178 protein-coding genes, 3 tRNA genes, 3 rRNA genes and 7 pseudogenes (2 of these 191 cut by a window edge) are annotated in these 230,686 nt (G+C 69.5%); 115 read left to right on the forward strand and 76 right to left on the reverse strand.

All coding sequences use genetic code 11. The features are described from left to right. From JIAGA_RS0116040 to JIAGA_RS30170, 3 genes are all read left to right on the forward strand, one after another. On the forward strand, positions 1-541 hold the final stretch of the coding sequence (locus JIAGA_RS0116040) for an ABC transporter substrate-binding protein (RefSeq protein WP_051426166.1). 878 nt of this gene lie to the left of the window's left edge; 541 of the gene's 1,419 nt are visible here — the last part of the coding sequence; its start codon lies off the left edge, out of view; its stop codon occupies positions 539-541. Then, positions 538-1,212, forward strand: coding sequence for a glycerophosphodiester phosphodiesterase (locus tag JIAGA_RS0116045; RefSeq protein ID WP_051426167.1), 675 nt, complete (start codon positions 538-540; stop codon positions 1,210-1,212). The genes JIAGA_RS0116040 and JIAGA_RS0116045 overlap by 4 nt, the downstream gene beginning before the upstream one ends. Before the next feature lie 74 nt (positions 1,213-1,286). Beyond that, positions 1,287-2,384 (forward strand): phage baseplate protein, encoded by a 1,098-nt coding sequence (locus JIAGA_RS30170; RefSeq protein WP_051426168.1) that lies wholly within the window; start codon positions 1,287-1,289, stop codon positions 2,382-2,384. Positions 2,385-2,428: 44 nt separating this feature from the next. Here JIAGA_RS30170 and JIAGA_RS0116055 read toward each other — a convergent pair whose 3' ends face one another. Both JIAGA_RS0116055 and JIAGA_RS0116060 read right to left on the reverse strand, forming a co-directional pair. Beyond that, on the reverse strand, positions 2,429-2,971 hold the full coding sequence (locus tag JIAGA_RS0116055; RefSeq protein WP_211239686.1) for a GNAT family N-acetyltransferase: 543 nt from the start codon (positions 2,969-2,971) through the stop codon (positions 2,429-2,431). A 48-nt stretch (positions 2,972-3,019) separates the two neighbouring features. Beyond that, positions 3,020-3,814: an ArsR/SmtB family transcription factor gene (locus tag JIAGA_RS0116060; protein ID WP_026876462.1), complete on the reverse strand. Its 795-nt coding sequence runs from the start codon at positions 3,812-3,814 to the stop codon at positions 3,020-3,022. Positions 3,815-4,049: 235 nt separating this feature from the next. Here JIAGA_RS0116060 and JIAGA_RS30175 point away from each other — a divergent pair, with 235 nt between their 5' ends. Continuing rightward, entirely contained in the window at positions 4,050-4,844 is a 795-nt protein-coding gene (locus JIAGA_RS30175; RefSeq protein ID WP_211239687.1) for an alpha/beta fold hydrolase, read from the forward strand. A 9-nt stretch (positions 4,845-4,853) separates the two neighbouring features. On the opposite strand, the gene JIAGA_RS30180 is transcribed toward JIAGA_RS30175, so the two are convergent. The 3 genes from JIAGA_RS30180 to JIAGA_RS0116080 are packed head-to-tail and all read right to left on the reverse strand — an operon-like array spanning position 4,854 to position 6,781. Further along, positions 4,854-5,669 (reverse strand): protein phosphatase 2C domain-containing protein, encoded by an 816-nt coding sequence (locus JIAGA_RS30180; RefSeq protein WP_211239688.1) that lies wholly within the window; start codon positions 5,667-5,669, stop codon positions 4,854-4,856. Between the two features lie 26 nt (positions 5,670-5,695). Further along, positions 5,696-6,445, reverse strand: a complete 750-nt coding sequence (locus tag JIAGA_RS0116075) for a sugar isomerase domain-containing protein (RefSeq protein ID WP_211239689.1) — start codon at positions 6,443-6,445, stop codon at positions 5,696-5,698. 60 nt (positions 6,446-6,505) lie between these two features. After that, entirely contained in the window at positions 6,506-6,781 is a 276-nt protein-coding gene (locus tag JIAGA_RS0116080; RefSeq protein ID WP_026876464.1) for a hypothetical protein, read from the reverse strand. Between the two features lie 142 nt (positions 6,782-6,923). On the opposite strand from JIAGA_RS0116080, the gene JIAGA_RS0116085 reads away from it, so the two are divergent. After that, complete coding sequence (locus tag JIAGA_RS0116085; RefSeq protein ID WP_026876465.1) at positions 6,924-7,106, forward strand: hypothetical protein; 183 nt, start codon at positions 6,924-6,926, stop codon at positions 7,104-7,106. A gap of 9 nt (positions 7,107-7,115) precedes the next feature. Beyond that, entirely contained in the window at positions 7,116-8,945 is a 1,830-nt protein-coding gene (locus JIAGA_RS30185; protein ID WP_051426170.1) for a metallophosphoesterase, read from the forward strand. 47 nt (positions 8,946-8,992) lie between these two features. Here the strand turns inward: JIAGA_RS30185 and JIAGA_RS30190 are convergent, their stop codons facing one another. Then, positions 8,993-9,364, reverse strand: coding sequence for a nuclear transport factor 2 family protein (locus tag JIAGA_RS30190; protein WP_035812601.1), 372 nt, complete (start codon positions 9,362-9,364; stop codon positions 8,993-8,995). A gap of 113 nt (positions 9,365-9,477) precedes the next feature. Here JIAGA_RS30190 and JIAGA_RS0116100 point away from each other — a divergent pair, with 113 nt between their 5' ends. Further along, the gene (locus tag JIAGA_RS0116100) at positions 9,478-10,521 is read left to right on the forward strand and encodes a phosphotransferase enzyme family protein (protein WP_169738875.1); all 1,044 of its coding nucleotides are present in this window, start codon (positions 9,478-9,480) and stop codon (positions 10,519-10,521) included. A 229-nt stretch (positions 10,522-10,750) separates the two neighbouring features. Here JIAGA_RS0116100 and JIAGA_RS0116105 read toward each other — a convergent pair. After that, positions 10,751-10,824, reverse strand: a tRNA-Gly gene (locus JIAGA_RS0116105). Between the two features lie 65 nt (positions 10,825-10,889). Between JIAGA_RS0116105 and JIAGA_RS0116110 the strand changes: the two genes are divergently transcribed. The 18 genes from JIAGA_RS0116110 to JIAGA_RS0116195 all read left to right on the forward strand — a co-directional run bounded on the left by JIAGA_RS0116110 (position 10,890) and on the right by JIAGA_RS0116195 (position 36,010). Continuing rightward, positions 10,890-10,965 (forward strand) — tRNA-Pro (locus JIAGA_RS0116110). Positions 10,966-11,043: 78 nt separating this feature from the next. After that, positions 11,044-12,474 carry a trigger factor gene (gene tig / locus JIAGA_RS0116115; protein ID WP_026876467.1) on the forward strand — a complete coding sequence of 477 codons (1,431 nt, stop codon included), beginning with the start codon at positions 11,044-11,046 and terminating at the stop codon, positions 12,472-12,474. A gap of 319 nt (positions 12,475-12,793) precedes the next feature. Continuing rightward, positions 12,794-13,366, forward strand: coding sequence for an ATP-dependent Clp protease proteolytic subunit (locus JIAGA_RS0116120; RefSeq protein ID WP_051426670.1), 573 nt, complete (start codon positions 12,794-12,796; stop codon positions 13,364-13,366). 60 nt (positions 13,367-13,426) lie between these two features. Further along, positions 13,427-14,032, forward strand: a complete 606-nt coding sequence (locus JIAGA_RS0116125; protein ID WP_026876469.1) for an ATP-dependent Clp protease proteolytic subunit — start codon at positions 13,427-13,429, stop codon at positions 14,030-14,032. Between the two features lie 287 nt (positions 14,033-14,319). Next, on the forward strand, positions 14,320-15,615 hold the full coding sequence (gene clpX, locus JIAGA_RS0116130) for an ATP-dependent Clp protease ATP-binding subunit ClpX (protein WP_026876470.1): 1,296 nt from the start codon (positions 14,320-14,322) through the stop codon (positions 15,613-15,615). Positions 15,616-15,765: 150 nt separating this feature from the next. Continuing rightward, complete coding sequence (locus JIAGA_RS0116135; RefSeq protein ID WP_026876471.1) at positions 15,766-17,343, forward strand: N-acyl-D-amino-acid deacylase family protein; 1,578 nt, start codon at positions 15,766-15,768, stop codon at positions 17,341-17,343. A 261-nt stretch (positions 17,344-17,604) separates the two neighbouring features. Beyond that, a complete protein-coding gene (locus JIAGA_RS0116140) occupies positions 17,605-19,215 on the forward strand; it encodes an ABC transporter substrate-binding protein (RefSeq protein ID WP_026876472.1) in 1,611 nt (536 codons plus the stop codon). Beyond that, entirely contained in the window at positions 19,215-20,255 is a 1,041-nt protein-coding gene (locus JIAGA_RS0116145; RefSeq protein ID WP_084469724.1) for an ABC transporter permease, read from the forward strand. The genes JIAGA_RS0116140 and JIAGA_RS0116145 overlap by 1 nt, the downstream gene beginning before the upstream one ends. A gap of 1 nt (position 20,256) precedes the next feature. After that, the gene (locus JIAGA_RS30195; RefSeq protein ID WP_051426171.1) at positions 20,257-22,224 is read left to right on the forward strand and encodes a dipeptide/oligopeptide/nickel ABC transporter permease/ATP-binding protein; all 1,968 of its coding nucleotides are present in this window, start codon (positions 20,257-20,259) and stop codon (positions 22,222-22,224) included. 33 nt (positions 22,225-22,257) lie between these two features. Continuing rightward, positions 22,258-23,235 (forward strand): ABC transporter ATP-binding protein, encoded by a 978-nt coding sequence (locus JIAGA_RS0116155; RefSeq protein WP_026876474.1) that lies wholly within the window; start codon positions 22,258-22,260, stop codon positions 23,233-23,235. Next, complete coding sequence (locus JIAGA_RS0116160) at positions 23,232-26,684, forward strand: serine hydrolase (RefSeq protein WP_026876475.1); 3,453 nt, start codon at positions 23,232-23,234, stop codon at positions 26,682-26,684. Before JIAGA_RS0116155 ends, JIAGA_RS0116160 begins: the two co-directional genes overlap by 4 nt. Positions 26,685-26,796: 112 nt before the next feature. After that, entirely contained in the window at positions 26,797-27,948 is a 1,152-nt protein-coding gene (locus tag JIAGA_RS0116165) for a M20 family metallopeptidase (RefSeq protein ID WP_211239690.1), read from the forward strand. Then, complete coding sequence (locus JIAGA_RS0116170; RefSeq protein WP_084469725.1) at positions 27,945-28,898, forward strand: GNAT family N-acetyltransferase; 954 nt, start codon at positions 27,945-27,947, stop codon at positions 28,896-28,898. Before JIAGA_RS0116165 ends, JIAGA_RS0116170 begins: the two co-directional genes overlap by 4 nt. Beyond that, complete coding sequence (gene menC / locus JIAGA_RS0116175) at positions 28,895-30,007, forward strand: o-succinylbenzoate synthase (protein WP_026876478.1); 1,113 nt, start codon at positions 28,895-28,897, stop codon at positions 30,005-30,007. The genes JIAGA_RS0116170 and menC overlap by 4 nt, the downstream gene beginning before the upstream one ends. 168 nt (positions 30,008-30,175) lie before the next feature. Next, positions 30,176-31,855, forward strand: a complete 1,680-nt coding sequence (locus JIAGA_RS0116180; RefSeq protein WP_026876479.1) for a helix-turn-helix domain-containing protein — start codon at positions 30,176-30,178, stop codon at positions 31,853-31,855. Positions 31,856-31,865: 10 nt separating this feature from the next. Beyond that, on the forward strand, positions 31,866-33,611 hold the full coding sequence (locus tag JIAGA_RS30200; RefSeq protein WP_051426172.1) for a hypothetical protein: 1,746 nt from the start codon (positions 31,866-31,868) through the stop codon (positions 33,609-33,611). A gap of 33 nt (positions 33,612-33,644) precedes the next feature. After that, the gene (locus JIAGA_RS0116190) at positions 33,645-35,081 is read left to right on the forward strand and encodes a GuaB1 family IMP dehydrogenase-related protein (RefSeq protein WP_026876480.1); all 1,437 of its coding nucleotides are present in this window, start codon (positions 33,645-33,647) and stop codon (positions 35,079-35,081) included. Beyond that, a complete protein-coding gene (locus JIAGA_RS0116195; RefSeq protein ID WP_035812603.1) occupies positions 35,078-36,010 on the forward strand; it encodes an NADP-dependent oxidoreductase in 933 nt (310 codons plus the stop codon). Before JIAGA_RS0116190 ends, JIAGA_RS0116195 begins: the two co-directional genes overlap by 4 nt. Positions 36,011-36,140: 130 nt before the next feature. Here JIAGA_RS0116195 and JIAGA_RS0116200 read toward each other — a convergent pair whose 3' ends face one another. Continuing rightward, on the reverse strand, positions 36,141-37,112 hold the full coding sequence (locus JIAGA_RS0116200; protein WP_026876481.1) for a ketopantoate reductase family protein: 972 nt from the start codon (positions 37,110-37,112) through the stop codon (positions 36,141-36,143). A 44-nt stretch (positions 37,113-37,156) separates the two neighbouring features. Between JIAGA_RS0116200 and JIAGA_RS0116205 the strand changes: the two genes are divergently transcribed. From JIAGA_RS0116205 to JIAGA_RS0116215, 3 genes are all read left to right on the forward strand, one after another. Further along, positions 37,157-39,778, forward strand: a complete 2,622-nt coding sequence (locus JIAGA_RS0116205; RefSeq protein WP_026876482.1) for a valine--tRNA ligase — start codon at positions 37,157-37,159, stop codon at positions 39,776-39,778. A 181-nt stretch (positions 39,779-39,959) separates the two neighbouring features. Continuing rightward, the gene (locus JIAGA_RS0116210; protein WP_026876483.1) at positions 39,960-41,294 is read left to right on the forward strand and encodes a bifunctional folylpolyglutamate synthase/dihydrofolate synthase; all 1,335 of its coding nucleotides are present in this window, start codon (positions 39,960-39,962) and stop codon (positions 41,292-41,294) included. Then, entirely contained in the window at positions 41,291-41,644 is a 354-nt protein-coding gene (locus JIAGA_RS0116215) for a DUF4233 domain-containing protein (protein WP_026876484.1), read from the forward strand. The genes JIAGA_RS0116210 and JIAGA_RS0116215 overlap by 4 nt, the downstream gene beginning before the upstream one ends. Positions 41,645-41,783: 139 nt before the next feature. Here the strand turns inward: JIAGA_RS0116215 and ndk are convergent, their stop codons facing one another. After that, the gene (gene ndk, locus JIAGA_RS0116220) at positions 41,784-42,191 is read right to left on the reverse strand and encodes a nucleoside-diphosphate kinase (RefSeq protein ID WP_026876485.1); all 408 of its coding nucleotides are present in this window, start codon (positions 42,189-42,191) and stop codon (positions 41,784-41,786) included. A 487-nt stretch (positions 42,192-42,678) separates the two neighbouring features. On the opposite strand from ndk, the gene JIAGA_RS30205 reads away from it, so the two are divergent. From JIAGA_RS30205 to JIAGA_RS0116280, 12 genes are all read left to right on the forward strand, one after another. Further along, positions 42,679-43,410, forward strand: coding sequence for an SAF domain-containing protein (locus tag JIAGA_RS30205; protein WP_051426173.1), 732 nt, complete (start codon positions 42,679-42,681; stop codon positions 43,408-43,410). Positions 43,411-43,414: 4 nt separating this feature from the next. Next, on the forward strand, positions 43,415-44,194 hold the full coding sequence (locus JIAGA_RS0116230) for a CpaE/TadZ family protein (RefSeq protein ID WP_026876486.1): 780 nt from the start codon (positions 43,415-43,417) through the stop codon (positions 44,192-44,194). A gap of 6 nt (positions 44,195-44,200) precedes the next feature. Next, a complete protein-coding gene (locus tag JIAGA_RS0116235; RefSeq protein ID WP_026876487.1) occupies positions 44,201-45,505 on the forward strand; it encodes a TadA family conjugal transfer-associated ATPase in 1,305 nt (434 codons plus the stop codon). Continuing rightward, positions 45,502-46,368 carry a type II secretion system F family protein gene (locus JIAGA_RS30210; protein ID WP_035812606.1) on the forward strand — a complete coding sequence of 289 codons (867 nt, stop codon included), beginning with the start codon at positions 45,502-45,504 and terminating at the stop codon, positions 46,366-46,368. Before JIAGA_RS0116235 ends, JIAGA_RS30210 begins: the two co-directional genes overlap by 4 nt. Beyond that, positions 46,365-47,291: a type II secretion system F family protein gene (locus JIAGA_RS0116245; protein ID WP_026876488.1), complete on the forward strand. Its 927-nt coding sequence runs from the start codon at positions 46,365-46,367 to the stop codon at positions 47,289-47,291. The genes JIAGA_RS30210 and JIAGA_RS0116245 overlap by 4 nt, the downstream gene beginning before the upstream one ends. A 48-nt stretch (positions 47,292-47,339) precedes the next feature. Next, the gene (locus JIAGA_RS0116250) at positions 47,340-47,573 is read left to right on the forward strand and encodes a hypothetical protein (protein ID WP_211239691.1); all 234 of its coding nucleotides are present in this window, start codon (positions 47,340-47,342) and stop codon (positions 47,571-47,573) included. Between the two features lie 14 nt (positions 47,574-47,587). Then, the gene (locus tag JIAGA_RS0116255; RefSeq protein WP_281172698.1) at positions 47,588-47,998 is read left to right on the forward strand and encodes a TadE/TadG family type IV pilus assembly protein; all 411 of its coding nucleotides are present in this window, start codon (positions 47,588-47,590) and stop codon (positions 47,996-47,998) included. A 47-nt stretch (positions 47,999-48,045) separates the two neighbouring features. Continuing rightward, complete coding sequence (locus JIAGA_RS0116260; RefSeq protein ID WP_035812607.1) at positions 48,046-48,420, forward strand: TadE/TadG family type IV pilus assembly protein; 375 nt, start codon at positions 48,046-48,048, stop codon at positions 48,418-48,420. Then, on the forward strand, positions 48,417-48,863 hold the full coding sequence (locus JIAGA_RS0116265; protein WP_026876492.1) for a TadE/TadG family type IV pilus assembly protein: 447 nt from the start codon (positions 48,417-48,419) through the stop codon (positions 48,861-48,863). Before JIAGA_RS0116260 ends, JIAGA_RS0116265 begins: the two co-directional genes overlap by 4 nt. Positions 48,864-48,898: 35 nt before the next feature. After that, on the forward strand, positions 48,899-51,838 hold the full coding sequence (locus tag JIAGA_RS30215; protein ID WP_051426174.1) for an AfsR/SARP family transcriptional regulator: 2,940 nt from the start codon (positions 48,899-48,901) through the stop codon (positions 51,836-51,838). 268 nt (positions 51,839-52,106) lie between these two features. Then, positions 52,107-52,379: a WXG100 family type VII secretion target gene (locus JIAGA_RS0116275; protein WP_026876493.1), complete on the forward strand. Its 273-nt coding sequence runs from the start codon at positions 52,107-52,109 to the stop codon at positions 52,377-52,379. 218 nt (positions 52,380-52,597) lie between these two features. Continuing rightward, positions 52,598-57,250, forward strand: coding sequence for an FtsK/SpoIIIE domain-containing protein (locus JIAGA_RS0116280; RefSeq protein ID WP_211239692.1), 4,653 nt, complete (start codon positions 52,598-52,600; stop codon positions 57,248-57,250). Between the two features lie 219 nt (positions 57,251-57,469). Here JIAGA_RS0116280 and JIAGA_RS34620 read toward each other — a convergent pair whose 3' ends face one another. Beyond that, complete coding sequence (locus tag JIAGA_RS34620) at positions 57,470-58,570, reverse strand: hypothetical protein (protein ID WP_026876495.1); 1,101 nt, start codon at positions 58,568-58,570, stop codon at positions 57,470-57,472. Next, positions 58,570-59,061, reverse strand: a complete 492-nt coding sequence (locus JIAGA_RS0116290; protein WP_026876496.1) for a hypothetical protein — start codon at positions 59,059-59,061, stop codon at positions 58,570-58,572. Before JIAGA_RS0116290 ends, JIAGA_RS34620 begins: the two co-directional genes overlap by 1 nt. A gap of 172 nt (positions 59,062-59,233) precedes the next feature. Here JIAGA_RS0116290 and JIAGA_RS0116300 point away from each other — a divergent pair, with 172 nt between their 5' ends. After that, complete coding sequence (locus JIAGA_RS0116300) at positions 59,234-61,156, forward strand: TIGR03960 family B12-binding radical SAM protein (protein ID WP_026876497.1); 1,923 nt, start codon at positions 59,234-59,236, stop codon at positions 61,154-61,156. Between the two features lie 631 nt (positions 61,157-61,787). Here the strand turns inward: JIAGA_RS0116300 and JIAGA_RS0116305 are convergent. Further along, on the reverse strand, positions 61,788-62,495 hold the full coding sequence (locus tag JIAGA_RS0116305) for an MBL fold metallo-hydrolase (protein WP_211239693.1): 708 nt from the start codon (positions 62,493-62,495) through the stop codon (positions 61,788-61,790). Between the two features lie 95 nt (positions 62,496-62,590). Here JIAGA_RS0116305 and JIAGA_RS0116310 point away from each other — a divergent pair, with 95 nt between their 5' ends. After that, positions 62,591-63,412: a PhzF family phenazine biosynthesis protein gene (locus JIAGA_RS0116310; RefSeq protein ID WP_026876499.1), complete on the forward strand. Its 822-nt coding sequence runs from the start codon at positions 62,591-62,593 to the stop codon at positions 63,410-63,412. 12 nt (positions 63,413-63,424) lie between these two features. On the opposite strand, the gene JIAGA_RS0116315 is transcribed toward JIAGA_RS0116310, so the two are convergent. After that, a complete protein-coding gene (locus JIAGA_RS0116315) occupies positions 63,425-64,804 on the reverse strand; it encodes an FAD-binding oxidoreductase (RefSeq protein WP_026876500.1) in 1,380 nt (459 codons plus the stop codon). A gap of 163 nt (positions 64,805-64,967) precedes the next feature. Between JIAGA_RS0116315 and JIAGA_RS30220 the strand changes: the two genes are divergently transcribed. The 12 genes and pseudogenes from JIAGA_RS30220 (at position 64,968) to JIAGA_RS0116375 (ending at position 76,414) form a co-directional block, all read left to right on the forward strand. After that, on the forward strand, positions 64,968-65,660 hold the full coding sequence (locus JIAGA_RS30220) for a TIGR03936 family radical SAM-associated protein (RefSeq protein ID WP_051426175.1): 693 nt from the start codon (positions 64,968-64,970) through the stop codon (positions 65,658-65,660). Between the two features lie 528 nt (positions 65,661-66,188). Next, positions 66,189-69,452, forward strand: a complete 3,264-nt coding sequence (locus JIAGA_RS30225; RefSeq protein ID WP_051426176.1) for an Rne/Rng family ribonuclease — start codon at positions 66,189-66,191, stop codon at positions 69,450-69,452. A 188-nt stretch (positions 69,453-69,640) separates the two neighbouring features. Next, complete coding sequence (gene rplU, locus JIAGA_RS0116330) at positions 69,641-69,955, forward strand: 50S ribosomal protein L21 (RefSeq protein WP_026876501.1); 315 nt, start codon at positions 69,641-69,643, stop codon at positions 69,953-69,955. Positions 69,956-69,968: 13 nt separating this feature from the next. Then, on the forward strand, positions 69,969-70,229 hold the full coding sequence (rpmA, locus tag JIAGA_RS0116335; RefSeq protein WP_026876502.1) for a 50S ribosomal protein L27: 261 nt from the start codon (positions 69,969-69,971) through the stop codon (positions 70,227-70,229). 146 nt (positions 70,230-70,375) lie between these two features. Next, positions 70,376-71,716 (forward strand): annotated as a pseudogene (gene obgE / locus JIAGA_RS30230) (GTPase ObgE); the annotation flags it as partial. Between the two features lie 88 nt (positions 71,717-71,804). Further along, entirely contained in the window at positions 71,805-73,001 is a 1,197-nt protein-coding gene (gene proB / locus JIAGA_RS0116345) for a glutamate 5-kinase (protein ID WP_084469727.1), read from the forward strand. Between the two features lie 167 nt (positions 73,002-73,168). After that, on the forward strand, positions 73,169-74,410 hold the full coding sequence (locus JIAGA_RS0116350; RefSeq protein ID WP_026876504.1) for a glutamate-5-semialdehyde dehydrogenase: 1,242 nt from the start codon (positions 73,169-73,171) through the stop codon (positions 74,408-74,410). Positions 74,411-74,427: 17 nt separating this feature from the next. Further along, positions 74,428-74,574, forward strand: coding sequence for a hypothetical protein (locus JIAGA_RS34995; RefSeq protein ID WP_169738876.1), 147 nt, complete (start codon positions 74,428-74,430; stop codon positions 74,572-74,574). 19 nt (positions 74,575-74,593) lie between these two features. Then, complete coding sequence (nadD, locus tag JIAGA_RS30235; protein WP_245597194.1) at positions 74,594-75,190, forward strand: nicotinate-nucleotide adenylyltransferase; 597 nt, start codon at positions 74,594-74,596, stop codon at positions 75,188-75,190. A gap of 41 nt (positions 75,191-75,231) precedes the next feature. Beyond that, entirely contained in the window at positions 75,232-75,630 is a 399-nt protein-coding gene (rsfS, locus tag JIAGA_RS0116365) for a ribosome silencing factor (RefSeq protein ID WP_026876505.1), read from the forward strand. After that, the gene (locus tag JIAGA_RS0116370; RefSeq protein ID WP_026876506.1) at positions 75,627-76,262 is read left to right on the forward strand and encodes a histidine phosphatase family protein; all 636 of its coding nucleotides are present in this window, start codon (positions 75,627-75,629) and stop codon (positions 76,260-76,262) included. The genes rsfS and JIAGA_RS0116370 overlap by 4 nt, the downstream gene beginning before the upstream one ends. Before the next feature lie 79 nt (positions 76,263-76,341). Beyond that, a tRNA-Ala gene (locus JIAGA_RS0116375) sits at positions 76,342-76,414 on the forward strand. 13 nt (positions 76,415-76,427) lie between these two features. Here JIAGA_RS0116375 and JIAGA_RS30240 read toward each other — a convergent pair. Together JIAGA_RS30240 and JIAGA_RS0116385 are read right to left on the reverse strand one after the other, a co-directional pair. Continuing rightward, positions 76,428-77,207, reverse strand: coding sequence for a hypothetical protein (locus tag JIAGA_RS30240; protein ID WP_026876507.1), 780 nt, complete (start codon positions 77,205-77,207; stop codon positions 76,428-76,430). Between the two features lie 16 nt (positions 77,208-77,223). Further along, on the reverse strand, positions 77,224-77,553 hold the full coding sequence (locus JIAGA_RS0116385) for a DUF6112 family protein (protein ID WP_051426177.1): 330 nt from the start codon (positions 77,551-77,553) through the stop codon (positions 77,224-77,226). A gap of 235 nt (positions 77,554-77,788) precedes the next feature. Between JIAGA_RS0116385 and JIAGA_RS30245 the strand changes: the two are divergent. Further along, a pseudogene (locus tag JIAGA_RS30245) lies at positions 77,789-78,208 on the forward strand (integrase core domain-containing protein); the annotation flags it as partial. Here JIAGA_RS30245 and JIAGA_RS0116395 read toward each other — a convergent pair. Together JIAGA_RS0116395 and JIAGA_RS0116400 are read right to left on the reverse strand one after the other, a co-directional pair. Further along, positions 78,205-78,642, reverse strand: a complete 438-nt coding sequence (locus tag JIAGA_RS0116395) for an SRPBCC domain-containing protein (protein WP_026876509.1) — start codon at positions 78,640-78,642, stop codon at positions 78,205-78,207. The pseudogene JIAGA_RS30245 and the gene JIAGA_RS0116395 overlap by 4 nt on opposite strands. Before the next feature lie 62 nt (positions 78,643-78,704). Further along, positions 78,705-79,040: an ArsR/SmtB family transcription factor gene (locus tag JIAGA_RS0116400; RefSeq protein ID WP_026876510.1), complete on the reverse strand. Its 336-nt coding sequence runs from the start codon at positions 79,038-79,040 to the stop codon at positions 78,705-78,707. Positions 79,041-79,131: 91 nt separating this feature from the next. Between JIAGA_RS0116400 and JIAGA_RS34625 the strand changes: the two genes are divergently transcribed. Next, positions 79,132-79,752: an NsdA family TPR-like regulatory protein gene (locus JIAGA_RS34625; RefSeq protein ID WP_483790130.1), complete on the forward strand. Its 621-nt coding sequence runs from the start codon at positions 79,132-79,134 to the stop codon at positions 79,750-79,752. Between the two features lie 1,142 nt (positions 79,753-80,894). Here the strand turns inward: JIAGA_RS34625 and JIAGA_RS30255 are convergent. Then, a pseudogene (locus tag JIAGA_RS30255) lies at positions 80,895-82,149 on the reverse strand (IS3 family transposase). Between the two features lie 639 nt (positions 82,150-82,788). Here JIAGA_RS30255 and JIAGA_RS35950 point away from each other — a divergent pair. From JIAGA_RS35950 to JIAGA_RS36145, 3 genes and pseudogenes are all read left to right on the forward strand, one after another. Next, positions 82,789-83,181, forward strand: coding sequence for a DUF262 domain-containing protein (locus tag JIAGA_RS35950; RefSeq protein ID WP_211239695.1), 393 nt, complete (start codon positions 82,789-82,791; stop codon positions 83,179-83,181). Then, the gene (locus JIAGA_RS35955; RefSeq protein WP_211239696.1) at positions 83,139-84,791 is read left to right on the forward strand and encodes a DUF262 domain-containing protein; all 1,653 of its coding nucleotides are present in this window, start codon (positions 83,139-83,141) and stop codon (positions 84,789-84,791) included. Before JIAGA_RS35950 ends, JIAGA_RS35955 begins: the two co-directional genes overlap by 43 nt. 358 nt (positions 84,792-85,149) lie before the next feature. After that, a pseudogene (locus JIAGA_RS36145) lies at positions 85,150-85,422 on the forward strand (hypothetical protein); the annotation flags it as partial. Between the two features lie 16 nt (positions 85,423-85,438). Here JIAGA_RS36145 and JIAGA_RS35695 read toward each other — a convergent pair. Beyond that, on the reverse strand, positions 85,439-85,744 hold the full coding sequence (locus tag JIAGA_RS35695) for a hypothetical protein (RefSeq protein ID WP_245597195.1): 306 nt from the start codon (positions 85,742-85,744) through the stop codon (positions 85,439-85,441). 737 nt (positions 85,745-86,481) lie between these two features. Here JIAGA_RS35695 and JIAGA_RS0116440 point away from each other — a divergent pair. Next, positions 86,482-88,899, forward strand: coding sequence for a DUF4838 domain-containing protein (locus tag JIAGA_RS0116440; RefSeq protein ID WP_169738878.1), 2,418 nt, complete (start codon positions 86,482-86,484; stop codon positions 88,897-88,899). Between the two features lie 192 nt (positions 88,900-89,091). On the opposite strand, the gene JIAGA_RS0116445 is transcribed toward JIAGA_RS0116440, so the two are convergent. Next, a complete protein-coding gene (locus JIAGA_RS0116445) occupies positions 89,092-89,622 on the reverse strand; it encodes a hypothetical protein (RefSeq protein ID WP_157553225.1) in 531 nt (176 codons plus the stop codon). 211 nt (positions 89,623-89,833) lie between these two features. Next, on the reverse strand, positions 89,834-90,076 hold the full coding sequence (locus tag JIAGA_RS35315; RefSeq protein ID WP_211239697.1) for a hypothetical protein: 243 nt from the start codon (positions 90,074-90,076) through the stop codon (positions 89,834-89,836). Positions 90,077-90,181: 105 nt separating this feature from the next. On the opposite strand from JIAGA_RS35315, the gene JIAGA_RS0116450 reads away from it, so the two are divergent. After that, positions 90,182-91,159, forward strand: a complete 978-nt coding sequence (locus JIAGA_RS0116450) for an enolase C-terminal domain-like protein (protein ID WP_026876516.1) — start codon at positions 90,182-90,184, stop codon at positions 91,157-91,159. A 107-nt stretch (positions 91,160-91,266) separates the two neighbouring features. On the opposite strand, the gene JIAGA_RS0116455 is transcribed toward JIAGA_RS0116450, so the two are convergent. Both JIAGA_RS0116455 and JIAGA_RS0116460 read right to left on the reverse strand, forming a co-directional pair. Then, entirely contained in the window at positions 91,267-92,610 is a 1,344-nt protein-coding gene (locus JIAGA_RS0116455; protein ID WP_026876517.1) for a Gfo/Idh/MocA family oxidoreductase, read from the reverse strand. Beyond that, a complete protein-coding gene (locus JIAGA_RS0116460; protein ID WP_026876518.1) occupies positions 92,607-92,810 on the reverse strand; it encodes a hypothetical protein in 204 nt (67 codons plus the stop codon). Before JIAGA_RS0116460 ends, JIAGA_RS0116455 begins: the two co-directional genes overlap by 4 nt. A gap of 146 nt (positions 92,811-92,956) precedes the next feature. Here JIAGA_RS0116460 and JIAGA_RS0116465 point away from each other — a divergent pair, with 146 nt between their 5' ends. Continuing rightward, entirely contained in the window at positions 92,957-93,952 is a 996-nt protein-coding gene (locus tag JIAGA_RS0116465; RefSeq protein WP_026876519.1) for a LacI family DNA-binding transcriptional regulator, read from the forward strand. 7 nt (positions 93,953-93,959) lie between these two features. Here JIAGA_RS0116465 and JIAGA_RS0116470 read toward each other — a convergent pair whose 3' ends face one another. The 5 genes from JIAGA_RS0116470 to JIAGA_RS30275 form a co-directional block, all read right to left on the reverse strand. Beyond that, positions 93,960-95,459 carry a mannitol dehydrogenase family protein gene (locus tag JIAGA_RS0116470; RefSeq protein WP_026876520.1) on the reverse strand — a complete coding sequence of 500 codons (1,500 nt, stop codon included), beginning with the start codon at positions 95,457-95,459 and terminating at the stop codon, positions 93,960-93,962. After that, complete coding sequence (locus tag JIAGA_RS0116475) at positions 95,459-96,964, reverse strand: UxaA family hydrolase (RefSeq protein ID WP_026876521.1); 1,506 nt, start codon at positions 96,962-96,964, stop codon at positions 95,459-95,461. The genes JIAGA_RS0116470 and JIAGA_RS0116475 overlap by 1 nt, the downstream gene beginning before the upstream one ends. Further along, the gene (locus JIAGA_RS30270; RefSeq protein WP_051426179.1) at positions 96,961-98,205 is read right to left on the reverse strand and encodes an N-acetylglucosamine-6-phosphate deacetylase; all 1,245 of its coding nucleotides are present in this window, start codon (positions 98,203-98,205) and stop codon (positions 96,961-96,963) included. Before JIAGA_RS30270 ends, JIAGA_RS0116475 begins: the two co-directional genes overlap by 4 nt. A gap of 42 nt (positions 98,206-98,247) precedes the next feature. Further along, on the reverse strand, positions 98,248-99,033 hold the full coding sequence (locus JIAGA_RS0116485; protein ID WP_026876522.1) for a glucosamine-6-phosphate deaminase: 786 nt from the start codon (positions 99,031-99,033) through the stop codon (positions 98,248-98,250). Positions 99,034-99,491: 458 nt separating this feature from the next. Further along, a complete protein-coding gene (locus JIAGA_RS30275) occupies positions 99,492-100,466 on the reverse strand; it encodes a GDSL-type esterase/lipase family protein (protein ID WP_211239698.1) in 975 nt (324 codons plus the stop codon). 575 nt (positions 100,467-101,041) lie between these two features. Between JIAGA_RS30275 and JIAGA_RS36150 the strand changes: the two are divergent. From JIAGA_RS36150 to JIAGA_RS0116510, 4 genes and pseudogenes are all read left to right on the forward strand, one after another. After that, a pseudogene (locus tag JIAGA_RS36150) lies at positions 101,042-104,417 on the forward strand (pyruvate carboxylase). A gap of 362 nt (positions 104,418-104,779) precedes the next feature. Continuing rightward, on the forward strand, positions 104,780-105,538 hold the full coding sequence (locus tag JIAGA_RS0116500; RefSeq protein WP_026876523.1) for an SDR family oxidoreductase: 759 nt from the start codon (positions 104,780-104,782) through the stop codon (positions 105,536-105,538). Next, positions 105,535-106,293 (forward strand): IclR family transcriptional regulator, encoded by a 759-nt coding sequence (locus tag JIAGA_RS0116505; protein WP_026876524.1) that lies wholly within the window; start codon positions 105,535-105,537, stop codon positions 106,291-106,293. Before JIAGA_RS0116500 ends, JIAGA_RS0116505 begins: the two co-directional genes overlap by 4 nt. 32 nt (positions 106,294-106,325) lie before the next feature. Further along, a complete protein-coding gene (locus JIAGA_RS0116510) occupies positions 106,326-107,048 on the forward strand; it encodes an SDR family NAD(P)-dependent oxidoreductase (RefSeq protein ID WP_211239699.1) in 723 nt (240 codons plus the stop codon). 422 nt (positions 107,049-107,470) lie between these two features. Here JIAGA_RS0116510 and JIAGA_RS0116515 read toward each other — a convergent pair whose 3' ends face one another. Then, positions 107,471-108,634, reverse strand: coding sequence for a M20/M25/M40 family metallo-hydrolase (locus tag JIAGA_RS0116515; RefSeq protein ID WP_026876526.1), 1,164 nt, complete (start codon positions 108,632-108,634; stop codon positions 107,471-107,473). Then, on the reverse strand, positions 108,634-110,628 hold the full coding sequence (locus JIAGA_RS0116520) for an aminotransferase class V-fold PLP-dependent enzyme (RefSeq protein WP_026876527.1): 1,995 nt from the start codon (positions 110,626-110,628) through the stop codon (positions 108,634-108,636). The genes JIAGA_RS0116515 and JIAGA_RS0116520 overlap by 1 nt, the downstream gene beginning before the upstream one ends. Positions 110,629-110,913: 285 nt before the next feature. Between JIAGA_RS0116520 and JIAGA_RS0116525 the strand changes: the two genes are divergently transcribed. From JIAGA_RS0116525 to JIAGA_RS0116545, 5 genes are all read left to right on the forward strand, one after another. After that, entirely contained in the window at positions 110,914-111,636 is a 723-nt protein-coding gene (locus JIAGA_RS0116525) for an NAD-dependent epimerase/dehydratase family protein (protein ID WP_084469732.1), read from the forward strand. A gap of 15 nt (positions 111,637-111,651) precedes the next feature. Then, positions 111,652-112,842 carry a hypothetical protein gene (locus JIAGA_RS30285; protein WP_157553227.1) on the forward strand — a complete coding sequence of 397 codons (1,191 nt, stop codon included), beginning with the start codon at positions 111,652-111,654 and terminating at the stop codon, positions 112,840-112,842. Between the two features lie 2 nt (positions 112,843-112,844). Further along, positions 112,845-113,621 (forward strand): creatininase family protein, encoded by a 777-nt coding sequence (locus JIAGA_RS30290; RefSeq protein WP_157553229.1) that lies wholly within the window; start codon positions 112,845-112,847, stop codon positions 113,619-113,621. 67 nt (positions 113,622-113,688) lie between these two features. Continuing rightward, entirely contained in the window at positions 113,689-114,648 is a 960-nt protein-coding gene (locus JIAGA_RS0116540) for a Gfo/Idh/MocA family protein (RefSeq protein WP_084469733.1), read from the forward strand. Between the two features lie 747 nt (positions 114,649-115,395). Next, positions 115,396-116,985, forward strand: coding sequence for a glycosyl hydrolase family 28-related protein (locus tag JIAGA_RS0116545; RefSeq protein WP_157553231.1), 1,590 nt, complete (start codon positions 115,396-115,398; stop codon positions 116,983-116,985). A gap of 453 nt (positions 116,986-117,438) precedes the next feature. On the opposite strand, the gene JIAGA_RS0116550 is transcribed toward JIAGA_RS0116545, so the two are convergent. The 4 genes from JIAGA_RS0116550 to JIAGA_RS0116565 all read right to left on the reverse strand — a co-directional run bounded on the left by JIAGA_RS0116550 (position 117,439) and on the right by JIAGA_RS0116565 (position 122,578). Continuing rightward, positions 117,439-118,521: an aminotransferase class V-fold PLP-dependent enzyme gene (locus JIAGA_RS0116550; RefSeq protein ID WP_026876531.1), complete on the reverse strand. Its 1,083-nt coding sequence runs from the start codon at positions 118,519-118,521 to the stop codon at positions 117,439-117,441. A 73-nt stretch (positions 118,522-118,594) separates the two neighbouring features. Continuing rightward, the gene (locus JIAGA_RS0116555; protein WP_026876532.1) at positions 118,595-119,146 is read right to left on the reverse strand and encodes a CGNR zinc finger domain-containing protein; all 552 of its coding nucleotides are present in this window, start codon (positions 119,144-119,146) and stop codon (positions 118,595-118,597) included. Positions 119,147-119,654: 508 nt separating this feature from the next. Beyond that, positions 119,655-120,410 carry a hypothetical protein gene (locus tag JIAGA_RS34630; protein WP_157553235.1) on the reverse strand — a complete coding sequence of 252 codons (756 nt, stop codon included), beginning with the start codon at positions 120,408-120,410 and terminating at the stop codon, positions 119,655-119,657. Positions 120,411-120,469: 59 nt separating this feature from the next. Then, complete coding sequence (locus JIAGA_RS0116565) at positions 120,470-122,578, reverse strand: beta-galactosidase trimerization domain-containing protein (protein ID WP_026876534.1); 2,109 nt, start codon at positions 122,576-122,578, stop codon at positions 120,470-120,472. A 1,637-nt stretch (positions 122,579-124,215) separates the two neighbouring features. Between JIAGA_RS0116565 and JIAGA_RS0116570 the strand changes: the two genes are divergently transcribed. From JIAGA_RS0116570 to JIAGA_RS0116595, 6 genes are all read left to right on the forward strand, one after another. Beyond that, positions 124,216-125,976: an extracellular solute-binding protein gene (locus JIAGA_RS0116570; RefSeq protein WP_084469734.1), complete on the forward strand. Its 1,761-nt coding sequence runs from the start codon at positions 124,216-124,218 to the stop codon at positions 125,974-125,976. Then, positions 125,973-126,917 (forward strand): carbohydrate ABC transporter permease, encoded by a 945-nt coding sequence (locus tag JIAGA_RS0116575; RefSeq protein WP_211239700.1) that lies wholly within the window; start codon positions 125,973-125,975, stop codon positions 126,915-126,917. The genes JIAGA_RS0116570 and JIAGA_RS0116575 overlap by 4 nt, the downstream gene beginning before the upstream one ends. Further along, the gene (locus tag JIAGA_RS0116580; protein ID WP_084469735.1) at positions 126,914-127,930 is read left to right on the forward strand and encodes an ABC transporter permease; all 1,017 of its coding nucleotides are present in this window, start codon (positions 126,914-126,916) and stop codon (positions 127,928-127,930) included. Before JIAGA_RS0116575 ends, JIAGA_RS0116580 begins: the two co-directional genes overlap by 4 nt. A gap of 340 nt (positions 127,931-128,270) precedes the next feature. Beyond that, complete coding sequence (locus JIAGA_RS0116585) at positions 128,271-128,684, forward strand: hypothetical protein (RefSeq protein ID WP_157553237.1); 414 nt, start codon at positions 128,271-128,273, stop codon at positions 128,682-128,684. 49 nt (positions 128,685-128,733) lie between these two features. Further along, the gene (locus tag JIAGA_RS0116590; RefSeq protein ID WP_026876539.1) at positions 128,734-129,276 is read left to right on the forward strand and encodes a hypothetical protein; all 543 of its coding nucleotides are present in this window, start codon (positions 128,734-128,736) and stop codon (positions 129,274-129,276) included. After that, positions 129,252-131,774, forward strand: coding sequence for an LPXTG cell wall anchor domain-containing protein (locus JIAGA_RS0116595; RefSeq protein WP_157553239.1), 2,523 nt, complete (start codon positions 129,252-129,254; stop codon positions 131,772-131,774). The genes JIAGA_RS0116590 and JIAGA_RS0116595 overlap by 25 nt, the downstream gene beginning before the upstream one ends. 185 nt (positions 131,775-131,959) lie before the next feature. On the opposite strand, the gene JIAGA_RS30295 is transcribed toward JIAGA_RS0116595, so the two are convergent. Beyond that, complete coding sequence (locus tag JIAGA_RS30295; RefSeq protein ID WP_051426183.1) at positions 131,960-132,394, reverse strand: hypothetical protein; 435 nt, start codon at positions 132,392-132,394, stop codon at positions 131,960-131,962. Between the two features lie 803 nt (positions 132,395-133,197). Between JIAGA_RS30295 and JIAGA_RS0116615 the strand changes: the two genes are divergently transcribed. From JIAGA_RS0116615 to JIAGA_RS0116635, 5 genes are all read left to right on the forward strand, one after another. Beyond that, the gene (locus JIAGA_RS0116615) at positions 133,198-133,827 is read left to right on the forward strand and encodes a hypothetical protein (protein ID WP_157553241.1); all 630 of its coding nucleotides are present in this window, start codon (positions 133,198-133,200) and stop codon (positions 133,825-133,827) included. 1,782 nt (positions 133,828-135,609) lie between these two features. After that, positions 135,610-135,774, forward strand: coding sequence for an ImmA/IrrE family metallo-endopeptidase (locus tag JIAGA_RS36155; protein WP_342673660.1), 165 nt, complete (start codon positions 135,610-135,612; stop codon positions 135,772-135,774). Positions 135,775-136,355: 581 nt separating this feature from the next. Next, complete coding sequence (locus JIAGA_RS0116625) at positions 136,356-136,757, forward strand: VOC family protein (protein ID WP_026876543.1); 402 nt, start codon at positions 136,356-136,358, stop codon at positions 136,755-136,757. Between the two features lie 431 nt (positions 136,758-137,188). Beyond that, a complete protein-coding gene (locus tag JIAGA_RS34635) occupies positions 137,189-137,326 on the forward strand; it encodes a hypothetical protein (RefSeq protein WP_157553243.1) in 138 nt (45 codons plus the stop codon). 77 nt (positions 137,327-137,403) lie between these two features. Further along, positions 137,404-138,339: an SDR family oxidoreductase gene (locus tag JIAGA_RS0116635; protein WP_026876544.1), complete on the forward strand. Its 936-nt coding sequence runs from the start codon at positions 137,404-137,406 to the stop codon at positions 138,337-138,339. Between the two features lie 445 nt (positions 138,340-138,784). Here JIAGA_RS0116635 and JIAGA_RS30305 read toward each other — a convergent pair. Further along, a pseudogene (locus JIAGA_RS30305) lies at positions 138,785-139,524 on the reverse strand (MFS transporter); the annotation flags it as partial. Positions 139,525-139,620: 96 nt separating this feature from the next. Between JIAGA_RS30305 and JIAGA_RS0116650 the strand changes: the two are divergent. The 4 genes from JIAGA_RS0116650 to JIAGA_RS0116665 are packed head-to-tail and all read left to right on the forward strand — an operon-like array spanning position 139,621 to position 143,714. Next, on the forward strand, positions 139,621-140,721 hold the full coding sequence (locus JIAGA_RS0116650; protein ID WP_026876545.1) for a flavin-containing monooxygenase: 1,101 nt from the start codon (positions 139,621-139,623) through the stop codon (positions 140,719-140,721). A 30-nt stretch (positions 140,722-140,751) separates the two neighbouring features. After that, positions 140,752-141,444 carry a hypothetical protein gene (locus JIAGA_RS30310; RefSeq protein ID WP_051426185.1) on the forward strand — a complete coding sequence of 231 codons (693 nt, stop codon included), beginning with the start codon at positions 140,752-140,754 and terminating at the stop codon, positions 141,442-141,444. A gap of 54 nt (positions 141,445-141,498) precedes the next feature. Then, a complete protein-coding gene (locus JIAGA_RS35715; protein ID WP_026876546.1) occupies positions 141,499-143,127 on the forward strand; it encodes a LuxR family transcriptional regulator in 1,629 nt (542 codons plus the stop codon). Between the two features lie 53 nt (positions 143,128-143,180). Beyond that, positions 143,181-143,714 (forward strand): TetR family transcriptional regulator, encoded by a 534-nt coding sequence (locus JIAGA_RS0116665; protein WP_157553245.1) that lies wholly within the window; start codon positions 143,181-143,183, stop codon positions 143,712-143,714. A gap of 55 nt (positions 143,715-143,769) precedes the next feature. On the opposite strand, the gene JIAGA_RS0116670 is transcribed toward JIAGA_RS0116665, so the two are convergent. From JIAGA_RS0116670 to JIAGA_RS0116685, 4 genes are all read right to left on the reverse strand, one after another. Then, positions 143,770-144,435, reverse strand: a complete 666-nt coding sequence (locus JIAGA_RS0116670; protein WP_026876548.1) for a response regulator transcription factor — start codon at positions 144,433-144,435, stop codon at positions 143,770-143,772. Then, positions 144,432-146,417 (reverse strand): sensor histidine kinase, encoded by a 1,986-nt coding sequence (locus JIAGA_RS0116675; RefSeq protein WP_211239701.1) that lies wholly within the window; start codon positions 146,415-146,417, stop codon positions 144,432-144,434. Before JIAGA_RS0116675 ends, JIAGA_RS0116670 begins: the two co-directional genes overlap by 4 nt. 61 nt (positions 146,418-146,478) lie before the next feature. Next, complete coding sequence (locus tag JIAGA_RS30315; protein ID WP_051426186.1) at positions 146,479-147,249, reverse strand: hypothetical protein; 771 nt, start codon at positions 147,247-147,249, stop codon at positions 146,479-146,481. A gap of 336 nt (positions 147,250-147,585) precedes the next feature. After that, positions 147,586-148,707 (reverse strand): alanine racemase, encoded by a 1,122-nt coding sequence (locus JIAGA_RS0116685; RefSeq protein WP_211239702.1) that lies wholly within the window; start codon positions 148,705-148,707, stop codon positions 147,586-147,588. 123 nt (positions 148,708-148,830) lie between these two features. Between JIAGA_RS0116685 and JIAGA_RS30320 the strand changes: the two genes are divergently transcribed. Then, on the forward strand, positions 148,831-150,309 hold the full coding sequence (locus JIAGA_RS30320; RefSeq protein WP_035812622.1) for a fused MFS/spermidine synthase: 1,479 nt from the start codon (positions 148,831-148,833) through the stop codon (positions 150,307-150,309). 21 nt (positions 150,310-150,330) lie between these two features. On the opposite strand, the gene JIAGA_RS0116695 is transcribed toward JIAGA_RS30320, so the two are convergent. The 10 genes from JIAGA_RS0116695 to JIAGA_RS0116740 all read right to left on the reverse strand — a co-directional run bounded on the left by JIAGA_RS0116695 (position 150,331) and on the right by JIAGA_RS0116740 (position 164,694). Then, positions 150,331-151,773, reverse strand: coding sequence for a GH1 family beta-glucosidase (locus JIAGA_RS0116695; RefSeq protein ID WP_026876551.1), 1,443 nt, complete (start codon positions 151,771-151,773; stop codon positions 150,331-150,333). Next, positions 151,770-154,115, reverse strand: a complete 2,346-nt coding sequence (gene yicI, locus JIAGA_RS0116700) for an alpha-xylosidase (RefSeq protein WP_026876552.1) — start codon at positions 154,113-154,115, stop codon at positions 151,770-151,772. The genes JIAGA_RS0116695 and yicI overlap by 4 nt, the downstream gene beginning before the upstream one ends. Next, entirely contained in the window at positions 154,112-156,472 is a 2,361-nt protein-coding gene (locus JIAGA_RS0116705) for a glycosyl hydrolase family 95 catalytic domain-containing protein (RefSeq protein ID WP_026876553.1), read from the reverse strand. The genes yicI and JIAGA_RS0116705 overlap by 4 nt, the downstream gene beginning before the upstream one ends. A 5-nt stretch (positions 156,473-156,477) precedes the next feature. Then, a complete protein-coding gene (locus JIAGA_RS0116710; RefSeq protein ID WP_026876554.1) occupies positions 156,478-157,368 on the reverse strand; it encodes a carbohydrate ABC transporter permease in 891 nt (296 codons plus the stop codon). Beyond that, positions 157,365-158,336 carry a carbohydrate ABC transporter permease gene (locus JIAGA_RS30325; protein ID WP_035812625.1) on the reverse strand — a complete coding sequence of 324 codons (972 nt, stop codon included), beginning with the start codon at positions 158,334-158,336 and terminating at the stop codon, positions 157,365-157,367. Before JIAGA_RS30325 ends, JIAGA_RS0116710 begins: the two co-directional genes overlap by 4 nt. Then, the gene (locus tag JIAGA_RS30330; protein WP_084469737.1) at positions 158,333-159,634 is read right to left on the reverse strand and encodes an ABC transporter substrate-binding protein; all 1,302 of its coding nucleotides are present in this window, start codon (positions 159,632-159,634) and stop codon (positions 158,333-158,335) included. The genes JIAGA_RS30325 and JIAGA_RS30330 overlap by 4 nt, the downstream gene beginning before the upstream one ends. 65 nt (positions 159,635-159,699) lie before the next feature. Beyond that, positions 159,700-161,748, reverse strand: coding sequence for a beta-galactosidase (locus JIAGA_RS0116725; RefSeq protein ID WP_084469738.1), 2,049 nt, complete (start codon positions 161,746-161,748; stop codon positions 159,700-159,702). Between the two features lie 82 nt (positions 161,749-161,830). Then, positions 161,831-162,862, reverse strand: coding sequence for a LacI family DNA-binding transcriptional regulator (locus JIAGA_RS30335; protein WP_051426188.1), 1,032 nt, complete (start codon positions 162,860-162,862; stop codon positions 161,831-161,833). A 113-nt stretch (positions 162,863-162,975) separates the two neighbouring features. Continuing rightward, entirely contained in the window at positions 162,976-164,259 is a 1,284-nt protein-coding gene (locus JIAGA_RS0116735; protein WP_026876556.1) for an RNA polymerase sigma factor, read from the reverse strand. 15 nt (positions 164,260-164,274) lie between these two features. Beyond that, the gene (locus tag JIAGA_RS0116740; RefSeq protein ID WP_026876557.1) at positions 164,275-164,694 is read right to left on the reverse strand and encodes a YciI family protein; all 420 of its coding nucleotides are present in this window, start codon (positions 164,692-164,694) and stop codon (positions 164,275-164,277) included. A 167-nt stretch (positions 164,695-164,861) separates the two neighbouring features. On the opposite strand from JIAGA_RS0116740, the gene JIAGA_RS0116745 reads away from it, so the two are divergent. Then, positions 164,862-165,440 carry a GNAT family N-acetyltransferase gene (locus tag JIAGA_RS0116745; protein WP_026876558.1) on the forward strand — a complete coding sequence of 193 codons (579 nt, stop codon included), beginning with the start codon at positions 164,862-164,864 and terminating at the stop codon, positions 165,438-165,440. 30 nt (positions 165,441-165,470) lie between these two features. On the opposite strand, the gene JIAGA_RS0116750 is transcribed toward JIAGA_RS0116745, so the two are convergent. Beyond that, positions 165,471-165,815, reverse strand: coding sequence for an ArsR/SmtB family transcription factor (locus JIAGA_RS0116750; RefSeq protein ID WP_026876559.1), 345 nt, complete (start codon positions 165,813-165,815; stop codon positions 165,471-165,473). 74 nt (positions 165,816-165,889) lie between these two features. On the opposite strand from JIAGA_RS0116750, the pseudogene JIAGA_RS36160 reads away from it, so the two are divergent. Both JIAGA_RS36160 and JIAGA_RS35965 read left to right on the forward strand, forming a co-directional pair. Beyond that, positions 165,890-166,405, forward strand: a pseudogene (locus tag JIAGA_RS36160) (SDR family NAD(P)-dependent oxidoreductase); the annotation flags it as partial. 68 nt (positions 166,406-166,473) lie between these two features. Beyond that, positions 166,474-166,695 carry an SDR family oxidoreductase gene (locus JIAGA_RS35965; RefSeq protein WP_026876561.1) on the forward strand — a complete coding sequence of 74 codons (222 nt, stop codon included), beginning with the start codon at positions 166,474-166,476 and terminating at the stop codon, positions 166,693-166,695. A 6-nt stretch (positions 166,696-166,701) separates the two neighbouring features. Here the strand turns inward: JIAGA_RS35965 and JIAGA_RS30345 are convergent, their stop codons facing one another. The 3 genes from JIAGA_RS30345 to JIAGA_RS0116775 form a co-directional block, all read right to left on the reverse strand. Beyond that, complete coding sequence (locus tag JIAGA_RS30345; protein ID WP_051426676.1) at positions 166,702-167,682, reverse strand: aldo/keto reductase; 981 nt, start codon at positions 167,680-167,682, stop codon at positions 166,702-166,704. A gap of 84 nt (positions 167,683-167,766) precedes the next feature. Continuing rightward, complete coding sequence (locus tag JIAGA_RS30350; RefSeq protein ID WP_051426189.1) at positions 167,767-168,834, reverse strand: winged helix DNA-binding domain-containing protein; 1,068 nt, start codon at positions 168,832-168,834, stop codon at positions 167,767-167,769. Between the two features lies 1 nt (position 168,835). Then, the gene (locus JIAGA_RS0116775) at positions 168,836-170,068 is read right to left on the reverse strand and encodes an epoxide hydrolase family protein (RefSeq protein WP_026876562.1); all 1,233 of its coding nucleotides are present in this window, start codon (positions 170,066-170,068) and stop codon (positions 168,836-168,838) included. A gap of 62 nt (positions 170,069-170,130) precedes the next feature. Here JIAGA_RS0116775 and JIAGA_RS30355 point away from each other — a divergent pair, with 62 nt between their 5' ends. Both JIAGA_RS30355 and JIAGA_RS0116785 read left to right on the forward strand, forming a co-directional pair. Then, on the forward strand, positions 170,131-171,117 hold the full coding sequence (locus tag JIAGA_RS30355; RefSeq protein ID WP_035812627.1) for a helix-turn-helix transcriptional regulator: 987 nt from the start codon (positions 170,131-170,133) through the stop codon (positions 171,115-171,117). Between the two features lie 69 nt (positions 171,118-171,186). Beyond that, positions 171,187-173,154, forward strand: a complete 1,968-nt coding sequence (locus tag JIAGA_RS0116785; protein ID WP_026876563.1) for a hypothetical protein — start codon at positions 171,187-171,189, stop codon at positions 173,152-173,154. Positions 173,155-173,198: 44 nt separating this feature from the next. Here the strand turns inward: JIAGA_RS0116785 and JIAGA_RS0116790 are convergent, their stop codons facing one another. Continuing rightward, positions 173,199-176,015, reverse strand: coding sequence for an FAD-binding and (Fe-S)-binding domain-containing protein (locus JIAGA_RS0116790; protein WP_026876564.1), 2,817 nt, complete (start codon positions 176,013-176,015; stop codon positions 173,199-173,201). Between the two features lie 160 nt (positions 176,016-176,175). Here JIAGA_RS0116790 and JIAGA_RS0116795 point away from each other — a divergent pair, with 160 nt between their 5' ends. From JIAGA_RS0116795 to JIAGA_RS0116840, 10 genes are all read left to right on the forward strand, one after another. Further along, positions 176,176-178,290, forward strand: a complete 2,115-nt coding sequence (locus tag JIAGA_RS0116795; RefSeq protein WP_026876565.1) for a glycoside hydrolase family 32 protein — start codon at positions 176,176-176,178, stop codon at positions 178,288-178,290. A 229-nt stretch (positions 178,291-178,519) separates the two neighbouring features. Beyond that, positions 178,520-180,628 carry a carbohydrate binding domain-containing protein gene (locus tag JIAGA_RS0116800; protein ID WP_026876566.1) on the forward strand — a complete coding sequence of 703 codons (2,109 nt, stop codon included), beginning with the start codon at positions 178,520-178,522 and terminating at the stop codon, positions 180,626-180,628. Positions 180,629-180,658: 30 nt separating this feature from the next. Then, positions 180,659-182,038: an alpha/beta hydrolase family protein gene (locus JIAGA_RS0116805; protein WP_026876567.1), complete on the forward strand. Its 1,380-nt coding sequence runs from the start codon at positions 180,659-180,661 to the stop codon at positions 182,036-182,038. 175 nt (positions 182,039-182,213) lie between these two features. Continuing rightward, on the forward strand, positions 182,214-183,818 hold the full coding sequence (locus JIAGA_RS0116810; protein WP_169738880.1) for an ABC transporter substrate-binding protein: 1,605 nt from the start codon (positions 182,214-182,216) through the stop codon (positions 183,816-183,818). A gap of 126 nt (positions 183,819-183,944) precedes the next feature. Further along, positions 183,945-184,907, forward strand: a complete 963-nt coding sequence (locus tag JIAGA_RS0116815) for an ABC transporter permease (RefSeq protein ID WP_026876569.1) — start codon at positions 183,945-183,947, stop codon at positions 184,905-184,907. Beyond that, complete coding sequence (gene opp4C / locus JIAGA_RS0116820; protein WP_084469741.1) at positions 184,904-185,836, forward strand: oligopeptide ABC transporter permease; 933 nt, start codon at positions 184,904-184,906, stop codon at positions 185,834-185,836. Before JIAGA_RS0116815 ends, opp4C begins: the two co-directional genes overlap by 4 nt. A 31-nt stretch (positions 185,837-185,867) precedes the next feature. After that, positions 185,868-186,701 (forward strand): IclR family transcriptional regulator, encoded by an 834-nt coding sequence (locus JIAGA_RS0116825; RefSeq protein WP_026876571.1) that lies wholly within the window; start codon positions 185,868-185,870, stop codon positions 186,699-186,701. Further along, entirely contained in the window at positions 186,688-187,719 is a 1,032-nt protein-coding gene (locus JIAGA_RS30360) for an ABC transporter ATP-binding protein (protein WP_051426190.1), read from the forward strand. Before JIAGA_RS0116825 ends, JIAGA_RS30360 begins: the two co-directional genes overlap by 14 nt. Beyond that, complete coding sequence (locus tag JIAGA_RS0116835) at positions 187,716-188,723, forward strand: ABC transporter ATP-binding protein (protein WP_026876572.1); 1,008 nt, start codon at positions 187,716-187,718, stop codon at positions 188,721-188,723. The genes JIAGA_RS30360 and JIAGA_RS0116835 overlap by 4 nt, the downstream gene beginning before the upstream one ends. Beyond that, positions 188,720-189,685 carry a dihydrodipicolinate synthase family protein gene (locus JIAGA_RS0116840; protein ID WP_026876573.1) on the forward strand — a complete coding sequence of 322 codons (966 nt, stop codon included), beginning with the start codon at positions 188,720-188,722 and terminating at the stop codon, positions 189,683-189,685. Before JIAGA_RS0116835 ends, JIAGA_RS0116840 begins: the two co-directional genes overlap by 4 nt. Here JIAGA_RS0116840 and JIAGA_RS30365 read toward each other — a convergent pair. Continuing rightward, positions 189,669-190,835 carry an alanine racemase gene (locus JIAGA_RS30365; RefSeq protein WP_051426191.1) on the reverse strand — a complete coding sequence of 389 codons (1,167 nt, stop codon included), beginning with the start codon at positions 190,833-190,835 and terminating at the stop codon, positions 189,669-189,671. The two genes, JIAGA_RS0116840 and JIAGA_RS30365, sit on opposite strands and share 17 nt — an antisense overlap. Positions 190,836-191,024: 189 nt before the next feature. Here JIAGA_RS30365 and JIAGA_RS0116850 point away from each other — a divergent pair, with 189 nt between their 5' ends. The 6 genes from JIAGA_RS0116850 to JIAGA_RS0116875 are packed head-to-tail and all read left to right on the forward strand — an operon-like array spanning position 191,025 to position 197,237. Then, entirely contained in the window at positions 191,025-192,047 is a 1,023-nt protein-coding gene (locus JIAGA_RS0116850) for a Gfo/Idh/MocA family protein (RefSeq protein ID WP_026876574.1), read from the forward strand. Next, on the forward strand, positions 192,040-193,050 hold the full coding sequence (locus tag JIAGA_RS0116855) for a Gfo/Idh/MocA family protein (protein WP_026876575.1): 1,011 nt from the start codon (positions 192,040-192,042) through the stop codon (positions 193,048-193,050). The genes JIAGA_RS0116850 and JIAGA_RS0116855 overlap by 8 nt, the downstream gene beginning before the upstream one ends. A gap of 10 nt (positions 193,051-193,060) precedes the next feature. Further along, positions 193,061-193,927: a fumarylacetoacetate hydrolase family protein gene (locus JIAGA_RS0116860; protein WP_026876576.1), complete on the forward strand. Its 867-nt coding sequence runs from the start codon at positions 193,061-193,063 to the stop codon at positions 193,925-193,927. After that, a complete protein-coding gene (locus tag JIAGA_RS0116865; protein WP_026876577.1) occupies positions 193,924-195,507 on the forward strand; it encodes an N-acyl-D-amino-acid deacylase family protein in 1,584 nt (527 codons plus the stop codon). The genes JIAGA_RS0116860 and JIAGA_RS0116865 overlap by 4 nt, the downstream gene beginning before the upstream one ends. Next, positions 195,504-195,890, forward strand: a complete 387-nt coding sequence (locus JIAGA_RS0116870) for a RidA family protein (protein WP_026876578.1) — start codon at positions 195,504-195,506, stop codon at positions 195,888-195,890. Before JIAGA_RS0116865 ends, JIAGA_RS0116870 begins: the two co-directional genes overlap by 4 nt. A 33-nt stretch (positions 195,891-195,923) precedes the next feature. Further along, positions 195,924-197,237, forward strand: coding sequence for an aspartate aminotransferase family protein (locus JIAGA_RS0116875; RefSeq protein ID WP_026876579.1), 1,314 nt, complete (start codon positions 195,924-195,926; stop codon positions 197,235-197,237). A gap of 102 nt (positions 197,238-197,339) precedes the next feature. On the opposite strand, the gene JIAGA_RS30370 is transcribed toward JIAGA_RS0116875, so the two are convergent. From JIAGA_RS30370 to JIAGA_RS0116925, 10 genes are all read right to left on the reverse strand, one after another. Next, complete coding sequence (locus JIAGA_RS30370; protein ID WP_051426192.1) at positions 197,340-198,170, reverse strand: amidohydrolase family protein; 831 nt, start codon at positions 198,168-198,170, stop codon at positions 197,340-197,342. A gap of 81 nt (positions 198,171-198,251) precedes the next feature. Then, positions 198,252-200,429: a glycoside hydrolase family protein gene (locus JIAGA_RS0116885; RefSeq protein WP_157553247.1), complete on the reverse strand. Its 2,178-nt coding sequence runs from the start codon at positions 200,427-200,429 to the stop codon at positions 198,252-198,254. A 42-nt stretch (positions 200,430-200,471) separates the two neighbouring features. Next, positions 200,472-201,485: an NAD(P)-dependent oxidoreductase gene (locus tag JIAGA_RS30375; protein ID WP_051426193.1), complete on the reverse strand. Its 1,014-nt coding sequence runs from the start codon at positions 201,483-201,485 to the stop codon at positions 200,472-200,474. A gap of 5 nt (positions 201,486-201,490) precedes the next feature. Next, positions 201,491-202,798: an enolase C-terminal domain-like protein gene (locus JIAGA_RS0116895; RefSeq protein ID WP_084469745.1), complete on the reverse strand. Its 1,308-nt coding sequence runs from the start codon at positions 202,796-202,798 to the stop codon at positions 201,491-201,493. A 113-nt stretch (positions 202,799-202,911) separates the two neighbouring features. Beyond that, a complete protein-coding gene (locus tag JIAGA_RS0116900) occupies positions 202,912-204,108 on the reverse strand; it encodes an ABC transporter permease (protein WP_026876582.1) in 1,197 nt (398 codons plus the stop codon). Beyond that, a complete protein-coding gene (locus JIAGA_RS0116905) occupies positions 204,105-204,806 on the reverse strand; it encodes an ABC transporter ATP-binding protein (protein WP_026876583.1) in 702 nt (233 codons plus the stop codon). The genes JIAGA_RS0116900 and JIAGA_RS0116905 overlap by 4 nt, the downstream gene beginning before the upstream one ends. Then, positions 204,803-205,957 (reverse strand): peptidoglycan-binding protein, encoded by a 1,155-nt coding sequence (locus JIAGA_RS30380; protein WP_051426194.1) that lies wholly within the window; start codon positions 205,955-205,957, stop codon positions 204,803-204,805. The genes JIAGA_RS0116905 and JIAGA_RS30380 overlap by 4 nt, the downstream gene beginning before the upstream one ends. Continuing rightward, complete coding sequence (locus JIAGA_RS30385) at positions 205,954-206,481, reverse strand: hypothetical protein (protein WP_051426195.1); 528 nt, start codon at positions 206,479-206,481, stop codon at positions 205,954-205,956. The genes JIAGA_RS30380 and JIAGA_RS30385 overlap by 4 nt, the downstream gene beginning before the upstream one ends. Positions 206,482-206,566: 85 nt before the next feature. Further along, positions 206,567-207,982 carry a HAMP domain-containing sensor histidine kinase gene (locus JIAGA_RS30390; RefSeq protein WP_035812634.1) on the reverse strand — a complete coding sequence of 472 codons (1,416 nt, stop codon included), beginning with the start codon at positions 207,980-207,982 and terminating at the stop codon, positions 206,567-206,569. Then, positions 207,979-208,665 carry a response regulator transcription factor gene (locus JIAGA_RS0116925; RefSeq protein ID WP_026876584.1) on the reverse strand — a complete coding sequence of 229 codons (687 nt, stop codon included), beginning with the start codon at positions 208,663-208,665 and terminating at the stop codon, positions 207,979-207,981. The genes JIAGA_RS30390 and JIAGA_RS0116925 overlap by 4 nt, the downstream gene beginning before the upstream one ends. 690 nt (positions 208,666-209,355) lie before the next feature. On the opposite strand from JIAGA_RS0116925, the gene JIAGA_RS0116930 reads away from it, so the two are divergent. From JIAGA_RS0116930 to rrf, 3 genes are all read left to right on the forward strand, one after another. Next, positions 209,356-210,878 (forward strand): 16S ribosomal RNA (locus JIAGA_RS0116930). A gap of 380 nt (positions 210,879-211,258) precedes the next feature. Further along, a 23S ribosomal RNA gene (locus JIAGA_RS0116935) occupies positions 211,259-214,367 on the forward strand. Between the two features lie 152 nt (positions 214,368-214,519). Continuing rightward, positions 214,520-214,636, forward strand: a 5S ribosomal RNA gene (gene rrf, locus JIAGA_RS0116940). Together the 16S, 23S and 5S rRNA genes form the textbook arrangement of a ribosomal RNA operon. Positions 214,637-214,983: 347 nt before the next feature. Here the strand turns inward: rrf and JIAGA_RS0116945 are convergent. Further along, on the reverse strand, positions 214,984-215,901 hold the full coding sequence (locus JIAGA_RS0116945; RefSeq protein ID WP_026876585.1) for an AEC family transporter: 918 nt from the start codon (positions 215,899-215,901) through the stop codon (positions 214,984-214,986). Positions 215,902-216,160: 259 nt separating this feature from the next. Between JIAGA_RS0116945 and JIAGA_RS30395 the strand changes: the two genes are divergently transcribed. Beyond that, positions 216,161-217,723, forward strand: a complete 1,563-nt coding sequence (locus JIAGA_RS30395; RefSeq protein WP_084469746.1) for a M28 family metallopeptidase — start codon at positions 216,161-216,163, stop codon at positions 217,721-217,723. A gap of 108 nt (positions 217,724-217,831) precedes the next feature. On the opposite strand, the gene JIAGA_RS0116955 is transcribed toward JIAGA_RS30395, so the two are convergent. The 7 genes from JIAGA_RS0116955 to JIAGA_RS0116985 all read right to left on the reverse strand — a co-directional run bounded on the left by JIAGA_RS0116955 (position 217,832) and on the right by JIAGA_RS0116985 (position 226,334). Then, a complete protein-coding gene (locus tag JIAGA_RS0116955; RefSeq protein WP_026876586.1) occupies positions 217,832-218,704 on the reverse strand; it encodes an SDR family oxidoreductase in 873 nt (290 codons plus the stop codon). Between the two features lie 4 nt (positions 218,705-218,708). Next, the gene (locus JIAGA_RS0116960; RefSeq protein WP_157553249.1) at positions 218,709-219,104 is read right to left on the reverse strand and encodes a nuclear transport factor 2-like protein; all 396 of its coding nucleotides are present in this window, start codon (positions 219,102-219,104) and stop codon (positions 218,709-218,711) included. Positions 219,105-219,268: 164 nt separating this feature from the next. Further along, the gene (locus JIAGA_RS30400; RefSeq protein WP_051426198.1) at positions 219,269-222,049 is read right to left on the reverse strand and encodes a sugar-binding protein; all 2,781 of its coding nucleotides are present in this window, start codon (positions 222,047-222,049) and stop codon (positions 219,269-219,271) included. Between the two features lie 42 nt (positions 222,050-222,091). Beyond that, entirely contained in the window at positions 222,092-222,895 is an 804-nt protein-coding gene (locus JIAGA_RS0116970; RefSeq protein WP_026876588.1) for a carbohydrate ABC transporter permease, read from the reverse strand. Continuing rightward, entirely contained in the window at positions 222,892-223,824 is a 933-nt protein-coding gene (locus JIAGA_RS0116975; protein ID WP_051426199.1) for a carbohydrate ABC transporter permease, read from the reverse strand. Before JIAGA_RS0116975 ends, JIAGA_RS0116970 begins: the two co-directional genes overlap by 4 nt. 10 nt (positions 223,825-223,834) lie before the next feature. After that, positions 223,835-225,190, reverse strand: a complete 1,356-nt coding sequence (locus tag JIAGA_RS30405) for an extracellular solute-binding protein (RefSeq protein ID WP_035812638.1) — start codon at positions 225,188-225,190, stop codon at positions 223,835-223,837. Between the two features lie 46 nt (positions 225,191-225,236). Further along, positions 225,237-226,334 (reverse strand): PfkB family carbohydrate kinase, encoded by a 1,098-nt coding sequence (locus JIAGA_RS0116985; RefSeq protein ID WP_211239704.1) that lies wholly within the window; start codon positions 226,332-226,334, stop codon positions 225,237-225,239. Positions 226,335-226,532: 198 nt separating this feature from the next. Here JIAGA_RS0116985 and JIAGA_RS0116990 point away from each other — a divergent pair, with 198 nt between their 5' ends. Both JIAGA_RS0116990 and JIAGA_RS0116995 read left to right on the forward strand, forming a co-directional pair. After that, positions 226,533-227,285: a DeoR/GlpR family DNA-binding transcription regulator gene (locus tag JIAGA_RS0116990; RefSeq protein ID WP_026876591.1), complete on the forward strand. Its 753-nt coding sequence runs from the start codon at positions 226,533-226,535 to the stop codon at positions 227,283-227,285. After that, entirely contained in the window at positions 227,282-228,625 is a 1,344-nt protein-coding gene (locus JIAGA_RS0116995; RefSeq protein WP_026876592.1) for a 6-phospho-beta-glucosidase, read from the forward strand. The genes JIAGA_RS0116990 and JIAGA_RS0116995 overlap by 4 nt, the downstream gene beginning before the upstream one ends. 42 nt (positions 228,626-228,667) lie before the next feature. Here the strand turns inward: JIAGA_RS0116995 and JIAGA_RS0117000 are convergent, their stop codons facing one another. Beyond that, a complete protein-coding gene (locus JIAGA_RS0117000) occupies positions 228,668-229,429 on the reverse strand; it encodes a hypothetical protein (RefSeq protein WP_026876593.1) in 762 nt (253 codons plus the stop codon). A gap of 119 nt (positions 229,430-229,548) precedes the next feature. Between JIAGA_RS0117000 and JIAGA_RS0117005 the strand changes: the two genes are divergently transcribed. Beyond that, complete coding sequence (locus JIAGA_RS0117005; RefSeq protein ID WP_026876594.1) at positions 229,549-230,106, forward strand: TetR/AcrR family transcriptional regulator; 558 nt, start codon at positions 229,549-229,551, stop codon at positions 230,104-230,106. A 50-nt stretch (positions 230,107-230,156) separates the two neighbouring features. Here the strand turns inward: JIAGA_RS0117005 and JIAGA_RS0117010 are convergent, their stop codons facing one another. Continuing rightward, positions 230,157-230,686, reverse strand: the 3' portion of a protein-coding gene (locus JIAGA_RS0117010) for a trypsin-like serine peptidase (RefSeq protein WP_051426677.1). It continues 391 nt past the right edge of the window; 530 of the gene's 921 nt are visible here — the last part of the coding sequence; its start codon lies beyond the right edge, outside the window; its stop codon occupies positions 230,157-230,159.

Genomic DNA, 230,686 nt, shown 5'->3' on the forward strand with positions numbered 1-230,686 from the left:
CGCCGGCACCGACTTCGGCACCGGTGTGGTGGCCACCACCATCACGTCCACCGGCGGGCTGCGCGGCATCTACGAGGCGGCGCAGTTCGAGGTGGGCACCGCGTTCCTGCCGCGCGAGGTCGCCAGCGGCGTGCCGACCGGCGGTATGGGATTCTCGCTGCTCAAGGGCGCCAGCCAGGAGCGCAAGGACGCCGCGTTCCAGCTGCTGAAGTTCCTCGGACAGCCGGAGAACGCCGCCGAGTGGACGCTGGCCACCGGCTACCTGCCCATAGTCAAGGCGTCCATGGACGTGCCGGAGCTGGCACAGACCCTGGCCGAGGACCCCAACTTCAACGTCGCCGTCGAACAGCTTCCCGAAGCGAAGGGCAGCGACGCGATCCGCTCCTACCTGCCCAACGGCACCAGCACCATCATCTCCGGCCTGCAGCGCATCTACAGCGACGGCGGCGAGGACGTCCAGGCCGTCTTCAGCGAGGTCGCCGAACAGCTGCGGCAGGGCGCGGAGGACATCAGGCCCGCCTACGAGGAGTACTTCGGATGATCGTGTGTGCCCATCGCGGCGCTCCGGCGGAGCTGCCCGAGAACACGCTCGCTTCGTTCCGGCTGGCGGCCGCGCAGGGTGCGGACGAGCTGGAGCTGGACCTGCGGCTGTCCGCGGACGGCCGGCTCGTCGTCATGCACGACGCGACCGTGGACCGCACGACCTCGGGCACCGGCGAGGTCGCGGCGCTGACGCTGGAGGAGCTACGGGCCCTGGACGCCGGCGGTGAGCCGGTGCCGTCGTTCGAGGAGGTGCTGGACGGCACCGATGTGAAGCTGCAGGTGGAGATCAAGGCGCCGGCCGCGATCGAACCGCTCGTAGACCTGCTGGCGACGCGTCCGGACGACCTGGAGCGCATCTCGCCGTGCTGCTTCCACCAGGAGGTGGTGGCGGAGCTGGTCGCCCGGTTCCCGTCCGCGCCGGTGGGGCTGATCTCGTCCACCGGCTCCGCGGACCTGGTCGACCGGGCGCTCGAACTCGGCGCGTCGCGGGTGCTGTTCGGCTGGTCCGGCACCACGAAGGAGCTGGTGGCGGACGCGCAAAGTCGCGGACTGGAGGTCGGCGTCTGGCCGGTCAACACGGCCGAGCAGTTCCAGGACGCCGCCGCGCTGGGCGTCGACGGCTTCACCACCGATCACCCCGGTCTGATGGCGCAGCTGCTCTCCCCATGATCATCAACGGTTGGCGGTGTCATGGCGCTTCCAACCGTTGATGATCATGGGCCGACTCGATGTGGAGGGTTGTCATGGCTGATCACTTCCTGACCCGGCGCGGACTGCTGCGCGCCGGGAGCGCCGCGGCGGCGGGTACGGCGCTGGGCGGCGCGCTCGTGGGGCACGCCGCGGCGGCGCCGGCTCGTCCGACCGCGGGCGGTGGCGTGCGACAGCTGCCGAAGCGCTCGCCGTCGTTCGACCTGACGTCGCCCCATGACGAGCTGTTCGTCAATGCCGGGCTGCACGACCAGCGGACCATCATGCAGTCCTTCGCCGTCGACAGCGTCGGCGGGCACGTCTACGTCGTCCAGATCACCCAGGGTGGCACCGTCCTGCCCGGCGACGAATCCGGCGACGAGGAGTACGCCCGGCGCGCGGCCCGCGGCGACCTCACCATGTCGAAGCTGGATCTGGCCGGCAACCTGCTCGGGCACATGTATCTCAAGCGGTTCGGGCACGGCGTGGCCATCGGGGTCGAACGCACCGGCCGCTCCGTGCATCTGTGGACGGAGGTCGACTCGGTCACGGAGGGAGCCAGCGGCTGGGGCACCCGCCTGCTGCGGTTCCCGTTCGAGGACGGCGCCGTCATCGATGCCGACCGCACCACCGGCCTGCAGCGGCGCGAGCTGCTACCCGGTGTGGACCGCACCACCTGCAACGTCGACCCCGGCTACCGGACCCTGGCGATGCGCTACCGGCGCGACGGCGGGTTCCGGTATGCGCTGTTCGCCCTCGACGACGTCCGCGTCGACCGGCCCTCCTACACCCCGCTGGCCGACGTGCCGCAGCCGGCCGTCCTCAGCGGCGGCCCGGTCTTCCAGGGCTACGCCACGTACGGCAGGTACCTCTACCTGTACGACGGCCAGATCTACAGCGGCGCCAACCCGCCGGAGGGCCAGGGCAACGCGCACCTCACCCGCGTCAACTGGCACACCGGCGAGGTCGAGCAGCGGGTGCGCACCATCGACGGGCACGAGCTGCACCGGCGCGAACCCGAGGGACTCGGCGTCTGGCTGGAGCAGCCGGGCCGCCGCGACAGCGCGCGCCTCGGGTTCGCGTTCGGGACCAGCGTCACCGCTAACCCCGACGACGACCGCCTCTGCACGATCCTGGTGAAGGACCTCCCATGATCATCGGCGATCCACCCCGCCATGGCGGTGCCGATCGCCGATGATCATGGGGCGGCGACCGCTGGGACCTCGTAGATGATCTCGATCCCGTCCTCGTCGTCCCACTGCTCGCCGACCTCGACGAAGCCGTACTGCAGCACCAGGTTGCGCGAGGCGAGATTTCCCGGCCCGACGGTCGCCCGGACGGTGTTCACGTGCGGGTCCTGCCCGGCCCGGTCGAGCATCAGCTCCAGCGCGGCCCGGGCATAGCCTCGTCGCCGGTGCGCCGGGTCGATCGCGTACCCGACCTCGACCATTCCGGCGTCGTCCGGCGGGCCGTGGAAGCCGGCCCGGCCGGCGGCGAGCCCGTGGTCGTCGTCCCAGACCACGCCGGTGATCCAGCCGGCGCTGGCGGGGTCGGCGACCACCTGCTCGCTGCGCATGCGCCACACGCTGCGCCAGTGGGGCCCGGCGAAGTACGGCGTCAATGCGACCGGCGAGTCGAGGTTGGCCGTGACGAGGTCGCCGTCGGCCAGTGCGCGCAATGTCCCGGCGCCCAACTGGACGATGCGGACGTGCGGTGTGGCGGTGCCCGTTGTGCTCATCATCGCCGCACATCATCCCCGTCGGCGCGGCGTCGGACAAGCACGTCGGCGTCACGCGGGGGAGGGAAGCGGCTCACCGGTCTCGAGTAGCGTCTTCAGGCTCGCGACGAGCTCCGGCCAGCCGCCGCTGACGGCGTCGCGAACCGCGCTGCCGGGCGGGAAGTCGTCGTGTGTGACGGTGAGCTTGACCGTGTCGTCGCCGTGCGGCTCGATGACGAACGTGACCTTGGACCGCTGCTCGCGGGCCCAGGCAGCGACCTCGTCCGGGTCCAGGCCGTGCACGGCGGCGAACTCCGACGTGAACGTGTGCCACGTGTAGGAGAGCCGGTTAGGCGGCTCGGCGGCCAGCACCACCTGCTCCGGGTCGGCGATCTGGACGCTGCCGTGGTTCCAGGTCATGGGCGCGCCGGGAGTCCAGTCGGTTTCCAGCGCGAGACCCCAGTAGCGGCGGGTGAACGCCGGGTCGGTGAGGGCTCGCCAGAGCTCCTCGGGGGTCGTCTTGATGTAGGTGGTGTAAACGAACGCGGTGTCGGTCATGGCAGGGGACTCCAGAGCTGTCTTGAGATCGGCCAGGGCCTGGGCGTGTCCGCGGTGGTATCGGCTGATCCAGCGGTCGGCGATGGCGTTGATCGGTTCGGCGTTGAGGAAGTGGTGCTTCTCGCGGCCGTGTTTGCGGGTGGTGACGAGGCGCGCATCCTCCAGGACGGCGAGGTGCTTGCTGACCGACTGCCGGGCCATGTCCAGCCCAGCGCACAGCTCCCGCAGGGTCTGCCCGTTACGCGCGTTCAGGCTGTCCAGCAGGGCGCGGCGGCTCGGATCGGCCAGCGCCTTGAAGACCTCGTCCATCGCGTGGCTGCCTCCCTTCGCCGGATGCGCAGCCTCATGGCTGCCTTTCTGCTGCCCACGATAGGCAACCGTCCGGCTGCATGTCAACGTGCCGCCGACCGGAAATGATCACGTCCGGCATGGGATCGCACGCCGCACCATGCATGTGGGCATGGTGGAGCGGGCAGAATCCTGGTGGTGTGAGGGCGATCGGCCGAGCGTTGTCGTGGCGACGGGGGTGGCTGCGGTGCGGCTGGTGAGCGTGGGCGACGCGGAACTGGACGTGTCCGACGAGGGCGCCGGGGAGCCGGTGGTCCTCGTCCAGACGGCGCTGACGGCCGATGAGTTGCGGCCGCTGGCGACAGCGCTGCGCGAGGGGTACCGGACCGTCCTCTATCACCGCCGCGGCTACGGCAGGTCGAGCCCGGACGCCGGCCCGGGCTCGATCGTCCGCGCCGCCGCCGACTGCCGCCGGCTGCTCACGGCCCTGGGAATCGAACGGGCGCACGTCGTAGGCGTCTCCTACAGCGCCGCGGTCGCGCTGCAGGTGGCGGCCGGCGCACCGCATCGCGTCCGCAGCCTCGTACTGCTCGAACCGCCGCCGGTGCACGTACCCAGCGGACCTGACTTCCGCGCCGCCAACGACCGCCTGATCCGCATCCGCCGCGAGCACGGCGCCGCCGCGGCGCTCGACGAGTTCCTGAGCCTCGTCATCGGCTCGGAGTGGCGGTCCGACGTCGAGCGATACGTGCCAGGTGCGATCGCCCAGATGGAGCGCGACGCCGCCACCTTCTTCGACACCGACCTCCCTGCCGTGCTGGCTTGGTCCTTCGGCCCCGCCGACGCCGCTCGCATCCGCTGCCCTGTGCTCCACGTCGGCGGCCAGCGGAGCGGACCATGGTTCGCCGAGGTCCGTGAGCAGCTCCTCGGCTGGTTCCCAGGCGCGGGCGACGTGACGATCGCCGGCGCCGACCATTCCTTGGCGATGACCCACTGGCGCGAGGTCGCGGACGCCGTCGAGGCGTTTCTGCGCCGGCAGCCGCGGGCGTGACCGGTGTCGTCAGGTCGCCTGGTCGGCGGCCCGGCCGGACACTGGCTGGGCGGGCGGCCGGGCGCCGTAGCGGCGGTAGACGACGGTGGCGTCGTCGTGGGCCTTCGTACGGGGCCAGCGCCGGCCGTGGGGGTCGCAGCCCTCGGCTGAGCGGACCCGCCGGATGAGTTCGTCCGGCCCGTGCGTCGCCACGACCTCCAGCAACTCGGACCACGCGAGCAGCCCGAACCGGTCGGCCGGCCGGCTCGCTCCATCGGTCAACAGCGCGACGGCGCGGACCTGCGAGCGAGAGACTCGGCCGGTGAGTGCCTGGTCGGCGGCCCGGGGGTCGACGCTGGCCACCCAGAAGCCGCCGTCGCGGTTGCGATACGTGCCGTAGGGCTCGCCGGGGTGGCGGGCGTGCACGCGGTCGAGCCGGTCGTCGTAGACGACCCGTTGGCCGCCGTCCAGGTCGATGATCAGCGGCGAGTCCGCCAGCACGAGCCATTCGAGGTGGTCGTCGCGCTCCCGCACCGCTGTCACCGTCGCCGACGGAGTATCCGGATGCGCCAGGTCGCAGGATGACCCATGGCGCCCAGCGACGTGGTCGATGGCGTCCGCGAGGGCTTGCGTCATGGGTGACGACGGATCGGAGAGCCGGTCGATGAACGCCGCACCGAGCGTGTGGCTGAACCAGGCGACACCGTGCCCGCACCCCGTCGCCGTGCCCGGCGGTTTCCCGGCCCCGTCGACCACCACCGCCGTGAACTCGGTGACGCCGGCGAAGTCCTCGTTGTCCCGCTCCGAGTGCCCCGCTTGCGTCGCGATCCGCGTGTACCCCGCCACGCCGGACACTCTAAGTGCGCGACAGCCTATGGCTCGATCGGCCGGACCCGCCCGCCGTAGCGCTCGTGCAGGGTGCGATTGTGGGCGTCGCCCGCCGCCAGATTTGCCGAGATGAACACGGGCACGTCGTGCCCCATGGCGAGTAGCCGGCGACAGGTCAGCTCGGTGAGTACCTGGGCCACGAGGACTCCGGTGAACGACGACACCGCGCCGACGCGCACGCCAGGCGTGATCTCGATGTCGGCGTCTCCGGGCGTCGCGCAGTTGTCGATCACCACGTCGGCCAGGTCGGCCAGGTGGGGGCCAGTGCTGTGGCGCGCGTGGACGGATCGCGTGTGCGCGAGCGACGTGATGGCGACAAGGCGGTGGCCGCGTTCGCGGACGAGTTGGGCCATTTCGACGACAGCGGCGTTGAGCCCGGAGTTCGACACGATGAGGAACATGTCGGCGGGGCTGATCTCGGCCAGTGCGTGTATTCGTCCGGCCAGGCCGGACTCGCGCTCGTACGTCGGGTCGAGGATCGAGGCGGGATCCTCGCCTCCGAACATCACCAGGTCCTTGACGGCGAGCATACCGACGGGCGCCAGGCCGCCGGCGCGCCCGGCGAGCTCCAGCGTGACGATCCGCGAGTGCCCGGTGCCGAACGCCTGCAGGATGCCGCCGGCGGCGATCGCCTCTGCCACCAACGAGGCGGCCTCCTGGATCGCAGGCAGCTGCGTGGTGAGAACACGGTCCACCATGCCGGCGGCGCGGGTGGCGTACTCAGACTCGATCACGTTCACTCCATTCCTGTGCGACGGACGCAGCTACCTTCACGGCGGCGTCGGGCCACTTTCTCACCGCTTCAACTGCACCGGGCTGACGAGGGTCTCGTACGTCGGCGGCGTCTGCGCCGCGGGCAGATAGCCGAGGTATCCGTTGGTGTAACCGAGAACGACGACATCCGGTCCGGCCGCGCCGCGGATCGATTCCCCGAGCTCGAGGAACAGCTCTGCGGGTATGGCGACGAGCGTGATGCCGCCGAGTCCGACCGCCTGGATCTCGACGTCGTACGGCTCACCGTGTCCGCGGCTTGCGAGGTCATGCGCGATGCGCCGGCCCTGTTCGAACACCAGGCGGGGTGTGCCGGGTACTGATGTTGCCGGCGGCGCCGGTCGCGGCGACGACCCAGCGTCCAGGAGCGGCCAGGGCCCGTCGGATCCCCCCGTTGAGGTCGGCGCTGACGTCGCTGTTGTCCGCGGGCAGGACGGTCGGATGCACCGGAGAGACCGTGATGACACCGACGACTGCGACCGGCCCTACCAGAGCAACCGGAAGATCGACTACATCTTCGTAGACACCCGGCACTTCGAAGTCGGCCCAGATTCCGGCTGGGTGATCTCCACACCGTTCTCCGATCACCGTATCGTCGTCGGCGACGTGACGCTGAGGCACTGAGGAGCCGAGATGAGTCGCACGAGGAGAAGGCTGCTGGCCGCGAGCGTGGCGGTGCTCGTCCTACCGCTGGGGATGGCGGCACCGGCCACCGGGTCCTCCGGGTCTGCCGGGTCGGACGGGTCGCGGGAGGAGTTCCGGGTCCTGCCGTACCTGCAGAGCCCCAGCGCCTCGGGGATCCGGGTCACATGGTTCACCGAGGACGGCGAACCCGGGCTGCTGACCGTCCGCGGACCCGGTATCCGGGGGAGCCTCACCTACGAGGTCGCGGGAGAGTTGCGGCCCGAGCTCGCCTACACCGACGCCGAGCGCTCCCAGCTGATCCCCGGCCTGGAACAGGGCAGCTGGCTGCTGGGCCCGGACAACTACAAGCACACCGAGCTGATCGACGGGCTACGGCCCGGCCACCGCTATCGGTACACCGTGCGGCAGGGCGACTCGACGTTCGAGGGCCGCTTCGAGACCGCCCCCACCGCCGACGACTGGCGGCATGTCCGGCTGGTCGCCATGTCGGACTCGGAGACGGAGCCGCTGGGCCGGGTGCAGAAGCGCGAGTGGGCGCCCGGAACTGTTGCCGACGGCGGCGAGGCCAGGCCGTCGGCCGACGTGGGGTCGGCGTGGGACCAGGTCCACGGCACCACCACCCTGTCCGGCTCCCGGGTGCTGCGTTACCCGCTCACCGAGGACGAGGGCCTGCGCCGCAACCTCGCCGCCGTCGAGCAGCGCTCGCCCGATGCCGTCCTGTTCGCCGGCGACCTCGTCCAGGGCGGCGGCTACCAGCCGGGGTGGGACGAGTTCTTCCGGCACACCGCGGGGGACAGCGGCGACCTTCTCACGTCGGTGCCGATCCTCCCCGCACTCGGGAACTGGGAGAGCTTCGGGGCCGTCAACGGCGGGTACGGGACGCCCGACGACCGGACGCCGGTGGTGCGGTCCCGGGCGAAGTTCCACGCCTATTTCGATGGGCCGGACAACGGAACGCCGCAGTACCGGGACAACTACTACCGGATCGACTACGGGCCGGTCACCATCCTGACGCTGGACAGCAACAACGGGGAGCCCGACGACAGTCCCGCGCAGTACGCGCCCGAGGACAAGCTGACCGGGCGCGAGTACACCGGGCCGGGCACCGACACGCAGTCGAACTTCACCCGCGCCGAATACGAAAGTGCTGGCGGCACCGACCTGTCCGACTTCGGTCACGGCAGCGAGCAATGGGACTGGGTCGAGCAGGAACTCATCGACGCCCGCGCCGACGGCCGGGTCGTCCTCGTCCAGTTCCACCATGCCCCCTACAGCTCGGGCGAGCACGGACTGCCCATGAACCACGAGCTCACCTCGGGGCAGGGCGGCACGCCCATGCGGGTGTACCACCCGCTGTTCGAGCAGTACGGTGTCGCCGCCGTGCTCTCCGGGCACAGCGAGATGCTCGAGCGCAGCTTCGTGGACTCCGACGGCGACGGCGTCGGAGTCCACTACTACGACGTCGGCGTGGCCGGTGACGGCCTGCGCGGGGTCCGCCGCGAGGGGGCCTCGTTCGACAGCGCCCCGCTCGGTTACAACCCGTTCAGCCGGTGGACCGCCGACCTGGACGCACCGGAACGGTGGACGTCGGCAGACGGCGTTCCGCACCTGGTCGACGGCGGCAAGCACTACGGCCATCTGGAGATCAACGTGGAGCGGGTCCGCGGCGACGACGAGCGGAGCGCGCGCGTCACGCTCACGCCGGTGCACCTCTTCCCCGTCCTCGACGACGACCTGAGCGTCACCAGGACCGAACGCCGGACCTACGACGACGAGACCGTCATCGACATCGGCCGAGACGGCACACCCATCGGCTGAGCCGAACCGGGCCGGGCGGCGGTCGTCGCCGTCCGGCCCGGCGCGGTTCAGCGGACCTCGTCCTCGTTCAGCGGGATCACCCAGGCACGCCGCTCGCAGATGAGCCCGTCGCGCATGACGAACACCTCCGCCATGGACAGTCGCTGGACCGACCCGTCCTGCTGCGGCACCCGCCCGATCAGCTCGGCCATGACGGTGTCGCCCTCCTCGACCATGCGGACGACCTCCAGCTCCGGATCGCCGGCGAATCCCGGGCCCTCGATGGCGGCGTCGTAGGCGGCCTTGCCCTCGAGGCGGAAGGCGCCGAATACCGTCCAAATGATGTCGTCGGTCAGGCAGCTGAGGATTTGAGCGTGGTCGGTGCGACGGAACCCGTCGAGGTAGCGGTGGACGGTCTCCGTGTTACGGGATGCCGGCATCGTGCGGTACTCCTTCGTCTGTGGTTGCTCGTACTGACCGGCCCCGACCCTAGACGTCATCGCCCTGTGTCGAAGATCACCCCCGGGGGTTGCCCGGCTTCGACGATGACGCCGTGAGTGGGCCACGAGCGACAGCGTCCAGGGAGTGGCTGGACTTCGTCCGCCGGGAGTACCCACTGACCGAGGTCACGCTGGTGCGTGATCTCGGCGGCAACTACAACCTGAACCTCCAGGTCTCCACCCGGCAGGGCGCCATGGTCGTCCGGGTCGCGCCCGAGTGGGTCGGGACGGACCGGCTGGTGGCGGTACAGGCGGTGCGTGATCATCCCCGCCGCCGAGGGTGGCCGATTCCCCGGACGGTGCCTACTCGGGCGGGCGAGGGCATGGCTCGGCTGCACAGCCGGCTCGTGGAGGTCGAGCAGTACGCCGAGCCCCGCGGCACGCCCATGACCACCTGGCCCGCGATCGGGGCCGGCCTGCCGTGGCTCGCCCGGCTCCACGACGCCCTCCGCACCGCACCGTCCCCACCGGCAGCCGCCCACCCGCCGATGGTGAACCAGGTCGAGGCCGATGCGGTGCTCGGCCCCGCAATCGCGGCGATCCGGGCCTGGGTCCTGTTCGCCGAGGAAGCTGCGTATGTCGTGGCCGCCGAGCGGCTGGCCACGAGTCTCGCGTCGGCGCGCCGTCGTTTCGATCTCCCCCGTCAGTTGGTCCACGGCGACTTCTGGGCCGGCAACGTCCGACTCGCCGGCGACCAGCTCACCCTGCTGCTCGCCCTGGACTTCCGCGGCGAACGTCCCCGCGTCGACGACCTGGCGCTCACCCTGTTCTTCGTCAACGAACACCTGGGCCGCGACGACACCTCGCCCGACCGCATCGCCACGCTCCGCGCCCTCGTCGACCGCTACGACGCCGCGCTTACGGACCCACTCAGCGCGTCCGAACGTGCTGCCCTTCCCTACGCGATCCTCCGCACGCCGCTGACGTTCCTCCGCGACCCTCGCCCACGTCGGCCCGGCCAGCCGTGCCGAGCTGACCACGCTGCGCGGCCCGCAGTACGCATGGGCGCAGCGTCTCCTCGACACCCCCAGCTGGTGGACGGCGTTCAGCTGACGGCTCGACGCGGGGCCAGCGCCTGGTATCACGCCGATGGTTGAGGGATCTGGGTCGTCATAGCCGCCCAGATCCCTCAACCACTCCGCGGCACACACACATCGTCGTCCTCGGCAGCGGCCAACAATCGACCATTTCGCGGCGGAGCTTCGATGGCGGGTGGTTTGGTGGCGCCATAACCCCACCAAAGCGCCCGCCATGGCCGGGACGTCGGCGGCACAGCGATCCGGGCGCGAGGGTTCCTGGTGCCCGCCGCCGTCGCGCCGGCGGGGATGGAGCGGGTGACGGGAATCGAACCCGCATGACCAGCTTGGAAGGCTGGGGCTCTGCCATTGAGCTACACCCGCGTCGGGGACGTGTACCCCGGTGGATCAGAGTACCCTGTCTTCTGGCCTAGACTTGTCCCGGCACCCGGGGCGTAGCGTAGTGGCTAGCGCGCCTGCTTTGGGAGCAGGAGATCGCAGGTTCGAGTCCTGTCGCCCCGACCAGCCCGCGTTTGACCGTGGCGAGTCCGGCTCGCCACGGTGAACGTGCCCCAAACCATCCAGCACAGGAGACACGTCAGCGTGAAGAGCGTCGTCGAGACCCTCAACCCGACTAGGGTCCGGCTCGCGGTCGAGGTTCCCTTCGCCGAGCTTGAGTCGAACATCCAGTCCGCCTACCAGCGGATCGCCGCACAGGTCACGGTGCCGGGCTTCCGCAAGGGCAAGGTCCCACCGATGGTCATCGACCAGCGGATCGGCCGCCCGGTGGTGCTGGAGGAGGCCATCAACGAGGCGATTCCGCAGATCTACCGCGACGCCATCCGGGAGAACGAGCTGACGCCGCTGGCGCAGCCCGAGATCGACCAGCCGCAGTTCGGTGACGGCGAGGACCTCAAGTTTACCGCCGAGGTCACCGTCAAGCCGAAGATCACCCTGCCCGAGTGGGAGGGCCTGGAGGTCCAGGTCGACGACGTCGAGGTCACCGACGACGACGTCAACGAGCGGCTGGACGCGCTGCGGGAACGGTTCGGCACGCTGGTGACGGCCGACCGGCCGGCGGCGGACGGCGACTTCGTCCAGATCGACCTGAACGCCACGAAGGACGGCGAGCCGGTCGAGGGCGGTCAGGCCACCGGCGTGTCGTACCAGATCGGCAAGGGCGGCATGATCGACGGCCTGGACGAGGCCGTCACCGGGCTGTCCGCGGGCGAGTCGGCGACGTTCAAGACGACGCTGGTGGGCACGCACGACGGCGAAGAGGTCGACTGCGAGGTCAGCGTTACTGCCGTCAAGGAGCAGCAGCTGCCCGAGCTGGACGACGAGTTCGCCCAGCTGGCCAGCGAGTTCGACACGCTGGACGAGCTGCGCGCCGACGTGCGCGAGCAGGCGCTGAACCGCAAGCGCATCGACCAGGCCATGGCGGCTCGCGACAAGGTGCTCGACCTGCTGCTGGAGAAGGCCGGCGAGGTCCCGGTGCCGGAGGAACTGGTCGAGTCGCAGGTCGAGAGCCACTTCGCCGACGGCCACGGCGACGACGACCACCGTTCGGAGTTCGAGCAACAGCTGCGCCGCAGCCTCGTGTCGCAGTTCGTGCTGGACGACCTGGTCAAGGCCGAGAACGTCGAGGTCTCGCAGGACGAGCTCAGCTCGTACATCATCCAGCAGGCCATGTCGTCGCGCATCGACCCCAACCAGCTCGCCCAGCAGCTGGTCGACCAGGGCAACCTGCCCGCCGTCGTCGCCGACGTCGCCCGCGGTAAGGCGCTGGCCCTGGTGGTCGAGAAGTCCAAGGTCAAGGACGCGTCCGGCAACGACGTCGAGCTGAACCGGCTGCGCGAGGACGGCACGCTGGCCGAGCCCGGTGAGGGCGAGGACGGCGCGGCCGCGCCGATCGGCGACTCCTTCGAGTTCGCCGAGATCGACGAGTCGGCGCAGCCTGAGACCGACGCCGGCGACGCCGAGTCCGGCACCGCCGACGCCGGCGAGAACGGGGACGACGACGCCAAGGCGTGACGTCCGCCCTTCGAAACATCCTGGATCAGGTGACCGACATCGTGGCCCAACGCAGCCGCGGCGGTCACCTGATCTGTTTCATGTCGACCATCGTTCCAGGTGACGACGACACTTCCAGCCGTCCAACACGCCGTGAGCGAACACCGGCCATGCGGCGGATGGGCGGCGGGGCCTTCTTGGTTACTGTCATTGGCACCACGACGACACGAACGGTCTCGACGACCAGTCCGAGCAAGTCAAGGAGATCACGGTGAGCACACGCCCCGAGACGTCGGGCCCGCACCTCGTTCAGGCCCACACCCCGACGCCCGGCACGTCGATGGGTCTGGACGACAACGTCTACAGCCGGCTGCTGCGAGAGCGGATCATCTTCCTCGGTTCGGAGGTCCGCGACGAGAACGCGAACGCCATCTGCGCGCAGCTGCTGCTGCTCGCGGCTGAGGACCCCGCCCGCGACATCAACCTGTACATCAACTCGCCCGGCGGCTCGGTCTCGGCCGGCATGGCCATCTACGACACCATGCAGTACGTCAAGCCCGACGTCGTCACGGTGGCGATGGGCTTCGCGGCCTCCATGGGCCAGTTCCTGCTGACGGCGGGGGCTCCGGGCAAGCGGTACGCGCTGCCGCACGCGCGCATCCTCATGCACCAGCCGTCCGGCGGCATGGGCGGCTCGGCCAGCGACATCCGCATTCAGGCCGAGGCGATGCTGCGCACCAAGAAGGAGATGGCCGAGCTGATCGCGCACCACACCGGGCAGCCGGTGGAGCGTATCGAGGCCGACTCCGACCGCGACCGCTACTTCACGCCGCAGGAGGCGCTCGAGTACGGCTTCGTCGACCACGTGGTCGAGAGCGCCTCGCAGGTCTCCCAGGGCGGCGGCACGGCCTGACCTGCACGCCGTCGCCGGCCCTACGACACCGAGCGAACACCCGATAGAGGAGACCCCGCGATGAACTACTACATCCCGCAGTGGGAGGAGCGCACCTCCTACGGTTACCGGCGCATCGACCCGTACGGGAAGCTGTTCGAGGAGCGCATCATCTTCCTCGGCACGCCCATCACCGACGATGTCGCCAACGCTGTCATGGCGCAGCTGATCTGCCTGGAGTCGATGGAGCCCGACCGCGACATCGAGATCTACATCAACTCGCCCGGCGGCTCGTTCACGGCCATGACCACCATCTACGACACCATGCAGTTCATCAAGCCGGACGTCCGGACGGTGTGCATGGGGCAGGCGGCGTCCGCGGCGGCGGTGCTGCTGGCGGCAGGTGCGCCGGGCAAGCGGCTCGCCGTCCCGAATGCTCGCATCCTGATCCACCAGCCGTACACCGAGGGCACGTACGGCCAGGCCAGTGACATCGAGATCCAGGCGAACGAGATCCTGCGGATGCGCGCGCTGCTGGAGAAGATGCTCGCCGACCACTCCGGCAAGAGCGTCGACCAGGTGCGTCAGGACATCGAGCGCGACAAGATCCTGACCACGCAGGAGGCCATCGACTACGGCCTCGTCGACAACTTCACGGCCTCGCGCAAGGCCAGCCTGGTCGGCTAGAGGACCGGGAACGATGCACACGACGGCCACGGGCGGCGGGTTCGCGCCCCCGTGGCCGTCGCGTTCTCGCAGCGCGCGTTCTGCGGCCCGCGACGCGCCGAGACCGATCCGGCCCGGGGGTGCCCGATTGTCGGCGCGACGTTGTACCGTCGAAGGCACGCAGGGCTCGCAAGGGCCGGCGATACGCACGACGTCGATTCGCGAGTGGGTCCGCGCTACACCGGCCCGGCCCGCGGATCCTCGGCCCCGAGGCCGAGATCGCACCAGAAGACGGAAGGACGTACCGCGTGGCACGCATCGGCGACGCTGACCACCTGCTCAAATGCTCGTTCTGTGGCAAGAGCCAGAAACAGGTCAAGAAGCTCATCGCAGGCCCCGGTGTCTACATCTGCGACGAGTGCATCGACCTGTGCAACGAGATCATCGAGGAAGAGCTCAGCGAGACGGCTGAACCCGGCGGCCTGTCCGAGCTGCCGAAGCCGCGCGAGATCTACGAGTTCCTCGAGGAGTACGTGATCGGCCAGGACGTGGCCAAGAAGGCCTTGTCGGTCGCCGTCTACAACCACTACAAGCGCGTCCAGGCCCGCCAGTCCGGCGCGGCGCGCGGGCACACCCGTGACGACGCCGTCGAGCTGTCGAAGTCGAACATTCTGTTGATCGGTCCGACGGGGTGTGGGAAGACGTATTTGGCGCAGACGTTGGCGAAGATGTTGAACGTGCCGTTCGCGATCGCGGATGCCACGGCGCTGACGGAGGCGGGGTATGTGGGTGAGGATGTCGAGAACATCTTGTTGAAGTTGATCCAGGCGGCTGACTATGACGTGAAGAAGGCCGAGACGGGGATCATTTACATCGACGAGGTCGACAAGATCGCGCGGAAGTCGGAGAATCCGTCGATCACCCGGGATGTGTCGGGTGAGGGTGTGCAGCAGGCGTTGTTGAAGATCCTGGAGGGGACGACGGCGTCGGTGCCGCCGCAGGGTGGTCGGAAGCATCCGCATCAGGAGTTCATCCAGATCGATACGACGAATGTGTTGTTCATCGTGGGTGGGGCGTTCGCGGGGTTGGATGATCTGATCCAGCAGCGGGTGGGTAAGCGTGGGTTGGGGTTCGGGGCGGAGATCCGTAGTAAGGCGGAGCGGGATGCGTCGAATCCGTATGGTGATGTGATGCCGGAGGATTTGTTGAAGTTCGGGTTGATCCCGGAGTTCATCGGTCGGTTGCCGGTGATCACGACGGTGTCGCCGTTGGATCGGGCGGCGTTGATCCGGATTTTGTCGGAGCCGCGGAATGCGTTGATCAAGCAGTACATGCGGATGTTCGAGTTGGATCATGTTGATCTTGAGTTCACCGATGATGCGGTGGAGGCGGTCGCTGATCTGGCGTTGTTGCGGGGGACCGGGGCGCGGGGGTTGCGGGCGATCCTGGAAGAGGTGTTGTTGCATTCGATGTATGAGGTGCCGTCGCGGGAGGATGTGGCGCGGGTGGTGATCACGCGTGAGGTGGTCAACCAGAACGTGTTGCCCACGCTGGTGCCGCGCGAGGGTCCCCGTAAGCGGGAACGTCGCGAGAAGACCGCCTGACGCCTCCCCTTGATCATGTTCCCTCGTGGTCACCTGACGACCGTCAGCGAACATGATCACGAGAGGGCTGTGGCAGCGACCCAAACATCGGTGCCAACTTGGTACGACCGGCCGCAGACCCGCCGGCCGAGCGCCTGACACGCTGAGCGCGTGACTTCTGAACTCCTGCTGCTGCGCGGTGGCACCGTGTTCGACGGGCTCGGCTCACCCGGGGTGGTCGCCGACGTCGTCGTCGACGACGGACTCGTCCGCGAGATCCTCCCCACCGGCTCCGAGGCTCCCGTCCACGCCCGCGTCGTCGACTGCGACGGCCTCTACGTCGCGCCGGGCTTCGTCGACGCCCACTCGCACAGCGACATGGTCCCGTTGATGGACGAGCCGCAGCCGTTCAAACTGCTGCAGGGCGTCACCACCGAGGTCGCCGGCAACTGCGGTTTCAGCTTCGCGCCGCTCACCGACGAATCCGCGGCCGTGGTCCGGGACATGTACGCCGAGCTCGCAGCGGGAGCCGACGTCCAGGCCGGGTCGTTCGCCGCGTTCCTCGACCTGGTCGAGGCGAGCGGACCCACCAACCATCTGGCGTACCTCGTCGGCCACCACACCCTCCGGCTGACCGCCAACGGTGCCGGGGACGAGCTGCGTGCGGGCGCGATCGACGAGATGCGCCGGCTGGCCGCGGAGGCGTTCGAGGCCGGGGCGGTCGGTTTCTCCACCGGCCTGATCTACCCGCCCGGATGCTTCGCCGGCCTGGACGAGCTGACCGAGCTCGCCCGGGTCGCCGGCGCGTACGGCCGGACGTACGCCACCCACATGCGCGACGAAGGACGCTACGTCGAGGACGCCGTCGACGAAGCGGTCGCGATCGCCAGGGCGGGCGGCATCCGGCTGCAGATCTCGCACTGCAAGGCCGCCGGCACGGCCGCGCACGGCAAGGGCACGGTGCTGCTGGACCGCATCGAGCAGGCCCGGCTGTCCGGCGTCGACGTCATGGGCGACCAGTACCCGTACCTGGCCGGCGGGACGGTGATGCTGGCACTGCTGCCCAACGAGGCCGTGGCCGGGGGCGCGCAGGCGATGGTGGCCAGGCTGGCCGATCCGGCCGGCCGGGCCCGGCTGCGCGCGCTGGCCGACCAGGGGCGGCCCGCCGACGGCATGTGGGCCAGCACCGAGCCGGCGAAGATCCTGATCACCTCGCACCGCGACTCGTCGCACGTGGGCCGCACCGTCGCCGACCTGGCGCAGGCCGCCGGCGACGCCGACCCCTTCGACACCCTGTGCGAGCTGCTCATCGCCGACCCCGGAGCCATGATCGTCCTGGAGATGATGGCCGAGCCGGACGTTCGCGCCATCATGAGCAGTCCGCTGGTCGGTATCGGCTCGGACAACGGCCCGCCGCTCGGCCTGCAGCATCCGCGCACCTACGGCTGTTTCCCGCGGCTGTTCGGCACCTACGTCCGCGAACAGCGGGTGCTGACGTGGGAAGAGGCGATCCGGAAGGCGTCGTCGCTGATCGCGCGGCAGTTCGGGCTGGCCGGTCGAGGCGTCCTGCTGCCCGGCGCCCACGCCGACGTGACGGTGTTCGACCCCGCCACGATCGGGCACACCGGCAGCTACGTCCAGCCGGACCTGCCCACCGAGGGCATCCGCACCGTCCTGCTGGACGGCCGGGTCGTCGTCGAGGACGGCGCGTTCACCGGCGAGCGGGCCGGCCGGGTGCTGCGCGGCTGACCTGCCGGCCAGCGCCGGGCCGGACGAATCGCCGGGCCGGACGAATCGCCGGGCGCCCCGTCACCCGAGGCGACTTCCCGCTTCACCAGGCAAGCATTCCTGGTGCAGCGGGTGCACCCATGCCGGACGTGATCATTTGAGGTCGGGCCGCTGGGTCGACTCGACGAGATACGGGGGCGTGACTCGTCGGACTCGACAAAGACGCCGGACCACGTGGAGGGCCACTCTGGCCCGATCACCTGCTCGCGAAGGAGTCTGGTCATGCGCATCGGTCCGAACGTCGCACTCGCCGCCGCACTGACGGTGCTCCTGACGGCCTGCGGTTCCGGCGATGGTGACGGGGGCGGCGGCGCCGGGGCCGGTGCGGCCTCGGGCGGTGAACCCGTCGTCGACGGGACCTATACGACGTCCATCACCGCCGACCCCGGAAACCTGCACCCGCACCTGACGACGCTCGCCGCCACCCGTGGCGTCGCCTCGTACATGTACGACAAGCTCGTGCACTTCACCCAGGACGGCGACGAACTGCCCTGGCTGGCCGAGTCGTGGGACGTGCAGCCGACGACCGTCACGTTCACCATCCGCGACGGCGTCACCTGCTCCGACGGTTCCCCGCTGACCGCGGGCGACGTCGCGGCCAACTTCCAGTTCATCGCCGATCCGGCCAACGAGTCGCCGCTCCTCGGGGTCATGGTCCCGCCGGTCATGGAGGTGACCTCGGACGACGCCGCGCGGACGGTGACCATCACGGTCCCGGCGCCGGACCCGTTCCTGCTGCACGCCACCGGTGAGCTGTTCATCGCCTGCCGGGCCGGGCTGGACGACCCGTCGTTGCTGGCCAGCGAGGGCATCGGGACCGGGATGTTCCAGCTGACCGAGGGCGTCGCCGACGACCACTACACCTTCGAGCGGCGTGACGACTACACCTGGGGCCCGGACGGCATGACCGCCGCCGACCCCGGGACCCCGAAGACCGTCACGTTGCGGGTGATCGCGAACGAGTCCACCGCGGTCAACCTGTTCCTGTCCGGTGAGCTGAACGCCGTCCAGTCGGTCGGCCCGGACCGTCAGCGGCTGGTGGACGGCGGCTACGACGAGGTGAGCATGCGCGCCGTCGTCGGGGAGCTGTTCTTCAACCAGGCCGAGGGCAAGCCGGGGCAGGACCCGCAGGTGCGGGCGGCGCTGACCCAGGCGCTGGACCTGGAGGAGTTGATGTCCGTGGCGACCGGCGGTTTCGGCGCCATGTCGGAGGCGTTGGCCGCGGTGGAGCCGAAGGTCTGCCGCTACGACGCTGTCGACGGCAGCCACCCGGAGCCGGACCCGGACGCGGCCCGGGCCACGCTCGACGCCGCCGGCTGGGCCGAGGGTTCCGACGGGGTCCGCGCCCGCGACGGTCAGCAGCTCACGATGGAGCTCATCTACAACAGCACCCGGGGCGACACGACCGCGGCGGCCGCCGAGCTGATCGCGGCGCGGTGGAGCGAGATCGGCGTCGCGACCACCACGCGCGGGATGGCGCCGACCGAGTACAACGAGGTCGTCTTCGGCACCGGCGCCTGGGACGCCGCGCTGCTGCCGGTGAACGTCCGGCTGCCGAGCCAGCTGGTGCCGTTCCTGTCCGGCGCGGTCCCGCCGGAGGGCGTCAACCTGGCCCACCTGCAGAACGCCGAGTACACGGCCGCGGTCACCGAGGCGATGGCCATCCCGGGGACGGACAGCTGCACGAAGTGGGAAGAGGCCGAGCGAGCGCTGTTCGCCTCGTATGACGTGGTGCTCTTCGCCGACGAGGTCATCCCGACGTTCCTCGACGGTGCGACTCTGGAGATCGGATCGGACAACGCCGTCCCGCCGACCATCCGGCTGCACTCCTGATGACGACACCGTCCACACCGGCCGCGGTCACGCCACCACCCGGCCCCGGCCCGGCGGGTTCCGCGGCCGCCGGGCCACGCGCCATGTGGGCCGGCAACCCGTGGGTGTCGTTCCTGGCCCGCCGCCTGGTTCGGCTGGTCGCGTCGGTGGTGGTGCTGGTGACGCTGGCGTTCCTGATGATCCACCTGATCCCGGGCGACCCGGTGCGCGCGTCGCTGGGGATCACCGCGCCGCCGGACCTGGTCGAGGCCCGGCGGGAGAGCCTCGGCCTGAACGACCCCCTGCACGTGCAGTACCTCGACTACGTGCGCGGCCTGTTCGCCGGTGACCTCGGCACGTCGATGACGTCCAACGTCCCGGTGGCGGAGACGATCGGCCAGCGGCTGCCGGCGACGGCGTCCCTGGCGGTCGCGGCGTTCGTCCTGGTCATGCTGGTCGCGATTCCGCTCGGGCTCGGCATGGCGGTGCTGACCCGGGGTGGGCGGCGCCGCGGTGCCGAACTGGGCTTCACCTCCTCCAGCGCGGTGGTCGCGGCCATCCCGGAGTTCCTGCTGGCCGTCGGGCTGGTGTTCGTGTTCGGTGTGACGCTCGGCTGGTTCCCGGTGGCCGGGCGGACCGATGCGACGTCGTACGTCCTGCCGGTGCTGGCGCTGTCGCTCGGCCCGGCGCTGCTGATGGCGCGGATCGTGCGGGTCGAGGCGCTGGCGGTGCTCGGCGAGGACTTCGTCCGCACCGCGCGGGCCAAGCGGCTGCCGCCGTGGCGGGTGTACCTGCGCCACGTCTTCCCCAACGCGCTGACCTCGACGCTCACCATCGGCGGACTGCTGCTCAGCGGGATGATCGTCGGGACGGTGCTGGTGGAGAACGTCTTCGCCTGGCCCGGCATGGGCATGACGATCGTCTCGTCGATCCTCTCGAAGGACTACCCGCTGGTGCAGGGGATCGTGCTGGTCTACGGCGTCGCCGTGCTGCTGGTGAACCTCGTCGTCGACCTGCTGCTCGCGTTGGCCGACCCGCGCTCGACGATCCGGGAGGGCTGAGATGCGTCGTGAGCACTGGCGCGCCGCGCTGCGCAACCCGGTCGGGGCGACGGCGGCGGTGCTGCTGTTCGCACTGGCCGTGCTGGCGGTGGTGGCGCCCATGCTGTGGGGCGACGCGGCGGAGGAGACCGACCCGGCCGCGTTGTCGCAAGGCTCGACCGGCGAGCACCTGCTCGGCACCGACGCGCTGGGCCGCGACATCCTGCTGCGTGTCCTGGTGGCGACCCGGTACTCGCTGGGACTGGCGCTGCTGGCGACGGCGATCTCCGTGCTCGTCGGGGTGCTGCTGGGGGTGCTCCCGGCGGTGCTGGGCCGGCGGTCCGGCCGGATGGTGGTCGCGGCGGTGAACCTGGCGGTCGCGTTCCCCGCGCTACTGCTGGCGCTGTTCTTCGCGGTGGTGTTCGGGGTCGGTGCCCGCGGTGCGGTGCTGGCGATCGGTGCGGCCGGAGCGCCGTCGTTCGCCCGGCTGGTGCAGACGACGGTGTCGTCGGTCGCGGGCCGCGACTTCGTGGCGGCCGCGCGGGTGGCCGGCGTCGGCCGGTTCCGGCTGGTGACGCGGCACCTGCTGCCCAACGCCGGCGAGCCGCTGGTGGTGAACGCGACGGTGATGGCGGGGTCGGCGTTGCTGGCGTTCGCCGGCCTGTCGTTCCTCGGGCTGGGCGTGCAGCCACCGGCCTACGACTGGGGCCGCCTCCTCGGTGAGGGCCTGGACCGGATCTACCTGAACCCGGCGGCGGCCCTGGCACCCGGCATCGCCGTCGTAGCGGCGGGGCTCGCGTTCACCCTGCTCGGTGAGTCGATCGCTCAGGTGGTCGGCCTGCGGGCGGCGCGGCCGGGGCCGGCGCCCGCGGACGGGTCACCCGCCACCGACCCGGCGCCGGCGGCACCGGCGGCACCGGCCGCCGCGGCTGGCCGTCAGCCGGACTCTGACGCCGTCCTCGCGGTCGAAGGGCTGCGCGTGGGCTTCCCCGGTGCCGGCCCGGACGGCTGGACGTATCCCGTCGACGGCGTGGATCTCTCGGTCCGCCGCGGTGAGACGGTGGGCATCGTGGGGGAGTCGGGCTCCGGGAAGAGCCTCACGGCGCTCAGCGTGGCCCGGCTGGCGCCGGAGCACGCCGTCGTCACCGCCGACCGGCTCGACGTCGCCGGCATCCCGCTCGGAGGGGACGGCGGCAGCACCGATGACGCGGAGCTGCGCAGGAAGCTGGGCACCCGGCTGGCCATGGTGTTCCAGGACCCGATGACGTCGTTCAACCCGTCGATGCGGGTCGGGTGGCAGCTGGCCGAGGTGACCCGGGTGCACGAGGGGCAGGGCCGGCGCGCGGCGCTGGCCCGCGCCGTGGACCGGCTGCGCACGGTGCGGGTCCCGGCGGCTCAGCGACGCGCGCACCAGTACCCGCACGAGTTCTCCGGCGGCATGCGGCAGCGCGCGATGATCGCGATGGGACTCATGAGCGAACCCGAGCTGATCATCGCCGACGAGCCCACCACGGCTCTCGACGTCACCGTGCAGCGGCAGGTGCTGCGGCTGCTCAAGGACGTGCAGCGCGAGACCGGCGCGGCCGTGGTGCTGATCTCGCACGACATCGCGGTGGTGGCGCAGCTGTGCCAGCGCATCGTCGTCATGTACGCGGGCCGGGTGGTGGAGGAGCTGCCGGCCGGCCGGCTGGACCAGGCCGCCCACCCGTACACGCGGGCGCTGCTCGGTTCCGTGCCGGATCTGACGACCGACCGTGACGAGCCGCTGACCACCATCCCGGGCCGACCGCCGGACCCGTCCGACCGCCCGGCGGGCTGCTCGTTCGCGCCGCGCTGTTCGTTCGCCGACGACGCGTGCCGGGCCGACCCGCGGCTGGCCGTCGTCGCGCCCGGGCAGCGGGCCGCGTGCTGGCACCCGCGGGTCGAGTCCGGGCCCGGCCCCACTTCTGGAGAGTTATCGACCCTTCCGGGCGGAGTGAAGCGTGCATGAGTCTCCAGAAGTGACCCGCGACAGGAGGACCGCGTGAGGGAGCTGGCGTTCCATGGCGTGACGGTGCGCTTCGGCACCGGGCGGTCCGCGCTGGCCGCCGTCGACGGTGTCGACCTCACCGTCCCGGCCGGTTCGGTGGTCGGCCTGGTCGGCGAATCCGGCTCCGGCAAGTCGACGCTGGCCAAGGCCGCGGTCGGCCTCGTCCCCACCAGCGGCGGCGAGATCCGGCTCGACGGCGCCGCGCTGCGCACTCGCCGCGACCGGCGCCGCCTGCAGATGGTGTTCCAGGACCCGTACGCCTCACTGGACCCGCGGATGAGCATCGGCGCGTCGATCGCCGAGGCGATCCCGGGCCGCGTCGGGCGAGCCGACCGGGCCGCCGAGGTGTCCCGGCTGCTCGAACTCGTGGACCTGGACCCGGCCCGGGCCCGCTCGCTGCCGTCCGGGCTGTCCGGCGGTCAGCGGCAGCGGGTCGCGCTGGCCCGGGCCCTGGCCGCCCGGCCGGACGTCGTGCTGGCCGACGAGATCACCTCGGCGCTGGACGTCTCGGTGCAGGGCTCGGTGCTGAACCTGGTCCGCGACCTGCGCCGGCAGCTCGGCCTCACCATGCTGTTCATCTCCCACAACCTGGCCGTGGTCCGCTACGTCAGCGACGTCATCGCCGTCATGTACCTGGGCCGCATCGTCGAGGCCGGACCGGCCGCGCAGGTGCTCACCGAGCCCCGGCACCCCTATACGCGCACCCTGCTGGACGCCGCGCCTCGCTTCGACGCCGGACTGGACGACCCCGTCCCGGCCGACAGCCCGCTGCTGGACGACGAGCCGCCGTCGCCGCACGACCCGCCGCCGGGCTGCCGCTTCCACCGCCGCTGCCCGATCGGCCCGCTGACCACGCCCGAGCGCACCATCTGCGTGGAGCAGGACCCGCAGGCCGGTGCCGCCGACCGCCCGCACCGCGCCGCCTGCCACTTCGCGTCCGAGCCGGTCCAACTGGAGGTCCCCGCGCCATGACCCAACGGCCGACCCGCCCACTCACCGAGGCCGACGTGCTGGCCCTGCAGGTCCCCGCCGAGCCGGCGCTCTCGCCGGACGGCGCCCACGTGGTCTACGTGCTGCGCAGCAGCGACGAGGCCGCCGACGAGAACCGGTCGGCTCTCTGGCTGGTCGCGGCCGACGGGGCCACCACCGACGGGGCCACCGCCGACGGCGACGCCGCCGGGCCGCGGCGGCTCACCACCGGCCACCACGACAGTGCGCCCGCGTGGTCGCCGGACGGTACTCGGCTGGCGTTCCTGCGCGCCGACGGCGGGGCGGCGCAGGTGTGGGTGTTGCCGCTGGCCGGCGGCGAGCCCGAACGGGTCACCGACCTGCCCGCCGGCGCCGGCGCTCCGGTGTGGAGCCCCGACGGCGACCGGATCGCGTTCACCGCGCCGGTCGACACGCTGGCGGTCCCGGGTGAGGACGACACCGCCCGGGGCCGCCGTTCCACCGCGCCGATCGTCGTCGACCGGTTCGGCTACAAGGCCGATGGCGCCGGACTGCTGCGCGGGCTGCGCCAGCACCTGCACGTCACCGACCTCACGACCGGCACCACGACCCGGCTGACCGGCGGCGACTGGCACGCCGGCCGGCCGGCGTGGTCGCCGGACGGCGCCCAGCTTGCGTTCAGCGCCGGTACCGCCCACGACGCCGACCTGACCGGCGAGTCCCTCGTCCATGTCGTCGACGCCGACGGGTCCGGCACGCCGCGCCCGGTCACCGCGGCGGTGCGCCTGGCCGGCGCCGTCACCTGGACGCCGGACGGCGCGTCCCTGCTGGTGGTCGGCCGCCCGGAGGTGAGCGTCGGCCCGAGCCGGCTGCTGCGGGTGCCGCTGGACGGCGGACCGGTCGCGGATCTGACCGCGGACCTGGACCGCACCGTGATGCCCGGCGGCCCCGGCTACCCCGGCGGGTTGCCGCAGGTGGCCAGCCCGTCCGAGGACGGTCGCACGGTGGTCTTCTGCGCCCGGGACCGCGGCTGCACGCACGTGTTCACCGTCGACCTCGACGGCGGTCCGGTGCGGCCGCTGGTCGGCGGCGCGGCGCGAGTGGTGTCCGGGCTGTCGGTGGCGTCCGGGCCCGGCGCCGGGCGGGCCGCCGTCGTCGTCGCCGGCCCCGCCTCCTGCGGTGAGGTCGCCGTCGTCGACCTCACCACCGGCCACGAGACCGCCGTGACCTCGTACGCACCGGACGGCATCACGCTGCCGGCCGCCGAGGAACGCGTCTTCACCGTCTCCGACGGCACCGAGGTGCACGGCTGGCTGCTGCGTGACCCGCGCCGCGACCCGCTCAGTGACCCGGCGGCGGCGCCCGGCCCGCTGCTGGTCGATGTGCACGGCGGCCCGCACAACGCGTGGAGCCCGGTGCCCGACGCCGGGCACGCCTACCACCAGTTCCTCGTCGCCCGCGGCTGGACGGTGCTGCTGCTCAACCCGCGCGGCAGCGACGGCTACGGCTCGGAGTTCTACACCGCGGCGGTGGGCGCCTGGGGCCTGGCCGACGAGCGCGACTTCCTGGAGCCGGTCGAGCAGCTCGTGGCCGAGGGCGTCGCCGACCCGGACCGGCTGGCGCTCACCGGCTACAGCTACGGCGGCTACATGACCTGTTGGCTCACCAGCCGCACCGGCCGGTTCGCCGCCGCCGTGGCCGGTGGCGTCGTCGCTGACACCGTCAGCATGGCCGGCACCTCCGACGCCGGGCACCTGCTGGTCGGGTTGGAGATCGGCCTGCCGTACGAGGACCGCGAGCGCACCGCCTCGCAGTCGCCGTACGAGCGGGTCGCCGGCGTCACCGCGCCGACGCTGATCCTGCACGGCCTGGCCGACGACCGTTGCCCGCCCGGGCAGGCCGAGCAGTGGTTCGGTGCTCTGCGCGCTCGCGGCGTGCCCACGCAGCTCGTGCTCTACCCGGAGGCGTCGCACCTGTTCATCCTGGATGGCCGGCCTTCACACCGGCTGGACTACTCCCGCCGCATCGTCGACTGGGTCACCCGCCACACGACGGGGACGCGCCGCACCCCGGCCGCGTCCACCACCACGAAGGAGGCCACCATGGCACCGACCACCCTGGACGCCGAGCACTGGCAGCGACGACTGGCCGAGCTGTCGCGGCGCTACCGCGTCCCCGGCGCCGCCCTGGGCATCGCCGTCGGCGACCGCACCGTCGAGCTGGCGTACGGCCTCACCAACGTCGACACCGGCGTCGAGGCGACCACCGACACGCTGTTCCAGATCGGCTCGATCAGCAAGGTGTGGACCGCGACGGTGGTGCTGGCGCTGGCCGACGCCGGCAAGCTCGACCTCGACGAACCGGTCGTGAACTACCTGCCCGAGCTGGCTCTGGCCGACGACGGCGTGACCGCGCAGGTCACCATGCGGCACCTGCTCACCCACACCAGCGGCATCGACGGCGACTTCTTCCTCGACACCGGCCGCGGCGACGAATGCCTGGAGCGCTACGTCGCCGCGCTGGCCGGGCTGCCGCTGAATCATCCGCTGGGCGCCACGTGGTCGTACTGCAACTCCGGTTTCACCCTGGCCGGCCGGGTCATCGAGAAGCTCACCGGCCAGACCTGGGACGCCGCGATGCGCGACGTGCTGTTCACCCCGCTGGGTCTGACCCACACCGTGACCTTGCCCGACGACGCGCTGCTGTACCGCACCGCCGTCGGCCACGTGCACGAAGGCGACGAGGAGCCGCGGCGAGCCCCGGTCTGGGTGCTGCCGCGTTCGGCCGGGCCGGCCGGCCTCATCACGTCCACCGTCGGCGACGTGCTCGCCTTCGCCCGCCTGCACCTCGCCGGAGGCGTCGCCGCCGACGGCACCCGGATCCTGTCCGAGGCCACGGTGGCAGCGATGCAGTCCGAACAGGTCCGGCTGCCCGACCCGTACACGCTGGCCGACTCCTGGGGGCTGGGCTGGTTCCGGCTGGACTGGAACGGCACCCGGCTGATCGGGCACGACGGCAACACGATCGGGCAGTCGGCGTTCCTGCGGGTCCTGCCCGAGCAGAACCTGGCGGTCACTCTGCTGACCAACGGCGGGCACACCCGCGACCTGTACGAGACGCTGATCCGGGAGATCTTCCGCGAGGTCGCCGGCGTCGAGATGTCCGTGCCGCTCACCCCGGCCACGGACAGTGGCGCCGACGTCACCCGGCACGCCGGCATCTACGAGCGGACCGGGGTACGCATCGAGGTCTGGCAGGACGGCGACCGCGCCCGGCTGCGGATGACCAGCACCCAGGACGTCGCCGGCCTGGACCAGGAGCCGAAGGAGCTGGATCTGCTGCCGGTGCGCGACGACATCTACGTCGTCCGGCTGCCCGGCAACGAGACCTGGATGCCGGTGACGTTCTACACGCTCGCCGACGGCTCGCCCTACGTGCACCTGGGCGTGCGGGCCACTCCGAAGGTCGGCTGACGATGCCGGCAGCCGTTGATCTTGGACTAACCGCGGTATCTATCGGACATCCCGGGCACGATTACCGCAGGAAGTCCAAGATCGACGGGGGAGAGCGAGCGGGAGGGACTGGATGAACGCCGCCGAAGCGATGGCCGACGACCTCGGACGGCTGGTCCACTGCGAGTCGCCGTCGGCGGACCTCGTCGCGGTCGCCCGCAGCGCCGACGTCGTCGCGGAGCTGGGTGCCCGGCTCACCGGCGCGGAGCCGGAGCGGATCGTCGTCGACGGGTGCACCCACCTGCGCTGGCGGTTCGGCCGTCCCGGCGTGCTGCTGCTCGGCCACCACGACACCGTGTGGCCGGTGGGGTCGTTGGCCGAACACCCCTGGCGGGTGGTCGACGGGCGCGCGTACGGGCCGGGCTGCTTCGACATGAAGGCCGGGCTGGTACAGCTCTTCCACGCGCTGGCCTCGTGCGGAGCCCGGGGCTCGCTGGACGGGGCGACCGTGCTGGTCACCGGCGACGAGGAGCTCGGTGCCCCGACGTCGCGGCCACTGATCCTCGAGGAGGCTGCCCGGGCGCATGCCGCGTTCGTGCTGGAGGCCTCCGCCGACGGCGGCGCGCTCAAGACCGCGCGCAAGGGTGCCTCCTGGTACGAGCTGCGCGTGCACGGCCGGGCGGCGCACGCCGGTCTGGAGCCCTGGAACGGCGTCAACGCGGTGGTCGAGCTCGCCCACCAGGTGCTGGCCGTCGCCGCGCTGGACCGGGGTCCTGACGGCGCCACCGTCACACCGACGGTCGCCGGTGCCGGAACCACCGCGAACACCGTCCCGGCGACGGCGACGGCGCACATCGACGCCCGGGTGCCCACCGCCGCGGAGCAGCGCCGCGTCGACGAGGCGCTGGACACGCTGACACCGGTGCTGGCCGGGGCCCGCGTCGAGGTGGCGCGCGGACCGCGGCATCCGCCGTTCGAGCCGGCCGCCTCGGCCGAGCTGTACGAGCTGGCCCGGTCGGTCGCGGCCGGGCTGGGCCTGCCGCCGTTGGCATCGGCGCACGTCGGTGGCGCGTCCGACGGGAACATCGTCGCCGGGGCCGGCACGCCGACGCTGGACGGGTTGGGCGCGGTCGGCGCGGGGGCGCACGCGCCGGGCGAGTATGTGGAGGTCGCCGAGATGCCGCGGCGGGCTGCCTTGCTGGCCGGCCTCGTCGCCGCGGTCGGACCGGGTGTCCCGTCCGTGGCGACGAAACCAGGCGCACTGGATCGGGCGGACCGACCATGACGGGCCAGCCGGAGCCGGGCAGCATCGAAGCCGTGGTACACGACGTGAGCAGGCCGCTGCCCAGTGAGTTCGCGACGCCGCACGATCCGGTGTCCGTGCTGGGGCAGCAGGCCGCCCGGGCCGCGGAGGAGGCGGCGCGACGATCCGGGGTCGAGGTCCGGGTGCTCGACACCCTGGCCGAGCTGGAGGGCGTCTACGCGTTGTTCGACCGGATCTGGCAGCCGGACGCGTCGAACCCGCCCGTCACCGTCGAGCATCTGCGTGCCATGACGCATGCGGGCAACTACGCCGCGGGCGCGTTCATCGGCGGCGAACTGGTCGGTGCCTGCGTCGGGTTCTTCGCCTCGCCGCCGGGGCAGGCGTTGCACTCGCACGTCGCCGGCGTATCCGGCGCGGTCCGCGGGCGGCACGTCGGGTTCGCGCTCAAGGCGCATCAGCGGGCCTGGGCGCTGGAGCGGGGGCTGCGCGAGATCACCTGGACGTTCGACCCGCTGATCCGCCGCAACGCGTACTTCAACCTGGCGAAGCTGCAGGCCCGGCCGCAGGACTACCTGGTGGACTTCTACGGCGACATGGACGACGCCATCAACGAGGGCCAGGGCAGCGACCGGCTGCTGATCCGGTGGCGGCTGGGCGATCCGTCGGTGGTGGCCGCGTGCTCGGCCGGCGGCGGCACCGCTCCGGACGAGCCGGCCGGAGCGCTCGACGCGCTGGCCGAATCGCCGTCGGGGCGGCCGGTGGCCGCGCCCCGGTCCGCCTGGGAGTCCGCACAGTCGTGCCTGGTACGCACCCCGGCCGACATCGAGGCCATGCGGCGCGCCGACCCGGTGGCGGCCCGGCAGTGGCGGCTGGCCGTGCGCGACGTGCTGGGCTCGCTGCTGTCGTCCGGCGCCCGGGTAGTGGGTTTCACCCGCTCCGGCGCCTACGTCGTGGAGAGGACAGACGCATGAAGATCACCGGATTCGAGCTGCGCCGGGTCGCGATGCCGCTGGTGGCACCGTTCCGGACGTCGTTCGGGGTCGAGACGGCCCGCGACGTGCTGCTCGTCCGGGCCGTCACCCCGGACGCCGACGGCTGGGGCGAGTGCGTGGCGATGCGTGAGCCGCTGTACTCGCCGGAGTACGCCGACGGGGCGGCCGACGTCATCACCCGGTTCCTCGCGCCCCGGCTGTTCGCCGCCGGTGAGGTGACACCGAACCTGGTGGCCGGGCTGCTGGAGCCGGTCCGCGGGCACCGGATGGCCAAGGCCGCGCTGGAGGCGGCCGTTCTGGACGCGTGGCTGCGGGCCCGGGGCGAGTCGTTCGGCGGATTCCTCGGGGCGGTACGCGACCGCGTGCCCGCCGGCGTCTCCGTCGGCATCATGGACACCGTCCCGCGGCTGCTCGACGCCGTCGCCGGCTACCTCGACCAGGGCTACCTGCGCATCAAGCTGAAGATCGAGCCCGGCTGGGACGTCGAGCCGGTGCGCGCCGTGCGCGAGCGGTTCGGCGACGAGCTGTTGCTGCAGGTCGACGCGAACGCCGCCTACACGCTGGCCGACGCGCGCGTGCTGGCGGCGCTCGACGAGTTCGACCTGCTGCTCATCGAGCAACCGCTGGCCGAGGACGACCTGCGCCAGCACGCCGCACTGGCCCAGCTGATCCGCACGCCGGTCTGTCTGGACGAATCCATCGAATCCGCGAAGGACGCCGCCGACGCCCTGATGCTCGGTGCCGCCCGGGTCATCAACATCAAGCCCGGCCGGGTCGGCGGATACCTGGAGGCCAAGCGCATCCACGACCTCGCCCAGGCCCACGGCGTCGCCGTCTGGTGCGGCGGCATGCTGGAATCCGGCATCGGCCGGGCCGCCAACGTCGCGCTGGCCGCCCTGCCCGGATTCACCCTGCCCGGCGACACGTCCGCGTCCGACCGCTACTTCGCCCAGGACCTCACCGAGCCGTTCGTGCTGGAGGACGGGCACGTGCGGGTCCCGGCCGGTCCAGGCCTCGGCGTCGACCCGATCCCGTCGGTGCTGGCGGAGCTGACGACGTCGACGACCTGGCTGCCCCAGTCCCGTTGATCATGGAGTAGATCATGATCAACCGCGGAAGGATCATGATCAGCTCCATGATCAACGGGCGGGGACCGCGCCGGCCTTCGTCCGCGCACACGAACGCGGGCTTGCTTCTCGTAGGATGCGACGAACCTGCGGCGACGACCGCCGTGCTTGGGTTCAGGAGTGTTGCGCATGACCCTACGAGCCAGGGCCACCCTGGGGCGCGTGCTCGACGATCTCGGGTCCACGCTGCTCGAGGTGGTCGCCGGCCGGGTCGATCCGAGCCGGTCGATCGGCGGCGTCGTCATCCACGATCCGCTCGACCCACCCGCCATGCCGGACAACGCGCTCGTGCTCGGGGTGGGGCTGGCCGGTCCCGGTGAGATCGCCGAGGTGGTGCGGGCGGTTGCCGCAGACGGCGCGGCCGGGCTGGTGTTGCGGCTTCCGGTCGACGTCGATGCCGAGGTCCGCAAGGCCGTGGCCGAGGAAGGGCTGGTGGTGTTCGGCCTGACGCGGGGCGCGTCGTGGGCGCAGGTGGCTGCGCTGCTGCGGTCGCTGCTCGCCGTCGACGATCTCGGCGGCGTCGACGACGAGACACTGGCCGGCGCCGGGGCGGGCGACCTGTTCGCGCTGGCCGCCGCCGTCTCCGCGCTCCTCGACGCGCCGCTGACCATCGAGGACCTGAACTCCCGGGTGCTGGCGTTCTCCGCCGACCAGGGACGCGCCGACGAATCGCGCAAGGAGACCGTGCTGGGGCGCCAGGTGCCGGAGCGCTACACGCGCGAACTGGAGCGACGCGGCGTCTTCCGGGCCCTCTACGCCTCCGACCGGCCGGTGTACATCGACGGCATCGAGGGCACTCAACTGCCGCGGGTGGCGATCCGGGTCCGCGCCGGCGACGAGATCCTCGGTTCCATGTGGGCGGCGGTCCGTGAACCGCTGTCGGCCGAACGTGAGCAGGCGTTCGTCGACGCCGCCAAGCTGGTGGCCCTGCATCTGCTGCGTCAGCGCGCCGGCGCCGACGTCGAGCGCCGACTGCGCGCCGAACTGGTGGCGACGCTGCTGGAGGGCGGGCCGGCCGCGCCCGAGGCCGCCACCCGCCTGGGGCTGGCCGCCGGCCCGGCCTGCGTGCTGGCGCTGGGCGTGCCCGGCGCGTCCGGTGACCCGGGTGACGCCGGCGGCGCCGGGCCCGACGCCGTCACCGACGCCGGCCTCGAGGCCGACCTGCAGCGGGTGAGCGGAGCGTTCGCGCTGCACCTGGCCGCCGTGCACCCCCGCTCGGCGGTGGCGCTGGTCGGCGGGGTCGTGTACGGCGTGGTGCCGCTGTCCGGCGACGACGCCGACGCGAACCTGCGGGCGGTCGCCGTCGCCGAGGAGTTCCTGAACCGGATCGGCCGCCGCAGCCGGGTCCTCGTCGGGATCGGCGACGTGGCGGCCGGTGCCGCCGGGCTGTCGCGGTCGCGCGCCGATGCCGACCGCGCCCTGCGGGTGCTGCGCACGCAGCGCCGCGGTACCGCCGGGCCGCGGGTGGCGCGGCTCGCGGACGTGCAGATCGCGTCGTTCCTGCTGGAACTCGGGGGCGCGATGGCGACCGAACGGCGGGTCCCGTCCGGGGCCGTGGCCCGGCTGGCCGAGTACGACGGCAGGCACCGCTCGGCCATGGTCGACACGCTGGCGGCCTGGCTGGACGCGTTCGGTGACGTGACGGCGGCCGCGGCGGCCATGCACGTGCACACGAACACCTTCCGGTACCGGCTGCGGCGGCTCGGCCAGATCGCCGGCCTGGACCTCGACGACCCGGAGGCGCGGTTCGCGGCGATGCTCGAACTGCGGCTGCGTGCCATGGTCGAACCGGGTTCCCGGGCATCGTAAGGTCTGCCTCATGCCTTCGCCCCGGCCCCGCGACCTGAGTCCGGCGCAGCTCGGCTTCGTGCGGCAGAGACCGGTGGCATGGCTCAACCCCGGGCTGTTGGCCGGCACCGCCGTGCGGGTCATGCTCGCGCACCTGTTCGGCGGCTACCTCGACAAACGCGAGCTCCAGGCGGCGCTGCCGGATCGCGAGTTCGATCACTCCGCCGGCGACGAGCTGTGGTTCGACTACACCGCCGACGTCGGCGACGGCTTCGACGCCACGTACACCGTCGCCTACCTGCTGGCGCAGCGCCGCCTCGCCGTCGAACCGGCGGACAAGGGCACGGGCGACGACGACGGCGGCGGGAGCGACGACGGCGGGAGCGACGACGGCGACGGCCCGCTGGAGCTGCCCCGCGGCGAGATCCTGATCCTCGGCGGTGACCAGGTGTACCCGACGGCGTCCAGCCCGGCCTACAAGAGCCGCTGGAAGGGTCCGTACCGCGCCGCGCTCCCGGAGCCTGCCGACGACGGCCCCACCCTCTACGCGCTGCCCGGCAACCACGACTGGTACGACGGCCTGACGGCGTTCCTGCGGCTGTTCGCCCAGCGCGAGCCCGTCGGCGGCTGGCGGACGGAGCAGGCGCGCAGCTACTTCGCGCTGGCGCTGCCGCACGGGTGGTGGCTGCTGGCCGTCGACATCCAGCTGTCGGCGTACATCGACGAGCCGCAGCTGGACTATTTCCGCAAGGTGGCGCAGTCGCTGGGCCCGCAGAACCGCGTCATCCTCATGCCGGCCCAGCCCACGTGGGTGAAGACGCACGAGTCGCCGGACGCCTACGACAGCCTCGACTACTTCATCCGGACCGTCGTCGAGCCCACCGGCGCGCGCATCCCGCTGCTGCTCGCCGGCGACCTGCACCACTACGCGCGGTACGCGGGCGAGGGTCCGGGCGGCCGCCGCCGGCAGCTGGTCACCTGCGGCGGAGGCGGCGCGTACCTCGTCGGGACCGACCACCTGCCGGGCCGCACCACGGTGCCGCCGCAGCAGACCATCACCCGCGGCCGCAGTACGCCGCGCAGCTACGAGCTGGCTGCCGCCTACCCGGCCCGGCGGGCGTCACGGCGGATCGGGTGGGGCATCTTCGCCCGGCTGCCGCGCATCAACCCCGGCTTCGCCGGCCTTGTCGGCCTCATGCAGACGCTGCTGATGCTCGCTTTCGTGACGTCGCCGGGCCGCTGGATCACCCCGGCGACGGTGGCCGGCGTCGCCGCCGTCTTCGCCGGGACACTGCTGTTCGCGATGGTGCTGGGCACCCGCAGCCGGCGGCACTGGATCGCCGGCGTCGCGCACGCCCTCCCGCACGTCGGGCTGGGCCTCGCCGGGGCGGCGGCGTGGTCCGCGCTGCCCCTGGACGACCTGCCCAACCCGTGGAGCACGCTGCTGGCCTTCGTCGTGTACCTGCCGGTCATCGGCGTGGTCGACGCCTGGCTGGTGGGCGCCTACCTGCTGATCGCCCGGTACGCCGACGTCAACGTGAACGAGCTGTACGCGGGGCTGGGCATCGACGACCACAAGAGCTTCCTGCGCCTGCACATCGACCGCGACGGCGCGCTCACCCTCTACCCGGTCACCGTCGAGACGGTGGCACGGAGCTGGCGCGCGGACCCGTCGGGACCACCCGATGCCCCATGGATCGTGCCCGACCAGCCGGTCCCCACCCGGCTGGCCGAGCCACCCGTCGTCGTCGACGGACCGCGGGTCGCCGCTGGGTAGGCTGAACAGAGACGAGCAGGGGGAGATGGGCCTATGAGGTTCCTTCACGACCAGGTACCCGAGCAGGACCTCACCTACAGCGACGTTTTCCTGGTGCCCAACCGGTCGCGGGTCGGGTCCCGGCTCGACGTCGACCTCGCCACCGACGACGGCAGCGGCACCACCATCCCGCTGGTCGCGGCCAACATGACAGCCGTGTCCGGCCGTCGGATGGCCGAGACGCTCGCCCGCTGCGGCGGCCTGGCGGTCATCCCGCAGGACATTCCCGCCGACGTCGTCGGCGACGTCATCGCCTGGGTCAAGCGTCGGCACGTCGTCTACGACACCCCGCTCACCATGCCGCCGTCGGGCACCGTCGGCGAGGCCTTCAACCTGCTGCCCAAGCGCGGCCACGGCGCCGTCATCGTCGTCGACGACGGCCGCGCGGTCGGCGTCGTCACCGAGGCGGACTGCCAGGACGTCGACCGCTTCACCCAACTGCGCTCCGTCATGTCCACCGAGCTGCTGACCGTTCCCGCCGGCATCGCCGCGGAGGACGCGTTCAACCAGCTGCACGACGGACGACACCGGCTGGCCCCGGTGGTCGACGGCGACGGGCGCATCGTCGGCATCCTGACCCGGGAGCGGGCGTTGCGGGCCACGCTCTACCAGCCGGCGCTCGACGGCGACGGCCGGCTGCGCGTCGGGGCCGCGGTCGGCATCAACGGCGACGTCGAGGGGAAGGCCAAGGCGCTGCTCGCGGCCGGCACCGACGTGCTCGTCGTCGACACCGCGCACGGGCACCAGGAACGCATGCTGGACGTGCTGCGCCGGATCCGCTCCCTGGACCCGCAGGTGCCGGTGGTGGCCGGCAACGTCGTCACCGCCGAGGGCGTCAGCGACCTCGTCGACGCGGGCGCCGACATCGTCAAGGTCGGCGTCGGGCCGGGCGCCATGTGCACCACCCGGATGATGACCGGCGTCGGCCGGCCGCAGTTCTCCTCCGTCCTCGAATGCGCCGCCCGAGCGCGTGAACTGGGCGTGCACGTGTGGGCCGACGGCGGCGTCCGGCACCCCCGCGACGTCGCGTTGGCGCTGGCGGCCGGCGCCGACAACGTCATGATCGGCTCCTGGTTCGCCGGCACCTACGAGTCGCCCGGCGACGTCCAGCGCGACGGCGAGGGCCAGCTGTACAAGGAGAGCTTCGGCATGGCGTCCGCGCGGGCGGTGAAGTTGCGCACGGCCGAGGACACCCCGTTCGAGCGCGCCCGCAAGGGCATGTTCGAAGAGGGCGTGTCGACCGCGCGCATGTACCTGTCGGCGTCCCGGCCCAGCGTGGAGGACCTGGTGGACACCATCGTGGCGGGCGTGCGCAGCGCGTTCACCTACGTCGGCGCGGCCACGCTCGCCGAGTTCCGCGGGCGGGCCGTGGTCGGGATGCAGAGCGCTTCCGGCTACACCGAGGGCATGCCCGTGGACGTGAGCTGGTGACGGGCGCGCACGCGGTCCGGTACAGCCGGTACGGCGGTCCCGAGGTGCTGAGCCTCGACGACGTGCCGCTGCCCTCGCCCGGGCCCGGCCAGGTGCGGGCCGCCGTCCGGGCCGCCGGCGTCAACCCGTACGACTGGAAGTCCCGCCGCGGCCTGTTCGCCGACGACACCGCGGGTGCGCCGGTCCGGCCGGTCCGGGTGGGCCTGGAGTTCGCCGGCACCGTCGACGACGTCGGTCCGGACGTCACCGGATGGTCGGCCGGCGACGCCGTGTTCGGAATGGCCGCGGGTTCGGCGGCCACGCACGTCGTGGCAGCGGCGTCCGGCCTGGTGGCGAAGCCGGACTGGTTGACCTTCCCGCAGGCCGCGGCGCTGCCGATCGCGTGCGAGACGGCGTACCGGGCGATCCGGCTGCTGGACGTGCACGCCGGTCAGACCGTGCTCGTGCACGCTGCCGCCGGCGCCGTCGGCACGGTCGCCGCGCAGCTGGCAGTGGCCCGCGGCGCGCTCGTCGTCGGCACCGCCAGCGCGGCCAACCACGAGCACCTCCGCGCACTCGGGGTGGAGCCGGTGCTCTACGGTGACGGGCTGGCCGAGCGGGTCCTCGCCGTGTCACCCGACGGCGGGGTCGACGCCGTCCTCGACGCATCCGGCCGCGGGGTCCTGCCGGTCTCGATCGAGCTGGCCGGTGGTCCGGAGCGGGTCGTCACCATCGCCGACGGCACCGCCGACCAGTACGGAGTGCGCGCGACGTGGAGCGCCGACCTGCCGCTGCCCGAGGTCTTCGACGTGCTCCTGCCGCTGGTGGAGCGCGGCGCGGTGCGCATGCCCATCGCCGCGGCCTTCCCGCTCGAACGAGCCGGCGACGCCCAGCGCCTCAGCGAGGACGGGCACCTGCGCGGCAAGATCGTCCTCGAGGTCACCGATTAGCGGCGGCGCTTCCTGGCCCTGTGTCACGTCCTGGTCCTCCGTAACGCGGGAGGCCGGAAAGCGGGCCGGAAGCGTTACTGGGGGCCACGACGTGACGTAGAGCCAGGAAGCTGTGCCGGCGCGGGACACGTCACGCTTCGGAGAGCTTCGCCAGCAGCTCGCTGGCCGGCACCGACCCTGGCTGCAGTTGCTCCCGTGCCGCGACCACCGCCAGCTGGCGAACCAGCTCGTTGGCCGGGGCCGGCACGCCGTGCAGCCGGCCGAGGAGCACGATCTCGCCGTTGAGGTGGTCGGACTCGATGGTGCCGGTGCCGCGCAGGAGGCTCTGCACCGACGATCCGCCGCCGGGTGCGCGGCCCTCGAAGGGCGGGAACCGGAGGATCCCGGCGCGCCGGGCGAGGTCCTCCTCCTCGCTGACGACGTCGCTCCCGGCCGCGGCCAGCACGGCCTCGCCCTCGGAGCGCACGAGGTCGAGGACGGGCTGCGTCCCGTCGCCGGGGCCGCACAGGGCTCCGACGGCGTTGCCGAGGTTCATGATCAGCTTGCGGTACTTCCAGCGCATGATGTCCGCGCGCGGCTCGGACACGAAGCCGGCCTTGGCGAACGCCGTCGAGATCTCGCGGGCGGTGTCGTCGACGCTGCCGGGATAGCGGCCGAGGTCAAGGATCCCCGGCACCGGGGCCGCGTGCGCCTGCACCACGCCCGGGCTGACGTGCGCCGCCGGGCACATGACGCAGACGGCGTAGACGTTCTCGAACAACCGCAGCGCCATCCGCTCGTTGGCGACGCCGTTCTGGACGCAGACCACCGGCGTGCCCGGGCCCGCGACCGTCCGCAGCTCGGCGAGAGCGGCGGCGGTGTCCTGGCTCTTCATGGCGAGGACGACGACGTCGCCGGGGCCGACGCCCGCCTCAGCGGGTGACCCGGCCGCCGGCACCGGCACGGTCCACGCACCCTCGGCCGACTCCACCCGCAGGCCGTGTTCGCGCAGGGCAGTCAGGTGCTCACCGCGGGCGATCAGGCGTACGTCGGCGTCGGTATCGAACAGCCGTGCGCCCAGCAGACCGCCGATCGCGCCGGCTCCATAGATCACGAAGGCCATGACCGTACGGTATCCACCGGCTTCGGGCAGTAGAATTCCGCGGCGTGACCGAGACGACTCGCCCCGACCCCGCCCTGCCGCCCGTCTTCGACCCGGCGCAGGTAGAGGCGCCGCTCTACGAGCGGTGGGTCGAGCGGGGGTACTTCGAGGCCGACGAGAAGAGCGACAAGCCTCCGTACTGCATCGTCATCCCGCCGCCGAACGTCACCGGTTCGCTGCACCTGGGCCACGCGTTCGAGCACACCCTCATCGACGCGCTGGTCCGGCGGCGTCGCATGCAGGGCTACGAGGCGCTGTGGATGCCGGGCATGGACCACGCCGGCATCGCCACCCAGAACGTCGTCGAGCGCGAACTGGCCAAGGACGGCGTCTCACGCCACGACCTGGGGCGCGAGGAGTTCATCCAGAAGGTCTGGGAGTGGAAGGCCGAGTCCGGGGGCAAGATCCTCGCGCAGATGCGCCGGCTCGGCGACGGCGTCGCCTGGAGCCGCGAGCGCTTCACCATGGACGACGGCCTGTCCCGTGCCGTGCAGACCATCTTCAAGATGCTCTACGACGACGGCCTCATCTACCGGGCCGAGCGCATCATCAACTGGTGCGTGCGCTGCCACACCGCGCTGTCGGACATCGAGGTCGAGCACAGCGACGACGACGGCGAGCTGATCTCCATCCGGTACAGCGACGACGTGGTCGTGGCCACCACCCGCGCGGAGACGATGCTCGGCGACACCGCGGTGGCGGTCCACCCCGATGACGAGCGCTACAAGCACCTCATCGGCACCGAGGTCGAGCTGCCGCTGACCGGCCGGCGCATCCCGATCGTCGGCGACGAGCACGTCGACCCGTCGTTCGGCACCGGCATGGTCAAGGTGACCCCCGCCCACGACCCCAACGACTTCGAGATCGGCCGCCGGCACGACCTCCCGATGCTCACGATCATGGACGAGCAGGGCGTCATCACCGCCCACGGCCCGTTCCAGGGTCTCGACCGGTTCGAAGCCCGCCCGGCGGTCGTGGCCGCGCTGCGGGCCGAGGGACGCATCGTCTCGGAGAAGCGGCCCTACGTGCACGCCGTCGGCCACTGCTCGCGGTGCAAGACCGTCATCGAGCCGCGGCTGTCGCTGCAGTGGTGGGTGAAGGTCGGGCCGCTGGCGCAGGCCGCCGGCGACGCCGTCCGCGACGGCCGGGTGGCCATCCACCCGACGTCGATGGAGCCGCGCTGGTTCGGCTGGGTCGACGACATGCACGACTGGTGCATCTCGCGGCAGCTGTGGTGGGGCCACCGCATCCCGGTGTGGTACGGGCCCGACGGCGAGGTCGTGTGCGTCGGACCCGACGACGCCGTGCCCACCGGCGAGGGCTGGCGGCAGGACGAGGACGTGCTGGACACGTGGTTCTCGTCGGCGCTGTGGCCGTTCTCGACCCTGGGCTGGCCGGACGAGACCCCGGCGCTGGAGAAGTTCTACCCGAACCAGGTGCTGGTCACCGGTTACGACATCCTGTTCTTCTGGGTGGCCCGGATGATGATGTTCGGGCTGTACGCGCACGGGTCGGCCGAGCCGTCGAAGGCCGTCCCCTTTCACACCATCGTGCTGCACGGCATGGTCCGCGACGAGCGCGGCAAAAAGATGTCCAAGTCGTTCGGCAACGCCGTCGACCCGCTGGACTGGATGGACGCCTACGGCTCCGATGCGCTGCGCTTCACGCTGGCCCGCGGCGCCAACCCGGGCACGGACGTCCCGATCGGCGAGGACTGGGTGCAGGCTTCGCGCAACTTCTGCAACAAGCTGTGGAACGCCACCCGGTTCGCGCTCATCAGCGGTGCCCGCGTGGGCGAGCTGCCGCCGTCGCAGGAACTGACGGCGCCGGACCGGTGGATCCTGTCGCGGCTGAACGCCGTCCTCGCCGAGGTCGACGACCACTACGAGGACTACCAGTTCGCGAAGGCGACCGACGCGCTCTACCACTTCGCCTGGGACGAGTTCTGCGACTGGTACCTCGAGCTGGCCAAGACGCAGCTGGCCGCCGGTGACGACGCCGCCGACCGCACCCGGCTGGTGCTCGGCCACGTGCTGGACACTCTGCTCCGGGTGCTGCACCCGGTCACGCCGTTCGTCACCGAGACGCTGTGGACCACGCTGACCGGCCAGGAGACCCTGGTGACGGCGGCCTGGCCGGCGTCCGACCCGGCCCGGCGCGACCCCGCGGCCGAGGCGACGGTCGCCGAACTGCAGCGGCTGGTCACCGAGGTCCGCCGGTTCCGCAGCGACCAGGGCCTCAAACCCGGGCAGCGGGTCCCGGCCCGGCTGGTCGCCCCGGCCGACGCCTCGGTGCTCACCGATCACGAGGCCGCGTTCCGCTCGCTCACCCGGCTGGAGGCGGCCCAGGACGGGTTCACCGCGACCGCCCGAGTGGTGGTCGGGTCCATCACCGTCGAGGTCGACCTCTCCGGCGCCGTCGACGTCGAGGCGGAGCGCCGCCGGCTCACCAAGGACCTCGCGAACGAGCGGAAGGCGCTGGAGCAGGCCACCCGCAAGCTCGACAACGAGCAGTTCCTGGCCAAGGCGCCGGAGGCCGAGGTGGACAAGGTCCGCGCCCGCCGCACCACCGCCGAGGCCGAGATCGCCCGCCTCGAGGCCCAGCTCGCGGGTCTCCCGCAGGTCTGAGGGACGCCCAGCTCCCGCCCTCCCGTTGATCTTGGAGAAACCGCGGAATCTATCGGACATTTCGGTCCACGTTTCCGCAGTTACTCCAAGATCAACGGGAGCGGGAGGGGCGGAGCGCGCCGGAGACGAGTGCGTGGGGGAGAATGGCGGGCCTGAGGTACCCGGAGGAGTCAGGTGAGTCGTGAACGGTGACGTGCTGCGCGAGATCGAGGACGAGCTCGTCGCCCGGCGGCCGGAGGCGAACGTCGAGCCATCGCTGGAGCGCATCCGCGACCTGGTGGACCTCCTGGGCAACCCGCAGCGGACGTACCCCGTCGTCCACATCGGCGGCACGAACGGCAAGACGTCCACCGCCCGCATGGTCGACACCCTCCTGCGCGAGCTGAACCTGCGCACCGGGCGTTACACCAGCCCGCACCTGCGCTCGGTCACCGAGCGGATCGTCGTCGACGGCGAGCCGATCACCGCCGAGCGGTTCGCCGCCGTCTACCACGAGATCGAGCCGTATCTCGACCTCGTCGACGCCCGGCACGAGGTCCGGCTGGGATACTTCGAGGTGCTGACGGCGCTGGCCTACGCGGCGTTCGCCGACACCCCGGTGGAGGCGGGTGTCGTCGAGGTGGGCATGGGCGGCGCCTGGGACGCCACGAATGTCGCCGACGGACGGGTCTCGGTGGTCACCCCCGTCTCGGTCGACCACGTCGAGTACCTGGGCGACACCGTCGAGCTGATCGCGCAGGAGAAGGCCGGCATCATCAAGCCCGGCGGCTACGCCATCCTCGGGCCGCAGCAGCCGGTCGCCGCGGAAGTGTTGTTGTCGCGGGTGGCGGAGGTCGGCGCGTCGGTGGCGCGGCAGGGCGTGGAGTTCGGCGTGCGCAGCCGCGAGATGGCCGTCGGCGGGCAGCTCATCGGCCTGCAGGGGCTGACCGGCCCGTACGACGAAATCTTCCTGCCACTGCACGGCGAGTACCAGGCGCACAACGCGGCCGCGGCGCTGGCCGCGGTGGAGGCGTTCGTCGGCGGCGGCCGCGAGGCGCTCGACGCCGACCTGGTCCGGGCGGCGTTCGCGCGGGTCACGTCGCCGGGACGGCTCGAGGTGCTGCGCCGTGGCCCGGTGGTCATCGCCGACGCCGCGCACAACCCGGCCGGGGCGCAAGCGCTGGCGGAGGCACTGTCCGAGGAGTTCGCGACGACGGCGCTGGTCGCGGTCGTCGGGGTGCTGAGCGACAAGGACGCCGAGGGTATCTTGGCGGCGCTGGAGCCGGTGGTCGACGCGGTGGTGGTGACGGAGAACTCCTCGCCGCGCCGGCTACCCGTCGAGGACCTCGCGAACGTCGCCATCGACGTGTTCGGGCAGGACCGCGTGTACCAGGCGGTGCCGCTGCCCGAGGCGATCGACACCGGCCTGCGGCTGGCGGAGCGGGAGGGGTCGCTCGGCGGCTACGGCGTCGTCGTCACCGGCTCGGTGGTCACCGCGGGGGACGCCGGGGTCGCGTTCGCCAGGAGTGAGCCGTGAACCGCATCGCCGCGACCATCCTGTCCGTCGAGGCGTTCGTCGTCATCCTCGCGGTCCCGGTGGCCATCAACATCTCCGACGTGAGCACCGGCACGGCCTGGCTGGCCGGCATCGGGGTCGCGCTGCTGTGCATCGCGGGCGCCGGGATGGTGCGCCGCGGCCGGCCCGGCTACGTCGTCGGGTCGGCGGCCCAGGTGGCGGCGCTGGCCACCGGCATCGTCGTGCCCGCGATGCTCGTTCTCGGCGGCATCTTCGCGCTGATGTGGTTCGTGCTGCTGCGCATCGGCCCGGAGGTCGAGCGGGCCAAGGCCGAGCGTGAGGCCGCCGCGGGCGACTCCGGCGACGCCTGAGGCCGCCGCCTGCGCAGCCCGCCGCCACACCAGGCGTTCTCCCGCTTCACCGGGTGAGCATTCGTGGTGAAGCGGGAGCACCCATGGTGGACGTGATCATTTGGGGTCGGGGGCAGGTGACCCGGCGGGCCTGAAGGGGTCAGAGGCCGGGGAACCAGAGGTCGAGCTCGCGCTTGGCGGCTTCGGGGGAGTCCGAGGCGTGCACGAGGTTCTCCGAGTTCGACAGCGACAGGTCGCCGCGGATGGTGCCCGGTGCGGCCTTGCGCCCGTCGGTGGCGCCGTTCATGGCCCGGACGACGTCGATGGCCTGGTCGCCCTGGAGCACCAGAGCCACCAGCGGGCCCCCGGTGACGAACTCGCGCAGTGCCGGGTAGAACGGCTTCTCGACGTGCTCGGCGTAGTGAGCGTCGGACAGGGTGGGGTCGATGGTGCGCTGGTCCATCGCCACGATGGTCAGGCCTTTGCGTTCGTAGCGGGCCAGAATCTGCCCGATCAGGCCGCGGCGAACGGCGTCGGGCTTGATCAGGACGAGCGTGCGCTCGGACACGGGGTCTCCTGTGTGTTCGAGTGGTCAGACAGTGAATGCTGACAGTATCCGCCGTGGCCGGGCAGGTCACCTTCGGTGGGTCTGTCGCAAGGCTGGCGGTGGGGCCGCGTGACAGCGTGTCACCGTGGCTGACGGATGAAAGCGACGTGAAAGCGGCGTGCCGTACAGTCCAGGAGAGAGTCCGGCCAGTCCGTACTCCGGACCGCCGGTCCGGAGTGTGGTCGCACGATGGCCGGCACCTGTGGTTCGGTCAACAGTGAGGTGGAGGACAGAGCGAGGCATGACCTCGGTCGTGAATCCAAGGTAAGGTTCCCCCGAACGTCCAGGGGGCAGCGGGGTTGGCTCGACACCCGACGCGTCCGGCGGGTCCGCGCCGGGTGCGGTGTTCGCGTGCCCCCCAGCTGTGCCCGGTCGCCCCGAGCCACTCGGGCCGGCCACGCGACGTCGCCGGGGAACGTGACGAGGCGGGAGCGGTAGAGGCAAGCTCATGGCGGGGACAACGCAGACCACAGACGCGGCGGGCGAGCGGCAGCGCGCCCGCGAGCAGCGCGGCATCCGCAGCAGCCAGCGCGCCAAGGCCGACACCGGCCGGCTGCCGTCGCCGCCCCGGCAGCGCCGCCCGGCGCTGGCCGCGCTGGCGGTGCTGCTCATCGCCGGTGGCGCCGCGGTCGCGGCCCTGCTGGCCATGCGCGTCGACGAGCGGACCCCGGTGTTGATGCTGCGCGGCGACGTCGCGGCCGGCCAGCAGATCACCGAACAGCACCTGGAGACCACCCAGGTCGCGTCCGAGCTGGACACCCTCATTCCCGAGTCGCAGCTGGACCAGGTGGTCGGCCAGTACGCGCGGGTCTCGCTGCGCTCAGGGCAGCTCATCGACACCACCATGCTGGGGCCCTCCGGGCTGCTGACCGACGGCACCGCCGCCGTCGGCGCGTCCCTGGCGCCTGGGTTCCTGCCGGCCGGCGGGCTGCAAGAGGGCGACGTCGTCGACCTCGTCTCCATCGCCACCGGCTCCGGCGAGGTCATCGTCGAAGACGCCCGGGTGAGCTCCGCGGTGAGTTCCGACGGTTCGTCGGCCACCAGCGGCGCCACCGGTGTGGTCGCCACGCTCATCGTCGACCGGGAGGACGAGGCGGAGGTCGCCGCCGTCGCGGCGCAGAACCAGCTGGTCGTCACGCTGGTCGAGCGCGGTGCGCCGGTCGGCGCGGAGGAGGAGTGACCCGGTGCTGATCGCGTTCGCGTCCGCCAAGGGCTCTCCGGGCGTGACGACGACGGTGAACGCCCTCGGCGCCATCTGGCCGGCGGACGTCATCGTCGCCGATTTCGACCCTGCCGGCGGCGATCTCGCGCTGCGGCACCGCAACGTCGAGGGTGAGCCGCTGGACCCCGAGCGCGGCCTGTTGTCGCTGGCCGCCGCGGCCCGCCGGGGCGTCACCGAGGCCGCCATGGCCGAGCACCTGCAGACCGCGGACGGCGGCCTGGACCTCCTGGCCGGGGTGGTCCGCCCGGAGCAGCTCACCGGCATCGGCTCGGTGTGGCCGTCGTTGAGCACCATGCTGCACGGGCTGTCCGCCGATGTCCTGGTCGACTGCGGCCGCATCGTGCCGGGCACCCCGCTGCTGCCCATCCTGACCGGCGCCGACGCCGTGGTGTTCGCCGTCCGGCCGGGGGTGGAGTACTACGCGCACCTGCGTGAGCGGCTGCGGTGGCTGGCCGAGCCGCTGCAGATCGGCAAGGCCGGCAGCACCCCGGTCGGCATCGTGCTCATCACCGACAGCTCCGACAGCTCCTCGGCCCGCGACCTCGACCGGCTGCTCCAGCACGACGGCCAGCAGGTCACCGTGCTGGGCCGCATCGCCGACGACCCCAAGGCGGCCGGTGCCCTGGCCGGGCGCTGGAACCGCCGCATCGACCGTTCACTGTTGATCCGGTCGGCACGCGAGATGAGCGAATCGGTCCGCGGACTGGCCATGGCCAGGGCGCGGATCTCGGCAGGGAGCTGACGCACCATGGATCAGAACCTCGTCCGTACCCTGCGCGAAGAGGTCGCCGACACTCTCGCGCGGCAGCGGCGCGACGACGCCGCCAACGGCATCCCGCCCATGTCGGCGGAGGACGAGCGGCAGTTCGCCCGGGCCGTCATCGGCCGCGTCCTCGACGCGCACGCCCGCACCGAGATCGCGGCCGGGCGCACGCCGCCGTCGGCGGAGGAAGAGGAGGAGATCTCCTCCGGCATCCACGCCGCGCTGTTCGGTGTCGGCCGGCTGCAGCCGCTGCTGGACGACCTCGACGTCGAGAACATCGACATCAACGGCTGCGACCAGGTGTTCATCCAATACGCCGACGGCCGCGAGGTGGTCGGTGCGCCGGTCGCCGAGAGCGACGACGAGCTCGTCGAGCTGGTCCAGATCCTCGGCGCCTACTCCGGCCTCACCAGCCGGCCGTTCGACTCCGCCAACCCGCAGCTGGACCTGCGGCTGCCCGACGGCAGCCGGCTCTCGGCGGTCATGGGGGTGTGCGCCCGGCCGTCCATCTCCATCCGCCGTGCCCGGTTGTCCCGGGTGCACCTGGACGACCTGGTGACCTACGGCTCGGTCACCGAGGAGCTCGCGGCGTTCCTGTCCGCTGCCGTCGCTGCCCGCAAGAACATCATGATCGCCGGGGCCACCAACGCCGGCAAGACCACGATGCTGCGTGCGCTGGCCAACGAGATCCCGCCGGCCGAGCGGCTCATCACCGTCGAGCGGGCGCTGGAGCTCGGCCTCGGCGAGTTCGCCGACCTGCACCCGAACGTCGTCGCGTTCGAGGAGCGGCTGCCCAACTCCGAGGGGCAGGGCGCCATCACCATGGCCGAGCTGGTCCGCCGCAGCCTGCGTATGAACCCCAGCCGGGTCATCGTCGGCGAGGTGCTGGGCGACGAGATCGTCACCATGCTCAACGCGATGAGCCAGGGCAACGACGGCTCGCTGTCCACCATTCACGCCAACAGCTCCATCGAGGTGTTCAACCGCATCTCGACCTACGCCATCCAGTCGGTCGAGCGGCTGCCGGTCGACGCCACCATGATGCTCATCGCGGGCGCCATCGACTTCGTCGTCTTCGTCGAGAAGCGCAACGAGTTCTCCGAGGGCGGCCGGCTGCGCCGGTTCGTGTCCAGCATCCGCGAGATCAACGGTGTCGACGGCCGGGTCCTGTCCAGCGAGATCTTCGCCGCCGGCCCGGACGGCGTCGCGGTCCCGGCCGCACCGATCGCCTGCATCGACGACCTCATCGCGGTCGGCTACGACGCGCACGCGAGCCAGGTGATCGCGTGAGCCTCACCATCCTGCTGATCACGTTGATCGGCGCCGCCATCGGGGCGGCGGTGCTCCTGCTGATCATCGCGATCCGGGGGAGTGAGCCGAAGCCGCCCAGGCCGAACGCCTCTCGTCGTTCCCTGGTGGAGAAGCTCGGCCGGCAGACGGTGTTCGGCATCGGCGCCGGAATCGCCACCCTGGCCCTGACCCGGTGGCCGGTCGCGGCCGTCGGCGGCGGGCTGCTGGTGGCGTTCTGGCCGGCGCTGTTCGGCGGAGCCCGCGAGGAGCGTACGGCCATCGCCCGGCTGGAGGGCCTGGCGGCCTGGACGGAGTCGTTGCGCGACACCATCGCCGGTGCGGTCGGCCTCGAGCAGGCCATCCCGGCCACCGTGTACGCCGCGTCGCCGGCCATCCAGCCGCAGCTTCGGCTGCTGGCCGACCGGCTGCGCATCCGGATGCCGATGCCCGAGGCGCTGCAGCGTTTCGCCGACGACCTCGACGACGCCAGCGCCGACCTCGTGGTGTCGGCGCTCATCCTCAACGCGCGGCTGCGCGGGCCGGGCCTGCGTCAGGTACTCGGTTCGCTGGCCGACTCCGCCCGCGCCGAACTCGACATGCGGCAGCGGGTCATGGCCGGGCGGGCGAGCACCCGCCGCTCGGTGCAGATCGTCGTCGGCGTCAGCCTGTTCTTCATGATCGGCTTGTCGCTGCTCAACCGCGACTTCGTCGCGCCGTACTCCACCCCGGTCGGCCAGATCGTGCTCGGCGTCGTCATCGCGATCTTCGCCGCCGGCTTCCTCTGGATGCGCCGGCTGGCGAAGTTCGAGATGCCGGCCCGGTTCCTCGTCACCGCCTCCGAGCCCGGCGAGGTGCGGTCATGACGATGATCCTGCTGGCCGGTGCGGTGGTCGGCGTCGGCGTCCTGCTGCTGGGTGTCATGCTCTCCACGCAGCGGGTCAACCCGGCGGCGGCCCTGGCGCGGCTCGACGCGGAGCGTTCGCGCGCGCGCCGCGAGCAACTGGTGAACAGCTCGGCGGGCGTCTCGACGCTGGCCGGTGAGTCGGCGTCGATGCGCAGGCTCGGCGGCCAGCTGCGCGGCTCGCTGGAAGGCATCGGGCTCGACCTCGGCTCTATCCGCCGCGACCTGTCGCTGCTGGGCCGCACCCTGGAAGGGCACCTGGCCACCACCGTGCTCTGCGCGCTGGGCGGGTTCCTGATGCCGGTCGTCCTCGCGGCCATCCTGTCGTTCGCCGACGTGGGTTTCAGCCTGCCGGCCTCGGCGGTGCTAGGGCTCTTCCTGGCGCTGATCTTCGGGCTGATCCCGACCCTGACCGCGCGCTCCAGCGCCGCCGACCGGCGCCGCGACTTCCGGCACGTCGTCGGTTCGTTCCTCGACCTGGTGGCCATGAACCTCTCCGGTGGCCGGGGCGTGCCGGAGGCGCTGCAGGCGGCGTCGTCGCTCAGTGACGGCTGGGCGATGGTCCGCATCCGCGACACCCTGCTCACCGCGCGGCTGCACGGCGTCACACCGTGGGCGGCGCTGGGCGAGCTGGGCGACGAGGTGGGCGTCGACGAGCTGCGTGACCTGGCGGCGGCGCTGGCGCTGGTGGCCGAGGACGGCGCCAAGGTGCGTGAGTCGCTGTCGGCCCGCGCCGGCTCGTTGCGCCGTCGTGAACTGGCCGAGGTCGAGGGCAAGGCCGGGCAGCGCTCGCAGTCCATGCTCGTCGCGCAGCTGGTGCTGTGTGTCGGCTTCCTGCTGTTCCTCGTCTATCCCGCCCTGATTGGAGTGCTCGACCAGAGCTGAGACCGACCCGATCCGACCGACCGAAACACATCACCAGGAGACCCCAGCATGAAGCCCCAACTCTCGCCGGCCACGCCGATCGGCTGGCTGCTGCTGAGCCTGCAGGTGCACACCGACCGGGCTCGCCGCGCACCTGAGCGTGGTGCGTCGGCCATCGAGTTCGTGATCATCACGGCGATCCTCGTCGCGCTGGCCGCCGCCGTCGGCGTCGTGATCTACAACCTCGTGACGGAAGAGGCCGACTCCATCGACATTCCGGACGCTCCCGGCGGAAACCCGTAGGCCGAGGTCCTGACGTGCTGGCACGGTTCGAACGGCTACGGTCGAGATCAGAGCGGGGAGCGAGCTCCATCGAGCTCGCCCTGTACACCCCGATCATGTTCTTGATCATCTTCGTGATCGTGCAGTTCACGCTGACCTGGCACGGCAACCAGATCGCGGCGGCGGCGGCCCGGGAGGCCGCCCGCGAGGCGCGCATCGGCGGCGGGACCCCGGAGGCGCTGGCCGCCGCCGAGGCACGCGGACGCGAGTACGCCGAGGCCGTCGGCAACGGCCACCTCATCGTCATCGAGGTCGAGGCGGTGAACCTCGGGGACAACGTCCGGGTGACCGTCACCGGCCGGGCCACCGAGATCGTCAACAACCTCGCCCCGCAGGTCTCGCAGACCGTCGAGGGCCCGATCGAGCAGTTCGTACCGGATCTATGAGCACCTGGCAGCGGGTCGCGCGCGCGGCGAGAAGGGAGGCGGGTTCCATGGCCATCGAGGTCGTGATCCTGGCGCCCATCCTCATCGCCGTCATGATGCTGATCGTCGGTTTGGGCCGCTACGTCGACCGCTCCGGCGACGTCGAGGCGATGGCCCGGGACGCGGTCCGCGCGGCGTCGCTGGAGCGCGATGCCGGGTCGGCCCGCAACGCCGCCCAGGCCATCGTCGACAGCACCACCCCTGGTGGCGTCACGTGCCAGCCGGTCCGTCTCGGCGGGAACTTCGCACCCGGCGAGATCATCAGCGTCGAGGTCTCCTGCGAGGTGTCGTTCAGCGGCCTCGGCTTCGCCGGCTTCCCCGGCACCGCGACGATGACCGGCGAGAGCTCGGCGCCGATCGACACGCTGCGGAGGACGACGTGAGCCGGCCCCGCCTCGCGCGGCGTCCCGCGGACGAACGTGGCGCCATCAGCGCCATGATCGTCACGCTGATCGTGATGTTGTTCATGCTGGCCGGCCTCGTGGTCGACGGCGGCTTCGCCATCAACGCCCGGCAACGCATCTTCGACGACGCCGAGCAGGCAGCCCGGGTCGGCGCCAACCAGATCGACCTGGACACCCTCTACTCGACGGGCGAGGTAGTGCTGCTCACCGACCGGGCGGCCGCGGAGGCGCGGGCGTACATGACCGCGCGCGGCTACGACGCCGGCCAGGTCGACGTCCGGGTCGGTCCGGGTCAGGTCTACGTGCATGCGGAGGACACCGTCGGGACGTCGCTACTCCAACTGATCTTCATCGAGGACTTCGACATCGCGGGCGAGGCGACGGCACGTCCTGCGGTCGGCATCACGGGGGAGGCACCATGAGCGGCGATCCGAGAAGGGGAGCGCGACCAGCCGACATGAGCACGAACACGGGCGGGCAGCGTGGCCGCCGGGCGGCGCAGCGCGGTGAACGCACTGGACGGCCGGTGTCGCCGGTCGAGGCGGTGGCGGCTGCCAGCGCGACCCGGGAGGTCGGTCCGCAACGCTTCCAGCGGCGCGGCGTCCCGGAGCCGCAGCGCAGTCTGCCTCAGGCGCTGGCGGCCGGCTTCGCGCTGGCGTTGCTGGTCGTCGGGGTGCCGGTGCTGCTGCTGGTGCTGGGCGGCCCGCCGCCCGTGCCCACGTCGTGGCCGACCCGGGACGACCTCACCGCCACCATCGGCGTCGAGCAGCTGGTCGGCGTGCTGCTGTGGGTGGTCTGGCTGGCATGGCTGCAGTTCACCGTCTGTGTGCTGATCGAGCTGCGCAGTGCCGTGCGCGGCGTCGGGCTGCCCGGCCGGGTGCCGCTGTCCGGACCGACCCAGCGGTTCGCGCGGGCGCTGGTCGCGTCGGTCCTGGTCGCCACGGCCGCCGTCGGGCAGGCCGCCGCGGCGTCGCCGGCCGCTGCGCCGGAGGCCCCGCCGACCCCCAGCGTCTCGGTGTCGGACAGCTACGACGGCCAGGCCGAGGCCACCGTGCAGCACGAGGATGCCGCGCCGGTGCCGGCCGCCGCAGCCGAACAGGCCGAGGTCGAGTACCGCCTCGGTGATCTGGTCCTCGACCCGGAAGAGGGCGCGGAGCTGTTGGGGCAGAAGGTGTACGTGGTCCAGCCGCCCGACGGCCGCTACCACGACAACCTCTGGGACATCGCCGAACGCACCCTCGGCGACGGGCGCCGCTATCAGGAGATCTTCGAGCTCAACCGGGGCCGCGAGCAGCCGGACGGTCACGAGTTGTCGCTGGCCCGGCTCATCTACCCGAACTGGCTGCTGATCGTCCCTGCCGATGCTGCCGGCGTCGATGTCGTCACTGCACACACCCCGGCACCGCCGGAGACGCCGCCGGTACCGCAGCCACCGACGGCGCCGGAGCAGGACGGCAGTGGCCACGGCGAGGCCGGCGGCGAGCTCGGGGCCGGGCTGTTCGCCGACTACACCGCCACCGCGGAGGCCGAGCAGGTCAGCACGAACCCGCACGCCGGTCTCCTCGACGCCGGCCTGCTGGGCGCGGGGGTGCTGGCGGCTCTGGAGATCCTGCGGCGGCGCCGGCGGACCCCGGAGCCGGGCGACGACGAGGTCGAGGCCGAGGTCGCGTTGCGCATCGGAGCCGACCCGGACCGAGCCCGCTGGCTGGACTACGCGCTGCGCACGCTCGCCGCGGGCTGCCAGCAGGAGGGCCGCCCCCTGCCCCCGGTCTACGCGGCCGTGGTGGACAGTACATCGGTGGAGTTGCTGCTGGCGCCGGCGCGGGCGGACGCGCCGATGCCGTGGACGGTGCTCGACGAAGGCCGCCGCTGGACGCTGGCGCGAGCCGATGTGAAGATCGACACCGAGTTGCGCGGCCGGGTGCTGGCTCCGTACCCGGGGCTGGTGTCGCTGGGCCGAAGCGGCGAGGCCGACGTGCTCGTCGACCTCGAGGCCGCCGGCGGGCCGATCTGCGTCGACGGCGATCCGGAGGTGACGTTCGAGGTCGTCACCGCGCTGGCGGTGGAACTGGCGACCAACCAGTGGTCCGACCATCTGCGGGTCACAGCGGACGGCCTGCCGGACGCCCTCAGCGCCTTCGACCCGGGCCGGCTGCGGCTGGTCGACGGTGTCGAACCGCTGCTGCCGGAGCTGGCCGCGCGCCGGTCCGACCGCCTTGGCGCCGACGTACTGACCGGCCGGGTCCGGCCGGGTGGAGCGGGCAGCTGGATGCCGGAGTACCTGGTGCTCGGCACGCCGCCCACCGGCGAGCTCGCCGAGCAGCTGATGACGTTGACCAACGCGGCCGGGCGGTCCCCGCTGGGCGTCATCTGCGCCGGCGACGTCCCGGGCGCGCGGTGGCGCATCTCCGTCGACAGCGCCGGGACGCTCGAGCTGCCGGCATTGGGCCTGTCGGTGCGCGCCAACCGCCTGACGTGGCGCAGCATCGAGGCCCTGGTCGGTCTGGTCGACCCGGAGCGCAGCAACGACCCCGATCCGGCCGGACCCGGCTTCAACGAGGCCTGGCTGCCGGAGGTCCGCCCGGAGGTGCCGCAGGTACGCACCCTGGTCACCGAGGCAGAGCTCGCCACCGCACCGGTGCGGGTCTACATCCTCGGCCCGGTGGTGGTGCAGGCCCGCGAGGAGATCGAGGTGGAGCGGCGGGCGCTGGCGACCGAGATCGTCACGTACCTGGCATTGCACCGCGACGGCGTCCACCCGACGGTGTTGGCGTCGGCGGTGTGGCCGCGCGGCGTCACCGCGGCGGTACGGGAGTCCACGTTCGCCCGGGTCCGCGAGTGGCTGGGCGTCGACCGGACCGGCTCGCCGTACCTGCTGACCACCGAGGACGGCCGGCTCAAGCTGAGCGACGCGGTCGTCCTCGACTGGGACGTGGTGTGCGCGCTGCTGAGCCAGGCCCGGCAGGTGCGCCGGCCGTCGGAGGAGTCCGACCTGTTGCGCCGGGCGCTGCGGGTGGCCCGCGGCCCGGTGCTCAGTGACCGTCCGCAGGGCCGGTATGCGTGGATCGCGCGGGCCCGGGTGGAACGTGTGGCGTCGGACCTGCTGGTCGACGCCGCGCATCGATTGTCCGTCATCACCCGCGACGGTGGCGACCCGGCCACGGCCGCAGCCGCGGCCCGGGCCGGGCTGCGGGTCAGGCCCGCGGAGCAACTGCTCTGGCGCGACCTGATCCAGGCCCAGCATGCCGTCGACGGGCGGGACGGAGTCATTGCGGTGGAGGGCGAGATGAGCGAGACCCTCCTGGGCATCGGCGGCATCGACCTCGCGCCTGAGACTCAGGCGCTGCTCGAGGAGCTGGTGCCCAGCTCGGGAGGGAGACATCGCGATCTCGCTTAGTCGACGCTCTTGTATGACGAAACGGAGGTGACACGAACGTAGGGCGATTTCGATTCCGGAATGTCTGGGCGAATTCGGCGATCCGTCGATGACGGGTCTACGAAGCACCGGACCGGCCGCGTCAGCATTTGTCGCGGAGCAATCGCCGAGTCATGAGAGCGGGCCTGACCGAATGTCACCGAGCAATCGGCGACCGGTAGGCTCTTGCGATGTCGTGCCACACCCGACGCGGTGAGGCAAGAAGAATTCACAAGGGAGATAAAAAATCATGGGTGTCGGTGCAGAGCTAAGTACCCTTGCGGAGCTCCACAGGACGTTCACGAACAACGCCGAGGCTGCTGAAGGCATCAAGACCGAGGTCGATGGCGGCGTCTCCAACGCGGTGTGGACCGGTCGGTACGCCGACGACTTCCGCACGGCGTGGGAGGACTACAAGCAGAACCTCGACACGCTGCGTGACGCCCTGAACGGTGCCGCGGACGATGTCCGGATCAACCACAACAACATCGCCGAGGCGACCGGCGAGCCGGACCGCATCTGAGTCCCTCGCATTGTCACAAGTGGTGGCCCGCATCCGCACGGCGCGGATGCGGGCCACCGCCTTTTCCCGGCCACAGTGCGGGTTTCGTGAATGCGTTTCGTCACCGGTCGCGCCGCCGGGTCGGCGCGACCGTCAGGTACGGTCGTCGGCGCCGGTAAGATGCCTTGGGGGATCGTGATCTCCGGCTCGAAGCGAAAGACGGTGACGTGCGGCTACTGGTGAGTGCCACTGCTGCGGGCGACGGCGACATCGTCGACCTCGCCATCGACTGCGAGGACGACGCCACGATCGCCGACATCGCCCGGCAGCTCGCTGCTCAGGTGCGCCCGCAACCGCAGGCGCAGATCGTGCACACCGCCGGCCGGCACCTTGGTGTCGTCGGCGAGAGCGTGTTCGACGACGGCCCGGGCGAGGGCGCCGGGGTGCCGCCCACGCTCTACCTCGGCAGCGTGCCCCTGGACCCCACCACGAAGGTGGCCGAGTCCGATCTGCGCAACGGCGCCCTGGTGGGTGTCGGCGTGCCGCTGCCGGACGTCTTCGCCGAACGTACCGGCGTGGTTCAGGTGCGCACCGTCTCCGGTCCGGGCGCGGGCCACATCGACTACCTGTCGGCGGGCAGCCACGACGTCGGCGGCCGCGTGGGTGCGGCGGTCCGGCTGCGCGGCGAGGACGCGCCCCCGGTCGCGCTGCGCTTGGACGTCACCGTCGACGGCAGCGTGACCGTCACTCCGGAACCGTCCCTGGCCGGGGTCATGCTCCCGCCGCCGCCGCGGGAACGGCCGCTCGACGGCCCCATCGTGGTGCCGAAGGACGAGGAGCCGGAGCCGGCGAAGAAGAAAAAGAAGAAGAAGGCCCGCCGCTTCAACAAGCGGATGGAGGAGCTGGCCCGCCTCAAGCATCCCAACCTCACGGTCGATCCGGAGGCCGACCGTCCGTTCATGCACCTGGACCGGGTGCCGCTGGACGGGCCGGTCACCTGGCCGCCGGGTGGCGCCGTCGTCGTCGGCGACACCGTGCTGGAGCTGGCATTGCCGGCCGACCCGGACGCGTCGCTGTCGCCCAGCCCGGGCGGGGTGACGCTGGACTACAACCGGCCGCCACGGCTGCTGCCGCCACCCAGGCAGACGGAGTTCCGGCTGCCCAACGAGCCGCGCAAGCCGGACAAGGAGCCGTTGCCCTGGGCCATCGCCATGGCGCCGATGATCATGGGCGGCGCGATGTTCTACTTCACCCGTTCGCCGTTCAGTCTCATGATCATGGTGCTGTCGCCGATCATGATGCTCTCGCGCTGGCGCAGCAGCCGCCACCAGCGCCAGACCCGCTTCTCCACTGACATGAAGACGTACGTCGAGCGGATGCGCAACATCGAGAACCAGGCGTATCGAGGCCTGGTCGCCGAGCGTTCCGCCCGCCGCCGCGATGTTCCCGACCCTGCGGCGCTGCTGCTGTTCGCCACCGGGCCGCGGTCGCGGCTGTGGGAGCGCCGGCGCACCGACCCGGACTGGATGCTGGTGCGGGTCGGCACCGCCGACGTGCCCAGCGAGGTCTCGCTGACCGACCCCGGCCGCGAGGACCACGAACGCGTGCTGCACTGGACCGCGCCGGACGTCCCGGTCGGCGTGCCGCTCGAACAGGCCGGGGTCACGGGCGTGGCCGGCCACGACGACGTCCGGCGTCAGGTGGCCGGCTGGATGGTGGCGCAGATCGCGGCCCTGCACAGCCCTGCCGACATCGAGATGGTGGTGCTCTCCGACCCGGAGGGCGGGGCGGCCTGGAACTGGATGCGCTGGCTCCCGCACGTGCGGCGCGGCGAGGCATCCGAGATCATCGCCGGAATCGGCGCCGACGACGAGACCACCAGCCGGCGGGTCGCGGAGCTCATGGCCATCATGGAGCAGCGCAAGGCCGCCGCGGCCGACCGCGGTGGCGGCCTGATGTCGTCGCGCAACATCAGCTTCCCGCCGCTGCTGGTCGTGCTGGACGGCGCCCGCCGCATCCGGTTGATGCCGGGCCTCATCACGTTGCTGCGCGAGGGTCCCCGGCTGGGCATGTTCTTCCTCTGCATCGACGCCGACGAACGGCTGCTTCCGGAAGAGTGCCGGGCGGTCGTCTCGGTCGGACCCACCTCCACCTCGGTCCGCCACACCGGGCAACCGACCATCGAGGGCATCCGCCTCGACATCGTCCCGCCGGAGTGGTGCGAACGGCTCGGCCGGGCGCTCGCGCCGGTGAAGGACGTCAGCTCCGAGGACCTGTCCTCGTCGCTGCCGATGTCCAGCCGGCTGCTCGACGTCCTCAAGCTCGACCCGCCGACACCCGAGGCCATCGTGCAGTGGTGGACCACCGTCGGGCGTACCACCAAGGCGATCATCGGCGAGGGCATGGACGGGCCGTTCTCCGTCGACGTGCGCGCCGACGGCCCGCACGGCCTGGTGGCCGGCACCACCGGTTCGGGTAAGTCGGAGCTGCTGCAGACGCTGATCGCGTCGCTGGCGGTGGCCAACCGCCCGGACGAGATGACCTTCGTGCTGGTCGACTACAAGGGCGGGGCGGCCTTCAAGGACTGCAACAATCTCGCCCACACCGTCGGCATGGTCACCGACCTCGACGGCCACCTCACCACCCGCGCGCTGGAGAGCCTGGCCGCCGAGCTGCATCGGCGCGAGCACCAGCTTGCCCGCGCGGGCAAGAAGGACATCGAGGACTACCTGGCCGCCAAGGGCCCCGACGACGAGCCCATGCCTCGGCTCATGATCATCATCGACGAGTTCGCCGCCCTGGTCACCGAGCTGCCGGACTTCGTGAAGGGCCTGGTCGACATCGCCCGCCGAGGCCGTTCGCTCGGCGTACACCTGCTGCTGGCCACCCAGCGGCCGGCCGGTGTGGTCAGCGCGGAGATCAAGTCGAACACCAACCTGCGCATCGCGCTGCGGGTCACCGACGGCAACGACAGCCAGGACGTCATCGAGGCGAAGGACGCCGCCGAGATCTCCAAGTCCACGCCGGGCCGCGCCTATGCCCGGCTCGGTGCGTCGTCGCTGGTGCCGTTCCAGTCGTCCCGCGTGGGTGGCCGCCCGACGGCTCCGGACGCCGAGGTCTCGGTCGACCTGCGCCAGCTGTCCTGGGAGAGCCTGGGCCGGCCGCCGGAGCGCACCGAGTCCAGCGACGCCGACGAGGACGTCTCCATACCGTCCGACCTGGAGAGCCTGGTCACGGCCATCAATGCGGCCTCTGAGCGCACCGGGATCGGCGCGCCGCCGCCGCCGTGGCTGCCGCCGCTGGCCGACTCGGTGACCCTGGACGAGGTCCTGGCCGATCCGGCCGGCGCGGTCGAGCGCGGCCGCGAGATCCGTATCCCGTTCGGCATCGTCGACGTCCCGCGCGAGCAGCGTCGCGCCGTCGCGTCCTACGACCTGTCCGGGGGCGGGCACCTGTCGATCGTGGGTGCGCCGCGAAGCGGCCGGTCCACCGTGCTGCGCGCGGTGGCCGGCGTCGTCGGCCGCACCCTGTCGCCGCGCGACGTCCACCTGTTCGGCATCGACTGCGGCAACAACGCGCTGCTGCCCATGGTCGGCCTGCCGCACACCGGCGCCGTCGTCAGCCGCGACCAGCCGGACCGGCTGTCCCGGCTGTCCGCCCGCATCCGCGCCGAGATCGGCCGGCGCCAGCAGATCCTCGCCGAGCAGGGCTTCGCCGACCTCAGCGAGCAGCGGGCCAACGCCGCCCCGGAGGCCCGGCTGCCGTACATCCTCATCCTGTTCGACCGGTGGGAAGGCTTCGTCCAGTCGTTCGAGAACTTCGACAGCGGCCGGCTCATCGACCAGTGGATGCAGATCATGCAGGAGGGCCCCGGCGTCGGGGTCAAGGTCGTCATGGCGTCGGACCGCACCACCCTGGTCGGGCGCATCTCGGCGTTGATGGAAGACAAACTCATGCTGCGCATGACGGACAACGCCGACTTCGGCGCCATCGGCATGAGCCCGAAGAAGGTCCCCGAGTCCATGCCGGCCGGCCGCGCGTTCCGCACCGAGGGCCTGCTGGAGACCCAGGTCGCCCTGCTGGTCGACGACCCTGAAGGCACCGCGCAGGTGGCCGCGTTGCAGACGCTCGCGCGGGAGGCCAAGGAACGGCACGCGGACGTCCCCCGCAAGTACCTGCCGTTCCGGGTCGACCCACTGCCCACCCGCATCACCCACGCCGACGCCATGGCGCTGGCCGAACGGCCGCTGGCACCCACCGAGCTACCGGTCGCCGTCGGTGGCGACACCCTGACGTTGCGGACGCTGGACGCCATCGACCACGGGCCCGGCATCCTCGTGCTCGGGCCGCGGCGGTCCGGCCGCAGCACCACGCTGCTCACGATGACGACGTCGATGCTGGAGCGGGGCTGGAAGCTGCTCGTCATCACGCCCCGGCGCAGTCCGCTGAGTGCGCTGGCCGGTCGCGACGGCGTCGAAGCGGTCATCAACCTCGAGGCCGAGAAGGACGAGGTCACCAAGCTGTACGAAGGCATGGTGCCGGAGAAGGGCGGCCGGCCGACCGCCGTCGTCATCGACGACCTCGAACTGATGGGCGTCGACGGCTGGATGGTCGACCTGATGACCAAGCACCTGCCGAAGCTGCGCGACACCGGCAGCGCCATCGTCGCGGCCGGCACCACCGACGACCTCGGCAGCAGCTACCGCGGACCGGCCGCGGTGCTGAAGAAGTCGCGCTCCGGCGTGCTGCTGTCGCCGGGGGCGCCCGCAGACGGCGACCACTTCGGCATCAAGCTGCCGCGCTCGCTCACCGGCGGCATGCCGCCCGGCCGCGGCCTGTTCGTCGCCGCGGGACAGTGGCAGCTGGTGCAAGTGCCGGAGACGACGACGTAGGACCGACACCACAGCCGCTCCTCGGTTGATCTTGGAGTAACCGCGGAATCGCGGCCCGAAATGTCCGATAGATTCCGCGGTTACTCCAAGATCAACGGGAGTCTGTGTCGCGTGCTGGGTCTGAGTGGCGTTTCCGGGCCGCGTTTCAGCGTTTCGCGACGCCCTAGACCCAGGATGCGACTGAGACCCAGCCAGGTCCGTGCCCGCCCGAGGGCCGGGTCAGGCCGGTCGCAGCCGCGCGGCCGCCGCCGCGACCTCGGGGTCGTCACTCTCACGCAGCGCCGCCCACTGCTCCTCGTAGCCAGCCGGCGGCGACAGCTCACCGGTGCCGCGGGACGCGGTGGCGACCGTCGACGCGGTGAGCTCGGTCAGTTCCGCCGACCCCTCGCCGTCACCGGCCGACACGATGGCGCGGACCAGCGTCTCCGGGTCGGCGGTGTGCGCGAACTCCCGCGCGTAGTACGGGTCGTGGCGGCCGGCCCGCAGTTCGGCGACGAGCTGACGGGTCGTGTCGGCGTCGTGCAGCAAGGTGAACCGCTGCGCGGTGTTGCGGGCGTTCTCGTAGGACTCGCTGGGCGGGCAGACGGGCAGGCGGGACTCGTCGCCGACGTAGGGGCGCGGCACCTGGGGCCGGTCGGGCTGGGTGGAGAAACCGCCCTCGCCGGCGAGGTCCTGCGCCATCGCCAGCCGGCGGCGCAGGCCGGGCAGCTCGTCGGCGATCCAGGCCGACACCTCCTCGAACCGGTTGGTCTCGGAGGTCGTGAGGTGCACACCGGACAGGATGGAGCGCATCTCCTCGCGCAGCGCCTGGATCTGCTCGCCGGCCCGCTCCATGGCCGCCACCAGCCGCGTCATCGCCTCGATGTCGATGGAGACCTGGTTGGGGTTCGGCGGTTGCGGCTCCTCGGGGCTGAGGGGCCGGGTGGGCCGCTCGGTCTCGAAGTCCTCCTGGACCAGGGAGTCGTCGTCGGGGTCGCTGTCGGCGTGCAGCGGGTCGTCGGTCTCGGCGTCCGGTTCGCTCCCGGGGTCGTCGGCGCCGTCGCCGGAGTCGGTCTCGGCGTCGACCTCGCTGTCGGCCTCGGTGTCCGGTTCGGTGCCGCTACCGCCGCCGTCACCGGTGTAACCGCCGGATCCGCCGTCGCGGGACCCGCCACCGTCGCCGGACCCGCCGCCGTCGCTAGACCCGCCGCCGGAGGCGTACGGATCGGTCGAGGGGTCGTAGTCGGCGTACGGGGACTCGTTCTCGGCGGGGAGGGTGTCCTTGTCCAGCGTGCCGCCGGTCTTGCCGGCATCGGGCCCGAGGCCGCCTGCTGCTTTCATCACATCGGCCTCACGTCGATGACGTCGTCGTCGCCCCGGCTGTCCAGTGTTTCCTGGATGAGGTCGACACAGCCGCCGGCCACGGTGCCGGCCAGCCGCGCGTGGGTGGTGAGGCCGGTGAAGAACTCGTCGGCCAGGCGGCTCACCCAGGCGCCGTCCTCCATCGCCCGGATGGCCGGGTCGAGGAGCGTCTCGCAGTCGTCCATGACCAGCTGGGCCCGGCGCAGCGCCATCTCCAGTTCCTCCCGGCTGGCGAACTCGGGGAGGCAGCCGTCCGGCAGCTCGGCCTCCGGCAGCTGGATCTCCGGCCGGTCGGGAAGGACCGCGTCGTCGGGCTGGGTGTGGAAGTCGGGCATGGTGCCGTGATCGGGCTGGACCTCCAGCGGCCGGGTCTCCACGGACGGCCCGTCGAACTGGTCGGGGAGGACGTGAACCTCGTCGGGCGCCGTCTGGACACCGTCACTGGGCGGGGCGCCGTCGTGGTCCGTCATGCTCTCGCCTTTCGTCGCTGACGTCGATCACTCCGGTCGTGCCCGAGACTCGGGGTTTTCGTGGTGGTTACCCTACCTGTCGCCTGGTCCGTGCCACGAGCCGAGCACGGTGCCGCCGGGGCCGATAGGCTGGGCACGACCGTTGTCGTCGTCCGCGGAGTCGAGCCCGTCCATGCCCGTCGAGTCGCTGTTCGAACGCCTCGAGCCACTGCTGGCTCGGGTGGCCAAGCCCATCCAGTACGTCGGCGGTGAGCTGGGCGCGACGGTCAAGCCGTGGGACGACGCCCAGGTGCGCTGGGCGCTGATGTATCCCGACGCCTACGAGGTCGGACTGCCCAACCAGGGCGTGCAGATCTTGTACGAGCTGCTCAACGAGCAGGACGGCGTGCTGGCCGAACGCACCTACGCGGTCTGGCCCGACCTCGAGCGGCTCATGCGCGAGCACGGCATCGGCCAGTTCACCGTCGACGCCCACCGTCCGGTCGGCGCGTTCGACCTGCTGGGCGTCTCGTTCGCCACCGAGCTGGGCTACACGAACCTGCTCACGGCCCTCGACCTCGCCGGGATGCCACTCATCGCGGCCGAGCGCTCGCTGGACCACCCGGTCGTCATCGCCGGCGGCCACGCCGCGTTCAATCCGGAACCGGTGGCCGACTTCCTCGACGCCGCCGTCCTCGGCGACGGTGAGGAGGTCGTTCTCGCCATCACCGAGGTCGTGCGCGAGTGGAAGGCCGAGGGCCGGCCCGGCGGCCGCGACGGCCTGCTGCTGCGGCTGGCCGCCAGTGGCGGGGTCTACGTGCCCAAGTTCTACGACGTCGAGTACCGGCCCGACGGCACCATCGCCCGGGTCGTGCCCAACCGTCCGGGCGTGCCGGCCACGGTGCGCAAGCACACGGTCATGGACCTCGACAAGTGGCCGTACCCACGCAACCCGCTGGTGCCGCTGGCCGAGACCGTCCACGAGCGCTACAGCGTCGAGATCTTCCGCGGCTGCACACGTGGTTGCCGGTTCTGCCAAGCCGGCATGATCACCCGGCCGGTGCGGGAGCGTTCCATCGAGACCATCGGCAACATGGTCGAGGACGGCCTGAAGAACTCCGGTTTCACCGAGGTGGGGCTGCTGTCGCTTTCGAGTGCCGATCATTCGGAGATCGGCGAGGTCGCGGCCGGCCTGGCCGATCGGTACGAGGGCACCAACACGTCGCTGTCGCTGCCGTCCACGCGGGTCGACGCGTTCAACGTCACGCTGGCCAACGAACTGTCCCGCAACGGCCGCCGGTCCGGGCTGACGTTCGCGCCGGAGGGCGGCACCGAGCGGATGCGCAAGGTCATCAACAAGATGGTCAGCGAGGACGACCTCATCCGCACCGTCAGCACGGCCTACGGCAGCGGCTGGCGGCAGGTGAAGCTGTACTTCATGTGCGGGCTGCCCACCGAGACCGACGAGGACGTGCTGGCCATCGCCGACCTCGCGAAGCGGGTCATCAAGGCCGGCCGCGAGGCGTCGGGCCGCGGCGACATCCGCTGCACGGTCTCCATAGGAGGGTTCGTGCCGAAGCCGCACACGCCGTTCCAGTGGGCCGCGCAGGCCGATCACGAGGTCGTCGACGCCCGGCTGCGCAAGCTGCGCGAGGTGGTCAAGTCCGACCGGTCCTACGGCAAGGCGATCGGCCTGCGCTACCACGAGGGCAAGCCGAGCATGGTCGAGGGCCTGCTGTCCCGCGGCGACCGCCGGGTGGGCCGGGTCATCAAGGCGGTGTGGGAGGCCGGCGGCCGCTTCGACGGCTGGGGCGAGCACTTCTCCTATCAGCGCTGGGTCGACTGCACGGAGCGTGCGCTGGCCGGCGAGCCGGTCGACCTCGCCTGGTACACCACCCGTGAGCGTGACCGCGACGAGGTGCTGCCGTGGGACCACCTCGACTCCGGCCTGGACCGCGACTGGCTCTGGGACGACTGGCAGGACGCCCTGGACGAGGTCGAGATCGACGACTGCCGCTGGACCCCGTGCTTCGACTGCGGCGTCTGTCCGCAGATGGGCACCGAGATCCAGACCGGCCCGACCGGCCGCACGCTGCTGCCGCTCACCGTCGTCTGACACCCCCGCAAATGATCACGCTCGGCATGGGTGTTCCCGCCGCACCATGGATGCTTGCCCGGTTCGGCGGGAGATCGCCTGCCGTTGGCCGCCTGGCCGCGTGCGAGGGTTGCCCGGCTGGAGGGTTGCCCCTTGGAGGCGCGCGTGCCGCCGAGGCACGGATACGAGCTGCGGCGGACCGATCACGCGGCTCGCGCCTTGGTACGCGATATCGCTTCCGAGCCGGGACAAACTGGACTCTCGAGCGGTGAGTTCGCGTGCCAAGGCGCCGATATCGCGTGCCAGGGTGCGCTGCGCGGTTCAGCTCGAGCGACTCCTTCCCAGGGCATGGGACGGCGCCTGCGGGACGTCCGCGGCCAGTCGGTCACCCCGCCCACATGTGTCGTCGCCGGGTCACGTAGTGGGCCTTCAGGTCACGTCACTCGCCTCGGAGGCCGTACCGGACGGTGAAAACGCCAGAGTCCGGCCGCGTTGCGAGTGACGTGACCCGAAACGCTGCACAGTAGGCGCGGCAACCTGGTCTGTGAGCCACCACCGGGAACGACGATGTGAAGCTCGCTGGGTGTGCGACGCGGCAGGCGATCGGCTCCCCGGACGTCACGCCCACGCGGATGCGTCAAGCCGCAAATGATCACCCACGCAGGGCGGCCAGCACTTCGGCCCGGCGCCTGGGCACGTCGTGGCTCTCGACGTACCACTCGACGTCGTCGCTGACCAGCGACGCGGCCAGCTCCAGGTCTGGCCCGTCGCCAGGCCGGCGCAGGTGGTAGGCGGGCGGGTAGTAGCAGTCGCCCAGGAACAGCACGCCCGCCGACGACACCCGCACCACCGTCGAGTCCGGGGTGTGGCCGCCGCCGACATGCTCCAGTTCGACCTCCGCGCCGCCGGCGGCGACGGTGAGCCGGTGGTCGAACGTCGTCGCCGGCGCCACGAACGACAGGTCCGCGAAGTCGTCGACGGCCCGTCCCCGCGCCCGGAAGCTGGGTTCGAGCAGCGGATTCTCGGCGACCCGTGCGCGGAGGTACGCGTGGCTCCACGGCTCCCGCGACTCGGCGGCCATCAGCTCGGCGCACAGCCGGTGCGCCACCACCGGCGCCTCCCACGCTGCGGCGCCCCACGTGTGGTCCCAGTGATGGTGGGTGAGGACCACCCGGGCGGCCGGCGGCAGCCCGGCCACGGCCATCGCCGCGCGCACCTGTCGTGCGAGCGCCGGGCTGTGGCCGGCGTCGACGACGATGCTGCCGGTCTCGCCGGCGACGACGCCGACGGCGGCCTGGACGTTGTCGGGGTCCGGGTCGGCCGGCCAGAGCCAGACCGGCCCGGTCAGGTGGCGCAGCATCCACCCATCCTCTCCCATGATCATCAACGATCCGGCCCGCACCGGCTGGCCCAACGGTTGATGATCATGCGCCATAGGCCCGTACGCTGGTGATCGTGCGGATCCTCGTCGTCGACGCTTTCACCGATCGACCCTTCGGCGGCAACCCGGCCGGAGTGTGCCTCCTGGATCGTCAGGTCACCGACGCATGGATGCAGTCGGTCGCCGCGGAGATGAGGCACTCCGAGACCGCGTTCGTCGAGCCGGTCGAGGGTGACGAGGCCGCCCGCGCCACCCCTGCGGTCGACTACCGGTTGCGCTGGTTCACCCCCGCCACCGAGGTGGATCTGTGCGGCCACGCCACCCTGGCCACGGCGCACGTGCTGTTCGAGCGGGGCGAGGCCGGCCCGATCCGGTTCAGCACGCGCAGCGGAGTCCTGACGGTGCGCCGCGATGACGGCGGCGAGGTCGGCATGGACTTCCCGGCGCTGCCGCCGGACGAGGTGCCGGTGCCGGACGGGCTCGCGGCCGCGCTCGGGGCACCGCCGGTCCGGGCCGGCCGGAGCCGTTTCGACCTGCTGGTGGAACTGGCCGACGAAGCCACCGTCCGGAACCTCGCGCCTGACCCGGCCGCGATGGCCGCCGTCGATGCCCGGGGCTTCATCGTCACCGCCCGGGCCGATGTCGGTGCACCCTACGACTTCGTGTCGCGCTTCTTCGCTCCCCGCGAAGGCATCCCGGAGGATCCCGTCACCGGTTCGGCGCACTGCGTGCTGGCGCCCTACTGGGCCGCGGCGCTGGGTACGCGGGACGGCGCGACGCTGACCGGCGCCCAGCTGTCCGAGCGCGGCGGCACAGTGCGGGCGACGGTCCGCGGCGACCGGGTGGAACTGGCCGGCCGGGCGCGCACCGTCCTGGAGGGTCTGCTCGCGGTGTGACACGTGCCGCCGTCAGGCCGGCCGCACGTTGTGATTGCGGTGGAACATGTTCGCCGGGTCGTACCTGGCCTTGACGGCGGCCAGCCGCGCGTAGCCGTCAGCGCCGAACCCGGACACCACTCGCTCGCGTCCCTCGTCGCCGATGAAGTTCAGGTATACGTCGCCGGTGCTCCAGGGGCGGACGGCGGCGCGCACGGCGCGGGTCCAGCGGATTCCGCGTTCGTCGTCGGCGGCATCGGTCCACAGCCCGAACGGGTGCACGACCCACGACGCTCGGCGCCAGGGGACAGGGTGGTCGGCCGGTCCCCGCGCGATCGCGCCGCCCATCGAGAACAACACGTGTTGTGACGCCGACGGCACCAGCATGTCCGCGGCACCGGCGCAGAAGGCGTCGGCCGCCTCGTCCGGCAGCGCGTGGAGGTGCTCGGCCGACCAGTAGTTGCGGTATCCGGGCGGGTCGTCCATCGCCGACTGAAGCTCGTCGTACGGCAGCTCGGCCACGTACTGGCCGGCCGGAGCGGCGTCGAACAGTGGGCCGGCCACCCGTCGAAGCTCCGTCTCGGTCCCGGCGTAGACGAGCACAATCGCCAGCGCCAACTGGCCGACCAGCGCCGCGGGGACGAAATCCTCGCCCGCCGGGCCGGTCAGGAAGATGACGCCGCCGCCGAGCTCGTCCGGCCCGTTCTCGATGAGGTCCCGGAAGGCGCGGACCAGTTCGGGACCCCGTTCCGGTTGCCACAGCAGCAGGCCGAACGTCGACGCCGGCAGCGGATGCAGGCGCAACACCATCGATGTGACCACCCCGAAGTTGCCGCCACCGCCGTGCAGCGCCCAGAACAGGTCGGGATGGCTGTCTGGTGCGGCCCGCACGACCTCGCCGCCGGCGGTCACCACCTCGGCTTCGAGCAGGTTGTCGCAGGCCAGTCCGAACAGGCGGTCCAGCCAACCCGTGCCGCCGCCGAGTACGAAGCCGCCGACACCAGTGGTCGAGACCCGTCCGCCGGTGGTTGCCAAGCCGTGCGCCGTGCAGGCCCGGTCCAGGTCGGCCATGATGGCGCCGCCGCCGACGGTGGCCGTGCGGGCCACCGGGTCGACGGAGACGTCGTTCATCCGGCGCAGGTCGATCACCAGCCCGTCGGTCAGGGCCAGCCCGGCGACGCTGTGGCCGCCGCCGCGCACCGCCACCTCGAGTCCGTGGTCTCGCGCGAACGCGACCGACACCGCCACATCGGTGCGGTCCTCGCACTGGACGATCAGCGCCGGGTGGCGGTCGATCATGGCGTTGAACACCCGGCGCGCGTCGTCGTACCCGGCAGTTTCCCGGGTGAGGACGTCGCCGGTCAGCAGCGAGCGCAGCTCGCCCCCCATCGCGTCGTCACGAAGACCCGTCATCGTCTCGCCCCCCAGCACACGAATGACTGCTTGTGAACGTACGCCCGCGGGGGAGCGGTGACAATGGTGGTCATCCGAGATTTGTGAGTCGCGGCCGACCGCGGCACCGACGTCGCCGAGAGGAACCGCCCTGAACACTCCACCGCACCAGCAGCTCCCGGCCGTGCAGAAGCTGCGGGTCCGTTTCGCCAAGCGCGGCCGGCTGCGCTTCACCAGCCATCGCGACTTCCAGCGGGCGTTCGAGCGTGCGCTGCGCCGCGCCGACGTCCCGATGGCCTACTCGCACGGCTTCACCCCGCACCCGAAGGTGTCCTACGCGGGTGCGACGCCCACCGGGGCGGCCAGCGAGGCGGAGTACCTGGAACTGTCCCTGACCCGTGTGTGCGACCCGGGCGACATCCGCGCCGCGCTGGACCGGGCGCTGCCGCCGGGACTGGACATCGTCGAGGTGGTGGAGGCCGGCGCCGGTGCGCTGGCCGACAGGCTCCAGGCCTCGAGGTGGCGGATCGAGCTGCCGGGCGCCGACGGCGCCGAGGTCGCCGCCGCGGTCGAGACGTTCCTGGCCGCCGACTCCGTCGAGGTCGAGCGGCTGACGAAGAACGGTGTGCGCCGGTTGGACCCGCGGCAGGCGGTGTTGTCGGCGTCGGTGGACTCCGCGGACGACCCGGTGACGGTGCGGCTGGTGGTCCAGCACCAGTCGCCGACGGTCCGGCCGGAGGAAGTGCTGGCCGGGCTGCGGTCCGTGGCCGGGTTCGTGCCGCCCGCTCCGCCCCGGTCGGTTCGTCTGGGCCAAGGGATCTGGGACGGCGACGACGACACACTGCGTGACCCGCTTGCTGCCGACCGGCGCGGCTGAGTCGACGGCGGCACGCAGGACGGCACGGTACGGACGTGATCTCGGGCACAGTCGGCCGCGGTGGCTCCGGCCTGCGTGAACATGCTCCGGAGCGCGCCTCCACGGCGGTGCCCGGGCGGCCGGCGTCACGGCTTTCACGTCAACCTGTGCGATACTCGGTATCGGTCGTGTGGTCAATGCCGCGCGATCCGACGACGTCCACGCCGTCGTCCCGCGCGTGATCCGCTCGACGCCGCAGGCTCGCTCACAGGCGACCCGCTGGCGACGGCGGCCGGTGCGGAGACGGTCGGCACGGCAGGCTGGTGAGAAGGACCAGCCGCGAGGCGCCTGAACATGGGTGCGCCGCCGCGGCAGTCCAGGAGCACGGTCTCCGACGCGAAGGTTCGGTGGACGTCGCCGCAACAGGCTTTCCGCCTGTCGCGGCCACTGCAGGCTGCGACAGGTGGCCGACGTACCGCTCCGACGTGGGCAGCAGCGCGCCGATCACGGCGCGGCGCGCCCCCGCCGGAGCCGACGGGAGTGCACCACATGCAGGAAGACAACACCGGCTCGTCCGGCGATATCGGCTCTAGCGAGAACGCTCCGGCCGGTACCGACACCCCTCAGCCGCGTCGGCGGCGTGCGGCCAGTCGGGCAGCCGGCCCGCCGGTAGGCGCCGACACGCTCGACGGCACCGATACCGCGTCGACCGGCCCCGACGCGTCCAGCGCGACCGGCCCCGACGGGTCCGGCGAGGCCGCCGACGCGCCCGCGCCCGCGAAGCGCCCGGCACGCAAGACGGCGGCCAAGAAGACCACCGCGAAGAAGACTGCCAAGAAGCCGGCGGCTCGCAAGAGCGCCGCGGCGACAGCCCAGGCCGAGATCTCCGAGGTCGACGAGACCGCGGCGGCCACGCCGCCCGCTGTCGAGACCGCCACCGAGCCCGCGGTCGAGCAGCCCACCGGCGACGCCGCCGCGGCTGCCGAGCCAGCCGAGAAGCCGGCGGAGAAGCCGGCCAAGGCGCCGCGCAAGCGTGCCAGCCGGTCCCGTAAGGCCGCTCAGTCCGCCTCCGACCAGCTGTCCGTCGACGCCACCGCGTCCGGTCCCGATGCCGAGGTCGGCACCGCCACCTCAGCCGGCACGGACCCCGCCGCTGACGTGCCGGCCGAGCAGTCCGCTGCTTTCGCTCCGACCGGTGACGAGAGCGCGTTCGTCGAGGAGCGTGCGTCCGCGGGCGTGCTGTTCCAGCCGCCGTCGTTCGACGCCACCCCGCTGTTCGCCGCGCCCGATCCCGAAGCCGCGCAGCCGGTCAAACCCCGTCGCAGCCGCCGTACCGCGGTCGCCGAGGCCGAACCCGAGGTCGAGGAGAAGCAGCCGGACGAGGCCGAGTCGCCCGCCGCGGAATCCGACGAGCCCGACGACGACACCGACGGTGACGGCGATGGCGACGCCACCCGCCGCCGGCGTCGGCGCCGCGGCGGCCGCGGCCGGCGACGCAAGTCCGACGACGGCCCCGACAGCGGCGACGACGCCGAATCCGACTCCGACGAGAGCCAGGACAGCGACGACGACTCCGGTTCCGAGGACGCTCAGGACAGCGACGACGGCGACGAGTCCGGCACCCGCCGACGGCGTCGCCGGCGGCGCCGCCGCAGCGAGGACGGCGAGGACACCCGCCCGGACGACCCGCCGAACACCGTCGTGCGCGTGCGTGAGACCCGCGAGCTGGACGACGAGGTCACCTCGGTCAAGGGCTCGACCCGGCTGGAGGCGAAGAAGCAGCGCCGCCGCGAAGGCCGTGAGGCCGGCCGGCGCCGCCCGCCCATCCTGTCCGAGGCCGAGTTCCTGGCCCGCCGTGAGGCCGTCGACCGTGTGATGGCGGTCCGGCAGTCCGGCGACCTCACCCAGATCGCCGTCCTCGAGGACAGCGTCCTGGTGGAGCACTACGTGAGCCAGGCCTCGCAGCAGTCGCTCATCGGCAACGTCTACCTGGGCCGGGTGCAGAACGTGCTGCCGGCCATGGAGGCTGCGTTCATCGACATCGGCCGCGGCCGCAACGCCGTGCTCTACGCCGGAGAGGTCGACTGGACCGGCCCGGGCAGGAACGACGGCCCCAAGCGCATCGAGGACGTCCTCAAGTCCGGCCAACCGGTGCTGGTGCAGGTCACCAAGGACCCGATCGGCCACAAGGGTGCCCGGCTGACCAGCCAGGTGAGCCTTCCCGGTCGTTACGTCGTCTACGTGCCCGGCGGCTCCATGAACGGCATCAGCCGCAAGCTGCCCGACACCGAACGCACCCGGCTGAAGAAGATCCTCAAGCAGGTCGTCCCCGAGGACGCCGGTGTCATCGTCCGTACCGCCGCCGAGGGCGCATCGGAGGAGGAGCTGACCAACGACGTCGCACGGCTGAAGGCTGAGTGGGAGGCGCTGCAGAAGAAGTCCGCCGGCGGCAATGCCCCGCAGTTGCTGCACGGCGAGCCCGACCTCGCCATCAAGGTCGTCCGCGACCTGTTCAACGAGGACTTCACCAAGCTCGTGGTCTCCGGCGACCGCGTCTGGGACACCATCGACGAGTACGTCACCAGCGTGGCCGGCTCGCTGCGCGACCGCGTCGAGAAGTGGACCGGCCCCGACGACGTCTTCGCCGCCTACCGGATCGACGAGCAGATCGCCAAGGCCATGGACCGCAAGGTCTGGTTGCCCAGCGGCGGCTCGCTGGTCATCGACCGCACCGAGGCGATGACCGTGGTCGACGTCAACACCGGCAAGTTCACCGGCTCCGGGGGCAACCTCGAGGAGACGGTCACCAAGAACAACCTGGAGGCGGCCGAGGAGATCGTGCGTCAGCTGCGGCTGCGCGACATCGGCGGCATCATCGTCATCGACTTCATCGACATGGTGCTCGAGGCCAACCGTGACCTCGTGCTGCGCCGCCTGGTCGAGTGCCTGGGCCGTGACCGCACCAAGCACCAGGTGGCCGAGGTGACGTCGCTAGGGCTGGTGCAGATGACCCGTAAACGCATCGGCACCGGCCTGCTGGAGGCGTTCAGCGAGCCGTGCCCGCACTGCAAGGGCCGTGGCCTGCTCGTGCACACGCACCCGGTCGAGTCCGGGTCCGGCGGCGGGTCCAACGGTTCGTCCGGGTCCGACGACACCCGCGGCGGCCGCTCGGAGCGACGCGGACGCCGGCGCAAGAACGAGCAGCCGCCGGTGGAGAAGCCGGCCGAGCCGCTGACCCCGAAACTCGAGGCGCTGGCCAGCCCCGGCGAGGCGTCGCCGGCCGATCTGATGCCGGTGGCGGCCAACGGGACCTCGGACGAGGGCGACGAGCGGGCTGCCGCGACGCCACCTCCGCCTCCGCCTCCGCCGCAGCCGGCCGAGACGCTGGCCACCGGCCCCGGCGCGGTCGAAGCGGCCGCGACTGGGCAGGCGCCCGCCGGCCAGACTGCGGCAGGCCAGGGTGCGGCCGACGACGCACCGGCCTCGGAACGTCAGCCGGAGAAGAAGCCCCGCCGCAGGTCCAGCCGGCGATCCAGCGGGCCGGCGGCCGAGGCCGCACCGGCCGAACCGCTGACCCCGTCGGCGGGCGAGTCCGCGGCACCGGCCAGGAGCACGGAGAGTCCCGGCAGCGGGGCGGCCGAGATCGCCACCGACGGTGCCGGCGCCGCGACCACCGTCGGCACCGCGTCGGTGTCGTCGGGCGCTGCGAGCGAGCCGGTGTCGTCCGACAGCGAGCCGGCCCGGCCGCGTCGCACCCGGCGCCGCGCCCAGCGACCTGCTGGCAGCCCGGACGAGCCGGTCAGCGTCCCATGATCGTGATCGCGTCCGGGCGGCAACGGCGCCGCCCGGCGCGTGATCAGCACAGGCTCCGGTGAGTTTGACCGGACCAGGCAAGATTCCGTACCCTAGGGCGTCGGCGCATCTTGCGCCTATACCCGCACGCCTCGCGACTTTCGCGGGAGCATGCGCGCCCGAAGCCCGAGTGAGAGAGTGAGTCCGCGGTGTACGCGATCGTCCGCAGCGGCGGCAACCAGAGGAAGGTCTCCGTCGGAGACGTCATCGACGTCGACCAGCTCAACAACGCCGAGGTCGGCGCCACCATCACGCTGCCGGCGGTCCTCCTCGTCGACGGTGAGACCGTGACGTCCGACGCCAAGGCGCTGGCCGGGGTGAGCGTGACGGCTGAGATCGTCGGCGCCACCAAGGGCCCGAAGATCCACATTCTTCGGTACAAGAACAAGACCGGGTACCGCCGGCGCCAGGGGCACCGGCAGAAGTACACCCAGGTCAAGGTCACCGGCATCGAGACGAAGTAGGCAGGAACCACTCATGGCTCACAAGAAGGGCGCCTCGTCCAGCAAGAACGGGCGCGACTCCAACGCGCAGCGGCTCGGCGTGAAGCGCTTCGGCGGCCAGCTGGTCAACTCCGGCGAGATCATCGTCCGCCAGCGCGGGACCCACTTCCACCCGGGCGAGAACGTCGGCCGGGGCAAGGACGACACCCTGTTCGCCACCTCCGCCGGTTCGGTCGAGTTCGGCGTCAAGCGTGGCCGCAAGGTCGTCAACATCGTCGTGCCGGCGGGGGAGTGATCCCCGCTCCGCGCGAGCAACACGTGTGAACGCAGAAGGGCGGGCCGGTCACCTCGACCGGCCCGCCCTTTTCTCCGTCTCGAACCACTCCGTGATCCACTCGTGATCGACGCCATGATCGAACCAGAGGAGGTGCAGTGATGGCGATTCCCAGCTTCGTCGACCGCGTCGTGCTGCATCTCGCGGCCGGTTCCGGCGGCCATGGTTGCGTGTCGGTTCACCGCGAGAAGTTCAAGCCGCTCGGCGGCCCGGACGGCGGCAACGGCGGCCGCGGCGGCGACATCGTGCTCGTCGTCGACCCCAACACCACCACGCTGCTCGACTACCACCGCTCGCCGCACCGCAAGGCCAAGAACGGCGCGCCCGGCGAGGGCAGCAACCGTTCGGGTGCCGACGGCGACGACGTCGTCCTCCCGGTCCCCGACGGCACGGTCGTCAGCACCCGGGGCGGCGAGGTACTTGTCGATCTCGTCGGCGCGGGCACCCGCTTCGTGGTCGCCAAGGGCGGCAACGGCGGGCTGGGCAACGCCGCGCTGGCCTCGAAGCGCCGCCGGGCGCCGGGGTTCGCGCTGCTGGGCGAGCCCGGGGACACCCTCGATGTCGTCCTGGAGCTGAAGAGCGTCGCGGACGTGGGCCTGGTCGGCTTCCCCAGCGCCGGCAAATCCAGCCTGATCGCCGCCATCTCCGCGGCCCGGCCGAAGATCGCCGACTACCCGTTCACGACGCTCACGCCGAACCTCGGCGTCGTCGAGGCCGGCGACATCCGGTACACCGTCGCCGACGTGCCGGGCCTGATCGAGGGCGCCAGCGAGGGCCGTGGGCTCGGGCACGAGTTCCTGCGCCACGTCGAACGCTGCAAGGCGCTGGTGCACGTCGTCGACGGCGCCACCATGGAGCCCGGCCGCGACCCGCTCAGCGACATCGACGTCATCGAGGCCGAGCTCGAGAAGCACGGCGGCCTGGACGACCGGCCGCGGATGGTCGCGCTGAACAAGATCGACGTGCCGGACGCGCGCGACCTGGTCGACCTGGTCCGGGCCGATATCGAGGCGCGCGGCTGGCGGGTCTTCCCGGTGTCCGCGGCGTCCCACGAGGGCCTGCGCGAGCTCACGTTCGCGATGGGTGAGCTGGTCGGTGCCGCCCGGGCTGCTGCGCCGCCGCCGGAGGCCACCCGGCTGGTGCTGCGGCCGACCGCCGTCGACGACTCCGGCTTCACCGTCACCAACGAGGGCGAACGGTTCCGGGTGCGGGGCGTCAAGCCTGAGCGGTGGATCCACCAGACCGACTTCACCAACGACGAGGCGGTGGGGTACCTCGCGGACCGGCTGGCCCGGCTCGGGGTCGAGGACGCGCTGATCGAGGCCGGTGCGCAGCCCGGTGACGAAGTGGTCATCGGCGGCGAGGACGCGGTGGTGTTCGACTGGGAGCCCAGTGTTCACGCCGGCTCCGAGCTGCTCGGCCCGCGTGGCTCTGATCCCCGCCTCCAGTGACCAGCCAGTGACCCCCAAATGATCACGTCCGGCATGGGTCCTCCCGCTACCCCAGGAATGCTTGCCTGGTGAAGCGGGTGCACCCATGGAGGACGTGATCATTCCCAACCGACGAGGGGAGGACGACGTGGCCGACGACGGTGCCCGAACGCGTTCGGCGGTGGCGACCGCTCCGCGCGTCGTCGTCAAGGTGGGGTCGTCCTCGCTCACGACGGCACACGGCGGCCTCGACGACGGCCGGGTCGCGGCTCTGGTGGACGCGCTGGCGAAGGCCCGGGCGGCCGGACGCGAGGTCGTGCTGGTGTCGTCCGGGGCGATCGCGGCGGGTCTGGCGCCGCTGGGATTGCCGCGCCGCCCGCGTGACCTGGCCCGTCAGCAGGCCGCCGCCAGTGTCGGCCAGGGCCTGTTGATGGCCAACTACACCGCCGCGTTCGCCGCGCACGGGCTGCGCGTGGGCCAGGTCCTGCTCACCGTCGACGACGTCACCCGCCGCTCGCACTACCGCAACGCCTACCGGACGCTGCACCAGCTGCTCGCGCTCGGCGTGGTCCCGATCGTGAACGAGAACGACACGGTCGCCACGCACGAGATCCGCTTCGGCGACAACGACCGGCTCGCGGCCCTCGTCGCCCAGTTGGTGCACGCGGACCTGCTGGTGCTGCTCTCCGACGTCGACGGGCTGTACGACGGCAATCCGCACCGGCCGGAGACCAGCCGTATCTCCGACGTCCACGACCTCGCCGATCTCGCCGGCGTCGATGTCGGCTCGGCCGGCAAGTCCGGTCTGGGCAGCGGCGGCATGGTGACCAAGGTCGAGGCGGCCACCATCGCCACCGGCTCCGGTGCCGACGTCGTGCTGGCCGCGGCGCCGCAGGTGTCGGCCGTCTTGGACGGCGACCCCGTCGGGACCTGGTTCCATCGCCGCGCGTCCCGCCGCGCCACCCGGCTGTTGTGGCTGGAGCACGCCACGGACGGCCGCGGCAGCCTCACCCTCGATGCCGGCGCGGTGCGCGCCGTCGTCGAGCGGGGCGCATCATTGTTGCCCGCCGGTATCACGGCCGTCGACGGTACGTTCACGGCCGGCGACCCCGTCGACCTGCTCGACGAGCACGGGCACGCGGTGGCGCGCGGGCTGGTGAACTACGACGCGGCCGAGCTGCCGAGTCTGCTGGGCCGCTCGACGAAGGACCTGGCTCGCGAGCTCGGCCCGGAATACGAGCGGGAGGTCGTGCACCGCGACGACCTCGTGCTGCTCGGACGGGCGACGACCCGCCGGCCCTGACCGTGGCTGGGTCCGTCCCGCCCCACCCTGGGCGTTGATCTTGGAGTCGTTCGGCGAACTCGGCGCGAAATGTCCGATTGATACCAGAACAGGTTCAAGATCAACCGAGGGTGGGGGAATGGCTGGCGGCGGCGAGGACCAACGGGACCGGAACTAGACTGAGCAGCGTGAGTATCGCCGACCTGGGCCACCGTGCCCGCACCGCTGCCGCTGACCTGGCCGTGCGCATCCGCGCCGAGAAGGACGCCGCGTTGCACGCGATGGCTGACGCGCTGGAGGCGAACGCCGACTCCATCGTCGAGCGCAACGCCGCCGACGTCGACCGTGCCCGTGCGGTCGGCACCAGCGACGCCATCGTCGACCGGCTGCGCCTCGACGCCACGCGCATCGCGGGCATGGCAGACGGGCTGCGCCAGGTGGCCGGGCTGCCCGACCCGGTCGGCGAGGTCGTGCGGGGCTACACGCTGCCCAACGGGCTGCAGGTCACCCAGCGGCGGGTACCCATGGGCGTCGTCGGCATCATCTACGAGGCCCGGCCCAACGTCACCGCCGACGCCGCCGGCCTGGCGCTGAAGAGCGGCAACGCCGTGCTCCTCAAGGGCTCGTCGAGCGCCGCGACCTCGAACGAGGCCATCGTCGACGTGCTGGCCGCCGCCGTCGCGAGCGCCGGGCTCCCGGCCGACGCCATCCAGTTGGTGCCGGGCGGCCACGACGAAGCCAAACAGCTCATGCGCGCCCGCGGCCTGGTCGACGTGCTCATCCCGCGCGGCGGCGCCGGGCTCATCCGCAGCGTGGTCGAGGAGTCCACCGTTCCGGTCATCGAGACCGGCGTCGGCAACTGCCACGTCTACGTCGACGCCGACGCCGACCTCGAGAAGGCACTGGCCATCGTGCTTAACGCCAAGGTCCAGCGGCCGAGCGTCTGTAACGCCGCCGAGACGCTGTTGGTGCACGCCGACGTCGCCGACACGTTCCTGCCGCAGGTGCTGGCCGCGCTGCGGGCCGAGGGCGTCACCGTCCACGGCGACGATCGGGTGCGTGCCCACGACGACGCCGTCGTTGCGGCCACCGACGACGACTGGTCCGCGGAGTACCTCTCGCTCGACCTCGCGGTCGCCGTCGTCGACACCCTCGACGACGCGGTGGCGCACATCCGGCGCTGGGGGAGCGGTCACACCGAGGCGATCGTCACCCGGTCGCTGGCAGCCTCGCAGCGGTTCGCGGCCACCACCGACTCCGCCGCGGTCATGGTCAACGCGTCCACCCGGTTCACCGACGGCGAGCAGTTCGGTTTCGGCGCCGAGATCGGCATCTCCACCCAGAAGCTGCACGCCCGCGGTCCCATGGGCCTGCCGGAACTCACTACGACGACGTACGTCGTCACCGGTGACGGACACGTCCGCGACTGACGGTAGGCTGTCGGCCCATGAAGACCCTGGTGCTGATGGCCGAAGAGGCCCACTCCGAATCCGAAGGCTTCCCCGCCGTCGGCTGGGGCATCTCCGCGTTCGCCATTCTGGTGGTGCTGCTCCTCGTCGTGCTGGCGTTCGGCAGGGGCCGGCCGCACGCCTGAGCGCGGCACAGGCATCACGGTGAGCAACCGCACCCGGATCGGGGTCATGGGCGGCACGTTCGACCCGATCCACCACGGTCACCTGGTCGCGGCCAGTGAGGTCCAGCACTGGTTCGGCCTCGACGAGGTCGTCTTCGTCCCGACCGGTCAGCCGTGGCAGAAGACCGACCGGCAGGTCACCCCGGCCGAAGACCGTTACCTGATGACGGTCATCGCCACCGCGTCGAACCCGGTGTTCTCAGTGAGCCGGGTCGACATCGACCGCGGTGGCCCCACGTACACCGTCGACACCCTGCGCGACCTGCGAACGCAGCGCGGCGAAGACGTCGAGCTGTACTTCATCACCGGCGCGGACGCCCTGGGGCAGATCCTGTCCTGGCGCGACCACGACGAGCTGTTCCAGTGGGCGCACTTCGTCGGCTGCACCCGGCCCGGGCACGACCTGTCCGCCGTCGGACTGCCGGAGGACAAAGTCACCCTGGTCGAGGTTCCGGCCCTGGCCATCTCCTCCAGCGAGTGCCGGCACCGGGTCACCGCCGGCGAGCCGATCTGGTACCTCGTGCCGGACGGAATCGTCCAGTACATCAACAAGCGCGGCCTCTACGTCGGAACGTGAGACGCTAGGACCGTCAGACCACAGGAGAGAGGGACGCCGGCTTGACCGCAACCGATCGCGCGACCCAGCTCACGATCGCGGCTGCCGAGGCCGCGGCCGACAAGCTGGCCGACGACATCGTCGCCTTCGACGTGTCCGACCAACTCGCCATCACCGACGTGTTCCTGGTCTGCTCGGCCTCCAACGACCGGCAGGTCCGCTCCATCGTCGACGCGGTGGAGGAACGGCTGCGCGACCTCGAGGCCAAGCCGGTCCGCCGCGAGGGCGAGCGCGAAGGACGCTGGGTGCTGCTCGACTACGTCGACATCGTGGTACACGTCCAGCATGCCGAGGACCGCGTCTTCTACGCCCTGGAGCGGCTGTGGAAGGACTGCCCGGTGATCGAGCTGCCCGAGGATGTGAATGTCGGACGGGCTGGCCGCTCAGGTGACGAGGAGTGAGCCGGCGCGTCGTCCTGTGGCGACACGGCCGGACGGAGTGGAACGCGGCTGGGCGCTTCCAGGGCCAGACCGACGTCGACCTCGACGACCTCGGCCGGCAACAGGCCCGGGAGGCCGCCGCCCGGCTGGCGGCACTGGCGCCGAACCTGCTGATCTCGTCGGACCTACGCCGCGCCCAGGACACCACCGCGGCGCTGGCCGAGCTGGTCGGGCTGGAGGTACGGCTCGACCAGCGGCTTCGTGAGACGTACGCCGGCGAGTGGCAGGGCTGCACGACCGCAGAGATCGCGGCGCGCTGGCCCGACGAGTACAAGGGCTGGCGCGGCGGCGACCCGCTGCTGCGCGTCGGCGGTGGGGAGAGCCGGCAGGAGGTGGCCGAGCGGATCCTCGCCGCCATCACCGACGCCACGGCCCGGCTGCCCGAGAACGGCCTGGCGGTCCTGACCACACATGGCGGCGCGGCACGACTGGGCATCGCGGCGGCGATCGGCATGCCGCTGCACCGGTTCACCAACATGGGCGGACTGTCGAACTGCTCGTGGTCCATGCTCCGCGAGGGCGACGACGGCTGGATCCTGGTCGAGCACAACGCCGGGACGCTGCCGACCCCCGTGGTGATCGAAGAGGGCTGAAACCGGGCTGAGCTGCAGGTCCGGGGCCGATTATGAGCTTCCGGGTCCGGTCGGCTAAGCTAGCGGAGCCGTCGAGCACGGGGCTGTGGCGCAGCTGGTAGCGCACCTCCATGGCATGGAGGGGGTCAGGGGTTCGAGTCCCCTCAGCTCCACTGAAACACCAGGTCAGAGGCCATGACCGGAATCCTTTTCATAGGAGGGCGGAGTGGCAACTCGACACAAGTTCGACACTTCATGCTCGTTGCCAGGGTTCTTCGGGCCGTCTGGGCCGGGCTTGGCAGGTCTCGCGCACGTGGCTGTCATGGACCTCGAAATGGGTGCCGAGACTGACGGCGAAGCCGAGGCGGTAGGTGCGCCGCGTGATCCCCTTGGGCCGGTGGTGTCGCTGGCTGAGCTGGCCGATCGGCTGGGTGTCACTATCCCGCCCAGGATGAGAACGATGATCGCGCCGACCCCGGGGGTGGCGAAGGTGATCGCGGTCAGGCCGAGTGCGAGCGCGGCGATTCGATCGCCCATCTGCTCCATCGTCGTTCCGGTGGGCTCGACGATCCCGATGCAGAGCTGGTCGACGATTTCCAGCAATGTTGCCGTCGATGTCACGACGAGGAACGACCCGAGCACCGATTTGGCCAACCCCGGGACCGGGTGCTGCAGGGCGTCGGCGTCACGACGGATGAGCCCGGTGCCGAGTTGGAGGAAGGAGAACACCAGCATCACGACGATCGCGATCCCGAACACGATGTTGTAGACCGCGATGTACTGCTCGGGCGTGAGGTCCACCAGCGTCGTGGTGTCGAAGACCGCCCACACGTTCTCGAACATCATCGCGGCGGCATGGCCGGCAGCGGAGGCGAGCCACTCGAACGGCGCGGCCACCATGACGCCGGCGACGTCACCGCCAAGATTGCAGACCTCGGCGATGACCGGCACGTCGCAGATACTCATCGCCGACCTCGCACTCTCACGAGATGCCCTGGCCGACGTCCCAGAAGAAGTTCACCAGCGTCACCGCGGCGCCACACAGCACCGCGGCGCCGCAGGCGACCAGCACGCCGGACTTCCCCCGCCCCGCCAGGTGCGGGTTCGACGAGTTCGCGCCGAACCCCCACACCACCGTCGCGATGATCAACGCCAGCACGGACAGGACGAGACCGAACGTCATCCCCGCACCCACGACGTCGCGCAGCGACACGATGCCCGGCAGGCCGTCGTCATTCGGCGCAATATCGATCGCCCGGTTAGAGGTCTGGAAAGGTGGGGCGTACCGGGGCCCGGTCAGTTGAACCTGCATACCCCGCAGGTATGCCAGTAGGACCCTGGCTCACCAGTTGCACTCGTTCGGCGTGCGGTGACAGCGACGACGGACGCGCGAGGCGTGGCTACCGACCGGTGCGGCGGATCCGGCTCGCTCGTATCCACCTCTACGCAATCGAGACCTGAGCAGGAGGCCCTCTGCGAAGAGGGCGACCCGCCAACCTGTGATCAGTTGGAATCCGACAAACGTATGTGCGGGGGAGCAGTGGCGGGGCGGATGGCGCTTCGTCGGTGTCCAGCAGGGCTACCGCAACTCCGCCGCGACCGCCGTCGGGGTCCTCTACCGAGCGGTGGCCTGGTTCGCCGAACGCGGCGTCACCATCGAACGCGTGCTGTCCGACAACGGCTACGCCTACAAGTCGTTCCTGTGGCGCGACGCCTGCGAAGAGCTCGGCATCACGATTAAGAAGACCCGGCCCTACCGGCCACAGACCAACGGGAAGATCGAGAGATCTCACCGCGCCCTGTCCGACGGCTGGGCCTACAAGAAGCTCTACCGCTCAGAGGACGCCCGCCGCGCAGCACTGGCAGGGTGGCTCCACCAGTACAACCACCACCACCGGCCCCACTCAGTCCTCGGTGGCCTTCCACCCATCACCCGGTTGGACAACCTGGTCGGAAATCACACCTAAGCGGCATCGCGGGTGAGGTAGGTTTCGATGCGGTCGAACGCACCCGGCAAGCCGGTCGTGGCCCAGAAGTCACGGAACTCGGCCGTAGGAAAGCCCGTCTGCACGACGGTCATGAGCGTGCCGTCGCCGTCGGCCTCGAAGGTGACCTCGACGCGTGTCGTCATAGAGCCGCCCGACGGATCGGAGCCCGTGGAGTTCGACACGAGTCGGCGCGGCGGTTCGACGACCTCCCAGATCTGCACCTCGGAGAAGAGTTGGTCGGCGTTCGGACCCCACTTCGCGGTCTGTGTTCCGCCGACGCGCAGGTCGTTCTCGATCTCGACGACACCGGGCTCCTCATCGAGGATCGAGAACCAGATCTTCTGTTTGTCGGCATCGGTGTAGGTGTCGAAGACGACCGCGGGGGTGGCGGGCAGGTAGCGGGTGAGCCGCATGCCGTACGTGCCATCGGGGGCATCGAACAGGTCAGTGGTCGCCGTGCGAGCGGTGTGCTCGGTCATGACTGAGTTCCCTTCTGAAGTGTGAGATAGGCGTCGAGCCCGTCGAGGCGACGTTGCCAGAGCCGCCGGTAGAACGCGATCCAGGCCATGGCGTCGTCCAATCCTTCGTCGCCCAGTCGCACCTGGCGGGTGCGACCGACCTTCGCGGTCGCGACGAGACCGGCCGCCTCGAGCGCCGCGACATGCTTCTGCATGCCTGTGATGGTGATGCCGAACGGCTCCGCGAGCTCGCTCAGCGAGGCCGGCCCCTCACCGAGCCGTGCGAGCACGGACCGGCGCGTGGGATCGGCGAGTGCTGAGAAGGCCTGATTGAGGCGCTCTTGCTGAACCATGTGGTTGAGCGTACCACGTTGAACCGAACGGTGCAGTATTGAAATCCTGGATGTGGGCCTATTTCGGGCGCTGCAGTTGGGGGCAGCATCGGTGGACAGCGATCGCTATCGGAGGGCGACGCCACGAGAGCGCGCGCTGCTCGGTGTCGTCCACGCCCGGGCGCTGGCTATCGCTGGACGAGACGCCGACGCGGCAGCGGCGCTGAACCGAGCTGAGGCCGATCTCGCCGCAGCTGCGCCCGGCGGCGACGAACCGGCCCGAGTGTTCTTCTTCGCCGAAGCAAGCCTCGCCCACGAGACGGCCCGCACGCTGCGCGATCTCGGCGATCTCGCCGGGGCAGAACGGCATTTCGTCCGAAGCGTCCGCACGCGTCGCGCCGCCACCTTTACCCGCACGCACGCGGTCACGCTTAGTTACCTGGGATCGGTGCGGTTCCGGCAAGGAGGCATCGACGGAGTATGCGAGTCGTGGTCGGTGGCGTTGGGCGCGATGGACGGCGTTCGGTCCGGCCGGACGCGACAGATCGTCCTCGACATGCGATCGGCTCTGGCTCCGTACCGTCGCAGGCCGGGTGGTGCGCCGTCGTTGGTGGGTGGCTCGGGGAGTTGGTCGAGGATCCGCAGTGCGGTGGTCCGTACTCGTCCACCGGTCATGCGGACCACGTCGGCCGGTTCGGTGTCAGGCACTGTTGATGACCAGGACGCGATGTAGGGAACGGTGTATCCGCTGGTGTCCATGCCGTGGCTGGAGCCGATCATCATCGCGACGGATTCGGCTTCGACCTCGGCGATACCGCGATGCAGGGAATGGCCTTCGTCCGTGTCAGCGTGCATGAGCGCGCCAAACGCGACGCCGTTGAGACCGGCCTGGCTGTGGCCGAGCACGAGGTCGCCCGGAAGGCCGGGGCGGACTACGAGCTGACACTGCACCAGGCCGCCGTGCTCATCCAGCTCGACGACGACCCCGACGCGGTGAAGGAGCTGCGGAAGGTCGCCAAGAAGAAACCAGCCGCCTTCGACCACGAAGCGCAACGCCTGATCGGTGCCAAGGCCACGCGCGATGAGATCGCCAAGACCCGCGCCGAGTACGAGGCCAACGGCGTCACAGTGGTGGACTGGCCCGCCTGGAACGACCCGGACACGGCGTTCTTGCGCGATCTCCGCACCGGCGACGGCGAACCGTTGACCGAAGAGAACTACGCAGGCAAGCCCGGACACGCCGTCGCGGTAGGAGAGTCATGGCGTGGCGTTGCTGTCGAGCACGTCGTCGTGAACTGGAAACTGCACGGCCTACGCAAGCTCACCGGCACCGGGTCGACGGCGGGCCGGAAGCTGACCGAGGAGGAGAAGGCCACCCGGCGCGAGGTCATCACCAACAACAAGGCGTGGGACTCTGCCGAGAAGGGCCGCCGGACCTGGCTGACCAATCTGCTGAGCCGCAAGCGGCTGCCCGCCGACGCCCTGGCGTTCGCCGCGACCGTCCTTGCGTCGCGCAGCCACGAAGTCGGGCGAGCGGTCCAGAGCAGGCACCGGATAGCCCGCCTCCTGCTCGGCCTGGACCAGACGGTCGGGGACGACCCGCTGGCTGGCCTGATTGAGAAGACCCCAAACAAGGCCGAGAACGTCACCTTCGCGCTTGCCCTCGGCGCGCTCGAGGGCGCCACCCATCGGCATACCTGGCGCAACCCCACCGAGGCCGCACGCGCCTACTTCCAGCAGCTCTCGAACTGGGGCTACAACCTCGCCGAGGTCGAACAGTTCGTGACCGCCACCGACACAAGGACTGATAGCGCCGACGACGCCGCACGTGACTCTGAACCGCCCCGGGGTTTCCGGAGGCTCCGGTGTGTGTCTCTACCGGGTCGGGGCGAGACGGTTTCGTGCAGCGTAGTGAGCTTCCTCGGCTTCGATAGGTGTGAGGTCGTCGATGGATTCGTGGGGCCGTTCGGTGTTGAACCGTCGACCCAGTTCAGGGTTCCAGTTCGACGTGTTCGACGTCGCGCCAGGGACCGTCGGGGCGGATCAGTTCGGCCTTGTAGACGCCGATCTGTGACTCCGCGAGGGCGTTGTCGTAGGTGTCGCCCACCGAACCCACCGACGGGTCGACGCCGGCCTCGATGAGCCGCTGGGTGAACGCGAACGAGGTGCGCTGGCTGCCCGCATCGGTGTGGTGGACCAGCCCGGTCAGGTCCTCGATGCCCTGCTGACGGCGTGACCAGATCGCGTGCTCGAGGGTATCGAGGACGAGTTCGGTGGTCATGTTGGTAGCCGCCCGCCAACCCACGATCCGGCGGGAGTAGACGTCGAAGACGAATGCCACGTAGACCGTGCCGGACCAGGTCGCGACGTAGGTGAAGTCAGCGACCCACAGCTGGTTCGGGGCGGTTGCGGCGAAGTCCCGGTCGACCCGGTCCTGCGGCCGCGGGTCATTCGCCGCAGGGATGGCGGTCCGAACCCGCTTACCGCGCAGTGCTCCGCTCCAGCCTTCGGCGGCCATCAGCCGTTCCACCGTGCACCGAGCCACGTCGTGACCGTTGCGGCGTAGGTGGAGCCACATCTTGCGGGCACCGAATCGCTGCCGCAGCTTCTTAGTCGCCCGGGCGGTACGGATCAGCTCGACGACCTCGGCGTCCCACAGCGCACGCTTCGACAGCTCGCGGTCGCGGGCCTCGTAGTAGGTGCTCGGGGCGATCTTGATCCCGTGCTCACTCAGCACGCGACAGATCGGCTCGACCCCGAGCCGGCGGCCCTCGACGACACGCTCGCGGTGCTCGTCGATGAACGCGATCAGTACCGACGTGGGCGGTCGAGCTCCGCCGCGAAGAAAGCCGACGCACTCTTGAGGATCTCGTTCGCCCGACGCAGCTCGGCGACCTCCTTCCTCAGCTCCGGATCTCAGCAATCTCCTCGCTGGTCTTCTCCGGCCTGGCGCCACCATCGATCTCAGCGCGCCGCACCCATTTGCGCAAAGTCTCCGACGACCCGATGCCCAACTTCGCGGCGATCGACCGGATCGCCTCGAACTCGCTCGGATAGTCGCCCTTGGACTCCACCACCAACCGAACAGCGCGCTCGCGCAGCTCACGGGGTACTTCGAGGGACGTGCCATGCATCCTCCAACTAATGAAGTCTCCCGACATCCCGGGGCGGTGCAAACAGCGCGCAGACACCTTGGTGCAGACCGCCCTCACGGACGGCGAGGCGTGGATACAACGCTGCGGACACCCACCCGCCGACCCCGCCCGGCAGGACCGCTGGCGTGCCGCCGCGCGAGTCGTCGCCGCCTACCGCGAACTCCACAGCATCACCGCCACTGACCCGCTCGGCCCCATGCCATCCACCGACCGGCAACGCATCGACTACCAGCGCGCCCTGCGCGCAGTCCGTGCCACACGGGCGCTGACTTCCGTCCGGGACGCCGCGCTATTGGCGCCAGAGGCGACCGGGCACCAATTGACTGGTCGCTAGCGGTGATCCGTGAGTCCGGCAGCGTGAACGTCTGGCCGGTCCCGAATCGCCTCTTCGTTAGGCTCGTCAACCATGACCCCGGCGTTGAACCTGCTGGGAAGTTCGGCGTGGACCATCTCACGCCCACGTGCCCGCACCTGCGCCACGAGTCATCAGCGGGCGGCTGGAACTACGGCGCATGTGCTGGTGAAGGTTCTGTCCTGGCCGTGCGCTATCGTTCAGCGACCCAATCAGGGGTAAAGCGAGTTCCACGTCCTTACAGCGGCGGGGTGCTAGACCTATGAAGCCTGACACGCATACCGTTCAGCAGTTGTTTGAGCGAGATGTGCGCTATGTCGTCCCCTTGTACCAGCGTCCGTACGTCTGGGACGAGGGCGACCAGTGGGCGCCGCTGTGGGACGACATCACCGCGCTCCTTGAGCACCAGGGCGACACCGTCTCCGGTGTGCAGACGCACTTCCTCGGTGCGATCGTGCTCGAGCAGGAAAAGACCAGCCCCGGCCAGATCCCGCAGTTCACCGTCATCGACGGCCAGCAACGACTGACCACGCTCCAGATCCTGCTCGCAGCCTCAGCCAACGTTATGCATAGGGCCGGCGCGCCGATGACGCCGACCTGCTGCGCGACCTCGTGTTCAACAACCCGCGCAAGGCAAAGGGCACAGACCGGCTGAAGGTCTGGCCGACCAACGCTAACCGAGCCGCCTTCGCCACCGTCTTGAATCCTGATGGGCTACCGCCCGACCACGTCGACGATCCCGGGAACCGAATCGACGAGGCGTTCGGGTACTTCTCTCAGCAGGTAGAGCTGTATCTCGACGAACTCGACTCCGACGAGATCGCCGAGACACGCGACGTGCTGGCCGGCGTCGACCAGGACCAGCTGCCACAAACTGTGAAGTTGCGGCGAGCCGAGCGCCTGCGGATCACACTCAGTGACCTGCTGAAGGTCGTGTCGATCACGCTCGAGACCGACGACAACGCCCAGGTCATCTTCGAGACCCTCAACGCCCGCGGTACGCCGCTGCTGGCCCTAGACCTGGTGAAGAACGCTGTCTTCCACGAGGCCGCGCAGCAGCGCACAGACACCGACGCCTTATACGACCAGGTGTGGCGACCCGAGCTCGATGACGAGTACTGGCGCGTGAAACGTCGGCAGGGTCGACTTAACCGGCCCACGGGTGAGTTGTTCCTCATGCACTGGCTCACCATGCGGCTGGAGCACATCATCCCGGCGACCGAACTGTTCGCCACGTTCCGCCAGAGCGTCCTCAGACCGGCAACAGATCCAGCAGCCCTTGTGCACGAACTGACTGCCGACGCGGCCGTCATGCGCTCGTTCGACAACCCGCGCCCAGGGACACCGGAGGCAGAGTTCTTCCGGCGCATGGTGCCACTGGATGCGGGGACGGTGATGCCGATCGTGCTCTTGTTGTTCCGCTCGCCAGAGGTAACCGTGGAGCGGCGCCGTCGCGCGCTGCGGATCCTGGAGAGCTGGCTGGCTCGCCGCGCCTTGATGCGGTTGACCGCCAAGAACTATAACCGGCTCGTTCCGCGGCTAATCGCAACGATGAAGGCAGACCTGCAGCGCGCCGACGAGGCACTCTTCGCCGCGTTGTCTGGCGGTGAGGGCGAGATCAGCCGGTGGCCCGACGATGACGAGTTCTTTGACTTCCTCATCGCCCGGGAGGTCTACGGGACCGTCGCAAAGCCGCGCATCGTGATGGCGCTCGCCGCTGTCGAGGCCAGCCTCTACACGAGCAAGACCGACGTCCTGGACATCCCTGTGGACCGGCTCTCCATTGAGCACTTGATGCCGCAGGAGTGGGAAGAGCATTGGCCCATCACCGGGCCAGACGGCAAGCCGCTCGAAGGCGAGGCTCAGGACAAGGCGACCGAGCAGCGTAGAGCGAGACTGCACAGACTCGGCAACCTCACGATCGTCACCCAACCGCTCAATTCCGCGCTCTCCAACGCCGCGTGGCTCACGAAGCGGACCGCGCTCAACCGGAGTAGTCGCCTCCTACTGAACGCGCGCCTAGCTGAGCGCGACCGCTGGGACGAAGCATCGACGATCAGAACGCCAAGTGGCTCGCGGCCCAACTCCTCAGGATCTGGCCTGGCCCTTCGGCGTCGACCTGGAATCTCTGAGGCGCGCCGCTACCTGGCAGGTGTGCACCCAGTTGCGTCACGCTGGGCGCGGACGTACTCATCAAGATCGTGTTCGTACGCCACGAGGCGCCGAAAGCTGAACGGATCCCGGCGTGGCGACGCGACCGTCTGAATGGGCATGCGAAGGGCTCGTCCGAGTACTTCCGCCGAGGGAGTCACGGTGCGCTGACCCGGATGTGGCTTGATAGACGTCGATGGGCTTCACCCAGACGCCTTGGCCGGCGAGGCGGCCGCCGGAGTCGTCGCGGACGTAGACGTGGGTGGTGTCCCATCGGGTGGCCGTACCGGCAAGCCATACTTCGCCGGCGACGCCGTGCTCGTCGCCCCACACGATGCGGACTCTGACCCGTCGTGGTGTCGGCTGGACTGTGAAGTCGCGCGGGTTGTCGGGCCAGTGCGTGTTGAGCACGTCGCGCCACTGTTGCACGTGCGGAGGCTGCGAGCGGCCACCCATGGCCCTAGAGTGGAACATGGGTTCGATTCGGAGGCTTGATGTGGCTGGTTGGGACGGCAACGGCGACGTGCCGTGGGCCGAGTTCGAGCGGGCGCTGACCTGGGGGAGTGGGTGCCGCAGCGACGGCGCGAAGCTCCCACCTCGACGACGACCGGATCCATCGGCGCCGCTGTCTCGACGCGAGCCGCCGGCGGCGCCTCGGGCCGAACTGCACTGCCATTCCGCCTACAACTTCCTGGACGGTGCGTCGGGGCCGCACGCGCTGGTGGCCGAGGCTGTGGCGCAGGGGATCGAGACCGTGGCTGTTACGGACCATGACGGCATGCATGGGGTGGTGCGGTTCCTGGTAGAGAGCGGCCTTCTCCTCGTCTGTCGCGTCTCTGAGTGCGGACGCCAGCCCTCCGACGTAGTCCGATCAGCTGTTCCACTTCGTCGGCGGCGATGGCCTGCCGTGCGGTCAGCCTGGTGAGTTCACCCCTGAGCATGTCGCCCTCGTGCGTCCGTGTCGACAACTGCTGGAGCAGCACCTCGGGTGCGGCGTTGGCGCCTTCGATCGCCGCGACGAGGTTCGTGATCTTGCCCTCGAGGACGGCGAGCTTCTCACGCAGCACCTCGGCTCGTGCGACCTCTGCCACATCAGGACCTGCCACCGAGGTTCCATTCCGGATCGTTGAGCTCCGTCGCGAGCCAGCGATCGACATTTGCCGTGACGGCCCGTGCCGGTTGACGGCACTGTCAGCCTTGGCAAGTTCACGTACATGGGCGTGCTCATCGATATCGGAGCTAGCCTGCACTCATCCGGGCTCGGAGGGTAGCGGCCCAGCCGTTGGCCCAGTTGCGCGGCCACACCCGCCGCCGACTGCCGACTCGGTCTGGCGTAACGCGTCGCCTGATCGTTGCGACACGAATGGCGGGCTGATACCCCCGCTCGGGCCGTCGCCTGGGCTGGCTCATCGCCACCCATCTGTGCTCAGGCTTCTTGAAGCCCCTCCTCATGTGCTGTCCAAGTATGGTCATGACGTACTGCCGTGCGCGACAACCTGTTGGCCGCTGTGGATTGCCCAACAACGGTGACGCTGACCCGGGAAGGCGCGCAGGCGCTGGCAAACCTCAGTCCTTCCGACTCTTCTCGATGGCTCCCCTTGACCGTCGATGTGATCAGCACCTAGTGTGCCGTCACGAACGTACCAACACTTGCACATGACGCTCCGCAGAGCAAGCCGGTGAACTCGGGTGGTTCGCGGGCCACACCGGTAGGTATACGGATGCTGCGGGTGCCGCCACGCCGGCGGCGAGCTCGGCGAACACACGAGGCATGTATGGCTCCTTCCACCAGAAAGGGAATGTCATGAACACCTCTCGCCACGATGGCGCTGACATCAGTCACCCGGTCGGCGCAATCAATGCCCCAGTGGCCAGGCGTACCTTCTTGCAAGCAGCGGCTGCTGCAGGCGTCGGGGGCGCGTTCCTCGGGCTTCCAGCCGTTGCCCACGCCAATCCGCACGCGCGCAGGCTGTTTCTTGCACGGCGTCTCCAGACGACGTACGCCATCGTGGTCGGCCAGGACGAAGGCGCCGTCGTCGTCAATGCCGCGAACGAACTCGCTGACTACCTCGGGCAGATGGGCGGAGTGACCTTCCCCGTCTTTGCCACGGATGACCTTACGAACGGCCAACTACCGCCGGGCTATACGTCGAAGATCGTCGTGGGCCGACTGAACGAATGGGCGACCGATTCGGATCTCGTCGATGACGATCCCCTTCCGCTGGAAGACGCCGAACGCGACGGATTTTCTTTCCGGTCCGTGGACGGAGACGTCCTGATCGCTGGCGTCTCGCCGCGGGGCACCCTCTACGGCGTGTACTATCTCCTGGACCATGTCCTCGGCGTGCGTTGGTTTGCCCCCGACACCACCTTGGTTCCCCAGCGGCCGGTAGTCACGCTCCTGGAATCGACAGTCAACGCTGACCATTTTCCGCGCTTCGATTACCGGGAAGTCTTCATTTCCGACGGGGTCTCCCAGTACGAATGGCGGCACCGTAACCTGATGAACGGCCGACGGGGCTACCTCAGCCGAGACGCCGCGGTACCGCCACCCGCCGAACTGGATACGTGGTCGTACATCTGGCCGGGCATCAACCCTGGTCAGTTCAAAGAGATCATCACTGATCAGACCATGTGGCACAGCAATCAGGTCAAGTTCATGGACCCGGCCGTCCGTGACTTCGCGGTCACGTCGCTGGCCATGAAGATCACCCAACGTATTACGGCGAACGGCGACTACGGCCATCCGTTCCACATGAACGACGGGGCATACGACAACCCGGATGCCGCCTCCGAGGCATTCGCTCAAGCGCATGGTGACACGCTGGCGGCGCCCGCGCTGGACATGGTCAACGAAGTCGCACAGCGCCTGGAGGCCCAGATCCCGGGGGCGCGCCTGGAAACCCAGGCCTATCTCTGGGGATTCAAGCCCCCGACCGGGATGACTGTCGCCGATAACGTGACGATCACAACCGCGCCCATCCCACAGGCGGACCTCGGCACGAACATGTTCCAGGGCCGGAATGCGCAGATCGGCGCCGATATCGACGGGTGGCGGGCGATCGCCTCATCGATCGTCATGTGGGACTACCACTACGCGACGATGGACTTCCTCGTACCGTTTGCCGACTGGTGGGCGCATCCGGAAACGATCAAGGAACTCGCCGATCGGTCCGACGTGGTCGGGTACTTCGGCGAAGGTCAGTTCAGGGACGGGTCCTCGGGAATACAGCTGAAGGCACTCAAGGCGTGGGTGTGTGGCCGGCTACTGTGGGATCCCGATGCGGACATCGACGACCTGATCGAGGAGTTCTGCACAGCGTACTTCGGATCCGGCGCGCCCTACATCTTGCAGGCGCTGCAACTGCTAGACCAAGCGCGGACCACCTTTGACTACTCGCTACACATCTCCAGGGTAACCGCGGGTTCGCGTTATCTGAACTGGCAGGTACTCCGTCAGTGCGATCAGTTGATGGACCAGGCCGCCGCGGCCACGACGTCTGAGCCGCTTGCCGCAGAGCATGTACTGACGACCCGCATGATGATCGACCACCCGATCCTCATGCGGCATGCGCAGCTTGCCCAAGACGCGATGGACGCGGGTGTCACGTGGAACATAGATTACAACGGACGGCTGGCACGGCTCCAGTCGGCAGTCGCTGCTGCCGGTCTTACGACGTGGAACAACTACGATGTCTCGATGCAGTCGCTCTACGACGCGTACGCCATAGCGCGCACGCCGAGCCAGCTCCCTCCGGCCTGCGTGGGTCTTCCGGAATCAGACTTCCACATCCTGGAAGACTATGCGATGTGGAAGTACCCGTCGATGACGACTCCTGTGTTCGATAGCCAAGCCAACGACCACGCCGCCGTTCGACTCCTGGGTTCTGTAGAGACGTGGGGTGTGCAGCTCGCGCTGTCTGAGTTGCCGTCCGACGGCACCTGGCGCATACATTTCACCGTGCGCGCTGATCTCACAAGCGGGGCCGACCCGACGAAGGTCGCGCTCGTGCTGGGCATCTATCCCGAGTTGGATTCCCCGGCTGTGTCGGAATGGGGCTTTCCTGTCTCCGCCTTCTCGGATGGTCAATATCACGAGTTCGAAGTCCCTCGCGACTTCTCGCACGACCGATCGGGACAATACATCTACGTCACGGGCCGCAATACCCAAGTGCCGTATCTATACATTGACCGGATTTACCTGACGAGAGCATCCGCGTAGGGCGTGGAGATCTGCTCCTATCCGCACGCCAAAACGCGGGAATGCGTGAGTGATGATGCCAAGTATTGGCGTAGCAGGCCCCCGGAGACTTCGGCATGTTCCACTGCGATAGCTATGTGGAGGCCACCGGCATCGTGCCGGTGGCCTCGTACGGCGGATCATTGAGGGAATCGGGGTGCAGACACTGGCAGGTCATGCGTCTCCTGGTGATCTGCGTGGCGCAACCGTCGAGGTCGCGCGCCTGGGGCTGGTCATTGCCGACTTCGCCGATAGGCGGCCGGCCACCCCGGTGCGCAATGTGAACTGGCGGGTGAAGTAAAAGACGTCCCGATAGCCGAGCCTCACCGCAATGGCCTTGATAGGCTCATCGGTCGCCCCGAGCAGCCGCCCCGCAACCCCTTGGCTTGTCCTGACGATTGACAAGGCCGACTCGCCGGGAAGCGGTGGGGCCAGCGCGTCGTCTGTGTCCGCCGCCGGGTCGAGGCGGTCCACCTGCAGGGTCAGCTCGCGGTCTGGCGCGCAGAACCACAGGGCACGATATGCGTCGGACCCGGCGGCGGCGACCAGTTCCGACGACGGCTCCGCGGGCGCCGCGACGTCTTCGGGAAGCCGCAAGGTCAGCCGTCTCCGGGCCGGAACCGCGGCGTCGAGGGTCGCCTTCGCCAGCGGCTCGCCGGCGAACGAGGCGCGGGTGATGTCGATCTGGGCCTCCCACAATGTCATCCCTGCGAGGCCGTGCGGGTGTGGGACGCGATGGGCCGCGGCGACATCGACGGCGCACGGGCCGAACGGGCAAGTATGGCCGCACTGGAAGCTGCTGGCGGAACCGGCGTTCCCGGGCTGCCATCGATCTTGCGATATATCGTGGCCTATTGCGCATCTGGGGGCATCCGGCCGGCTTCTGTCGGCCACCGTTACAGGATTCGGACGTCGACTAGCTGATCGAGCTGGAGAAGTTGGTCGCGGCATAAACGGAAACGGCTGCTGCGCCGAACAGCGATCGGCGTCCGCCGCCGGATCGATTCAGGGAGTCAGGGATGACGTTACGAGTGACCGGTGTCGAACGTTTTGTCGTCAACGTGCCGTTTCGGGAGCGGGTCAGGCCGTGGAACGAGCTGTTGGTGGCGAAGTGGGGCGTGATCGAGATCGTCAAGGTCACGACCAGTTCGAGGGGCATTGTCGGATACGGCGAGACCTTGGTGCATTACACCTGGGAGCAGGTGACCGACGCGGATGTGAACCGGGTGGTCGGCACGAACCCGGCCAGGCGCTGGAGGTGCCGATGTACCGGCTCCTCGGCGACCCTAAGATCCGCGACTGGTGCCCGATATCGTGGTGGAACACCAAGATGCCGCCCGGACTGCTCGCCCTCGAAGCGCGGGATGCGGTCGCCGAGGGCTACCTGGCCCACAAGATCAAGGCAAGGCCGTGGTTCGACGTGCGCGAACAGGTCGCCGCGATCAGCGACGTCGCCCCCGAGAACTATCTGATCGACATCGACTGGAACGGCATGCTGCGCAGTCCGGGAGAGGCACTGCCCGTGCTGCGTGAGCTGGACCAGTGGTCGCGGATCGGTCTGTTCGAGAGCCCGATCCGGCAGGACGACGTCATCGGCCATGCCCGTCTGCATGCTCAGTCGCCGCGGCCGCTGGCCGAGCACTTCCGCAAGGACCTCTTTCCGGTCTGGATGCGAGACGACTCGCTGGATGCCTTCGTGGTGTTCGGGGCAGGGGTCAGCGGCATGATGCGGCAGGGCCATCTCGCGGCGAGCTTCAACAAGAGTTTCTGGCTCCAGGTGGTCGGGACCGGGTTGACCACGGCCTTCACGCTGCATCTGGGTGCCGTGCTGAGCCATGCGACCTGGCCCATGGTCACCGGGATGAACACCGTGGCCGACGATCTGATCGTCGAGCCGATCGAGATCCGCAACGGCCTGGCACGGACCCCTGAAATGCCCGGGCTCGGGGTCGCCGTCGACGACGACGCGCTCGAGAGGTACCGCGTCGACACCTCCGAGGTGCCGGCCACGCCACGGCGGATCCTGGAGTTCGACATCGGCGACGGCCGGCGGCGGTACTACGCGGACATGCTCCAGCTATGGCGGGACTGCCGGGACGACCGGAACATGCCGGTGCAGCCGCGGCATGCGACGTTGACCCTGCGCGACGACAACCACTCGGTGGAGTTCGACCAGATCCACCAGCGGCTACAGCGTGCGCCGGTGTGGGACATGGATCTCGCGCTCCCCGCCTGGGGCTGAACGAGAATGGTCGCGCTGTCGCCGACTCGGTGAGGTCCAGGGCCCTATGTTTTACCGTCAGGTCTCATAGAAAGAGTTCTCTGGCGAGGGGTGATGTGGCTTGACCGTCACCGTGGGGCGAGCAGGTCGGAGACGTCGATCTGCCGCCCTTCAGCGATCGAACGCCAGATAGCTTCGCCTGCTGCAACCGCGCTGGCACCGTCGGCTGACGACGCCAGAAGGCCTAGTTCCGTGCTCAGCTCGGACGGGCCGACGAACAGATCTTGCCGCAGCAGTGGGTCGGCGCCGTCGTGTCCGCCGGCAGCCGCTTCCAGCTCGATCGTGTCCGGCGAGCCGAAGATGGGACGATGAACGATGGATTCGGCTCCCGGCATTGGCTCCCCGCTGGGCAGCCGCCCGGTCGAGGCCTCAAGCTGGCCGTGCGTACCGTTGATCACCACTCGGTAGCCCTCCCAGGGCGAGGAGAAGTCGATCGAGTACGCCAGGCTGGCGCCGCCGGTGTAACCGACGAGCGCGCTGTAGGAGTCTTCGATGTCGATCTCGTCGTCGTAAAGGTAGCGCTCGGCGCCGGCGGGGTACTCGTGCGCGTACCGCAGCCCGAACAGGCCACGACGGTCGTCGTCGGCGCCGGGCGGGAAGGTGGAGCTGCCCAGCTGGGCGAGGTAGTACGGGTCGCGCCGGCGCAGCGCCTGGCCCTCGTACGGAGCACCGGCAGCGTCGCGGGGACGATGCGGGCTGTCAGGTCCGTAATAGTGCCGGCCGCCCAGCGCGAACACCCGCTCCGGCGTGTCGTCGAGCCACCAGGAGACCAGGTCGAGGTGGTGGGTGCTCTTATGCACCGACAACCCGCCGGAGCGGGCGCGCAGCCGGTTCCATCGCAGGAAGTAGCTGGCGCCGTGCCGGATGTCGACGTGGTACTCGAGCAGGACGTGGACCGGACGGCCGACGGCACCGGCCCGCAGCAGTTCCTTGATGCGCCGGTGCCGCGGGGTGTAGCGCAGGTTGTGGGTGACCAAGACACTCCCGCGCGAAGCCTGCTCGGCGGCCAGCACGCGGGCAGCCTGCTCAGCTGTGGACACCATCGGCTTCTCGGTGATGACATCGAGATCATGGTCGAGGGCCGCGAGGATGTAGTCGGCATGGGTATGGTCCGGCGACGTGACGATGACGGTATCTGGATTGACCTCGGCAACCATCGTTTCGAAATCGCCGGGAGCGAACCACAGCAGGCCGGGGCCGCCGGGGAGCAGCTCCGCGTTGAACTGCTCGACCCGCCGCCGGTCCGGGTCTACGACGGCAACCACCTCGCCGTGGGCGGATAGGTCCTCCCAGCCGCCGCCGAAGCCCAGTGCGCCGTGCTCGCGCGCCTCCCCACCGCCGAGCAGGGGCAGCACGAAACCGGCAAGTCCGCGGTTGGACAGGCCGCACACCACGTATCTCCGGCGGGTCATCGGTCTTGCAACTCCTTCACGAACGTTGTCTCCGACCCGACCCGTTCCACGGCAGGGGTCCGCGTCGGGCGGCGCGGATCGCTCGCCGCCACGACGGTGGCGTTCGGGTCGACCTCCACCGCTGTTCGCCTGATGACTCCTCGGTTGCCGTTGCCGACGACGTAGCGGCGAAGCATGGCGTCCGGTTCGAGATTGACCATGGGCCTCGACGCTAGGCGATGCAAGCGATTGTCGCAAGGACCAATGAAGCTACCTGCAGGACACCGCAACGGGTCCGATCGCCGAGGCCACGACCTACGGTAGACTAACGGAAGTTGCTGCACGTCGAGCTGGAGGAGCTTCCCTCATGGGCGTCACCTTGGCCGACGTCGCTCGCGCCACCGGGCTGTCTCCGTCGACCGTCTCGCGCGCGCTGTCCGACCCGGAGAAGGTCAACCCGGGTACCCGTGAACGCGTCCGCAAGGCCGCCCGGGAGATGGGCTACGTCCCCAACCAGGTGGCCCGTTCGCTCACGTCCGGCCGCAGCGACTTGATCGGCCTCATCGTCCCCGACATCGCCAACCCGTTCTTCCCGCCCATCATCAAGGCCGTCCAGGCCCGCGCCACTGTCAAGGGCAAGACCGTCCTCATCGCCGACGTCGACGAGCATGCCGCGGACGAGATCCAGCGTGCGCGGGTCATGCGCAAGCGGGTCGACGGCTTGATCGTCGTTTCACCGCGCACGCCGGAGGACAGGCTCGCCGAGCTCGCCCAGCTGCAGCCCATTGTGTTCGTCAACCGGGAGGTCCCGAACGCCGCGAGCGTCATCATCGAGAACTCCGACGGCATGCGCGAGGCGGTCGAGCATCTGACCGCGCTCGGACACACCCGCATCGGCTACCTCTCGGGGCCGCGCCGGTCGTGGTCGAACGTGCAGCGTCAGAACGCGGTTCGGCAGGCCTGCTCCGACCAGAACGTCGAGCTGGTCGAGTTCGGGCCGTTCGAACCGCAGATCCAGGCCGGGGTCCGCGCCGCCGACCTCGTGTACGCCGCCGGCATCACTGCCGTCATCGCCTACGACGACATGATCGCGTTGGGCCTGATGGCCCGGCTCAACGAGCGCGGCATCCGGGTCGGCCCCGACATCAGCGTCATCGGCATCGACGACAGTCCCATGTCCGGCATGGCGTATCCGACCCTGACGTCCATCCACGTGCCCGGTTCGGAGGCCGGTGCCGCCGCCGTCGACATCGTGCTCGACCTCGCCGACGCCGACGTCAACGCGCCGGCTCCGCTGGTGCAGCTGGAGACCCGGCTGGTGGTGCGCGGGTCCACCAGCCCGGCACCGGTCCCGGCCGGCTGACGTCGCGTCAGCCCGCATGCTCGCGGGCGAGCCCGCGACAGGTCGCCGCCACGCCGTAGCGGCCCAGGTCGGCGTGGATGCGCGCCAAACCGGCGGCAACGACGGGGTCCGCGGCGACGGCATCCGGCAACAGGCCCGCCCGGCGCACCACGACGCTCGCCATCTCAGCATCCCCGGCGGCGACGGCAGCAGCCCGCAATTCGTCGCGCGCCGGATCGGCGACGTCCAGCTCGCGCCCGGCCACGTCCTGCCCGCCGACGACGAACCGCGCCCAGGCGGCCAGCGTCACCAGGCTCCACACCGGCAGGTCGCCCGCGGCCCGAACGGACAGCAGTGTCGGGACCACCCGCACCGCCAGTTTCTGTGAGCCGTCCGCGGCCACCTGCTCGCACCGGTGCCCGAGCGCGGCGTTTCCGAACCGGGCCAGGACCGACTCGGCGTAGTCGTGCAGGTTCCAGCCGGGCGGAGCGTCGATCGTCCTGATCGACTCGCGCTGCAACGCCCGGACCGCGCCCTCGATGGCCGGGTCGGCCAGCGCCGCGGCGATGGTGCGGTGACCGGCCAGTGCGCCCAGATACGCCGTCATCGAATGGGCGGCGTTGAGCAGACGAAGCTTCGCGGTCTCGTACGGCGTGACGTCGTCGACCAGCTCGGCCCCGGCCTGTCCCCAGGGCGGTCGCTCCCCGGCGAACCGGTCCTCGATCACCCATTGGGAGAACGGCTCGGCCACGACGGTCGCGGCGTCGCGCAGGCCGGTCAGGTCGTGGACGGTGTCCTGATCGGTGGCCGTGGTGGCCGGGACGATGCGGTCCACCATGGTGGCCGGGAACGTCACCGCGGCGTGCAGATACGCCGTCAGGTCCGCGGCCGCCGCGGCCGGGAGCCGCCCGGCGAACTCGCCCAGCACCCGGGCCAGGGCTGGCCCGTTGGCTGTCAGGTTGTCGCAGCTGAGCACCGTCACCGGCGCCCCGCCTGCAGCGGCCCGGCGCAACAACCCGGCCGCCAGCAGACCCACCGCCGTCGACGGCGTCCGGCCGGCGCCTACCTCGGCCAGGTCGGCCCGGACGGCGTCGTCGTCGCTCAGGCCCCCGGTGACCTGGTCGATCAGGTACCCCTTCTCGGTGATGGTCAGTGTGACGGCGCGGGTGCGCCGGTCGGCCAGTCGGGCGAGAACATCGTCGGGAGTACTCGGTGCGTGCACGGCGGCGGCGATCGCGTTGACGGCCCGGGCGCGGCCGCGGCCGCTGTCGCGTTCCAGCACGCAGAAGAGCCCGTCCTGCGCGGTCAGGGCATCGACCACACGGGCCGAGCGGGGCGCCACCGCGACGATGCCCCACGATCGGTCGCTGGTCTCGGCCATGCCGCGCTCGGTGAAGACGGCCTGATGGGCCCGGTGGAACGCGCCGGCGCCGAGGTGGACGATGCCCGGTTGGGGAGCGGGCCCGCTGAGGACCGGCCGCGCGGCTACGGGCAGGGCGGCCGCCCCCGTTCGCGTCAGAGCGGTCATCACATCACCGCGCCCAGCTGCCACGGGGCGAACTCCTCATCGCCGAACCCGAGCTCCTCGCTGGCCGTCCGGCGCCCGGAGGCGGTGGCGACGACCAGCTCGTAGATGCGCCGGCCCATCTCCTCCAGGCTTGCCTCGCCGTCGGCGACCACACCGCAGTTGAGATCCATGTCCTCGGTCATGCGCCGGTAGACCGAGGAGTTGGTGGCGAGCTTGAGGCTGGGCACCGGTTTGCACCCGTAGACGGAGCCGCGCCCGGTGGTGAAGCAGACGACGTTCGCGCCGCCGGCCACCATGCCGGTCACCGAGACCGGGTCGTAGCCTGGGGTGTCCATGAACACCAGGCCCTTCGCGGCCACCGGTTCGGCGAAGCGGCGCACCGCGCGCAGCGGCGTGGTGCCGGCCTTGGCCACCGCACCGAGCGACTTCTCGAGGATGGTGCTGATGCCGCCGTCCTTGTTGCCCGGCGACGGGTTGTTGTCCAGCGTGCCGCCGTGTTTGGCGGTGTAGTCGCGCCACCACGCGATCCGTTCCAGCAGCGCGTCGGCGACGGCCGGGTCGTCGGCCCGGGCCGCGAGCAGGTGCTCGGCGCCGTAGATCTCCGGGGTCTCGCACAGAACCGCGGTACCACCCCGCGCGACGAGTAGATCCGCGGCGATGCCCAGCGCGGGGTTTGCGGTGATGCCGGAGAAGCCGTCCGACCCGCCACACTTCAGCCCGAGCACCAGCTCGGACACGGGCACCGGGACGCGTTCCACGTCCAGCCGGTCCACGACGCCGGCGACGGCGCGCATGCCGGCCCGCACCGCCGCCGCCGTGCCACCCGCCTCCTGGATGGTCATGCCCACCACCGGGGTGTGCTCCGGCAGCTCCAGTTCGGCGATCTGGTTCACCTCGCAGCCCAGCCCGAGCACGACCAGAGCGCCGAAATTGGGATGCGCGGCGTATCCGGAGAGGGTGCGCTTCAGCAGCTCCAGGCCCTCGCCGTCGCTGGCCAGGCCGCAGCCGCTGCCGTGCGTGATGGCCACGATGCCGTCGATGCTCGGATGCGCGGCCAGCAACCCGGACGACCGCACCTGCTCGGCGATCAGCTTCGCCACGGTGGCTGAGCAGTTCACCGAGGTGATGATCCCGACGTAGTTGCGGGTGGCGACTCGCCCGTCGGCACGCACGATGCCCTGGAACAGCTCCGGCCGGACGTGTTCGGGCTCGACCCCGGCGCCGGTCGCCACAGCGGCATCGGCAGTGTCGGCGAAGGCGAGGTTGTGCACGTGCACGTGATCACCCGGCTCGATCGGAGTCGTCGCGTACCCGATGACCTGCCCGTACTTGGTGACCGGCGCACCAATGGCGACGCCGGCCAGCGCCACCTTGTGCCCGGCGGGCACCGGCTGGCCGGTCTCGACCCCCGCCGCGACGGCGACCCCGGCCGGCAGCGGGTCGAGAGTCACCGCCACCGTGTCGTCCGGCCGTAGCCGCAGTAGCCTGCTCGTGTCGGTCGTCATGCCGTCGTCCTCCCGCTCGGGTGGTCCAGGTGGTCGTCCATGTCGTCGGCGGCAAGCCAGCGCCCACGCAGCACCGTGCCCCACGGCCGGAAGCCTTCGCCGAACACCGCCAGGTCGGCGTCCATGCCGGCGGCGACGGCGCCCTTGCGGTCACCTAGGCCGGCGACCGCGGCCGGACGCGACGTCACTGTCGCCACCGCCTCCGCCACCGGCCACCCCAGCTCGTCGTGCAGGTGGCGCAGCATCCGCGGCAGCGTCGCGGTGCTGCCGCCAAAGGCGTCGGCACCGACCACCATGCCCACGCCGTCACCGACCTCGCACTGCACGGCCCCCAGCTGGTAGGTGTAGCCGCGGGGCATCCCGGTCCCGGGGGTGCCGTCCGAGACCACCACGAGTCGCTCGCCGAGGCACCGCCGGGCGATCTCCAGCAAGTGCGGCGGCAGGTGCCGGCCGTCGGCGATGACCTCGGCCGTCAGCCCCGTCGATGCCAGTGCGGCTTCCAGCAGGCCGGGGACGCGCCACGCTCCGTGTCGCTGCGTCGTGGACTGCCCGCTCCACAGATGCGTCACGTGCCGTAGTCCAGCCGCCTGCGCCGCCATCAAGTCGTCGACGACCGCCGCGCTGTGGCCGGCCGCCACCACGATGCCCGCGGACGCGAACCGGGTGACCGCGTCGATCGCGCCCGGCAGTTCCGGCGCGAGCGTGACCATGCGGATCAAGTCTCGATGGCGGAGCAGTGCCGTAACGTCCGCCGGTGCCGGATCGCACAGGGCCGCCGGGTCGTGCGCCCCGCATTGCGCCACGGCCAGGAACGGCCCCTCGAGGTGGACGCCGAGGAACTGCGCGCCGTCGACGCGTGCCGTGTCCTGAACGGCGAGTTGCGCCAACCGGGCGCACAGCTGCGGCACTGGCGCGGACACCAGACTGACCTGGGCGCTGGTCACGCCGGAGCGGGCCAGTCGTCGCAGCACTGCCGGCACTGACGGTTCCGTGCCCAGCTCGTCGATCCGGTCGAAGGCATACCCGAACCCGCCGTGGACGTGCAGGTCGATCAGGCCGGGGGTGGCCAACCGGCCGCCGAGGTCGAGTATCGGGACACCGCCGAGCGTCGCGCGGTCCGCCGCGTCGACGACGGCGCCCACCGTTTCCCCTTCGATCATGACCGCGACGTCACGGCGGATCCCGTCCGGCAGCAGGAACTCGCCGTTGACCAGCGCCCAGCGCTCCGCTTTCGCCGTCATGTCACCCCTTCGTGTGCAACGTCACATCCGATTGCCACCAGCTCAGGTGGGCTCAGGTGGCCGCACCCGTCTGGCGGAGGCAGGCTCGAGAAACAGCGTGGCGTGGGCGACACGACGCAGCGCCGTGGCCGGGCACGCCGGGCCGATCTCGTCGTACAGGGCCGCAGCCACAGCCTCGGCCTTGCGCCCCTCCGGCGCGCAGACCTGGACGTGACGCGCCGACAGCAGCGCCGGGACAGTCATGGTGATCGCGGTCGGCGGCACGGCGTCGACGTCCTCGAAGTGGCCCTCGCTGACCTGCTGCTTCCGGGACCGCTTGGTGAGCGTCACCACTCGGACCCAGCGGGGGTCGTCGACGTCGGCGTCGAACGGCTCGTTGAACGCCAGGTGACCGTTCTCGCCGATGCCCATGCATACGAGGTCCAGCTCCGCGGAGCGCAGAAGTCCCTCGTAGCGGTCGCATTCCGCCTGCGCGTCGGCGATGTCACCATCGATGTACTCGACCGACGCCGGGGCGAACCGCTGCTGGATGCGTTCCCTGATCCAGCGCCGGAAGCTGGCCGGGTGGTCGGCGTCGATACCCACGTATTCGTCCATGTGGAACACCGTGATGCGATCCCACGGCACGTCCTGCTCGGCCAGCGCGTCCGTGAACGCGAACTGCGAGTTCCCGGTCGCGACGACGACTCGGGCGGAGCCGCGCGCGGCGACCGCCTCCCGCAGGATGCCGGCAGCCCGGCTGGCCGCCGCGCGGCCGAGATCGGCCGCCGACGGATGGACTTCGACAGCGAGCGCGCCGGCGTTGAACTGCGTGATCGATTGAGACAAGGGAACCTCCTGGGCGATGCGCTGCCTTCGGCATGAGCGGAACCGGGTGCAACGATACTGCAATCGCGTGCAGCACTGTCATCCGCCCGTAGAGCGACCTCCACCGGCGTGGCCATAGGACGTGCGGAGCACGAGCGAGAGGACGACTGCTCTGATCACGACGGTTGTCGACCAAGGCCCGCGGCTGGTCGACGAACCGGCGCCGGCTACCTGCTGCCCCTGGGGGTGAACCCATGCCGCCTGCAGGCGTCCGTCGACCATGCCCGCTCAGGTCGTGTGGGCCGATAGCCATGGTTGCGGGTGCGACAGAGCTGCTCAGCGTCAGGCCGCTGTACATCTAGCGCCGATTCATGCAGCAGATACTCGTGTGCCCCGTCGCCAAAGCTGTCCGTATGCCGTATTTGCAGGGGCATCTCTGCGCTTGGCGCTCGGCTGGCCGTCCGTGTTGAACCGGCGACTCACAACCCCGCCGCCGACGTGCCGAGCGGGCCGACATCCGCTATTCCGGTTGTCTCCAAGTACTGGGCCATGCGGCCGGCCATGAGCCGATAGCCGTCGTGGTTCGGGTGGACGCCGTCGTGCAGCAGATGGGCGTCGTCAGGCCCGAGTAGCAACCGGCCGTCCAGCACATGCACCCTGTGGTCGCCGCGGTCACGGAAATCATGGGCGACCTGGTGAAGATGCTCGCGGTAGTCCGCCAGAGTCATGCCGGCGTCGTTCGGCGTTGCCTCATGTGCAGGGCAGAAGATCGGCGACCCCACCACGATGGCGGTGGTCTCGCGCGCTTCACGGATGCGGCGAATCAGCTCCGCTACCTGACCCCGCCACGAGCGTACAGAAAAGCTGTTGTGGCGATAGACGTTTATCCCGAGACAGAGCGTGACGATCTCGGGTGCGAGGTGGGCGATCGCTCGGGAAACGACCGGATCGAGCTGGCATTCGCCGCTGAACCCCATGCAGGTCAGCTTCCACCCCAGCGCCCGGCTCACGAGGGCGGGCCAGGTCTGCGATGGCCCGTTGCTGGCGGCGCATTGGGTGATGGAGCTGCCGTAGGCGACCCATCGTTTGGTCGCCGCAAGCGGGGCGATCGAGGTGACCTCGGCCGCGCGAATCGATCTGAAGGCCACGCTGCCTCGGTGCGGCAACCAGACCTCCACCCGCACTTGTTGCGACGGCAACTCGATGCGGAGCCCGTCCGGGCCGGGCGGCTGCCGCGCAGCTAGCCGACCGTCGACCAGCACGTCGATGGGGCCAACTTCATCGCCTGTGCCGATGATCTCGATCTCGATCGCCCGAGCCTGGATCGACGCTCCGAATCGGACACCCGCGGCAGCCGCGGCGCTCTTGTAAAGAGACGGCGCATAGGCCAATGGTTGTTCTTCCGGGGGTAGCCGCCATGGCTGCCAGCCTGAGTCGTGGACGGTCCATGCCATCGTCCCGGACCAGAGGTCCGGACGTTCTCCCGGGCTGAGATCCACTTCCTGGGCCTCCATTGCAGGCTGGCATCGGTACTCGCTGGACTGATGGAACCTCATCCGTCGAAGCAGATGGCGCCGCAGCTCTCAGACGCCGCCCGCCACGGGCGCTCACAACAGCTCTCAGCAGCCCGGCAGCCGACTCATAGTATGAGGCTTGCAGCAAGTATGCAACCGGTTGGCAGATCAGGCAGCCGCGTACAGATGCTTGCGTCTGCCACGCCGGCGCCTGCGGGGGTTCGCTCAGTCGCGTCGGCGCGGCGCGTGGTCGGATCCAACGCCGACAGCCACTCGATGCCCGGCCCCGAGAACATCGTGCTCCCCGCGGAACATGGCTGCTGCCTCCACCATGGGTCGGCCGGATCCTCGGCGACGTTTCCGCGCGATGCCGCCAGGCATTCGTCCTGCATGCATGGTGTGCTACCGCTCAGGGGCCGTCTCCACCGTTTATACTCCGAACTGAGGTTCTATTTGATAGATCGTCGTTCCGATTAACTGAACAACTCCGCCGACTGGGCGGGAGGGAGCGCGACATGTTCCGGAAGGTGCTCGTTGCCAATCGTGGTGAGATCGCGATCCGTGCGTTCCGTGCCGCCTACGAGCTGGGGGTCCGCACGGTGGCGGTCTTTCCGCATGAGGACCGCAACTCACTGCACCGGCTGAAGGCCGATGAGGCGTACGAGATCGGTGACGTCGGGCATCCGGTGCGGGCGTACTTGTCGGTGAGTGAGATGGTGCGCGCGGCGAAGGAGGCCGGCGCTGACGCGGTTTACCCAGGCTATGGCTTCCTGTCGGAGAACGCCGGGCTGGCGGAGGGGTGTGCCGATGTGGGCATCACGTTCATTGGTCCGCCGGCGGGGATCCTGAGCCTGACGGGTAACAAAGCGCACGCTGTGGCGGCGGCCCGTGAGGCGGGCGTGCCAATGCTACGGTCGTCGGCGCCGTCAGCAGACCGGGACGAGCTGCTGGCGGCGGCGGAGAAGGTCGGGTTCCCGTTATTCGTCAAGGCGGTCGCCGGCGGTGGTGGCCGGGGAATGCGGCAGGTGGCCGACGCGACGCAGCTGGCCGACGCTATCGACACGGCGGCGCGGGAGGCCCAGGCCGCTTTCGGCGACCGAGCGCTCTTCCTCGAGCAAGCGGTCATCAGCCCACGCCACATCGAGGTGCAGATCCTCGCTGACGGGCAGGGTGACGTCATCCACCTGTTCGAGCGAGACTGTTCGGTGCAGCGGCGGCATCAGAAGGTGGTGGAGCTGGCGCCGGCACCCAACCTCGATCCGGCCGTGCGCGAGCGGATCTGCGCCGACGCCGTCCGGTTCGCCCGGCACATCGGTTACCGCAACGCCGGGACGGTGGAGTTCCTGCTCGATCCGGACGGTCGACACGTCTTCATCGAGATGAACCCACGCATTCAGGTGGAGCACACGGTCACCGAGGAGGTCACGGACGTCGACCTCGTCCAGGCACAGTTCCGCGTCGCGGCGGGAGAGCGGCTGGCCGACCTCGGGCTGTCGCAGGACGCGGTGAGCGTGCGGGGTGCGGCGTTGCAGTGCCGCATCACCACCGAGGACCCGGCTGACGGGTTCCGACCGGACACCGGCATCATCAGCGCCTATCGCTCACCGGGCGGCTCAGGGATCCGGCTCGACGGCGGCACTACCTTCGCCGGCAGCGAGGTCAGCCCGCACTTCGATTCACTGCTGGTGAAGCTGACCTGCCGGGGCCTCGACTTCGACACCGCTGTGGCGCGTGCTCGCCGCGCTCTGGCGGAGTTCCGCATTCGGGGTGTCCGGACGAACATCCCGTTCCTGCAGGCCGTGCTGGACGATCCCGACTTCCGCGCCGGTGGGGTGACGACGGCGTTCATCGACGAGCATCCGCAGCTGGTTGCCGGCCGAGCGTCGGCGGACCGCGGAACGCGGCTGCTGACCTATCTTGCCGACGTCACCGTGAACCGGCCGCACGGCGAGTCGCCCCGGGTGGGGAACCCGGTGACCAAGCTGCCGCCGGTTCCGGTAGGGGCTCCGCCGAACGGCTCGAAGCAGCGGCTGAAGGAGCTGGGGCCCGACGGCTTCGCGGCGTGGCTGCGTTCATCACCGTCGCTGCACGTCACCGACACGACCTTCCGCGACGCGCACCAGTCGTTGCTGGCCACGCGTGTCCGCACGAAGGACCTGCTTGCGGTGGCGCCGGTGGTGGCGCGCACCGTGCCGCAGCTGCTCTCGCTGGAGTGTTGGGGTGGCGCCACCTATGACGTCGCGCTGCGCTTCCTGGCCGAGGATCCGTGGGAGCGGCTGGCCGCCCTGCGCCGGGCCGTCCCGAACGTCTGCCTCCAGATGCTGCTGCGGGGCCGCAATACAGTCGGTTACACGCCCTACCCGGTCGAGGTCACCACGGCCTTCGTCCAAAGAGGCCGCCATAACAGGGGTGGATATCTTCCGCATCTTCGACGCGCTGAACAACGTCGAGCCAATGCGGCCGGCCATCGACGCAGTCCGGGAGACGGGGACGGCGGTCGCGGAGGTCGCCTTGTGCTACACAGGCGACCTGACCCACCCAAGCGAAACGCTGTACACGTTGGACTACTACCTGCGGCTGGCGGAGCAGATCGTCGCCGCCGGCGCCCATGTGCTGGCCATCAAGGACATGGCCGGGTTGCTGCGACCGCTCGCGGCCGCCCGGCTAGTGAGCGCGCTGCGGCGCGAGTTCGACTTGCCGGTGCACCTGCACACCCACGACACCGCCGGTGGGCAATTGGCGACGTATCTCGCCGCCGCCGCGGCCGGCGTCGACGCCGTCGACGGGGCGGTCGCGTCCATGGCCGGCACGACGTCGCAGCCGTCGCTGTCGGCGATTGCCGCCGCGACGGAGGGAGCCGATCGTTCGACGGAGCTGGACCTGCGCGCCGTTTGCGAGCTGGAACCGTACTGGCAGGCCGTCCGCGAGCTTTACGCTCCGTTCGAGGCAGGCCTCAGCGCCCCAACCGGGCGGGTGCACCACCACGAGATCCCCGGCGGACAGCTGTCGAACCTGCGCACGCAGGCGGTCGCCCTGGGTCTGGGCGATCGGTTCGAGGACATCGAAAGCATGTACGCCGCCGCCGACCGCATTCTCGGCCGCCTCGTCAAGGTCACGCCGTCGTCGAAGGTAGTCGGTGATCTCGCCTTGCACCTGGTCGGTTCCGGCGTGGACCCAGACGACTTTGCAGCCCACCCCGACCGATACGACATCCCCGACTCGGTGGTCCGGTTCCTGCGCGGTGAACTCGGCGACCCTCCCGGCGGCTGGCCCGAGCCGTTTCGCACCAAGGCGCTCGCCGGCCGGCCGTACACTCTGGCCGCTGCCGACCTTTCCGGCGAAGATCGTGCCGGCCTTGCCAGCGCCCGCCGCGATACCCTCAACCGGTTGCTGTTCCCGGGCCCCGCCCGCGAGTACCAGGCGCACCGAAACACCTATGGCGACACTAGCGTGCTGGCCACCAAGGAGTTCTTCTACGGACTGCAGCCGAACGAGGAGTACACCGTCGACCTGGAGCCTGGCGTCCGGCTGCTTATCGAGCTGCAGGCCGTGGGGGAGCCCGACGAACGGGGCATGCGTTCGGTCATGGCTACCCTCAACGGACAGCTCCGCCCGCTGCAGATCCGCGATCGGTCCGTCGCATCGGACGACACGCCGGCGGAGAAGGCCGACCACTCCAATCCGCGCCACGTCGCTGCGCCCTTCGCCGGTGTGGTCACCCTGGCGGTGGGCGAGGGCGACACCGTCGAGCCCGGCGGCACCGTCGCCACCATCGAGGCGATGAAGATGGAGGCCGCCATCACTACGTCCCACGGCGGGACCGTCCGCCGCCTCGCCGTCGGCACTGTACAACGCGTCGATGGCGGCGACCTGCTGCTGGAACTGGCCTGACCCGTACACCTGCCGCAGCACGCTCGATTCCACGAACCGACGATATGCATCGAGGTGCATCGGCGACCTGGGCTTGAACGTCCCGCCTTCCGAGCCAACGACGGCCGGCCGGGAGGTATCCGTCCTCGAAGATGCGCGACATGGAGCACGCGTGTGTCGCCAGGTCTACGAAGGTGGATGGGGTTGATCGTTCTTTGCTGGCCGCCGTGGAGACGACGCGGCTGCGGATTCTGTCCGCTCGACAACGGTGCCCGGCAGCAGGTTCGCCCTGCCGCGCCGTGACGCGCAGGTAGTGTCGCGTGATTATGATTAATGGACTATAGTTCTGATTATTAGAAGACAATGATCCTGGCGGTGACGGTATGAACGATCTTGCGGGACTGTCGGCGATGGTGACGGGTGGCGTCTCGGGTATCGGCCGGGCGACGGCGGAGCTGTTGGCCGAGCGCGGCGCGAGAGTAGCGGTGTTGGACCGCACGATCGGCGCGTTGCCGGCGGGTCTTGTGCCGGTGGTGTGCGACGTGAGCGACGGGGACTCGGTGCGGCGTGCTGTCGGAGAGGCAGTCGAGGCGCTCGGTGGGGTGGATGTGCTGGTGAACAATGCCGGCATCGGGGCGGCGGGGACGGTGGAGGACAACGGCGACGCCGAATGGCATCGGGTGCTGGACGTGAACGTCGTCGGTGCGGCACGGGTGACCCGGGCGGTGTTGCCGTTTCTGCGGCGCTCGGGTCGGGCGGCGATTGTGAACACGTGCTCGGTTGCGGCGACGGCCGGGTTGCCGCAGCGGGCGTTGTACAGCGCGAGCAAGGGGGCGGTGTTGGCGTTGACGCTGGCGATGGCCGCGGATCATGTGCGGGAGGGGATCCGGGTGAATTGCGTGAACCCGGGGACGGCGGACACGCCGTGGGTGCAGCGGCTGCTTGATGTCGCGGACGATCCGGTTGCGGAGCGGGCGGCTCTCGAGGCACGTCAGCCAATGGGCCGGCTGGTGAGCGCGGCGGAGGTGGCCGAGGCGATCGTGTACCTGGCCAGTCCGGCGGCTGGCTCGGTGACCGGGACGGTGTTGGCCGTTGACGGCGGGATGCAGGGTCTACGGTTGCGGTCGGCGGCGACCCGATGACGGTCCCTGGTGAGGACGGCCGGGTCGTTGGCGCCGAGCGGGTGTTGGTGGTGTTGCGTGAGCTGGCTGGCCGGCCGGACGGTGCGAGTCTGGATGAGTTGTCTCGTGCGGTAGGCGGGTCGAAGCCGACGATCCATCGGGCGTTGGGTGCGCTGCGGCGGGTGGGGTTCGCTGTGCAGGATGAGCGTGGCCACTATTTACTGGGGGATGAGTTCTTGAGGTTGGCGTTCGCTCATCATGAGCAGCGCCCGGAGCATGTTCGGGTTCGACCCGTGTTGGAGGGGCTGGCGCGGCGTTTCGGGGAGACGGCGCACTACGCCGTCCTCGCCGGTCGCGAGATCGTCTACCGGGCCAAGGTCGATCCACCGTCGGGTGCGGTGAAGCTGACGTCGGAGATCGGCGGGCGCAACCCGGCACATTCCACCGGTGTCGGCAAGCTGCTGTTGTCCTTCGCCCTGCCCACCGATGACGCAGTGCGCGAATGGGTGCGCGCCGGCGGGTTGCCGCGCCGCACCCCTAACACGATCACCACGGTGGACGCATTCGTGGCGGAGCTGGCACGCATCCGCGAGCAGGAATATGCCCTGGACGATCAGGAGAACGAGGACGGTGTGGCGTGCCTGGCTGTGCCGGTGTGGCTGACCGGGCCCGGCCGGCCCAGCGGCGCGGTCAGTGTCAGCGCGGTCGCTTACCGCACCCCGCTGTCCGCATTGGTCGAGGCAGTTGATGAGGTTCGTTCGACGGTGGGGGCGTGAAGAACGTGACAGTGTTCTCTGGTCAGACCGCGGTGGTGTTCGGCGCCGGCGCGGGGATCGGGCGTGCGGTGGCCGTAGCGCTCGCCGTGGACGGCGCGACGGTGATCTGTTCCGACATCAACGCGCGGGCCGCACGCGAGACGGCGGAACTCATCTGCGGCAGCGTCGATGCGGCCGCGGTGACGGCGGATGTGGCTGACCAGGGTGCGGTCGAGGCCGCAGTGACTGAGGCGGCGGAGCGGTCCGGACAGGTCCACGTGGTGGTGAACTGCGTGGGGATTACCGGCACGACCGGGATGCCCAGCCACGAGTACGACCTTGCCGAGTTCGACCGCGTCTACCGGGTCAACCTGCGCGGGGCGCTGGTGGTCAGCCAGGTGGCGGTACGGCACATGCTGGGGCACGGCTACGGGCGGGTGGTGCATTTCGCCTCTATCGCCGGCAAGGAAGGGAACCCGAACATGATCGGGTACTCGGCGACCAAGGCCGGATTGATCGGCATGGTGAAGGCCCAGGGCAAGGAGTACGCCGGCACCGGGATCACGGTGAACGCCATCGCGCCCGCGGTGATCCACACCGACCTGGTCGACGCGCTGCCTGACGAGGTCGTGGACTACATGGTGGCGAAGATCCCCATGGGACGGACCGGCACACTGGAGGAGGCGGCCGCGTTGGCGACCTTCATCGCCTCCCCCGCATGCGGGTTCACCACCGGATTCACATTCGATCTGTCCGGCGGCCGGGCGACCTACTAGCCTCGGACCGTGAAACCAGATCGATCAGCGGGCCTGAGGGGAATGGCCGTGTCAATCGGTGGTCGCCAACGCCGGATGATGTGGAGGCGGCGTGGTGGCTGTGAGGTTGCTGCTGAAGGCTAGAGATCGCGATCGGGAAGGTGCTGGCGGCACGGCGTCCGTACGTGACGCACCTGCACGGACCCCGCTCGGCCACAGCGTTCCCAAGATCCATCGTTGAACACTGCATCCGTCGCAACGAGAACACGAGCGCCGTCAGGGCCGATCTGCTCGACGAAGTCCTTCGAACGATTCTGAGTGCCGCCCGGTCGGGCAACGGTCCACTCGCACGCAACCCTTTGCCGTCAGGCAGCCACCAGGATGCGGATGCGCCCGTGATCGCGACATCGCCTCAGCGCCCAGGTCACTCACCTGCAGGAACCTCAATCGCTCAGTTGACGGACTATTTCGGCGTAGACAGATGCGGCGGTCACGACGTCGATGAGATTGATCCACTCGTCGTCTGTATGTGCTTGGGCGATCGAGCCCGGCCCGAGAACTACGGACGGAACTCCGCCCCGCCGGCTGAGCTTGCTGGCATCGGTGCCGAACGTGACGTGTTGGGGGATCGCGTGCGCGCGGTGTGCCTTGCACGCGGAGATGACGGCGTGAACGAGTGGATGATCGGCGGGAGTATCGAGTCCGTAGTCGACCACCGGTGTATCGGTGATCGAAGCTCGAACGCCCGTGTCTTCGAGGTCGTCGAGCAGCTGCGTGATCTCATTGACGACGTCATGGGGCTCGTCGCTGGGCAGGGTGCGGATATCCACATCGAACGCGCAACGGTCCGGGACGATGTTGAAGGCGTGCCCGCCGGTAATCCGGTTGACAGACAATGTGGGAGCGTGGGCGAAAGTAGCCAGGGTCCTGATGCGCTGGTCGTTCCAGTGGCGCAGCGCTTGGATCGCTGCGTACGCATCCATGATGGCGTTGCGCCCCTCACTGGGACGAGAGCTGTGCGCAGCTTGTCCGGCGACGGTGATCCGCATGCGCACACAGCCACTATGGCTGATGACCGGCGCCAGCCCGGTCGGCTCGACCACGATGGCCGCCGTGGCGTCGGGCCGCGTATCGACATAGTGCAGTACGCCGCGATATTGGTGCTCCTCGTCAACGGCGCCCAGCAGGACGACGTCCATGTTCAGGTCGTCCGGCGAGGCGGCGAGTTCAGCGAGCGCTAGGAGGACTGCGGCGAGCCCGCCCTTGGCGTCGCAGGCCCCCCGCCCGTAGAGACGGCCGCCGATTATCCGAGCGTCTGGGGTGTGCGTGCCGGTCGGCAGTCCGACGGTGTCCGTGTGCACCTCGAAGACAATGACACCGGCAGGGCGGGGAGCGCACAGCCGGGCTGTGAGATTGGGCCGCCCAGGGAGCGCGTCGGAGAGTAGAGTCTCCATTCCCAACTGTGCGCAGTGCGCCGCCAGATATTGTGCGACCGCCTGTTCGCCCGGCGAGTCTGGGTCGTACGCCGGATTGACAGAGGGAATCTGTACCAGCTCGGTGAGCAGGTCGCCCGCCCGGTTCACGTCGACGCCGGGAGGCCGGGCCATCAGCTCAGTTCCTCGAGGTGGTGAAGGGCGGCGTCGATGTCGGCGTCGTCATTGAACAGATGAATGGAGAACCTGATCCGGCCGTCGCCGCCCCAGGCGAGGACGCCGCGCTCCGCCAGCGCCTTGGCGAGCTTCTGCCCATCCGAAGCCGCAGCGGTGATGGTGCCGGCGCGCTGCCGTGTATCGGTAGGGGTGAGCACGTCGTAGCCCGCCGCTGCCAGACCGTCGATGAGCCGTCCGCCGAGCCGATGGACATGCGCTTCGATCTGCTCGGGCGGATAACGCCGCAAGTAGCGCAATGATGCGTCCAGCAGGTAAAGGCTCGGAAAGCTGGGGTAGCCGAGTTCGAAGCGACGAGTGCCGGGCCACAGGTCGTACCGGTCGAATCGATCGGGGGTGAACAGGTCGGGTACGGATCGCCAGCCGACACCGGTGCGTGCCAGATCGATGCGCTGAGGGTCGCGGCAATGGACCACACCCGTGCCGTGGGGGCCTAGTAGCCACTTGTAAGTACTGGCAACGACGATGTCAGCCACCATAGCGTCGACTGGGATCACACCGAGTGACTGGGTGGCATCGATGATCAGTAACGCGTCGGCGTCGTTGGCGACGGAGGCGAGCGCGGCAAGGTCGAGGCGGTGACCGGACAGATAGCTCACGTGGCTTACGACGATTGCAGCGGTGCGGTCGTCGACAGCTGCTGCGATGTCCTCGACATCGAACTGCCAGGAACGGTGCGGGACGATGCGGGTCTCGACACCACGTTTGCGTAGGGCGAGGAGAGGCTGCACGACTGACGGGAACTCGAGGGTGGAGGAGACGACGTTGCTTCCGGGCGTCCAAGGGATGGCGCCAACAGTCCGGTTGAGTGCCTCGGAGGCGTTGGAAAGCAGCGCCATTTCATCTGGTTTGCCGTTCAGCAGCGCGGCTAGGTGGCCGCGGCAGGCGACGAGGACCTCTTCGTGGGCCGCTCGACCTTCTTCACCGGCGGCCTTGTTGCGCAGGTAGGCCGCTTGTGCAGTGGCGTGGGCCCGAAGAGGCGGGCCCTCGGCGCCGGTGTAGAAGTAGTGAACGTCCTTCAGCCCGATGAAGTCGTCTTTCGTGGCAGGCAGCGGATCGGACTGTGGCGTGTCAACAGCTGAAGCAGGATCCGCAGGCGGGGCCGGGGCCGCGTTGGCGAGCAGTATGGCTAGGTTGCTGCCGAAGATGTCGGCGACCTCGGTGTTCGTGAGGCTCGGCGGCAGAGTAGGGTGCGCGGCCTGGTCGAAGGAAACCCAGTCCAGTGCGGGAGAGAAGTCGGAACCCCAGAAGAGTCGTCTGGTCCCGAAGCGCTCGACCAGCGCCTCGATGTACAGAAGCGCATTGTGGTATGGATAAACGTGTGGCGGTTCCTGGGTGGCATAGAGCCCCGACACCTTGACGCCGACGTGTGGCAGGCTGGCCAAGGAGAGCAGCGGCCGCAACCGCTGCCGGGCCTGCGCTCCGGAGTGGATCGGATGCTGGCCCGGTAGACCGAGATGCGAGAAGAGCACGGCGCAGGGAGCCACCGCCGCCACCGCGTGGGCAATGGCCGAAGTGGCGGTCGGCGTCGCATTTAGGCTGAGTAGCCGTGCCCGTTGGCCAAGGGCCCGAAGGACCTCGGGCGGCCAAGCCGCAAACGCCGCCGCATCCTCGCTGTCGAGGAGATACAGGGAGAAGCCGAGAAATCCCCGTTCGACGAGTTCCTTGATCGACTCGATGCTCGGAGCCGGGGCCACAGATAGGTACGCCAGTGGGACCATCCACGGGTGCTCGCGTGAACGGCGCAGGATGTAGGCGTTGTTTCCAACGTATTCGGGGCTGCCCTCGTAGCCCACCACCACGGCGCGGTCGATCCCGTGCGCGCGGCGGATTCTGTCGTAGGTCCGCAGTTCCTCGTCGGCCTCGAGCCGTTGTGCGTATCGCCCGCCGAAACCACGCTCGAATACATGGATGTGCGCGTCAAGGCGGGGCATAACGTCCTCTCCTGGTCGTCGGAACTTGATGCAAATCATGAGCTATATGGATGACGAGCCTGACAATATGGGACGGTCGTCCCAGTGGTCAAGGCGGTCGAATCATGGGCTAATATCTCAACGGCCGTGATCGTTGAGGCAGGGTCCACTCGTGTGAGGGGGAACCATGAGCTCTGCTGAGGAGCGCTTGGCCGGGGTGCTGGCCCAGGCGCGAGCCCGCTGGGCCGGCAGGTGTTCCCGAGTGGTCCGGCAAGCTGTTCGGCTGGCGAAAGGACGGAGTGCGGTATGAAGGTGTTGGTGATCGGGGGAGCAGGCCGGGTCGGTCACATGATCGTTGGACCTCTATCTCGGCGGCACACGGTCCGTGTTGCAGATCGTGGTCCGGGCAAGCTGCGTCAGGACGGGATCGAAGTCGTGACTGTCGACGTCACGGATGCCGCGTCGTTGCGCCGGGCGATGAGTTCACAGCAGGCGCTGATCTATGCGGCGATGGGGCGCCAGGAGGATTGGGGCACCATCGGGGGCTGGGCAGAGAGCCATTTTGACGTCAACGTCAAGGGCGTGTATCTCGCTCTGCAGACTGCGGCGGCGGCTGGCGTCCGCCGCGTGGTGTACGCGAGCTCGGTGTCGATCTTCGAGTCGTACCTCGACCGCGGGCATGAGCTGCAAGAGAGCGAGCCGGATGCGACCGACGCCTATGGGCTGAGCAAGCGTCTCGGTGAGCAGGCTTGTATCGCGGCTGCTCACGAACACGGCCTCGAGGTCGTGTCACTGCGGCTGTGCGGGCCTTTGTCGAACGAGGAGTATCTCGCGTATGACGGACCACAGCCGGAGATCTACACCGCCGGCAGCGACGTGGCGGCTGCGTTCGACGCGGCACTGACCTGTCACGTTCGTGGCTTCGAGGCGTTCGTCGTCTGCGGCGACCATGACGAGAAGTACCTGTCGTGGTCGCGGACCCACAATCGACTCGGCTGGGCGCCTCAATTCCGGCCGCCCGCGTCTTGAAGGAGCCGTGATCGGATGTCCAGGCCACGAGTAGCGGTTATCGCCACCACATACTTCGCTGGGTCGCATGCGGATGTCTGCGTCACCAGGCTGATCGAGGGCTACGACTACAGGGGCCAGCACATTCCGGCTCGTGTCGAAGTGGCTTCCCTCTACCTCGAGCAGCTCGGTGACTCGCAGGAGGATCAGCCGCGTCCCGATATCGGCGTCGCGATCGCAGCGCGCAACGGGGTCCCGCTGTATCCCACCGTCGCCGAGGCCATCGGCTGCGGCCGGCCCGGTGTTGGTGTTGACGGTGTCGTGATCATCGGCGAGCACGGAGACTACGAACACAACGAGCGGGGCCAGAAGCTCTACCCGCGCCGACGGCTCTTCGACTCCGCAGTCGCGACCATGATCGGTGCCGGACGAACCGTGCCGATCTTCAACGACAAGCACTTGGCCTGGTCATTCAATGACGCCAAAGCGATGTACGACACCGCTCGGCGCCTCGGCATCGCGCTACTGGCTGGTTCGACCGTGCCCCTAACCTGGCGAACGCCGCGCGGCACCGTCTGGCCCGCGGGCGAACCGATGAGCGCTGCGCTCGTCGTCGGCTACGGTCCCACCGAGCGGTACGGCTTCCACATCTTGGAAGGCCTACAAGCACATACCGAACGGCGGCGCGGTGGCGAATCCGGGGTCGCGGCGGTGACGGCCTTGAGCGGTGCCGCGGCCGTGCGTGCGACTCGTGACGGCGTCGTCCCCCACGAGCTGCTGCACGACGCGTTGCGCCACGCCGACGTTTCTGATGCCGATTTCGGCGTCGTGGCGGACGACGTCCAGGACGTCTTCGTGGTGGAGTACGTCGACGGCCTGTTCGGGTTCGGTGTCAATTTTGTGAGCAGCGTGCGTACGTTCGCTGCGGCGGCCCACGGACCCCGGCACCGCATGGCCTGCACGATGCAACTGCAGGACGCGCCGTACGGTCACTTCGTCTTCCTGGTGCGTCAGATCGAGAACCTGGTGCTTACCGGTCAGCCGACCTACCCGGTCGAGCGCACGCTGCTCACCACAGGGGTCCTCGATGCTGCCATGCGCTCGCGCCACGATGGCGGAACTCGGCGCGTGACGCCCGAGCTGTCCGTCGTGTACGAGCCGGTGCTGGACGTGCCCGATACCGGCATCGAGCTCGCCTTCCCTCTGTCACCTCCCGAGGAGCTGTGACCGTGAATCCGATCCGGTTCGAGCTCATGACCCGCGATGAACTCGCCGCGCTAGCACCTGGCGCCACGGTGGTGGTACCGCTGGGCTCGACCGAACAGCATGGACCTCACCTGCCCGTCTGCACTGACACCGCGATCGTCTCCGCGATTGCCGAGCGTGCCGCCACTGAGGCGGCCCGGAGGGTATCGGTTGTCGTCACACCGGCGCTGCCTTTCGGATTCGCGCACCACCATCTGCCGTTTGGTGGGACCGTCAGCCTCCGCATGCTCACATATCTGGACGTTCTCACCGACATTGGCGCGAGCCTGCACTCCTCTGGTTTCCGACGGCTCATCTTCGTCAACGGACACGGCGGCAACGACGCGGCCGTCCGTGCCGTGGGGGACCGGCTGCTGTACGAGGCCGGCCTCGACATGCACGTCGCCGGCACGTCCTACTGGACGTGCGCTCGAAAGGAACTCGCTGAAATGCAGGGCGATTTCGGCGGACCGATACCTGGCCATGCAGGTGTTTTCGAGACATCCTGCATGCTCGCCCTCGGAGCCGAACATGTATGCGCCGACAACCTTCCGCCACCGGAAGACTCGGTCCAGCCAGTGGCAACTCTCGGCGGCTCGCCCGGAGCCATCCGCCGGCCAGGAATTTGGGAGATCAGCGACGGTCGCACCGACGACTCCGGAAGTGCCACAGCGGGGGCGGGAGCGACGGCACTTGATGGCGTCACACGCGCCGTAGCGCGGTTCATCGTCGACTTCCACAGGTTGGCGGGCGCCGAGTGATGCGGCACAGCGCATCAGGCGCGGCGGTCCTACTCCGCGCGTTCGCGAAACGTGGGGTGGGGAAGCGATGACGTTACGGATAGGTGTAGCGGGTCTGGGACAATTTGGCCTATTGCATTGTGAGAGTTACGTGCGCGCCGGAGTGTGGCCTGTAGCTATCGCTGACGCTGATCCTCAGCGACTGGTCAGTGCTGCCGAGCGTTTCCCGTCAGCGCGGGCCTACGGCGACGCGTCCGAAATGATCCGAGACGCCGATCTGGATGGCGTGTCAATCGTCACGCCAGGCCACACACACGTTGATCTCACTCTTCAGGCCGTTTCGGCGGGTGTGCTGGTACTACTCGAGAAGCCGATCGCCGACTCGGCCGAAGGAGCAGATCAGCTCCTGCGACAATGCGCCGAGGGCACGGTCCTGCCGGGACATGTCCTGCGGTTCAACCCTGCGCACCGGGAGTTCAAACGTCGGCTCGATGCAGGGGCCGTCGGTCGGTTGCTGGCGATCTCGGCAAGCAGAGACCGGGAGAACGGGCATCGGCGGTACGGCGAACCCGATCCCGCGTTCCTGACCCAGATTCACGATCTCGACCTAGCGGCATGGCTGGATGGAGCGTTGCCGCACTGGGTCTCCTCGATCTCGGACGTTGGCACCAAGCAGAGATCCGCAGTGTTCACCAACGCTGTCTCGACGAAGGGGACGGTGTGGTCGATCCGGTCGACGTGGTTGCGCGAGCGCGATTCGCACATTCTCGATCGGCTCGATGCCTTCGGCACGGAGGGATCGATTCACCTTGAGTCGAACGGCGCGGGCACGCATGTCTGGAGCGCTGATTCGGCCGCTGTCGATCGTTGGCCCGCCGAGGCCGCACCTGGGCTCGGACAGGAGGTCGCTGAGTTTCTCGCCTTGCTGCAGGGGTCGGCGCCATGCCCCATCACCCTCGTCGAAGGGCGTGCGGCGGTACACATGGCGGCGGCGGTCCGAGCGTCCGCGCGAACGGGTGGCCGTCGCGTCGACCTGGCCGAACTGTGACCGGAAGACCAAGGATGTAGGGAAGATAAGCGCCGCGCCTTTCAGCGCGTGTGCCCACGGGCTCCCACGCCGGCGACCATCTGAGTCACGCTGGCTCTGGCCAGGCGCCACGACGGGTCATCACCGTAGGCGTGAAGTCGCTGATCTTTGACGAACGACTCATTCGGAACGGCCAACCACGCACCAGGGTAGGCGAATGGGAAACCTCTGCCGACAGGCCAGGGCGCGTGCAAGGCGTTTCGCTTTGAGGGCGCCACACCCGACCCAGACGCGTGTCGTTCAGGGGCATGCCAATGGGTTCGTGGGGGCCGTGTCGCGCGCGCATGTGCAGCTTGCAAACCGAAGGCAGGCTCCTGCCTTTGGTGCGGCGCGCGCCCGGGCTGCATCGGCGCAGTAGAGCCGTCCGAGCACGTCGGATGCGGCTGAGCGCGATCGGGAGGTGACGAACGTCTGGCATGGCCAAAATCGGTACAGGCCTGTCTGCGGCACGTATGAAGCGGATGTACCACCCAAAACAGGGTAGTGACACGCAGGTCCATTCCGAGTATGGTCATGTCGCCAACCCTGTACACCTCCTCGAGAGGAGAGCCAATGGTGTCGATCAGGTACCCCCAGGGCGACCCCGCCCGTGACCGCAGCCTTCTTCCGCGCCGACTCTTTGCCGCGACTGCGCTCGGAGTGGGCGCAGCCGTCGCGGTGACCCCATCCGCGGCCGCCAAAGCTCCCTGGAGGTCGACGGAGCTCTCTATGATGGTTGCGGAATCATTGACTGAACTCGTTGGCATCGTGAGCCCGGTGGACGGGCAGGCGGCGTATCTGGACTCCTATTTCCCCATCGCCGCCTACTCCGCCTCCGCGCGAGCAATCGGCGAACTCGGTGGCGGTGTGTTCGTCTGGCGGGCCGACGTGCCTCGCGATCAGCACAATGGGGGTTCGGTGATCAGCCCGACAGTGCCGGGAGCGGGGGACCCGGCGGTCTTGGCCGACTACCTCAGCGGGGCCGGTGAGACGCACGCAGGGTTCAATGGCTGCTGGGTGCGTGATCTTGACGGCGCCCTCAATCCGACCTGGTTTGGCGCGAGGGTTGATGCTGACCTGGACAACTCGGCGTCTTTAGCTGCGCTCGTTTCCGCCGCGGTGGCTTCCGGCGGACGAGACATCCTCTTCCCGCGAGGTACTTTACAGTACTCCCAGTCGCCAAACTTTGGCTACTCGCACATGCGGATGATCGGCTCGGGTCCATCGAATTCAGTCCTCAAGTACACCGGTGCCGACAAGGCCCTCATCATCGATGCGAGTGAGTTCGGTCCATCGTTTATTTATGGCCTAACACTGGCAGACCTGACAGTCGAGGGAAACAGCAACGCCCAATCCCTTGTCTACTGCGAGCAAGCTGCTCACATGCGAATCACTGACGTCGCTCTTCGCGAGGCAGACTCAGCTACAGGAGTAGCGTTGGAACTGCGTGGCGCGGTCGCGTGCCGGGTGGAGAATGTCGTTTGCTCGATCAATGAGCAGCCCATGGTGAGTAGGCCTAGTAAAGGCATCCTGCTCGGACGGTTGATCGCCCGGCCTGAACACTTCCAATGCTCCACGAACACATTCGTCGACGTGATTATCGAAGCGGCTACCGATATCGGGATCCACCTACAAGCATCCGATCAGGCGATGTTCTTTGGTGGCACGAGCGAGGCGAACCTCGGTGGTAAGGGAGTCGTCATCGACGATGTGTGTCGCTACAACAGCTTCATCGGCATGGGTTGTGAAGCGAACGCACTCGGCGACTTCATCAATTCCGGCACCTCAACGCAATTTATCAACTGCTATTCCTCGACCTCGATCGAGATGCTTCCGTCGGCCCGCCATGCCGTGATCGAAGGTGGAATGTATCACCGCATCGACATTGCCGCGGGTGCGAAATTCACGGCGGCCCGTCGGCTTGCGTACGGGTACTGGAGCGCCGATGGTGCGGGATTCTTCGATGACGGCAACTACACCTCCGTCGAGGGCTTGATGGACATGCGGGCCGCAGAATCGCCTGGTGACCCGTCGCCGTGGGGTGGGAACTACGTGTCTCAACTTGGCGCACCAACGGTAGTAGCTCCAACCAGCTCCCCGCACACGGTGACGAACACCTCCGGCGGCACACTCACCGTGACGGTGGCTGGTGGGACGGTGGACTCCATTGAACTAGCACGTGATGGTGCCGCCACTGTGGTCGGCGGCGGCAGTTCCGGACTGCCGGGTGAGGGCACATTTGCGCTTGCGCCGACCGACGCCCTGAAGATCACATACTCGGCAACGCCATCGGTTCTCACGATCGAGGGCCAAGCATAGGGGCCAGGTCACTAGTCGGCTCGGCGGCGCTGGTGTTTCGGGCGGATGGCCATCGCCGAAGGCGCGGATGCAGCGGACCGCCGAGCCGAGTACCGATCGATCCAGACCGGCCCGGCTCGGTGACCTCCGTTCGCCGCCAACGCCGATCTGGCCAGGGGCCCAGCCGCAGCCGGTAGGCCCAGCAGTGGAGGACGTCGGCCATCCGCCACGACGTCCACCGTGCTCGTATCAGTGGCCGAGCTGGTCGGCAGCGCCGTCCGGCATTGCCGACACCCGGGTCTCCCTCCGTCACGACCAATATGCGCCGGAGCGGCGCCCTGCCACGTGGAGGGGCCGACTGCACGTGGTGTCGAGCATCTTCGGGGCGCGCCTGCCGAGGGCCAGTGGGGAACCTGCGGACCTGACGTGGCCGCTGCAACGGCTCTAGACCTGGTCCGCCAACATCCGTGGCCGTCAGTCGCCTCGGCGAAGGACTTCGAAGACCATGCGTACTACGTGGTCGGTCTCGTCGTCGGTTAGCTGCTGGGGGTTCAATGCGATCGTGCGCTCGCCTTCGGCGAGTACCGCGATGCGCGGGTCAAGGTTCCAGAGCCGTGCGACGGCGGCGTCGCGTGCGAAGCTCGAACCGATCTGGAGGAGGACGCGGGGGATAGGTTGGCCGCTGTGGCTGCGTTCGGTCAGCGTCACCACTACATTGGGAAGTTCGGTAAGGGCGGCATGCAGATGGTTCGCGGCCCGCGCGTACCGCCTCAGCTGAGCGTCCTCGTCGCTGCGCAGTGCGTGCTCGACCGCCGCGAGCAGCCCGACGATCTCCTCCTTACCGACCTTGCTCGTTCGCCCGACCCCAAGGCGTGGCGGCGAGAGCTCACGACAGCGCGCCACGAGATCGCGCCGCCCGAGGACGAGACCGGACGACTGCGGACCACGCAGACCCTTGCCACCGCTGATGACGACGAGGTCGGCTCCGAGCTCGCCGGTGTAGTGCCAGAGCGACGATAGCGGCGGCACCTGGTCAGCCGCGTCGACGACGACGGGCACGCCGGCGTCGCGTGCGGCGCGGATGAGCCCGTCGAGCGGGGGAGCAAGGGCCTCCCACGGCTGACCTGCGAAGAGGACGACGCACGCCGTCCGGAGGCCGAAACACTCAGCGAGCCTCCCGCCGGCGGGCACACCGACGAGCCGCCCGCCGGCTGCCGCGACGCCGGTCAGGTAGCCGTTGCGCTGGGCATCCATGACGACGACCTCCGAGCGGTGCACCGGCCGGCCGTCCGCGTCCTCGTCATCGCCGAAGCAGGCGGCGGTGGCGAGCATGAGTCCCGCCGCAGCGCCGTTGACGACGCACGCACCCTCGTTGCGGGTGAGCCGCGCGATGCGCTCGCCAACCCGGTCGTGGAGCTCGTCCAAACTCACGAACGAGCCCGCCGCACGCGCCAGCGCGTCGAGAACCTCGGCCGGCATCAGCGACCCACCCAGACTGGTCTGCATCGCCGCAGCGTTGATGATGCGCCGCACGCCCAGCGACTCGTAGCTGGTCACGATCTCCCGTCCTCGGTGCTCATCGTTAGAGGCGTCCGATCTTGGGACGGTCCAACGACTAGTAGGCGTCCGGTCAGCTGGCTGCGAGTCGAGCTCGGTACGCAGCGGCATGCAACCGATTCCCGCACGACTGACTGTCGCAGTACAGACGAGAGCGGTTCTTGGAACGGTCCACGAATGCCGTCTCACACCCCGGTGCCTGGCACACCTTCAATCGGCTGGCCTCCCCATTCTCGAACATCATCACGAGCTGCATAGCGCAGTCAGCGACCATGTGCTCACCGAGTGGCGTGTAAGGCAAAAAGTAGTGGACATGCAACGGAAGGTCACCGTGCTCGACGAGTCGCGGATGAAGCTCAGCCGATCCCAAGATCGCATTGAGAATCTCTATCTTCGTTTTCATATCGGGCGCTACAAAGATGGACCGCAACTTGGCTCGCAGCCGATGTAGCGTCTTTAGGTCCTCTGCCGTCGGCGGGGGCACCTCTGTGACTTTCCAACGCTCGATGAACGTCGACAAGTCGTCGACGTTCCCCATCGACTCCGGCTGCGCGCCATGCGCCGCCGAGTTCACGAGGTCGACGATGACCGTTTGGACGCGAACGTGGTCAGAGCGGACTGGCATGTCATGAGTCTAATGCACATTGCCAGTGACTTCCAACCGGCCGCCAGTCGTCGGCCGGACCTCTGACGGCATCAGCGCCCAAGTTTGCTCCGCATCGGCCGCTGCTACGGGATAGTTGAAGTTGGGTGCCGCCGTCGGACACGCCACGCACCCTCGACTTGGGAGCGGAACAGTCCACCGACCTGCGACGATCGTGCCTACTCTCATCGCCTCACGGGCGCGATCACTGGGAGATCGTTACACTTGGCGCCGGATCAGCAGCCCAATGGGGATACACCAGGCTGACGCGCTGCCTGTGGTGAATGCCCGTCGCGTCCACGCCGATGACGCGACCGTACGTCCAGGCGGGTTGCGAATGAGATGTCGGCGGCGCAATCAGGTCCCATCGCGACGTTGCACGCCCCGACAAACCCATTTCGCCCCGTGGATAAGGGGCCGCAATGGCAGCTGATGCGGATTCGCCTTGGTTAGCGAATTATGTGCCCTCCGGTCGTGTAGTCTGTCGGTTTCATAAGATGATCTGCCGGGTGGAAATGCTCTTGCAGCCCATCTCAAACTCCAAGTCTATGACCGGTGGGCGTGCCAACCAGCGGTGAAGGCCGTAATGGCGGATCGAGCCGAAGGTGTCCGCCAATCTTGTCTCAACCCACTGGAGCGGATGTGCGCAATAGACATCGACGATGCGGGCTTCGTCGGGAGTGGCGCCAAGGGCGGCTAGGCGCGTTGCCAGTTCCGTGGCTACAAAGTCCACCTTCGATCGAAGTGCTACCGGACTTGTGTCTCGGTAAGCAATGGTCGCTTCTGGGGTCAACTTCCCCCTGATTTCAGCGAGCCCTGACAGCACGAAGTCGCCACCGGCCGCACCAGCCGCGGGCTCCACCACCTGGACTGCGCGCAGAGCCGGCTGATTCGTGATGGGACTGATCGGAGCGGCGTTGGTTCGGGTAATCCGTAGGGGTGCATCGGCGTCGTGAGGAAGATATTTGCGTATCAGCTCTGTGTAGGCCGAGTTGAAAGCTGAGAAACGTTCAGTGTCCAGCGGCTCCGGTGAGCGTATGTCCACGCCAGCCAGCGCGTCCCAAGTGAGGTCGCGCGCGTCGAGTTCACGATCAATTCGCTCGAAGCCGATCTCCAACGGCTCCAACTCCGCCAGTTCCCACTCGATGATCCGATATCCCTGCAGCGCACGGATGCCATTCGAGAATGTGGCCGTACCCGGCAGATAACGATAGGCACCATTTTCATGTGTTACGGACTCGGGCATGTCAGACTCCATTGGCGCTCGGATACATGCGAAGGCAGGGGCGTCTACGCTCAGGTCGTCTATCCGCTACTGACGGGCCCTAGCCCATCACCGTTGTGAGAGAAATGAATCATGGTATGTGCACCAACCTCTTCGATCTCGCAGGAGGTCGTGCCCGAAGTATGTCGGATCGCAAGCGATTGACCTTCCGGCACAACGCGGGCAGAATGATACTTCCGCGCGACCGTGATAGAAGCCCGTCCGACCTGGATCGGATGGTCCGGGAAGTGAGGAATTGCGCCAAAGGTGGCTGGAGGAATGGCGATCAGGTGCACTACGAGATCTTTCCCGAGCCAATTGGCCGCCGCCAGTACTTGCGGGCTGGCGGTTACGGCCAAGAGCGAATCGGAATCAGCAAGGCCCATTAGGCCGCCGAAGAGCCGGCGTAGCCACGGCGATCCTGTGGCACGGTAGGACGATTCGATAGGAGCCGCCAGGTAGTAGGCCGAGCCGGCCCCGAACCTGTGGCGGGTGATAGCGGGCATCCCTATGCGCGCGGGGTGAGCATGCTGATGGTAAACGTGACGATTGCGTGTTGTTTCGAACTCCGGATCCACAAATGATGCAAGTACTTCCGCGCCGGACACGGCGCAGTCCACCGACGGAGTGACACCCGAGCGGATCAGGATGGGCATATCGGGCAACTGGCTCGCCAGTCTTGGGTCCGCAACCTCCGGCCCTATGTATCTAACGCTATAGTGGCTATGGCCCAAGGTGGCGATTCCGAACAGCTCGTCCAAGGCCGCCCCTGCACGGCGACTTCCGCGCGCGTACCAGCCTGTGCGGTGCGTTGCGACAACTGTGCCGCCGTCATTTACCCAGCCCATGAGGGCGTCGGTCTGCTCGTCGTCGACCACGAGAACGTCCGGCAGCACGACTGTGTTGTACCGCTCGAGGTCGCTCCGGCTAAAGCTGGCGATGACGTCGAAATCCACATGGTTCTCGGTAAGTAACTGTGCGGCGGCCTCAATCGTGGCGTCGACGTCGCCATCGATGGCCGAGTGCTCGAGCATCCGCTTGCCATGGAGATCGAAGACCAACGCGGTGTCGGCAGCGGGCTCGGCGCCGGCCGTCCAAGGGGAGCGCGCGGACTGGTAAGCCATCACGCGCTGAATGGCATCCATGACCGGCTTTGCCACCCTCCCGCCCCACGGGCCATTTGGCACCGGAGCGTGGCCGACGCTCAGCGCTGCACCATGCGCGATTGCGACGGCTGCTGCCGCGTCGAGGGTGGCTGCCGGGGCAACCGTCCACTCGCCCCAGCTGCCCATCTCAACGGGCATCATCAACTCATACGGCTTGCTCTGTCTCCGATTCCAGCGTGCGATCAGTGAACCCGCGAGGTAGTGGGGCTGGTGGAACTCCGAACACAAGACATCGGCGTCCTTATCGGCTTCAACGTTCGCGAACGCGAGGTCTCCGGCATGGTTCCAGCTGACTGTCAGCTCGCGTCGAATCGCCTTCAGCCGGTCCACAATGGTCCGGAGAAAGCGCGTCCTTGTGGCACGCCGGAACGCTGCTACGTCGGCCGCGGCCGCGGTGCCGAGCGTCGGCGTCTCGGTTGGCATCCGATACCCATATGCGGCGAGGAAATCACCGCGGCAGTATTCGCAATAGCAACCCGTTGGCCACACGTAGGTGATGTCAAGGAACACTCCGGCAACAGGGTAGCGCGTGACGATCTCGCTCAATTGGTCGATAACGTAGTCCGAGTAGGGCGAGTTCAGGCACAAGATGTCGTAGAAGGTGTACGCGTTTTCGATGGGACTCCCATCAGGCGTGCGCTGACGATAGTCGGGATTTTCTGTCGCTACCTGGCTATTTAGACCACAGTTGTAGTAGGCTACTACCTCAATGTCTCGCGACCGGGCCGCATCGCAGGCCTCTCGAAGCATGTCCTCGCTGGCAAGCTTCTTATTGCGTACGCCGATTTGGGTGGGGTAGTACGACGTGCCGAATGCATCTTTGGTCATGAAAGTGATTGAGCGGATTCCGGATGAGCTCATCTCGGCCATGTAATGCTCGACATCGAAGTCGATGCTTGCTAGATGGTCACCAAGGTGCATGTCGATGAGTGCGCGCTGCTGCCGAAAATCTTTGGGGATGTCCGCAGTCTTTTCAAGGCTCACAGTTGGTCCTTCGCAACGGGATTACATTCGATTGGTGTGGACATGGTCGTTCTGTCGGTCCAAATCCGGGACAGGCTGATCGAGGGTTTTGGCCGCTCAGCCAGTGACTGCATCGTCAGGAGGTTCCAGGTGCCAACGGACATGCGCTCCCTAGTCCCAGCAGGCTTGGGGCGGCCGGCGTACGGTCCGGATGTCAACGCGGCCATTTCGCGGTCGAGACGTGCGTCTCCTTCCCTGACCATCGTTGGACGGCACGACCGGTGACAGTGTCGACAATCGCACGAGCTCCGCGTTCGTCCACTCGTGGTCCAGGCGCATCTGTGGGTCCGTAAGCGCCAGTCGATCATGTGCTGCCGCTGCTCGCTGGACGGTTGTACGAGGGCGCGGCGGCCGCGCCGTTCTTGATCGTGTGGGCACATGAGCAGACACGCTCTCGTACTGCCGCAGGGCGTGAGCGTACCGGCACAGCTGGTCCGCTGTGGGCGCGAAGGGTCGGACGATGACGCAAGATCGCAGTCGCGGATTCGGTGAGGAACAGGGGAGAGAGTCGGGTTCGCACGATGGAGGTGCCCTTGTTCGCGGTCCTACATGCGGAAAGCACTCGGGTCTCGCCGACAATGCTCTCGCTCACGCCCAAGTGCGATGCCTCGTGCGGTGGGCTGAGGCGGATGACATGGCCCGGGGCGACACGGCTTCCAGGCTGAAGGCACGACGAACGATCAAGATCCTGGCGCCTTACCGCCGTTGGCTCCTCGACTAGGTCGCCAAGCCCAACGTCGCGCGCGAGGGCGACGTACGGGTCAGTCGACGGCGCCACGTTGACCGTGTCGAGGGTTTCGTATGCGTGTGATGAGACGCCATCCCGATTCGGACGCGCTGAAGGTGCATGGTGGAACGCTGCGACGACCTTCACCACGTACGGACCGGCGACTGCCATTGGCTCGGCGCCTACCGCCAATGGAGCTCTCATGTGGCGAAGTTCAAAACCTCTTGGGCCGATGCCCGCGACGCGGGGGCGTGTCGTGATCTCCGACTCCGAGATGAACGGCCCTCCGCAAGCGCATGTGGCCAATCCGCCTGGGTGGGTGAGCCATGCAGGCGCTCGGATAACGATGCGCAGGGGCCATGCGTGCGCGACTCCGTGGCTCGTCGGACGCGCCCGGGCCTCGTTCGTCGCGTGTGCGTCGTGCAGGCAAGGCATGTCACGACGATAGTGCGCTTTGCAGGTGACGCACAAGAGTAGGTGGCCAGTGCCTGCCCGCTTGCGGATCAGCTGATTGCCTCCTAGCATTCGGCCATGCGTCATGGGTATCGTCTGGATAATCGTGACATCACGCGGGAGCCGGTCGTGCCGGCACTCGATGTCGCAAGGGCCTGGCTCGACTGGCGCCTGCCGGATTGGGACGTGCCAGGCGCGGTCGGACGAGCGGGCGTGCCGGAAGTCGAGGTCGGAGATCGTGTTGTGTGTGCCGTGCGGCACGGGCCAGTCAAGAGTTCGTCGGCGACACGCCGTTCGGCAGGTGTGGTAATCCGCCTCGGCTAGCGCGTTGACGCCGTCTACTCCGCCCGCCGCGCGGGAACGGCGCGTTCGGCGCGGCCACTTGTTCGCAAGGGTGATCTAGGAAAGGAACGCAACGATGATGACTAACCAGATGCCCGCACGCCTGAGTCGACGGTCGCTCATAAGAAGCGGGGCGCTGACGATTGGCGGGATCGCGGCAGGCTCTTGGCTGTCGGGCTGCACTTCAAGTCCTGGACCAGCAGCGAACAAGCCGAACGGCGTGGAGGGCGTTGAGCAGGTTCAGCTCGGCGCGGAAGTGCCCGGCCCAATCTATCCTTCCGGATACGTAGGGCCAAGGGCTCGTGAGGTGGCAGCCTTCGGCAACCCGGAGAAAACCTTCAGGATCGTTGTACCGCAGGCCGCCGAGGTGGTTGGAGACTGGAACACCAACACGTTTAGCAAGTGGCTTGAGCAACGTACTGGTGTGCGCATCGAGTATCAGGCCGTCAACATCCTGGGTACGGATGGTACACCGGATCTCACGAAGATCAACGCCATGATCTCCTCCGGTGACGTGCCAGACGCGTTTCTCATCCCGTTCACGCCCGCCCAGGTGTCACTCTATGGGCAGCAGGGCTTGTTCATCGCGTTGGACGACTACATAGAGACGTACGCGCCGGGCATGCGGCAGGCACGCCTCGACTACCCAGACCTCATCAATCAGCAAAAGTCACTCGACGGAAAAGTCCATGCCTTCACCGGCCTGAGCGACACGTACCATCTTCACGCCTATCACACGCGAACGTGGATCAACCGCCAGTACCTAGACAGCGTGGGTGCAAGCGTTCCAGAATCAATTGACGAACTCCGAGAGGTTCTGAGGTTGTTCAAGGAGCAAGATCCCTCGGGGACAGGTGGAATGATCCCATTGGCCGCCAACAGTGCGGCTTCGGGTATCGACCGCTTCTTTATGGGCAGCTTCCTCTACAACCCTGGGGGAGACAGCGCGGGGGGTTGGGTACGACTTCATGATGGCCAAGTCGAATTTGTCGCTGATAAGCCAGAATGGCGGGAGGCCCTGCGATACCTGCGGAGGCTGAACGACGATGGAACCCTGGACTCATCACTCTTTACGATGTCGGCGGAGCAGCTCCTCGAGGCCGGAAACCAAGGAAGGCTAGGCGTCGTCCGCGCTCCGCACCAAGGGTGGTTCGCCACGGTCGACGACCAACCCGACTCGCCCTGGCGTGATTATGTAGCGGTACCGACTTTGAAAGGTCCTGACGGTACCCAGTACGCATCGTGGGACTACAATTTTACGAGCAGCAATCCGCTTGTGATCACTAACGAGTGCTCCGACCCGGGCACATTGGTCAGGTGGGCTGACACAATGCTCGAGCTCACTACACTCATGACAGGCTACGCAGGTACACAGGGAGAAAACTGGGACTGGGCGGCTGAAGGTGAACCAGGACTGAACGGCGAGCAAGCTGTCTGGAAGTCCGTGGCCTATCCGCCGCCGCTTGGCCAAGGCTGGAGCACCAATATCATGTACTATTTCTCGGAGGATTTACGTCTCGCGCAGTATTCCGACCCCGCCGCGCCCGACCTTGAGAAAGTGCTGTTCGAGGCGACGAAAGAGTACGAGCCATTGGCGCAGCCGAAAGACTGGCAACTTCCGAAGCTGATCTTTGACGACTCCACAGCGTCCACGCAGGCCCAGATGGCTGTCGCGGTGCACGGCCACGTCACTCAAAGTATGGCCAAGTTTGCCACCGGCGCGCTGGACATCGACAGCGACACTGCATGGGACGACTACGTCAACCAATTCAACGCTATCGGTCTCGAGACGTATTTGGACCTATACCAGAAAACGTATGATTCCAGGCCAACATGATGCAAGCTCCAAACACGACGACACGGCGCTGGCGGCGTGCATCGACTGGCGGCGCCATCCGTGATCCGCGGGGTGACCGACTGTTCCTCGCCGTAAACCACGCCGTACTTATCACGTTCGCTCTGATGGTACTTTATCCGATAATTTATGTAGTATCTTCATCCTTTAGTAGTGGCGGTGCGATCAGCTCCGGCGCTGTCCGGTTGTTTCCGGTTGAGTTCAATACCGACGCCTACGCTACATTGGTTGATTCGCCGCGCCTGCTCCGCGGCTTCCTTAACTCTGTGCTCTACGCGGTTGCAGGAGCGCTTCTCGGGACATGCTTGACCGTGTTGGCTGGCTACGCCTTGTCGCGAGCTGATCTACCCTACCGGCGTCTGTTGACGCTGTTCTTCCTTGTGCCAACGTTGTTCTCGGCCGGAATTATTCCCACCTACATGGTCGTGCGGCAACTTGGTTTGCTCGACACGCCTGCCGCGGTGGTGTTACCCGGAGCGATGAGCGTTTTTTTGATGTTGATCACGAGGACCTTCTACGTCATGAGCGTGCCTAGTGAGGTGTTGGAAGCAGCGCGCATGGATGGCGCGAACGACTTGCAGTTCTTCTTTCGAGTGGCCCTGCCATTAAGCAAGCCCATCATCGCAGTCAACCTGCTGTTCTACGGTGTTTCGCAATGGAACAGCTGGTTCAGTGCGTTTCTCTATCTTAATGACACCGATTGGTATCCCCTACAGTTAGTGCTACGGGAGATTCTTGCGCAATCCACCATTGATCCAAGTCAAATAGGTGGAGGCGATGTCGGTCAGCTGATGCGCCAACAGGAACTCTTCGCCAAGCTCAAGTACGCGATCATGGTAGTCGCTATGCTGCCACCGCTGCTCGTGTATCCCTTCGTGCAGAAGTACTTCGTCCGAGGCGCTTTGATCGGATCCGTGAAATGACGAACGATCTCCAGAAACGTCGTGATCGCGCAGCGCGCGCGGTGAGCGCTGAACCCGAAAATAGCCCTGGGCTGCGTGAGCGAAGCCGATTGGCGGGCTCTCGAAAGCGCAGCCAGTGGCGTGACGTTCGTAAGGCGTGGCAACTCTACGTCTTGCTGGCCATGCCAGTCGGCTATGCGATAGTGTTCCTGTACTGGCCCTTGTTTGGACTCCAGCTTGCATTCCGAGACTTCTCTCCGGTTCAAGGGGTGTGGGGATCGCCGTGGGTAGGGCTGGAGAACGTCACTCGATTCGTGACGTCTTACCAATTCTGGGACATCCTGCGCAATACAATTATTCTGAACTTTTATGAGCTGCTGGCACTCTTCCCGATGCCGATCGTATTGGCGATTTTGCTGAATACCGTGCGGTCCTCGCGATTTCGCCGCACAGTGCAGACAATAACGTACGCGCCACACTTCATTTCGACCGTAGTTGTGGTAGGCATGCTCGTAATGCTATTTTCGCCAAATGGCGGTATTGTCAACCAAGCGCTTGGCGTGGCCGGAGTGGGCCCGATTGATTTTCAAAGTGCCGACATGTTTCGCCACACGTTCGTGTGGTCCGGAGCATGGCAGACGATGGGCTACTCCGCTATCATCTTCCTTGCGGCGCTTGCGGGGATCGACCCGCAATTGCATGATGCGGCGAAAGTGGATGGAGCATCACTTATTCGTCGCATTTGGCATATTGATCTACCGGGGATCCTGCCAGTCACGGTTACGCTGCTCATACTCAATATGGGATCGATCCTGTCAACTGGGTTTGAAAAGGTGCTCCTTTTGCAAACGCCATTCAACCTCGAGGTGTCGGAGGTCATCGACACCTACGCCTATCGCGTGGCGTTCGTCTCGGCAATTCCGCAATACAGCTTTGGGACCGCGGTGGAGCTCTTCAAGTCGGTGATCTGCTTGGCCCTATTGCTGTCGGCAAACTGGTTGGCTGGCCGAGTCGCGAAAGAGCGTCTGTTCTAGCCGCTTGGTCGGCCGGGTGTTGCTTGTCATTGGCGATGATCACCCTTAAGCAGGTCATCGCCAAGTGCCGATTACAGGGTTCTTCGCGCCTGCCCGGAAGCAGAAGCGGCGTACGGGAGCGCTGGCCCAGAACCCTGATCACGCAGCAGTCGATACACCTCGGGCAACACGCTACGGCCGGCCTCGGCCCGAGCCCTCTGCGCCGCCGCACAATCCGCGGGCGTCGCATTCCTCCCCGATGGATGGCCCTCGAATCACCGTACACTTGGGATCTCGCGGCGTGTTCATGCGAGGCCCTGGTCATTGCCAACATCCGGCCGCCGACAGTCATGATGCGAGGGTGGGCGGGCACGCCCTGGGCGAGGTGCAAGGAGGCGTATCGAAGTGTTCGGCGGGCACCGATGTGTCGGTAACCGAGGCGTTCCACACCCGGGAGACGCTCGCCGAGGCCGACGAGATGTCGGGTCGAAGTGACGACCCGCTGTTGAGCGACCGCGTGACCCGGATGCGCGGCGACGCCACCAGCGAGCCTGGGACACGCTTGGCGCTGTGGCGGCGGGCGCTGCGGGCCTTCGAGCGGCTCGGTGTACCCGACGCCTACGAGTTGCGCCAGGCTATGGATGCCCTGGCGGCAGGCAACGCGCGCAGCGCCGCCGAAGAACCAGCAGACCTTCACAGCTGGCCGCGCATGCGCCGCGACGCTCTCGCCGCGTGCGGGACCGCTGCGCTGTCCGGAGTTGTCCGGAGCCCGTGACCGCCGCCACCACAATCGCCACCCTGTCGGTGGCACCCGTTGAGCGGGCGTGCTCGTCATGCCGTGGCGCGGGGCCGTCCTCATCATCGAATCGAAGCACTTCATGATCACATTGCGCAGCAAACTCGCGGCGGCCGGTGTGGCGGTCCTCGCGACAACCGGGATCGTGGCGACCGCGATCGCGGATGTCGCGGCATCCGCGCCGCCGGGCGGGCACTACACCGGCACGTCCGACGCCTATACCGGCGCGACCGTCGAGTTCGAGGTGGACGCGGACGGGAACATGTCCGGCTTCGCCACCGAAAGCTACATCCAGTGCGGGCTTTTCCCCACGCCCATGCAGTGGACCAACATGCCGAGCACGCCGGTTAGTGCCGGAGAACCGTTCGAGGTCGAATGGGACTTCGGCACCGGCGGCGAACGCGTGCACTACGAACTGAGCGGCGTGATCGACGGCGCTGGCTCCGCGTCCGGTGAAGGTATCGCGTCGATGCCGGAACTGTCCTGCGCCGGATACCGATTCACCTGGACCGCCAGGCCGAGGACCCGGTCGTATACGACCCGCAGATGCGTGTGTCGCCGTCGACAGTGACCGAGTCGGAGCTGGCCGACCCTGGCGTGACAGTTGCCGGCAGCGGGTTCGCGCCCGAATCGGAGGTGTCCCTGACGGTGGCAGCGGCAGCCGCCGGATCGGCCACGACGGACGCCGACGGGGAGGTCTCGTTCACGTACGCCTCCGCCTCGCTCGCGCCGGGTACGCATCCGGTGGTGCTGTCCGCGGCGGTGGGGACTGCCGAGGCATCGCTGGTCGTCGAGGCGGACCCGGTGGTGTACGACCCGCAGGTCATGCTGGACCCGAGCGAGTTGACCGAGTCGGAGATCGCTTCGTCGGGGGTGACGGCCACAGGTTCCGGGTTCGCGCCCGCCTCCGAGGTGACGCTGACCGTGGACGGCGCCGACATCGAAACGGCGGTGGCCGACGCAGACGGCGGGGTGGAGTTCACCTACGTCGACGACGTGCCCCCAGGTGAGTACGGCCTCGCGCTCTCCTCACAGCACGGTTCGGCCGCCACATCCTTCACGGTCACCGAGGACCCGGTGACGTACGAGCCAGAGGTCAACGTGTCACCGTCGACGGTGACCGAGTCCGAACTGGCCGACCCCGGTGTGACGGTGTCCGGTAGCGGGTTCGCGCCGGAGTCCGAGGTGACGTTGGCGGTTGATGGTGCCGAGGTCGAGTCGGCTGCGGCTGACGGCGACGGCTCGGTGGGGTTCACCTACGCCGCCTCGCTGGTACCGGGTGAGTACGCGGTGGCGCTCACATCCGAGGACGGTTCGGCCACCGCGGCACTGGTCGTCGAGGCGGACGCGGTGGTGTACGACCCGCGGGCCACGGTGGTGCCGGAGCAGTTGACCGAGTCGGAGGTCGCCTCGTCGGGGGTGAGCGTGACGGGCACCGGCTTCGCGCCGGAGTCCGAGGTGACGTTGGCCGTTGATGGCGCCGAGGCGGAGTCGGCCGAGGCCGATGGCGACGGCGCGGTGGAGTTCACCTACGCCGCGGTGCTGGCGCCGGGCGAGTACCCGGTGGTGTTGTCGGCGGCGGAAGGCACGGCATCCGCAGCATTCACCGTCGTGGCCGACCCCGTGGTGTACGACCCGCAGGCCACGGTGGTGCCGGAGCAGTTGACCGAGTCGGAGGTCGCCTCGTCGGGGGTGAGCGTGACGGGCACCGAATTCGCGCCGGAGTCCGAGGTGAGGTTCACCGTTGACGGTGCCGACATCGAGTCCACCGAGGCCGACGTTGACGGCGCGGTGGAGTTCACCTACACCGCGGTGCTGGCACCGGGCGAGTACGGCGTGGCGCTCACGTCCGACGACGGTTCCGCCACCGCAGCGTTCACCGTCGTCGAGGATCCGGTCGTCGGCGACCCGCAGATCACGGTGGCGCCGAGCGAGCTGACCGAGTCGGAGATCGCGTCCTCGGGCGTGACGGTGACCGGTGCCGGGTTCGCACCGGCCTCCGAGGTGACGCTGACCGTCGACGGCACCGACATCGAGTCCGCGGCGGCCGACGATGACGGCCGGGTGGAGTTCAGCTACGCCTCGGCACTGGCGCCGGGCGAGTACCCGGTGGTGCTGTCCGCGGCGGAGGACACCGCGTCCGCCGCGTTCACCGTCGTGCCCGACCCCGTCGTGTACGACCCGCAGGTCGAGCTCGACCCGCGCGAGGTCACGGTCTCGGAGCTGGCAACGCCCGGTGTCGCCGTCGTGGGCTCAGGGTTCGCACCCGGCTCGGCCGTCGACCTCCAGGTAGCTGACGAGGCCGACATGGATGGCGTCGCCGACGCCGATGGCGTGGTGACGTTCCAGCTGGTCATCGCCGACGCCGACCCAGGCGCCTACACGGTGACACTCACCGCGGACGAGGGAACGGCGCAGGCCACGCTCACCGTGATCGCGGATGCCGATCCGGATCCGCAGATCCCGGCTGACACCCCGACGGAGGATGCGCTCACCCCGCAGACACAGGGCGGGATCACCGTGCCTCCGACGGCCGACGAGGCGGCCACAATCACGGCGGAGATCGGCGTTGACCGAGCCGGCGAGCGGATCGGCGTCTGGATCTTCTCCGACCCGCACTACCTCGGCACGCAGGTGGTCGGCGATGACGGCGCGGTTCAGCTCGAGCTGCCCGAAGGCGTCACCGGTGCGCACCGCGTCGCCGCCTTCGCCGAGGACGAGTCGGTCATCGGCTGGGACGACATCGAGATCACCGCCGGACCCGACGGATCAGATGACGGCTCGGACGCTGGCTCCGACGACGGTTCCGGCACGGGCAGCGACGGCGGCTCCCACAGCGGTTCGGAGGACGGCGACACAAGTGGCTCGGCGGACGGCGACGCAAGTGGTTCGGAGGATGGCGCCACGACGGGTTCCGGCGGTGACCACTCCGGTGGCACCACCGACGGTGATGGTGACGAACTGCCCGACACCGGAGCGGCATCAATGAGTGCCGCCCTGGGAGCGCTGGCCCTGCTCGCCCTCGGCGCGGCGCTGGTGATCGTGAGGAATCGCTCGCAGATGAGCTGAGAGATCCGCAGCGACCGTGGGGTGGGTGGGCCATGACGCCCGCTCACCCCGCGCCGTGCCACGTCCCCGCGCTCCTCGGCGTCATTCGCGCGGTTGGTGTCTCTCAGAGGTGGTCTTCCAGGCGTGCGATGGTCAGCCCGGCGTTGGCGAGGTCGCGGATACTGATGAGGTTGTCGGGGAGGTCTTCAGCGAAGGGTCAGCATGATGTCCCCGGGCTGAAGCACTGTTCCGGCAGCGTGCGTGACCTGGCCGTTTTCGGCGGTCGCGGTCCAGTGAACGATGGTGTCGAGGCCGCAACGTCGCGCTGCCGCGGCGGTGGCGTCGTCCGAGGCGCCATAGGGAGCTCCCAGCAGCGAGCCGACACGTCCGGTGTCACCGTAGCGTTGGTTGAGGATGTCGATGATGGGGTCGAACTGGGTGAGATCCGGGTGAGTGCCGCAGATCTCGTGTGCCTGCTGAGTGGTGAGCGTGTGTGAGTGCACGTAGTTGCCCAGGGCGACGAACTCGGCGAAATAGGAGTGGTTGTAGACGACCGGGTCTTCGTTGAGGAAATAGCGAGACGGGCATGTCGTGCTCTCGGACGATGTCGAGGGCTTCGGTGCTGGGGTGGTGACCGTCATCGGTGGTGACGAACACAACCGGCTTGTCGGTGTCGACCGCCCTTGCACAGGCCGACCGGTGGGTGGCCCGACGTGGCCACGGTGGACGCTGGGCCACCCGCCGCCGTCCTCGTGGAGCGCAATCTCGCGATCCCGTCCGCTGCGGGAAGGATCTCGCTGCACTCTCTCGTGCGCGCGTTCGAGCTGGAGCGGAGGAGACTGACCCTCCAATAGCGCGACGAGAGGTGTTCGCACGAGTCGCCCGACATCTTGCGGAACATGTCTGGGCGGCCTACGACGGGCTCGCACGCGAGCAGGGAGACTCGCCTCGCCCGACCGGGTTTCGCTATCCGAGGTTGCCCTGGACCGCGGACGAGGCTGCCCGCTGGTTGAGCGCTCATCCGCCGGATGTTCTCAGCTCGCGCACCAGGCACCGCAACGAGAGTGCCCGGAGATGCTGTTCCGGATCTCCGAGGGCCTCAGCTGGTGGCTGAATCTCGCCGTGCATCAGGTCTCTGGCCTGAAGCTGCACGAGGCCGCGGCGGAGCACGCCGCAGAGTCAGGGACATTGATGCTCTCGCGATGGCGAACCTGGACACCAGCCAGCTGTACGTGCATGGCGAACACCCGGAACAGGCGCTCGCACTCTTCTCCAGGGCCCGACGTCTCGTCGGCGACGTGAACGACTTGGCCGACCCCGGACTTGCTGGGCGTACTGCGGAACATGGAGGCGCTGGTCCTCACGCGGCAGGGGCGGCTCGAGGACGCCGCGATCCCTGAGCTGGGCAGCCGCCCTCCACGAAGAGCGTGGCGAGGACACCCGCATGCTGTCGGCGCTGACAATCTCGGCGTCGCCCTGCACACAGCCGGCCGGTATGACGAGGAGGCCGACGTTCTGGAGCGCGGGCTGTGTCACGCTGCCGAGACCGGAAACGATCTTCATCGAGCCTTCTTCCTCGTCAAACCGCGGAGAGCTGCTCGTGGAAACCGGCGAGCTTCAACGCGCGGAGAACGATGCACGGGAGGCGATCGCTCTCGCCGAGAACGTCGGCATCCCGTTCCTCGTCGTCTCCGCGCAGGGTGTCCTGGCCGAGGCATCACGTCGTCGCGGTGGCCTGTCATCTGCGGGGGAAGAGCTGGGTCGCGCGCTGGAATCCGTGCGGGAGATGAGGCAAGCTCTCCCGGTCGCCGGAGTGCTGATTCTGGCCGCACACGTCGCCGTGGATCAGGGCGACCGCGCGGGCGTGGAAGCTGCACCGGACGAAGCGGAGCAGCTGTTCGCCGAAGACGGCGACAACATCCTGCGCGGACGTGCCTGGCAACTGCGCGGCGACTTGACCGACGATCCCGCGCAACAGCGCACGCATCGCGCACGCGCTCTCGAAGCGTTCCAGCGGGCTGGGGCAGAGCACCGCGCCGCCGAGATGAGAACACTCGGCGTGCAGCCGTACTGACAGGCAAACCCTCCCGGAAGGGAGGCCTTGGTTCGCCTCGACAACATCAGACACAGTCACCCCTGCCTCCAGCGTTGTCCGGAGTTGTCCGGAAAGGTGACCCCCGTCGCCTTCCGTTGTCAGGCTGAGCGCGGCGCGATCGACGCTCGCGGCAGGGGGGAGCCCCGTGACCCTGCGTTCTCCATCGTGCCGGTTTTGGTTGCATCAGCTGCAGTCCAGAGAAAGGAACATCATGAAGCTGGCAAGTAAGGTGGCGGCGACTCTCTTGTTCGGCGCCTTTGTCGCGCTAGGCGGAGCACAGGCGGCATCTGCCGCCGCCGCGGATTTCAGTGGTGTGGTCGGGTGCAGCTCCTCCGGTGGAGGCGTCTGGAGCTGTCATGATCAGAATGGCAACTTGTGGTACACCGATAACCCGGACTGGAGGCCCTGACGGGGTCGGGACCCATAGGTGCCTCAATCTGTGTTTGCGATAGCGCTGGACGCCCGCTGCATGGGACACGGCAGATTCATTCCAAGCGACTCGGCTAGATCGAAGGTGTCCTCATCGCTCGGGAGTTCGAGGACGTCGAGGTTCTGATACCAGAGCCCGTGTGGGAATCGCGGAACACGACCACCGCGCCCTCAAACGAGCTGCGGACGAACACGACGAAGCCGCCGCGCGCGCTCGCCAGGCACAACTAACCAGGATCCCCAGTGCCCACGATGTCACAGCGACGCGATCCCCGGCAGGCCGTCGTCATTCGGTGTGATGTCAATTGCGAGGCCATTTGCCGTGGCTTTGGGCGTCGCATTGGATCTACTCATATTCGTGAGGTAGGCGCCGTTCCAGGGCCGCAGCATCCAGTCAACATGCCTTCGCCACATTACGACATCAGTTGCTGAACGAACGGCCGTCCAGGCAGCAGTGAGTAGTATCTACGGTAGGACTTGAAACTAGCGTTATACCCGCGACCCTGAGCACCTGCCGCACCAGGCCAGTAGGTGGGCGCACCAGCTGGACATCCAGAGAACGGGTCTGAGCGAAGCTAGCACCAAGCGCTTGGACCCTCATCTTCCAGCGCGTCGCTAAAGTGAACATGAGCCCCAAACACAATCGAACTGACGTCACACATCCGGCGTCGAATCGGTTGGAACACGCGTGGCGCCGACCAACTATGCCGTATCTGAACCTTCGAACCCGGCAACACACGTCGTGACGCCTGTGGCGGCCCACGGCTGAGAACTTCGGCTAGTGCGCACCGAACTGCCGCCATTTTCGCGAGCGCCATGTGCCAACGACATTGGCAGCGGCACAACCGCCGATCGCGCCGATGAAGAACACGAGAGCTACGTGAAATGCAAACATGGGATAGAACAAGCTCGCGGCTATCCCCACAATCGAACCACGTAGCACATGTGCCAAGAGCGGCCTGTCAGGTGCCATGCGTTCCTCTTTAGCTAAGCAATTGCCAACTCTGTCGGTGCCGGAATCATCAAGGTGATCGCACCAAAGATCACAAGTAGGCCCGTCGAGGAGCCCCCAAAAGTTCCGGATACGTATCAACGCGGGCCACTACCAGGCTTCAGGGCCGGCGAAGTAGCCCCCGTCGCCGGTGCCACAACCGAGCCGGCCCAGGCCGCCCGCGGCCTGCGGAAGCACTGGGAGCTCGGCACCGGGCGAATCAAGCAGGTCGTGCGGACACTGGAACGTCACGGCATCATCGTCACTTACGTCAAGTTCGCCGGCGCCGAACTGCAACGTTCGGCGCGTTCTTCACCTCGCAGACACCGAGACCCATCGTCGTGCTGACCCCCGGCCGCGGCGGCGACGAGGTCTACAGGCATCGGTTTACTGCCGCACACGAGCTCGGCCACCTGGTCCTGCACGGCGACGCGCGACCGGTGACCCGCAGCAGGAGAAGGAGGCCGACACCTTCGCGGCGGAGTTCCTCACGTCTGCAGAGATGATCACACCAAAGCTGCCCACAGGATGGACCTGCACGTCCTCGACCGGCTGAGCCAGGAATGGGGCCGTGTCAATCGATTCCCTGATCTACCGATGCAGGGAGGTCGGTGCCATCTCAGAGCCTGCGTACCGCCGCGCCTTCCAGCGGCTCAACAAGCTCCGCAGTCCGTCCAGGATTACCCGGGCGAGCTCCCGAAGATGCTGCGGCAGGCGTTCACCGTCGCCGAGTCTGCCGGTCTCACGCTCGGGCAGCTCGCCTACGAGCTGCGGGTCAACGTGCCGCGGCTGGCCTCCTGCTCGGCGCCGACGACCCCCTGCCGCGCCTTCGTCTCGTCTGAAACTGCTGCACTCACCCGCGGTGATCGCCTCTCCCGGTTGGACTGCCGATCCCGAGCACGTTGCGTTCGGCGCCCACCAGTTCCAACCTGTCAGAAAACGATCGTTAACGGACAGCTGCGCCCCGGCTGCAGCACGAGCTGGGCGAAGGACCTTGCGCTGATCCGTCGCGGCGCTTGGACACGATCGCTGTCCGGATCATCTGCCGACCGAGGGTTCGTGGCACCGAGGACAGTCAACAACGAGTATGAAGCTCTTTGACCTCACCATCGCTGTACCGACCGAAGACCGCCAGCGCGCGTACACCTTTGCGCGGGCGTTGGGGTTCGAGACCCCGGGAGAACTCGCCGAGGACGGGGTTCCCGAACCCCTTCAGGTGGTCGTCAATGAACGCGCACGTGTCGTGTACATCCCGACTGGAGGTTTCGGTTGGGTCACCGCCGGCCGGGCCACCGCCGCCGCGGGGACCGTCGAGTGTCTCCTGAGCGTTACCGTCGACTCGGCCGATGCAGTGGATGATCTGGTTCGCACGGCGGTGGAAGCCGGTGCCATGGCCGCGACCCAACCAGAGCAGCGGGTGTGGGGCTACACAGGCACCTTCGCCGACCCCGACGGCCACCTCTGGGAGGTCTTGCATCCCGCTGGGTGACGCTGAACACGCAGTCGGCCGCGGCGCTACCCGCAGTCGTGGCGGGAACCGATCGGTTTCGGGCGATCGCGGGGCTTCGCGGACTTGGTGCCTGGTGGGTCCTGCCCAAGACACCAGCTCCGTGCGCCTCAACTAACGATCGTCTGCAGCACCGGCGGACACGCCAGCTGTGGTGCGGGCCAGCACCGAAATGCGCGGAGCCGAGGTCCCGGTGTACCCCGGGGTCCTCGACCCACGACTTCCGACCGCTGCGCAGCGGACAGCCAGCGAGGCTGACGCCCCCGCCGAAGCCTGATAGTCCTAGGTGTGACACGACTGGCGTGGCCACGACCCCGTTCGGCGTGTTTACACCGTCCCCACGCTGGCCGCGGTCGCCATCAATCTCGTCAACGTCGTGCTGCGGAGCGTTTCTACAGTGCGGACCAGGTGCCGTGCTGGGGATGCTGGGGGTCGTCACCGCGGCGGTGGTCATCACGCTGCCCGCCTTCACCGTCGTCTCCGCCCTGCGCGCCATCTTCCGCTCCGCGGCTCAGAGGGGGATCGGCGGTCAGTGGATCCGGAAGCCCTGAATCCGCGCGCAGCGAGCTTGCAGCATGGACCCACGCCGACCCGCGGCGGGTTCGCCGCGGAACGAAGGAGACCACTCATGGCTCGCGCGATCGACATCGCCATCCCCGATCAGAGCGGAAAGCGTGCCGTCGTCACGGGCGCCAGTGACGGGATCGGGTTCGTCATCGCCACCCGCCTCGCCGCGGCCGGCGCGGAGGTGATCATGCCGGTTCGCAACCCAGCCAAGGGCGCGGACGCCGCCGACCGGATCCGCGGCCTCGTCCCGGGCGCGAAGGTCGCCACCCGGGCCCTCGACCTGTCCTCGCTGGAGTCGGTGGCGACGCTCGTGGACCAGTTGGTGGGCGAGGGCCGTCCGATCGACATCCTCGTCAACAACGCCGGCGTGATGACCCCACCCAGTCGGCGGGCCACCAAGGACGGCTTCGAGCTCCAGTTCGGCACCAACCACCTCGGCCACTTCGCGCTCACCCTTGGACTGCTGCCGCTGCTGCGGCAGGGCAGGGCGCGGGTCACACACCAGACGAGCGTCGCCGCACGCCGCGGTGCGATCAACTGGGACGACCTGAACTGGGAACGCAGCTACAACGTCAACAAGGCCTATAGCCAGTCCAAGATCGCCGTCGGCCTGTTCGCCCGCGAGCTCGACCAGCGCAGTGCTGTGGCGGGGTGGGGCATCACCAGCAACCTGTCCCACCCCGGGGTCTCGCCGACGAACCTGCTGGCCGCGCAGCCCGGCATGGGCCGGCGGAAGGACACCGCCTCAGTCCGCCTGATCCGGGTGCTCTCGCGCCTCGGCCTGGCGGGCACCGTCGACACCGCCGCGCTGCCGGCACTGCTGGCCGCGACCGGTCCCGACTCGCGGGGGAGCGAGTTCTACGGCCCCAAGGGACGCGGCGACATCAGCGGCGCTCCTGCCCGGCGCGAGCTGTGGCCTCCGCTGCGCAGCATGGACGACGCCCGCACACTCTGGGAGGCCTCCGAGCGGCTGGTCGGCGTGCGATACCCCGCCTGACCTACCGGAGAACGGATCGCCGGCCGTTTCAGTCCGGGAGCGTGCCGGCGATCCGGCCAGCCAAACTCACGGCTAGGACCATCGCGGACACGGCAAAGACCGCGGACGAGAAGGCCGCGGCGTGGTTCACGTTCATGGACCACTACTTTCAGAAGGAACAGCTCGGCGGCGCCGCAGAGCCGATGCTGGAGGGTCACACCTCCCTCGGTTTTCGCCGTTCAGACCCACAACCTCCGTCTCCGGCGGCTGGTCACCGGCGTCATCCACCGCCATCCGGGCGGACCCGATCGCGTTCGCCGAACAGCTGGGAGCACGCGTCGTGCCCTACTGACCGCTATCGAGGCGACCGACCGAGCCTCGATTCGCGGGTCTGCGGTGCTTGGCCAGCGGCGAAGTCCTGTACGTCCCCGGGCCCGGACGGCAGACCTTCAAGCCGACTCGAAGGTCAAGTCCTACTTGTCGGGCCGTCGCTCGGCGAGTGGGTGGGTTCGTACATTCGGACGGCGACGATGAGCCCGGAGACCAGCGACAGCGCGGCGGCGGTCCAGACGGCAGCGGTGAGGTTAACGGCGTCGGTGACGAGGCCGCCGAGAATGGCGCCGACGGCGTAGCCGAGGTCGCGCCAGACGCGGTAGATACCGATGGCGCGGCCGCGCCAGGCGGGGTGGGCGACGTCTCCGACGGCGGCGAGCAGCGCGGGGTAGACCATGGCGGTGCCGAGCCCGAGGAGGACAGTCCCGCTTGCCCATCCGGGGAGGTCGTGGGAAGACGCGATGACGGCGAGCGAGCCGGCTTGGATGAGCATGCCGCCGGTGGCGAGGGGCTTGCGGCCCCATCGGTCCGACAGCCATCCGGTGGCGAGCTGGCCGGCTCCCCAGGCGGCGGGGTAGAGCGCGACGAGGACGCCGATCTGGGCGACAGTGAGGTCGGCGGTGGCGAAGAGGAGGGGGAACACGCCCCAGGACAGGCCAAAGTTCAAGTTGTTGACCAGGCCGGCTTGGCTGGCCGAGGAGAGCGCGGGTTCGCGCCAGGTGACGTCGGCGAAGATCTGCCGATTGTCAGCCGGCGACGGCGGGGAGGAGGCGGTCTCGAGCGCGACGTGGTCGCGGGTCTCGCGAACAGGCAGGAGAGCAGCAAGGCGAGGGCAGCGTAGCTGAGGCCGAGCAGGAACGGGGCCGGCCGCAGGCGTTGACAATGGGTGAATCTACGCATCGACACGGGTGAGCGGTTGGGTGTGCTGACCGATGTGTGGTGCGGTACACCGTACCTAGCGTCGGTGGCATGACCACACAGCACATTGAGACCCTGATCATTGGCGCCGGCCAGGCCGGCCTGTCCACCGGCTACCACCTGAAGCAGCTCGACCGGGAGTGCCTGATCGTCGACGGGCTCGACCGGATCGGAGACAACTGGCGCCGTCACTACGACAGCCTCAGGCTGTTCACCCCGTCCCGAGCCAACAGTCTGGATGGCACGCCGTTCCCCGGCGATCCGTGGGCGTTCCCGACCAGGGACGAGTTCGCTGCGTACCTGGAGTTGTACGCCGTCGAGCACGACCTTCCCGTCCGGATGCGGACCCGGGTCGACCGGCTGACCGCCCGCGAGGTCGGTGGGTTCACCGCCACCCTTGGGGCAGAGGAGGTCACCTGCGGGAACGTCGTGGTGGCCACCGGTACTTTCGGTCGTACGCCGCAGGTCCCGGCCTTCGCCACCGAGATCGATCCCCATATCCGGCAGGTCCACTCCAGCGGGTACCGCCGCCCCTCTCAGCTACCCGACGGGCCGGCGCTGGTCGTCGGCGCCTCGCACAGCGGGTTGGATATCGCCTACGAACTGGCCGAGACCCGGCCCACGACGCTGGTCGGGCCCGACCGCGGGAACGTCCCCCTCGAGTGGGGCTCGCGGCGGTTCCGCGCGGCGTTCCCGGCTATCGAGTTCGCCTTCAAACACGTGCTCACCCGGCGTACGCCGATGGGACGTAAGGCGATGCAGCGACTCCGCCACCATGGTGTCCCGCAGTTGCGCGTCAAGCGCCACCACCTCGGCGCGCGGGACGTGGACTGGATCACCGAGCGCGTCGTGGGCGTCGCCGAGGGGCTGCCGTGCCTCGGGGACGGGCGCACCTTCGATGTCGCGAGCATCGTCTGGGCCACCGGGTTCCGACAGGTCTACGACTGGATCGACGTCCCGCTGCCGATTGAGGACGGCTGGCCGGTGGAATACCGCGGCGTGGTCGACTCGGTGCCGGGCCTTTACTTCTGCGGCCTGGCCTTCCAGTACTGCTTCGCCTCGGGCGAGGTCAACGGCGTGGGCCGCGACGCGGCGTACCTCGCTAACCAGATCGCGGCTCGAACGGCGGCCCGTGCCCCCGCTGCCGCCTGACGATGCGCGACCGCTACCGGGGGACTCTCGATGAACACCACACTCACCAACCGATCCAAGATCACTGACGAGACCCCTGGGGCCAAAGCGAGAGCGCTTGTCGTCGCTGCCGGCCCGGTGTTGCTGACCGCCGCGCTGCTGTGGCATCCGCCGCTTCCCGGCCGACTGCCCGACAGTGCCGGCGTGGCCGAGGCCGCCTCGGCGGGCATCATGCGGTGGGGATTCTCCCATATGGCCGCTGCTCTGGCCTCCGGCGCGGTCGCCGTCGCGTTCGTGGCGGTGCGCGGGTACCTTCGCGAGCGCGGCGACGGCTCGGTCAGCGCGGTCGGGCTCGGGCTGGTGCTGATCGGGAGCACGCTGTTCGCCATGCTCCCCGGGATGGAGTTCGCTGTTGTCGCGGCGCATGAGACCGGAGCCGACCTCGCGGAGACCCAGGCCGCCCTGGAGTCGTGGTTCGTGCCGATTCTTGTCGTCGCTGCGGTGACCTTCGCGTTCGGCACCGTCCTCTTCGCGGTCGCTGTCGTCCGCGCGGCGTCGTTCGCCCGGCTCCCCACGTTGATCGTCGCCGGCGCCCTGGTGGTCTTCGGGCTCTCTCGGATCGTCCCGGTCGGGGTCGTTCAGTTCTACGTGCAGTCGGTGGCGGCGGTGGTGGCATTGCTGCCGTTGGCGGTTGCGATTGGCGCCGCGCGACAGCGGCCGGTACCCGTCGACACTCGCACCTGACCACCCCGCGGACCTCGCGCACGGACTACTAAGCTCGAATCGAGGTGGTGCGCGATGAGCGTGGTCGACGATCTGCACCGGGCCCGTGAAGCCTACGAGCGCCGCGAGTGGGTGGCGGCGTACCGGGCACTGTCGGATCTGGACGATACCCACCTGCGGGCGGACGACTTCGCTGCCCTGGCGATCACCGCGTTTCTCCTGGGCCACCGCAACGACTGTGTCCAGGCGTTGCAGCGTGCCTATCAGGCCGAACTCGACGAGGACGACACCCTGGGAGCGGTCCGTGCGGCGTACTGGTTGGCGATGACTCTGTGGCAGGGCGGGGAACTCGCCATCGGCGACGGCTGGCTGGCCCGGGGCGAGCGGCTGCTCGAGGGAGTCGCAGAGGATGTGGTGGAGCGCGGGTATCTGCTCGAGCGGGCTACGTTCGGGCACGCCGCCAAGGGGGAGTTCGCGGAGGCGGCCGCCGCCGCGCCGAGGGTGACCGGGTACGGCCGACGCTTCGGCGACCCCGACCTGACCGCCATGGGCCTCCATATGGAGGGCCGGTTGACCATTTTCTCGGGTCGGGTCGCCGACGGGCTGCGTCTCCTCGACGAGGCGATGGTCTCGGTCTTGGCCGGTGAGGTCTCACCCATCTTCTCCGGGGTGATCTACTGCTCGTGTGTCGAGGCCTGCCAGCAGGTCTCCGACTTCGGCCGGATGGGGGAGTGGACCCATGCGCTGACCAGCTGGTGCGACAGCCAGCCCGGCCTGGTCGCGTTCACCGGTCAGTGTGCGGTCCACCGTGGCCAATTGATGCGACTGCACGGCGCCTACCGTGACGCGATCAGCGAGCTCGAAGATGCGGTGAGGCGGTACGCCGCGGCAGGGGGAAGTCCCGCAGTCGGACAGGCCCACTACGAGCGTGGCGAGGCGCTGCGCATCAGGGGGGAGTACGACGCTGCCCAGGCTGCCTACACGGAGGCAGCCGCGTACGGCCACCCGGCCCAGCCCGGCCGGGCTCTGCTGTGGCTGGCTCGCGGCCGACCGGATGCGGCGTCGGCTGCGGTCCACCGCGTGGTGGCCGAGGTGCAGGAGCCCGTGCACCGGTCGCAGATGCTGCCGGCCGCTGTCGAGGTTCTGGTGGAAGTGGGGGAGATCGAGGACGCCGCAGCCTTGGCGGACCAGCTCTGCGGGTTGGGATCGGCCTTCGGCTGCACCGCGCTCCAAGCGGCCGGCGAGTACGCCAGAGCATCGGTCGCCGTCGCGCGCGCCGAGGCCGAGGACGCGCTCGCGGCCGCTCGGAGCGCTGCCGACGCCTGGGCCCGGTTGTCCGCGCCGTACGAGGTGGCCCGGTGTCGCGTGCTGATCGGACGTGCGCTCCGACTCCTCGGCGACGCGGAGTCGGCGGCGGCAGATCTGGCGGAGGCACGGAGGGCGTTCGCGGGTCTCGGTGCCGCACCGGCCGAGCACAATGTCACCGTACTCCTGGGGGATCCGCGGGCGCCCGGCGGCTTGAGTCCGCGTGAGACCGAGGTGCTGCGGCTGGTCGCCGCAGGCAAGAGCAACCCCGAGATCGCGGGGGCGCTGGTGCTGTCGGAGAAGACGGTCGCCCGGCATTTGTCGAACATTTTTGCCAAGCTCGACGTCGGGTCCCGGACCGCGGCAGCGGCGTTCGCGTTCGAGCATCACCTAGTCTGAGCCGCGATCCGAGCGTTCAGGTCGCCGCGTCTGGCCGCCTGCAGCGGGCGGCGATGCAGCTGTTCGCCGAGGGCGGCTTCGACGCGACGACGGTGGCCGGGATCGCCGGACGGGCCGGCGTGACCGAGCGGACGTTCTTCCGGCACTTCGCGGACAAGCGCGAGGTCCTGTTCGCCGGCGAGGCGCACCTCGAGGCGGTCTTCGTGGACGCGATCGCCGGCGCACCGGCCGGCACGTCCCTGACCGACCGGCTCGTCGCGGCGCTCGACGCCGGGGGCGGCGTCCTGCAGGACGCACGGGGCCGCGAGTTCGCCCGCGCGCGGAACGAGATCATCACCGCCAACGAGCAGTTGCAAGAGCGTGAGCTGCTCAAGCTGGCGAAACTCTCCCGCGCGGTGACCGGAGCGCTCACGGCCCGCGGCGTCGCTGACGTATCCGCACGCCTGGCCGGCGACGTGGTCGTGTCCGTCTTCCGTACCGCCTTTGCCCGGTGGATCGCACCCGGCGAGGCCCGCGACCTGACCGAGCTCCAGCGCGAAGGTCTCGCCATGATCGGCGACCTGGTGCGAGTTCCCGGCACCTCATGATCATCGGCGATCCACCCCGTCCGGGCGGGGTCGATCGCCGATGATCATGGGAGGGTCAGGCTGGACCGTCGTGGCCGAGGCCGCGTTCACGGGCGAGCACGATCGCGGCCGGCCGGTCCGGCGCGCCGATCTTGGTGAGGATGCTCGCCACGTGGTTGCGCACGGTCTTGGGGCTCAGGACGAGCCGGCGGGAGATGACCGGGGTGTCGTAACCGCGCGCCAGCAGGTCGAGCACCTCCCGTTCCCGGAGGGTGAGCTCGGGGAACGGATGACGGTCGGCCGAGCGGCTCCCGGTCAGGTGGCCGGTGGCGCGGGCGGCGATCCGGGCGCCGAGGATCAGCTCGCCGTTGGCGACCGCCCGCACCGCCCGCTCGACCTCGTCCGGCGTCGCGCCCTTGAGCAGGTAGCCGTGCGCTCCGGCGCGGATCGACGCGACCACCGACTCGTCGTCCTCGTGCATCGTGACCACGAGCACGCGCAGATGCGGGGCACGGCGGAGCAGGTCACGGGTGGTCTCGACACCGGAGCCGTCGCCCAGCTGGAGGTCCATGACGACGACGTCGAGGCCGTCGGTGGGCAGCTGGGCCGCCTCCGCCGCCGATGCGGCCTCCGCGACCACCGTCACGTCGCGCAGCGTCTCCAGCAGGGCGACCATGCCGAGGCGGAACACAGGATGGTCATCGACCACTGCCACCGTGATGGGGCTCGCCGCGGACGTCACCGCACCTCCAGGTGGAGTCGGGCCTCCACGATGGTCCCATGGGGAACGGCGTCGGTGACGGTGAGCGAGCCGCCCTGTTCCTCGGCGCGTTCGCGCATGGACCTCATGCCGACGCCCGCGGACCCAGTGGCGCGGCTCCCGATCCCGACGCCGCCGTCGGCCACCCGGACGACGAGGTGGTCGTTGGTGACCTGGATCGTCACCGCGCACCGGGATGATCCGCTGTGCCGGCGCACGTTCGTCACCGCCTCGGCGATGATGCCGTATGCGGCACCGGCCGCCGGCGCGGGCAGGGGGTCGGGTGGTTCTCCCGTCACCCGGACGACGACATCGAGCCCGCTCGCGCTCCACCGCGCCGCCAGTTCCTCTACAGCGGCGACGAGGCCGAGTTCGTCCAGCACCGGTGGGAGCAGGTGCCGGGAGAGCTGGCGGACGTCCTCGACCCTGCCGTCCAGCTCGTCCTGCAGCGCTGTCAGCAGCGCCGCCGCCCGGTCCGGATCGCGTTCGACGAGGTTCCGCGCGCCCTGCAGCCCCAGCCGGATGCCTGCGAGCGAGGGTCCCAGACCGTCGTGGAGCTCGCGGCGGATCACCCGGCGCTCCTCGAGCCGCACCGACGTCAGCCGCCGCCGGGCGTCGTCGAGGTCGCGGGCGGCGCGGGTCAGCGCCACCCCGGCGCCGACGACGGTGGCGAGCTCGCCGAGATGCCGCTGGTCGCGTGCGCTCATGGCCTCGCCGGGCGGTGTGGTCACGGCGAGCCTGGCCACTTCCTCACCGCGGTGCATGACGGGGGAGTCGACCGGCTCACTGGTCGGTGTCCCGGACGACGCCACCGTCGCGCCGTCGACGACCAGCGCCACCGACTCCAGGCGCAGCGCCTCGCCGACGCTGCCGACCAGCCCCGTGAGCAGGTCCTCCGGATCCGCGGCCCGGCCGAAGTGCGCGCCCACGCGCCGGAAGGCGCGGTCGGGGTCGGCGCCGGTGCCGTGCACGAGCCGGCGTACGCGCTGCTCTATCCACCAGCGCGACGGCTGGACGGCGATGACGACCACGGCCGCCGCCACCCACTGCGCGATCCCCTCGCCCGGAACGATCCCGGAGACGAGGGCGGCCACGGCCACGTACGCGGCTGCCAGTGCCACTGTCAGCGTGCCGGCGACGACGGCCCGGCTCACCGGCAGGTCGAGCCCCCACATCCGCTGCCGGAGGACGGACACGAGGATCGCTGCCGGGAACAGCGCCTGGGCGGCGATGTGCAGCACCGGGGTGAACCAGAACGGCAGCCCGGTGGCGGGAAGTGCGAGCGGCGCGAAGGACACCGCCATGACCGTGGTGCCGAGAGCGAGCCAGCCGAGTCCGACCCGTTCCTCGACGGGTCCGCGGCGCCATCGCCACGCCGCCTCGGCGGCGGCGGCGCCCCCGACGGCGACCATCGCGGCGATGAACACCTCGAAGTACTCGTCATAGTCGACGATGCGGCTGAACGTGAACGCCGCTGTCACCGCGGCCCCGGCGACGACGCCCCACCGGGCCTGGCCGAGCGGATGGTCGCGGATCAGCCACGGTATGACGAGGAACAGCGCCAGCGTGCCGGGCACCCAGGTGATGCCCTGCAGCGGATCGATCCAGGACAGCCCGGGAAGCCCGGGCCGGCGGCCGGCGAGCCCGGTCCACGCGTAGGAGAACGCCGCGACCGCGCCGCCGACCGCGGTGACGGCGAGGATCCACGGCACCGGGCCGGGCCGTCGCGACAACGTCACCCCGGCGACGGTGCCGTAGACGGCGGCGACCGTGACATCGACGACGAAGAACCACAGGTCCGCCGTGACCGGCGGACGAGCCGCGATCAGGACGCCGATCGAGACCGCCGCGATCACCCACGAGGTGACCGCGACGGTCCCGGCGGCACGTGCGGCACCCGGACCGGCGCCCCCCACCGGTCGCGGTGCCGCCGTGACCCGCACCGACTCCGCAGTTACGTCCACGTTCTGTCCCCCCTCGCAGAACGCCAACATTAAAGCCGGGCGGGGACTGTGGGCGCCAGCGTCAGCCGGCGGAGTGCCCAGCGGGCACCCCGGTGGCCGTCCCGGAGGCGCTGCCCTGGGTCCGCCGGTCGCCGAACGCGAAGCCCAGCGCGGTGGCCAGCAGCCAAAGCGGGCCGAAGAACGCCGCCATGTACTGCAGCGGCGAGATCCCGAGGAGCAGGGTCGCCAGGCCGAGGACCAGGCCGGCCCAGCCGAGCCAGCGCGGGACGGCCCGATGCCGCACTCCCGCGACACCGACCGCGAGGGCGCTCATGCCGGCGCCGATCCACACCCATGGCACTGTGCCGAGCCAGTGCCCCACGGTCACCGCGAACTCCGGTGCGAGTTCGTCCTCCGGTGCCTGCAGGCCGAAGATGATCTCGGTGTCGAGGCTGGTCCCCATGAGCTGGGCCACCATGACGAGCACGAGGCCGACCAGGGCCACCGTCGGCGCCAGGCTGGCCGGTCCGAGCCCGGCCCGCAGCCGCCTGGCCAACCCGGCCGCGAACACGGCGAGCAGCGGCAGGCCGGCCAGCGTCAGGACGTGGAAGGCGAGGATCTCGCCGACCATGTCGCGCATGTTGTCCGTGACCGCGACGGCGTCGCCGATCGCGTCCTCGTCGTAGACGGCGCTGATGCCGAGGTTGGCGATCACGCCGCCGATACCGGCGATGCCAGCGCCGACGCCGGCGAGTGCCCACCAGCGTCGGCCGGGTCCGGGCGTCGCGGAAGCCGCCGCGGCGGCCGATGGCGCCCAGTCGCCGGCCGTTCCCGGCTGGATGGTGCTGGACATGCTGTGCCCCCTGTGTGTTCGTGCGACCACCCCCGTGGCCGTCGCTCGGCAGTGATCCTGCCGAGCCCGGTGTCCCGGGCGGAAGGGCCGCGGGCCCGACTTCCCGGGACGGTGACGGGGGCTCCGCACGCTCCGCCGAGACCGGCCCGCCCCGCCCCCTCGGCCCGTCCCGCCCCCCTCGGCCCGTCCCGCCCCCTCGGCCCGCCCCCGGTTGACCTTGGAGAATCCGCGGAATCAATCGGACATTTCGCCCCGCGATTCCGCGGAAACTCCAAGATCAACGGGAGCGAGCGGGCGGGCCGGCCGCGCGAAGCGGACTGACCCGACCCGGCCGCCCTACCAGCCGCGGACCCGGTTCCAGATGGCGGTGGTGCCGTCGGTGCGATGTACGTGGTAGCAGTCGAACTGCGCCGCGGTCGCGCACGCGTGGTTCGGCAGGATCCGCACTCTGGTCCCGACGGGGAGCTCCGGCAGCGGTCGGGCGCTGCCCTCGCGCAGGCTCAGCGTGCCGTGCTCCTGGCTGGCGCCACTCATGACGAGGTCCGGGATGAGAGTGCCGTCGAGGGTGGTGACCAGGCCGTAGCCCTGATCGACCGCCTGGTTGGCGGTGCCACGGTCGCGGCTGGTCGCCATCCACCCGCCGTCGGTGATGATCCAGCCCTTGCCGGGCTGGTGGCCGATGACGGTGACGACGACTCCGAGCGCGAGGTCGTCGACGGTGCACACGCCGATACCGGCCATGACGAGGTCGAAGAAGACGTAGTTGCCGGCGCGCACCTCGGTGATGCCGGTGAGATCGTCGTAGGCGTGCGCCGTCGGTGTGGAGCCGATGCTGACGACCGGGCAGGCGAACCCGGCCCGGCGCAGCGCGTCGGCCGCGGCGACCGTGCAGTCGCGTTCGTTGCGGGCCGCGGCGAGCATGGCTTCCGGTGTGCCGGCGAAGTACGACTCGCCCGCGTGGGCGAGGACACCGGCCAGTGACCCGGTGACGTCGAGCACCCGCGCGATCTCCGGCAGTGCCGGGTCGCCGGGTTCGATGCCGCCGCGGTGGCCGTCGCAGTCGATCTCGACCAGGGCAGGGACGGCATGTCCGGCCCGCTCGGCGGCCTCGTGGACGGCGCGAGCCTGCTCGATGCTGTCTAGCAGGACGGTGACGGTGACGCCCTGTGCCTGCAGGCTGACGACGCGGGCCAGCTTGTGCGGCGCGATGCCGACCGCGTACAGGATGTCGGTGTATCCGGCCGCTGCGAACACCTCGGCCTCGGCGAGCGTCGAGACCGTGATCGGGCCCGGCCCGTCGGGGAACAGATGCGCCGCGATCTCGGTCGACTTCGTGGTCTTCACATGCGGACGCAACGTCACAGCGTGCGGTGCGAGCCGGTCCCGCAGCCGCCGGATGTTGCGCTGCATGGTCGCTTCGTCGACGACGGCGTACGGGGTGTCCGGCGCGGTGGTCATACGGGCCATCCTCTCTGGTCCGGTGTGGGACTCGTGGCGCCGCGTGCCCACGAGGCGGTCGCGGTCACGGCCGGCCGCCGGTAGTACGGTCACTTCGACCGCCGCCGGAAGGAGAGTCACGTCGTGAAGTCCCCGGGGATCGGTACCCGCGCGGGCGCCGTTCTCGTGTTCGGTTCGTCCGCGGCCGTGCTGGTGGTCGAACTGGCCGCGCTGCGGCTGCTGGCGCCCTACGTCGGGCTGACGCTCGAGATGAACACGATCGTCATCGGCATCGCGCTGGCGGCTATCGCGTTCGGGTCGTGGGCGGGTGGCCGCGCGGCGGACCGGGTCTCGCCGCGCCGGAGCCTGGGGCCGCTGCTGGTCCTGTCCGGGCTGGGGGTCACGGTGACCCCGACGCTGGTGCGGCTGGCCGGCGACGGCCCGGCCGTCCTGCTGGTCGGTGGCGCCTGCATCCTGGTGCCCGCGGCGCTGCTGACCGCTGTCACACCGATGGTCACCAAGCTGCTGCTGGTCGACCTGGCGTCCACCGGCACGGTGGTCGGCAAGCTGTCGGGCATCGGAACGGCCGGGGGTATCGCCGGGACCGTCCTCACCGGGTTCGTCCTGATCTCGGTCGTCCCCGTGAGCACGATCATGCTCGTCCTCGGAGTGACCCTGGTCGTGGTGGGTGTGCTGGTCGATCTCGCGGTGCGCCGCCGGCCGGCTCCTCGGCAGGTCCTGGTGGGTTTGGTCGTCGTCGGCGGTGGTGTCGCCGGCGCCGCCGCCGTGCCCAGCGGCTGCGACGCCGAAACCCGCTACCACTGTGCCGCGGTGGTCGACGACCCCGACCGCGACAGCGGCCGGGTGCTGGTGCTCGACGGCGTGCGGCATTCCTACGTCGACCTCGACGACCCGGAGTACCTCGACTTCGCCTATGTCCAGGCGATGGCGTCGCTGGTCGACACCGCGTACGCACCTGGACAGCCGCTGGACACCTACCACCTCGGCGCCGGCGGGCTGTCGATGCCGCACTATCTGGACGCCGTGCGCCCGGGTTCGACCAGCGTGGTCTCCGAGATCGACCCCGGTGTCGTCCAGGTGGACCGGGAGCGCCTGGGCGCGCGGACCGGCGACGACCTGCAGGTGCGGGTGGAGGACGGTCGGACCGGCGTCCGCGGCATCGCGACCGGCTCCCGGGACCTGGTCGTCGGCGACGCGTTCGGCGGCGTCAGCGTGCCCTGGCACCTCACCACCGTCGAGGCGGTCGCCGACATCCAGCGCGTGTTGCGTCCCGGTGGCATCTACACCCTCAACATGATCGACCACGGCGAGCTCGCGTTCGCCCGGGCTGCCGTCGCCACCTTGGGGGAGCGGTTCGCCCACGTCGCCGTCGCGACGGCTCCGGACACCTGGGCCGGCCGCGACGGCGGGAACCTCGTCGCGGCCGCATCCGACAGCGCCCTGGACCTGGCCGCGTGGGGTGAGCGCCTGGCCGAGCGGGGCAGCGACTGGAGCGTCGTCGGCGGGCCCGGCCTGGAGGACTGGATCGGGGACGCCCGGGTGCTCACCGACGATTTCGCCCCGGTCGACCAGTTGCTCACGCCGTACCCTCGCCGGGGGTGACGACGCCGGCGGCGCGGCCGGTCAGCTCGGCAGGCCGGGCACCGGCGGGATGCTGCGGGTGCGGACGAGTTCGGCGTACCAGTGGGCGCTGTCCTTCGGCAGCCGTTCCAGCGTCTCGTAGTCGACCCGGACGATGCCGAACCGCTTGGAGTAGCCGTAACCCCACTCGAAGTTGTCGAAGAGCGACCACACCTGGTAGCCGCGCAGGTCGACGCCGCGCTGCATGGCCCGGTGCGCCGCGGTGAAGTGACGGCGCAGGTAGTCGGTGCGCTCCACGTCGTGGACGGCGCCGTCCTGGACGACGTCGTCGAAGGCGGCGCCGTTCTCGGTGACCATCAGCGGCAGGCCGGGGAACTGCTCCGACAGCGACACCAGCAGCTCTTCCAGGCCGTCGGGCGCGATGTTCCAGCCCATCGCGGTGTACGGGCCGGGCTGCTCCAGGAACTCGATGTCGTCCGCGCCGGGCCAGGGCGATCCGCCCATGTCCTTGTGGCCGTCGTTGGTCTGCCGGGGGCTCGTGCCGTCCCACACCCGGACGGTCGCGGTGGAGTAGTAGTTCACGCCGAGCAGGTCGATCGGCTGGTGGATCGCGGCGAGGTCGCCGGCGCCGACGAAGGACCAGTCGGTCACCGAGGACGTGTCAGCGATGAGGTCCGCCGGGTACTCGCCGCGCAGCATCGGCCCGGTGAAGGCCCGGTTGGCCAGTCCGTCGATGCGGCGCTTCGCCTCGGCGGCGGTGTCGTCGACGCCGCGCAGCACGTGGAAGTTCAGGGTGACGGAGTATCGGGCGTCCGGCTTCGTGACGACGTCGCGCAGCCGCCGGACGGCCAGGCCGTGGCCGAGGTTGAGGTGGTGGACGGCGCGCAGCGCGTCCACGCCGTCGGTGCGGCCGGGGGCGTGTGCGCCGGAGCCGTAGCCGAGGTACGCCGAGCACCAGGGCTCGTTGAGGGTCGTCCAGGTGTCGACGCGGTCGCCGAGAGCCGCGCCGACGATGCCGGCGTACTCGGCGAAGCGGTACGCGGTGTCGCGGACCGGCCAGCCGCCGGCGTCCTCCAGCGGCTGCGGCAGGTCCCAGTGGTAGAGCGTGGCGATCGGCGTGATCCCGCGCTCCAGCAACCCGTCGACGAGCCGGGAGTAGAAGTCGAGGCCCTTCGGGTTCACCGCGCCCGAGCCGGCCGGCTGGATCCGCGGCCAGGCGATCGAGAACCGGTACGCCTGCAGCCCGAGGCTGCGCATGAGGTCGAGGTCGGCGTCGAGCCGGTGGTAGTGGTCGACGGCGACGTCGCCGGTGTCGCCGTTCCAGACCTTGCCGGGAGTCTTGCTGAACGTGTCCCAGATCGACGGCCCGCGGCCGTCCTCCGCGGCGGCGCCCTCGACCTGGTAGGAGGCGGTGGCCGAGCCGAAGACGAAGCCGGCGGGGAAGACGAGGCCCGAGTCGCGGTAGTCGGCGGTGCCGGTGGTCATGCGGTGATCTCCAGTTCTCCGGTCCGGGTGGAGGTGGTGGTGCCGTCGGGGGTCCGGGCGGTGAAATCGGACAGGTCGGTGGAGCGGATCCGGGTGCTCCCGTCGCGGCGGACGATGGTGAAGTGTGCCTGACGGCCCCCCGGGGTGGTGACCCGCAGGTCACTGTCGCCGTCCGGGCCGGGGAAGACCCGCAGCGTCAGGCCGTCGGTGTACTCCGCGTCGGGCTGCGCCTCGCTGGGCCCGAACGGGATCACCGCGCCCGGGCGCACGTAGAGCGGGACGCTGTCGAACCCGTGCACCTCACGCCGCCAGCCGCCGCCGTCGACGGTCTCGCCGCTCAGCAGGTGCGTCCACCGTCCCGGCGGCAGGTAGAAGTCGACGGTGCCGTCGGCGGAGAAGACCGGCGCGACCAGCAGATCCGGGCCCAGCAGGTACTGCCGGTCCAGGTGTTCCACCGCGGGGTCGCCGGGGAAGGCCAGCTGCATCGGCCGCATGACCGGCACCCCGCTCCGGCTCGCGTCCAGGCCGGCCTGGAACAGGTACGGCATCAGGGAGTTCTTCAGCCGGGCGAAGCGGCGCATCACCGAGACGGCGCTCTGCGGATCTGCCTCGTCGCGGCCCTCGGCCTGGTCGAACAGCCACGGCACCCGGTAGCTGGTCGAGGCGTGCAGCCGGGTGTGGCTGGAGAGCAGGCCGAACACCGTCCAGCGCTTGAAGACGGCCGGGTCGGGCATGCCTTCGAAGCCGCCGACGTCGTGGCTCCAGTGCGCGAAACCGCTGAGGGCCAGCGACAGCCCGCCGCGCAGCGTCTCGGCCATCGACTCGAAGGACGACGAGCTGTCGCCGCCCCAGTGCACCGGCATCCGCTGCCCACCGGCGGTGGCCGCGCGGGCGAAGACGACCGCTTCGCCGGTCCCGCGCTCCTTCTCCAGCACGTCGAAGACCGCCCGGTTGTACAGCTGGGCGTACCAGTTGTGCATGTCCCCGGGGCGGGAGCCGTCGTGCCACACCACGTCGGTGGGGATCCGCTCGCCGAAGTCGGTCTTGATGGCGTCGACGCCCTGGCGCAGGAGGCCGCGCAGCTTCTCCTGGTACCACCGGGTCGCCTCCGGGTTGGTGAAGTCGACCAGGCCCATACCGGCCTGCCACATGTCCCACTGCCAGACCGAGCCGTCGGCCCGGCGCACCAGGTAGCCGTGGTCACGGGCCTCGGCGAACAGTGCGGAGCGCTGCGCGATGTAGGGGTTGAGCCAGGCGCTCACTCGCAGGCCGCGTTCGCGCAGCCGGGCGAGCATGCCCTCCGGGTCGGGGAAGACGCGCGGGTCCCATTCGAAGTCGGTCCAGTTGAACTCGCGCATCCAGAAGCAGTCGAAGTGGAAGACGCTCAGCGGGATGTCCCGTTCCCGCATGCCGTCGACGAACGACGTCACCGTCGCCTCGTCGTAGTCGGTGGTGAAGCTCGTGGACAGCCACAGCCCGTAGGACCACGCCGGGACGGTGGCGGCCCGCCCGGTGAGCGCGGTGTACCGCTCCAGGATGCGCTCCGGCGTGGGGCCGTAGAGGACCATGAAGTCGAGGCTCTCGCCGGCGACGGAGAACTGGACCTGCTCGACGGTCTCGGATCCCACCTCGAACGAGACGTGGTCGCGGTGGTTGACCAGGACGCCGTAGCCGCGGTTGGTCAGGTAGAACGGGACGTTCTTGTAGGCAAGGTCGCTCGACGTGCCGCCGTCGGCGTTCCAGACGTCCACCGTCTGGCCGTTCTTGACCAGCGGGCCGAACCGCTCACCGAGGCCGTAGACGAGTTCGCCGACGCCGAGGGAGAGCTGTCCGCGCAGGTAGGTAGGCGCGGGCGCCAGACCGGTGCCGGTCACGCCGGCCAGGCCGGTCGGCTCGGCGGCGACGGCGGCGCCGGGCGCGAGCCGCATGAACCCGAGCGACTTGTGTCCGCTGCGTGTCAGCACCTGTCCGTCGGCGGCGAAGCTGAGGTCCCACGGCGCACCCGGTGCGATCCGGGCCTCCAGCGGGCCGGTGCGCAACACCCCGCCAGCCTCGTCGACGGTGGTGACAGCCGCCCCTTCGGTGGCTCCGACGAGGTCGAAACCCGGATCGGTGGGGGAGCCGACATGCCGCTCCACCCGGACGCGGGCGACCCCTTCCAGCGGGCTGGACAGGGTGACGGTGAGCATGGGCCGGTTCAGCGTGTCACCGCGTCGCGTGATGACCTTCGTCGGCGCCGAGACGACGATGCTGTCGTCGCGGCGTTCGATGTCGTACGCCTCCTGGGCGTACAGCGCGTCGACTCCGGGGCGCAGGGTCCAGAATCCGTCGGTGAACTTCAACTACTGCTCCTGAGTCGTGGTGCTGGTGAACGGTCCCAGTCGACGGTGACCGGGCGGTCGGCCGCGATGTTGACGAGCCGGCTGGTGGCGCCGTGGCGCACCAGGCGCGGCCCGGCCTGTCGCGGCCCGATCGCTTGCAACGTGACGGTGGCCGGGACGCCGTCACGCCAGGTCAGGTCGACGGTGATGCCGGGTTCGGCGACGAGGCCGCGCACCGTGCCGGACGCCAGCGCCGCCGGCCACGCGGGCAGCAGGTCGACGACACCGCCATGCCCTTGGACCAGCGCTTCGCACACGGCGGCGGCGTAGCCGAGGTTGCCGTCGAGCTGGAACGGCGGGTGGGCGGCGAACAGGTTGGCGTAGAGCCCGCCGGCGTGCGCGGCCGCGTCGGTGGCCGGGCGCACCAGGTACCGCAGCAGCGCACCGAAGCGTTCGCCGTCGCGCAGCCTGGCCCGCAACGCCAGCTTCCACGCCAGCGACCAGCCGGTCGAGTCGTCGCCGCGTGCGTCGAGGGTGCGGGCGACGGCGGTGGCGAGTTCGTCGTCGAGGTCCGCGCCGCCGGGGTAGGCGAACACCAGGTGGGAGAGGTGGCGGTGGTGCGGCTCGACGTCCACCGCTCCCGGGTGCCATTCCTGGACGGTGCCGTCCGCGGCGACGGCGGGTGGACGGAGGCGGCCACGGGCTGCGCCGGCCGCGGCGACGACGGGGTGGTCCGAGCTGCCGAGTTCGGTGGCGACCTCGCCGACGACGCGGAAAAGCTCGGCGGCGAGCGCGCGGTCCATGCCGCTGCCCGTGGTGAGCGCTGCCGGTCCGTCGGCGGTGGCGTACCGGTTCTCCGGCGACGTGGACGGGAAGCTCACCAGCTGGCCCTCGTCGTCCGGCTCGAGCAGGTCGAGGACGAACTCGGCGGCGCCAGCCACCAGCGGCCAGAACCGTTCCAGCCAGGCCGCGTCGGCGGCTCCGAATCGGCGCCGCCGGTCGAGCTGGCACACCAGCCAGGCGCCGCCCATCGGCCACTGCGACCACGCGGCGTCACCCGAGGTCGGCGCGGTGAAGGCCCAGGCGTCGGTGTTGTGGTGAGCGGTCCAGCCGCGGGCCCCGTAGAGCCGCGTCGCGGTCTCCCGGCCCCGGTCGGCGAGCGCCTCGACCAGCTCCAGCAGCGGATCCTCGGTCTCGGGCAGGCCGAGCGGGCCGGCGGGCCAGTAGTTCATCTCGGTGTTGATGTTCAGCGTGTACGCCGACGACCACGGCGGCTGTAGCTGCTCGTTCCACAGGCCCTGCAGCGTCGCCGGCAACCCGCCCGGCCGGGAGGAACTGACCAGGAGATAGCGGCCGTAGTCGAACAGCGCCTCCAGCAGGGCCGGGTCGGCGGTGGCGTCCGGTCCCAGGCCGGCCACCCGGCGGTCCGGGTCGGTGAGAACGCCGGGGACGTCACCGGTCGGGTCTGCGGGGGCGTCCAGCCGCAGGCCGACCCGGTCGAACAGCGCCCGGTGCGCGGCGACGTGGCGCGACCTCAGGTCGCCGGCGGCTCGGGCCAGCGCCGCCTCGACCCGGTCCTCGGCCGTGCGCGCCGCGTCGCGGGCGTCGCCGCGGGGCTCCTGGCCCGCGCCGGTGAACGTCGTCGCCGTCGCCAGCACCAGCCGCAGGGACCGGACACCACGGAACCGGAGCCCGCCGCCGTCGGGGCCGGCCATGGCGGAGCCGTCGTGCACGATCCCGGCGACGACGGCACCCTCGACCGGCTCGACCCCGTCGACGTGCCACCGCAGCGGCGGTTCGCCGGGCTCGTGGCTCGGTGCCACGTCGGCCGGCAGGGCGAGGTGCAGCCGGAGCCGGTCGCCGGTCAGCTCATGCCCGAGGTCGCGCAGCGGGCTGGTGGCGGCGACGGTCACGTCGACCGGTTCCATCGCGGTGAGCCGGTGCACCAGCACGCCGTCCGGCGCGCTGACGAACGTCTCGTGCCGCACCCCGCCCGCCGAGGCGACGTGCACCGCGTCGGCGAGGTCCAGGGTGCGTTCCACGTCACCGGCCGGGGCATGCCGCACCTCGACGTCGGCGAACGGCAGGTATGCCTGGGCGTACCGGGCCTGCAACGCCTCCAGCTCCCGCTCCGCCGCGACGGCCTGGCCGCCGGCCAGCAGCCGCCGGGCCGCGGAGCGGGCGGCCGCCGCCGTGGCCGCGCCGACCCGGCCGCGCCGGTGCTCGCTGGCCGGCGAACCGGACCACGCGGTGCCGTCGTTGAGCTGCAACCGGACGCCGTCGGCACCGGCCAGCACCATGGCTCCGGTGCGGCCGTTGCCCAGCGGCAGCCCGTCGAGCCAGTCCCGCGAGGACCGGCGGTAACGCAACGCACGCATGTCGCTCAGAGCTTCAATCCGCCGGCGGCCAGGCCCGAGCGCCAGTAGCGCTGCAACGACACGAAGACGACGATGATCGGGACGATCGAGACCAGCGCGCCGACGATCACCAGCGTCTGCAGGCCGGGAATCGTGATGGCGGCCTGGCTCCAGCCCGACAGCCCCACGGTGACCGGCTGCAGCCGCTGGTCGCTGAGCACCAGCAGCGGCAGCATGAAGTTGTTCCAGCTGCCGATGAAGGCGAACAACAGGATCGTCACCGCGCCGGGGCTGAGCAGCTTGAGCGCGATGGAGAAGAACGCCCGCCATTCGCTGGCGCCGTCCATCCGGGCCGCCTCCAGCAACTCCATGGGGACACTGGCGTTGGCATAGATGAAGCCCAGCATCACGCCGAACGGGTAGACCAGGCTCGGCAGCAGCACACCGAGCATGGTGTTGCTGAGCCCGATCTCGACCAGCAGGGTGTACGTCGGCTGGGCCAGCACGGTCTGCGGAACGAGCATGCTGCCGACGACGGCGGCCAGGACGATCCGGCGGCCGCGGAACCGGTACATCGCCAGCGCGTAGCCGGAGATGACGCTGATGAAGGTCATCAGCACGCTGCCGAGGCCGGAGTAGACGAGCGAGTTGAGCATCCACCGCCAGAAGATGCCGCCGTCGCGCTGGCTCAGATCGACGAGGTTCTGCCACAGGTTGAACTCGGCGAACCAGAACCCGGGCGTGGAGAAAAGGTCGCTGGTGGACTTCGTCGAGGCCACGATCAGCCAGTAGACCGGCGCCAGGAAGTACAGTCCGACGGCGGTCATGAAGAGCCAGGCCAGGAGGCGTGCCCGCCGGCTGGGCCGGGTCGTGGAGGTCGTGGAGGTCGTCGAGGTCGTGGAGGTCGCGGTCGTCATCGCGTGGCCCCTCTCCTGCGGTTCGACGCGACCGAGACGACGATCGACAGCCCGAACGTCACCAGGCCGAGGAGGATCGCCATCGCCGAGCCGAGGTTGATGTTCCCGCCCAGCGTGGTGGCCGTGAAGACGGACATGTTCGGGGTGTAGTCGCCGGTGACGTTCGACGTGATCGAGCGCAGCGTCATCGGCTCGTTGAACAGCTGCAGCGTCCCGATGATCGAGAAGAGCGTCGTCAGGAACACCGCCGGGAGCACCATCGGCAGCTTGATCTGCAAGGCCATCCGCAGCTCGCCGGCGCCGTCCAGGCGGGCCGCTTCGTACATGTCACGGGGGATGCTCTGCAACGCGGCGAAGATGATGATCATGTTGACGCCGGTGACCGACCAGATCGACACGTTGGCGATCGACCAGAGCACCGTGCCGGGCGCGAGGAAGTCCGCGTTCACCCCCAGCCACTGCAGGAATTCCACGATCGGGCTCACCCGCGGCTGGTACAGGAAGCCCCAGAGCAGCGTGGCCACGACCGCCGGGACGGCGTACGGGATGAAGACGCTCAGCTGGAAGAAGCGCTTCCACCGCACCACGGCGGAGTCGAACAGCAGCGCGAGCGCGATCGACAGCGCCAGCATGACCGGGACCTGGACGACGCCGAACAGCAGGACCCGCGCGAAGCTGGCGACGAACCCGCTGTCCGACAGCGCCCGGACGTAGTTGTCGAACCCGACGAACACGCTCTCGTTCGCGTTGCCGAACCCGAGCCCGCTGCGCTCGACCGTGAAGAAGCTGGTGTACAGCGCGGTCACGATCGGAGCGACGAGGAAGACCAGGAACAGCGACACGAACGGTGCCAGGAACACGTACGGCGCCCAGCGGATCCCACCGCCGCGGCGAGGGCCGCGCACCCCGCCGCCGCGCTCGACGCGGCGGCGGGACGCGGCTGGGGGCGCGGAGATGCCGGCGCTCATTCGCTGACGCTCAGTCCCATGCCGGTGAGGTCCGCGACGGTCCGGCGCTCCAGGTCCGCCAGGGCCTGGGCGAACGTCTTCTGGCCGTTCGCCACTTGCGCGAACTCGTCCTTGAGGGCGCTCTGGGTGAGCTCGAAAGTCGGGCCGTCGACCCAGGTGGCGGGCACGTCGAGCGCCGCGTCGGCGAAGACCTCGTTGATGACCTGGCCGCCGAAGAACGGCTCCTCGCTCATCAGCGCCTCGTGCTCCAGCCCGGCCACCGCGGACGGGAAGATGCCGCCGTTGATCAGGTGCTCCAGGCCGTCCTCGCTGGTGTTCAGCCACTCGATGAAGGCAGCGGCCTGCTCGACGTGTTCGGTGCCGGCCGGGATGACGTTTACGCTGCCGCCGGTGTCGCCGGCCGAGCTCTCCCCCTCGAACGTGGGGCTCGGCGCGACCGCCCAGTTGCCCGCGGTGGCGCCGGCGCTCTCCTCCAGCAGCGCCGGGAACCACGCCGCGTAGTTGACCGTCGCGATGGTGCCGTCGTTGATCGCGGCCCAGTACTCGGGGGTCCACATCTCGACGGTGGTGACCAGCCCCTCGTCGAGCAGGGTCTGCCACACCTCGGCCACTTCGAGGCTCTCCTCGTCGGCGACGTTCACCGTCCAGGCGTCGCCGTCGATGCCGTTCCAGCTGCCGCCGTTCTGCCAGACGCTCTGGATCCAGAAGCCGGTCTCGTTGGGGGAGAACTGGGCGATCGTGAGGTTCGGGTCGGCGGCCTTGAGCGCCCGGCCGGCCTCGATGAACTCCGTCCACGTGGTGGGGACCTCGACGCCGTGCTGCGCGAAGATGTCCGTGCGGTACATCAGGCCGGTCGGGCCGGAGTCCTGCGGAATCGCGTACAGCGCGCCGTCGAAGACGACGGAGCCCCACGAGCTGGACGTGAAACGGTCCTCCCAGTCGCCGGCGATGTCCGTCAGCTCGGTGAGGCGGTTGTTGACGATGTGCCCCGGGATCGAGTGCACCGACATCTGGACGACGTCGGGCGCGGTGCCGGCGTCGATCGCTGCCGGGATCTTGTCGCCGTCGTCACCGGTCATCCGGAAGAACTCCACCTGGATGTCCGGGTTCTCCTCGTTCCACTGGGCCACAGCCTCCTCCAGGCCCGGGACCCAGCCCCAGAACTCGATGGTGACGGGGCTGTCATCCGCCGCCGTGCCGGCGTCGTCGTCCCCACCACCGCAGGCGGTCAGCAACAGCACCGAACCCGTCGCCACGGCGAGCGCGGTCGTGAGCCTGCTCTTCATCTTCCGTGCCATCGTCGGCACTCCTTTCTGGTGCTCCACCCGCGGGGTGGCTCTGGGCGGGGCGGTCGCCCGCTCGGTCAGTTGGTGGTGGTGTTCTCCCGGACCACGACGGCGTCACCCGCCGCGACGTCGACCGGGCCGTCGAGCTCGCGCCCGGTCAGCACGTCCGTGCCGGCGAGGACGGGCGAGAGCGTCTCGGACGTGTGGTTGAGGACGAACAGGTAGTCGCGGTCGCCGGCGCGGCGGCGGACGATCTCCAGGCCGCCCCCGGCCGCTTCGTGCGCCCGGGTCACGCCGGCCTCGGTCCGGATACGGTCGAGATGGCGTTCCAGCGCGTCGTCGGCCAGCCGGGTCGAGAGATAGTGGGCGACGCCCGCGCCGCGCCGGTGCCGGGTGATGGCCGGCGACCCGGCCGGGATCACCGGATGCGCGTCGGAGCCGTAGCCGGCGACCGTTTCCGCGCCGGCGAGGTGGACCAGCTCGCTCCAGGCGCCGGCCGTGCTGCCGTCGTCCAGCGCGACGGCCTCGTCCGCGGCAAGGGGGACGTGCTCCTCGACCCGCAGCCCCAGAGTGGGCGCGAACGCTCCTGAGTAGCCGCCCGGGCGCACCCGCAGGTGTTCGTCGGTGCTGCCGGCGAAGTGCCAGACCACGAGGTGCCCGCCGGCGCGCACGAAGGCGTCGAAGCTGCCGGCCTGCTCGTCGCTGACCGCCAGCATGCTCGGCACGAGGACGAGGTCGTAGCGGGCGAGGTCGCCGTCCGGGTCGACGACGTCGGCGTTGACCCCGAGGTTCCACAGCGCGGTGTGTGCGCGCCGGACGGCGTCGAGGAAGCCGGTGTCCGACGACGGCAACGCCCGTGTCTCCGCCGCCCACCACGCATCGGGCTGCCAGACGATGGCCACCCGGTGGTCGTTGACCGGCCCCCGGGAGGGCGGTTCGGCGAGCTCGGCCAGCCGCCCGAGCTCCGCGCCGAGCTCGGTGACCTCCTGGAAGATCCGGGTGTCCGGGCCGGCGTGCGGCACCATCGCGGAGTGGAAGAACTCCGCGCCTACCCGCGGGGAACGCCACTGGAAGAACAGCGACCCGGTCGCGCCGCGGGCCAGGTACTGCAGCGTGTTGCGGCGCATCCGGCCCGGTTCCTTCGCGTACATCCGGCCGCCGGCGTAGTCGTAGACGAGTGTGGTGGCCTGCTCCATGAGCAGCCACGGCCGGCCGGCGTTGAAGCTGCGGGCGAGGTCGGCGCCGAAGGCGACGTGCGTCTCGCCGGCGGGGCCGCGGTTGTCGAGGTAGTGGTCGATCGAGACCTGGTCGATGCGCCGGGCGAAGGCCCACTGGTCATAGTGGTTCCAGGTGGGCAGCATGAAGTTGGTGGTGACGGGGACGTCCGGGGTCACCTCGCGCAGGATCGCGACCTGGTCGTCCAGGCACCCGGTCAGAAGGTCGGCGCTGAACCGCTTGAAGTCGAGCACGTGTGCCGGATTCGGCAGGTACTGGGTGGCCTGCGGTGCGAAGATCTCCTCCCACCGGCCGTACCGCTGCGACCAGAAGGCGGTGTTCCACGTCCGGTTCAGCGTGTCGAGGTCGCCGTAGCGCTCGGCGAGCCAGCCCCGGAACGCCTCGTCGGTCACCGGGCCGTAGGACACGGTGCCGTACTCGTTGTGGACGTGCCACATGGCCAGCGCGGGGTGCGCGGCGTACCGCTCGGCCAGCGCACGCGTGATGCGCCGGGCCGCGGCGCGGTACGCGGGCGCGGCGGGGTTGTAGGTGTCGCGGCTGCCGTGCATCAGCCGGACGCCGGCCGCGGTGACCGGCAGCGCCTCGGGATGCGCGAGGGAGAACCACGGTGGGGGCGAGGCCGTCGGCGTCGCGAGGACGACCTTGACGTCGTTCTGGTGCAGCAGGTCCATGACCCGGTCCAGCCAGCCGAAGTCGTGGACGCCCTCGGCCGGTTCGAGCATCGACCACGAGAAGACGCCGACGGTGGCGGTGTCGACCCCGGCCGCCCGCATCAACCGGACGTCCTCGTGCCAGACCTCCTCCGGCCACTGCTCGGGGTTGTAGTCGCCGCCGTAGGCGAGCCGGCCCGTCCACCGGGCCAGGCGCCGGCCGCTGAGCTCATCGGGCACGGCGGGCCTCCCGGGCCGGTGGAAATCGAAGCGTTTCGATCATGGGCGTGCGTCTCTCTGCGGTCGTGGCGGGCAAAGGGGTCTACCGGGCGGCCGGTTCGGCGTCGACAAGTGGCCGGCCGACGGAACCGTGGGCGAGGTACGTCGGATCGAGCAGCTCGACCACCGGGTCCAGCGGCCCGTCCATGGCGGACATCAACAGGTCGACGGCGCGGTCGCAGGACTCGGCCGGGACGAGCGGGATGACGTCGAGCGGGGGCTGGAACGTCGAGGTGTCGAAGGTCGAGGCGGCGGAGATGACCGAGAGGTCCGCCGGGATGCGGATGTCCCGCGTCTCGAGGTGCTCCAGGACCGCCAGCTGGATGGATTCGGCGCACTGCATCACGAGGCCGGTGGGGCGCGGGGCGGCGCCGAGCACGGTGTCGACCACCGCGCGCAGCTCCACCGCGTTGCGCGACGACTCGGCGAAGGTGCAGGCGATGCCGCGCTCGGCGGCTCGTGCGGTGAACGCGTCCCGGAACCGGCGCGGGAAGTTGGAGCCGCGCTCGTAGATGCCGTGCGGATCGCCGAGGAGCACGATCGACGTGTGGCCCGCGTCGCCGAGACGGTCGACGGCGAGCCTGGCCGCGGCCTCGAAGTCGAGGTCGACGCAGACGAGGCCGGCGGTGTCGCCCGGGACACCGACCAGCACGGCCGGGATGCTGAGGTCGCGCACGAGGCCGACGCGCCGGTCGTCGACGGCGACGTCGAGCACGATGATGCCGTCGACCAGCTTCGTCGACGTCACCCGGCTCAGCCCGCCGGTGGCCTCTTCCTCGGTGAGCAGGACGACGTCGTAGTCGAAGCGGCGTGCGGCCGTGACGACGGCCAGGACGAACGCCATGTGCGCCGGCGTGGACGTCTCCGCGTGCAGCGGAGCGGTGAGGGCGAGCAGCTGCGTCCTGCGCCCGGCGAGCATCCGTGCCCCGGCATTCGGCTGGTAGCCGAGTTCGCGGGCCGCCGCCGCGATGCGCTGCCGGGTGTCCTCGGCGACGGGACGCTTGCCGCTCAGTGCGTACGACACGGTGCTGATCGAGACGCCGGCCGCTCGGGCCACGTCGTGGATCGATGCCATGTCGGACTCCGTCGTCGAACAGTTCGGCGGGTTATCGAAGCGTTTCGCTAAATCGTGGGAGCAACGTACGTGAAATCCCGATGACACGCAATACCAGGGCGTGCGGCGGAGAATCAGCCCAGGTCGGCGAGCTTGCGCCGCAGGAGCGCACGGTCCTTGTCGTTGCCGCACAGGTCGAGGGCGGCCGTCAGGTCGGCGCGCGCCTCGCTGTGGCGCCCGAGCCGGACGAGCAACTCGCCGCGGACGCTCGGCAGCAGATGCGACGACGCCAGCGCCCCGTCCGCCACCAGGTCGTCCACGATGCGCAGCGCGGCGGCCGGTCCCTGGGCCATCGCGACCGCCACCGCCCGGTTGAGGTCCACCACCGGCGACGCGGCGAGCCGGCCCAGCGCCTCGTAGAGCAGCACGATGCGCTCCCAGTTCGTCGCGTCGACGGACGGCGCGACGGCATGGCACTCGGCGATCGCGGCCTGCAGCCCGTAGGCGCCCAGCCCGCGGCCCAGCTTCTCCGCCCGGGCCAGGGCGGCTCGCCCGCGGCGGATGGCGGCGCGATCCCACCGCCGCCGGTCCTGGTCCTCCAGCAGGACGGGCTCGCCGTCCGGGCCGGTGCGGGCGGGGAAGCGGGCAGCGGTGAGCTCCAGCAGGGCCAGCAGGCCGTGCACCTCCGGTTCGTCCGGCATCAGCCGGGCCAACACGCGGGCCAGGCGCTGCGCCTCGCCCGCGAGGTCGACCCGGATCACGTCCGCGCCGGAGCTGGCCGAGGATCCTTCGGTGAAGATCAGGTAGACGACGCTGAGCACGGAGCTGAGCCGCGCGGCCCGCTCCTCGGCCGCCGGCACCGCGAACGGCACCCGGGCCGCCCCGAGCGTCTTCTTCGCCCGGGTGATCCGTGCCTGCGCGGTGGCGGTCGGGATCAGGAAGGCCCTCGCGATCTCGTCGCTGGTCAGACCACCGACGACGCGCAGCGTGAGCGCGACGCTCGACTCCCGCGACAGGACGGGATGGCAGGCCGTGAACATCAGCGCGAGCACGTCGTCGTCGATCTGGTCCGGGTCCCACAGCGGATCGTCGCCGCGGGCCGGGCCGGCCGGTGCGCCTCCGGCGGCGGCGCCGCCCTCGCCCAGCTCACGGGCGAAGACGGCGTACCGCTCGTCGAGGGCGGCGCGGCGGCGGAACGCGTCGATGGCGCGCCGCCGGCCGACGGTGAGCAACCACCCCGCCGGATTGCGGGGAACGCCGTCACGGGGCCAGGTCACGAGAGCCTCGGCCAGCGCCTCCTGGGCGAGGTCCTCCGCCAACGCGAAATCGCCGGTGTACCGCGCGAGCGCACCGACGATCCGCGCCGACTCGATCCGCCAGACCGCGGCGACGGCCTCACGGCCCGTGGGGTCGGCCATCGTCGGTCGTTCCGGTCAGAGCTGGCCGGTGGCTTCGCGCCACGCCCGCTCCTTCTGGACCCATTCGTTGTCCTGCGGGAACTCGTCGATCGTGGTGACCCGGCGGATCTCGGTCTTGAAGCCCGGCCCGGTGATCGGCGAACGCTTGGCCCACTCGATCGCCTCCTCCTTCGAGGCCACGTTGAGGATGTAGAACCCGCCGAACAGCTCCTTGGTCTCGCCGTACGGGCCGTCGGTCACCACGGGCGGCTCGGAGGAGTAGTCGACCACCACGCCCTCGGAGGCGTCGTCGAGACCTTCCGCGGCGACCAGCACGCCGGCGCGGATCATCTCGTCGTTGAACTTGCCGATGGTCTCGAGCATCTCGGTGAAGTCGACGTTCGCCATCCCGGCGAAGGCCTCGTCGTTGGCGCGCATGATGAGCATGTACTTCATGTGTGGATCTCCTTCGGTGTTCGGGGCCGTCTCTCGGACCCTCTCACCCCAAGGTCGAACGGTGGCCCGCGCGGATCGACATGCTCGCAGAATTCTTTTCCGCAAGGGCTGGACGCCGGGCAACGAGGCGTCCGGGCGGCGAACGGTGTTGGGATAGCGTGACGCCCGTGGGCACCCGATCGTCGTTCACCGCCGACGACCTCCGCTTCCGGCGGACCCGCCGGGGCGACCTCCCGCTCATCCAGCGCTGGCTGCGGATTCCGCACGTCGACCGCTACTGGTCGCACGACACCAGCGACGAGGCGATCGAGCGTGACTTCGCGGGCAGCTTCGAGGGGACCGAACCGTCCGAGGACTTCATCGTCGACGTGCGCGGCACTCCCGTCGGCTTCATCCAGCGCTGCCGCATCTTCGACTACGAGGCCGGTCACCGCGAACTCATAGAGCTGACGGAGGTGCCGGGGGACGCGCTGACCATCGACTACTTCATCGGCGATCCCGGCCTGCTCGGCCGCGGCCTGGGGACGCTGCTGATCCGGGAGTTCAGCCGGCGGTGCTGGCGCGACCACCCCGACGCGAGCGCGATCATCGTCCCGGTGGCCGTCGGCAACGTCGCCTCGTGGGCGGCGCTGCGCTCGGCCGGCTACGTCCACGTGACCACGGGATACCTGGAACCCGACAACCCGCTCGACGACGGCCGGCACCACGTGCACCGGCTCGACCGGCCGGCGGGACCGGTCAGGTGACGTCGCGGCGCAGCGAGCCGGCGGCCGCGATCACCGCCGCGTCGTGTCGTCGGCCAGCAGCGACGACATCCGTCCGACCCGGTCGCGCCAGGCCTGCTCGAGATGGTCCAGGGCCTGCCGGGCTCGGGCCAGCGCGACGGCGTCGGCGCGCACGAGCTGCTCGCGCCCGCGTCGCTCCTTCGTGACCAGGCCCGCCTTCTGCAGCACCGCGACGTGCTTCTGTACCGCGGCGAAGCTCATCGGGTACGCCTCGGCCAGCCGGGACACCGACGCCTCGCCCTGGCCGCAGCGGCGCAGGATGTCGCGGCGGGTGGCATCGGCCAGTGCGTGGAAGATCTGGTCCACGGCCTCGTCGGACAGCTCATCCACAACCATCAGGTTGTACATTAGACCTGCCAGGTACCGGGCGTAAAGGGCAGTGACGCCCAGGCGCCTGCCAGGATGAAGCCATGATCCAGAGCAACCAGCAGCACGTCGCCGTCGTCACCGGAGCGAACCAGGGAATCGGGGCCGCCACCGCTGTCGAGCTCGGCCGGCGCGGGGTGGCGGTGCTCGCGGCGTACTACCGGCCGGGCGACTCGGCCGGACAGCAGGAGGCTTACAACGAGGCCCGCCGCGGCGACGCCGCCGACGTGGTGGCCGCCATCGAGAGCGCCGGCGGCCGCGCACACGCCGTCGAGGCCGACCTCGCCGACCCGGCCAGCCCGGCCCGGCTGTTCGACTTCGCCGAGGAACACCTCGGCCCGGTCGACATCCTGGTCAACAACGCCAGCGGCTGGGTCCAGGACACCTTCAAGCCGGCCGACACCGACGGGTTCGGCCGGCCGATGCGCCCGGTCAGCGCGGAGACCTTCCAGCGTCAGTTCGCCGTCGACGCGATGGCGCCGGCGCTGCTCATCGCCGAGTTCTCGCGCCGGCACCTGGCCCGCGGCGGGAGCTGGGGCCGCATCGTCGGGCTCACCTCCGGCAGCCAGCACGGGTTCCCCACCGAGGTGTCCTACGGTGCGGCCAAGGCGGCGCAGGAGACTACACCATGTCCGCCTCGGCCGAGCTGGCGGCGTACGGCGTCACAGCCAACATCGTGTACCCGCCGGTCACCGACACCGGCTGGGTCACCGACGAGGTCCGCGCCGCCGTCGCCGCCAGTAACGACCACACCCACGTGGCCACGCCCGAGGAGGTCGCCGAGGTCATCGCGTGGGTCGTGTCGGAGGAGGCCAAGCTGCTGACCGGCAGCGTCGTGCGGCTGCGCTGACGCCGGTCAGGCCTGCGTGGAGGCGGCCACCTCGGCCGGGCCGGGACCCGCGGTCACGGCGTGGTCCAGCCGGGCCCGGTGCTCGGCGGGCAGCTCGAAGGCCGCAGCGTCCAGGGCGGAGTCGAGCTGGTGGAGTTTGCTGCCGCCGAGGATGGGCCGCACCGGGTGGTCGGCCCCCGCCAGCCACGACAGCACGACCTGGCCGCGCTGCATCCCCAGCTCCGCGGCCACCTCGGTGAGTACGGCCAGCCGGCGGGCGCGACCCGCGTGGTCGTAGGCGTCGGGGATCGGCTTGGCCGGGTTGTCGTACGCGCCCCCGATGAGCGGGCTGTACGCCCAGACCTCCAGCCCTTCCTCGGCGGCGTAGTCCAGCTGTTCGTCGCTGAGGACACCGAAGCGGTGATCGGTGACCCGGGTGTCCGGCCGCGGCCGCAGGTAGGTGTGGTTGAGCTGCAGCGCGTCCAGCGGCGTGGCGCCGGCGGTGATGGCTCGCCGCCGGGCCCGTTCCACCCGCCACGCCGGGTGGTTGGACGCGCCCACGCGCGCCACCCGGCCGGACGACGTCAGCTCCGCCAACGCGTCCACGGTCTCCTCGATCGGGGTCGCGCGATCCTCCATGTGCAGCCACAGCAGGTCTACGGAGTCCACGCCGAGCCGGCGCAGGCTGCCCTCGAAGGCCTCGTGGACGGCCGGCGCGGAGAGCCCCGTCCGCGAGGCGGGCCACTGACCCGCGACGCGCGGCTCGGCGCCGAGCTTGGTAGCGATCCGGACCCGTTCCCGGGCGCCGGGACGGGCGGCCAGCCAGCGGCCGAGCACCTCTTCGCTCTGCCCGCCGTAGCCGGTCTCGCTGTGCCAGAAGGCATAACAGTCGGCGGTGTCGATCCAGCTGCCGCCGCGCTCGACGAACCGGTCGAGCAGCGCGAAGGAGGTGGCCTCGTCGACGGTGGTGCCGAAGTTCATGGCGCCCAGGATCAGCGGTGTCGTCATGAGCACCGAGCTTTCCGCTTCGAGCGCGCGCGAAGTCAAGCCTTCGTCCCATGATCATCAAGGGTTGGCCCGGTCATAGCCGGGTCAAGTCTTGATGATCATGGGACGCAGCCGCGCCGAGTCGGGCTCCTGCATCGCACCAGGCTCCCGCGGGGCCCCGAGCTTCCGCGCCGGCCGGGTCGTCGGTCCGGTCACCGTCCACGTCGCCGCGACCATGCCGTCGACCAGCACCGTCGCCGCCACCCCGGCGCCCACGCAGACCTGCCGCCGGACCTCGTCGGTCATGATGCGGGTCCGGTCGGCGAAGGCCAGCAGTGGCGCGTCGAACTCCGGCAGCAGCCGCACCGGTGCCGGCGTGTCCAGATCCGGTAGCGGGGCGTCCGGCAGGTCGACCAGCGTCCGGCCGGACTCGTCCCGGACGGCGCGCAGGTGCGGCCGCAGCTCGTCGACCACCTCGCGCAGCCCGGCGATCCCCGACCACGCCCGCACGTCGGACTCTGACGCCGGCCCGAACGCGGCCAGGTAACGGCGCACCATCTCCCGGGCGGCGGCCCGGTCCGCGACCGGGTCGGGTGCCGTCCGGATCCCGGTCCACTCGGCAAGGGCGAACGGTGTCGCGCCGCGGACGTTCCAGGTGCCGCTCGGCGCCGGATGCACCAGCGGCAGCAGGTACTGCACCGTCCAGCCCAGCGCGCCCGGTTCCACGTCCGGGCGGCTGCGCGCGAGCTGCCGGCCCAGCTCCGGCCGGGTGAGGACCCGGCCGGCGGACAACAGATCGTGCGCCTCGGCGACCAGCGCCTCGAGATCGACGCCGCACGTGCGGGCGCCGAAGGCGTTGCGTTGCACACGCGCCAGCAGTGGGGCCAGCAGCGGCCGGATCAGGCGGAAATCCGGCACCGAGACCAGGTGCTGCGTGGCGCGCATCATGGTCGAGCGCACCACCGACCCGTCCTCGATCGCCATTGTCAGCTGGTCGAACCGGAAGCCCGCCAGCCGGCTCCACAGCGCCAGGTAGGGCAGGTTGGCCTCCTGTGCGTTGAGACCCAGCAGCCGCTCGACGGCCGTGACGACCGGGAGGTCGGCGCGTTCCAGAAGCAGCTGCCGGGCCAGTGTGGCGCGGTTCAGCGCGCGCCGGCTCAGCGCGCCGGCCACGTCAGCGCACCGTCCGGAAGAACGCGCGGACGTCGTCCACGAGCAAGGCCGGTTCCTCCTGCGAGAGGAAATGCCCGCCGCGGTCCAGCTCGGTCCAGCGAACGACGGTGTGGTCGCGTTCGGCCCACGGGCGGATGGTCACGTCGTGGGCGGACACCAGGACGGCGGTCGGCACCGTGCCGCGCTGCACCGCCCAGCCGCCGGCGTCCCCTCCGCCGCCGCTGTCGGAGCCGCCGTCGTCGCCCCAGCCGGAGCCGTCATCGTCGCCCCGGCCGGAGCCGTCGTTCCCCCACGCCGACATGGCCTCGTAGTACACCTGGGCCGCGGAGGCGGCGGTGCCGGTCAGCCAGTACAGCGAGACGTCGGTGAGCATGCGGTCGCGCTCGATGCTGTCCTCGGGCATCCCGTCCTCCGGCATGGTGAGCTCCTTGAACTTCTCCATGATCCAGGCGAGCTGGCCGGCGGGGGAGTCGTTCAGGCCGTATGCCACCGTCTGCGGGCGCTTGGAGTTGCACTGCAGGTAGCCGTCGTTGAAGTCCTGCATGCGCTGCCAGCGCCGGCGGTCGGCCTCGCTGAGGCCGTCGAACTCGCCGTCGGCACCGCTCGGGAACGCGATCATCGCGTTGAGGTGGATGCCGATGACGCGGTCCGGTGCCTGCGTGCCGATCTCCGGTCCGACCCACGAGCCGGTGTCGTAGCCCTGCACGCCGAAGCATCCGTATCCCAGCCGCGTCATCGCCTCCAGCAGCACCGTCGCCATCCGGGCCGGGCCCATCCCCGGGCCGGCCAGTGGGGTGGAGAACCCGAAGCCCGGCAGCGACGGGATGACCAGGTGAAACGCGTCGGCCGGGTCGCCGCCGTAGGTGCGCGGGTCCGACAGCGGGCCGATCACGTCGAGGAAATCCACCACCCCGCCGGGCCACCCGTGCAGCATCAGCAGCGGGGTGGCGTCCGGCTCGGGGGAACGCACGTGCATCAGGTGCAGGTTCTGTCCGTCGATCGTGGTCATGAACTGCGGGTACGCGTTCAGCTCGGCTTCGTGGGCACGCCAGTCATAACCGGTGCGCCAGTGCTCGGCGAGCTCGCGCAGGTAGTCCACCGGCACGCCGCGTGACCAGCCGACGCCGGGTAGCTCGTCCGGCCACCGGGTCGCAGCCAGCCGGGCGGCCAGGTCGTCGAGGTCGGCCTGCGGGATCTCGATGCGGAAGGGGCGGAGGTGCTCGGCACTCGTCATGAAATGAACGTAGAAGCCGCTTAGGACAGGTCAGGTCCTAAGCGCGTCCTAGGCTTGACCTCATGGTGGAGACCTCCGCTCGGCTGCTCCGGCTGCTGTCGCTGCTGCAGACTCACCGTGACTGGTCCGGCGCCGAGCTGGCCGAGCGGCTGGACGTCACCACCCGCACGGTCCGCCGCGACGTCGACCGGTTGCGCGACCTCGGCTATCCGGTGCACGCCGTGCGCGGGGTGGCCGGCTACCGGTTGGGCGCCGGTGCCTCGCTGCCCCCGCTGCTGCTCGACGACGGTGAGGCGGTCGCGGTGACCGTCGGGCTACGGACCGCCGCGGGCGGGTCCGTCGCCGGTATCGAAGAGGCGTCGCTGCGTGCGCTCACCAAGCTGGAGCAGGTGTTGCCGCCGCGGCTGCGCCACCGCGTCAACGCCCTGAACAGCGCGACCGTGCGGGCCGGTGGCGCGCCGGGGCCGGCCGTCGACCCGGACGTGCTGGTGGCCATCGCCGACGCCTGCCGCCGGCACGAGCGCCTGCGTTTCGACTACACCGACGCGCGCGGCGGCGACACCGTCCGGGCCGTGGAGCCGCACAGCCTGGTGAACTTCGGCCGGCACTGGTACCTGGTCGCCTGGGACACCGGCCGCGACGACTGGCGCAGCTTCCGGGTCGACCGGTTGCGCCCGAAGGTCCCGACCGGCCCGCGCTTCGCGCCGCGTCCGCCGCCCGACGGCGACGTCGTGGCCTACCTGTCGCACCAGCTGTCGGAGCGGACGTGGCCGTACCAGGCGACGGTCGTGCTGCACGAGCCCGCCGACGCTGTCGCCGACCGCGTGTGGCCCGGCATGGGCGTCCTCGAGGCCGTCGACGACACCAGCTGCCGCCTGCACCTCGGCGCTGACAGCACGTCCGCGCTGGTCTGGATGATCACATCGGTGGACGCCGACTTCACGCTGGTCACCGGCCCTCCCGGGCTGGCGGAGGCATTCCGGGCACAGGCCCGCCGCTGCCTCGACGCGGTCCCCGGCCCTGGAAACGACCAGGCGATCGTCTCTTGACGCGCGTCTCTCCGGCTAATTAGGGTCAGGCCCGTTATTTGGGCGGGCGCTAAGTCCTAGGAGGACGCGATGCCGTTGAGCCGAAGGTCGTTCCTGACGGGTACCGGGCTGGCGTTCGCCGCGGCTCACGCCGGGCTGATGCCGGGGTGGAACGAGGGCACCGCCGCGGCAGCCGACGGGCCGCTCACACCGACCCTCTACGGGCCGGCATCGCTGACCGCGGCGGTCCGCGGTGCGGCCGTCCTGGGCGACAGCGTGTACGTCGCTTCTCGCTTCAACACTCCCGACCAGAAGCTGCGCCTGGCCGCGTTCGATGTCGCGACCGGCGAGAACCGCACGGTCGACGACCTCGACATCCCCAGCAACGGCGGCAACAAGCTGGCAGCCGACGGCCGGTACGTCTACATCGGCCCGGCCGGCAGCGCGTACGTGTGGCGGTTCGACCCGCAGACCCGCGAGGTGGAGCCGTGGGTCGAGGCGGGGACGAGCACCACCTGGTACTACGAGATGGTGGTGGCCGGGCATCACCTGTACATCGGCACCTACCCCGACTGCACCGTCAAGCGGATCCACCTCGGCACGGGCGCGATCGAGACCTACGGGCGCATCTCGTCGTCGCTCTACGCCGTCGCCATCGCCGTCGACGACACCCACGTGATCGCCGGTTCCGCGGCACCCGGGACGCTCCTGCTCTGGCCGCGCGACGGCGGAACGCCCGTCGACCTGACGTCCCACCTGAGCAACTCACCCGTCGGCATCCTGGACCTGGCCGTCGCGGACGGCACGATCCACGTGGCCAGCGGACGCCAGGTGATCTCGTTCCGCAAGGACGGCTCAGAGCGAGTCTCCCGCGACATCCCAGCCGAGGACCGGTATGTCGACCAGATCACGGTGGACGCCGACGGGACGGTGTACGCGCTGTCCCGCCTCACCACCAACCTCTACGAGGTCACGCCGGCCGGCCTGACGAAGGTCGGCCAACCCGTCGGCGACGTCGAGAATCAACTGCTCTGGCCGATGAGCGACGGCAGCCTGCTCGGCGTCAGCGGCCTCGGTCATGTCTGGCGGACACGGCCCGGGGGCACCGCGGAAGTCTGGCAGACGGCCACCCGCGGTTTCGGCTACCCGGAGATCGTCCAGTCGATGATGCTCGACCGGCGCGGCCGGGTGTGGGTTGCCGGCCACTACGCGATGACCGTTCACGAGGCCCGTGCCCGCAGGTCGGCCAGGTTCGACGTCAACGGCGAGCCGAAGGCGATGGCCGAGGGCCGCGACGGCACCATCTACACCGGGCTGTATCCCAGCGCCCAGATCGTCGGCATCGACCCCGACACCTTCGAGATCACGCCACTCGGGACGCTGGGCAACGAGCAGCTGCGGACCAAGCGCATCCACGTCGACGTCGCCCACAACCAGCTCGTGGTCGCGTCCAGTCCGGCCACCACCAAGCACACCGGCGCGCTCACCTTCGTCGACCTCGCAACCGGCGACTTCGACGTGCATCGCGAGTACCTGCCGGAGCAGAGCGTGATGGACGTCGTCGTGTCGGGCACCACCGCGTACCTCGTCGGCGACACCTACGGTGAGGGCACCAGCGGGCCGGTGCGGGTCACCGGCCAGATCGCGGCGGTCGACATCGTCACGCGCGAGCTCCTCTGGCGCGACGAGCCCGTTCCGTGGGCGTCCTACGAGTCCGTCTACGTGACCGGCGACCTGCTCTACGCCGTCGGCCGACGTCCGCGCGGCGCGTGGTTCGCGTACGATCTGCGCACCCGCACCGTCGTCATGGAGGGCGACCTGGGCGGCTACGGCCAGCTCAACGGCGTGGACGGTCGCGTGTTCTCGTGGGTGCACTGGACCAACGACATCAGCGAGCTGCCCACGCAACCAGGCGGCGAGGTGCGGACCGTGTACGACGACGTGCCGCGGGGCTGGTACAACAACCCGCTGTTCAACTTCACCCGGAACGGATCGGGGACGTGGGGCATGCACGGTACCGATCTGGCCTTCTTCCCCCTGGGTCGGCCCGCCCGGTGATCATCAACGGTTGGCTGTGTCCTGGCACGCCCAACCGTTGATGATCAAGGGGAACGGGTGAGCAACTGGGCCAGATGCACGCCGCCGCGGCCGGCCAGGTCCTCGGCCTGAGTGCGGCACGAGAACCCGTCGGCCAGCAGGACCGCACCGTCGGGGGCCGAGCGCAGCGCCGGCAGCAGCCCGTTCTCGGCGACCGCGACGGAGACGTCGTAGTGGCCGGCGGTCATCCCGAAATCGCCGGCCAGGCCGCAGCAGCCGGCGACCGCGGTGACCTCGGCGCCGGCGCGCCGCAGCACCCGCAGGTCGGCGTCGTAGCCGGCGGTGGCGTGCTGGTGGCAGTGCGGCTGGGCGACGACGGCGACACCGCTGAGGTCCGGCGGCGTCCAGGGCGCAGGGCCGGCCGAGGCCGCGTCCAGCACCTCGGCCAGGGTGCGGGTCGCGGCTTCGACGGCGCGCGCCCGCGGGTCGTCGCCGAGCAGCTCGATCAGGTCGCTGCGCAGCACGGCTGTGCAGGACGGCTCGAGCCCGACGATCGGCGTGCCGGCGGCCGCGTGCGGCGCGAACGCGTCGAGCAGCCGGCGCAGCTTGGCCTTGGCCTGGTCGAGCTGGCCGGTGCTGATCCACGTCAGGCCGCAGCACACATCTCCCGCGGAGACGGTCACGGTGTAGCCGGCGTCGGTGAGCAGGCGCATGGCCGCGCGGGCGGCGTCGGGCGTGAAGGCGTCGCTGAACGAGTCGACCCACAGCAGCACCGGCCCGCGGTCACCGTCGCCGGCCGGCACCGCCGCGCGCCGTCGCCGCCACCACCGCCGGAACGGCTGGGCGGCGAACCGGGGCACGGCCCGACGCGGGTCCATGCCGCCCAGCCGCAGCAGTACCCGCCGCAGCGGACGGATCGCCAGCACCGCGTTGACCAGGCGCGGCGCCAGCCCGGCCAGCCGCGCCCACTGGGGTAGCCGGCCCAGCAGGTAGTGCGGCAGCGGCCGCAGCCGGCCGCGGTAGGTGCGGTAGAGCACCTCGGCCTTGTACGCCGCCATGTCGATGCCGGTCGGGCAGTCCGACCGGCAGGCCTTGCACGACAGGCACAGGTCCAAAGACTCGTGTACCTCGGCCGAGCCCCACCCGTCGTGCACCAGCGAGCCGTTCGCCAGTTCCTGCAGCACCCGGGCACGGCCGCGGGTGGAGTCCTTCTCGTCCTGCGTGGCCAGATACGACGGGCACATGACGCCGCCGGACGACGACAGGTCGGCGCGGCACTTGCCCACGCCGACGCAGCGGTGCACGGCGGTGGTGAGGTCACCGGAGTCGGCGGCGAACCGGAACCCGCCGGCGGCCGGGAGCGGCCGGGCGGCCGGCCGGCGCAGGTCGGTGTCCACGGCCGCCGGCCGGACGACGACGCCCGGATTGAGCACGTCGGCGGGGTCGAACAGGCCCTTGAACCGCTCGAACAGGCCGATGGCGGCGGGGGAGTACATGTGGGGGAGCAGTTCGCCGCGGGCACGGCCGTCGCCGTGCTCCCCGGACAGCGAGCCGCCGTGCGATGCGACCAGCATCGCGGCGTCGACGAGGAACGGGCGCAGCCGCTGCGGCGCGTCGGCCAGCGGCAGGTCGAGCCGGACATGCACGCAGCCGTCGCCGAAGTGCCCGTACAGCAGGCCGTCGATGCCGTGTTCGGCCAGCAGGGCGTCGAAGCCGCGCAGGTAGGCGCCGAGCCGTTCCGGTGGGACCGCGGCGTCCTCCCAGCCGGGCCAGGCTTGCTCACCGGAGGCGGTGCGCCCGGCCAGCCCGGCGCCGTCCTCGCGGATGCGCCACAGCGCGGCCGCGTCCGGGCCGGCTTCGAGGACCTCGCTGTCGACGGCGTCGGCATCGGCGACCAGGGCAGCCGCCGCGGCCCGTGCGCCCGCGGCGTCCTCGCCACCGACCTCCACCAGCAGCCAGCCGGCGCCGTCCGGTAGCGGCGGCACCCGGGCCGGGCCGTGGTGCCGGCGTACGACGTCGACGAGCCGCGCGTCCAGGCCCTCGACGGCCAGCGGCTGGTGCGTGAGCAGCGCCGGTGCGGCATCGGCGGCGGTCGCCATGTCGGGGTAGCCGAGCACGACGAGTGCGCGGGCCGGTGCGACCGGCACCAGCCGCACCCGGGCACCGAGCAGCGTCCCGCAGGTGCCCTCGGTGCCGGTGAGCGCCTTGGCCAGGTCGGCGCCGCGTTCGGGCAGCAGGTGCTCGAGCGAGTAGCCGGACATCTGACGGCCGAACCGGCCCAGTTCGGTGCGGATGACCGCCAGCTCGGAGTTCACCAGGCCGGCCAGCCCGGGCACGGGGTCCAGGCCGAGCCCGGCGGTGAAGCGCCGGCCGGTGCCGTCGAGCCAGTCGAGTTCGACGACGTTGTCGGCGGTCGTTCCGTACGCGACGGCGTGCGGGCCGCAGGCGTTGTTGCCGATCATGCCGCCGATGGTGCAGCGGGCGTGGGTGGAGGGGTCGGGGCCGAAACGCAGCCCGTATGGCGCAGACTGCGCCTGCAGCGACGCGAGCACCACGCCCGGCTCGACCAGGGCCGTGCCCGACTCCGGGTCGATCTCGAGCACGCGGTTCAGGTGCCGGGAGAAATCGACGACGACGCCCGGCCCGACCGCGTTGCCGGCCACGGAGGTGCCGCCGCCGCGCGCGGTCAACGCCACGCCGGCGGACCGGGCCACCTCCGCCACCGCGAGGACGTCGTCGACGTGCCGGGGGAACACCACCACGCGGGGCACGACGCGGTAGTTCGACGCGTCCGACGAGTACTCCGCGCGGCGGCGGCTGGACGCGTCGACGCCGCCCGGCGCAGCGGTCGCCAGAAGTCGAGTGAGTTCGTCAGCCGTCATGCGCGCTGGCTTCCGTGTCGATGTGCACGTCTTGAAGCTACAGAAAGCACTGGGAAGGCTCTTGACATGGAATGAAGTTCCATGAGTCTATCATCGCAGACTCTGCGGAATCGGGCGCGCTGCCGCCCCGTTTCGCTCCACTCCAGCCAAGGAGGCGTCCATGGGTAGTGCCAAGTTCTCCCGGCGAACGGGGCTGATCGGAGCGGCCGCGGGCGGGCTCTCCTTGACGGGCGGAGGAATCCTCGGTTCGGCATCTGCAACCGAGGTTCATTGGACTGACGACCTGGACGAGCTCACGCTCTTCGCCTTCGACCAGGTGTCGATCCCATCCGTGCAGAACCTCAAGCTTGAGATGCGCAACCCGGTCAAGCACCCGGACAACCCGGTGGTTCCGCGCGGCGAGGCCGGCAGCGTGGATTCCTGGGCGGTCCAGTTCTACGGCTCGGTCATCAAGGTCGGCGACAAGTACCGCATGTGGTATTGCGCGGTCAGCGCGGAGGAGCGCGAGGAGCACACCGGTAGCAGCACGTCCGCGCTGTGGCGAGTCGCCTACGCGGAGAGCACTGACGGCGTCAACTGGGTGAAGCCGAACCTCGGCCTGGTGGAGTTCCGTGGCAGCAAGAACAACAATCTCGTGCTCATGGACCCGCCGATCGGCGTGCTGAACGTCAAGGTCTTGCACGAGCCGGACGACCACCCCAGCCGGCGGTACAAGATGGGCTGCCACGTCTACTGGGACAACCGCGGCAACCGGCACGGCACGCTGGCTGTGTACGGCAGCCCCGACGGGCTGAACTGGACGTCGCTCACCGACATCGAGCCGATCAACGGTGAAATGGCGGTTGACGACTTGCTGATCCCGGCCCTGCATGCCGAGCCTGTCGGCGGCCTGTACAAGTGGAAGGGCACTTACCACTCCACCGGCCAGAACGGCAACCCCGCGGTGCGTCCGATCCACGGACGGGTCGGCCGGACGTGGGAGTCGGGTGACTTCGAGCAGTGGCAGCAGACCAGCACAATGACTTGGGTGCGGCATCAGCAGCACACGCTGCTCGGGCCTGGCCGCAGTCTCGAGGGTGAGCAACAGCACGAGGGCATCAGCGTGTGGAACCGGGGCAATGTCCTGCTCGGCGTGACCGGCCAGTGGCACGGCGACGCGAGCTGGCAGAACGTCACCATCGACCTCGGTTTCCTGGTCAGCAACGACGGCCTGCACTTCCGGGAGCCCGCAAACGAATGGACCTTCATCCCGCGCGGCCAGGACGGCACGCCAGAGGCGACCGTGGCCAACCCGTCGTTCGAGACTCTTGACGACGACGGCTGGCCGGTGTCGTGGACCCTCGATGCCAACCGGGCGCAGACCGCGGCGGCCAGCACCGAGCGCGCCCGGACCGGCACCACCAGCTTGCGAGTCGAGAACGTCGTCGGCACATCGGTCGGCGTGCGGACGCCCAAACTGCCGGCCGAGGAAGGCGTGGAGTACACGGCTAAGGTCTGGACGTTCACCGACAGCGGTACGCCAGCCCAGCTCTTCATGGAGTTCTTCGACGCATCCGGCAGGCGGTTGGCGAACCATTTCGTCCAGCCCGAAGCCTCGGACGACTGGCAAGAAGTGACCTTCGCCGCGACGGCGCCGGCTGGCACCGCGACTCTCAACGTGATGCTGTACGGCGCCACGGGGGCCGCGGGTGTCTCCTTCCACGACGACGTCAGCCTCAGCTGGCCCGGCTCGGGTGATGGCGTCGCCGAGTGGGACCGCGGCGGCCTCCTCCAGGGTCAGGGATTCGAGAACGTCGGCGACCAGACGCTCGTCTACTACGGCGCCTGGGACCCGCGCGTGAATATTCCCGGGGTCCCGCTGCCGCCACGGGGTGGCGTGGGCATCGCGGTGCTGCCGAAGGACCGGTTCGGCGACCTGACGGTCGACCTGCGGGCCGAGGGCGACGGCGCGTACCAGATCCCCGAGGTGACCAGCGAGTTCGTCACTGCGAGCGTCGTGCTGGGTCGGCGACACCGGTCGCCGAAGTTCTTCGTCAACGCCGAGGGTCTGGGCGCTCAGGCGAAGCTGCGGTTCGAGCTGCTTGAACACGACTACACGCCGATCCCCGGCTACTCGGGGGACAACGCGGCGGTTGTCGACATCGACGGCTTCCGGACGCCCATCGCGTGGGCCCGTAGCCGCGGGCGTCGACTGCCCGAGAAGATCAGGATCCGCGGCTACTTCGACGGTGAGCAGAACACCGACATCAAACTGAGCGCCATCTACATCGCCTGAGCATCGCCTGGGCCCGGGCGCTGAACCGCGAGCGCCCGGGCCCATCCCGAAACCATCACGTGCACCACGAAATCCCCTGCCCGCACTAGGCCTACAGGGCTAGTGACGCGAGCGAAGTCCTCGTGACGCGGACGCCCAGGCACACCCAGCTCTGCGTCGCACGTGCCCGTCCCACCGGATCGCACCACCCGGCAATCCGCCGTGTCCTGCCATGGACAGGAGAGCGCAGATGGAGACCGTGAAGTTCACCCGACGCACCGGACTGGTGGGAGCCGCGGCAGGCGGCCTGGCTCTGGCCGGTGTCCGGACCGCCAACGCACCCGAGGCCGTTGCCGCCGAGGTGGTGAGCGGCGAACCCGGCGGCGAGATCACCCTCTTCGGCTTCGACCAGGTGTCGATCCCGTTCGTGCAGAACCTCAAGGTGGAGATGCGGACCCCAACGAAGCACCCGGCGAACCCGGTGGTGCCTCTGGGGTCCTCGGGCCAGCCGGACTCGTGGGCGGCGCAGTTCTACGGCTCGGTGATCAAGGTGGGCAGCACCTACCGCATGTGGTACTGCGCGGTGGGGGACGAGCGGGACGAACTGGGCGGTCGGCCCGAGTGGTGGAAGGTTGCTTACGCAGAGAGCACCGACGGCGTCACCTGGACCAAGCCGAACCTCGGCCTGGTCACCTACCGGGGCAACACCAACAACAACCTGGTGGCGATGGATCCGGGGATCGGCGTCCTGAACGTCAAGGTCCTCCACGAGCCCGACGACCCCGACCCCGACCTCGGCTACAAGATGGCCGCGCATGTCTACTGGGACAACCGCGGCAACAGCCACGGCACGCTGGCAGTATTCGGCAGCCCCGACGGCCTGGAGTGGACGTCGCTCACCGGCATCACCCCGGTGGACTACATGCTCGAGGAGAGCGACCTGGTGCTGCCGGCTCTGCACGCCGAGCCGGTGGGTGGCCTGTACAAGTGGCGGGGCAACTACTACCTGTCCGGGCAGAACGCCAACCCCTCGGTGCGGCCATACCACGGTCGGGTGAGTCGCGGCTGGATCTCCGGCGACTTCGTGTCGTGGTCCCAGACCAACGTCATGAGTTTCGCTCGCACTGCCCAGCACACCCTGCTCGGCGCCGGCCGGAGCCGGGAAGGCGAGCAGCAGCACGAGGGCGTCAGCGTGTGGAACCGGGGCAATGTGCTTCTCGGCACCTATGGACTGTGGCACGGCGCCGCCGGCTGGGACGACGTCACCATCGACCTGGGCTTCGTCATCAGCAACGACGGCGTGAACTTCCGCGAGCCCGCGCACGAGTTCACGTTCCTGGAGCGCGGCGGGCTGGCCGCGCCGCTGCCGGAGGTTGTCAATCCCTCGTTCGAGGACCTCGACGGCGGCTGGCCGGTGGCCTGGACGCTGGACCCGCCGCCGCGAGGCCAGACCGCGGCGGCCAACACCGAACAGGCGCACACCGGCAGCCTCAGCTTGCGGGTGGAGAACGCCGCCGGAACACCGATCGCGGTGCGGTCGGACAGGCTTCCCGCCGTGCCGGGCTCGGAGTACACGGCGTCGATGTGGGTGCAGACCGAGAGCGGCACTCCGGCTCAGCTGTTCCTGGAGTTCTTCAATGCCTCCGGGAGCCGCATCCACTACCAGTTCGTCCAGCCGGCGGCGAGCGGCACCTGGCAACAGGTCTCGGTCAGCGCGACGGCACCGGCGGGAACCCAGAAGCTGGACGTGATGGTGTACGGCACCACCGCGGCGGGCGGCGTGTCGTTCCACGACGACATCACCGTGGTCAACGAGGACGCCGTACCGCCTCCGGCCGATTGGGACCAGGGCGGCCTGCTCCAGGGCCAGGGCTTCGAGCACGTCGGTGACCAGACGTTCGTCTACTACGGCGCTTGGGATCCACGAACCAGCGACGATCCGGAGCCACGCGCCGCGCGGGGCGGCGTAGGCATCGCGGTTCTGCCGAAGGACCGATTCGGCGACCTGGTGGTCGACCTACGAGCGGAGGGTTCCGGGGAGTACCAGATACCTGAGGTCACGAGTGAGTTCCTGACGGCCACGGTCAGCCTCGGCGCCCGGCCCAGCGCACCGGACTTCTTCGTCAACGCCGAGGGGCTCGGAACCAATGCGACGTTGCGGCTGGAGCTGCTGGACGACAACCTCACACCGCTGGCCGGGTACTCCGGCGCGAACGCGGCGGTCGTCAGCACCAATGGCTTCCGCACCCCGGTGGTCTGGCCCGGGACGGCCGCGTTGCCGGAGAGGATCCGGATCAGGGGAGTCTTCGCTGGCGACGACAACACCACCATCAAGCTCAGTGCCGTCTACATCGTATGACGCTGCGACCAACGACGAAGGGAACCGACGATGACCAGTCTCTCCCGGCGCACCGTGCTCAAGAGCACCGCGGCGTCGGTCCTGGCGGTGGGGGCAGCAGGCAAGCACGTCGACAAGCCCGGCAGGCACGTCGACAAGCCCGGGAGGGGCCGCACTCCGCATGGGCCGACCTCGTATCCCATCGACTACCGGACCACCCCAGGCGGTGTGCCGTTCGGCCTGTGGGGCACCATCCCGACCTCGCCGGCGCCGACGTTGATCATCCTGTCCGGCACGATCGACCAAGCGTTCTCGGCCAGCTTCCTGGAAGCCGGCGCGATTCTCGCCGATCCGCCGACCAACTACCTGTGCGTGTCGATCGACCTGCCGTGCCACGGCGCGCACGACTATCCCGACGCCCGCGACGGACTGCGCGGCTGGGCGGATCTCGCGGTCGCTCAACACGACTTCGTCGCGGACTTCAACGCGCGACTGTCGGAGGTGGTCGACCACCTGGTCGACGAGGAACTGACGGACGAGAACAAGATCGCCGTCTCTGGCACGTCCCGGGGTGGCTTCCTGGCTCTGCGATACGCCGCCTTCGACCCGAGGATGACGTGCGGCGTCGGCTACGCGCCCGTGACCGACCTCAGGCAGCTGACCGAGTTCGGCATCGCGGAGTCGGTGCAGTTCGTCGACCAGCTGAGCCTCGAGGCGCACGTCGACCCGTTGGTCGGACGCCCCGTCTTCGTCGTGATCGGGGACCGGGACGTCCGAGTCGGCACCGACTCGGTGATCCACTTCGCCCGGACGCTCAGCGCCAAGGCGGTCGGCTCGCCCGCCCCGGACGTCCTGAACCCGTCGTTCGAGGACGTCGACAACGGCTGGCCGCTGTGGTGGACGTTGGACCCACTCCCCAAGACACAGACTGCCGCGCCGAGCACGGCCCAGGCACGCACCGGCACCTACAGCCTGCGAGTGGAGAACGTGAGCGGAACGTCGGTCGGGGTGCGGACGTCGAAGCTGCCTGCCGAGCCGGGCGCCGACTACACCGCCACGATGTGGGTGCTGACCGAGAGCGGTACTCCAGCGACGATGTTCCTGGAGTTCTTCAACGCTTCCGGAAGCCGGATCCACTACCAGTTCGTCGCTCCCGCGGCGAGCGGCGGCTGGCAAGAGGTCAGCGTCGACGCGGCGGCGCCCGCCGAAGCGACGACCTTGGACGTGCTGATCTACGGCGCGGTGTCGGCGGTAGGTGCCTCGTATCACGACGACGTCAGCGTGACGAAGAACTCGGGTACGCCGGTCTCGCCCAGTGTGCCAAGCGAAGTGGCGTTGCACGTGCTCTCCGAGCCGCGTGGACATACCACGCCCGATGCAGGCGCAGGGCTGGCGGCGACCTGGATCGAGCGGGTGGTCAACGGAACCTGACGTACTGAATCGTGACCTGGCCGGTCTTGACCCTCGAGGCCGGCCCACCCTATTCTACCGAATGTGGAATGAAATTCCATGTACTCGATTCGGCCGTGCCGCGCTCGCTGACCTCGGCATGCCGGAGACGAGTCCGCTTCCTGGAAAGGGGAAGCCATCCATGATGCGACGGCGCGTGACGAGAGTAGTGGGGGCGCTGGCTGCCCTGGGTCTCATGGCGGCCTGCAGTTCCGCCGCCGACGACGACTCGACTGGAGGGTCGGAGTCGGGCGGCGGCGACGAAAAGGTGCTCAACGTCTGGCTGTACCAAGAGCCGCGGCAGCTGAACCCGCTGCTCGGCAAGAACGGCCCGGACGAGCAGCTGATGATGTTGGTGTACGACTACCTGTTCGCGGCCACGCCCGAGGGCGAGATCGAGGGCAGCCTGGCCGAGTCCTGGGAGATCTCCGACGACGCCACGACGTACACCATCGAGCTCGTCGACACGGTGTGGAGCGACGGCGAACCGTTCACCGCGGATGACGTCGTCTTCAGCTACAGCCTGCTGGCCGACCCGGCGATCAGCAGCCAGGCTGCCAATCTCGCCGGCATCGTCGGGGTGCAGGAGTACCTCGACGGGACGGCCGAGACCATCGCCGGCCTCCGGGCCGAGGACGAGCGCACCCTCGTGGTCGAGCTGGCCGAGCCCAACGCCGCCTGGGTCGAGCAGATGTCGACGTCGCATTTCGTCATCCCGGAGCACATCCTGGGGGAGGTGCCCAAGGACCAGATCCTGGAGCATGAGTTCTTCAACGCGCCGACCGTGGCGATCGGCCCGTTCACCTTCGTCGACTGGCAGCAGGGTCAGTACGTCGAGTTGGAGAAGAACGACCAGTACCGCGCGGACGTCGGCATTGACCGCATGTTCATGGTGCAGGCGAACTCCGACGTCGCGACCGCCCAGTTGGAGACCGGCGACCTCGACCTCGCGTTCGCCTCGCCCACCGACGTCGACCGGCTGAAGCAGGTCGAGGGCCTGGTGGTCCAGGAGGCGCCCGGTATCGGCCAGATCAGGCTAGCCGCCGCCACCGACAGCGACCTGCTGGGCGACAAGCGGGTCCGGCAGGCGATCATGTACGGCATCGACCGCCAGGGCATCGTCGATCAGGCGCTCGGCGGCTACGGCGAGGTCTACGACATCCCGTTCATCGGACCCGACTGGGCTGTCCCGGGTGATCTGGGCACCTACGATTACAACCCGGAGAAGGCCAAGGAGCTGCTGGCCGAAGCCGGCTGGGTGCCGGGGACGACAGTCCGGTTGAACATCATCCCGGGCACCCGCGACCGCGACACGACGGCCGAGATCATCCAGGGTCAGCTGGGCGAGATCGGCATGGACATCCAAATCCAGCAGATGGAGGCCGGGCCGTTCGTCGACGCCTTGAACGCCCGCGACGCCGACCTTGCGCTCCACGGTGGCGGCATCCAGCACATCCACCCCAACCTGGAGGCGATCATCCACCTGTGCTCGACGGCTAAGCCCAACGGGCCGAACAACGCGGCGTACTGCAACCCGGAGGTCGACCGGCTCTTCACCGAGGGTCGGGCCACCACCGACCCGGATGAACGAGCGACGATCTACCAGGAACTCAGCCGTATTCTGTTCGACGAGGTTCCCAACATCTGGCTGTACTCGCCGGAGCTGGTCTGGGTGTACACCGATCGACTGCAAGGCTTCGAGCCGATCGGTGACTTCGCGACGGCCTTCTGGAACGCCGCGGAGTGGAAGCTCAGCGACTGACCGCGGCCTGACGGGCGCGGCAGGCCGACCCGCGCCGCGCCCGTCTCTTGTGACCGGTCCCCTGGCCCGGGCTCCTGTCTGACCGGCATCCGCTATTCGACCGACATCCGCTCGAGGGGAGAACCAGTGGTCACGTATGTGGTCAAGCGCCTGTTGCTGGCGATCCCGGTGCTCGTCGGCGTCTCCATCCTGATCTTCGCCCTCGTCCGGCTGGCACCCGGCGATCCGGTGGAGATGATGATGAACCCCGAGCAGGCCATGACGGGCGGCGATGCCTATCTGGAGGCCAGGCGTGCCGAACTCGGTCTCGACCGCCCACTGCCGTTCCAGTACCTGGCGTGGGTACAGGAGGCGCTGCGGGGAGACCTCGGATTCTCTTACGTCAACCGGCGGCCGGTGACCGAACTCATCGGTGAGCGCATCGGCCCGACCGTGCGGCTGATGGTGGCCGCGCTGCTGGTCGCGGTTGTCGTCGGGCTCGTCGTCGGCGTGATCGCGGCCGTCCGGCAGAACACCTGGGTCGACTATGTGGCGAGCATCTTCGCCGTGTCGGCCATCTCCGTTCCCAGCTTCTTCCTGGGACTGGCGGCCATCTACGTCTTCGCGCTCGTACTCGGTGTGCTGCCGCCGTCGGGGATGCAGCCGAGGGGCGGCGGGGCGAGCTTGCTCGACCAGCTGCGATATCTGCTGATGCCCGCGCTCATTTTGGGACTCAGCATTGCCGGGCCGCTGGTGCGATACGTCCGCGCCGGCATGCTCGATGTGCTGTCCCAGGACTACCTGCGTACCGCGAACGCGAAGGGCATCTCGTCACGTCGGATCCTGACCAGGCACGCGTTGCGCAACGCGCTGATCCCGCTGATCACCGTCGTCACCATCATGATTCCCGTGCTGTTCGCCGGGGCGGTGGTGGTGGAGAACGTCTTCTCCTGGCCGGGTATGGGCTCGCTGATGCTCAATGCGATCTCCAGCCGCGACTATCCCGTCCTTGTCGGCTTCACTCTGGTGGTGGCCTTGCTCGTGGTGCTGTGCAATCTGCTGGCTGACGTGCTGTACGCCGTCGTTGACCCCAGGATCAGGTACACATGACGGCGCCCGATCCCGTGCTCACCGACCCGCCGGAGCCGGTGGCGGTAGCCACAACACCGGGGACAGCTCGGCTCGGTACCCGCTCGCCCCGGCAGCTCGCCTGGCGCCGGTTCCGCCGGAACCGGCTGGCGATGGCGGGGGCGTTCGTACTGGTCGTCGTAGCCGTGATGGCCATTTCGGCTCCGTTACTGTCGGTGCACGACCCCAACGCGGTGAGCCTCGCCGCGTATCGGCAACCGCCCAGCGGCGAGCACTGGCTGGGCACCGACTCCGCCGGCCGCGACGTGCTCGCGCGCATCCTCCATGGCGGCAGGGTCTCACTGGCCGTCGGGCTGGTGGCCGCACTGACCGCTGTGACGCTGGGCATGCTGGTGGGGGCGGTAGCCGGGCTGCGCGGCGGCGCGGTCGACGCGACCCTGATGCGGGTGACCGATATCGTGCTGTCGTTCCCGTCGCTGCTGGTGGTGCTGGTGGTGGTCGCAATGATTGGGCCGAGCATGGGAACGATCATCCTGGCGATCGGCCTTTTCGAGTGGCCGACGTCGGCGCGCATCGTCCGGGCGATGACGTTGTCGATCCGGGAGCAGGAGTTCGTCCACGCGTCGCGCAACTTCGGCAGCACCTCGAGGCACGTGCTGTTCCGGCACGTCGTCCCGTCGGTCATCCCGCCGCTGACGGTGGCCGGAACGGTGCTGGTGGCCCAGGCGATCATGCTCGAGGCGGCGCTGTCGTTCCTCGGGCTCGGTGTGCCGCCCCCACAGGCCAGCTGGGGTGGCATGCTCTTCGATGCACAGTCGCTGACGATTCTCAAGGACATGCCCTGGTTGTGGATTCCGCCCGGTGTGGCGATCGCGGTGACCGTCATGGCCGTCAACTTCGTCGGCGACGGTCTGCGAGACGCTCACGACCCACGACACCGGATCCGATGATCATGGTGCACGTTATGAAGAAAGGACCGATATGGCCGAGTCGCAACAGGAGGAGCGCCCGCACTACCACTCGCACGCGCTCTCACGCGGCCTGCAGCTGGTCAGGATCATCGTCGAGGCCGACGGGCCGGTGACGTTGGCCGAGCTCCACGATGCGACCGAGCTGCCCAAGAGCACGCTGGTGCGGCTGCTGTCGGTCCTGGAGGGCGAGGACTACGTGATCCGGGTCGACGAGCGGCCGGGGTTCACGCTCGGTCACGGCGTGTTGCCCATCGTCACGGCGTATCTGGCCAGTGGCAGCCTGACCGACGTCATCCGGCCGTACGTCCGCAAGCTGGCGCAGCACATCGGCTGGACGGCGAACTTCGGGGTGCTGGACGACCCGGGCAACGTCTACCACCTGTGCGTCGAGTACCCGGATCGGCCGTTGCGGTTCATGGCGGCCGAAGGCAGCCTGGCAGAGGCGTACTGCTCGGGACTGGGCAAGGCACTGCTCGCCGAGCTCGACGACGCCGAACTGCCGCAGCACGTGCCGCAGGAGCCGTTCCCGGCGTTGACCGACCACACCATCACGACCGTGGCCGGGCTGCGCTCGGAGCTGGACAGGATCCGCGCCCGGGGCTACGCGGTCGACGACGAGGAGAACGCCCGCGGTCTGCGCTGCGTGTCGGTGGTCGTCCGTTCCGACGAGCAGGTTTTCGGCGCGCTGAGCGTGTCCGGCGCGGCTGGTGAGCTGGCCCGGGATCGTGAGAACGAGCTGGCCGAACAGCTGAGGCAGGTGGCCGACGAGCTGACCGGCGATCCTCGGTTGCGGTCGGCGCTCGCGCTGCTGGCGAAGGGGGAGGGCTCCCGTGTCAGACGTTGACGAACCGCTGCTGCGCATCCGTGACCTGGTGGTCCGGTTCGCCACCGAGGACGGTCCCCTGACCGCCGTCGACGGGGTGAGTATCGAGGCTCGGCCCGGTGAGGTCGTGGGCATTGTGGGGGAGTCCGGCTCCGGCAAGTCCGTCACGGTCATGTCGATCCTGGGCCTCTTGCCCGGCTCGGCGTCTGTCGACGGCGGCTCGATCGAGTGGCGTGGGACGGATCTCGCCGGGCTGCCCGCGCGAGCGATGCGCCGGATCAAGGGCCGCGACATCGCAGTCGTCTTCCAGGACCCGATGACGTCGCTCAATCCCGTGCTGACCGTCGGGTGGCAGCTGCGCGAGGCCGTCCGGGCACACCAGCCGGAGTTGAGCCGCCCCGAAGTGGCACAGCGTGCGGTCGAGCTGCTGGAAGCCGTCGGGGTGCCGGACGCGCGCACCCGGGTCCGGCAATTCCCGCATCAGTTCTCCGGCGGGATGCGGCAGCGGGCGATGATCGCGATGGCGGTGGCCAACCAGCCGGCGCTGCTCATCGCCGACGAGCCGACGACCGCCCTCGACGTCACGGTGCAGGCCCAGGTGCTGCGCGTGCTGACCGATCCGAACGTCCGGGCGGACGCGGCGATGCTGCTGGTCACGCACGATCTCGGTCTGGTGGCCGAGCGGGCCCATCGAGTGGTGGTCATGTACGGGGGGCGAGTCGTGGAGTCCGGAGATGTACGCGAGATCTTCCGTCGTCCTCGGCATCCGTACACGGTGGCGCTGCTGCGAAGCCTGCCTCGGCTGGACGACCGCGTGGACCGGCTGGCGAGCATCCCCGGTGCGCCGCCCGGCCTGGCCGACCGTCCGCCGGGCTGCCCGTTCGAGCCTCGGTGCTGGCTCGGCAACGGCCGGCCGGAGTGTGTCACGACCGTGCCGCCGCTGCTGGAGGTCGGCGTCCGGCACCACAGTGCATGCCACTTCGTCGACGAGCTGGAGGCGGGCGCCGAGCCTATGGTCGGTTCCGGAGTGCGGTCGTGACCGGCGCGGACGTGCTGCGCCTGGAGGGGCTGAAGGTGCACTTCCCGATCCAGAGCCAGATCCTACGCCGGCGCCAGGGGACGGTGTACGCCGTCGACGGCGTGGACCTCTCCTTGCACCAGGGCGAGACGCTGGGGCTGGTAGGGGAGTCCGGCTGCGGAAAGTCGACCCTCGGCCGGACCATCATGCGCATGTACGACGCCTCGGCCGGTCGGGTGCTGTTCCAGGGCCAGGATGTGACGGCGCTGGCCGGTGCGCAGCTGCGTGAGTACCGCCGGAAGGTGCAGCTGATCTTCCAGGATCCGTACATGTCGCTGAACCCGCGGATGACGGTCCGCGAGGTGGTGACCGAGCCGCTGGTGGTCCAGCAGATCGGCACGCCCCGGGAGCGGGCGAAGGTCGTCGACGACGCGCTGGAACAGGTCGGCCTGTTGCCCGAGCACGCCACCCGCTACCCGCACGAGTTCTCCGGTGGTCAGCGACAGCGCATCGGCATCGCTCGTGCGCTGACGCTGCAGCCAGAGGTGCTGGTACTGGACGAGCCGGTGTCGGCGCTGGACGTCTCGATCCAGGCGCAGGTGGTGAACCTCCTGACGGACCTGCAGGAGCGGCTGGGCATCGCGTTCCTGTTCATCGCCCACGACCTGTCGGTGGTGAAGCACATCAGCGACCGGGTGGCGGTCATGTACCTGGGCCGGATCGTCGAGGAGGGGCCGACCGAGCAAGTGTTCGCCGCGCCCACTCACCCCTACACACAGGCGCTGCTGTCGGCGGTACCGCTGCCCGACCCGGACGGCCGGGGGCGGCGGGAGGAGATCGTCCTGGAGGGCGACGTGCCCAACCCGGCTGCGCCGCCGTCGGGCTGCCGCTTCCGCACCCGGTGCTGGAAGGCGACCGAGCGGTGCGCCGCCGAAGAGCCCTTGCTGATCGAACACGGTGACGCCGGCCGAAGCGCCTGTCACTACGCGGAGGGACGCGACATGCTGCAGTTGAGTGCCCGATGACCGACGACGCTCGCTTTCCCCGTACCGTGCTGGCCGCCTGCTGCGTGCCGTGGGACCAGGCTGGCCAGCTCGCTGACCATGTGTTCCGTGACTCGATTGCCGGCCTGGTGCGCGAGGGCTTCGGCGACCTCTACGTGTTCGGCACGGCCGGCGAGGGCCACGCGGTGGACGAGCCGCGCTTCGACCAGGTGGTGGACGTCTTCGCCGACGAGGCGCGTCGGCACGGCGTCGAACCCATGGTCGGCCTGATCAGCCTGTCGTTGCCCACGGTGATCGACCGGATCGAGCGCTGTCTGATCCGCGGCATCCGGTCGTTCCAGCTGTCCCTGCCGTCGTGGGGCGCCCTCAACGACGTCGAGCTGGCCAGCTTCTTCGCCGAGACGTGCGGGAGGTTCCCGAACGCGGACTTCCTGCACTACAACCTGGCCAGATCCGGACGGATGCTGACGCCGGACGACTACGCCACGCTGGCGGCCCGGCATCCGAACCTGGTGGCCGTCAAGCACACCCGGGCCGACTACCCGACCGTGCACCGCCTATTCGCCCAGACTCCGTCGATCCGCCATTTCTTCACCGAGTCGACGTACAGCTACGCCAGTCTGGTCGGGCCGGCGGGCTTCCTCGTGTCCGTCGCGTCCGTGAATCCGCGGCGGGCACGAGAGTTCTTCGACGCCGGGGTGGCTCGGGATGTGGCGGCGCTGATGGCGATGTGTGCCGAGCTGGTCGGGATGAGCGGCGAGCTGCGCCGGGCGGTAGGGCCGGGCCCGCACATCGACGGGGCGTTCGACAAGGTCTTCGCCAAGGTCCACGACCCCGAGTTTCCGCTGCGGCTGCTGCCGCCATACCAGGGCTCGACGGACGAAGCGTACAAGTCCTTCCTCGAGGCGCTGAACGAGCACTACCCTCAGTGGGTCCGTCGGCGGGACAGCGACCACCCCCGTGCGCTCAGAAGTACGTGCTGACGGTGTCGATGACGCGTCCGTCTCGTACGAGCGGAATCAGTCGCCACTTGTCGAAGGTGGTGCAGGGATGTGAGATGCCCAGCTGAACCCGGTCGCCGACGTCCAACTGCGTGCTCGGGTCGAGTTCCACGAACGCGTGCTGGTCGTTGAGCTTGGTGACGGTCGCACCGGTCATCGGCTCCGGCTGGCCGGCCCCGAGGGGCAGCCGAGCCAGCGGTGTTGGAAGGCCCTGGTCGAATGAGACGTTGCGGCGACCGGCGTCCAGGAACGCACGATCGGGCTGCGGCCGCGACAGGACGGTTCCCCACACGGTCAGTGCCGGCCGCAGCGGCTGGTCGACGCCAGGACCGTCGAGCGGTGAATCCTGATGGAACAGGCCATGGTCGTGCACCACGTAGCAGCCGCTGCGCAGCACGATCCGGACGCTGCCGCACGTCCACCCGGTGGCCAGCTCATCGACCACTGCGTCGAAGAACATGCTGCCACCAGCGGTGAGCACGAGCGGCCGGTCGTCGTCGACGGCGCCGGAGGTGAGCAGTTCCTCGGCAGCTGCCCGGATTGACGACAAGTAGCGATGAACCGTCGACATCGACTCCGGGTCGCGGCGACCGGCCACCACACCCTCGTACCCGGCGACACCCGCGAGCCGGACGTTGGGGGCACGCCGCACCGCGTCGGTTACCGCCGCCCGCTCGCTTTCGGTCCGGCAGCCGGTCCGGCCATTCGGGATGCCGATCTCCAACAGAACGTCGAACACGATATCCGCCATGCCGCCAGCGGCATCGAGAAACTCGACACCGGCGACAGAGTCCACCCAGCTAGAGAACGCAAAGGCACCGCGCGCGATCTCACCGGCGATCCAGGCCGCCTCGCGGGGTTGGGCCAACTGGCTGGCCAGCTGGATCGCGGGCACGCCGAACTCGCGCATGAGCCGCACCTGGGCCGGGGTGGCTGCGGTGATCCCAGTGGCGCCGTGGGCGAGCTGACGCTCGAACAGAGACGGAGCCATGGTGGTCTTGCCGTGCGGCATCAGCTCGACGCCGCGTTCGGTGCACCACCGCGCCATGGTGGCCAGGTTGTGCTCCAGCGCGTCCGCGTCCAAGACGGCGAACGGCGTGGAGAGATGGTCGTGGACCGATGGGGATGCCACGGCGGCTCCTCGTAGCTCGGGTGCTGGCAAGTGCGCTCGATGCCTGACAAGTGTGACCCGACACGGCGTTGACGACTCGGGCGAACCTCCCATAGAGTCTACATGAAATTATGTTCCATATTTCGCGGAACATCATTCGAGCGGTGCTGTGACGGTCTCGCGCACCGGCTCCGAGCTTCGGGAGGACAGTTGATCGAGTCACCGCTCCGGGTGGCGATCGTCGGGTCCGGGTTCATCGCGGGGGAGCATCTGGACGCCCTGTCGCGGCTAGCCGGTGTCGTGGTCGTCGGCATCGTCGACATCGACCCGTCCCGCGCAGCAGACGCAGCGCGACGAGCCGGCGGCATCGCCAGCGCCACCGACCTCGCCGAGGCGATCAACCTGTGGGCATGCGACGCGGCCGTCGTCTGCACCCCGAACGACACCCACGGCGCCATCGCCACCACTCTCGCCGAGGCCGGCGTGCACGCATTGGTCGAGAAGCCGCTCGCCACCGATCCGGCAGTGGCCGCCAGGCTGGCGCACGCCTTCGACGAGCGCGGCCTGGTCCTCGCGGCCGCCCACACCCACCGGTTCGCCGAGTACTCGAACGCGATCAAGCAGGCCATTGACGACGGCGAGGTCGGTCGGCCGGTGCATGCCAGGCTGACCTTCCTGGGCGGGTGGCTGTGGACCGACTGGCGCAATTGGCAGATCAATCGTCAGCGATCCGGTGGGCACGGCCTGCACAACGGCGTCCATCTGCTCGACTTGGTGACCTGGTGGCTGGGCGACGAGCCGACCCATGTCCACGCCCAGGGGCGCAAGCAGTCCGCAGCTCAGCTCGAAGTCCATGACCACCTGCTGATGACCGTCGGCTTTGCCTCCGGCGCCACGGCGATCTGCGAGATGAGCCGGGCCAATCACCCGCGACACATCTCATACCGCGACGCAGTGGTGGTGGGCACCGAGGGGACTTTGCGAGTGCCGTGGGACGGCGAGGCACCGCTGCTGTTCACCGAGGGCGTCACCCGCCCTGTCGGTGGCGGCGCCAGCCCATTCCTGAAGCAGGCAGCCGCTTGGGTGGCTGCCGTCCGGGGCGAGCAGGCTCCCGCGGTGACCGGCGCCGACGGGCTGCGTGCCGTCGTGCTGGGCGTGGCAGCGGAGCGGTCGATGGCGACCGGCGACGTCGTCGCAGTCGCGGACGTGTGGAAGGAGATCGGCGATGAGTGAGCCGTTGAGGACGATCCTGTGCGGGGCCGGGGACGCCGGCGGCTCGGAGCACCAGCGGCTGAGCTTCGGCCCAGCGTTGATCGCCCATCCCGCCTACGACGTCGTGGGGGTCGTCGACGATCCGGCCGCGGGCGGCGTCGAACGGGAACGATCGGTTCAGCTCGCTGCCGATCTTGACCTGCCGGTGTTCGAGGACTTCACGGCCGCCGCCGAGGCCGCCGACGTTGCCTGTGTCTGCTCGGCACTGGACAGGCGTGGGTCGGTCGTCGCGGCGCTGGCGGCGAGCGGCGTTCACTTGCTGCTCGACAAGCCCGCTGCCCGGACGGCCGCAGCGACTCGCGAGTTGGCGGACACCGTCGAACGGAGCGGTGTGGTCGCCATGCCCGGGCACGCCATGAGGTTCCACCCCGCGGTCCTGCGGGCGACGGCCGCGGTGGCGCGCGGCGACATCGGCCTTCCTTGGGCCGTGCAGAGCGAGTTGTTGCTGGCAGAGGGCACCACCGAGTGGCAGAACGGCGCCTTGGCCAACGGGCTGGGCCACTCGCTGGATATCGTGCGGGCGATCATCGGGTTGGAGGCGACGTCGGTTGCGGCGTGGCGCAGCAGCCCGTTCTTCGCCGGCCGGGACGAGGACCTGGCGGTGTTGTCTCTGACGTTCGAGCACGACGTGCCGGTGTCGCTGACGGTGGGGCGCACGCCGACGAAGGGCCACCCGAACGGCATAGCTGGGGACCACCTCTACCGGGTGATGGGAAGCGAAGGCGTCCTGACCGTCGATCTCGGCAAGCCGTCCGTCCAGGTCAATGGTGGGTCGCGGGCCCGGCGATACGGCGCGGGTGCGATCGCGGCGATGCTTGACCACTTGGCGGCGGCGGTCCGCCATCAGGCACGACCCACGCTCAGCCTGGCCGACGCGGTGGCGGTGGCCGAGATCGTGGAGGCCGCCCGCAGGGCTTCCGACGGCCAGGTCGTCGTCCCCCTTACCGGGAAGACGGGGCGATGAGATGCGGTTCGTGACCTATACCCGCTCCGGCCAGACGTACCACGGCCGGGTTCAAGGCGTCGGTGCCGATGCGACGGTCGTCGAGCTCGGCGCGGGCGACCTGCTCAGCGTCCTGGAAGGCGGCGGCCTGGATGCGGTGTCCTCGGCTCGAGGCCCCGAGTACCCACTGGCCGGGGTGACCATCGGCGCGCCGCTGCGACGCCCGCCGAAGCTGCTCGCGGTGGCGGCCAACTACGCCGACCACATTCGCGAGGGCGGCGGCGAGCCGATGAGCCCCGAGCGTGCCACGCCTCGACTGTTCCTCAAGCCGTCGACGGCCATCATCGGACCCACCGACCCATTGGCGCTGCCCTCCATGTCCACAGAGGTGGACTGGGAGGTCGAGCTGGCGGTGGTCATCGGCCAGCGGTGCAGAAACATCCCGGAGGAGCGGGCGCTCGATGTGGTGGCCGGCTACATGACCGCCAACGACATCTCGGCGCGCTCGGTCGACTTCCACGTCGATCGAAGTCCGGAGCATGTGCGACCGTTCTTCGACTGGCTCGTCGGCAAGTGGCCGGACGGCTTCGCTCCGCTTGGCCCCTATCTGGTGTCAGCGGACGAAGTTCCGGATCCGCATGCGCTGGAGCTGTACCTGGATGTCAACGGCGAAGTCCGGCAACAGGGGTCGACCGCCGACATGATCTTCGGAGTTGCACAGCTCATCGCGTTCACGTCGTCGTTCATGACGCTCGAGCCGGGCGACGTCATCGAGACAGGCACCCCGGCGGGCGTGGGAGCAGCGTCGGCCACGTATCTCGAACCCGGCGACGTCATGACCGCTCGGGTCGGCGACCTCGGAGTCCTGCGCACACCGATCGTGGCGACGCCAGCGTGACCGCCCAGGTCCTGGACACCGTCCTTCTCGGCGGGGACGTCGTCGACGGCAGCGGACGGCCAGGCCGTCGGGCGGACGTCGGCTGGCGTCACGGTCGTATCGCCGCGATCGGCGACCTCGCCACGACCGAGGCAGGCGAGCGTGTCGACGTCACGGGTCGCGTGGTGTGCCCGGGCTTCGTCGACATCCACGGTCACTCCGACCTCACCGTGCTCCATCACCCCGCCAGCACCAGCAAGATCGTCCAGGGCGTGACCACGGAGGTGTCCGGCAACTGCGGTCTCGGCGTGGGCCCGGTCGGCGCGCCGGCCGCTGCGTCGTCGACCCGCTCGCTGATGACCATCGTGGACGCGCCCGGGGTCGTATGGAGCTGGACCGGCATGGCTGGCTACCTGGCCCGGGTGGACGAAGCGCGCCCGGCGATGAGCATCGCCGCTCTCGCCGGGCATCTGCCGATCCGGGTCAGTGCGGTCGGGCTGCTGGAGCGGCCGCCGACCGACGACGAACTTGCCGAGATGGCGCGGCTGCTCGACCAGGCACTGCGCGATGGAGCTGTCGGGCTGTCCCTCGGGTTGATGTATCCGCCCAGCGCCTACGCCGCCGAGGAAGAGCTGGTCGCCCTGGCGCGTGTCGTGGCCCAGCACGACGCGCTGCTCAGCGTGCACATGCGCGACTACGGCGACCACCTGACCGCCGCGGTCGGGGAAGTGCTGCGGGTGGCCGAGCGGGCGGGGTGCCGGCTGCAGATCTCTCATCTGGCAGCAGTGGGCCGGCGGAACTGGGGCGCTGTGCACGACGCGCTCGCCCAGGTCGACGAGGCCCGCGACAGGGGCGCCGATGTCATGGTCGACATCTATCCCTACCTGGCTGGCAGCACGAACCTCTCGCAGGTGGTGCCGCGGTGGGCGGTGGACGGAGGGCTCGAGGGCCTGCGGCGCCGCCTGGCCGACCCGGTGAATCGCCAGCGCATCGCCGAGGCCATGGCCTCACGTGCGGTGGGCTGGGACGAGATCATGCTGAGCGACGTCCCATGGGCGGCGGAGCTGGCCGGCCGAACAGTGGCCGAGCTGGCGATCGAGCGGCGGCAGGAGCCCACCGAGGTGGTGTTCGGTCTGCTCGCGGGCGGCGATCCGGGAATGGTCGCCTTCGGCCGCTGCGAGGACGACCTGCGGACAGTGCTGTGCCACCCGGCTTCGCTGATCGGCTCCGACGGCATCGCCGTCGATCCCGGGGGAGCCGGCGTGCCCGGATTGCCGCATCCGCGCTACTTCGGTGCCTACCCAGGGCTATTCGAGCGCTACGTGCGGAAGGAATCGCTGCTGGCCGTGGAGGACGCGGTTCGCCGATGCACCTCTGGGCCTGCCGACCGTGCCCGCCTCGCCGATCGCGGACGCCTGCTGCCGGGGGCGCGTGCCGACGTCGTGGTGCTCGACCTGGACACGGTGGCCGAGCGGTCGACATATCTCGAGCCGCGCCGCGCCCCAGAAGGCGTCGAGCGAGTCTATGCCGGCGGCGCGCTGGTCGCTGCCGACGGTGTGGTGACAGGTGTCAGAACCGGAGGAGCGGTGAGGAAACCATGAGGATCGAACACGTCGAGCCGAACCCGGACAATCCGCCGAAGATCCCGCTGTCGTCGGGGGTGCGGGTGGCGAACCTGCTGTTCGTGTCCGGGCAGGCGTCTACAGTCCCCGGCCAGGGAATCGTGCCCGGCACATTCGACGAAGAGTTCCACCGGACCATCCAGAACGTCGAGGCCGTACTGGCCGCGGGGGGTGCCACTCTGCGCGACGTGGTCCAAGTCCGGGCGTATCTGCGGGACGAGTCCGCCCGGTCCCGCTTCAACGAGCTCTACGCCGAGGTATTCAGCGAGCCCTACCCCGCCCGGACCACGGTCGGCAATCACTTCTCGTTCATCCAGATCGAGATCGACTGCGTGGCGGTCTTGCCGGACTCCGGCGCTTGACAACGGAACGCACATCACGAAGGGGAACGGCACATGACGACACTCGAGGACGCCCTCTCGCAGCGAACCGCCGCGGAGGCGCGTCGAGTGATACCGGGCGGGGTCAACAGTGCCCAGCGTGCGCTCACGGGCATGGATGACGTGGTGATCACCCGATCCGCCGGTTCACGGCTGTGGACGTCGGACGGCGTCGAACTGATCGACTTCCATGGGGCGTACGGCCCGCCCATCCTCGGGCACAACGACCCGGAGGTCGATTCGGCCGTCGCCGCGGCGCTGCGTCGTATCGACAACCCGGGCGTGGGCGTCACTCCGTACGAGATTGAGCTGGCCGAGCGCATCGTCGACGCATTCCCAAGCGTGGAGCAGGTGCTGTTCACCAACTCCGGCAGTGAAGCCACGTTCCACGCACTTCGGGTGGCCCGGACGGTGACCGGACGCCGCAAGGTCATCAAGTTCCAGGGCTGCTACCACGGTTGGCACGACAGCGTGGCGATGAATGTGATCTCCCCGGCCGATCGGGTCGGCGGACGCGATCCGCTGTCGGCCGGCATCCTCTCCGAGGTGCTGGAGGCGACCATCGTCGTCCCGTTCAACGATGCGGCGGCAGTCGAGACGGCGCTACGAGACAACGACGGCCAGGTGGCGGCGATCATCGTCGAGCCCATTCCGCACAATGTCGGCGCGCTGCTGCCGGCGGACGGGTTCCTGGCCGAGTTGCGCCGCCTCGCCACCTCGCATGGTGTGGTGCTCGTCTTCGACGAGGTGATCTGCGGGTTCCGGCACAGTCTGGCCGGATACCAAGGCATCGCCGGTGTGGTGCCGGACCTCACGACCATGGGCAAGGCGTTCGCCAACGGCTACCCGATCGCGGCGCTCGGCGGCCGGGCCGAACTGATGCAGCAGTTCTCCACAACACCGGGCAGGCCGGCGTTCTTCGCGGGCACCTACAACGGTCACCCGGCGATGGCGGCGGCTGCCATCGCCACCGTCGACAAGCTTCGCAGCGAGCCCGTGTACGAGCATCTCTTCCGGCTCGGCGATCTGGCACGGGATCGGCTGCGCAGCCTCTACAAGGGACTGGGGATCGACGTCGTGGTGTCCGGCTACGGCTCCGTGTTTGTCACCTATTTCATGGAGGGGCCGGTGAACGACTACCGGGACCTGCTGCGCAACGACGCCGACCTGTTCACCCAGTACCGTATCGAGCAGTTGGCCGACGGCGTGCTGGAGGTGCCGTTGAACCTGAAGCGCAGCAATCTCTCTTACGCCCACACCGAGGACGACATCGACCGGTTGCTCACGGCTACCGAACGCGCGGTGACGACGGTGCTGGCCCGGCGCTGATCCCCGGCTGCAGCAGCTGATCCCCGGCCGCAGCAATGGTGGCGGGATCTCGGGTGCCATGGCCCCCTAGATCCCGCCACCACGTGGTTTCGGAGCCGAACCTCAGGGCACGTCGAGGCCGAGCAACTCCAGGCTGTTGCGGTGCAGGATGGCCTCGATGGTCTCCGGCTCGATCTGCGGGAACGGCGACCAGTCCTTCTGCGCCATGGCGCGCAGCCCGTCGATCCCGACCTGCGGCTTCCAGATCGGATAGTCAGAGCCGAACATCAGCTTGTCGACCACACCCCACTCCTGGGCGCGCACCAGCGCCTGGTAGCCCTCCATGCTGCGCAGCCACTGGGCGGAGACGTCGGCATAGACGTTGGCGTGCTTGCGTAGCACGATGACGCACTCGCGCTGCCACGGATGTGACATGTGCGCGAGGATCATCGTCACATCGGGGTGACGGCGGGCCAGCTTGTCGTACAGGAGCGGGTGGCTCAGCTCCAGCATCGCCTCTGCCGCTCCACTCGTCCCAGTGTGGAAAAGCAAGGGAACACCCAAGCGGGCGACCTCACGGAAGAAGTCGTCGTGCTGGGGCTGTGTGGCGTCGAATCCGGCGAGAATGGGGTAGAGCTTGACCCCTTTGAGCCCTCGGGACAGGCCGTCTTCGAGCTGGTCCATCACATCGTCGTCGCAGAGGTCGAGAGCCATGAAACCGATGGTTTTGCCGGTGCTCTGCTTCACGAAGTTCTCGGTGTACTCGTTCGGCGTCGCCACGCCGAGCCGGGACGCGCGCAGACCGAAGACGATCGATACGTCGACAGCTTTCATCGCCTCGTCGTAGGCATCCGGCGGATTGTCGGGACGGTCCCCGTAGAGCCTGGCCCGGTCCTTTTCGTAACTGCCGTGATGGGCGGAGATATTGCAGTGGCTGTGCACGTCGACGATCAACGGTCCTCCTTCGGTCGTGGTTCGACGGCGGCGGGGTGAGCGGCTCGTGACCACTCACCCCGCCGGCCGGTTCGGTGCCGGTCAGCCGCGCCCGATGTCCGAGCGGGCCGCGGCGACGTGGATCGCCTGAGCCTCCCGGCGAGTCAGCAGACCGTGGTCCTGCCAGCTGCCGACCACCTCCCGGACGGTGCGGACGAACTGCCCGTGGTTGCGGAACGGTGCGTTCGACCACACCTCGTCGACCAGGGTCCCGCCGTTGGCGTCGGTCCGGTTCTCGACGCCGGAGTCGCTCGTGCCGAAGGCGATCGTCGCACCGTCGGCGACGGTGAACGAGTACAGGTGACCGTCGGAGAGGTGGAACCGGATCTTGATCAGCTGGTTGCCGATCGCGGCGAAGTCGGCGCCGTCCCAGGTCAGCTCGGCCTTCAGCTGGTCACCGGTGACCGGGTTGGACTCAGCCACAGTGAAGCCGGGGATCGGGTCACCGTGGGCGTCCAGGATCTCTGCCCGCAGCGATCCGCCGGCGGCCAGCTCGGCGTTGACGTAGAGCGAGTCACCGGAGACCGACAGCTCCTTGGTGGTCAATGTCCCGATCTGGCTGCCGGCCCGCATCGAGACCCAGCCGTCCTTTCGCCAAGTGACCTTGCCGATGGCGGCTGAACGCTGGCCGCCGGGGATGCCGTGGGTGTCGTCCCAGCCGCCGTAGTAGGTCCAGACCTCGGTATCGCTGACATTGATGTTGCTGGCGGTGAACACCATGCCGTCGTCCCAGGAGCCGTCGGGTCCCAGCTCGACGACCGGGGTTCGGTCGGGACGGTGCCAGTTCAGCAGATCGCGGGACGCGGCGATCTCGACATCGGACGGCCCGTCCGCTCCTCCGCCGAAGCCGCCGCTGGCGTCCGTGCCGGTGATCTCGAAGATCCAAGGGAAGCCGACATAGTCGTTGCCGTAGGCCACTACCGGGAACCCGTAGGCCTGGGCCTCAAGGGCACCGTTGTCGTAGGCGGCCTGGCGGTCGATGTCGTCGGCGGCCAGGGCCAGCTCGGGAGTCGTCCAGTTCACGAAGTCCGTGCTGGTAGACAGGAAGAACGCGCGAACCCCGAACGGCTGCTTCGACATCGCGATGAAGAGCCGGTTCTCCTCGTCGTAGTCGACGGTCACCACATCGGCCGCGGGTAGCGCGGGATTCACTGGCGAGGGAGTCCAGGTCAGCCCGTCGGGGGAGAAGAAGGCCTGGTAGGTACGTGGCGGGTTCACCAGGGTGAGCAGCTTGTAGCGACGGTTCGGGTCGGGGTCGTGCGGGTCGTAGACCACCCCGCCGCCCCCGGCGGCGTTCATCACGATGTTGTTCGCGGTCGAGCCCTCGTACTCGACGAGGCCGAGGTCCGGCTTGGTCCACGTCTCACCGTCGTCGCTCTCGGCGTAGAGGAGCCGCCAGCCCCGGTTGATGCCGGAGTACCACATGCGGTACTTCTCGTAGGTCGGGTCGTAGAAGGCCGAGCCGTAGAGCTGGACCATGTTCGACTCCCACGGTTCGGTGGGCGTGACGACCGGTCCGCTCTTGTCGCCAGGGTGCACGACGCGCTCGAGGTCGGTCGTATCGATCCTGTAGTCGTCGATGAACAGCTCCTGCTTCTGCCCGAGGACGGGGTCATAGACCTCGGGGGCCTCCTCGATGAGCTCGAGGTCGTCGATCAGGGTGACTCCGCCGCCGGGGGAGTCGGCTCTGATCATCACGGCGACATCGGTGACGAACGGCTCGACCACCAGCGGGGGCGCCGCGAACTTGACCTCCAGCTGCTGCCAGCCGGTGGAGTCGTCGGGGAGCCTGATCTCCCGGAAGTGCCGACGGGTACCCGCCTCGTTGTAGTACTGCACCGTCAGTGCGGCTGACGCCCCGTCCTCGAGGTACATCCATCCCCGCACCACGAACCGCTGTCCCTGGCGATCGACCGGTGTCAGGTTGCCGGTCACGATCACCGTGGAGCCGGCCGGCTGCTCGACCCGGAGGCTGTTGTCGCCGGAGTGAGCGTCGTCTTCGGTGATAGCGGCAGATCCGCCGCTGCCGGACGTGCTGACCGTCCAGTCGGTCGGGGCCCCGCTCGGCTCGGCCTGTTCGAAGGACGGGTTGTTCACGGGGTAGGTCGTCTCTCCGGCGTCAGCTTGCCCGAGACCCATGACGGTGATTGATAGAAGGCATGTCATGAGCAGGATGGCAGCCGCCAGCGCGGTATATCTCCGCGCGATGGTTGTCGTCATCAGTCCTCCATGATCGGTACTGTGTGACCCCGCAGAACGGCTTCAGCGGGACGGGAGATCGGCGGGTTCGATGCGGTTCAGCAGATCCCGCCCAAAGAGGTGGCGGTCGAGGTTCCGGTAAAATAGGTCCCAGACGCGGCTGCGGAAGTGAGTGCTCGACGACGACCCGGAGATGTGCGAAGTGACCACCGTGTTCGGCAGGTCCCAGGTCGGGTCGTCGGGGCGCATGGGCGCGCGGTAGTGCACGTCGAGGGCGGCTCCGGCGATCTGGCCGGAGATGAGCGCGTGCCGCAGGGCGGCTTCGTCGACGACGGGGGCACGAGCCGGGTTGAGCACGATGGCGTGTGGGGGCAGGGCAGCGAATGCGGCCGCATCGACCAGTCCCCGGGTCGACGGCGTGTCGGGAGTGGCGACGATCAGATAGTCCAGCCCGGAGTAGAAGTCGGCGCTTCGGTCGAAGCCGAAGGACCGATCGGGGACGGGCCAGTCCTCCTCCGGCCGGTCCAGGGGGTCGTAGCGTCCACGTCGAGGTCCGGGAGCCGACCGAGAGAGCGACCAGATCTCCAGGCCGACCGCCCGTGCGAGCCGGGCCACCTCCTGTCCGATGTTTCCGTAGCCGACGATCCCTACCCGGAGTCCACGAAGCTCGGCCTGGAAGGCCGGATCCCGGTTCCAGCATCGGGCGCGCTGCTCGTCGAGCATGCTCGTGAACCGTCGCCGAAAGGTGAGCATCATCAGCAGGCACCACTCGGCTATCGGGATGTCGTTCACGCCGCTGGCGTTGGTCACCGCGACTTCGGGTCGCAGGCCGGTACCGGCCAGCTGGGCGTACCCGGCCGACCCGAGCTGCAGCCACGACAACGCCTTCATGTCGCCGACGTTGGCAGGCACCAGGTCGGCGAAGAGCACGGTGGCGGTGTCGGCCAGCTCGGCGGGTAGGTGGTGGCCGGTGCCGAACGGCGCGACGCAGTCGACGCGGGCATCGGCCGCGAGGCGTCGCACCCTGCGTAAACCCTCGTCGTCCACGGGCTGCGCCACCACGATGTGCTCGCTCATGGGGCTCAGCTCCGCAGCGTCTTGCCGGGCACGCTGACGAACTCCTCCATGCCAGGCTGGAAGGGGAATCGCTCTTTGATCCCCTCGCTGAGGTCGACGCCGAGGCCGGGCGCCTCGGGTGGCAGCACGTAGCCGTCCCGGATCACCAGGTTGTCGCCCCACAGCAGGGTATGCAGTTCGCCGGCATCGGGCGGGATCTCTACGACCAGCGTGGACGCTGTCGCGAACGCCGCGTGGATGTTCTGCATGACACCGACACCGGCGCTCCAGGCGTGCGACGCAATGGCCGCGTCGCGCTCGGCCGAGAGCCGGCCGACCTCAACGAACTCCGACATGCCGAGCCAGGAAGCGTCGGGCTGGGCGACCGCGAACGCGTCTCGTGCCATCCAGAGCCGGAACTCGTCCGAGGTGCTCAGTTGCTCGCCGCCTGCGACCCGGATCGGCGAGGTCCGGGTCAGCTCGGCGTACTCGTCGGGGTCTTCGTAGGCCAGCGGCTCTTCGAAGAAGGTGATGTCGAAGGGCTCCAAGGCGGCCAACACCGCGCTCGCGGTGGCGAGATCCCAGCTGGCCTTGCCACTGCGGTGTCCCATGTGGCCGTCGAGCATGATGCCGACCTGCTTGCCCACGTGCGTGCGCATCATGGCGACCTTCTCGGCTTCGAACTCTGCAGCTTCATTCGGGCTCGGCCGCGGTACGACAGATCGGTTGTCGGCTACGGAGCGGTATCCCGAGGACACCTTGAACGCGGTGAAGCCGAGCTCCAGGTAGCGGTCCAGCTTGCGCTTGAGCTCGTCCGGTGGCCACGGCGACGGGCCTCCGGTGGCGTAGGCCCAAAGCTTGTCGTGCTTGGCTCCGCCCAGGAGCTGATAGGCGGGAACCCCTTCTGCTTTACCGGCCAGATCCCAGAGCGCGGCCTCGACACCGGACAGGATCGCCGCCGCCACTCCGACCCGGGCTGTGTACACCAGGCATCTGCGCATGCGCGTGGCGAGGACGGCTGGATCCGTTGTGTCCGCCCCGAGCAGGATCGGCCGGACGTAGTCGACCACTGGGCCGACGAGTTCAGGCGCGAAGTAGCCCGCGTACGTCTCGCCGACTCCGACCAATCCCCCATCAGTGTGTACCTCGATGAATGCGGCGGTCCGCTGTCGCTTGGCGGAGACCACCCATCTTTCGTTGGTCGAGGGGCCGGTGAGCAGGATTGTGCGAACGTCAGTGATGCGCATGAGCACCTCTTTCGGCCGATGCCGTCGATGGGTACCGCGCTGGTGGAGACGGTGGCGCGTCCTGAGTATCTCTACATGGAACGGCATGCCATGTCAATGCTTCGTGGTGCGCTCGCCGACTGGCGGTCACCGTCGCAGACGCGAGCGACAGGAGGTCGCTACCCCTGCACCCGTAGCAACCTCCTGTCGATCACCGGCTCCTAAGCCGTGGACAGCGCCGCGGTGGGTGGCATCCGGGCGGCACGGGCGGCGGGGTAGGCGCCCGCCAGCGCGCCGACGACCATGGTGGCGCCCGCTGCGCCGGCCAGCACCCAGACCGGTAGCGCGAACGGCCAGTCCCGGCTGGTGGCGAACGCGGCGGTGGCGAGTCCGCCGAGGGCGGCGCCGCCGAGTCCGCCGAACGCGGCCAGCAGGACCGACTCACCGAGGAACTGGCGGCGGATGTGGGCGCGGGTGGCGCCGAGCGCGCGTCGCAACCCGACTTCGGAGCGGCGTTCGAGGACGGCGATGACCATGGTGTTGGCGACGCCGATGCCACCGACGAGCAGTGCCACCCCGCCGAGGGCGAGGAGCAGGGTGGTGAGGGTCTCGTCGGTGGCGGCTTGGGCGGCCAGCGCGTCCGACGGGCGGCTGACCGCCACTTCCTCCGGATGCGCCGGGTGCACCGTCGCCGGCAGGAGCGCCCGGACGTCGTCGATGACGGCTTCGTCGCTGCGTTCGTAGATGGTGGTAGGCGCGCCGTCGAAGCCCAGCAGCCCGGTCGCCACCGGCCAGCCGATCAGCGCCGCCGAGTCCAGCTCCGGCGCCAGGGCCACCGGGTCGAGGACGCCGACGACGGTGAACCACTCGCCGCCCAGCCACACCTCGACCGTGCCGTCGGTCCGCGAGATCCCCAGCAGGTCCGCGGCATCCGCCCCCAGCACCACGGCGGGAAAGGCCGCCAGTGCGTCGTCGAGCCACCGGCCCGACGCGACGGTCGCGCTGACGGTGTCGAGCAGGTCGGTGCGGGCGGCGGTGACGGCCAGCGCGTTCGTCTGGTTCACGTCGATCTGGTCGTTGCGGTACACCGACGCCCCCGGGACCGCGCCGACCGCGCTGACCGACGTGACGCCGTCGAGCCGGGCCACCATGTCCACGCTCTCCTCCGGCAACACAGCTTCGCCGGTGAACGACGTCCCGGGCGCGACCGTGAGCAGGTTGGTGCCGAGCGACTCGAGCTGCTGGTTGACCTGTTCGCGGCTGCTGGCGGAGATGCCCACGACGGCGACCATCGCGGCGATGCCGACCGCGATCCCCAGCGCGGACAGCACCGCGCGCAGGGGGCGGGCGCGCAGGCCGGAGAAGGCGACCCGGGCGGTGTCGCGGGCGCGCAGCCGGGACGGTGCCGGGGCGCTCATCGGTGCTCCAGCTTCTCGTCGGACTCGATCCGCCCGTCCAGGATGTGCACCTGGCGGGGCAGCTCGGCGGCGACGCCGTGGTCGTGGGTGATGACGATGACGGTGGTGCCGGCGTCGTGCAGCTCGTGCAGCAGTTTGAGCACGGCCGCGCCGGACGCGGAGTCCAGCGCGCCGGTGGGTTCGTCGGCCAGCAGGAACGACGGCTTCCCCACGAGGGCACGGGCGACGGCGACACGTTGGCGCTGTCCGCCGGAGAGCTCGTTCGGCTTGTGGTGGACGCGTTCGGCGAGGCCGACGCGTTCCAGGGTGGCGCGCGCCCGGCGGCGCCGCTCGCGGAGAGGTGCGCCGGTGTAGAGGAGCCCGTCGGCGACGTTGTCGAGTGCCGTCACACCGGGGGAGAGAAAGAACTGCTGGAACACGAATCCGATGCGGCGGGCCCGCAGCGCCGAGAGCTGCCGGTCGGACAGCGCGCCCACGTCGTGCCCGTCGATGTGGACGGTGCCCGCGTCGGCGCGGTCCAGCGTGCCGAGGACGTTGAGCATGGTGCTCTTGCCGGAGCCGGACGGGCCGACGATGCTCACCATCTCGCCGGCATCGATCGTCAGGCTGACGCCGTCCAGGGCGCGTACCGGCGGGCGACCTGGGTAGACGCGGCGTACGCCGTCGAGCATGACGACGGGCTGGGTCGGGGTGGTCATCGTCCGGCCACCCCGACGACCGTTCCCTCGCCGATGCCGTCGCCGGTCACCTCGACCTGGCCGTCCGCGAACAGGCCGGTCTCCACCGGGACGATCTCGGTGCTGCCGCCGTCACCCACGACTTCCAGCCCATAGCCGCCGCCGGCGACCGCGAGCAGCGCGTTGACCGGTACGACCAGCACGTCGGCGCGCTCGTCGACCGGCCGCACCACGTCGACCGGCGAACCGATCAGGCTGGCCTCGGCCGGCTCGGCGAGCGTCACCTCCACCTCGGCGACGGCCGCGTCGGCGCCGGTCTCGTCCTCGGAGGCACCACCACCGCTCCCGGCCGCCGCGGTGGCCTGGACCACCGACGACGCCGTAACGGTGCCGGCGACCTCGCCACCGCCCGGTAACACCACCGTGACGGCGGTACCGGCGGCCAGGAGGTCGCGGTCAGCTACGTCCACCTCCAGCGTCGCCACCTGGTCGGTGCCGGTGACATCCAGGACCGGCGCGCCCGGTGCCTGCGTGGCTCCCGCCTCGGCGTGAACGGTGCCGACCCGCCCGCCCTCGGGCAGGAACACCACGTCGGCCACGCCCACCGACCCGGTTTCCTCCGCGCCGATGTCCTCCTGCCACTCCCGGACCGCTTCGGCGGTGTACCAGGTGTACTCGTCGTCGGCAGTGAAGCCGTCGTATCCCAGTGCGGTCAGGTTCGCCTCCAGCTGCTGGACATCGATACCGGTGTCGCCCGCGGCGAGGTCCCGGTACATCGGGATCGCCCCGAGCAGCGCCGTCACCGGCCGCTCGTCCAGGCGGTACAGCTCGGTGCCGCGGGTGACCTCCATGTCCTGCGCGGCCACCCGGGTGAGCGTCCCCGCCCCGGACGACACGGTGTGTGCGTCGCCGTGCCCGAGAGTTCCCGCCCAGGTCTCCGTCGCCGCGATGGTGCCGCGCGTCACCTGCGCCGTCGCGGCCGGCGCGGCCGTGCCGTCCGTCGTGTCGTCGCCGTCCTCCTGCGTCAGGTACCAGACCGCCCCACCGGCGCCCGCGGCGGCGACCAGCCCCAGCGTGAGCCAGAGCAGCCGGGACCGCCGCCTCGACGGTCGCTCCAGCTCGGCGTCGAGGTCAACGGGTTCCGCGGTCGTGACATGGTCGACGTGGCTCACTGGCCACCGCCCGGTCCGAAGCGCACCGGGGCGCCGGCCAGCAGCGACTGGCAGGCGCCGATCGCGGCCTGGAACTCGGCGGAGTTCGGGTCGAGCCCGGTCGGCATCGACAGCGAACCGTCCGCGGCCGGGTCGGGCATGTCCACGCCGTTCTCGCGCATGCAGGTCGTGAACGCACGAAGCGCTTCCAAAGCGTCCGCGTCCGGGTCCGACGCCTCGCCGCCGTCGGGCAGCAGCGACCGGCACTCCTCCATGGCCTCCGCGGCGCCCGGGTCGTCGGGAAGCTCGAGCTGGATGCCCTGCTGGCTCGGATCCGGGTCGGGCATGTCGATGCCGTTGTCCCGCATGCACTCGTAGAACGCGAGCTCGCCGTCCGCGGCACTGTTGCCGTCGCCGTCCCCGGTACCGGACGCCGCGCCGTCGTCGTCGGACCCGCACGCCGTGAGCGAGACCGTCAGCAACAGGGCGAGTACGGGCAGCAGCCGGCCGCGGAGTGCCGTCCGGCCAGTGGTGAAGCGTGTCATGTCGTCCTCCGGGACGTGGTCGATGCCGTCTGTGCGGTGCGATCGCCACGCTCCTGTGCCCGGATGAGACGTCTTTAGGGCCGGACTAAGAGCCGGCTGAGAAATCGTCCGGCGGCCGGAGCGGGAACCGTAGGGTCAGCACCGCGCCCCCGCCCGCCCGGTTCGCCGCGGTGGCCGTCCCACCGTGCTGCTCGGCCGCCTGCGCCACGATGGCCAGGCCCAGACCCGAGCCCTGTCGTTCGCGGGCGCCCTCACCGCGGTAGAAGCGGTCGAACAGCCGTGGCAGGTCGTCGTCGCGGATACCCGGCCCGCGATCGAGCACCCGGACCGTCGCCCACCCGTCGGCCGCTGCGAGCTGCACCTGGACCCGGCCGCCGTCGGGGCTCACCTGAACCGCGTTGCGGACCAGGTTCGCAATCGCGCGCTCCAGGGTCGCCGGGCGCACGGCCGCCTCGACCGGCCCGCCGCGGATCTCGACGGCGACGGTCGGGTTCACGCGCCGGGTCCGCGCCACCGCGCGGGCCGCCACCTCGCCGAGGTCGACGTCGAGGCAGGGCTCGTCCTCGCTGCCGCCACGGGCGAGGTCGACGATCTCCGCGACCATCTCCGACAGCGCCGCGGCCTCGGACTCCAGGTCGCGCAGCAGGTCGGCGCGGTCGGAGGTGGCGAGGGTCCGCTCGGGGTGCTGCTCGGCCCGCAACAGCACGCCGAGGTCGTTGCGCAGCGTGGCCAGCGGCGTTCGCAACTCGTGTCCGGCGTCCTCGACCAGCTGCCGCTGGCGGGTCCGGGCGCTGTCCAGGGCCGCCAGCATCGCATTGACCGAGCCGGCGAGCCGGACGACCTCGTCCCGGTCGCTGCCCTTGACCTCGATGCGATGCGCGAGGTCCTTGGTCGTGGCCACCTGCTCCGCGGCCTCGACCAGTCTGTCCACGCGGCGCAGACCCGCCCGGGCGATCACCCAGCCGAGGGCGCCGGCGACGGCCACGCCCACGCCGGCGATGGCGATGAGCAGCCAGACGATGCGCGTCATCGTCGCTTCCACGCCGTCGAGGGGTTGGACCAGGCGCAGTACGCCGCCGTTGTCGATCAGGGCGCTCATCACGCGGTAGTTGGCGCCGTCGATGGTCTCGGTGCGCAGGTGCGGGCTCTCGGTGTCACCATCGAGCAGTGCCTGCTCGGCGGTGTCGAGGACGAATGCGTCGACGTCCGCTCCGGGCGGGACGAGCTCCTTCACGATGCCGTCGGGATCGACCACCTGGACGCCGAGTGGTTCGTTCGCGATGACCAGCCCCGCCCGTTCGCCGTCGGCGGAGGTGCCTGCGGCGACGTCCTGCGACATGCTGGCCAGTCGGTCGATGTCGGGGAGCCGGTCGAGCAGCCGGTCGTCGATCTCGGCCAGCAGGCTGGAGCGGATCAGCAGCCACGCGGCGACCGACGCCGCGAGGACGGCCAGGGCCATCGCGCCCGACGTCAGCATGGCCAGGCGGGCTCGCAGTGTCATGGCGGCGGGTCCGCGGCGCGGACGGTGTAGCCGACCCCGCGGACCGTGTGCAGCATTCGCGGCTCGCCGCCGGCCTCCAGCTTCTTGCGCAGGTACCCGATGTAGACGTCGAGCGAGTTCGTCGAGCCGTCCAGGTCGCAGCCCCACACACCCTCGTAGAGCTGGGTTCGGGTGAGCACCTGACGGGGATGCCGCATCAGGAGCTCGAGCAGACCGAACTCGGTGCGGGTGAGCGTGATCTCCCGGTCCCCGCGGGAGACCTGCCAGGCACCTGGGTCGAGCCGAAGGTCGCCGACGACCAACGGCGGCTGGCCCGGGGTGGTGGCGACGCGCCGCAACATCGCCCGCAAGCGGGCCAGGAGCTCCTCGTGCGCGAAAGGCTTGACCAGGTAGTCGTCGGCGCCCGCATCCAGGCCGAGGACCCGGTCGCGGACCGCGTCGCGCGCGGTGAGCATCAAGACGGGGGTGAGGTCACCGTCCCGCCGCAGTCGCCGGCACACCTCGATGCCGTTGAGACGCGGCATGACGACATCCACCACGAGGACGTCCGGGCGGACGTCGGGCACCCGGATCAGCGCCTCGACGCCATCGGCCGCGGTCGTCACGGCGTAGCCCTCGAAGCGCAACGACCGCGCCAGGGATTCCCGAAGTACTGGTTCGTCGTCCACGACAAGGACCCGCACGTGCATCAGTGTGGACGGGCTCCTTAAGAGCAGCCTGAGAAGACGATCCGGCTTCAGCGCCCGGTGCGACGGGCCCGCATGACACCCGGCGCGACGGCCCGACACGCGGCTCAGCAGCGGATTTGACGTGTGTGGCGTGATCTTTGTAAGTTCTCCGTCGGCTCGTGAGAGCGCGGAACGCCTTCGGGCGGGCCGGACTCGCGAAGCCAAACCCGCGCGAACGACGGTAGTGGCAGGCGTATGCCTGTGGCTCCCGGCGCTCCGCATGCTGGTGAGTTTCATCCGGCAACTCGGATCGGCCGACACGGTTGATCGGGGGCACCGGATGGGGTAAGCTAGCAGGGTTGCCCGGGCAAGGATCTCATGATCGTCGCCTCGGTCGAATTCGAGAAAGACGCGGATTTGACTAGGAAGACCGGGAAAACCTAAAGTTAAACCATCGCCTCACGGCGAGTTTCGAAAGAAACTCAAGCGAGTGCGTCCGATTTTTGAGAACTCAACAGTGTGTTTTTGATGGTTGTTTGTTGACGCCAATTTAGTTTGTGTCCTCGTGCCTGCCCTGTTTGGGGTGGGTTTGGGGTTCCTTTGATGATGCGGCAGCCCTTGTTTGGGGTTGTTGTTATTGTTGGGGTTGTTCTTTTCATTGGTTTGGTAGCTCTGGCCTTTTGGGGTTGGGGTTGTCATATGTCATTGATGGAGAGTTTGATCCTGGCTCAGGACGAACGCTGGCGGCGTGCTTAACACATGCAAGTCGAGCGGAAAGGCCCTTTCGGGGGTACTCGAGCGGCGAACGGGTGAGTAACACGTGGGTAACCTGCCTTCAGCTCTGGGATAAGCCCGGGAAACTGGGTCTAATACCGGATATGACGCATCACCGCATGGTGTGTGTGTGGAAAGTTTTTCGGCTGAAGATGGACTCGCGGCCTATCAGCTTGTTGGTGGGGTAGTGGCCTACCAAGGCGATGACGGGTAGCCGGCCTGAGAGGGCGACCGGCCACACTGGGACTGAGACACGGCCCAGACTCCTACGGGAGGCAGCAGTGGGGAATATTGCGCAATGGGCGAAAGCCTGACGCAGCAACGCCGCGTGAGGGATGACGGCCTTCGGGTTGTAAACCTCTTTCAGCGCTGACGAAGCCTTCGGGTGACGGTAGGCGCAGAAGAAGCACCGGCTAACTACGTGCCAGCAGCCGCGGTAATACGTAGGGTGCGAGCGTTGTCCGGAATTATTGGGCGTAAAGGGCTCGTAGGCGGTTTGTCACGTCTGCTGTGAAAGCCCGGGGCTTAACCCCGGGTCTGCAGTGGATACGGGCAGGCTAGAGTTCGGCAGGGGAGACTGGAATTCCTGGTGTAGCGGTGGAATGCGCAGATATCAGGAGGAACACCGGTGGCGAAGGCGGGTCTCTGGGCCGATACTGACGCTGAGGAGCGAAAGCGTGGGGAGCGAACAGGATTAGATACCCTGGTAGTCCACGCCGTAAACGTTGGGCGCTAGGTGTGGGTTCCCTTCCACGGGGTCCGTGCCGTAGCTAACGCATTAAGCGCCCCGCCTGGGGAGTACGGCCGCAAGGCTAAAACTCAAAGGAATTGACGGGGGCCCGCACAAGCGGCGGAGCATGCGGATTAATTCGATGCAACGCGAAGAACCTTACCTGGGTTTGACATACACGGAAATCCGGCAGAGATGTCGGGTCCTTTTAGGGTCGTGTACAGGTGGTGCATGGCTGTCGTCAGCTCGTGTCGTGAGATGTTGGGTTAAGTCCCGCAACGAGCGCAACCCTCGTCCCATGTTGCCAGCGGGTTATGCCGGGGACTCATGGGAGACTGCCGGGGTCAACTCGGAGGAAGGTGGGGATGACGTCAAGTCATCATGCCCCTTATGTCCAGGGCTTCACGCATGCTACAATGGCCGGTACAAAGGGCTGCGATACCGTGAGGTGGAGCGAATCCCAAAAAGCCGGTCTCAGTTCGGATCGGGGTCTGCAACTCGACCCCGTGAAGTTGGAGTCGCTAGTAATCGCAGATCAGCAACGCTGCGGTGAATACGTTCCCGGGCCTTGTACACACCGCCCGTCACGTCATGAAAGTCGGTAACACCCGAAGCCGGTGGCCTAACCCCTTGTGGGAGGGAGCTGTCGAAGGTGGGACTGGCGATTAGGACGAAGTCGTAACAAGGTAGCCGTACCGGAAGGTGCGGCTGGATCACCTCCTTTCTAAGGAGCTTTCAGCTCCACATCGTCTGCCCCGTGTGGGTGGGGGTGTGGGTTGGTCGCTGTCGCAGGCGAGTGTTCTGCGGGCGATTGCTCATGGGTGGAACGTCAACGAACATGCCTCATTCGTCTGGTTGCGCCGACTCCCGTGTTGGGGGTTGGGGTGTCTGGTTGCGGGTGGGGCGAGACTGTTGGAGACACACTGTTGGGTCCTGAGAAATCGGGCCGCTGGTTGTTGTGGTGGTTCGTTTTCTGCGGGCTGGTCTTTCTCCATACCGGCCACACGCGAAGTTGTGTTGTGTGTGGTGTTTGGTGGGGGTTTGAGGCTGGTGCTGGTTGTTGTTTGAGAACTGTATAGTGGACGCGAGCATCTTCATCTTTGTGGTCAAGTTAGTAAGGGCACATGGTGGATGCCTTGGCACCAGGAGCCGATGAAGGACGTGGGAGCCTGCGATAATCCCCGGCGAGCTGGCAACCGAGCTACGACCCGGGGGTGTCCGAATGGGGAAACCCGGCGGCAGTCATGTGCCGTCACCGTCACCTGAACACATAGGGTGATCGGAGGGAACGTGGGGAAGTGAAACATCTCAGTACCCACAGGAAGAGAAAACAAGAGTGATTCCGTGAGTAGTGGCGAGCGAAAGCGGATGAGGCTAAACCGTGCGCGTGTGATACCCGGCAGGGGTTGCGTGTGCGGTGTTGTGGGGTTGCATTGACTAGTTGCTGCCGCGGCTGGTCTGGAGTGATCAATCGTTGTTGAAGTCGAAAGGTCTTGAGAGGCCTGGCGTAGAGGGTGGAACCCCCGTAGACGTAAGGCAACGACTCCAGTGATGTGATACCCGAGTAGCACGGGGCTCGTGGAATCTCGTGTGAATCTGGCGGGACCACCCGCTAAGCCTAAATACTCCCTGGTGACCGATAGCGGATCAGTACCGTGAGGGAATGGTGAAAAGTACCCCGGGAGGGGAGTGAAATAGTACCTGAAACCATGTGCCTACAAGCCGTCAGAGCGCTCACTTGTGGGTGTGATGGCGTGCCTTTTGAAGAATGAGCCTGCGAGTTAGTGGTGTGTGGCGAGGTTAACCCGTGTGGGGTAGCCGTAGCGAAAGCGAGTCCGAATAGGGCGTTTCAGTCGCATGCTCTAGACCCGAAGCGGAGTGATCTACCCATGGGCAGGGTGAAGCGGAGGTAAGACTTCGTGGAGGCCCGAACCGACCTACGTTGAAAAGTGGGCGGATGACCTGTGGGTAGGGGTGAAAGGCCAATCAAACTCCGTGATAGCTGGTTCTCCCCGAAATGCATTTAGGTGCAGCGTCGCGTGTTTCTTGCCGGAGGTAGAGCACTGGATGGCTGATGGGCCCTACAAGGTTACTGACGTCAGCCAAACTCCGAATGCCGGTAAGTGAGAGCGCGGCAGTGAGACTGCGGGCGATAAGGTTCGTAGTCGAGAGGGAAACAGCCCAGATCACCAGCTAAGGCCCCTAAGCGTGTGCTAAGTGGAAAAGGATGTGGAGTTGCGAAGACAACCAGGAGGTTGGCTTAGAAGCAGCCATCCTTGAAAGAGTGCGTAATAGCTCACTGGTCAAGTGATTCTGCGCCGACAATGTAGCGGGGCTCAAGCACACCGCCGAAGCTGTGGCAATCACACATGTATCTAGCCTTCGTGGTTCAGGTGTGTGGTTGGGTAGGGGAGCGTCGTGTGGCGGTTGAAGCGGCGGGGTGACCCAGTCGTGGACGCTACACGAGTGAGAATGCAGGCATGAGTAGCGAAAGACGGGTGAGAAACCCGTCCGCCGAATGACCAAGGGTTCCAGGGCCAGGTTAATCCGCCCTGGGTAAGTCGGGACCTAAGGCGAGGCCGACAGGCGTAGTCGATGGACAACGGGTTGATATTCCCGTACCGGTTGTGGCGCGACCATGCCGAGCCCGGTGATGCTAACCACCCGAACCTGTTTTTCCTCCTTCGGGAGGGTTGACGGGGGAGCGTGGGACCCGATCCGGTAGTAGGCAAGCGATGGGGTGACGCAGGAAGGTAGCCCATCCCGGGCGATGGTAGTCCCGGGGTAACAGTGTGGGGCCGTGGTAGGTAAATCCGCCACAGTAGTGCCCGAGGCTGGATGCCGAGCCGATTGCGGCGAAGTGGGTGATCCTATGCTGTCGAGAAAAGCCTCTAGTGAGTTCCATAGCCGCCCGTACCCCAAACCGACACAGGTGGTCAGGTAGAGAATACCAAGGCGATCGAGTGAACCGTGGTTAAGGAACTCGGCAAAATGCCCCCGTAACTTCGGGAGAAGGGGGGCCGGATGCGTGAACACCTTTACGGTGGGAGCGTTGAAGGCCGCAGAGACCAGGGGAAAGCGACTGTTTATTAAAAACACAGGTCCGTGCGAAGTCGCAAGACGATGTATACGGACTGACGCCTGCCCGGTGCTGGAACGTTAAGGGGACGAGTCAACCTTTCGGGGTGAAGCTCAGAACTTAAGCGCCAGTAAACGGCGGTGGTAACTATAACCATCCTAAGGTAGCGAAATTCCTTGTCGGGTAAGTTCCGACCTGCACGAATGGCGTAACGACTTTCCCACTGTCTCAACCACGGACTCGGCGAAATTGCACTACGAGTAAAGATGCTCGTTACCCGCAGCAGGACGGAAAGACCCCGGGACCTTTACTATAGCTTGGTATTGGTGTTCGGTTCGGCTTGTGTAGGATAGGTGGGAGACTGTGAAGCTGCGACGCCAGTCGTGGTGGAGTCAACGTTGAAATACCACTCTGGTCGTACTGGATATCTAACCTCGGTCCGTGATCCGGATCAGGGACAGTGCCTGGTGGGTAGTTTAACTGGGGCGGTTGCCTCCTAAAAGGTAACGGAGGCGCCCAAAGGTTCCCTCAGCCTGGTTGGCAATCAGGTGGCGAGTGCAAGTGCACAAGGGAGCTTGACTGTGAGACCGACGGGTCGAACAGGTACGAAAGTAGGGACTAGTGATCCGGCAGTGGCTTGTGGAAGCGCTGTCGCTCAACGGATAAAAGGTACCCCGGGGATAACAGGCTGATCCTGCCCAAGAGTCCATATCGACGGCATGGTTTGGCACCTCGATGTCGGCTCGTCGCATCCTGGGGCCGTAGCAGGTCCCAAGGGTTGGGCTGTTCGCCCATTAAAGCGGTACGCGAGCTGGGTTTAGAACGTCGTGAGACAGTTCGGTCCCTATCCGCTGCGGGCGCAGGAGACTTGAGAAGGGCTGTCCCTAGTACGAGAGGACCGGGACGGACGAACCTCTGGTGTGCCAGTTGTTCCGCCAGGAGCACGGCTGGTTGGCTACGTTCGGAAAGGATAACCGCTGAAAGCATCTAAGCGGGAAGCCTGCTTCAAGATGAGGTCTCCCACACGGTTGACGTGGTAAGGCCCCCAGCTAGACGACTGGGTTGATAGGCCGGACGTGGAAGCCCAGAAATGGGTGAAGCTGACCGGTACTAATAGGCCGAGGACTTGACCAACACACCCCCTTCCACCATGCGTGGAGGCGCGGGAAACGAAGACTGCGAAGCGTCCACTATACGGTTCTGAACCAACAACCACACCCCCACACCCACCCGACCCGGTCGGGGCCGCGGTGTGGGAGTCCGGTGCTGGTTGGTTCACAACACGTGCCGGCGGTCATAGCGAAGGGGAAACGCCCGGATCCATTCCGAACCCGGAAGCTAAGCCCTTCAGCGCCGATGGTACTGCCCTCTAGCGGGGGTGGGAGAGTAGGACACCGCCGGACACACAACCAAAGAAGAAGAAATGGTTTGAGGGAGACAACCCCCCAACCCCCACCCCTGACCAGGGGCCGGAGGCGTGTTGGGTGCGTGGTTGTCTCCCTCAAACCATTTCACCACCCACAACACACCCACACCACCCGCAGCACATCGCGCCGGTCCGCCTGTACGCCGTGCCGTCGGAGCTGACGCCGCCATCGCTGTATCTCACCGAGAGCGGCCCCGGCTACTGCCTGCACGGCAGGTCGACTGGGCCATTCGGCGCCATGGGCCGGACGAGGTCGACTTCTGGCTCGGCGTGGCCGCGGCGCGGCTCGGCACCGCTGTGGCCTGAGCGCGCGGCCGTACAAGGTCACCGCAGGACCGTCGCCACGAGCACCAGAACAGGCAGTGACACGACGGTGGTCACGAGGATCGATTCGCGCACCAACGTCATCGCCTTGCCGTACCAGACGGCGAAGGTCAGGGCGTTCTGTGCGGTGGGCAGAGCGGACAGCACGACCAGCGCCAGGAGCTCGTCGCGAGACAGATCGAGCAGCATTCCGAGGCCCAGCGCCACAGCCGGGTGAACCAGCGACTTCAGCGCGACCGCCAATGCCAGTGGCCGCCGGTCCGGCCCCCGTCCTGGCCACGACGCCCCGCACAGCGAGATGCCGAACACGATCAGCACCGCGGGAATCGACATCGACCCGACCAGGATGAACGGTTCCATGACCGGCGCGGGGATGGGCACGCTCGTGGCCGCGACAACGACGCCGGCCAGGGAACCGACGGTGACCGGGCTCTGCAGCGGTGTCAGGAACCGCCGCCAGAGCGGGAGTTTCGTCGCGGCGCCAGCCAGGTCCAGAATCGTCAACGCCACCGGGACGATGACGATCGTCTGCATCAAGAGGATCGGCGCGACCAGGGTCGCGTCACCCAGCACGTAGGCGGCGATCGGGATGCCCAGGTTGCCGGCGTTCACGAGGCCGGAGCAGAGCGCGCCGAGGGTTGTGTAGGACGCGTCCCAGCCGCGCCACCACCCGGCCAGGGCGAACACCGCCACCACGACGGCCACGCTGCCGGCGGTTGCGATCAGCGGCTTCGAGGCCAGGACGGCCAGGTCGGCGCCGGCGACGGTGTGGAACATCAGCGCCGGGCTGGCGACCCAGAACGCCAGCTTGCTGAGCACCATCGGGCCCGTCGGGCCGAGGACATCGCGGCGGCCCAGGAGGTAGCCGATGGCGATGATCGTGACGATGACGGCGAATCCGGTGACGACGCTGGTCATCGAAGCCGACTACCTCCCACGTGAGGTCGTGCGGGTGGATGACAACGTCGTCGATTCCATGGACTCTTCGACATGAAGGGTGTCATGTCGACCCCGGCGGCGCGTTCATGACCCCGTCGACGCGGCTTCCGGCGCGACATAACGTTTCGAATGCGGCAATCCAGGGTCTTCTGCGCATGCCTGGTCCGGGTATAGCGTCTCGGTCACCGTTTCCGGCCGGGGGCCGGCAGCCAGGAACCTGTGCAGGAGGTTGCCCACGATGCTGAATCGACCGACTCGACGCACTGCCGCCATCGCGACGGCTGGGGTGATGGCGGGCACGTGTTTGCTGGCCGTGCCTGCCGTCACGGCCACTGCCGCGAAGGACAACGTCCCGCTTCGCTCGCTCAACAAAGCCGTCACTCTCGAGGCCGTCCTGGATCATCTCGAGGCGTTCCAGAAGATCAGCGACGACAACGGCGGCAATCGCGCCTCGGGGTTGCCCGGCTACGCCGAGAGCGTCGACTACGTCGTCGAGCAGTTGCGTGCGGCGGGATACACCCCTGAAGTGCAGGAGTTCGAGTTCGAGTACTTCGACGAGCGGTCCGAACTGGAGCGTGTCACTCCCGAGCCGACCACGTTCGAGGAAGGCAGCGAGTTCATCCGCAACGACTTCGACACCGGCGTCCCCCAGGGTGAAGCTACCGGTGAGCTGGTCCCCGTCGACCTCCGCCTCGACGCGCCCAACCTGCCGGACAACACGTCGACCAGCGGCTGCGAGACCGAGGACTTCGCCGGGTTCCCGCAGGGCGGCATCGCCCTCGTCCAGCGCGGCACCTGCGGTTTCGCGCAGAAGGTGCTCAACGCGCAGGCCGCGGGCGCTGCCGCCGTCGTCGTCATGAACGAGGGCCAGCCCGGCCGCACCGGCCTGGTCGGCATGATCGGCGACGCCACCGGGCTCGCGGTCCCGGCGGTGTTCGCCACCTTCGACGCCGGCGCCGAGCTGGCCAGCACGCCGGGTGCGACGGTCCGCGTCGAGGTCGACTTCACCGCTGACATCCGCACCACCTGGAACGTGCTGGCCGAGACCCGCAAGGGCAACGACGACAACGTCGTCATGGCGGGCGCGCACCTGGACAGCGTGCCCGACGGCGCCGGGATCAACGACAACGGCAGCGGCAGCGCCGCCCTGCTGGAGACGGCCATCCAGCTGAACCGGCAGAACGTCAAGAACACCGTCCGGTTCGCGTGGTGGGGTGCTGAGGAGTCCGGGCTGCTCGGTGCCGAGCACTATGTCGCGAACCTCACCGAGGAGCAGCAGGCCGACATCGCGCTGTACCTCAACTTCGACATGGTCGCCTCGCCCAACTACATGTTCGGCATCTACGACGGCGACAACTCGGGCGGTACCGCGCCGGAAGGCTTCATCCCGCCAGGCTCGGCCGAGATCGAGGACGTGTTCGAGCGCATCTACGCCCGCCGCAACCTCGAGTTCAACGACAGCGAGTTCTCCGGCCGTTCCGACTACGGGCCCTTCATCGCGGTCGGTATCCCGGCCGGCGGGCTGTTCACCGGGGCAGAGGGCGTCAAGACCGAGGAGCAGGCCGAGATGTACGGCGGCGTCGCAGGCGTCGCGTACGACCCCTGCTACCACAACTTCTGCGACAACCTCACCGGCGAGGGCCAGGACGACGCCGTCTACGACGCGCTGCGGGCCGACTACGACCTGGTGGGCAACGTCAACACCGAGGCGCTGGACATCAACTCCGACGTGATCGCCTCCGCCGTGCTCACTTTCGCCTACGACACCTCCACGGTGAACGGCGTCAAGCCGCGACGCTGACCTCATACCGCCGACACGATGGCCGGCCGCTGGCGTTCCTCGCCAGCGGCCGGCCGTCGTCGTGCGACCGTGAGGCGGCCATCGTCGAGCAATCGATGCGGCGCGGCCTCAGTCCGGTGTGCCGGTTGCCTCCCGCGACGCCGTCATGCGGTAGATCAACCGCGGCGGGAGCAGGCGGGTGAGGATCCCGACGATCCGGGCGTCGCGGCCGACCAACCGGCGCGGCCGCGGGTTCCGGCCGCTCAGGGCGTCGACGATGACCGCGGCCAGCCGCTCCGGCGGAATGCCGCGGGCAGCCGTGCGTTCGGCGTCCGCGAAGCTCGTCCGCACCTGTCGCTCGTAGCGGCGCGCCTCCGGCGGCATCGCGGCCACCACCTCGTTGGCTGAGCGCAGCGCACGTTCCCAGATCGGCGTGGCCACGCTGCCCGGCTCGATGACCACCACCCCGATGCCGAAGGGCGCTAGCTCGGCGCGCAGGCTGTCGCTCAGCCCGACGATGCCGAACTTGGACGCGTGGTACGGGCCCACCATCGGCCCGGCGATCCGCCCGCCGATTGACCCGATCATGACGATGCGCGGTGGCCGTGAGCCCTCCGACCGCGCCCTGGTGGCTGCCTGGTGCAGCGCCGGGAGCATGGCCTGAGTCACTGACAACTGGCCGACCAGGTTGATGTCGAGCTGGCGGCGGAACACCGCAAGCGGCAGGAACTCCAGCGGTCCGGTCAGAGCGGCACCGGCATTGTTGACCAGCCCGTGCAACGGCCCGGCCGCGCGGACCTGCTCGCCGGCCGCGGCGACCGTGGCGTCGTCCTCGAGGTCCATGATCAGGGGAGTGACGCTCGCGCCGTGCTGCTCGCGTAGGCTCCGCGCATCCAGGTCGCGGCGGACCGTCGCCCAGACGTGATGGCCGGTGCGCACGAGCGCGGCGACGGTGGCGCGGCCGATACCGGTGGAGGCGCCGGTGACGACAACGGAACGCATGCCGTCACGCCCCGGGCGGGCAGGACTCGATAGGGAAGGTCTGGCTGAAGTAGCCCATGACCTCAGCCGCACCGGTGAGAACGACGGCGTCGTCGCGGTCGCCGGACGGCGGCATCCGGTTCACGAAGGTCGCCTCGGGGTGCAGCATCGCCCGGACGGCGGGGGCGTCCTCGCGCTGGAACGCGGCGACGAACTGGGCGGCGCGATGTTCGGTGCGGTACTCGGACCAGCCGTCGAACAGGCCGGCGGCTCGGCTGGTGGCGGCACTCGTGGCTCTGGCCGGACTCTGGACGTCGTCGTCGGACGACGCTGCCGTGGCAGTGCCCGCGGTGAGCAGCATGGCGCCGGCGACCACGAGAGGGCGCAGTCGGCGGGAGAGCGCGAAGAGAGAAGAGGTCATGAGACGATTCTAAGTCTCGAATGGGACTCAGTGTCAATTCATTCTCGGTCTCGCTCTGGTTGTCCAAGGGGCCGGAACGCACCGGTGCCCGTGACCGTCGTCGGCCACGGGCACCGGTGGATCACCAGGTCTCTGCTCGCTTCAGCAGGTCATTTCCGAATCGGTCAGCGGACCTCCTCCGCGAGGGCGAGGGTGCCGTCGTCGGTGATGAACGCCACCAGCGCCTGCAGTTCGCCGGCGTCCCCTGCGCCATCGAGTGGTACGTCCACCGTGGTCCGGCCGGCATCGACGTCCACCTGGGTGGAGCCGACCACGGCCTCGCCGTCCCAGATGAACACGTTCGCCCGGCCGGACTCGCGGGCGCGCAGGCCCACCTCGGCCGTCGACCCGGACGCCTGTGCGGACGTCAGCCGCGCGGTGCCCGCCGGCAGCTTCGGAGCCCCGCCGAGCCCGACGCCGTCCACCGCGGACTGGGCAATGCTCTGCGGCGAGTCGACGCTGAGCGCGGCGGTGTCGGGCATGGTCGGCGGAACCGGGTCCGAGCCTGCGTCGGTCAGCCCGGGCAGGGTGGCCAGTGCCCACCGGAACGGGTCGGCCTGCACACCGTTGAACGTCGACCAGCCGATGCGGGTCTGGCCGGTCTTGTCCTGCGTGTCGGAGTCGTAGACCAGAACGTTGAGCCCCATCCGCTCGGGGTCGACGTTGTCCGGCAGTACGTCGAACGGGATCTTCGCCTCGATCGTGTAGCCGGTGTAGCCGTCGGCCGCGGTCGCTCCGCCCGCGCAGGCGCCGCAGCCGCAGGAGCCGCAGCTCCCGTGCCCGCTCTGGACCCGCGAGGTGCCCATCACTGCCGCGACCTCCATGCCCGGCGCGGTCTCCGCACCCGGTCCCTGGCGGTTGTCGGCGTCGCGCTGGAAGCACGGGTCGCCTTCGGTGGTGGTGGGGAAGATGCCGGTCTTGAACGTGGTCGACGTGTTCGACGAGGTCCCGCGCGGGTCGACGGTGATCTCGACCGCATCGGTGCGCCAGTGCCGCTTGCAGTCCTCGAGCGGCAGCACGGCGCCGAGGACGTCGTCGGTGACCTCCACCAGGAAGTAGAGGGCGTCGTCGGTGAAGCTGACCCGCGTGGTCGCGGACGCGTCGACCGGCTCGACCGCCTGGCCCTCCCACATCGTCGAGGTGTCGATCGCCTCGCCGGGGTACTCGCCGTCGCCGGCGACGCCGTCGACCACCGGCTCCGCCGACGGTTGCGGCACGGTGGTGGTCGGCACCAGCTCCAGGGTGGCGTCCTGGGTATCGGTGCCAGCGCCGAAGTCGGTGACGATGCGCAGCGGGTACCCGCCGTCAGGCGCCCGGTTGGACGTCGGCAGCGAGGTGTCGTCGTTGGTGACGTCGAAGGTGACGGTGGTGCTCTCGCCCTGCGCGAGGTCAGCGAAGGCTGCCGTCGCCGGCTCCGCGCTGAACCCGTCGGCCAGCTCCAGGGTGACCGAGCCGGTGGCGGGCGCGACGCCGTCGTTGGTGACGTCGACGGAGACGGGCTGGGTGCGCCCGGTACCGACCGACGTGATGGTGGGGATCAGGCTCTCCAGCTTCGGCAGGTTCTGCTCCGCGGTCCACTCGGCGAACACCTGCGCCTCCGGGCGCTGCGCCAGCTCGCCGCGGACGGCGGTCGTGGTCTCGACGGCCGCCTCGTTCGAGCCGGTGCCGCCGCTTGCGCTCAGCGTGGCCTGCAGCGCGACCCGCTCGTCCGCGGCTGCGTCGGCCGGCGGGGTGACGACGGCGTCGATGCTCACCGTGCGGCCGGGGGCCAGTGCGGGCGGCAGGGCGGCGTCGTCGACGCTGACCTCCCACCCGGACGGGGCGGTCACCTCGAGCGACGGGCGCACCAGCGGCCGCTTCGGCGCCGCGGTGACCTCGACGGTCGCGGTGAACGGCTCACCCGGCAGCACTCGGAAGGTGTCCGGCGTGATGGTCAGCTGGGTGCCCAGCGGCAGGCCGCCCTCGGTCGGCAACACGGCGCCCTGGAGTGCCGCCGTAGGCCCGGCGGTGGTCGACGGGTACGGCGTGCGGCTGGCGATCAGCGTGAACCAGTCGCAGCCGTTCTGCTCCGGGTCGGTGGGCGGCGGCGGGAACACGGCCCACCCCTGGCTGACGTACTCCCACTGCGACTGGCGCTCGCGCAGCGCCCACATCTCTCCGGTCTCCTCCGACAGCCGGCCCTGCCAGACGCCGAACACCCGGTCAGTAGGGTCGGCCGGTGTGTACGCGGTGGTTTCGCAGGCCGATCCGGTGACACCGCGGCCGGTGGCGCCGCCGCGCAGGATGCGCGCGACACTCCAGGTGTCCAGGCCCTCCTCGGACAACTGCTCCGGGAACGCCTCGGGGTCGGCGGCGGCCTCGTACGCCTCGACGGCCAGCCGGGCGGCCTGCTGGTGATGGCCGTGGTTGCCCGCGGTCGGCGACGGGTTCATCGTCACGATGACCTCGGGCCGGGTGCTGCGGACCACCCGGACGACCCGTTCGAGGGCGTCCGCGCTCCAGACTTCGTCGGTCAGCGGCGCGCTGGCGTTGTAGAAGAAGTCGACCTCGTCGAGGTTGTAGACGTGCTCGATGTTCGCGTTCCCGACGGCGCGGCGCTCCTCGGCCTCGCGCAGCATGCCCAGCTCCGGGCCCTCCTCGAGGCCGACGGCGTTGCCTCCGCCCTCGCCGCGGGTGACGGTGATGACACCGGCGCGGATGTCGTCGTACTCGTTCCACTGACCGAACGCGGCCAGCGAACCGGCCTCGTCGTCCGGATGCGCGCCGATGTACAGCACGTCCAGGTCGACGGCGTCGCTCGACCCGCCGCCCGCCGCTCCGGCCCCGGCCGCGACCGCCGCGGCCGGGAGCGTCGCGGCGAGGAGCGCGGCACTGGCGGCTACAGCAGCATGCCTGGCTGCTCGCATGGTGACTCCTCTCGAAAAGTGGTGCCAACCTTCGGACGCCGGCTATTTGACGGCGCCCTCGACCATCCCCCGGATGAAGTGACGCTGAAGGAACAGGTAGACCACGACGACCGGCAGCGCGACGAGCGTGGCGCCGGCGGCCAGCAACGCGGTACCGGAGGTGTACTGGCCCTGGAAGAACGCCAGCCCCAGCGGCGCGGTGCGCAGGTTCTCGCTGGTGGCCATGATCAGCGGGATCAGGAACTCGTTCCACGTCCACATGAAGACCAGCACGACCATCGTCGTGACGGCGGGCCGGCCCATCGGAACCAGCACCTGCCACAGGGTGCGCCAGTGCCCGGCGCCGTCGAGCCGGGCGGCCTCGACCACCTCCCGGGAGCTGGTGCGGAAGTACGCGCGCATCCAGAACGTGCCGAACGCCGTCGACTGCGCCACCTGCGGCATCACGATGGCGACGAGGGTGTTGGTGAGCCCGATCTCGCGCAGGTCGAAGTAGAGCGCCACGACCAGCGCCTCCGCCGGCACCATGATGCCCAGGAGGATCAGGTAGAAGATCACCTCGGAGCCGCGGAACGACATGGTGCCGAACGCGTAACCGGCCAGCACCGAGATGAGCGTCGACAGGCCCACGACGAGGATCGCCACGATGACACTGGTGCGCATGTAGGAGCCGAACTGGCCCTGGTCCCACGCGTCGGCGAAGTTCTCGAAGTGGAAGGAGCCGCCGCCGCCGATCTGGTCGTTGGACAGTGCCGTGGACAGGATCAGCAGGACCGGGAAGATCGCGATCACCGCGAACAGGACCAGGATGGCGTAGTTGGCGAGCCGTTCGCCGCGGGAGATCATCGCTGCCCCCGCTCGCCGACGCGGTTGATGACGACCGTCATGGCGAACACGACGGCCGTGAGCACGATGGCCAGGGCGGTCGCGGTGCCGACCCGGCCGAGCAGGAACGCGTTGTTGTACACCTGGTACGACGGCACCGTGGTCTCGGTGCCGGGGCCGCCGCTGGTCATCACGTACACCAGGTCGAACGTCTTCAGCGCGGCGATGACGGTCAGCGTCAGCGCGACGGCGAGCTCGCCGCGCACCGACGGCAGCGTGATGGAGAAGAACTCGCGCAGCGGGCCGGCGCCGTCGAGCCGGGCGGCCTCGTACAGCTCGCGCGGGATGCGGGCCATGCCGGCCAGGAACAGCACCAGGCACAGGCCGGTGCCGACCCAGGTGCCGACGATGCCGACCGACGGCAGCGCCCAGGTGTAGTCGCCCAGCCACGGCCGGGCCAGCGAGTCCAGCCCGACGAAGCGCAGCACGTCGTTCAGCGGGCCCTGCGGCTCGTAGATCTGCCGCCACGCGATCGCCACCACGACCATCGGGATGACCTGCGGCAGGAACAGCACCACCCGGAAGAACCCGAGGCCGCGCAGGACCGCGCGGCTCATGGTCGCCGCGAGCAGCAGGCCGAGCGTCACCGGGATGACCGCGTAGAACACGATCAGGACCAGTGCGTGCACGAACGCGCCACGCAGCTGCGGCTCGGTGAAGACCGCCTGGTAGTTGGAGAGCCCCACCCAGGTGCTGGCGCCCAGGCCGTTCCATTCGTACAGCGAGAACTGCGCGGTGCGGATCAGCGGGTACAGGATGAACAGCGCGAAGACCAGCACCGCGGGCAGGATGTAGAGGTAGGCGACGCGGCGTGGTTCGCCTGGCCGGCCACGCCGCCGGGGGGTCCCGGCGGTCGCGACCGGCGTGGCCACCTGTTGTGCGGATGTCATACGGACGACGTCACGACCCGGTCGCCGCGGTGTACTCGGCTTCGAGCGTCTCCAGGAACTGCTGCGGCGTGGACTGTCCACCCATGAGGTTCTGCACGGCCGCGGTGATGGTGTCGTAGAACGTCTCGGTCGCGTAGTCGAGATACGGGACGAGCAGGTCGTCCTCGCCGGCCTGTGCCCAGGCGTCGAACACCTCCGCCTGCAGGCCCTCGGTGGTCTGCTGGTCGGCCTCGATGACCGGCAGGTTGCCGGCCTCGGTGACGGCGGTCATCGCCTCGGAGCTGGTGATGAAGTCGATGTACGCCGCCGCGGCGTCCTGGGCGTCGCTGTTGGCCGGAATGGCCCACGGGATGCTGATGCCGCCGGTGACGAGGTTCTGCCCGCTCGCGCCGGCCGGGGTGAGCACGAACCCGACCTCGTCGCCCATGGCGGAGGTCAGGTCGGCCACCAGCCAGGTGCCGCCGACGAAGAACACGCCGTTGCCCTGGGCGAACGACTGCCAGGCGCTGTCATACGAGACGCCGTTGAACCCGTCGACGAAGAAGCCGGAGTCGACCCACGAGACCGTGGTCTCGGCGGCGGCGACGTTGTCCTCGGACATCCAGGACGAACCCGGACGGCCGAAGCCGAGGTTGCGGATGGTCTCGGCGTCGGAGAACTGGTTCTGGATGAACCCGAACTCGTGGATGCCCGCCCACGGCTCGGAGTTGCCGAACTGGATCGGGATCTCACCGGCGGCCTGCGCCGCGGCGAGGGCCGCTTCGAAGTCCTCGGTGGTGGCCGGCGGCTCCAGCCCGAGCGCGTCGAGCTTCGTCTTGTTGTAGTAGAGACCGACGATCTCGCCCATCTGCGGCAGGCCGTACAGCTCGCCCTCACCGTAGGTGGCGCCGTCCTCGCTGTAGGACGCCAGCGCACGCACCGATTCGGGGAACCGGTCGAACCAGCCGTACGCCTCCGCGTAGCCGTCCAGCGGCGTCAGTAGGCTCGAGGCCACGTACTGGCCCATCTCGGGGCGGCCGTTGTTGGCCTGGACCACGTCGGGGGCATCCTCACCGGACAGCGCCAGCCGCAACGTGGTGCGCAGGTCGTCGGTGGAACGGGAGACCCGCTCGATGGTGATGTTCGGGTAGGCCTCCTCGAACGCGGTGTTGAGCGCCTCGATCTGCTCGGTCTGGCCTTCGCGGACCTCCTGGTCCCAAACCGTCAGGGTGACGTCGCCCAGCTCCGACGCGTCGGTCTGGACGTCGCCGGCGGTCGGCGCGTCGCCGGCGTCGTCATCGTCGCCACCCGGTGCGCACGCGGCGATCAGCAGCGCCGCGGCTGCCGCGGCACCCCATCGGGTGGACGTTCTGGTGAACAGCGTCATGACTCCTCGGCCCTTTCGCTCACTCATGCGGTGCCCTAGCGGGCGTCTAGCGCCCGGCCCGGAAGCCCAGCGTCGCGATGGCTCGCGATACCTCCGGCAGGGCGTCGTCCGGGACGATCCTCTCCAAGAACTCGTAGTCGGCGGCCAGGCCGGGGTCCTTGGACCCGACCTCGCGGTACCACAGCGCGATGTCGCCCCAGCCGGGTGAGGCGAGGGCGCCGCCGAAGTGCCGCACGGACAGTGCGGCGCCCAGGTTCGCCAGCCGCAGGCTGTGCACCAGCGGCCAGCCTGCCAGCGTACCGACCATGAGCCCGGCGACGAACACGTCACCCGCGCCGGTCGGGTCCAGCGCCTGCACCGGCACCGCGTCCGCGTGCACCGGCCGGCCGGTCTCGCGGTCGAACGCCACCACACCGTCGGCGCCGTTGGTGACGACGGCCAGCGGCACCAGTTCGGCCAGGGCTTCGGCCGCGGCCTCCGGGGTGTCGGTGCGGGTGTAGCTCATGGCTTCGACGGCGTTGGGGGAGAAGGCGTGGCAGCCGGCCAGGTTCTCGCGCAGGCGGCCGAGGTCCCAGCGGTCTTCGGGGTCCCAGCCGATGTCGGCGAAGACCAGTCCGCCGCCGGCGGCGACGGAGTCGACCCACGGCTGGCGGTCCGCCCCGAGGTCGACGAAGCAGGAGCGGGCCTGCGGCGGCTGGTCGACCAGCCTGCGCAGCGCCTGGGGCTGGTGGCCGTGCGTGACCATGGCGCGGTCGCGCTGGAAGACCATGGAGACGGTAACGGGCGAGTGCCAGCCGGTGACGTAGCGGGAGTAGGTGAGGTCGATGCCCTCCTGCACCCCGAGCGTCTGGCGGCAGTAGTCGCCGTAGAGGTCCTCGCCGAACGTGGCCGCGAGGCCGGTGCGCAGTCCGAGCCGGGCGCAAGCGACGGCGAGGTTGGCCACCCCGCCGGGGCTCGAGCCCATGCCGTCGGCCCAGACCTCGGTGCCCTGCCGGGGCGCGCCCTCCATGCCGGTGAAGACGATGTCGAAGAAGACGGTTCCGGTGAGGAACACGTCCAGGTCCGGCCCGTCATCCTCGCGCCGGTCCGCCAGCGGGTCGTGCCGCGTCGGCGCGCGGAACGGATCGCGAGCGATGTTGGACACTGCCGGACCTCTCCCCCGTGGTTCGCGGATTGTGTTGGTGGAACCCTAGTTCCGCTGCTCGTAAATGACAAGATATGAGCGCTTGTGATGCCGTGCACGCGGTTTTCGGGGTGCTCGGCGGAGTCTAACGCGCAGTTATGCGCATCTTGTCGCATCGGTGGTGTTCGAATGAGCGAAGATGACTGATATGGTTCAGTCGTGCTTCCACAGCGCCGGTACGAGCTCATCATGCAGATCCTCCGTGCCGAGGGTCCGGTGGCGGTGGCCACGCTCGGGACGCGGCTGGGTGTCAGCCAGGCCACCATCCGGCGTGATCTGACCTGGCTGTCCGACCAGGGCCTGCTCACGCGGGTACGTGGCGGCGCCGCGGCCAGCACGTCGCTGGAGCCGTCGTTCGCGGCCGTCGCCACCGAGGCTCACCATTCCAAGGACGCCATCGGACGCAGGGCGGCGGAGATGGTCGAGGACGGTGACGTGATCCTGCTCGACATCGGCACCACGGTGCACCGCCTCGCCGCGCACCTGCGCGGCCGGCAGGTCACGGTGATGACCGCGAACATGGCCGTCTACGAGGAGCTGGTGCCCGACCCCGACATCGAGCTGATCCTGCTCGGCGGTGTGGTGCGGCGCAACTACCGCTCCCTGGTCGGCTTCCTGACCTCCGACGCGGTGCGGCAGCTGCGGGCGGACAAGCTGTTCATGGGCACCAGCGGGGTGCGCTCGGACGGCACGTTGATGGACACGACGATGGACGAGGTCCCGGTGCGCCGGGCCATGATCGCCTCGGCCGACCAGGTGGTTCTGCTGGCCGACGCGGCCAAGTTCCCCGGCAACGGTTTCGCCACGGTATGCGGGCCGGATGCCCTGGACGTCGTCGTGACCGATGCCGACGAGGGCGCTCCCGCCCTCGACGCGCTACGAGAGAACGGTGTGAAGGTGGTCCTCGTATGAGGTTGACGATCCTCGGCGGCGGCGGTTTCCGGGTGCCCCTGGTGCACCGGGCGCTGTCCGGCAGCGACTCCGGCGTCGACACGATCGTGTTGCACGACACGGATCCGGCCCGGGTCCGGGCGGTGCAGGCGGTGCTGGCGGAGCGTTCGGCCGACGGCGGGCCGGAGCTGGTCGTCGAGAGCGACCTGGCGGCGGCGGTGCGCGGCACCGACTTCGTCTTCTCCGCGATCCGGGTCGGCGGCCTGGCCGGCCGGTCCTGCGACGAGCGCTCGGCACTGGGCGAGGGCGTGCTCGGCCAGGAGACGACCGGCGCCGGCGGGGTCCTCTACGGGCTGCGGACGGTGCCGGTGGCGCTGCGCATCGCCGAGACCATCGCGGCCGAGGCGCCCGACGCCTGGGTCATCAACTTCACCAACCCGGCCGGCATGGTCACCGAGGCCATGAGCTCGGTGCTGGGCGACCGGGTCATCGGCATCTGTGACTCGCCGGTCGGGCTGTTCCGGCGGGTGGCGCGGGCGCTCGGGGTGTCCATGTCGGACGCCTGGTTCGACTACGCCGGGCTCAACCACCTCGGCTGGCTGCGCCGGGTTCTCGTGAACGGCCGCGACGTGCTCCCCGGGCTGCTGGCGTCCGACGACGCGCTGGGCTCGTTCGAAGAGGGCAAGCTGTTCGGTGCGCCGTGGCTGCGCACGCTCGGCACCGTCCCGAACGAATATCTGTACTACTACTACTTCACCCGTGACGCCATCGGCTCCGCGCAGGCGGCGCCGGCCACCCGCGGCGAGTTCCTGCTGGCTCAGCAGGAGGCGTTCTACGCCGCCGGTCCCGACGCGTCGGCCGCCGGTGGGGCGGCACAGCGCTGGGACGACGTGCGGCGCGAGCGGGAGGCCACCTACATGGCCGAGAGCCGTGAGGCCGCGGGCGTCGGCGAGCGCGACACCGCCGACCTGGACGGCGGCGGCTACGACCGGGTGGCGCTGGCCCTGATGCGGGCCATCGCCGCCGATGAACGGACGACCCTGGTGCTCAACGTGCGCAACCGGTCGGCCCTGCCGGGCCTTGATGCCGACGCCGTCGTCGAGGTGCCGTGCCTGGTGGGTCGCAACGGCGCCCACCCGCTTGCTGCCGGCGCACTCGACCCGGCCGCGTCGGCACTGGTGGCGACCGTGAAGGCGACCGAGCGGGCGACCATCGCTGCGGCCCGCTCCGGCTCGCGGTCCGCAGCGGTGGCCGCGCTGGCGAGTCACCCGCTGGTCGACTCCGTCACCACAGCTGGGCGGCTGCTCGAGCGTGAGCTGGCGGCGCTGCCGGAGCTGCGCTCGGTGCTGGTCGCCGACTGACGCCGTCGCGGCCCCGCGCCGCGCCCGCCGCCGAGCTCGCGATCACGCGAGCCGGTACAGCGTCGGCTGGGCGGAGATGCCGTTCGCGGCGAAGTTGGCCAGCACGAAGCGGCGGAACGACCGGCGGAACACCATGCGCGGCGCCACATCGCGCAGCCGGTCCCACCGGCAGTGGTTGACGATGCCGTACTCGCGCGGCTCACCGTCCAACGGCGCCAGGACGCGGGAGTTGTCCAGGCCGGTGTTCACGTGCCACCAGCCGGCGGTGTACTCCCAGACCGGAACGAGCTCGCGCTCGTCGTCGGCGTAGAAGAAGTTGAAGAGGAAGACGCCGGGGCGGGTGGCGTCGACGTCGCCCATGTTTCGGGGGTTGCCGGCGGCCAGTTCGTAGGTGCGCCGGGCGGCGTGGCGGACCCGCCCGGCCAGCCGGGCGTACGCAGGGTGCTCGCGCAGGGCGGCCGCGGCCTCGGGCGTGACCGTCTCCACCAGTACGACGACGTCGTAGCGCGCCGGGCGGGTCAGCCGGCCCGCCGCCGCCGCGCGCCGCAGCAACCCGTGGTTCTCTCCGAACGCCAGGTGGGCGAAGCCGCGGAACACGGTGGCCCGGACGACGTGGTCGCCGGTGGCCGCCGGCAGCTGCCGGGTCAGCGCGGTGATCTCGGCCAGCATGCGTCGCTTCGAGCGGCTGCCGGGCAGGAACATCGGCCTGCGGTCGACCTCCGCGGCCAGCAGCAGGTAGCCGGCCGGGCTCGGCGCCTCCAGTTCGGCCGGGGCTGGGTTCAGGTGTTCATTGACGATGCGCATCGCGGTTCCTCTCCTCTGCCAACGGCTGTTGGCCAACGCTCGTTGGCATAACTCTACGACCATTAGAGCAGAGGAGTCAACGGTTGTTGGCCAACGCTTGTTGGTCTAGGCTCGGTGCCGTGAGAAGGACAGCGGAGGAGACGAAATCAGTGATCCTCGCGGCCGCCCGGGAACGGTTCGCGGCCGACGGCTATGAACGGGCCACCATCCGGGCGATCGCCGCGGACGCACGGATCGACCCGTCCATGGTGATGCGATACTTCGGCTCGAAAGAGAAGCTGTTCGCGGCCGCGGCGTATTTCGACCTGGAGCTGCCCGAGCTCGTGGCGGCGCCGCTGGGGGAGGTGGGCCGCCGGCTGGCCGGGCACTTCCTGGACCGCTGGGAGGCCGACGAGGGACTGATGGTCCTGCTGCGCTCCGGCGTCACGAACGCCGACGCCGCGGAGCGGATGCGGTCGATCTTCGCCGAGCAGTTGTTGCCGGTGGTGGCGCGGTTCGGCGGCGACCCACACGAAGCGGGCCGCCGGGCCGGGCTGGCGGCGAGCCAGGTCCTGGGCCTGGCGCTGTGCCGGTATCTGCTGCGGTTCCCGCCGATCGCCTCCATGAGCAGGGCCGAGGTCGTGGACTACGTGGGCCCGACGCTGCAGCGCTACCTCACCGGCGACTCGGGGGAGTAGCCGGTGAGGTAGCGGAGATCGGCAGGTGTGCCGAGTTCGGGTGCGGTGCGTCAGGCGCCCGCGGCGGCGTTGTAGACCGACCGCACGGTCCCGCCGAAGTACGGCCCGTACATGGTGTTCCGGTCGTTGGTGTACTTGTAGCTGTTGACGGAGTTCAGCCGGCCACCGGTGATCCAGCCGCCGCCGGACGACCCGCCGGTCATGTCGCAGGGGATGCCCTGAGTGGTGGAGCCGCCCGGGTCGTTGCGGGCCGTGCCGCTGCAGGAGAAGAGCCGCTGGCCGTTGAACGGGCTGGCCGCCGGGTAGCCGTACGACGTGTACGACAGGCCCCGTCCCTGATCGAAGGCGATCGGGTAGGAGCCGACGACGTCGGTCAGGCTCTGCCCGGTGCCGTTCTCGTTCATCACCGCGAACCCGGCGTCGACGGCGAAGTCGCCGCTGTTCGCCCAGCCGGTCGACGTGAACAGGTCCGAGGCGGTCCACTGGCCGTGCGGTGCGGCACCGTCGTGGTAGGCAGGTACGAACGTGAACCGGGACGCGAAGCCTCCTCCGCCGCCCTCGTGCAGGCAGTGCCCGGCGG

The sequence above is a fragment of the Jiangella gansuensis DSM 44835 genome (assembly GCF_000515395.1).
Classification (GTDB): domain Bacteria; phylum Actinomycetota; class Actinomycetes; order Jiangellales; family Jiangellaceae; genus Jiangella; species Jiangella gansuensis.

Bases quoted from the DNA above. Each gene is read 5' to 3' on its own strand.
- JIAGA_RS30315 (WP_051426186.1), bottom strand. From the start codon at position 147,249: ATGTCCAGCACCATCCAGCCGGGAACGGCCGGCGACTGGGCGCCATCG.
- JIAGA_RS0116740 (WP_026876557.1), bottom strand. From the start codon at position 164,694: ATGAAGTACATGCTCATCATGCGCGCCAACGACGAGGCCTTCGCCGGG.
- JIAGA_RS0116545 (WP_157553231.1), top strand. From the start codon at position 115,396: ATGATGGTTGCGGAATCATTGACTGAACTCGTTGGCATCGTGAGCCCG.
- JIAGA_RS0116790 (WP_026876564.1), bottom strand. From the start codon at position 176,015: ATGACGGCTGACGAACTCACTCGACTTCTGGCGACCGCTGCGCCGGGC.
- JIAGA_RS0116260 (WP_035812607.1), top strand. From the start codon at position 48,046: ATGGCCATCGAGGTCGTGATCCTGGCGCCCATCCTCATCGCCGTCATG.
- JIAGA_RS35965 (WP_026876561.1), top strand. From the start codon at position 166,474: ATGTCCGCCTCGGCCGAGCTGGCGGCGTACGGCGTCACAGCCAACATC.
- JIAGA_RS30215 (WP_051426174.1), top strand. From the start codon at position 48,899: ATGAGCACGAACACGGGCGGGCAGCGTGGCCGCCGGGCGGCGCAGCGC.
- JIAGA_RS0116475 (WP_026876521.1), bottom strand. From the start codon at position 96,964: ATGACGACCGACACGAGCAGGCTACTGCGGCTACGGCCGGACGACACG.
- JIAGA_RS0116125 (WP_026876469.1), top strand. From the start codon at position 13,427: ATGAACTACTACATCCCGCAGTGGGAGGAGCGCACCTCCTACGGTTAC.
- JIAGA_RS30375 (WP_051426193.1), bottom strand. From the start codon at position 201,485: ATGAGCGAGCACATCGTGGTGGCGCAGCCCGTGGACGACGAGGGTTTA.
- JIAGA_RS0116705 (WP_026876553.1), bottom strand. From the start codon at position 156,472: ATGCGTGCGTTGCGTTACCGCCGGTCCTCGCGGGACTGGCTCGACGGG.
- JIAGA_RS0116895 (WP_084469745.1), bottom strand. From the start codon at position 202,798: ATGCCGTTCCATGTAGAGATACTCAGGACGCGCCACCGTCTCCACCAG.
- JIAGA_RS0116885 (WP_157553247.1), bottom strand. From the start codon at position 200,429: ATGACGACAACCATCGCGCGGAGATATACCGCGCTGGCGGCTGCCATC.
- JIAGA_RS30185 (WP_051426170.1), top strand. From the start codon at position 7,116: ATGAGTCGCACGAGGAGAAGGCTGCTGGCCGCGAGCGTGGCGGTGCTC.
- JIAGA_RS0116875 (WP_026876579.1), top strand. From the start codon at position 195,924: ATGACGACACTCGAGGACGCCCTCTCGCAGCGAACCGCCGCGGAGGCG.
- JIAGA_RS0116505 (WP_026876524.1), top strand. From the start codon at position 105,535: ATGACGGTCCCTGGTGAGGACGGCCGGGTCGTTGGCGCCGAGCGGGTG.
- JIAGA_RS0116695 (WP_026876551.1), bottom strand. From the start codon at position 151,773: ATGACCACCGGCACCGCCGACTACCGCGACTCGGGCCTCGTCTTCCCC.
- rpmA (WP_026876502.1), top strand. From the start codon at position 69,969: ATGGCTCACAAGAAGGGCGCCTCGTCCAGCAAGAACGGGCGCGACTCC.
- JIAGA_RS0116460 (WP_026876518.1), bottom strand. From the start codon at position 92,810: ATGGTCAATCTCGAACCGGACGCCATGCTTCGCCGCTACGTCGTCGGC.
- JIAGA_RS0116045 (WP_051426167.1), top strand. From the start codon at position 538: ATGATCGTGTGTGCCCATCGCGGCGCTCCGGCGGAGCTGCCCGAGAAC.
- JIAGA_RS0116445 (WP_157553225.1), bottom strand. From the start codon at position 89,622: ATGACATTGTGGGAGGCCCAGATCGACATCACCCGCGCCTCGTTCGCC.
- JIAGA_RS0116750 (WP_026876559.1), bottom strand. From the start codon at position 165,815: ATGGTTGTGGATGAGCTGTCCGACGAGGCCGTGGACCAGATCTTCCAC.
- JIAGA_RS0116440 (WP_169738878.1), top strand. From the start codon at position 86,482: ATGAACACCTCTCGCCACGATGGCGCTGACATCAGTCACCCGGTCGGC.
- JIAGA_RS0116825 (WP_026876571.1), top strand. From the start codon at position 185,868: ATGGCCGAGTCGCAACAGGAGGAGCGCCCGCACTACCACTCGCACGCG.
- JIAGA_RS0116300 (WP_026876497.1), top strand. From the start codon at position 59,234: ATGCCCGTCGAGTCGCTGTTCGAACGCCTCGAGCCACTGCTGGCTCGG.
- JIAGA_RS0117000 (WP_026876593.1), bottom strand. From the start codon at position 229,429: ATGCGCATCGTCAATGAACACCTGAACCCAGCCCCGGCCGAACTGGAG.
- JIAGA_RS0116160 (WP_026876475.1), top strand. From the start codon at position 23,232: ATGACCCAACGGCCGACCCGCCCACTCACCGAGGCCGACGTGCTGGCC.
- JIAGA_RS30395 (WP_084469746.1), top strand. From the start codon at position 216,161: ATGCTGAATCGACCGACTCGACGCACTGCCGCCATCGCGACGGCTGGG.
- JIAGA_RS0116450 (WP_026876516.1), top strand. From the start codon at position 90,182: ATGTACCGGCTCCTCGGCGACCCTAAGATCCGCGACTGGTGCCCGATA.
- JIAGA_RS0116470 (WP_026876520.1), bottom strand. From the start codon at position 95,459: ATGACCGCTCTGACGCGAACGGGGGCGGCCGCCCTGCCCGTAGCCGCG.
- JIAGA_RS30225 (WP_051426176.1), top strand. From the start codon at position 66,189: ATGCAGGAAGACAACACCGGCTCGTCCGGCGATATCGGCTCTAGCGAG.
- JIAGA_RS0116055 (WP_211239686.1), bottom strand. From the start codon at position 2,971: ATGATGAGCACAACGGGCACCGCCACACCGCACGTCCGCATCGTCCAG.
- JIAGA_RS30385 (WP_051426195.1), bottom strand. From the start codon at position 206,481: ATGACACGCTTCACCACTGGCCGGACGGCACTCCGCGGCCGGCTGCTG.
- JIAGA_RS0116870 (WP_026876578.1), top strand. From the start codon at position 195,504: ATGAGGATCGAACACGTCGAGCCGAACCCGGACAATCCGCCGAAGATC.
- JIAGA_RS0116455 (WP_026876517.1), bottom strand. From the start codon at position 92,610: ATGACCCGCCGGAGATACGTGGTGTGCGGCCTGTCCAACCGCGGACTT.
- JIAGA_RS0116395 (WP_026876509.1), bottom strand. From the start codon at position 78,642: ATGCGGCTCACCCGCTACCTGCCCGCCACCCCCGCGGTCGTCTTCGAC.
- JIAGA_RS0116945 (WP_026876585.1), bottom strand. From the start codon at position 215,901: ATGACCAGCGTCGTCACCGGATTCGCCGTCATCGTCACGATCATCGCC.
- JIAGA_RS34630 (WP_157553235.1), bottom strand. From the start codon at position 120,410: ATGCCCGAGTCCGTAACACATGAAAATGGTGCCTATCGTTATCTGCCG.
- JIAGA_RS0116315 (WP_026876500.1), bottom strand. From the start codon at position 64,804: ATGACGGGTCTTCGTGACGACGCGATGGGGGGCGAGCTGCGCTCGCTG.
- JIAGA_RS30295 (WP_051426183.1), bottom strand. From the start codon at position 132,394: ATGACGGTCACCACCCCAGCACCGAAGCCCTCGACATCGTCCGAGAGC.
- JIAGA_RS30355 (WP_035812627.1), top strand. From the start codon at position 170,131: ATGGTGGAGACCTCCGCTCGGCTGCTCCGGCTGCTGTCGCTGCTGCAG.
- JIAGA_RS30330 (WP_084469737.1), bottom strand. From the start codon at position 159,634: ATGGCACGGAAGATGAAGAGCAGGCTCACGACCGCGCTCGCCGTGGCG.
- JIAGA_RS0116785 (WP_026876563.1), top strand. From the start codon at position 171,187: ATGCCGTTGAGCCGAAGGTCGTTCCTGACGGGTACCGGGCTGGCGTTC.
- JIAGA_RS0116200 (WP_026876481.1), bottom strand. From the start codon at position 37,112: ATGGCCTTCGTGATCTATGGAGCCGGCGCGATCGGCGGTCTGCTGGGC.
- JIAGA_RS35950 (WP_211239695.1), top strand. From the start codon at position 82,789: ATGAAGCCTGACACGCATACCGTTCAGCAGTTGTTTGAGCGAGATGTG.
- JIAGA_RS0116580 (WP_084469735.1), top strand. From the start codon at position 126,914: ATGACGAACGATCTCCAGAAACGTCGTGATCGCGCAGCGCGCGCGGTG.
- JIAGA_RS0116465 (WP_026876519.1), top strand. From the start codon at position 92,957: ATGGGCGTCACCTTGGCCGACGTCGCTCGCGCCACCGGGCTGTCTCCG.
- JIAGA_RS30195 (WP_051426171.1), top strand. From the start codon at position 20,257: ATGCGTCGTGAGCACTGGCGCGCCGCGCTGCGCAACCCGGTCGGGGCG.
- JIAGA_RS0116995 (WP_026876592.1), top strand. From the start codon at position 227,282: ATGAGGTTGACGATCCTCGGCGGCGGCGGTTTCCGGGTGCCCCTGGTG.
- JIAGA_RS0116665 (WP_157553245.1), top strand. From the start codon at position 143,181: ATGCAGCTGTTCGCCGAGGGCGGCTTCGACGCGACGACGGTGGCCGGG.
- JIAGA_RS0116525 (WP_084469732.1), top strand. From the start codon at position 110,914: ATGAAGGTGTTGGTGATCGGGGGAGCAGGCCGGGTCGGTCACATGATC.
- JIAGA_RS30190 (WP_035812601.1), bottom strand. From the start codon at position 9,364: ATGCCGGCATCCCGTAACACGGAGACCGTCCACCGCTACCTCGACGGG.
- JIAGA_RS30390 (WP_035812634.1), bottom strand. From the start codon at position 207,982: ATGACACTGCGAGCCCGCCTGGCCATGCTGACGTCGGGCGCGATGGCC.
- JIAGA_RS0116385 (WP_051426177.1), bottom strand. From the start codon at position 77,553: ATGCAGGTTCAACTGACCGGGCCCCGGTACGCCCCACCTTTCCAGACC.
- JIAGA_RS0116170 (WP_084469725.1), top strand. From the start codon at position 27,945: ATGACGGGCCAGCCGGAGCCGGGCAGCATCGAAGCCGTGGTACACGAC.
- JIAGA_RS0116775 (WP_026876562.1), bottom strand. From the start codon at position 170,068: ATGACGAGTGCCGAGCACCTCCGCCCCTTCCGCATCGAGATCCCGCAG.
- JIAGA_RS30285 (WP_157553227.1), top strand. From the start codon at position 111,652: ATGTCCAGGCCACGAGTAGCGGTTATCGCCACCACATACTTCGCTGGG.
- JIAGA_RS0116520 (WP_026876527.1), bottom strand. From the start codon at position 110,628: ATGCCCCGCCTTGACGCGCACATCCATGTATTCGAGCGTGGTTTCGGC.
- JIAGA_RS0116960 (WP_157553249.1), bottom strand. From the start codon at position 219,104: ATGACCTCTTCTCTCTTCGCGCTCTCCCGCCGACTGCGCCCTCTCGTG.
- JIAGA_RS30310 (WP_051426185.1), top strand. From the start codon at position 140,752: ATGAACACCACACTCACCAACCGATCCAAGATCACTGACGAGACCCCT.
- JIAGA_RS0116500 (WP_026876523.1), top strand. From the start codon at position 104,780: ATGAACGATCTTGCGGGACTGTCGGCGATGGTGACGGGTGGCGTCTCG.
- JIAGA_RS0116540 (WP_084469733.1), top strand. From the start codon at position 113,689: ATGACGTTACGGATAGGTGTAGCGGGTCTGGGACAATTTGGCCTATTG.
- JIAGA_RS0116575 (WP_211239700.1), top strand. From the start codon at position 125,973: ATGATGCAAGCTCCAAACACGACGACACGGCGCTGGCGGCGTGCATCG.
- JIAGA_RS35715 (WP_026876546.1), top strand. From the start codon at position 141,499: ATGAGCGTGGTCGACGATCTGCACCGGGCCCGTGAAGCCTACGAGCGC.
- JIAGA_RS34995 (WP_169738876.1), top strand. From the start codon at position 74,428: ATGAAGACCCTGGTGCTGATGGCCGAAGAGGCCCACTCCGAATCCGAA.
- JIAGA_RS30170 (WP_051426168.1), top strand. From the start codon at position 1,287: ATGGCTGATCACTTCCTGACCCGGCGCGGACTGCTGCGCGCCGGGAGC.
- JIAGA_RS0116650 (WP_026876545.1), top strand. From the start codon at position 139,621: ATGACCACACAGCACATTGAGACCCTGATCATTGGCGCCGGCCAGGCC.
- JIAGA_RS0116245 (WP_026876488.1), top strand. From the start codon at position 46,365: ATGACGATGATCCTGCTGGCCGGTGCGGTGGTCGGCGTCGGCGTCCTG.
- JIAGA_RS0116275 (WP_026876493.1), top strand. From the start codon at position 52,107: ATGGGTGTCGGTGCAGAGCTAAGTACCCTTGCGGAGCTCCACAGGACG.
- JIAGA_RS0116120 (WP_051426670.1), top strand. From the start codon at position 12,794: ATGGGTCTGGACGACAACGTCTACAGCCGGCTGCTGCGAGAGCGGATC.
- JIAGA_RS0116190 (WP_026876480.1), top strand. From the start codon at position 33,645: ATGAGGTTCCTTCACGACCAGGTACCCGAGCAGGACCTCACCTACAGC.
- JIAGA_RS0116710 (WP_026876554.1), bottom strand. From the start codon at position 157,368: ATGACGACCGCGACCTCCACGACCTCGACGACCTCCACGACCTCCACG.
- JIAGA_RS0116615 (WP_157553241.1), top strand. From the start codon at position 133,198: ATGCTGTCGGCGCTGACAATCTCGGCGTCGCCCTGCACACAGCCGGCC.
- JIAGA_RS0116855 (WP_026876575.1), top strand. From the start codon at position 192,040: ATGAGTGAGCCGTTGAGGACGATCCTGTGCGGGGCCGGGGACGCCGGC.
- JIAGA_RS0116800 (WP_026876566.1), top strand. From the start codon at position 178,520: ATGGAGACCGTGAAGTTCACCCGACGCACCGGACTGGTGGGAGCCGCG.
- JIAGA_RS0116085 (WP_026876465.1), top strand. From the start codon at position 6,924: ATGCACCGGAGAGACCGTGATGACACCGACGACTGCGACCGGCCCTAC.
- JIAGA_RS0116635 (WP_026876544.1), top strand. From the start codon at position 137,404: ATGGCTCGCGCGATCGACATCGCCATCCCCGATCAGAGCGGAAAGCGT.
- JIAGA_RS0116400 (WP_026876510.1), bottom strand. From the start codon at position 79,040: ATGGTTCAGCAAGAGCGCCTCAATCAGGCCTTCTCAGCACTCGCCGAT.
- JIAGA_RS30400 (WP_051426198.1), bottom strand. From the start codon at position 222,049: ATGCGAGCAGCCAGGCATGCTGCTGTAGCCGCCAGTGCCGCGCTCCTC.
- JIAGA_RS30335 (WP_051426188.1), bottom strand. From the start codon at position 162,862: ATGGCATCGATCCACGACGTGGCCCGAGCGGCCGGCGTCTCGATCAGC.
- JIAGA_RS30345 (WP_051426676.1), bottom strand. From the start codon at position 167,682: ATGACGACACCGCTGATCCTGGGCGCCATGAACTTCGGCACCACCGTC.
- JIAGA_RS30240 (WP_026876507.1), bottom strand. From the start codon at position 77,207: ATGAGTATCTGCGACGTGCCGGTCATCGCCGAGGTCTGCAATCTTGGC.
- JIAGA_RS30270 (WP_051426179.1), bottom strand. From the start codon at position 98,205: ATGACGGCGAAAGCGGAGCGCTGGGCGCTGGTCAACGGCGAGTTCCTG.
- JIAGA_RS0116905 (WP_026876583.1), bottom strand. From the start codon at position 204,806: ATGACCACCCCGACCCAGCCCGTCGTCATGCTCGACGGCGTACGCCGC.
- JIAGA_RS30200 (WP_051426172.1), top strand. From the start codon at position 31,866: ATGCCTTCGCCCCGGCCCCGCGACCTGAGTCCGGCGCAGCTCGGCTTC.
- proB (WP_084469727.1), top strand. From the start codon at position 71,805: ATGGAGGACGTGATCATTCCCAACCGACGAGGGGAGGACGACGTGGCC.
- JIAGA_RS30205 (WP_051426173.1), top strand. From the start codon at position 42,679: ATGGCGGGGACAACGCAGACCACAGACGCGGCGGGCGAGCGGCAGCGC.
- JIAGA_RS0116840 (WP_026876573.1), top strand. From the start codon at position 188,720: ATGACCGACGACGCTCGCTTTCCCCGTACCGTGCTGGCCGCCTGCTGC.
- JIAGA_RS0116305 (WP_211239693.1), bottom strand. From the start codon at position 62,495: ATGCTGCGCCACCTGACCGGGCCGGTCTGGCTCTGGCCGGCCGACCCG.
- JIAGA_RS30405 (WP_035812638.1), bottom strand. From the start codon at position 225,190: ATGACGCTGTTCACCAGAACGTCCACCCGATGGGGTGCCGCGGCAGCC.
- JIAGA_RS0116145 (WP_084469724.1), top strand. From the start codon at position 19,215: ATGACGACACCGTCCACACCGGCCGCGGTCACGCCACCACCCGGCCCC.
- JIAGA_RS0116735 (WP_026876556.1), bottom strand. From the start codon at position 164,259: ATGGCCGACCCCACGGGCCGTGAGGCCGTCGCCGCGGTCTGGCGGATC.
- JIAGA_RS0116970 (WP_026876588.1), bottom strand. From the start codon at position 222,895: ATGATCTCCCGCGGCGAACGGCTCGCCAACTACGCCATCCTGGTCCTG.
- JIAGA_RS0116975 (WP_051426199.1), bottom strand. From the start codon at position 223,824: ATGACATCCGCACAACAGGTGGCCACGCCGGTCGCGACCGCCGGGACC.
- JIAGA_RS0116805 (WP_026876567.1), top strand. From the start codon at position 180,659: ATGACCAGTCTCTCCCGGCGCACCGTGCTCAAGAGCACCGCGGCGTCG.
- JIAGA_RS0116570 (WP_084469734.1), top strand. From the start codon at position 124,216: ATGATGACTAACCAGATGCCCGCACGCCTGAGTCGACGGTCGCTCATA.
- JIAGA_RS0116900 (WP_026876582.1), bottom strand. From the start codon at position 204,108: ATGAGCGCCCCGGCACCGTCCCGGCTGCGCGCCCGCGACACCGCCCGG.
- JIAGA_RS0116685 (WP_211239702.1), bottom strand. From the start codon at position 148,707: ATGACCACCGCGCCGGACACCCCGTACGCCGTCGTCGACGAAGCGACC.
- JIAGA_RS35315 (WP_211239697.1), bottom strand. From the start codon at position 90,076: ATGCCCCTCGAACTGGTCGTGACCTTGACGATCTCGATCACGCCCCAC.
- JIAGA_RS0116625 (WP_026876543.1), top strand. From the start codon at position 136,356: ATGAAGCTCTTTGACCTCACCATCGCTGTACCGACCGAAGACCGCCAG.
- JIAGA_RS0116180 (WP_026876479.1), top strand. From the start codon at position 30,176: ATGACCCTACGAGCCAGGGCCACCCTGGGGCGCGTGCTCGACGATCTC.
- JIAGA_RS0116515 (WP_026876526.1), bottom strand. From the start codon at position 108,634: ATGGCCCGGCCTCCCGGCGTCGACGTGAACCGGGCGGGCGACCTGCTC.
- JIAGA_RS30325 (WP_035812625.1), bottom strand. From the start codon at position 158,336: ATGAGCGCCGGCATCTCCGCGCCCCCAGCCGCGTCCCGCCGCCGCGTC.
- JIAGA_RS34620 (WP_026876495.1), bottom strand. From the start codon at position 58,570: ATGAAAGCAGCAGGCGGCCTCGGGCCCGATGCCGGCAAGACCGGCGGC.
- JIAGA_RS0116290 (WP_026876496.1), bottom strand. From the start codon at position 59,061: ATGACGGACCACGACGGCGCCCCGCCCAGTGACGGTGTCCAGACGGCG.
- JIAGA_RS0116595 (WP_157553239.1), top strand. From the start codon at position 129,252: ATGCGTGTGTCGCCGTCGACAGTGACCGAGTCGGAGCTGGCCGACCCT.
- opp4C (WP_084469741.1), top strand. From the start codon at position 184,904: ATGACGGCGCCCGATCCCGTGCTCACCGACCCGCCGGAGCCGGTGGCG.
- JIAGA_RS0116795 (WP_026876565.1), top strand. From the start codon at position 176,176: ATGGGTAGTGCCAAGTTCTCCCGGCGAACGGGGCTGATCGGAGCGGCC.
- menC (WP_026876478.1), top strand. From the start codon at position 28,895: ATGAAGATCACCGGATTCGAGCTGCGCCGGGTCGCGATGCCGCTGGTG.
- JIAGA_RS0116235 (WP_026876487.1), top strand. From the start codon at position 44,201: ATGGATCAGAACCTCGTCCGTACCCTGCGCGAAGAGGTCGCCGACACT.
- JIAGA_RS0116555 (WP_026876532.1), bottom strand. From the start codon at position 119,146: ATGCCAGTCCGCTCTGACCACGTTCGCGTCCAAACGGTCATCGTCGAC.
- JIAGA_RS0116165 (WP_211239690.1), top strand. From the start codon at position 26,797: ATGAACGCCGCCGAAGCGATGGCCGACGACCTCGGACGGCTGGTCCAC.
- JIAGA_RS0116250 (WP_211239691.1), top strand. From the start codon at position 47,340: ATGAAGCCCCAACTCTCGCCGGCCACGCCGATCGGCTGGCTGCTGCTG.
- JIAGA_RS0116140 (WP_026876472.1), top strand. From the start codon at position 17,605: ATGCGCATCGGTCCGAACGTCGCACTCGCCGCCGCACTGACGGTGCTC.
- JIAGA_RS30275 (WP_211239698.1), bottom strand. From the start codon at position 100,466: ATGGCATGGACCGTCCACGACTCAGGCTGGCAGCCATGGCGGCTACCC.
- JIAGA_RS0116060 (WP_026876462.1), bottom strand. From the start codon at position 3,814: ATGGACGAGGTCTTCAAGGCGCTGGCCGATCCGAGCCGCCGCGCCCTG.
- JIAGA_RS0116955 (WP_026876586.1), bottom strand. From the start codon at position 218,704: ATGCGTTCCGTTGTCGTCACCGGCGCCTCCACCGGTATCGGCCGCGCC.